We start from the raw sequence: 187590 nt of genomic DNA on the forward strand, positions 1-187590 counted from the left end.
TGTCGAAGCATGAGCTTGTCGAAGCGTGGATTTTTTGGGGTGTTTGTTTGTTGATGTTTGAGTGGTGGTGATGGGGCATTTGCCGCTGTTGTTGTTTGGGTTGCTGGCGGCGATCATCGTGCTTTCGGTGATTGCGAAGCGATTCAATACGCCGTATCCGGTGGTGTTTGTGATCGGCGGCGTGTTGTTGGCGTTCTTTCCGGATTTGCCGAGGATCGAATTGGCGCCGAATCTGGTGTTTTTGATCGTGCTTCCGCCGCTGCTCTTTAGCGCGGCGTGGTCGACGGATTGGTTCGAGTTTAAGCGCAACGCGCGGCCGATCGGGTTTCTGGCGATCGGATTGGTCGTGGCATCGACGCTCGTCATCGGCGCAATCGCGCACGCCCTGATTGCGGATATGACGTGGCCGGCGGCGTTCGCGCTCGGTGCGATCGTCGCGCCGCCCGATGCCGTCGCCTCGGAAGCGGTCTTCGCGCGGTTGGCGGTTCCCCGCCGCATCGTCGCGATCCTGAGCGGCGAGGGGCTCGTCAACGATGCGAGCGCGCTCGTCGTGCTGCGGTTTGCGGTTGCCGCCGCCGTGACGGGCGCATTTTCGATCGGTCACGCGCTCGGCGCGTTCGTGCTCGTTTCGCTCGGCGGAATCGCGATCGGATTTCTGGTCGCGTTCGTCATCGAAGGCGTTCAGCGATTCTTAGTCGGACGCGAGGTCGCCGATTCGCTGCTGATCAACGTGGTCATCCTGCTCGCGCCGTACGCCGCCTACCTTCCGGCGGAGGCGCTTCACGTCTCGGGCGTGCTCGCAACGGTGACCGCCGGCATCTACTTGAGCCGCCGCTCCGCGCGCATTGCCGATTCCGAGACTCGCGTCGTCGGTTCGTCGGTTTGGGGCATGCTGGTGCTGCTGCTCAACGGCACGGTCTTTATCGCGATCGGCTTGCAGCTGCGCGGAGTAGTCGCGGCGTTGCCGGGAAACCCGATGCAGATCGCGCTCGACGCGCTCGCCATCTGTGCGTGCGTCATCCTCATTCGCATCGCGTGGGTCATTCCGGCGACGTATCTGCCGCGCGCGTTCAGCAAGCGATTGCGCGAGCGGGATCCGATTCCGTCGTGGCGATCGGTTGCGGTCATCGCGTGGAGCGGAATGCGCGGCATCGTCTCGCTCGCCGCCGCGCTCGCGTTGCCGTTTACCGTTGCGGGCGGAGCGCCGTTCCCGGCTCGCTCGGAGATCATCTTCGTGACCGTCTGCGTCATTTTCGCAACGCTCGTGCTGCAAGGATTCTCGCTGGGGCCGCTCATCGAGTGGCTCGGCATCTCGGAAACGAGCGCGCGCGAACGCGACGAGACGCAGGTGCGCGTACGCGCGCTCGAGGCCGGTCTCGCGCGGCTGCACGCGCTCGAACCGCGATTCACGTCCACGAAAGAGTGGGAGGCCGCGGGGCGATTACTCGCAGAGTACGAGCATCGCATCGATCATCTGCGCGGTCATTTGGACGGCGACGGCTCCGACGTGGCGCAAGCCAACGCCGTCGATCACCGGCTGCAACGCGAGGCGCTCGACGCCGAGCGGGCGGCGATCATGTCGCTGCGGGGAGCCGGCGAGATTCCCGACGAGATCTTTCGTAACATCGAATACGATCTCGACCTCGCCGACATGCGGCTGAAGTGACCGGCGGCCGTTAGCCGGGAATCTGGGGAGCGGGGCTCGGGCTCTCCGACGGCGCGGGCGTTTGCACCGGGACCTCCTCGGGCGTGGCGCTCGGAGCGGGGGTAGCGGGCGGCGGCGCGGTTGGTTTGGTGTTGCCGACCGGAACGATTCGAATGTAGCCCGCGGAATTGTCCTTCCCTTTGAATACGTGAACGTCGGCGCTGTTGCGCGAGTAGCCGGGAGCGCTCGCCGTCACGTTTTGAATGCCGATCGGAATCGTGGCGAGCGTGAAGCCGCCTTGCGCGTCCGCATACGCCGTGTAGATCGCGCCGACCGAGATCAAGGCGTTGGGAACCGGGCGGTTGTTCGTCGCGTCGAGCACGCGTCCGGAGACCGAGCCGTAGTCCTGAACGCCGATGGCGTTCGGATTGGTGCAGCCGCCGCCGTTGGCGTTGCCGAGAAGGAGGACGAATCCCAATGCTAGCCACTTCATACGTTGATAGATTAGAGCTAGCGAGGAAGCGCGCCTGTGACCGGTCCGCAGGAGAAGGAGCCGCCTTTCGCTTGGCTTGGCGAGGGTAACGCGACATGCTTGTGAAAACTTTCAGAAGCGATGAATCCCTATGCTCCCGTAGCCATTTTTGTGGCCGTGGCCGTGGCCGCCGCACTGCTTTTTAGCGTGCTGCCCGGGTTATTGGCCCAGCGCAAACCAAATGCCGAGAAATCGAAGGCGTACGAATGCGGCGTCGAGCCGACCGGCGCGCTCTCCGGCCGTTTTCCGGTCAAGTTCTACTTGATCGCCATGCTCTTCGTGATCTTCGACGTCGAAGCGGCCTCATTCTATCCGTGGGCGGTGCAGATGCATCAGCTGCGCACCTTCGGCCTCGTCGAGATGATCGTTTTCGTGATCGTACTCGCCGTCGGCTACGCCTACGTGTGGAAAAAAGGAGGCTTCCAATGGAGATGAACCCGGGGCATTTCATGCTGGCGAAGCTCGACGACGTCGTTCGCTGGGCGCAAAGTTCGAGCGTCTGGCCGCTCACCATGGGTCTGGCCTGCTGCGCGATCGAGATGATCACGGCGACCTCGGCGGAATACGACATCGCTCGTTTCGGCTCGGAGGTTTTTCGTCCGTCGCCGCGTCAGGCCGATCTCATGATCGTCTCCGGACGGGTCGCGCAGAAGATGGCGCCGATCGTCAAGCGGCTCTACGATCAGATGGCCGATCCCAAATGGGTCATTTCGATGGGTGCGTGCGCGAGTTCGGGCGGGGTCTTCGATAACTATGCCATCGTCCAAGGCGTGGACACGATCGTTCCCGTGGACGTCTACGTGCCGGGCTGTCCCCCCACGCCCGACGGCCTGCTCTATGCGGTCAACCTGATCCAACAACAGATTCGCGAAGGCGGCCGCGGCGGCTTGCTGGCGCGCGCTTAACAGACGAGCGAGAACACTACACTACATGCCTAGTACGCAAACCCCGTCGATCACGGGACTCGCGATCGATCCGACGAGCCTACGCCCGCCGATCGACGACGCCCACATCGAACGCATCGAACCGGCCGCGCTGCACGCGCGCCTGACCGAACTCAAAGGCCAGGGCTACGCGCTGCTGCTCGATATCGGTGCGGCCGATTACCCGCAGCGCGTGCCGCGCTTCGACGTCGTCTACCATCTGCTGAAGGTGCCCAATCGGCGCGCGACCGTAGCCGAAGTCGGAACTCCGCAACGGATTCGCATTTTATGCGGCGTTCCCATCGAGAAGACCGCGCTGCCGACGGCGACCGATCTGTGGTTGAACGCGAACTACGCCGAACGCGAGGTCTACGATCTCTTCGGCATCACCTTCGAAGGGCACCCCGATATGCGGCGCATTCAGATGCCCAACGACTGGGAGGGTCATCCGCTGCGCAAGGACTATCCGCTGCGCGGGCCCGCGCGCGAACGGTCGCCACGGCCGTCGTTTGCGCTCAAGAGTAACGTCCAGGCGGGGACGCCGCCGTCGGGCCGCACGCTCGAGGCGCTGCAGCAGCAGATCGCGCGCGTTCGCAATGAGGACGCGAAGCAATGACCATGAGTGCGACGCCGCTCACGCCGGAGATCGTCTCGCAAGACGGCAACTCGATGGTGCTCTCGATGGGTCCGCAGCATCCTTCCACGCACGGCGTGCTGCAGATCATGCTCGAGATCGAAGGCGAAAACGTCACCAAAGCCGATCCCGAAATCGGCTATCTTCATACCGGCATCGAAAAGACCGCCGAGAATTTGTTTTGGTCGCAGGCGCAGACCGTCGTCGAACGGATGGATTATCTCTCGCCGAGCAACAACGCGTTTTGTTACGTGATGGGCGTGGAGAAACTGCTAGGCGTGACCGGCGACGTTCCCGAACGCGCGCAGCAGATTCGCGTGCTCTTCTCCGAACTCACGCGTATCGCATCGCATCTGTTTTGGCTCGGCACGCACGCGATCGACTTGGGCGCGCTCTCCGGCATTTTCTATTGTCTGGATTTGCGCGAGAATATTCTCGACATGCAGGAGGTCTCGGGCGGCGCCCGCATGCATCCGAACTACCTTCGCGTCGGCGGCGTCAACGGCGACCTGCCGAGCGGATTTATGGATATGCTCGATGCGTTCATCAAGAAGTATCCGGTCCGCATGCGCGAGTTGCGCGGGCTGTTGCAGAAGAATCCCATCCTGCAAGACCGCACGGTCGACGTAGGCATTATGTCGGCGGAAGAAGCCCTGCAGTGGGGCCTCACGGGCCCGAGCCTGCGCGGCAGCGGCGTGGCGTACGACGTGCGCAAAGCCTTTCCGTACAGCGGATACGAGAGCTACGAGTTCGACGTTCCGACCCGCGAAGAAGGCGACTCGTACGCGCGTTTTCTCGTTCGGTTGGACGAGATGGATCAAGCCTATCGCATCGTGCAGCAAGTTCGTAAGCGGCTGGAGAAGCCCGGCCCGGTGATGACCGACAATCCGAAGATTGCCGCACCACCCAAGGAGACGATCGCGCTCTCGATGGAGGCACTGATCCATCACTTCAAAATCGTGAGCGAGGGCTTTCGCGTTCCGCCCGGCGACGTCTATCAGGCGATCGAATCGCCGCGCGGCGAGTTGGCGTATTACATCGTCTCGGACGGCGGCAATCGCCCGTATCGCGTGCGGACGCGTCCGCCATCGCTCTACAACCTGCAAGCGCTCGTCGGGATGGCTCCCGGAAACCTGATCGCGGATTTGGTCGTGATGATCGGTTCGCTCGATCCGGTCTTTGGCGAGGTCGACCGATGATCGACCGATACGAACGCCTGCGCCCGCAGTGCGAAGCGATCGTCGCGCAATACGAAGAGCCGCGCTCGGCGCTCTTGCCGATCGTGCACCTCTTTCAAGAACGCGAAGGCTACGTCAGTCCCGAGGCGATGCGCGCCGCGGCCGACTTCTTGAATCTTTCGCCGGCGGTGGTGGAATCGACCGTGTCGTTCTACACGCTGTTCTTCCGCAAGCCGGTTGGGAAGTACGTGCTGCAAGTCTGCCGGGGACTGGCCTGCACGATCGACGGTGCCGACGACGTTATGGCCTATTTTCGCGAGAAACTCGGAATCGGTCATCTGCAGACGACCGACGACGGGCTCTTCTCGTACGAGGAGGTCGAGTGTTTGGCCGCCTGCGACAAGCCGACGTGCATGCAGGTCAATCTCGAGTTCGTTTACAGTCTCACACCGCAGATGATCGACGAGATGCTCGAGGCGATGCGTGCGGGCAGCTATGCGGTCGCGCCCATGGTGCAGACGGCGAAGCCCGAACGGACGTGGAGCGTGGCACAAGACGGCCAAGTTTCGATGGGCGGCAAATCGGCGGGCGCCGAGGACGTCAGTCATCCGAATAACGCGGGCGGGCTCGACAAGAGCGGCGTCATCATGCTCGACCGCATCGTCTTGGAAGAAGAACGCTTCCGCGGACGCACCCGGGAGCGGCTCGCCAATGCCGATCCCATCATTGCCAAGGTGATCGAAGAGTAATGCCGGTCGTTAAAGTACTCACCGCCGGGATCGGCGAGGCCAACCTGCGCGATATCGACGTGTATCGGTCGCGCGGCGGCTACAAACAACTGCGGCGCGCGCTGACCGAACTCAAACCGGCGGACGTGCTCGACCTCTGCGACAAATCCGGCCTGCGCGGCCGCGGCGGAGCGGGGTTTCCGACCGGCAAGAAGTGGTCGTTCTTACCAAAGAACGACAGCCCGCGCTATTTGGTTTGCAACTGCGACGAGGCCGAGCCCGGCACGTTCAAGGACCACATGCTGCTCGAGGAGACGCCGCATCTGGTGCTCGAGGGCATCCTGCTCGGCGCGTACGGCATTAACTCACATCATGCGTTCATCTATATCCGCGGCGAGTTCAAGCGCGGGTATCAAATCTTTATGGACGCGCTCGAGGCGGCGCGCAAAGCCGGCTTCGTCGGCAAGAATCTCTTCGGCACGGGATACGATCTCGAAGTGACCGTGCATCGCGGCGCGGGCGCGTACATTTGCGGAGAAGAAACGGCGCTGCTCAATTCGCTGGAAGGCAAACGCGGCGAGCCGCGCCTGAAGCCGCCGTTTCCCGCGGTCGCGGGCCTCTACGGCATGCCGACCGTGGTCAATAACGTCGAGACGCTAGGCTACCTCGTCCCGATTCTCGAGCGCGGTGCGGAGTGGTTCGCTTCGGTCGGCACCGAGCGCAGCAAGGGCTACAAAGTTATCTCGGTCAGCGGTCACGTGCGCAATCCCGGCAACTACGAGATGGCGCTGGGCACCACCGTGCGCGAAATCATCGAGATCGCGGGCGGGCTGCGGCCGGGGCGCAAGCTGATGGCAGTGCAGCCCGGCGGCGGTTCCTCCGCGTGCATCTTTGAAGAACACCTCGACCTGCCGTACGATTACGAGTCGATCGCGAAGGCGGGCTCGATGCTGGGCTCCGGCGCGTTTCTCGTGATGGACGACACGACCGACTTCGTGAAGGCGGCGTTCAATCTCGTACGGTTCTTCGCGCACGAATCGTGCGGTCAGTGCACGCCGTGCCGCGAAGGCGGCCATTGGCTCGAGACGGTTCTCGAGCGCCTGCTCCATCATCGCGGGCTGCGCGACGATTACGACATGCTGCTCAAGGTCAGCAACGAGATCACCGGCATCAACCTGTGCGCGCTCGGCGATTCGATCGAACCGTTCCTCGCGTCGGTTCTCAAGCGCTTCCCCGAACAATTTGAGGCGCGAGTGTTTCGAGCGGCCGCGGCGCCCTCAGTCAAAGAAACGGTAAGCGTATAATGCCGGAGCAGGTTAAAGTAGAAAACGTCACCGTCACGATCGACGGCGTTGCGGTGGCCGTGCCGAAAGGCACGCTGCTGGTCGAAGCGGCGAAGCAGATTCGGCGGGAGATTCCGGTCTATTGCTATCACACGAAGATGGGACCGGCGGGTCTGTGCCGCATCTGTCTGGTTGAGATCGAGGGCATGCCGAAACTGCAGATCGCGTGTAACACGCCGGTTACCGACGGCATGATCGTGCACACCGAGAGCGGGAAGGCCGCCGACGGGCGCCGCGCGGTGCTCGAACTCTATTTGGTCAATCATCCGCTGGACTGTCCGATCTGCGACAAGGGCGGCGAATGCGATCTGCAAGACTACGCGATGGCCTACGGCCAAGGCGCCTCGCGCGTTGCCGATGCCAAGGCGAGCAAACCGAAAGCCGTCGATCTCGGTCCGACGATCGTGCTCGATGAAGAGCGGTGCGTCGTCTGTCAGCGCTGCGTGCGCTTCGACGACATCATCACGGGCGACCAGCAGTTGGTGCTCAAAGATCGCGGCGTGCGCAACATCATCGCCACCGCGACCGGCGACCCGTACCACCACGACTTCACGGGCAACGTCACCGAGCTCTGCCCGGTCGGCGCGCTGACCTCCAAAACGTACCGCTTCAAATCGCGCCCGTGGGATCTCAAGCGCGCCCAGACGTCGTGCACGCAATGCAGCGTCGGCTGCCAGCAATTCGTAGACACGCGCGCCGACGTGGTTGCGCGAACGATGTCGGTCGAAACCGACGACGCGATCTCCGACACCTGGCTCTGCGATCGCGGACGCTACAACGTCGGCTTTTACGCCGGCGGCGATCGCATAACGCAGCCCCTTTACAAGCAAGACGGCGAATTCGTACCGATCGGCTGGGACGACGCGCTCGAGCTTTGGGCCAAGGCGATCCTGGCCGCCGATCCGTCGGCGGTGGGCGTCATCGGCGGCGGCCGTTTGACGAACGAAGAAGCGTATCTGCTCCAGCACGTTTTCCGCGCGAAGGGTGTCGGTAATCTCGATTGGCGCGCCGGCCGCCAGCAACAGGCAACGCCCGGGCGCAACGGCGGGTCGCTGCTCGCCCTTGAGGGTGTCAACGCGATCGTCGTGATCGGCGAGTCGCCGGCGCAGCGGGCGCCGGTGATGGATCTGCGCATCCGCAAAGCCGTCAAACGCGGCGCGAAGCTGATTCGCGTGAATTCGCTCGAGATCGCGCCGCCGATCGGCGTCGCCTGCAGCGAGGCCGCGTCGATCGCCGACGCAATCGGCGCGCTCCCGAAAAATGCGCGAACGGTTGCGATCGTTTGGGACGGAGTCGACCGATCGCTCGGCAAAGCGCTCGTGGATGCGCTGCCGCCGGAAATCGCCGTGCTCGCATACGTCACGGGCGAGCAAGGCAACGCGCGCGGCGCGGAGGCGATGGGCATGCACCCGTCGTTCGGGCCGGGCTATGCCGGCGTCCAAAGCGGCAAGGATACGCACGCGATGATTGCCGACGCGCGCGCGGGAAAGCTGCGCGTGCTTTCGATCTTCGGTGCGAACCCCGCGCTGCATTACCCCGACGGTCCGGCGATCGGGCAAGCGCTCGCCAAGACGCCGTTCGTGGTCGTGAGCGAACTTTTCATGACGGCGACCGCGAAGGCGGCGACGCTCGTGCTCCCCGCTAAGGGCGCGTATGAGAAGAACGGCACGACGACCAACCTTGCGGGCGACGTGCTGCCGGTCAACGCGGCGCAGGAATTGCGCGCGCCCGACGACGCACTCTCCGATCTCGAAATGATCGCCGGGCTCGCGGCGCGTCTCGGGGTCGCGCTGCCCTCACACGAAGAACTCGACGCCGCCGTGATAACGCACCTCGCGAGATCGCCGGAACACTTCACCTTCGGCGACGCCGCGTTTGCGACGGGTCGGGGCGCGCCGCACCCGGCAACGGGCGGCGACCTGCGCCTCGTCGTGCATTCCAGCATCTTCGCCGGCGGCGGCACGATCGCGCACGACGACCGGCTCGCCGAACTGGAACCGCTGCCGGAGGTCGCGCTCGGCGCCGCTGACGCGCAAGCGTTCGGCGTGGAGACGGGCGATTACGTCGATCTCGCGAGCGGCGATCGAACGATGCACGACCTCCTCGTCGAAGTGCGTCCGAATCTCCCGCGCGGCGTGGCGGTACTTATCGGCGGCCTGCCCGACGACCCGGCCAACGCGCTCGGCGCCGACGCCGCAGCCACGATAACGAACGTACGAAAAGGGGCTTTGACCGAGGTGCGAGCGTAGCATGAATATTTGGCTGCTCGTTCTAATTAAGTCGGCCGTCCTGCTCCTGGTCGTTATCACGATCTTCGCCTACGCGATGCTCTTCGAGCGCAAAGTGTTGGGTTGGATGCAGCTGCGGCCGGGACCCAATCGCGTCGGGCCGTGGGGCCTGCTGCAGCCGGCAGTCGATGCGGTCAAGATGATCCTTAAAGAAGATCTCACGCCGAACACTGCGGATACGTTCATCTACCGGCTCGCTCCGTTCATCTCGTTGATCACGGCGTTTTCCGTCTATGCGATCATTCCGTTCTCCGAGCCGCGCCCCGGCGACGTTTGGGCGATCGGCGACGTGAACGCGGGGATTCTCTTCCTGCTCGCGATCACGTCGATCGGCGTGTACGGCGTTTCGCTCGGCGGCTGGGCCTCGGGCTCGAAGTACCCGCTGCTGGGCAGCGTGCGCGCGACCGCGCAAATGATCAGCTACGAGCTGTCGATGTCGATGTCGCTCATCGGCGTGCTGATTCTCGCGGGAACGACGTCGCTCGCGGGCATCGTCAACGCGCAGACCCGCCTGTGGTTCGTGGTGCCGCAGATCATCGGCTTTCTCATTTACATCATCACGGCGGTCGCCGAGACGAATCGCGCGCCGTTCGATCTCGTCGAAGCCGATGCCGAACTGGTCGGCGGGTTCAACACGGAGTACTCGGGGTTGCGCTTTGGGTTGTTCTTCATTGCCGAGTACATCAATATGCTGACCGTTTCGTGCATCGCGACGCTGCTTTTCCTGGGCGGCTGGAATCCGTTTTTCGGTCTCTCCGCCGTGCCGGGAATCGTCTGGTTTCTCATCAAGGTAGCGTTCTTTATGTTCCTGTACATCTGGTTGCGGGCGACGCTGCCGCGCTTCCGGTACGATCGCCTGATGGCCTTCGGCTGGAAAGTGCTGCTGCCGATAGCGACGCTCAATTTGATCGGGACGGCCGTCGTCGTCGCGATCTGGGGTTAGAATGCGTAAAAACTTGTTTAACGTCGGCGCCATTCTCCAGGGAATGGGCATCACGTTTAAGTTCATGTTCGCGAAGCGGCCGACGATCGAATATCCGTCGGTAAAGAAGCAGCACGCGCCGCGTTTTCACGGTTTGCACGAATTGCGCCGCTACGGCGACGGCAAGGAGCGCTGCATCGGCTGCGAATTGTGCTCGAGCGCCTGCCCCGCCAACGCGATCACCGTGATCGGTGCGGAGAACTCACCGGAGGATCGCAAATCCCCGGGCGAACGCTACGCCGCGCGCTACGAGATCGACGAACTGCGCTGCATTTTTTGCGGCATGTGCGAAGAAGCGTGCCCGACCGATGCCATCGTGCTGACGCCGCGCTTCGAAATGTCCGACTACCGGCGCGGCTCGTTCATCTACTCCAAGGACCGGCTGCTGGTGCCGCCGGAGGCCGGCGTCGGCCTCGCGCCGGACGAGCGCCCCAACGGCATTCCGTCGGATCTCGGCCGCGTCGCCGACATGAAGTCGACGATCAATATCGCGGAGGGCTACTCCGCAACGTGGCGCGGCGAGATCCTCAAAACGCAGCGTAAAGGACTCACCGAGTTATGACGGTCGCTTTTTGGATCCTGGCCGTGCTGCTCATCGCGAGCGCGATGTGGGTGGTAACGGCGAAGAAACCGATCTACAGCGTGGTCGGACTGCTCGCGCATTTTGCGTTCTTAGCGATCACGTACTTCATGCTGACTGCCGAATTCATCGCGGTTATCCAGATCATCGTCTACAGCGGCGCGATCTTAATCCTCTTCCTGTTCGTCATCGCTTTGCTCTCGAGCGGCACGGCGGCATTCTCGGTCGGGCCGGACCGCATGCCGAAAGCGGCGATTCCGGCCGCGATCGTGGCGCTCGTCGCGCTGGGCTTCGTGGTGTACGGCGTCTCGCATGCGGCGTTTGCTTCCACCGCCGGAGCGACGACGAGCATGAACGGTTCGGCGCTCGGCCCGGTGGGAACGGCCAACGTCTTCGGCTCGGTTGCCGATTTCGGCCGCGCGCTCTTTACGACGAATTTGCTTCCGTTTGAAGTCACCGCGCTGATCTTGATGGTCGCGGTCATCGGCGTCGTGCTGCTCGCCGGCGATGCGACGCCATACGTGCCCAGCCGGAAGCGGGCACGAATCGTCGATCGCGAGATGCGCGACGCCGTTCTGCGCGCGGGAGAAGAATAATGGCCGAAACCTTACCGGTCGCGATCGCGAACTACATCGGCCTCTCCGCCGTGATCTTTTTCATCGGCGTCGCCGGCGTGCTCTTGCGACGCAATCCGCTGATCATGCTCATGAGCATCGAGCTTATGTGGAACGCTGCGAATCTGTTGTTTCTCACGTTTGCCAAAGCGTGGCTCAATAACGCCGGACATATTTTCGCCTTTTTGGTGATTACCGTCGCGGCGGCAGAAGCGGCCATCGGCCTAGCCATCGTGGTGACCGTCTTTAGGACCGCGCGCAACGTCGACGTCGACGAAGTCGCTTTGATGAAGGGATAGCGTTGACACATCACATCATGGGCGTTACGGGCAGTTATCCGCTGCTGTTCCTGATTTGGCTGCTGCCGCTCGCCGGAGCGATCGCGTGCTTTGCCTTCGGCCCACAGCTCAAACGCGCCGCCGGCTGGCTCGGCAGTCTGGCGATCTTGCTCTCGTTCGTTGCGACGCTGTTCTCGTGGAGTGCCGCCACGCAGAGTGCCGGCGGCACGGTCGGCGCACATCAGGCGCTCTTTTCGTGGCTGCCCGGCTTCGACTTCGGCCTCCTCTTGGATCCGCTCTCGCTGATTTGGGTCCTCATTATCACCGGCGTCGGTTTCCTGATCCACCTGTACTCCATCGGGTACATGCACGCCGATAACGCGATCGCGCGGTTCTTCGGCTATTTGAATTTCTTCGTGTTTGCGATGCTCACGCTCGTGCTCTCCGACAATTTCATCGGGTTGCTCGTCGGCTGGGGCCTGGTGGGACTGGCATCGTATTTCCTGATCGGGTTCTGGTTCTATAAGCCCTCGGCCGTCGCCGCGGCCCGCAAGGCCTTCGTGATTAACGTCGTCGGAGACGTCGGTATCATGTTCGCGATCTTCGTGCTCTTTGCGAAGGTCGGCTCGCTCGGCTTCGGCGACGTCTTTGCCAATGCCGGAAATCTGGGCGGTTGGCTGCTGATCGTCTGCGTCGCGCTCTTCATCGGTGCGGCGGCAAAATCGGCGCAGATTCCGCTGCACACGTGGCTCGCCGATGCGATGGAAGGCCCGACGCCGGTCTCCGCGCTTATCCACGCCGCAACGATGGTCACCGCGGGCGTCTATTTGGTCGCGCGCTGCTGGCCGCTGTGGAACGCCTCCGCCGACGCCCAGCTGCTCGTCGGCACGATCGGCGGATTGACGGCGCTGCTCGGCGCGATTCTCGGGATCGCGCAATGGGACATCAAGCGCATCCTCGCCTATTCGACGATGTCGCAGATCGGCTACATGATCATGGGCGTCGGCGTGGGCGCGTACGAAGCCGGCGTCGCACACTTTTTCACGCACGCGTTCTTCAAGGCGTGTCTCTTTCTCGGCGCGGGTTTGATCATTCACGAGCTCGCCGACGAACAGGATATTCGCCGTATGGGCGGCCTGCGTAAGCGTATGCCGTTCGCGTTCTGGTGCATGCTCGCCGCCGTGCTCGCGATCTCGGGCATTCCCGGGTTTGCGGGTTCGTTCAGTAAGGACGCCGTGATCTACGGGACGCTGCAGCACGGGCATCCCTGGCTCTACGTCACCGGCATCGTTACCGCCGGCATCACGGCGTACTACATGTTCCGGCTGTTCTTCGTGACGTTTTTGGGCGAGTATCGCGGCGACGTGGATCCATCGCTGCTGGGGATTCGTCATCCGGAGTTGGCCGGTCAGCCCGTCCCGCACGACGAGCACGGCTCGCACGCTTCGCACGCTCCGGCGTGGATCATGAATCTTCCGGTCGGCCTGCTGGCAGTCGGTTCGGTGGTTGCGGGATATCTGCTGATCGGCGGCGAGAATTCGGCGTGGTCGAAGTTCTTCGCCAATACGTTCCGGGCGGAGATCGTCGTGGTGCCGGCCATTAACGAGACGGTTACGACCGCGATCGTCGTGCTCGTCGTGCTCGCCGGCATCGCGATTGCGTACCTCCGCTATGCAACGAAGACGGCGCTCGCGCAGGCCGCCGGGCGACTAGCGAGTGAAAGCGTGCGGCTTCCCGCGCTGCTCGTGAACAAATACTACTTCGATGAAGCGATCGACTGGGTCTTCGTGCGTCCGGCTCAAGCACTCGGCACGATCTTCGGCCGGTTCGTCGATCCGCACGTGATCGACGGTGCCGTACGCGAGGCCGCGATCTCGAGCCGCTGGCTCGGGCACCTCGTTCGCAGTTTCCAGACGGGCCTGGTTCGGGCATACGCGCTCGTCATCGTTTTCGGCGCCGCGTGCTTTATCGCGTACTACGCGCTGCTTGGAGGTGCGCGCTAATGGCACTCGTGCTCGTCCTGTTGCCGATCGTTGCGGGGTTTCTGCTCTTCGTGCTGCCGAAGGAGGACCGCGCGGTCTCCAAAACGATCGGCGCCGTCGTCGCGGCCGTTACGTTCCTGCTGACGATCTTCGCGCGGGACGGCGGCGACTTCAGCGTTCGTTGGCTCTCGCGCCCGTTTGCATCGAACTTCCACTTTAACGTCGGCGGCGTCTCCTACTGGATCGCGCTGCTGCTGGCGCTCTGTACGTTCTGTGCGATCCTCGCAGCCAACGTGCCGCGGCTACGCTCGTTCGTCGCGCTCGTACTCATTCTCGAAGGCACGATGCTCGGCGTCTTTACGGCGCGCGACTTGGTGGCGTTCGCGCTGTTCTGGGATTTGATGCTGATCCCGGTGTTCTTTACGCTCGCCGGCTGGGGCGAGCACCGCGAGACCGCCTGGCGCTACATCATCTACAATTTTGCCGGCGGTTTGACGCTGCTGCTCGCGACGGCGGCGTTCGGCGTACTCTACGGAACGACCGACGTGATCGGAACGAGCCACCAGCTCGTCGGCTCTTGGATCCCGTGGATCTTCGCCGGTTTTGCGTTCGCATTCTTGGTCAAGACGCCGGTTTTTCCGCTGCACACCTGGATGCCGGCAACCTACGCCGATACGCCCTCTCCGATGGTTGCCGTCGTCTCGGCCGTTCAATCGAAGGCCGGGCTCTACGGTTTTATCGTCATCGCGCTGCCGTTCATGCGCGACGCAATGGTCAACTCGCAATGGTTCTTTATCGTGCTGGGATTGATCTCGCTGCTGTACGGTGCCTACGTCGCGCTCGTCCAAACCGACGGCAAGCGGATCGTGGCCTACTCCTCGCTCTCCCATTTGGGCTTGATCCTCATCGCGATCTTTAGTTTCAATCCGGTCGCGCTCGAGGGCGCGATCGTCTACATCGTCGCGCACGGACTCTTCAGCGCGGCGCTCTTTCTGGTTCTCGGCTACATCGAGGAGCGCGAAGATACGCGATCGCTCGTGCGGCTCGGCGGACTCGGCCGGGCGAACCCGCGCCTCGCCGGCGCCTTCACCATCGCCGCGCTGGCCGCGCTCGGTCTGCCCGGTCTCGCGGGCTTTGCTGGAGAGATCGTCATCTTAACCGGGGTCTTTCGAGGCGGTTTGTGGTGGCCGGCGTTGATCGCGCTCGTGCCGATCGTCATCGCGGCAGCGTACATCTTGCGCTTGCTGCAGGGGATGATCAACGGTCCCGAAGTGGTCGATCTTCCCGAGCGCCGCGACCTTACGTGGATTGAAGGACTCGCTCTCGCGCCGCTGCTGGCGGCGCTAGTCGTTCTGGGAATTAACCCGCACGCCGTGCTCTCGAGCGCGCTTGCGCCGCCCACCGTCGCCGGCAGCCTTCACGGTCACCCGTCCCAACTCGCAGAAGCGGAGCGCCGTTAACCCATGAATATGAACGTATACGGGCATGCCGATTGGAATGCGGTCGTTCCATTGTTTGTGGTGGGCGCCACCGCGCTCGTCGTGCTGTTTGTCGATCTGCTCACCAAGCGCGGCGCGAAACGCTACGTGTCGATCGCGATCGGCATCCTCGGATCGATCGTCGCGGGCGCGCTCGCCGCGCGCGGATACCACCAGAGCTTCAATGCCTTTAACGGCGGGTTCGTTCTCGGCGGATTTGCCGTCGTTTTCGAAGAGATCATCATCGTCGCGGCGATCTTTTCGCTCGCGCTGTACGGCGCGATCGGACGCGAGGATCGCATGTCGGGCGCCGTCGCGTTGATGCTGTGGAGCACTGCGGGCGCGATGCTCATGGCCGGTGCGGCAAACCTGATGACGATCTTCCTTGGGCTGGAGCTGCTTTCGCTCGCGCTTTACTGCCTGTGCGGGCTCGCGACCCGGCCTTCGTCGCGCGAATCGGCGCTCAAATATCTGATCCTCTCGTCGACGGCCTCGGGATTCATGCTCTACGGGATGGCGCTGCTCTTCGGGGCGACCGGGAGCGTCGCGCTCGCGAGCCTAGCCGCGCCCGCGATGGCGGGGAATCCCCTCTTTTGGCTGGGCTCCGGACTCTTTTTGATCGGCATCGCCTTCAAGTTGAGTTTGGTACCGTTTCACATCTGGGCGCCCGATGTGTACGAAGGTGCGCCGCTGCCGGTGACGGCGTTTATGAGTGTCGTCACCAAGGCCGGCACGCTCGCCGTCTTCGCGCGATTCGCCTATGCGGCGTTGCCGGCCGCCGCGGCTCACGCGCTGCTGCTGCCGATCTGGATCGTCGCCGGCATCTCGATGATCGCCGGCAACCTCGGTATGCTCGCTCAGACCGATATGAAGCGTTTGCTCGCATACTCGGGCATCGCGCAGATCGGCTACATCGTTGCGGCGCTCGCGGGCGGTACCTCGCTCGGCATGCGGTATGCGATCTACTATCTCGCGGCCTACACGTTCATGAATCTCGGCGCGTTTGCGGTGGTCGCGCTCTGCTCGACCGATGCCGAAGAAGGGTCGCGAATCGCGTCGTTCCACGGGCTGGCTCGGCGTCGTCCGGTGCTCGCCGTGGCGATGACCTTCTTCCTGCTCGCGCTCGCCGGCTTTCCTCCGACGGCCGGATTTCTCGGGAAGATCTTGATCCTCTCGACGAACGTCGCGGCCGGATATGCGTGGCTCGGAATGTTGCTGATCGTCGGAACCGCGATCTCGCTCTACGCCTACTTCAAAGTCATCCGGCTGATGTTCGATCGCAGCGACGCGCGCCACGCGGCGGATATTCGCCCGACGGCACCGCTCGCATGGGTGAGTCTCGCGATCTGCCTGATCGGCGTGATCGTGTTGACGTTCTATCCGCTCACCCCGAGCAACGTCCTGCCGCTCGTGAAGTAGCGGGTCCGTGGCTGAGTTTCTCCCGGCCCTCGGAGCCGCCGTGCGCGCGGTTCGGGCCCGTTTGGATCGCGAACTCCAGGCGCACGGCCTGCACGTTGGCCAGCATATGATTCTGCGCGTTCTCTGGGAGGCCGACGGATTGACGCCTCGCGAGATCGCCGAGCGCGTTCGCGTGGAGATGCCAACCGTTACCCGCGCCGTGCAGCGCATGGAACGCGGCGGATTTCTGCGCCGCGCCGCCCATCCCGAGGACGCTCGTTCCGTCCGCATCTATCTCACGGATCGCGGACGCGAGATGCGCGACGTGGTGGGAGCGTTGCTCGCTCGCGAGACCGAGTGCGCCTTGCGCGGGATCGAACCGGAGCAAGCGGAATCGATGACGCTGCTGCTCGAGCGGGTCGCGGCGAACCTTCGCTCGTAGGCCGAAAGACTCACATGTAAATCGTTTCGATCGTTGAGACTTTCATAAAGTTTCAGCTTGGATCGACCGTTAACGCTAGACGCGATGGCAACAACCCTGTTAGGAAGAGAGGGACGATCGGTGCTTTGGGTGAGAACCCGGCAACGTTCGGACTGCTTTCGTCCTGGGGGAATCGATGAATCGTTTGCACGCGATAGCTTTATTAAGCGGAGCATTCATGCTGTGCTCCGGCGTTGCTTCGGCGCGTCCGGTGGTACGGCTGCATCTGGCGGGAACGCTCGTGCGGCAAGCCGGCGGACGGGTAAGCGAAAAGCCAATCGACGGACTCGTGCTCAAAGCGGGCGATCTCGTACGCTATACGATTGCCGCCACCAACTCCGGCACGTCGCCGGCCCTGGCGCTCGTACCGGTCGGACAGATTCCAAAAGCAACCTCGTACGTTCCGGGCAGCGCGCATGCCAACGGAGCGACGCCCGAGTTTACCCTCGACGGAAAGTCGTGGTCGCCGCGGCCGCTGTTAATCACGAAGACGCCGCGCGGCACGATCTCTCGACCGGCCGACCCCGCACTCTATCGCGCCGTGCGCTGGATTTCAAGACACCCCCTGGCGGCTAACAAGCGCGTGGTCTACAGCTACGACGTTCGCGTCAACGGACACAGCAGTAAATGAAGGCCCGTAAACTAGCGCTACTGCCCGTTCTGGTCGCGGCGATCGCCGTCGGCTTGCTGCATCCGGCTGCCAAGCCCGCATGGGCCGCGCCGCCGCCGCCGGTCTCGACGCCGAATCCAACGCCGACCTCGTCGACGGCGCCGGGCACCGCGATCAACAACACGGCCTCCGCATCGTATTCCGACGGCACCAACACCTACACGACGACCTCCAACCAAGTCCAGACGTTCGTGCAGAACGCACCCTCGCTCGTCATCACCACCAACAATGGCGTGCCGTCGGGCTCGACCTCGCAAAACCAAAACAATCCGGCCGGACCGATCGTTTTCGGCGACACGCTCAACGATCTGTATACGCTCACCAATACGGGCAACTCGAGCGGATACTTCCAACTCGGCGCCGCGACTTCGACGGTCACCGGCAGTGGAACGTTCCAAAATATCATCGTTACCGGAACCGACGGCATCGCTCACACCTTTGCCACGGTTGCCGCCGCGAATACCTATTTGTCGACGCCCGCAAACTCGAACGTCTACGGACTTGCGGCGGGAGCATACGTCAACGTCGCCGTGCAGTATAAAGTGACGACCGCGGGCACGGGCACGGTTGGAACGAGCGTCGCCGGCGCGACGATCGTCTATCCTGGTACCGGTCCGAACTTCGGAGCGTCAACCTCGAGCGCCGTTTCCAACACCTACACCGACACGGTCGTCGCCGACGCTCGGCTCGATCTCCAGAAGACGGCCGCTGCCGTCGTTGGAAGCAACGTCACCTACACGATCGACGTCAACAACGGAGGCGCCGCGCCGGCGCAGCTGTTGCAGTCGATCCGGCAAACGGGAACGACGATCACGGGTTCGGCTTTTAGCGCCGCCAACAACGGCGTACTCATCACCGACAAGATTCCGCTCAACGGCGCTACGCCGCTAACGATCTTCAGCGTCGCAATCACGAAAAACATCTCCATTGCGGGCGACACGGCGACCGTCGTCTACACGACCGACGCCGCCGGCAAGAGCGGCTGGACGACCACGGCGCCCGGCGCCGGCACGGCGTACTTCGCCGGCATTTACATCAGCGGTACCGCCGCCATCCCCGCCGGATCGGCGGGTTCGAGCGCGGGCGCCGTCACCAACGCGCAGGCGCAGCTCGAATTCACGCTCACGCTTACGAACTTGCCGCCGGGAACGGCCGTCAAGAACGTTGCGGCGAGCGCCTACGCCGACAACGCCGGCTTCCTCGCCGGTCCGAATATCGCACCGGGCACGATTCCCAACGCGGGCGCGGCCGATCCGTCGGCCGCCTACACGACCGCAACCGGCGGGGCGGCGGGCAACGCACTCTCCAACACGACGACGAGCAACATTCCGGGCGTCTTGAACGGACCCAAGGGTGCGTCGGGCGCGTCGGGCTGTTTCGACACTTCCGTCTGCGGCAGCAACTCCACGAATACCGACTTCACGCAGGTGAGCCTCGGTACGAACGGCACGTTCGGCGCGCACCTGCCGGCGGGTACCATCGCAACGGTCCCCGGCGATTTACAAAACACCTCGGGTGCTAACGACACGTACTCGTTTACCTTCCCGAGCTTACCGGCGAGCGTGACGGTGACCGGCGTTTACACCGATTACGCGTGCACGAATATCGCCGGTACCGACGGCTTCGGGCACTACCAGATCGCGGTCTCGGCCGGCGCAACGGCACCGTACTGCGTCAAGTATACGAGCGCCGCGGGCGGCAGCGCGCCGACCGACTTCGCTCCCATCGAAGTCCAAGTGCTCGCAACCTCGCAGGCCTCGGGTTCGTACGTCAACTCGACCTATCACGTGTTGCTGCCGGGCGGGTTCATCTCGCTGCAAAAGACGGCAACGGTGCTGACATCCGGGTGTGTCGGTGCGGTTCCGGCTAACGGCGTTTGTCCGACCGGCGTCATCCAGTACAAAGTCCTCTACGCCAACACGCTGCCGGCGAGCAGCGTCAGCGGCGGCGGCAACGTCGCACTCGGCATGGCTGCCGGAACGTTGAAGATCACCGAAGACGGCGGTGCCGGCACCAATACGTGGGCAGCCAACTCGAACGGCCTCAAAGAAGCGATGACCGTCGGCGCTGCCGTGACCAATCAGTGCGGCAACACCGCCGGCACGTGCGGCGATACCACGGCGAGTTCCACCTTCGCGGCGGTCGGCGCCACCTCAACCCCCAACAACAACGGGAACGCGATCGCCTCCAACGCCTTCGTGGATACCGTGGGCGGCGGCGGGTTCGTGTTGGTCGCCGGGGCAAACGGAACGCTCTATTTCGCAGTAGTTGTGAAATAAGGCGCTCGAACAAGGCGCGTAAACGATCGTGAGATTCACGAATCTGCCGTTACGGGCCGTGCTTCTCGCGACGTCGATCGTGCTGCTCGCGGCCGCACCGGCCGGCACGAAGATTATCAACACCGCGACGCTGTCGTATCAGGATTCGGCGGGGCAACGATACTCCGTCGAATCCAATGCGGTTACGACCACGTTCGCGCCGGTTGCGGCCCTCGTCGTCTCCCCGAAGGTCGCGCAGATCAATCCCGCAACCGATTCGTTTGCCGCCGGACAGAACGTGACGCGCACCTTTGCGATCGCAAACGCGAGCAACATCGACGACGCGTACACGATTCAAAGTGTGAGCGCCGCACCGGCGAAGGTGCTCTCGATCGCCATCCTGAGCGCGCAGGGAACGCTCCCCGTCACGCTCGGAACGACGACGTCGCCGGTGCTGCACCCCGGCGACTCGATTCGCGTGCAAGTCGTGCTCGCGACGACGGGCGTTGCCATCGGGACGGCGTTCCCGATCTCCGTGGTCGCGCGAACCGTCGTTACGGGCACGACCAACGGGCTGCAATCCGATACCGGCGTGCAGTGGGCGGTTGCCGCATCGGCCGCGCAGTTCACCGGAACCGGGCCCAATTCGCAGGTGACGAAGACGGTCAACCACACCGCCAGCGTTCAATCGGCTCCCGGTTCCAGCGTAACGTTCGAGATTCAAGCGAAGAACTCGGGCGGAGCAACGGCCACCAACGTGGTGCTGACCGACGCGATTCCGAACGGGCTGCAGGCCGACGTTACATCGGTCAAGATCGACGGTAATGCGGCCGGTCCGGCGGCGGCGCTCGCCGGACAAACCCTGACCGTCAAGATTCCGTCGCTCGTCGCCGGAGCACAGCTCGACGTTTCGTTTAACGCGACTGTCGGCAACGCGTCGGTTGCCGGTGCCACGTTTACCAACGTGGCCAGCATAACGTCCGACGGCGCAACGCCGATCCTGACGACGCCCGCGAGCGTGCTGATCGGAACCGCCGATATCGTCTTCGATCCGGCCACCAACAATCGCCCGGTTGGAGGCGCGACGGTGGCGCTGGTCGACGCCGGCGGCGCTCCCGTGAAGTTGATGCCCGTTGCGGGGCAGCCCGGTGCGAACGCGCAGAACCCAACCGCGACCGGCGCCGACGGCGCGTACACCTTCGCCCTCGAGCCCAGCCAAATTGCGGCGGGAGGCTCGCGTTTCTACCTGACGATTTCCGCCCCGGGATTCTTGAATCGAAAGATCCAACTCGATATCAAGCTCGGAACCGACGGCGTGCTCTACGACGTGACCGCCGCCGCACTCGACAATCAACCGCTCGCGCGAGCCGGCGGATACACGCTGACCTCCGATGCGGTCAGTCTCGCCGACGTCTTTGGTCTCTTCGGGAACATTCCGCTCTTTACGGCGCGAACGGTGGCGGTGACCAAGACCGTCGACAAAACCGTTGCGAGCCCGGGCGATCGGCTCGTCTACACCGTCGGTGTGGGGAATCCGTCGCAGACGCCGCTCGCTCAAACGATTCTGGTCGATACCCTGCCCGCGGGCGAAGCGTATGCCCCCGGCACGGCGCGCTTGGACGGCGACCCCTTCGAACCGGTCGTCGCCGGCCGCACGCTTACGTGGACTCTTGCAAACGTAGCTGCGGGCGCGAATTACACCGTGACCTATGCGACGGTCGTTTTTCCATCGGTCGCTCCCGACACGACGCTCGTCAACGGCGTAACGGCATCGGCTGCGATCGCGGGAACGAACGTGACGGCTACGGCAAGCGCAACCGCCGACGTGCGGATCATCACGAGCGCGTTCTCGCAGCGCGGAATAATCACCGGACGCGTCTTCATCGATGCGCGCCGTTCCGAGCGCTTCGCGAAGGGTGACGACGGCGTTGCGGGCGTGCGCATCTTTCTTGAAGACGGCAGCTCGGTCGTGACGGATCGTTTCGGGCGCTACTCGTTTGCCGGCGTTCGCCCGGGCATGCACGTGCTCCGCGTCGACGCGACGACGCTGCCCGATACCACGCGCCCGTTCGGGCGGCCACGTATGGGCAGCGTGTGGTCGATGCAGCGGTTGGTGCACGGCCTCTTCGACGACGGGCTGATGGAAGACGTGAACTTCGGCGTCGAGGGCGTGCGATGAGCGCGCGAATCGGAAGCGCAATGAAGCGCTGCGGCGCCTTGCTGATGACCGTCTCGATCTTCTGCTCGGTGCAAGTCCGCGCGCGTTCGGACGACGCGCCGGCAGCGGCGCCGACTGCCGGCAAGATCACCTACGCGGATCTCACGCACGAGACGTACACGGCGACCCATAACCTGAACGCGGCATTTGCTTTTCCGGCCGACGGCGCGATCTCGCCGACGATCGCGACTCGCGTGGTGGTGGATACGACGCTGGGCGCGGGTATCGAGCTACGCGTGAACGACGAGATCGTGCCGCTCACGCGCGTTGGGCGCCACACCGCTTCGACCAAGACGGCTTCGGCCGAATTCGAATACTTCGGTGTCGTCCTGAAGCCGGGCCCGAATCGTATCGTCGCGACCGCGGTCGGTGCGAACGGATTGCGCGGCGCGGCGACCGCGGAAACGGTCTCGGGTCCCGGTATGCCAGCGACGCTCAAAGGCAGCCTGCAAGGCAAGCTCGTTGCCGACGGCAAGACCGTAACCATGCTCGACGTTCGCGCGCTCGATCGCTGGAACGATCCGGCGCTCGCGGGCTCGCCGGTAACGGTGAAGCTCGTGCACGGCGATGCGAGTTTCGCGGGTCGCGAAAACGCGCAGCCGTCGGCGAGCGCGAGCGCCGCACCGAGCGACCTTGCATCGCCGCCGGGCGGCGCGCGGGGCGCCGTTTTTGAAGCGCAGCTCGGCGTGGGCGGTTTGGTGGGCGTTCCCATCCTTCCCGGCCTGACGCCCGGTGACGTGACGCTGCAGATCTCCTCGGGCGATCTTACGACGACGCAGACGTTTTACATGGCGCCGTACGTGCGCGCTCCATTCGTGAATGGGCTCTTGAGCGTTGGAACCGGCGTGGTGCCGATCGGAGTCGACGGCGACGGACGCGATGATGCCGGCGGCGCGCGCCGGCTGCGGGGCGCCCTTTTTGCCAGCGGCCGCGTCGGCAAGACCTCGCTGATGACGCTTGCCTACGAATCGCAAAACGCGCTCTCGCCGCTTTCATCGTTCGGCCCCTTCGTCGACGATCCCAACGAGCGCCCGTATCAAACCTTCGGCGACTCGTCCGTGCGAGCTTCGGGCTATCGCTCCAACGACCGGCTTTACGCGCGATTGGATTCCGGCCGCGATAGCGCGATGTGGGGACAGTTCGACGCGACGACCGGCGACGAGAACGCCGTCGGCGCATTCCGTCAGTTGCTCTCCGGCGCGAAGATCGAACTTGCGAGCAAAGACGCGCGCGCGCATCTCACGGCCTTCGGGGCGCGCAACGACGTTGGATACGTGTCGACGACCCTGGCGGTAACCGGGCTTTCGAATCTCGCGCGGCCGCTGCAGCCGGATATCGTGGTCGGCTCGGATTATCTCAGCCTCGCGTCGCTCGATCGCCGAACGGGCGCCGTCGTCGCGCAGTCGCCGCTGATTCGCAACGTCGACTATACGATCGACTACGCGACCGGCGTGTTGCGCTTTATCAACGTTCCGTTGCCGTTCGACGAGAACTTCAACCCGCAAGTCCTGGAGATCCACTATCAATACCGCGGCGTGGGCGTCAACTCGCGTACGACCGGCGCCGACGCGCGGTTTCAATTCGGCAAGCTCGGAACGACGCGGCTCAACCTCGGATACGTCAACGATGCGACCGGAGCCGGAAACTTTTCGATGCTCTCGCAAACGCTCTCGGGGAAGCTCTCGGGCGGCGGATGGACGCTCTCGCACGCAACGAGCGACGGAGCGTCGCCGGCGTTCGCGGGGCAAGCCGTCTCGAACGGCACCCACGGGGGCGCGCTCGCCTTCGGTATGAACGACCGCGTCGGACGCGACCAAATCGATCTGCAGTATCAGGATACGGGCAACGGCTTTTCAGATCCGTTCGGCGGCATCTCGAACCCGGGATTCACGAATTATCGAGCGGCATGGTCGCGCCGCACCTCGTCCTCCGACACGCTCGTATTCGAAGCCGACGGTCAGAAGAATCGCGGACTCGGCAACGACGACTCGCAGAACAACGTCTCGCTGCTGATGCGCAAGACGGTCGCGAAGTCGCTTTCACTCGTGCTGGGCCTGGCGGCGCACGCGCAGCACAACGCGCCGCTGATAGCGGCTGGGCAAGGCTCCAACACCCTTCAAACGAATACGCCGCAGAGTTCGACCGACGCTCACCTGCAACTCGGATTCGATTGGAAGGCGACGAAAAAGATCGATCTTCGCATGCAGCACGATCAGGCACTCGGCGGAAACGACGCGCTCTCCACGCAGCCGGCGCAGACCACGGCCGAATTGAGCTATGCGTTCGACGGCAAGGGAAAGATGTTCGTTCGCGAGCTGCTCAGCGCGGCGCCTACGACGGTCTTCGCGCAAGCCGCCGGCACGCTTGGCGCCGCGAATCTCGGCACGCGCACGACCCAGATCGGCTTCGAGCGAGCGCTGGGCCCGGCAACCACGATCGACAGCGAGTATTTGATGACCAACAGCGGCAATGCGACCGACATTTACTCCGCGCTCGGCGTGCAGCAGAAATTCTCGCTCGGCAAACGGCTGGGCGGAAATCTGCTCTTTCAGCGAGCCAACGCAACGGGCGCCGGCGCGGCGGGCTTCGCCGTGTACGGCGGCTCGATCGCCTATACGGATACCAAAGATTTTCGCGCGGCGCTTTCGTATCAATCGCGCACCGGCGTGGGCGGCGGCACGACGCTAAGCGGCGGTTTCACCGGACATATGGGGCCGAATCTCTCCGTGCTCGGCACGATCGCGCAAGCGATCGGCAACGGCAACCGCGCCGGCGACGACCGCATCACGCTCGCGTACCGGCCGGCGGGGAACGACCGGCTCGTTTCGCTCGTGGGCTATTCGCAGATCAGCGGAACATCCGCGCTGCTCGCGGACCGCACCGACGTGCTCTCGTTTGAAGAACTCTTTCGACCGTGGAGCGGGTTCGAGCTCGCCGGACGCATCGCAACCAAGCTCGACGGCGGCGGCTACTACGCGGCGCACACCGCACTCGCCGGTATCCGCGTGCGTCAGAACGTCGGTACGCGTTTCGATCTGGGCGGAGAACTCCGGTCGCTCTCTGCCGCGAACATTCCCGGCGCGCGCGCCACGGACTTTGCCGTGGAAGCCGGCTACGCGCTCGGCACTAGCACGCGCCTCGCCGCCGGCTACAACTTCTCGGGCAGCGTCGACCCGACGCTCACCGGGCACCCGCAGCGCAAAGGTTTCTACCTAACGTTCACCACGATGGTCGATCGGGTTTTCGGTTGGGGCGCGCACTGATACGGCGCGCGCTCGCGTTGGCCGTTTGCGTAGCGCAGCTCGTTGCGACCCTGATCGTGGTGTTGCCGGTCTCCGCGCTGCCGGCGCTCGCGGCTCCCGCACTTTGCGCGCTGCCCGGCAACGACGACCCGGCCGCGCCGGGAGGTGTGATAAACGATTACTTCCCGGGGACTGCCAACGTCGCGGCGGGCGCGACGTCGATTCAAGTCGGCGCGCAAGACCCGAACGGGTTCGGCGCGACGGTCGGCGCCGGCGACTTATTGATCGTCATGCAGATGCAAGACGCATCGATCAATTCCGGCAACTCGGCATCGTATGGGAACGGGACCGGCAGCGGTGCGACGTCGGTCGGCCGCAGCGGGCAGTACGAATACGTCGTCGCGACCGGTGCGATTAGCGGCGGCACGCTCCCGGTTAAGGGCGCGGGTGCCGGCGGCGGGACGCTCTATTCCTACGGGAGTTCGGCCGCGCCGAATCTCAAGTCGTTTCAAGTTATCCGCGTTCCACAATATTCATCGCTCCCGTCGGGCGCGTCGTATCAGCCGATTACGTGGAACGGTGCGGATGGCGGCGTGCTCGCGCTCGACGTGGTCAATAGTATCGGCAACGATACGTTGAGTGCGAACAGCGACGGATTTCGCGGCGGCGGCGTCGACGTGCAGAGCGGTTCCGCAGTCGATACGAACGCCGACTACGCCGACGCGTACGCGCAAGCCGCGCAGGGAACCAAAGGCGAGGGAATCGCGGGTACGCCGAACGCCGTCTACGACGGCAATCTTTGGGCGGCCGCATATCCGGCGAGCCCCGATAGTTATCCCGGCGGCAGTAAGGCGCGTGGTGCGCCCGGCAACGCCGGCGGCGGCGCCGACGATAACCATCCCTCCGGCAACGATGAAAACAGCGGCGGCGGCGGTGGAGCGAACGGTGGAAACGGCGGCATGGGCGGCATGAATTGGAGCCCGAACGGCAATCCGTATTCCGGCTCGAACCTCACGGGCGTCAATCCCAACGTCGGCGGCCTCGGCGGTACGGCGGTGCCCTCCGCGGCGAATCAGATCGCGCTCGGCGGCGGCGGCGGATCGGGCGCCAACAACAACGGCACCGGCGGAACCGACGCAAATTCGGTGGTTATCGGCGGCAGCGGCGGTCCCGGCGGCGGTGCGATTCTCTTACGCGCCGGCGGCTCGACCGGCGGCGTGACGCTCAACGCCAATGGCGACAACGGCATCGGCACCTTAAATGACGGCGCCGGCGGCGCGGGTGCCGGCGGCAGCATCGTCGTTACGTCGCCCAACGCATTGGCCGGCATCACGGCGAGCGCGTCGGGCGGCACGGGGGGCAGCGCCTGGCCCGCGCAGCCGGCGGGCGCTACCAACAATCACGGTCCGGGCGGCGGCGGCGGCGGCGGTGCGGTGCTCTTTTCGAGCGGCGTCGCGGCGAGCGTTACCGGAGGCTCGAACGGCACGACGACCACCGCGGCGATCCCGTATGGGTCGACGCCCGGCGGCGCCGGCACGACCGGCAGCATAGCCGCGAGTCAGATTCCGGGCGCGTCGTCCGGTGCGGAATGCGGCTTGCCGAGTTCCGTTGGAAACCTCAGCAACGGGCCGCACGATTCCAATCCCGCGTCGCTTCCCAAGAGCGGCTCGGACGATACCGGTTCCTACGACGGCAACGTCTCGGTCTCGAACAACAACGACTTCACCGCGCGCAGCATTCCACTCAACGGCGCGAATCCGGCGCCGACGAATACGTCGACGGTTCCGGGAACGTGGGCGGGAAATACCGTGACGCTTCCGTCGGCCGCGAACGTGAACGTTCCAAACGAACTCTACTACAACAACACGCGCGGCAAGGGCATACAGGTCACTCTTAACGCGACCGTTCCGGCGGGATTCGCCGTGCGTATCTGCGCGGACAACGCGGGCACGCCCGATTGTGCGCCCGCGACGGTTACGTGTTCGAAAAACGGTCCGGCGGGATGGTTTAGCATCGGCTCGAGCGGGGCGACCTCGCAGTCGGTCTATTGCTTTAAGAAATCGACCGCGGCGGCCATAACCTATTGGGCCGAATACACGACGCCGACACAGCTAACGGCGTTCGCTCGGTACGACGCCCTTATCGCCGCTACCGACTCGCAATCCCCGCCCGCGACGAACGATACGCACGACGAACTCTATGCCGGATTCATTCCGCTAACCAAGACGATGACGGTGGTGCGCACCGCGTGCCCGGCCGGCGCGATCGTGCCGAGCTTCGGAGCGTGTCCCGGCGGCGTGGTGAAATACTCGATCGACTACCGGAACGTCATGGCCGGCGCGGGGCAAGGCACCGAGGCCGCACTCACGAGCGCGTTTTTGATAACCAGTCCCGGCTCTCTCGCGATTGCCGACGACGGTTCCTTAAGCACGCTGCCAAACGGCACGATCAACAACTGGGCGAGCTTCAGCAAAGGATTGAAAGAAGCGCTCTCGGCGGGCCTGGGCAACAACACGACGTGCGGCACGACCGCCAACACTTGCGGCGACACGACCGGCGGCACGATCTTCAGCTATTTCACCGGCATCCCCGCAGCGGGCGCAGGCTCGACAACGTTTCCCGCAGGATCGCCGACGACCAAATTCACCGCCCAGATCGGCGGAGCCGGCTTCGCGCTCTACCCCGCAAGTTTCGCCGGCCAAACCTCCGCCGGCTCCATAACCTTCGCCGTAGTCGTCAAGTAAACCGCACCTTCGTCACGGCAAGCTCATGCTGCGACAGGCTCATGCTGCGACAGGCTCATGCTGCGACAGGCTCATGCTTCGACAGGCTCATGCTTCGACAGGCTCAGCATGACAACAAAAAAACGCCCCCTTTGTCATCCTGAGCCTGTCGAAGGACGAGCTTGTCGAAGGACGGCGGATGTGGCTAGGGTGTTTTGCTGCCGTCTTCTAGGGCGTCGAACTTTGCTTGGGCGATGCGCTTTACGTCGGGATCGTCGGTCTCGGTGGCGGCTTTGAATTGGGCGATGGCGAGTTGCGTCTTGCCTTGATCGCTGAAGACTTGCCCGAGCAGATAATGCAGCCGGCCGTCCTTCGGCGAAACGGCGAGCCCTTTGGCGAGAACCGACTCCGCTAGGGTGTAGAGCTTGTGCTGCTCGTACTCGTAGCCCAGATCGGTGTAGGCATCGATCGAGTACGGATATACCGCCAACGCATCGACGTAGAACGACACGGCTTTCTTCCAATCGCCGCGCGCGTCGGCGAGGTAGCCGAAATTGACCAGCGCCTCGGGTTGTTCGGGCTGCGCGTTGTGGGCGATCGCGAGCATCTCTTCCGCGTTCTTGAGGTCGCCCATCTCCAGATAGGTCGCGCCCAAATTTACCGTGCAGGTGTAGCCGTACGAATCCATCTTACGGCAGCGCTTGAAATAATCGACGGCGATCGGATACTGCCGTTCGTCGAGAAACGCCAATCCCAAGCCGTTGATCGCCATCTCGGAGTCGGGTGCGTTGTCGAGCGCCTTCTTAAAGTAAATGACGGCGAGATCGGGGCGATGGACGCTCGCGTAGACTTTGCCGAGTTCGACGTTCGCTTCGGGATCGGTCGGATACTCGAGGGCGATGCGAATTTTATCGTTCATATACGCGCCGAGATCGCCGCGAATCTCGTGCAGACGAACGAGATCGGGGACCGCATCGGTGCCGGGTAGGCTATGGTTGAATTCGTCAATGGCATCGTCGATGCGATTCTCGGTTGCGTAAACGGAGCCGAGGCGGTTGTGCGTCTCGCGATCGCGGGGCAGTTTTGCCAGAATGGCATCGTAGGTCGATTCCGCGCGCTTGAGGTCGCCGCGGCGATAGTAGAGATCGCCGAGCAAACGCGCCGGCGCCACCTCGTCGGGATGCGCGGCGACGTAGCGCACCAGGATCGAGATCGCCGCGTCGAGATTGCCGGCTGCAACTTTGCCGCGCGCCTCCTCCATCGCACCCTGCGGGTCCGACGGCATCGTCGTCGAGAGCGGCGGGTTGAGCACCAACCCGGCGCGCGCGCAAAGCGGCGTCATCGAAAGAGCCGCGCTCAGAAGGATCAACCCCAGAAGACGTGTCATCGTCGGAGCTCCACGTTGCCGCGAAAACGGTATATATGCGTTCGACGCGCAGCAAGCGATCACTGTGACCGCGCGTTTAGCAATTACGTCTTTCGACGGGCTCAGGATGACATTACATTGGGTCTGGGTAGGGGGACGGTGGCGGGTCGATGACGGGGCCTTCGGGATAGGGGGGTTCGCCGGGGGCGGGTTGGCCGGGCATGCCGGGGCCCGGGCCGGGATCGGGCATGGGCATTTCGTTGCGGACGCGTAGCGTGTTCATGGAAGGGTCGTACCCATTATCCGGCGGCTCGCTCGGTCGCGGAGGAGTGGGCGATGCAGTCGATCTCAACGCGAGCGCCGCGCGGCAACGCGGCGACGGCGATGGTCGAACGCGCCGGTTTGGCTTCGGAGAAGAAGGTCGCATAGACGTCGTTTACGGCGGCGAAGTCGTTCATATCGATGAGAAAAATCGTGGTCTTCACCACGTTGCCGAAGTGCATGCCCGCGGCAGCTAACACGGCTCCGAGGTTTTCCAGCGCGCGCTTGGTTTGGGCGGCGGCGTCGCCGTCGAGCAATTCTCCGGTGTTCGGATCGAGCGCAACTTGGCCGCTGCAGAAGAGTTCGTTGCCGGCGAGGACGGCTTGGCTGTAGGGACCGATCGGCGCGGGCGCCGCCTCGGAGCGAATCGGCTCGGCCATCAGACGCCGGCTCCTTCGCGCGACATCGTTCCTTTGAGACTGTGCGGACCCTCGACGATACCGAAATTGGCGGCGTAGAGCGCGGCGATCCGCTCCAGTTCCGCTCGGGTGAGTTCCGGTGTGGACGGTGCCGCCGCGAACTCGTGCAGTTGTTCGCGATTGTAGATGTTCGGCAGTACCGTCATCACGCGCGGTTCGGCCAGGAGCCACTGGATCGCGGCTTGGCCGAGCGTGCGTTCCGGAGTCTCGAGAAAACGCAGCTGTTCGACTTTCTCGACGCCGTTTATCAGCCACGATTGGGGGCGATGGCGCCGGTGATCGCCTTCGGGGAAAACCGTGTCCTTCGTATACTGGCCTTCGAGCATGCCGCTCGAGTGCGGAACGCGGATCATGAAACCGGTATCGGTTCCGGCATCGTCGGCGGCTTTGATCTGCTCGTTGCCGGGGAATTGTTCGAGAATATTCCAGATGATTTGCATCGACGGAACGCGGCGTTTCTGGACGGCGTCCACGCCCTCGTAGAGCCAGCCGATCGCCGGACCGAGAGCGATGCCGTACATGCGGATCTTGCCCTCGTGTTTGAACGCTTCTAACAATTCGAAGAGCGCGTCGTCGTCGATGTGCGTCATGCGCGCGTTGTGAAACTGGTAGATATCGATGCAATCGGTCTGCAGGCGGCGCAGCGATTCTTCGAGCGCGAAACGCAGAAACTTCGGCGACGTATCGTGCGGCAGTTCGCGCTCGCCGCGTTTGGCGTTCCCGGTCGTATAGAAGTCGTACCCGAACTTGGTCGCGTAGACCACCTTGTCGCGGCGATCTTTGAACGCGGAAGCGAGCTGCTCTTCGCTGCGGCCGTTTCCGTAGACGTCGGCGGCATCGAAGAACGTGATGCCCAGATCGAGCGCCTCCTGCAGCATCGCCACCGCCTGCGCGTCGGTCATCTTGCCCCACCAATCGGTGGCGGTGGTCCAAAGGCCAAAGCCGACTTCGCTGACGGCAAGCTCGCTGTTGGGATAGGTACGGTACTTCATGATACTCCTGTCTTCATCGGGGCGCTCGCGGATTCATGGGTGCTCAGGACAGCCCGCGCCGGTGGCGAAGGACGTAGTCGACATGCACTCCTCCGACTTTACTACCGCCGCGGCTTGGATCGATCGATATTTGTCGAGTCCGGAGGCCTACCCCGTGCTCTCGGCGGTCCTGCCGGGGCAGATTTCCGGCGCCCTTCCCGAGGCGGCGCCCGAAGAACCCGAGCCCTTCGCGGCGATCATGGCGGATTTCGAGCGTATCATTCTGCCGGGGATCACGCACTGGAATCACCCGCGCTTTTTTGCCTACTTCGCCACCAGCGCCGCGCCGGTGGCTGTCGTGGCCGAGGCGCTCGCGGCGGCGCTGGATGTCAAAGCGATGTTGTGGCGTACGTCGCCCGCAGCGACCGAACTCGAGGAAGTCGTGATGCGCTGGCTCGCTCGGCTGCTGGGCCTCCCCGATGCGTTCGACGGAATCATTTACGACACCGCATCGATCGCCGGCTTTACGGCCCTCGCCGCGGCGCGCGAATCGCTGGATCTGGGCATCCGCGAACGGGGGATGACCGGACGCCATCTTCCGGTGCTGCGCGTGTATATCACCGAGCATACGCATTCGCATATCGAAAAAGGTGCGATCGCGCTTGGAATCGGGCGCGAAAACGTCGTGCGAATCGCGTGCGACGACGCCTTTCGCATGAGCCCCGCAGCGCTCGACGCGCAGATCGCGGCCGACGTGGCGGCCGGCTACAAGCCGATGTGCGTGGTCGCCACGGTCGGCACCACGTCGACGACCTCGCGAGATCCGGTTGAAGAGATCGCGCCGATCGCGCGGCGATACGGCACGTGGCTGCACGTTGATGCGGCGTACGCCGGGGTCGCCGCCATCATTCCGGAGTTTCGCGATATCCTCGACGGTGTCGAACGAGCCGACTCGGTGGTCGTTAATCCGCACAAATGGCTCTTCGTGCCGATGGATCTCTCGGTGCTCTACGTGCGCGATCCGGAGCTGCTGCGACAAACCTTTAGCCTGATTCCGGAATATCTGCGCACGCCGGAGAGCGGCGTGCGCAACTACATGGACTACGGACTTCAGTTGGGGCGGCGCTTTCGCGCGCTCAAACTCTGGTTCGTGCTGCGGTACTACGGCGCGCGCGGATTGCGCGATCGCTTGCGGGCGCACGTCGGCTTAGCGGCGGAGTTTGCCGGGTGGGTCGAACGCGAGCCGAACTGGGAGTTGCTCGCACCGCATCCGTTTTCGGTCGTCTGTTTTCGCTTCGCCCCGAAGGGCCTCGGCGAGGAGGAGCTCGATGTGCTAAACGCGCGATTGATGGACGCGGTCAACGCGACCGGCGAGATGTTCATCTCGCATACAAAAATTCGCGATCGTTTCGCGCTGCGGCTGGCGATCGGGAACCTTCGCACGACGCGCGACGACGTCGAGGCCGCCTGGACGCTCTTGCGTCGGCACGCGCTCTCCGCGCAGAACCCGGCTGCATCGGTTGGCTGACGACGAACGCGGGGCCCTGCGCGCGCTCGCGACGGCGATCGACCGAATGCGTGCGGCATCGGACGCAGGCGCGATCGAACGTATCCTCGATTCGGAGCAACGGCGCGTCGGCGACGATGCCGCGGCGCTCGGCCTAGTGCGCCGCTGCGCCGATCTCGCGCTCGCGCAGCTCGCCCTAACCGGCGAGGTCGCATCGCTGCGCGAACGTTCGGCTCGGCTCGCGCACGACATCAAGGGGCCGCTGACCACGATCGTCGGATTCTCCGAGTTGCTCGAGGAACGAGCGCTCGCCGGTGAAGATGCGGATAAAGCGTTGCGGGCCATACGCGCCTCCGCGCTGCGGCTGGCCGATCTTACCTCGTCGTAAGCCGCTAGTAGAGCCGCAGGTACGCGCGATGCTCCCACGGGTGAACGGCGCGCCGGTAGCGTTCGTATTCGGCGAGCTTCGCATCGCGAAACGCGTGATAGATGTGATCGCCGAGCGAAGCCCGGACGACGTGGTCCGCATCCAGCTCGGTGATGGCCTGACGTAACGATTTCGGCAAGGTGCCGATACCGCGCGCGACGCGCTCGCGCTCGGTGAGATCGTAGGTCGAGCCGGCGAGGGAATCGCCGGGCAAACGCTGCTGCCGGATGCCGTCGACGCCCGCCCCGAGCAGAACCGCCAACGCGAGATACGGATTGCTCGCCGGATCGGGACTGCGCATCTCGACGCGTGGAGGATGCTGCTCGGGCGGCACGCGCACCAGCGCGTTGGCGCTTCGGTGCGACCACACGGTGTAGATCGGCGCGTCCCAAGCGGCGACCAGCCGTTTGTACGAATTGACCGTCGAGTTGCAGACGGCCGTGGTTGCGGGCGCGTGCGCGAGCAAACCGCCGACGAAGTAGAGCGTGGATGCATCGAGGCTCTCCGTGCCGCCCTCGCTCGCTCCGATTCGAAAGTCGACGTGCAGGCCGCTGCCGGCTCGATCCTCGAGCGGCTTGGGCATGAAGGTCGCGTCGAGGGCGAAGCGCGCGGCCACGTGTTTTGCGATCGTGCGCAGCGTCAACAGATTGTCGGCGGCCTCCAGCACGCCGACGTGCGCGAAATCGATCTCGTGCTGCCCCGCGCCGTGCTCGTGGTGCGCGCTCGCAACCGCAACGCCCATCCCGGAGAGCGCGTCGACGATCGCGCCGCGCGCGTCTTCACCGCGGTCGTTGGCGGAGAAATCGAAGTACGATCCGACGTCGGCCGTTTGCGTCGAGCCGAATTCGCTCCGATTCGCGTCGAAGAGGAAAAACTCGACTTCGAGTGCGACGGAGAGATCGTTTAGCGTCGACGTTGCTTCGGCGATCGCGCGTTTGAGCGTGCTGCGCGGACAGCCTTCGAATGGCGTCCCGTCGGGCATCGCGATATCGCAGATCAGGCGCCCTTCGGCGCGCTCGGGGCTCGACCACGGATAGAGCGCGAACGTGGCGGCGTCGGGTTTGAGCAGCATGTCGAGTTCCTCGCCGCGCACGAAGCCGTCGATCGAGCCGCCGTCGAAGGTCACCTTGCCGTCGAGCGCCGCCTCGAGTTCGCTCGCGGGAATCGCGACGTTCTTGCTGACGCCCAAAATATCGGCGAAGACCAATCGCACGAAACGAACGTCGCGTTCTTTGACGAGTTTGAGGACGTCGCGTTTGTTGGCGGGACGTTTATCGCTAGGAAGTGAGTGCATCGATCGCTATCGCCATTCGAAAAGTGAGCTGGTCGTGCGAGCTATCCAGCTTGCAGCCGCAGAGTTCGTTTATCTGTCGTAGCCGGTAGAAGACGGTGTGGCGATGAACGCTCAGCGCCTCGGCGGCCGTCTTGACGTTTTGACCGAGTTCGAAATACAGCTCGAGCGTTCGTTGCAGGTTCGTTTGGTGTTTCTCATCGTAGGCGCGCAGCGGCGCCAGCGTGCGCCGCGCGAAGGCTCGCAGTTCCGTCGCATCGCTTCCGCGCAGCAATAACGGGTACGCTCCGAGATCGTCGTAGGGCGCGACCCGCCCGCCGCCGTACACGCGCCGCCCGATCGCCAGCGCCACGTTCGCCTCGTCGAGCGAGCGCGCGATCTCGACGAACGAGGCGTGGGTGCCGACGCCGCCCGAGAGCCGAGCCAGCGGAACTCGCTTCGCGAGCGTTCGCGGCAGCAGGGTTGCGGCCGTACGCGCGTTGGCGTAGTCGATCTCGCGCGCCGCGGGTGCGAAGATGGCGAGCGTCGGTCCGCGATCGAGGATGCCGACCTCGGTCTCGGCGTTTCGAAATGCGTCGCCGACGATCGAACGCAGCGCTGCGGCGAGCGCCGCGCTCTGCGAGCCCTCGGCGCCCTCGGCTTCCAGCGCGATCGCCACATAACCCGACGAAAGAGCGATGCCGCGCGCCGCCGCGTCGTCGCGAGCGGCTTGCGCGTCGGGGTAGGCCCCGGCGAGCGCGCGTTCCCAAAAGGTCTGCCGCTTCCCAGGCGAACCGCCGAGATCGCGAGCGAGTTCCACGGCGATCGCACCCGCGGTCAGCCGCAGCCTCGGGGCGATGTTCTCGTACGTTTGGTCGCCGAAGACGGAAAGATGACCGAGCGGCGTATCGCCGGCATGGATAGAAACGACGTACCCGGCGCGGCCGTTCGAGAGCGGCGCGGGCGTGCGTTCGAGTCCCTCCGGGAGCATCGGCCGAACGCTGCCGGGCAATCCCGCGCCCGCCGCTGCGATGTGGCGCCACCGTGCGTCTTCAACCAGAACGCCGACTCCGGCATGCGATGCGAGGTACGCCGCGAGCGCCTTCGGGCCGCCGCCGGTCGCGGCGACCCGGCTCAGGCCTTCCGCAAACGCGACCAGCTCCTCGGCAGTCATTCTCGTTTCTTCGGACGAAGGGCATGACGGACATTCAATGCAGACGCATCCGTTCCAACACCTGCTCGCCTCGCTCTACGACGGAAATCCCGACGCGATCGCCATGTACGATCGCAACGGTCTGCTCGTGGCTGGGAATCCCGCGCTCTGCGAGTTAACCGGATACGCGCTGGGCGAGATCGCCGGAACGGCCTATCGCGAGCAGATCGACCGTCGCGACGCGCCCATGATCGACGCGGCGTTCGCGGCCGGCATCGCGGGATACACGCGCGGCATCGAAACGACCGTTCGCCGCAAGGACGGCTTCATCGTACCGATCGAGTGTCATATCTTCCCGGCGCGCGACAACGGCGAGATCGTCGGCGTCTTCGTGCAGGCGCGCGATATTTTGGCCCTGCGCTCGGCGGAGCTCTCGCTGGGCGCGAACCAGGAACGATTTCGCTCGCTCTTCGAGTACCATCCCGACGGGATTATGGAGATCCGCGCGGAGGGAACGATTTCCCGGGTGAACGTCGCGCTCGAGAGCGTAACGGGATTTCTCGGAGAGCATCTCATCGGCCGTCCGTGGGCCGACCTGCTCGCACCGGAATGTCGCGAGCGGGCCGACGAAGCGTTCGCGCTTGCCGGCGGCGGTGAAGCGAGCGAATTTGAGGCGATGCTCCTCGATCGTACGGGCGATCGGATCGACGTGCAATGCAAACTCGTTCCCCTGCGCGTTGCGGAGAAGATCGAAGGCGCCTATGCGATTGCAAAAAACGTGCGGGCGCGCCGGCAGGCGGAGCGTGCGATCGCGACGCAGTCCCAGCGGATTCGCGAACTCTACCTGCTCGCAGCCTCGCGTGAGGAATCGCTCGAGGTTCAGATCGAAAATGCGCTCGCACTCGGATGCCGCCTCTTCGAGTTCGACTTCGGCTATCTGACGACGTTCGACGGCGACTCGATCGCGATCGCCGGCGCCTTCGGTCGCGGCTCCGCAGTCGTTCGCGACGCACGCTATCCGCTCACCGAATCGTTTTCGCGCTACCTGACGGGCGCGCGCGAGACGCTGTTTATTCCCGATCTCGACGCGCCGCCGTGGAACGAGGACGACGCTCGCGAAAGCGCCCCGTGGCGCGCGTACTTTGGAGCCAAACTCGTCGTCAACGGGCGCGATTTCGGAGCCTTGGTCTTTACCAGCCGAATGCCTCGCACCGGCGGCATCGCGGATTTCGATCGCGACCTCATCCAGCTGATGGCCCTCTTCGTCGCTGCGGCCATCGAACGCGCGCGTCACGCCGAGCGGATCGAACAGCTCGCGTTCTACGACGCGCTCACGGGACTTCCGAACCGCGTGCTCTTCGACGATCGCATGAGCCAGACGCTGGCGGCGGCCAAACGCTACGATCGCAGTTTCGCGGTGATGTACCTCGACCTCGATGAATTCAAAGCCGTCAACGATACCTACGGCCATCCGGTGGGAGATCTGGTTCTCAAGGGCGTCGCCGACCGGCTCCTCTACTCGCTGCGGGAGAGCGACACGATCGCTCGTTTCGGCGGCGACGAGTTCGTCGTGCTGCAGCCGGTGATCAACGGCGCCGCCGACTCGGCCGATCTCGCGCGCAAACTCATCACCGCGATGCAGACGCCGATAGCGGTCAACGGCGTCGACCATGCGATCCACACGAGCATCGGGATCGCGCGCTATCCGCACGACGGTACGACGGCCGCCGAACTTATGGCGGGCGCCGACGCGGCGCTCTATCGCGCCAAGCACGCCGGCCGCAACCGGTGGGTGTTTAAGACCCCAGAGCCGGAAACATCGACTGAACCGTCGACACGATCGTAAGCACGCCGACGACGATGACCGTTGCCCAAGCGACCGTGTTGAAGACGACGCCGTTGGTCCACTTGCCCATCAAGCGTTTATTATTGATGAGTAGCAGCATAAGGACCAGCACGACCGGAAGGAGCGCGCCGTTTAAGACCTGCGAGTAGTAGATGATCGCCAGCAGCGGCGAACCGGGGATGATGACGACGCCGCCGCCGATGACGATGAGCGCAGCATACAGCCCGTAGAAGAAGGGCGCGTCCTTGAAGCGATTGTCGATGCCGCGTTCGAAACCGAACGCTTCGCAGACGTAGTACGCGGTCGAGAGGGGCAGGATCGAGGCGGTGAAGATCGCGGCGTTGAGCAACCCGATGGCAAAGAGCAGCGACGCGAATTTTCCCGCCAGCGGTACGAGGGCGGCGCCGACGTCCCCGGCGTCGTTGATTTGGATCGGGTGCGCCGAGTGCGCGTTGTGGATGAAGATGGTCGCCGCACTCGCGATGATGATGAAGAAGGCGATGATGTCGGTAATCAACGCTCCGGAGATGACGTCGACCCGCGAGTACTTGTACTCGTCTTCGCCGACGCCCTTATCGACGACCGCGGCTTGAATGTAGAACTGCATCCACGGGGCGATCGTCGTGCCGATCACCGCGATCGCCATGAGCACGTAGGCTCGGCTCGCCGTAAAGTGGGGGAAGATCGTCTGCTTGAGAACGTCGTGCCAGTTGGGGTGAACGAGAATGCCGCTGACGACGTACGAGAGATAGACCACGCAGAACGCAAAAAATACGCGTTCGACGACTTTGTAATTTCCGCGCGTAACCGCAAAAAAGATTCCCAGGGCCGCCACGATCACCAGACCGTCGGTAAAGAGCAGTTTCGGCACGAACGGGATATAGGCTTGAATGATCGGCGCCGCCGACGCGATCCCGGCGAACTCCGAGGCGGTGTTCGCCAAGTCGCCGAGCACGAAAACGACCAGTACCCAAAAGGCGACCTTGACGCCGAAGTTCTCGCGAATGAGATCGGCCAATCCCTTGCCCGTGATCGCGCCCATGCGCGCGCACATCTCTTGGGTAACGATGAGCGCGATGGTGACGGGCACGAGAATCCAAAGCAGCGTGTATCCGAACTGCGCGCCGGCAAGCGAATAGACCGTTATTCCGCCGACATCGTTGTCGGCGTTAGCGGTGATGATGCCGGGCCCGATGATCGAAAGAAACATCGCGATCGAGCGCCAGAGGTTGCGGCTCACGGTCTTTTTGATAACCGGGTTCGGACTCACGTCAACGGGTCTCGGCTTTCGCGGGCTTCGAACGATTGAACGTTAGGCGCGGCAGATTCTTGACCAGTTTTTCGGGCACGACGGCGTCGATCGCGTCGTCGACGGTTACGATGCCGAGCATTTTGCCGTCGTCGTCGACGACGGGTACGGCCAGCAGATCGTAGCGCGCGATCGTCGCGACGACGTCGCGCGCCGGCGTGTCGGAGTTGACCGTAACGATATCGGTCTCCATGATGCGTTCGATAAACGCGGTCGGCAGCGAGAGCAGCAGCGCGCGCAGCGTCAGCACTCCGAGCAGCCGGTCTCCCTTATCGACGACGTAGAGATAGTAGATGAACTCCGAGGACGGGGAGATCTCGCGAATCTTCTGAATCGTCGCTTCGGTCGTGCGATGCGGATAGATCCACACGTAGTCGGGGGTCATGAGACCGCCGGCCGTGTCGTCTTCGTATTTGGCGAGTTCGCGCAGTTCGCCGGCGGTGTATTCGTTCATCTCGGCGAGCAGTTCGGCTTGGGTCTCTTCGTCGAGCTCGTTGAGCAGATCGGCCGCATCGTCGGAATCCATCTCTTCGATGATATCCGCCGCGCGTTCGGTGCCGATGTCGTCGATGAGCGATTTTTGGGTGTCGGCGTCGAGATGCTCGAACGCGTCGGCGGCCGTTTCGTCGTCGAGCTGTTTGATGACGGCCGCCGCTTCGCGCTTGGAGAGATCGCCGATGATCTCCGCGAGCTCCGAGGGATGCAGGCGCGAGAGCTTGCTTTGCGTGACCGAGAGGCGCACGTCGCGCGGGGACATATCTTTGATCGGTGCGACCGAATCCCAGGCGATCATGGTGCGCGGCACGTTCTTGTAAATCCACGGAGTGAATCGCTTGCCGAACTGCTTGAGGCCGAGGCGACGCAGCAGGCCGCCGATGCCGACGTCGGCCGCGACCACGCGCAGATGGCCGCCGGTGCGAGCGACCTCGATATCGTTGATCCGCACGACTTTGCGCCCGTCGATATCGACGATTTGCTTGTCGAGCAGATCGGATACCAGATAGAGCGACTCGGTATCGTCCGGGGCCGAGTCCTTCGGCGTGATGGTTAAGGCCACGGTACCGTGCGAGTCGATATCGAAGACGGTGGCGATCGGCGCGAAGCGCAGTCCCTGCGAGGTCTTGATCACGAGACCGTCGATGTGCGGGAACGTTTCGTCGGGTGCGTTGACGCGAAAATCCGCGACTCGTCCAATTGAAAGCTCGTTGACGGTCGCCGCGCGGCCCACCAGCTCCGAGATAAAGCCCTCTTGGAACGTCATTTTTAATCACCTCCTCCAAATAAAAACACCGGTCGCAGCAGCGACCGGCGTACGGCGCGATGAATCGCGCCCGCGTACCTCAGTCGCCACAAGCTTCAGCACCACGCGCCGTAAAGCCGATCGCTCGGCTTAGCCGCCTTGGACGCCGCCTTGTCTCGGCGGAGTCTGGTCTACCCGGTTGGCGTCTCTCGACGTTTCTGGGCAGCGGCCTGTGTATCGCGTGGACGCCTCACCTAGCGAGGTATCCTTACCTTAAGTATAGGGGGTCGGGTCAACCCTGCGGGCGGCCGGTCCAATTTTGCACGCCTCAGATCATTCTAGGCCTGGAGTGGTTCAGCGCAGTATATGATGCGGAAGAGATTCCGTTACCAGCGAGGTCGTATTTGGCTGTTGAGGACTACGTCACGATCCGGCGATGCGCTGGATCGTCGGCGGAAAGGCAGCGAAGGGTCGCGCAGCCTCGTCGAGCCAGATGGGTCGCTTCGAAACGCGATGGCTCGCAGCGTCCGAGAACCTGCGTGCCCTCGCTGAGCTATCCGGCGCTTGGATCGACCGCGTTCGGACGTCACGCTCAACGGCTGAGATCGTGCTCGATATGGATTCCAGCGTGAGCCCAACCCACGGCGAGCAAGAGCAAAGCGTGTGGAACGGCCATTTCGGCTGCACATGTTATCATCCGCTCTTCGTCTTCAATCAGTACGGCGATTTGGAACGGTGTGCGTTGCGACGGAACGGTGGGACACATCGCCTTTCGCGGCGACGCCGCCTTCGCTCAGCCCAATATGTACGAATTCTTGGAAGCCGAGGGAATCGACTACGCAATCCGCCTGCCCGCAAACCAGGTACTACAGGAGCGCATCAGCGACTTGCTTCGGCGGCCGGTTGGACGACCGGCGCACTACGTGCAACGCTTCTATCGCAGCTTTCGCTACCAGGCGGTGAGCTGGGCTCATCCCCGCCGGGTCGTCGCCAAAGTGGAGTGGCACCACGGCGAGTTGTTCCCTCGCGTCGGCTTTATCGTCACCAACCTACGGTTTGCGTCGAAGAATGTCGTCAGGTTCTACAACCAGCGCGGAACATGCGAGCAGTGGATCAAAGAGGGTAAGGGCGCGATCAAATGGACGCGGCTCTCATGCCGCTCGTTTGCCGCCAACGCGGCCCGGCTTCAACTGCACGCTCTGGCGTACAATCTGGGCAACTTTCTGCGCACGCTTGCAACACCGGAGGCGATCAAGGACTGGTCGCTCACGAGCCTGCGCGAGAAGCTCATCAAGATCGGCGCGAAGGTTGTCAGCCACGGCCGCTACGCCGCCTTTCAAACGGCCGAGGTCGCCATCTCGCGCCGCCTGTTCGGGCAGATCCTTCGGCTGATCGCCGCGCTACGCGCGCCGCCGGTTCCGGCGATCGCAACATGAACGCCCCGGCGGGCCGGCCGGGGAAAATCCGCGGGAGATTTGTCTCCCTTTGCCCTCGCAGTGGGAATTCTAACCGCTCAGAGGCCTTACGCGGGCGTCGTCTGACGCCGAATCGGTGGCTCGGCTCGCTCACGGCACGGCAAACCGACCGGAATCGCCCGGTTACGACCGAAAGGAAGCGCTATATGGGGAATCCCGGCTTAATACTCACCATCTCCGAAAAAGCTCGCGGACGGGGGTGAAGCGGGCATTGGGGTGTAAGGCGCTGTCATGTTGCGCAGCTTAAACATCGCAATCGCTTCCGTATTTGCCGTGCTTTTGGGCGCGGTTTTCTCGAATCACGTGCATGCCGCTCCGGCTGTGCGCCTATCGTCACCGTGCGAGCTCATCGACAGTGGCGCAACGGTGCGGCATCCGCCGGAAATACAGATGTGGCGCATGCCGAAAAACGATCGCGGCGTGCACGAACTCATACTCTCCGTGCATCGCGACGGCGACCGCTACTGCTACAACTACCAACTTGGCGGCGTAACGCATCGTAAAACGCCCGTCATTCACGTTCGCCCCGGCGAAGAGTTCGCGATTCGGCTCGTCAACGACATTCCATCGCAAGCCAAAGGCGAATACGTCAGCGCGAGCAGCTTGCCGCAGTGCATGCCGATGCCGGTTCACGAAGGTCCGGTAGAGCACTACGCGGGCTATTTGAATCATATCGTTAGCGAACGGCCGGTCGAGATGAAACCGGTCGACACGAATCTGCACATGCACGGCTTCGAAGGCCCAGAGTCCGAGGACAACGTCTTCCTCTCGACGCTCAGCTCGCCGATGCATACGTGCGAATACGTCTATCATTTACCGTCGACGCAGCCTGCAGGCACGTATTTCTACCATCCGCATCCGCACGGCGTCTCGTCGGACGAGGTCGACGGCGGACTCGCCGGCGTGTGGATCGTCGATCCGCCGAAACCGCAGCTTCCGGCAACCGACGATCACGTGCTATTCCTGAGCTACGCGATTCCCTACCAGTCCGACCAAAAGCCGCTGAACGAGAAACCTTTTTGGTTTGCCGCTGCTGCGTATAACGCGGCGCACCGTGCCGGCCGCCCCGTCGCATACGATCCCTTCAATCCGCCCGATTGGACGTTCGATATGCCGGTGCGCGCGGACGGCGTATCGTGGTGGTCGCGCCGGTGTGATGGAACGCGCACGGACCTCAAGCTCACGGTGAACGGCTCGGCAACACCGGCGCGCCTGGCGGTTTCCGCCGGGAATACGCAATTGCTGCGCATCATCAGCGGAATCGGGGACGGATCCAAGCAAATCAGTTTGCGTGACGAAGCTGGGCACATCGTCCCCATGCACATCGTCGAGATCGACGGAATGCCGGTGGGCGGCGATTCCGCGCACCCGCTCGCGCGCTACATCTCGAGCAGTCATTACGAATTGCCCCCTGCCTCGCGCATCAGCATCCTCGTGAACGCCCCGGCGGGTCAAGAACTCGCGCTGCACACCGACAAGCACTGCGAGGGCTATGAAGGGATGCGGGAACTTTCGTACGACCTGGTGCGCATCTACGGTGTTGCACGCCGGAACGAACCCAAAGCGGTCGTGCATTCGCAGGCGATCACCGCTTCATCCGGCCAAACCCCGGCGCAGCGGTTACTCGCATACGCGCGAGCGCATCCATCGCTGATTCACCGGCGCGCGCTGACGTACACGCAATATATGTTTCCCACGCGCAAGCGCGGCGAGGTCAACTTCGCGTTCTTCCTCACCGACACGACGAACCCGAATTTCGTCGAGCACAGCTACAAGCCGCACTACGTACCGGGTGATCCATATCCAACGAACCCCGACATCGTCGCGAAACAAGGCAGCATCGAAGAGTGGTATCTCATCAACACCACGCCGGATCGCCATTCGTTTCATATTCATCAAATGTCGTACGTGCTCGAAAACGGCCCTGCGGGCGTTCCCGTCTCACTCGATGTAACCGATGTCCCGTCGGGAACGATTGTTTCCATTCCTGGAATCGATCGCATACGCGTTCATCCATCGATCACCAAGGTGCTGCTCGACTTCCGGCACGTGCCCAAGGGAACGTTTCTGATCCACTGCCACATGCTATTTCACGAGGACAACGGCATGATGGGAATTATCCGCGTCGAGTAGCTACCGGTGGGATCTGCTCTTCGGCGCGCGATCAGTTCAGGGTTCGGCGGCACCTTCGCGGAGCCGGGCAGCGATGGCGTCCGGCAGAGATCGGGTTGCCTCGGATAACGCGCGGATCGATTCGCGGAGCTCAGCAATAGCATAATCGCTCGATCCGGCGGCTTGCGCGCCGAGCACATCGAGAGAGCCGCCGACCCCGTGCGCGAGAGCCAGCAATGCGTCGGATTCATCGGGCGCATACGTCTTTATTTGCGAATGGCTTGGGTAAAATCCCGATCGAGGCTTTGGTGGATAGCGGCATACTTCTATCAACGCCGCCGGGTTATTGCCAGAAGATTCGAATTCGCGCCAGTGATGTTCTCGGCAACAAATACATCACCGAATACCTGTCGCTTGGAGCATCGCTGGCTTATCCAGTCTTCCGTGAGCCGTGGCTAGGGAAAGACATTGTTCCCCGACCTGCTCGATGTTCGAATGAAGTGTCCTGGGAAGTCGAGCACTTCGAGAGGCGCATTGGCGCGCCGGACGAACCCGTTGAGAAGGGTTTCGACATCAGCGCGCCAGGCCTGACCGTCGTTCTGGAGCAAAGGCAGCAGCCCCGGCCGAAATGGGCACTCCCCGGGCAGTCAGGCCAATGAGCGCAGCCGATTGCCGGGGAACGGTGTTACGAGAGCCGCGGAGAGGAGGTGAATGTAGTGGTGGACCCACGTGAAGTTCCGGCGTACGATCCAGCGGAAGCGGCGCATTACTTGCATCTTCCGTCCACAACCGTCCGTAATTGGGCACACGGAAACGATAGCTTCAGGTCTGTTGTTTCCTTGCCAAGTCGCAAGGCGACGCTTCTTTCATTCCTGAACCTTGTCGAGATCCATGTGCTCTCCGCAATTCGGCGCCATCACAAGATCCCAATGCAAAAGGTTCGGCGCGCGATTGCGTACCTGCAACGGCATTACAACCATGCCCATCCACTAGCAATGCATGCGTTTGAAACAGATGGTGTGGACCTTTTCATTCAAGAGCTCGATAAGACGGTCAATATCGTGCGAGAAGGACAGGTTGCGATGCGAGACGTGATCGAGGCGCACCTCAGGCGTATCGAATGGGACAGACAAGGGATGCCGGCCGTACTTTATCCTTTTGTCAGCCCCGATATTTCTATCGCCCGAAAACCTGTGATGTTCGATCCGCGAATCGAGTTCGGCCGCTTAGTGCTTGTCAATACTGGAATACCTACAGTGGAGATCGCCCAGCGCTACAAGGCGGGAGAAAGCATCGACGTCCTCGCCGACGATTATGGCCGTAAGCGACTGGAGATTGAGGATGCAATTCGCTGTGAGCTTCAGGTAGCGACTGCCGCATAACGATTTCGTATTCTTCGTCGATCGGTGCCTTGGGAACAAAATTGTTGCCGAGGCGCTCTTGGCCAGCAGGGCCTAGCAGGTACCGAAATGGCGTCGATATTTGCAAAAGCTGTTCCTGCAATGATACGCCTTGTTCGGCGCGCCAAGCGGCCCGTGTTGGCCATCGTTCACCGCAATGGCTCTGTAGCGCGTCTTAATTGAACGTCGCGACGAACGAAAACTTCGCGGTCATCGGAGCCGTAGAATTGATTGGCACGGGCCCCCTTAAATGGTCTGCAACAGCAGGCGGGTGAGGCTTCCGGCGCTGACTTGCAGCTGCGCGAGAACGCTGGTCGCGACTTGGCTCACGACCTGGTCGCGCGTGAACTGCGTCGTGGCCTGGCCGACGTTGATATCGCGAATCGCGCTTTCGGCCGCGGTTTGGTTGACGATCTGAATCGAGGCGTTGTTCGCATCTTCACTCAGCGCAACGCTCTGGGCTCCGACTCGCGCGCGCGCGGAGCTGATCTGTTCGATCGCCGCCTGCGTTCGCGCCTCGGCGGCGTCGGCCGCATAGACGTTGCTGCCGGCCGTGCCGGCGGGATTGTTGAACGTGTCGACCAGGCCGGGCGGAAGAACCGAGATGCCCGCGACGTTTAGCGCCTGGGCCGAGACCGTCGGCAGCGCGATCGAAACGACGTTGCCTTCGGATCCGCCGGAGTTCACGGCGAGCGCGTGACCCGTGCCCGCGTTCGAGCCGAGCGTGGTGAGAAACGTGATCGCGGTACCGACGTCGGCCTGCGTGATGTTCGCAAGATCGAAGCCCAGAACGTTTTTGGTTCCCGACGGCGAGGTGAGGAACAGCCCCGGAAGCGGACCTCCATCGGTCGGGACCGCCGTTATCGCAACGTTTTGAGGCGCGGCGCCGAAGGCGGGATCGGTGCTATAGACGACGGTTTGCACGTAGACGCCGGGAACTCCAAGCGGTCCCGTGATCGGATCGACCGGATTCGTGGAATAGCTCAAGATACGAAATTCAACGAGCGACGCCACGCCGCCGGCGGTCGAGACGCTGGCGTTGCTCACGAGCGCACCGGGATTCCCTAATCCGTCGGCGTTGACGACGGTCGAGCTGGGGGTCGCGCCGTCGGCACCGGGTTCTGAGGTAATCTTCACGGTCGAACTCTGACCGGGCGGGCTCGTGTCGAGCGACCCGTCGAAGAGGTGAACGCCGTTAAAATTCGTCTCGCCGGAGATCTTGTTGACCTCGCGCAATAGCGTGTCGATCTCGGTTTGAATGCTGTTGAGCGAGCCGATCGAGACGAGATCGGATCGCGATTGGACGATAAGTCCGTGGATGCGCTGGAGGATACTCTGCACGGACGCAAGCGTCGAATCGGCGACTTGCAGCAGATTATTCGCGCTCTGGACGTTTGCAACGCCCTGCTGCAGCCCGGAGACTTTCGTCTGGATGGTCTCGGCGATCGCGAGACCGCTGGGATCGTCCGCAGCAGACGAAATACGCAGGCCGCTGGCCAGCGCATTCACATCCTTGCGTTCGTTCGATTGTGCACGAGAGAGGTTCCCTAGAACGAATCCCGTGCTTCCCAGCACATCCATGAGTAAGAGACGTTTCCTCCGTGAAACTCTTCCCTGATAGGTATCCTATCGGCGCGGCCACCGGAAAACTTATCCGTTCTCGCTCCGATTCCGCCTCAAGCCCGGCGCTCCCAAGTCCGAAGAAAGTAAAGAATCACTCATGGGAGACCGGAATTATACGCGCCGGCTGGGGCTTACGCTCCGGTTCGCCGGCATTGCCGTCATGGCGAGCTCGGTGCTCGCGGGGGTCGTCTGGAACGCTCGACCGCTGACGGCCCTGGCCGCGCCATTGGCCGCGGTGCGCACGCTCGTCGCGCAAGTTCTTCCGCAAGTCGTCCCGTCGCCGGTTCCCGGTTTCGACGCGACGCCCGAGCCATCGCCGGAGCCGAGCGCGCGGGCCACCCTCACGCCGGGCGTGGGAGCGGCTACGGTGACGCCCAATCCGGCTTCTACGCACACGCCGGCGCCGAGCGCCCGGCGCGGCGGACCGTTGAGGTTCACGCTGACCGGCGGACTCTCGCTCGGCGAACGCGTGCAGCAGAGCGTTCGCGGCGACGCTGCCAGCGGAACGCTGGCCACCTACAATTATAGGGCACCGACCGACAATGCCGGTCTGCTCGCCCGCATCGATCGCCGCACGGCGACCACCACGCTCACCTTCAGCGTGCCGGCCGGCATCACCACCACGCTCTCGAACCTCGGCGAGTTACAAGCCGGCTACTACACGCCCAAGTACGCGCTCCAGTACGGCGCCCAGCCGCTCACGGTGCTCGGCGGAGTTCCGCTGGGAACGACCCTGCGGGGACTCGCTTTCGTCTTGCCTCTGCGCGGCGGGGACGTGACCTTTTTCAACGGACCGGCGTTCGGCGAAGACTTTGCCGTCACTCACGTGAGCGGCGTGCGGGCGCGGCGGGTCGTACGCGACACGCTCTTCGAGTTCGGAATGGATCGAGCGCGTTCGACCCGCGGCGGCGAGATCGACGCGCTGCTCTTTGGCCTTGCGAACAACCGCGGTCTGCTCAACCAAAGTTTTGAGGGCGCGCTGGAACGCCAGCCGGGGATCGAGGCCGGAGCGCTGACGATCAACGGCGTCACGATCGCGCCCAAGGCGTACTCGTATCAGTATCGCGCCGATTACGGCAACGACAAGCTCTATCTTACAACGACGTTGCGCCGCATCGCCGACGGCTTCGTCACGTTTGGTTCGGGGGCCGTCCAGGGCGACGACCTGGCCTCTTTCGGTCTGCGAACCAACGGCGGGAATGGCGGCATCGGCGTGGATGAGTCCTTCGAGCGAAACGGCACGGGGGATCTGCTCAACGTGTCGCGCCGGGGGACGCTCTCGATCGCACGGTCGTTTCAACGCAGCAACGTAACCTCGCTACTGACCTTCAGCGATCAGCGCACGCAGTCGCTCGCTGGAGTCGCGTGGCTCGGCGGAGCGAGCCTGCAAGTCGGGCTCAACGTGCATGACGTGAACGCCATATTCGGCGCACAGGAGCAACGCTCGACCGCGAGTTTTTCGGGTACCAGCGCGCTCTCGACGTTCAGCGGCGAGCTGCAACGCAGTTTCGGCAGCTTGTTCTCGTCGCTTGGGTATCAAGTGACGCGGCAAATCGCCGAAGGCCAATCCTCCACGATCTCTACCGGGAACGTTTCGCTTACCCGCAACTTCGGTCCGACGGCACTGAGCTTCACGACGACGTTCGCGCGTACGCTCTCGTTTCAAAGCGACGCGGTGCAAACGACGCCGCTGCTTACGATCTCGCGGCGCCTCTCGCCGGCGGCGACGCTGGGTTTGAGTTTCGGCGAAACGCTCACCCGCGACGCGCTCAACCCCTCGGCGAACGGACGCTCCCGAATATTCGGCATTCAAATCAACGCGCCGTTCGCGATCGGAAACGGCAGCGTGCAGGGCCGCGTCGACCCGCGACTGCCCGCGACGATTAGCGGCAGCGTCCTCACCGACACGAGCAATCAAAACAACTACAGCTACAACTCGGCAATCAACAACGGCGTCGGCAACGTCGTCGTCGTACTCGATAACAACGACGTGCAGCGAACCGACCTCGCCGGGCACTTTCAATTCAATTTCGTGACCCCCGGCGTTCACCAAGTGCGCCTCGAGTCGGCGTCGCTGCCGCGCGGCATCACCGCCGATCAGCCGTTCGCATCGATCACGGTCTTGGGCGGCCAACAGGGCCAGGTCTACTTCCGGCTGGGCAACTACGGTGCGGTGCAGGGCCACGTCTTCGGGCGCGATTCGGGAGGCCGGCTCTACCCGTTGGCGGATGTTGCCTTGCGCGTGGATAGCGCCGGCATTGCCACGACGGGATCGCTGGGCGCGTACGGCTTCGGACGCTTGAGTCCCGGCACGCACGTCGTCTCGATCGATCCGAGTTCGATTCCCGCGAGCGTCTCGTTCGCGGCAAGCGCGCTAAAGCAGAGCGTGACGATTCGCAACGGTGAGGTGAGCGCGCTCGATTTTACCGCCGATCCGCTGGGGTCGATCGGTGGCAAGCTCGTCTACGACGCGTCGCTCGGCCCGGCGCTGGCAGGCCCGGTGCTCAACGCCTACGTGGTGGCAGAGCCGGGCGACCACGCCGGCATCACCGACGAGCAAGGGGAGTTTTTGCTGGACGACTTGCCCGCTGGAAGCTACACCGTCGACGTCGATCCCGAGACGCTGCCGGAGGAGACCGGGAGCCTCACGCAGCCGATCGCGGTAACGCTCGGCGGCCAAGAACACGTCAACGGACTCGTTTTTACGATCGGACATAAGGCGAAGCCCGTCGTCTTCACGCTGATGGGCAGCGAGGCACCGTCAACGATTACGCTGACGCAAACGACGCTTCCGCCGGCGGGAGCGACGGCGGTCACCGTAAAGACGACCGCGCAAGCCACCGCGGTCACGGTCAACGCGTTCGGGAAAAATTTTCCGCTCGCGTACGACAAACATCGCAGTGATTGGGTCGGGACGATCGTGGTTCCGGTCAATGCCAACGGCGGCACCACGCAAGCGGTCGCCGAAATCTCGGCAAAGAGTCCGGCGCAGGCCTCGGCCTCGCTTACCGTCGACCCGCGAATCTCGCTCGTCACGTTTTCGATGACACCTTCGAACCCGAGTCGCGGCCAATACGTGCGCGTGCGCGCGCGATTTTTGGCCGACGTCGCGCCCGGCACGCAGATTCGCTGGCAGGATGGCCAGGTCACGAAGCTCGGGAGACCGCTGACCGGTCGCGTCTACGAATTCACTGTAAAGATATCTGAACAGCCTCTGCGCGGTCTCTTGCTAACGCGAGGGGGCGACCTGCCGATACTTTTGAGGTAACGCTTTTCGCTGAGAGCCACGGATGGCTTCATCATTGCGCATTGTGAAAGGACTTAACGTGAAAAAGCTCATGACTCTTGCGGCGCTCGGGGCGCTGTTAGCTTCGGCCTTACCAGCCGGAGCCGCTGCCGTTACCAAGACCGGTACGGTCACGGTGAAGTGGAACACCTCGGTCACGGCGAGCCTCGCCCTGGCAACCAATTACGACGCGGCCGGCGCGCAGCAGCTTACCGCACCCGCGATTCTCGCGAACGCCAACCCGGGTGCCGGTTCGTGCACCGCGGCAGGCACCGGCTCAGAAGTTGCGGCAACCGTCAACTTCGGCCCCGTTTCGCCGGACTTCACCAACCCGACCGGCTGTCTGTACAAGAACGCGGTGAACGCGCTCGTCCAAACGAACTCGCCGAACTGGACCCTCTCCGAGGCGCTGAGCGCCGCGGTGACCGGCGCCACGCTGTGTGCGTTTGCTAACGGCAACGGCGGTTCGTTCCCCGCAACCATCAGCGGTGCTGCCGGTCCGACGCAGACGGCCCGCGCGGCTTCTCCCGTCGGTGCGGCTTGCGCTGCCGGCGCCGCCACGCTCCCGAGTGCGGCTCCTCCGGGCCTGCAGGTCGCGAGTTCGACGACTGCCTATCCGGCCGGTGCGAACGTCGGCGAAGATCTCGAATTGATCCTCAGCCCGACCTCGCCGAGCGGCGCTCAATCCTACACGGTCACCTACACGCTTGTTGCAAACTAAGCTCGCAAAGAGAGAGATAGGCTCGCTGCGGGGCGCATCGCCGTCCTGCAGCGAACCGCTCACCGCATGAAACACTTCCGCGCACTCGTTTTCTTGACGCTGATCGGCGCTCTTGCGCTGATGCCGAACCCCGTCCATTCCGACGGTCTCGGCCTCGACGTCTCGCCGGCTAAACTGGAACTCGCCATGACGCCGGGCTCGTCGTACAACGTCCCCGTCACCGTGCACAACTCCACTTCGAATTCCACGCACGTGCAGGCGACGATGATCGACTTCGCTTTGGCCCAAAACGGCGATTACGAATTCGAGAAAACGGGTACGCGCGGCGACTCATTGATGCGGTGGGCATCGATCAACCCTCGCGAGTTCGATCTGCCGGCGGGCACGACGCAACAGGTCCGCCTGTCGCTCGCAGTGCCGGCCGGAAACCTGAGCGGCGAATACGCGGGAATCGTATTTTTTCAAACGCGTCCGGTGCGCCGCGCGGGTGCGGTGGCATTTTCGGCACGCGTTGCAACGAAGATTTACATGACGATTCCCGGCACCGTGAAAATCGACGGCGCCATCGCGAAAATGGCGGCTTCACCCGCTCCGGCGGGCGAGCTGTACCGAGTGCTCTTTAAGAATTTGGGAAACGCTCACGTCTATCTGCGCGGTCAGCTCGAAGTGCAGAAGAACGGACAGACCGTCGATCGCGTGGCTTTCCCATCGCAAGAGCTGGTAGAACGAGGCGGAGATCGCCTCATCGAAGTCAACGGAAAACGGTTGCCGCCGGGCAAATATCAAGCGATCGCGACGATCGACTACGGCGGCAAGACGATGACCGGTGGCGAGATCAACTTCGGCACGCAATAGTTCACAAAGGAAGGTGAGCGAGTGCGAACTAGGATTGCCGCCTGGGCGTTTGCGGCGGCTGCGATCGTTTCGACGATCGTGCCGGCGGGCGCCGCGACTGGCAACATCAACGTCAAGTGGTACGCGCAGGCGCTCGTTAAGATCGCCCTGACGCCGAACTATGCCGCGGGCTTCGGCTCGGTCAAGGCCGTGTTCGGCGCGCAGCCGTCGCCGGTTTACGGCCCGGACGCGAGTCTGAATGCCGGCGCCGTCGATTTCGGTCCGGTGATCGCCGGCACGAACTACTTGTATAAGTACGCATCCCACCTCAACGTCGTCACCAACGACAACAGCGGGTTCAACGTGTACGCCGAGGGCACCGCGGACTTTTATAATTCGAGCGACGCTTCGACGCAAATCCTCAACCAAACGCTCTACTATCTTCCGTCGGTGGACGGCACTACGCAGAGCGACACCAACACCGGGTACTCACCCGCCTATCCGTTTTTTCGTACGGCCGGTGCGGTAACGCCCGGCACTCCGCCCAGCATTACCTACGCGTCCTACCCGGCGCCGGCCTACGCGTCGACGAACGCGACCGGGGATTACTACTTCGACTATCAGCTGAAGGTGCCGCCGGGAGCGACCAGCGGTAACTACTTCGTTTGGATCGTGTACACCGTGGTGCCTCGATGAAGATCGCACGCTCGTTACGTCTTGCGACGGCCGCCTTCGTACTCGCGGCGATTGGGTTGGCGCTCGGCACGCATGGCGAGGCGGGGTTCATCCAATCGCAGCGCTCGCAGCGCTCGGTATACATCCTGGTTAACGTGACGCCGGCCCCGATCGTCTACGCACCATCATCCTCGTCGGGCGATCGCGGCATCTCCGTTCGGATGGCGCTGCGTCAACGGGGCGGCGGAAGCGAAGCGCAGCTCGCGCGCGACGGCGACGGGGTACTCGTCGCTGCGGTGCCGCCGCCGGGCGCGCAGAACGGCGTTAAAGTCGAGGCCGAAGTGACGCCGGATCCAAACGCCACGCTTCTCTATGCGGACCAGCCCGCCGTGCTCTTTAATGCGGTGGCCGGCACGACCGTAACCCAGCCTTGCGCGTATCACGTTACGGTGCACACCACGATCACGCGTTGGACGCTGCGGGACGGCCTCTCGAACGATTTCGCATCCGGCACGTTTCCGGGCAGTTCGCTCTCGAACAATTCGTACGACACGCTCAATACGCCCCAACCGGCCGCGACGCCGTTTGTGGTCTATCCGGCGCAGTTCGTTCCGATGGCGTCCGCCGGCGGGATCCACACGTATTGCGTCGATCTCACTCTTTCCATTCCCGCAAGCGTCCCCGGAGGAGCGTATAGCACGAATGCCGTGTATACGCTGTACTATTGATGCGCGGTAAGCGGCGCGTGCTGGGGATCGTCGCCGCCGCCGTGCTGGCGTTTACGACGACGCTGACGGCGCTCGCCCAAGTGCATCCCATCGACGACCCGCAGGGACCGCGTCCGATTCACTTCCCGGTTCCCCACCCGGTCGTCCGGCCGACGTTTGCGCCTGCTCCGGGAAGCGCCCCCGCGACGTCGCAGCCGCTCGCGCTCCCAACGCCCGTCGGCGCGGTGGATGCCATGATGAACTCGCAATTAGGCGTTCCCGAGTCGCTGGCACGTCTCGCAGTGCTGCCTCGGCGCAACGCGTCGAACACGGCCACCACCGTGCGCGCCCGGATGCCGATGTCGATCCGCCGCCCTGAATCGGCGCAGTTCGCAACGCTCCAGTATTCGGAAGTGAGCAACTGCGGCTCGTCGGTGGGAGAAATTTTTAACGTCGGCTGCACGATTGCGGTGCGCGGCGTCGAGGCGTTCGTGCACGACGGCGACACGCTTCAGAACTACTATATCGACGCGAACAACAACCTAGCGCAGACGCTCGGCGGCCAGTACTCCGTTAATTTCTTCGGGAACGGTAACGTGTACGGACCGCAGTCGAACGTGACCCTTGCGAATCCGGGCACGTACGTTCTGGGCGAGTACGACGTGACGCAGGGCGTTTGGATTGCGGTCGTCTACCTGACCGTCGGATCGGCAAACGGCGTGATCACGTATGCGGACAACACGTTGCGCGTGCCGTCGACGAATTTCATCATCCCCGCCGCCGGAACCACGAACGCGTATATCAACGTACTGGGTCTGCCCGCGACCGACAACTACGTCGTGTACATCGAGCAAACGTCGACCAATCCGCAGTGCGTCTACTACGCGCCGGCCAGGACGGGCGTTCCCGGAAATAACATGGGGTTGTGCGACCCGAATGCCTCGCCGGGGCAAACGGCGCCGGGCGGGACGCTTACGATTGCGTGGCCGATCACGAGCGGGTATCTCGCAGCCGCGTACTCGATCGTGGTTTGGGATAAAACGCAGCAGCGCCGTATCGCGCAGACCGAAGTTGCGCTGACGACGTCGGGCGGATCGGGGCTCGTGAACCTCACTCCGGTAACCGGCTCCAATCCGTCGCCCGGTCCCAATCCGCTCGCAACTCCCGGCGTCCGGTTCGCCTTCGACAATACCTCCGATCAGTCGGTCGGCGGCGTGAACATCAACATGTCGGGCCTCAATTCGAGCGATTTCTACTGCTTCTCGATCAGCGATCCGAACGGACGCGTTTACGCCGACCAACCCGCCAACCAGTACGACGTCACGTGCGGGAACCCGAACGGCGGTGCGCTTTCGCTTACGGACACGTTCCTAAATAATTACCAGCCGCTCAATTACGCGCCGAATACCTATCTGGTAAACGCCTACGATACGAACTCCGGCTACGTGCAGGTCTCGGAGGCCTTCCAAGTTCTCGGCTACAACGCGCTCACGCAGTTCACGAACGCGGCGGGGACGGCCGTCACGGGGACCGCGCTCGTCTTACCGAACGGCGCGAGTACGCCCGCCGGTCTGCAATTCACCAACGATGGGGATACCTATTACGGCGTCGGAAACGGCGACCCGCTGGCCGGCGTCTACTTCGACACCGGCAGAAAAGGCATAACGATTGCGCTTCCAGGGGGCGTCACGAGCGAAACGGTTGTCGATTCGGCCGGCCAAAGCTGGAACGTCACGCTTACGAATCTGGGGGCCGGCAATACCGCAGGCTCGAGACTCGCGCTTTACCCCATCACGGCAAGCCAAAGCCTGCCGGTAAACGCATCCATTCAACTCTCGAATCTTACCTTCCAAAACGTCGGCGGCGCGGGGCAGTGTACCGGCGGATGTACGGGCGTGACCGCAATTTTACCGGCCGACGGATTGGCGTGGTCGCAAAAGAATAACGCCGCATCGAGCAATCCGGTCTTTTTTACCAATAGCGGCGCGAACACGGACTCGGGAACCGCCAGCGTCACGCGTTTAGGCGTTACGAACTCGGGCGTGGGATACGTCGGCGGCGGGGCCGCCGGTGAAGAACAGCATGGGTATTACCCGCGCCAGATCGCCGGTTGGAGCGGCGCGCTCTATTCCACCAACGAGCCGTTCCCGCAGTCGCGATCGTTAAACGACGTCTATGCGGTCACGATTTCCGACACGTCCAGCGCCGGTGCCGGGAAGATGACCGGCATCGCGGTGGTCTTTCCGCCGGGGTATCAAACCGGTGGCTACAACGTGCAGGTAAGCGTCGATCCCAACAGCCCGACCAAGTGGCAGGTGGATGCCGCGAACTGCCCGGCCGGACTGCCGCCGAACGGATCGATCTGTCTCAAGCCGCTCAATCCCAACACCGGCATACCGCCGGTCAACGGCACGCAGACGATTTATCTCGACGTTGCGAACGATCCGCCGTCTTCGTTCGCCTACACGGATTTCACGGTTCAAGCCTACAAGCCGACGCCGGTTTCGCTCACGCCCAGCGGGCTGCAAAACGTCTTCGTCGGCGTGGCGAGCCCGGTCGACTCAACCGCCGTGGCGTCGTACTCTCTAGACGGCGGATTGATCGCGCCCGTGTTCACGCCGCAATCCGAAGGCACGGGAACCAACAACGTCGTCAACGTTGCCGTGCAGAATACGACGATCGCGCAAGATCCGTATCCCGACTACGTCGACGCGGTCGTGATCGAGTTGCCCAACGGCGTCGTGAATCCGGCGACGTTCGCCGGAATCTCGCCGGGAACGTGGCAGTATTTAGGCAGCGGGCCCGGTTTCGGCGGCGCGACGACCGACTATTGGTTCGGCGTTTGCGCGTCGCAGTTCGTTACCGCCGACGGTCCTTCGCAGAATCCCCCGCCGGTCAAGCCGGCCCTGCCCGCCTGCAGCCAGGTGGTCGAACAGAACGCACTCGCGCCGGGAACGAGCTTTGCATTCAACGCGCCGTTCAACGTCGGCAATACGCCCGGCACGATCGCCGCGACGATGTACGCGCACGGCGCAAACGGGAACGGCTGGTCAAAGGGACACGCCTTCACCTTGAACGTGACCTCGATTGCCGCGACCTCGGGCTTCGTGCAGGTCGGCAGCTATGGCGCGCCTTCGGCCGTGCCGAGCAACACCACGCCGCAAATCGGTGCCGACAGCAACAGCACGTTCGGCAACACGTTCGTCTACGAAATCGATAACACCAGCAGCGCCGGCAACAACATTACCTCTGCCGTCGTGACCATTCCGTATTTGGATACGTCGGGCGCCGACGCACGTGATAACGGCGGCACGGGGCAAGGCTGGCAGATCACGTCGGCGCCCACGCTCTCCGGCAGCGGCTGGACGCACTGCGCCGCAACGTATGCGAACCCGACCGGCGGCTCCGCAAATGGAAATATCACGCTGGTGAACTCCGGAGGGGCCTGCACGATCTCGCCGGGCGGCAAGTTGGATGTTACCTTCGCCATGAAGGCGCCATACGAAGTCAATCAAACCGCCAAATTTCCCGCAGTTGTCAACGGCGCGATCAACGCCTCTGAGAATTGGTTTAGCGACACCGACTTGCAGGTCGTTCTCTCCGCGCAACTAGGCATCTCCGTATGGCCGAGCGCCGACCCTGGCCCTCTGGGCGGCGGCGGCACGGCCTCACCGAGCTGCACCAGCGCGTGCACGTACATTCAGGCGACGAATTTGCTGGATTTCGGCAACATCGCGAACGGAACGTCCAACGCCGGAACCGACGTCGTACAAGTGAGCGTTTTTACGAACGCCGCCAACCCGATCGGCTGGCAGCTGTACGTCTCGACGAACAACAATCCCGCCAACGCGCCGGGGCCACCTTCGAACGAGTTGCTTCACATGGTCGATCTCTCGCACAGCTCGGCCGGCAGCGGAATGAATTTCGACTCGACCGTCTTCACGGTCATTCCCACCGCCGGCAACGGTACCCAACTCGTCGACACAGGTGCGGGCGTGGCACCGCGGCGCCAGCCTTACGACGTCGTCAACAACCTTAAAGTCCAAATCTCCGGCGGGACGACCGCGCCGAATACCTCGATTCTCACCTACACGTTCATCTCGAACTAGCGGCGCGCCGGGCCGTTCGCGATGCGGCGGCGACGATGAAGGCGGCGATTCCGGCGAGCAAGATCGCGCTGTAAACGCCGCTCGACCGGCGGTGCAGTGCGTCGTAAGCGGGCGTTTGTAATGCCGTGTGCTGCATGAGCGGCACGAGTGCGTGCGTTTCGTAGGCGCCGAGCAGCGTCATGATCGCGAGCAGCGCGATGACCGCGACGCAGGTGCGCGGATGCGAACGAAACTGCGGCAGCGAAGCCAGCGCCGCGATGGCGGCCAGGACGTATCCCGCGCTCGTTAACGCTTCCACGCAGGCGGCGATCGTCGCGGCGAATTGCGGTGTCGGCCCGATCGTGTGGAAGGCGATCGGCGCGAAGACGAAAGCGAACCCGAGCATCGCGCCAATCCAAACTCCTAACGCGAGCAACCGTATCGACGAGAACATGAGCGTGAGCGTTGCACGAAACGCACCCTCGGACCCGTCGGCCGCGTTTACCGGTGGGGTCGGCAGGGAACTCCTTTGTTAACAAAGCAATCAAACGAGGCAACCGGCCGCTGCCATGCCGGCCCTGCCGAACTAGCGAGAGGAGCGATAATGCAAATACGCCTTGCGGCTCGGATCTTCGGGATCATTTATATCATCGTCGGTATCGTTGGCTTCATTCCGGGAATCTCACCGCCCGTTCCGGCGGATTATCCACATCTGGCGCTCGGCCAGTTTTACAATAACGAACTCGGCGTCTTCACGGTGAACTGGCTGCACAGCATCGTGCACATCGTGATCGGCATCTGGGCGCTTGGTGCGGCCGGGTCGGTTATGGCCGGAAAGAGTTTCTTCCGTGCGAACGGATGGATCTTCGTCGTGCTCTTTATTCTCGGTATTATCCCGGCGACGAACACCGTCTTCGGGCTCGTGCCGCTCTTCGGCTGGGATGCCGGCCTGCATCTGATCACCGCGATCGTTGCGTTCTACTTTGGTTACAGCGCGGCGGCTACGGAAAACACCGTAACCGTCTAGCTAATGCGTTACCTGACGGCGACCAGCGCGCGGCGAGTCCAGGACTCGTCGCGCAGCTTGATCGCCGTCAGTATCGCGCGCGCCGTCCACGCGAGAATCCACGAGATCGGCACGCCCCACAGCCCGATGCGCAGTACCACGATGCAGAGATAGGCGATCGGTAGGACGAGCGCGCTCGTCACGAGTCCGATCATCATCGAAAAGCGCGTGTCGCCCGACGCGCGAATCGGCGCCATCGAGACCATCGCCCACCCTTTGATGGGCAGCGTCGTCATGTGAAACGCCAGCGGGAGCGCGGCGACCGACGCAACGGCCGCATTGAGCGTGAAGATATACGCGAGCGGCCACGCGAAAATCGCCGCACCAACCCCCGTCCACGTCGTAATCCAAAACGCGACTCGTCGAGCGCGCGAGAAGAACGCTTTTGCGCCGGCGACGTCGCGCGCACCCAAACGTTGTCCGACGACCGTCTGCGTGGCGGCCTGCAACGGGCTCGGTACGACGAACGTGAGATCGGAGACGACCGTGAGCGCGCGAAACGCGGCAATCGCGGCCGCGCCGAACGGCGCGAGCATTCCGATGATGAAAACGTCCGGGAGAACCACCGCGAGCAGGAAGACCGATTCGGGTAAGCCGAGTCGCGCGCATTCCAGCGCGAGCCGCAGATCGATCGTAAGGCTCGAAAAGATGCGATAGATCGGGCGGCGCAGCACGTAGCCGATCGCCCACAGCGCGCCGATCGTCTCCGAGAGCAGCGACGAGATGCCGGCACCGACGATGCCGAGCGGATGGTGCGTCCCCAGACCGAGTGCGAGCACGAAGAGCAACGGAATGTGGACCACGTTGATGGCGACGAGTACGAGGATCCCCAGTTTGCGATTGCCGGCCGAGCCGAGACCGGTGATCAGCGAACCCGAGACCGCGATCGGGATCAGCGAGAAGCAGCGCAACGTCAGGTACGTCGCGCCGGCACGAGCGCTGGCGAGATGACCGACGAGCAGATGCATGGCCGGCAACGCGAGCGCGAGGCTTAGAAACGCTGCGAGGACCGCGCAAAAGAACGGCACGACGAACCCGGCGCGAACGGTTTTGGCAAAGCCGTCGATATCGTGCGCGCCCACGCGCTGCGCCGCGATGATGCCTTGGCCGCTCCAAAAACCGCCGATCGCGAAGATGACCGTGATGAAAATCGCGCTCGCGCCGGTTACTCCCGCCAGCGCGACCGTGCCCAGCGTTCCGATCGCGATCGTATCGACGATACCGAGCAGTTGATCGCCGAGTTGCGCCACGGCAAGCGGAACAGAAAGGCGCCGGAACGCGGCGCCTATATTGCGATGGTCGACGAGCATGGAGGTCGCCACTATCCGGGCGCTCCTCGCGCGAGCCGCATCGGCCCTACTTCCGCACGTTCTCGAGCGTGGAGAAGAAGGTGTCGATTTCGTCGTCGGTCGTGTAAAAATGCGGGCTGACGCGGATACCGCAACCGGGGCGATAGTCCACGAAGACGCGATGATCGACGAGCCGATCGTACGCGGCTTGCGAGTTTGGAAAGTCGATGCCGATCCAGCCGGCGCGTTTGCTCGGGTCGAGCGGGGTGTTGACTTGCAGGCCGCGCTCGAGCGCCATCTCCGCGATCCTCGTGGTCAAGCGCACGTTGTGCTCGCGAATCTTCCGCACGCCCACGCGTTTGATCAAATCGTGTCCGGGCTTGGCGACCACGTAGCCGGGAATGGTCGGCGTGCCGGTACCCCACCGGTACATCGAACGATTCCACGTCATCGGTGCGGGTTCGAATGCGAAGGGCCGAGCGTGCGCCATCCAGCCGGTGACTGCCGGTTCGAACGTTTCGCGCAGCGACGGCTTCACGTAAATCCAGCCGCAGCCGGGGCCGCCGCAGAGCCATTTGTGACTGCCGCCGGTAACGATATCGAGATCCCACTCGACCACGTCGTACGGATAGACGCCGGTCGTTTGATATGCGTCGACGCAGAGCAGGGTCCCCGTCTTGCGGCAATGCGCTTGAATGGCGCGAACGTCGCAGAGCGCGCCCGAGACGTAGTACGCGTGCGAGAGAATCGCGATGACGGTCCGCTCGGTGATGGCTGCGATGATACGCTCGGTCGGAATCGTGCGGCCGTCGTCTGAGGGAACCACCCGCGGTTGCGCGCCATATCGCTGCCACTCGGTCCAAACGTAGGTCAGCGACGGAAACTGCAGGGCTTCGTACACGACCTCGTTACGTTCGGGCGTAAAGCGCAGGCAGGTGGCGAGCGCGGCTTGCAGCGCGGAAACGTTCGGTGCGAGGAAGACGCTGCCGGCCGGAGCGCCGACGATCTCGCCGAGCCCGTCGGCGATCTCGCCGATGCGCGGCAGCCAGCGTTCCCACGCCTCGGGACCGTCTTGCGCCCAATCCTCCCAGTAACTCACCAGCGCATCTTTAGCCGCGAGCGGAGCCGCGCCCATCGAGTGCGAGACCAGGTACGTCGACGTTTCGAGCGTTGCGAAGCGATCGCGCAAGACCGCTTGCGTCATCGTATCCATCAGTAGGTTCCTTTGCCGAGATAGGTGCGAACTTCCCAAAGTTCGGGGAAAAAACGCCGGTCGAGCGTGGTCGCCAGATAGGTCGCGCCCAGCGATCCACCGGTGCCTTTCTTCGCTCCGATCATGCGTTCGACCATGCGGATGTGGCGGCTGCGCCACAGCAGCGTGCGCTCGTCGAATTCGATGAACTCTTCGAGTAAGAGATAGAGATCGTAGTGGTCGCGCTCGTTCGTGTAAATTTGACGCATGCTCTCGATCAATTCGTCGTGGGATTCCGCGGCGAAGCCTCGCCGCACGAGCAATGCCTTGAGCCGATCGTAGAGCGAGGGCTGATTCAATCGCCGGTCGAGGCGCGCGCGCTGCGACTCGTCCATCTCGATGAACTTGAGGGTCTCGGTGTGGCGCAGGCCGGCCGTGAATTCGATCTCGCGAAATTGGATAGATTGGAAACCGCTCGCGGGGTTGAGATGGTCGCGGAATTGATTGAACTCCTGCGGGGTCATCGTTTCGAGCACGTCGACCTGCGTTTCGAGCAGCCGTTGAATGGTGGAGATGCGGCGGAAGTGCTTCCCAACGCGAAGCAGATCGTCGCGCTCGAGATCGCGCATGACCGCGTCGATCTCGTGCAGGAGCTGCTTGAACCACAACTCGTAGACCTGATGGATGACGATAAAGAGGAGCTCGTCGTGATGCGCGGGCGCGGAGAGCGGCCGCTGAAGCGCTAGCAGATCGTCGACCTGAAGATACGAACTATAGGAGAGCTGTTCGGACATTTACTCCGTCACGTTTGCGGCGAGTTGCTGATCGATCGTTCCGCGCAGTACGTGCCAGGCCATGATGTAGTCGGCTTTCAAGGATGCCAGCGGCGCGCGAAACGTCTCGGGTTTGTTGTGCTCGATGAAGGCGTGCGAGAGCCACGCGGGCCCGTACCCGGCGGCGAGCCCCGCGAGCGCGAGCCAGGGCTTGCGCGTGGGAATCGCGCAGAGCACGAGTGCCGATGCGGCGATCGTGCCCGCGACGTGCATCGCCCGCGTCCGCGGATCGCTGTGGGCGCGCAGATAGCGCGGCCAAAACTCGTCGAAATCAGTGGATGCCACCGGAGCGACCTTACGGGGCATGCCCCGCTTTTCCTCGAAGAGCGAGCCACCTGTGAAAGGATCGTACATGAAGCACCGCCTGGCCGCTCTCCTCGTTTCGGTCGTCGCGCTCGCGGCCTGCTCGCAGTCGAATCAGGCAGCGAGTACGTCTACGCCCGCGCCGGCGCCGTCGATTAGCAATCCGGTTGCGTTTCCGCTCTACACCGGAGCGCACGTCCTGGCCGCCAAAAATTACACGCAAAGCGCGAATCCGGCCGGCGCCGCCACCTCGGCGTCGGCGCTCTCCGAGGGCGGCGGGACGTATTCGGGGCACGAGGTCATCGCCTCGTCGACCGCCTCGTTTCCCGCGTTGAGCGCGTGGGTGCACTCGCTCGCCGCCAAACCGCCCGTCGGCTACACGGTGGCGGCGAGCGAGAATCTAAACGAGGCGCGCGCGCAGGCCAACCGCGTCGGCCTCGACTTCGCCTCGTTTCAGACGCAGCAAAACGGCAAGAAAGTCGGGCTGCTCGTCGTCGTGATGGATCCGACGCTCGTGACGACGAAACTCGGTCCGGTTCTCGATCTCATCGGCAAATATCGACTGCTTCCAAGCGCCATGCGCGCCACCATCGATTCGCGTGTGCAGGCGCGAATCGGCATGTCGGTCACGCAGGCGATGCAGCCGGATAGCCCCGTGGGCGCCGCGCTTTCGGCGCTCGATCAGTTCCAACATACCAACGCGCGAGGCATCCTACTCATCGATGCGACCAAACAGTAAGGCCGCGCGGCTGCTCCTCTCGCTCGCACTCGCGGTTGCGCCCCCGCCGTTCTACTTGGGCGTTCAAGGCCTCGGCGTCACCGGCGTACATAGCGACGTCGGCGGAAGTCAACGCGGCGCCGGCGCCGGCGCATTGTTGGAAATAGGCGCGACCTTGCGGCGCTTGGGCGTGCATGTGGAGGGAATTCCGCCGGTGAGCCTGCCGCAACGCCCGTCGGCGTTCTACGGCCAAGCGACGCCGAAACTCTCGCTGCTTAACGGCGCCGTGCGCTTTGCAGTCGATCCGCAATCGCGCCTCTGGCTGGGCATCGGGGCGACCGTGATCAATCAGGCGACGCCGCTTCCCAACATCTTTCAAGTTGCCGGCTCGCGCCTGGCCGGCGTGCGTTACGAGGCGTTTTATCGCGCGCCGATGCGCGGGTCGCACTTTGCCGAGATCTTAATCGGCGGCGCGCCGCGCCTCTACGGCGCGGACCATTTTATCTTTAGCGACGGCTCGCCGTCGGTCACGAAGGACGAGCGAGCCAGCGAAGTCGATGCGTCGGTCGCGGTGGGAATACGTCACGCGCATTCCGAGGTGCTCTTCGGCCTGCGCACGATCAACTTTGCCGCGCAGTTTACGAAAATAGGCGAAGCCGCCGACCGCAATAACGGTGCGGGCGTGCTCGTGGAGTTGCGGCGCCTTATCGGACCGTAACGCCCTCGAACGCGAGCAGCCGGCGCCGCATGGATCCGGGGGCGCTGCCTTTGATGCGTCCGTCCGCGCCGACCACGCGATGCGCGGGAATGAAGAGATCGAGCGGCGCCTTCCCCATGGCGGCAGCGACGCCGCGGTGCGAGAGCGGATGACCGATCGCACGCGCGACCTCGCCGTATGAGATGAGTTCGCCGGCCTCGAGTTGCGATACGAGCCGCCACACCGCGATTTGAAACGGCGTCCCGCTAAACGCTAGCGGAAGATCGAATCGATGAAGGCGCTTGCGAAAGTACGCTGCGACCTGTGCGCTCGCTTCGGTCAGCAGCGCATCGCGCGCAGCCGGCGCGCGCGCGTGTGGTTTGGTATGCACGAAATCGCTTTCGACGATCGCGCTTCCATTCGAGACCAGACGCAACGCGATTCCGAGCGGCGTCGCGACGTGGCGGACGTGCTCCACGCGCTATTTGCGAACCAGGCCGAAGCTCAGCAGGGCCGTTCCCGCGGCGGCTTTGCAATCGAGCATCGCCGGCACGTACGACGCTTTCGCGGCCACGGCGTACATCAGCGAATCGAAGGCGGCGTCGCCCGACGACGACACGATCGATGCCGTCTGCGGCTGTCCCGTCGCGTCGACGTTGACGGCAATCGTCGCCTTCAGCGGGAACGGTTTGGTGAACGTGTATCCCGCCGAATTCGGAGCCAGGATTTGCGTGACCGCAGCGGCGTGATTGCACGGATCCGTTTTGCCGTTCGAGAGGGCCGCGCCGCGAGGCGCAAAGACCGCGTGATACAGAAACGTTCCACCCACCGGCCGGCAGTCGACTTCCCCCGCTTGATACGACGACGCACTGGCCGCGTCCAACGCGGCTCGGTCAAACGCGGCGCTGCCGGTGGATTGATAGACCGATGTTTTCACGACCTTACCGCCGGCGTCGAGCGTTATTTTAATGAGGGCGCTCTCGACGCCGCGGCCCGCGTTGACTTCGCTATCGGGATAGACCGGCGCCACCGCATGCAACACCGATGCCTGGCGCGAGCAGTTCGGAGCGGCCGGCGCATTCGAGGTAGCCAAGGCGAGAACGAGCGGCAGAAGCATCCCCGATGGTTCGAGCAAATTCGGGGGGCAACCCTCGTCGTTTGGCCAAATGCCGCCGTATGTGGTTGAACCGGTTACCGCCGGACTACCGGCGCCGATACTATACGAATTTGGCGATCTTTGCCGCGCTCGTCATTTTTTTCGTGGTCGTTGGGAAGCTGCCGCCCCGCGCGGGAACCGACGCCGTCCTAGGGCTCTTCGGTTTGCTCGTCGGGTTCATGTGCGTTTGGCCGTTCGTGCAACTCGCGCGGGCGGACCCGCGTCCACCCCGCAGCGCGTACGTTTTGTGCGGCGCATGGGTTGCGGCCTACGCGCTCGCCATCGCGGGGTTCTTCGTGCCGCCGCTGCTCCTGTTCACCTTGCCGGCACTGCTCGTAGGGCTCGTTCTCATGTTCGCGTCGATGATCGTCTACCGTCGCATCCTCCTGCCGAGTCTATTCAACGGCCAATACCGCGAGCGATTTGCAGCCGCGATGGCGGCACGGCGAGCCGACAGAGAAGAGCTAAACGACGTCATCGCGTCGATCCATCGCAAAGACGACGCGTAAGCCGAAGGCCGGCCTACGCCGCAGGGGTGTAAGCTTGGTATTCCCAATGCTTACGGCGGCACCGTTACCAATGCGGAGAGATGGCAGAGCGGTTTAATGCAGCGGTCTTGAAAACCGCAGAACCTTCACGGGTTCCGGGAGTTCGAATCTCCCTCTCTCCTAAGAAAATCACGCAGACTTGCTTGTGTTGTCAAGCTCCGTCCTTCGACAAAGCACTATCCTTCGACAAGCTTCCGTCCTTCGACAAGCTCAGGATGACAAGGGGGGCGGGCGCTGTTTTTTTTTGACCGGTTTAGGCAATAGGCTAGACCGGTCAAAGGGGCGGGCGTTTGTTCCTTGTCATGCTGAGCTTGTCGAAGCACGACGCGCGGCACGTTGCGTTCGTCGACGGGCTCGGCCCCCTCGACAGGCTCTGTCCTTCGACAGGCTCAGGATGACAAGGGGGCGGGCGTTTGTTTTTTGTCATGCTGAGCTTGTCGAAGCATGGGTGCGGGGGTGGGGCGGTCTTCGGTTCGGCGTTTGCGGGTGATGTGGGTGGTTAGGAAGGCTAGCCAGAGGTCCATGCCGGCGCCGGTGCGGGCGGAGAGTTCGATGATGATGATGCCGGGGTGTACCCGACGGATGTTCTCGAGTGCGGTGCTGCGGTCGAAACCGGTCGCTTCGGCGAGATCGGTTTTGGTGACGAGCGCGATATCGGCGGTGTTGAAGGCCAACGGATACTTCAACGGCTTGTCTTCGCCTTCGGTCACCGAGAAAACGACGACGCGCAGGTCTTCGCCCAAGTCGTATTCGGCGGGACAAATGAGGTTGCCGACATTTTCGATGGCCAGTAAATCGGGCTCGCCCAAATCCCATCCGGCGAGCGCGCGTTCGATCATCTGAGCGTCGAGGCGGCACTCCGCGCCGGTGACGATCTGTTTGACGGGCGCGCCGCTGCGCGCGAGCCGCACGGCATCGTTTTCCGTCGCTTGATCGCCGACCAATGCCGCCACGCGCAACGCCGGGCGCAGCGCGCCGAGCGTCGCTTCCAGCAGCGTCGTCTTGCCGGCACCGGGACTCGAGAGCAGGTTTACGACATATGTGCCGCTCTCTTTGAAGCGCTCGCGCAGCTCACGTGCGAGCGTGCCGTTCTTCTTGAGTATCGACTGTTGAACGTCGATCAACCGCAGCGTCATCGTCCACCTCCATAGCGACAACATCCAGTTCGCGTCCGCGTACGATCGGGCAACCGACTGCCCCGCACGCGGGGCAAGCCAGCGGCGGGACGGGCGGACCGTCGTAGCCGCATTCGGGGCACTTTACGGCGACCGGTACGTCCTCGATGAGCAGTCGCGCGCCCCGTGCGACCGTGCCTTCGGAAACCAATTCCCACGCAAACATCAGCGCATCTTTTTGGACGCCCGAAAAGGCGCCGATCCGCACGTGGACGGCCACCACCGTGCCAGGGCTCACGAGCGCTTGCTCGCTAACGCCGTCGATTATGGAGAGTGCTACCGATACTTCATGCATACAGCGTGGTTGCTTGGAAAAATATATTTGCCGTTCGTGTATCCAGGGACGTATAATCGGATTCTATCAGAAGTCTGGTGCTTGAATCCAATAGTTAAGCCGATTCGTTGCAACATTGTAACACTCGTTTTTGAAAATCGTACGTAACCGATAGACCGCTTCGCGCGCTCGCGAAACGCGCGACGGCGACCTACCGATGGGGCCTAAATCCTAACGGGAGGGTAGCATGGCGTTCGATACCAAGTCCGATGTTCTCGTAAACGTGCTGTGGATAAATGCAGGCCTGAGTTGCGACGGCGATTCGGTCGCGTTGACCGCGGCGATGCAGCCGTCGATCGAAGAGATCGCACTGGGCGCATTGCCGGGACTTCCCAAGGTACGATTCTTCTGGCCGCTGATCGATTACAACGAAGGCGACGCGTTCCTTAAAGCATTTTTTGACGCTCAAAAAGGCTTGATGGACCCGTTCGTGCTGGTCATCGAAGGGTCGATTCCAAACGAAGCGATCAAGAAAGAAGGCTACTGGTGCGGGTTTGGCAACAATCCCGATACCGGCCAGCCGATGACGACGAGCGAGTGGATCGACCGGCTCGCGCCCAAGGCGTTGGCCGTGCTCGCGGTCGGCACGTGTGCGACCTACGGCGGCATCCATGCGATGGCCGGCAATCCGACCGGCGCGATGGGCGTGCCCGATTATCTCGGCTGGGATTGGAAATCGCACGCCGGCATTCCGATCGTGTGCGTGCCGGGGTGCCCGACGCACCCGGATAATCTTTCGGAGACCATACTCTACTTGTTATGGCAGGCGGCCGGTCAAGCGCCGATGATTCCGCTCGACGATTGCCTGCGTCCGAAGTGGTTGTTCGGCGCCACCGTTCACGAGGGCTGCGATCGCGCCGGGTACTACGAACAGGGCGATTTCGCGAAGGAATACGGCTCGCCGAAGTGTTTGGTTAAACTCGGGTGCTGGGGACCCGTCGTGAAATGCAACGTTCCTAAGCGCGGTTGGATGGGCGGCGTCGGCGGTTGTCCGAACGTCGGCGGCATTTGCATCGGCTGCACGATGCCGGGATTCCCCGATAAGTTCATGCCGTTCATGGACGAACCGCCCGGAGCGAACGTTTCGAGCTTCGCGAGCGGGCTCTACGGCAACGTCATCCGCCCGTTGCGCAAATACACCGCCGGCACGCTCGATCAAGAACCGAAGTGGCGGCACAAAGGCACGCAACTGACGACCGGCTACAAACCGCGCTACTAGCGCATCCTCACCTTCTTTCACCCTCAGAGGTAGCGGCATGGCCATCAAAGATATGCCGGGCTCTACGCAGGATACCGGCGGCAGCCGGCTTGTCGAGATGTCGTGGGATCCGATCACACGCATCGTCGGAAGCCTCGGCATTTACACGAAGATCGACTTCAAAGCCCGCAAGGTCGCCGAGTGCCACAGCACGTCGTCGGTCTTCCGCGGCTACAGTATCTTCATGAAAGGCAAGGACCCGCGCGACGCGCACTTCATCACGAGCCGCATCTGCGGAATCTGCGGTGACAACCACGCGACTTGTTCGTGCTACGCGCAGAACATGGCGTTCAAGGTGAAGCCTCCCCACCTGGGCGAGTGGATCATCAACCTCGGCGAGGCCGCCGAGTACATGTTCGATCACAACATCTTCCAGGAGAACCTCGTCGGCGTCGACTTCTGCGAGACGATGGTGCGCGAGACCAATCCGAGCGTGTGGGAAAAGGCCAAGAAGACCGAGGCGCCGCACGCGGCCGATCACGGATACCGCACGATCGCCGATATCATGACGGCGCTCAATCCGTTCACCGGGGACTTCTACCGCGAAGCCTTGGTCATCAGCCGGTACACTCGCGAGATGTTCTGCCTCATGGAAGGGCGCCACGTTCATCCGTCGACCCTCTACGCCGGCGGAACGGGAACCGTTGCGACCATTCAGCTCTTTACCGACTACCTGACGCGGCTCATGCGCTATGTGGAGTACATGAAACGCTGCGTGCCGCTGCACGACGACCTCTTCGACTTTTTCTACGAGGCCTTGCCGGGCTACGAAGCGGTCGGGCAGCGTCGCATTCTGCTCGGCTGCTGGGGCAGTTTCCAAGACCCCGACTACTGTAATTTCGAATATAAAGATATGACCGATTGGGGCCGTCACATGTTCGTGACGCCCGGCGTCGTCGTGGACGGAAAGCTCGTCACCAACGATCTCGTGCAGATCAATCTCGGCATTCGCATCCTGCTCGGCAGTTCGTACTACAACGACTGGGAGAACCAGGAGACGTTCGTGCAACGCGACCCGCTAGGCAACCCGGTCGATCGGCGTCATCCGTGGAACATGCACACGCTGCCCACGCCGAAGAAACGCGACTTCAGCGGCGAGTACAGCTGGGTGATGTCCCCGCGCTGGTACGACGGCAAGGACTATCTCGCGCTCGATACGGGCGGCGGCGCCATCGCGCGGCTCTGGTCGACCGCGCTTTCGGGGCTCGTCGACATCGGCTACGTCAAGGCGACCGGCAACAGCGTCGTCATCAACCTTCCGGCCTCGGCAACCAAGCCGGCCAAGACGTTCGAATGGAAGGTTCCGAAGTGGAGCAACACGATTGAGCGCGATCGTGCGCGCACCTACTTCCAAGCGTATGCGGCCGGCTGCGCGCTGCACTTCCTCGACAAAGCGCTCGCCGAAATCCGCGCCGGACACACGAAAACGTGGGAGCAGTTCAAGGTTCCCAAAGATGCGATCGGCTGCGGCTTTACCGAAGCGGTGCGCGGCGTGCTATCGCACCACATGGTGATTCGCGACGGCAAAATCGCGAACTATCACCCGTGGCCGCCGACGCCGTGGAACGCGAATCCGCGCGACAGCTACGGCACCCCGGGGCCGTACGAAGACGCCGTGCAAAACACGCCGCTCTTCGAAGAGAACGGGCCCGAGACTTTCAGAGGCATCGACATCATGCGCTCGGTGCGCAGCTTCGACCCCTGCCTGCCGTGCGGCGTGCACATGTGGCTGGGCGAAGGCAAGGTGCTCGAGCAAGTGCACTCGCCGTTCTATCCGATGGAATGACGGAAGAGGCGATGCAAGACCTTCGCACGCTCGGCGAGCGGATCGAATCGCTGCTCTCCAATTTCGACCGCGTATTGACGCCCGCACAAGCGCGCGGCAACGCGGAAGAATTGGTGAGCGGGCTGGTCCACCTCTACGGCAGCGGTCTGACGCGGGTGCTCGAGGCGGTCGACGAGTGCGCGGGGGAGGCCGCGCCCAGGGTCTTCGACCGCCTCTGCGGCGACGATCTGGTGGCGAGCCTGCTCGTGCTGCACGGGCTTCATCCGTTAAGTTTGGAGGAACGAATCGGACGCGCGCTCGACGGCGTGCGTCCGTATTTGAAGTCGCACGAAGGCAGCGTCGAAATCCTGCGCGTCGAGGACGGCGTCGTGCACCTGCGTTTGGGCGGCAGCTGCCACGGGTGTCCGTCGTCGACGGAGACGGTGCGGCTCGCAATTCGCCGCGCGATTCTGGAGGCGGCGCCCGAGATCACCGACGTCGTGGCCGAAGGTGCGATCGCCGCGGAACCGGCTGCGACCAGCACGTTGCGCGTATTGAGCGATTGGATCGCGCTCGATTCGTTCCCCGAACTCGCCCCGGGCGCGTTTGCGGCGCTCGAAATCGGCGGCGCGCCGGTCCTGCTCGCCCGGTCGGACGAATCGCGCTATGCGTATCGCAACCAATGCCCGCGCTGTATGAGCGGTCTCGCGCAAGCGTCGCTCGACTGGCCGATCCTCACGTGTGCCGGATGTCGCGCGTCCTTCGACATCGTCAAAGCCGGGCGCGAGATCGGCGGGCCTGCGCATCTCGAGCCGGTGCCCATGGTCGAAGAGTCCGGGCGCTTTCGCCTCGCCATGCCGGCGCTCGCGTAGGGTTGGTACGCGATGCAGCCGCCGCTCGCGCGATTTCTCGGCGAACGAAAGGCCCCGGTTCCCGGGGAGCTGTGCGAACTCTGCGCGACGCCGCTCTTCGAAGCCCATTCGCATTTGGTCGATGCGAACGCGCGGCGATTGCTGTGCGCGTGCCGGCCGTGCTATCTGCTCTTCACGCCGAAGGGGGCCGCGCAGGGGCGGTACAAACCGGTGCCGGAACGCTATGTGGAACTCGGGGTCGAGTTGACCGGCGCGCAGTGGGACGAATTGCAGATTCCGATCAGTTTGGCGTTCTTCTTTTTTACGGCCGAATCCGAAAAGCTGACGGCCTTTTATCCGGGACCGTCGGGTGCGACCGAGTCGCTGCTGCCGCTCGACGTTTGGGATCGCCTATTTAAGCACGACCCCGTTCTCGCGACGATGGAAGCGGACGTGGAGGCACTGCTGGTCGCGCGCGATCGCGGGGGCGGCGGCCGCGCGCTCTTAGTGCCGATCGACGCCTGCTACGAACTCGTCGGCCTGATTCGCAAAACCTGGAAAGGCTTCGACGGCGGCGAAGACGCGCATGCCGCGATCGACGCGTTCTTCGAGCGTCTGCGCGAGCGCAGCACCGGAATGGTTACCGAGGCCCGGCGATGAGCGAGTTGTCGTTCGAGATCGTCGGCGTGCGAGCGGAACGGTATGCCGTAGCACCGGCGGTCGCGCTGCGTTTGCGCGTGCGCGAAGGCAGTGGGATCGAGGTCTCGTGTTTGTCGCTGCGCGTGCAAGTTCAAATCGAACCGCGACGCCGGCACTACGAAAAAACGGAAGAGGAGCGCCTGGTCGAACTCTTCGGCGAACCCGCGCGATGGGGCGAGACGCTGCGCACGGTGTTGTGGACGCACCTCTCCGTCTCGCTGCCAACCTTCACGAACGAAACCGAGATCGACCTGCTGCTGCCGTGCAGCTACGATTTCGACGTGTCGGCGAACAAGTATCTTCAGGCGCTCGGCGACGGCGAGATTCCGGTCGCGCTGCTCTTTAGCGGAACGCTGTTCCAGCGCGCGCCGGCCGGTTTCTCCGCCGAGATGGTTCCGTGGGAGAAAGAGGCCGGCTACCAGATTCCCGTGCACGTGTTTCGGGAAGCCGTCGACGCGCATTTCCCGAATACCGCATGGATACGCGTACGGCGCGACACCTTCGACGAACTCTATCGCTACAAGACGGGAGCCCAGCTCTCGGGTTGGGACGACGCAGTCGTGAGTCTTCTCGAACGAGCGAAGGAGCCGCAATGACGGCGTTCGACGGACTGCGTAAAATCGCCGATGCCGTGCTGTACGAGGGATACCTGCTCTACCCGTACACGGCATCGGCGGCCAAAAACCGCGTGCGCTGGCAGTTCGGCGTCGTCGTTCCGCGCGCGTACGCGCAGAATGAAACCGGCGAAAACGCGCACATGCAGACCGAAGTGCTCCTCGAGCCGCAACGGCAGACGCCGCACGTTGAAGTGCGAGTTCGCTTTTTGCACGTACGAGCGCGCACGGTCGAGCGCGCGTCGGGGGCGGCGTTCGAGCCGGTGGCGGAGCTCGCGGTCGACGGCACGCGTTACATCACGTTCGACGAAACGGTTGAAGAAGAGATCGCAATCCTACCGAGGCGCGGCCGCAGCGAGACGCCGATCGAGATCGCGGGCGCCGTCGAGATCGAACCGCTGTGCGACCGCGACGGAGTCACGGCCGGCCGCATCGTGCGTCGCCGCTGGCCATTGCGCGGCCGGATACTTGTGAAACGCGAACCGGAAGGTTCGCTCGAAAAGGTGACCGTTCGGATTGAGAACGACTCGGAGGTCGTACCGGCGGCAGAACGCGCAACCGCGTTGCGCACGGCCTTCGTTTCGACCCACACGCTGCTGCGCGCCGAAGGCGGGCAGTTTCTCTCGCCGCTCGATCCGCCGCAGGTTGCGGCCGCTGCGGCCGCCTCGTGCACGAACGAGCACACGTGGCCCGTACTCGCGGGCGTCGCCGGTCCCGATCCGCGATACGCCGCGCTCGTACTGTCGTCCCCGATCATCCTCTACGATTTTCCGCGTACCGCGGAGCGCAGCGACGGCGATACATTCGACGGCACCGAGATCGACGAATTGCTCAAACTCAGCGTCCTCGCCATGAGCGATGCCGAGAAGGACGAGGCGCGCGCAACCGACCCGGCGGCCCGGGCGATCGTCGATCGCGCGGAGACGCTTTCATCCGACGAACTATTTGCGCTCCACGGCATCGTCACCACCGAGCCGTCGCCCGGATCGGGCCGGCTGGACGTTGCGGGCACCGTTGTAGCGAAGGGCTCGCGCGTGCGCTTGCACCCCAAACGTCGCGCCGACAGCTGGGATATGTTTCTGGCCGACCGGAGTGCGCGCGTGCAGGGAGTCTACGAAGATTTCGAAGGGTTAACGTACGTCGCAGTCACCGTCGACGACGATCCCGCCAGCGACCTGCACGAATGGTACGGCCGCTCGCTCTTTTTCTACCCCGAAGAAATCGAGCCACTCCGATGACCCGCCCTTGTCATCCTGAGCTTGTCGAAGGGCAGAGCCGCTCGAAGGCCGAGCCTGTCGAGCAACGCGATGTACCGCGCTCCGTGCTTCGACAAGCTCAGCATGACAAAAAGAAGCCCGCGTTAACTCCCATTGTCAACGTCGCAACAAAAACGCACCCCGCATTACGCCCCCCTGTCCGCGCTGCGTGCTTCGACAAGCTCAGCATGACAAGACGCCCATGCGCACGTTGATTGCGGGGGTAGGCAACATCTTTTTCGGCGACGACGGATTCGGCGTCGAGGTCGCTCGGCGGCTTGCTTTGGAACGGCTGCCGCACCACGTGAAAGTCGCCGACTACGGCATTCGGGGCGTTCACCTGGCCTTCGAACTGGTCTCGGGCTACGACCGCGCGATCGTGATCGACGCCGTTCCACGCGGGGGGCAAGCGGGTACGCTCTATGTCATCGAACCCGACTTGAACGCGCTCGCACCGGCGCCCGATTCCCACAGCATGGAGCTTGCGAACGTCTTTGCATTCATGAAACGGCTCGAGGGACCGCGGCCGGAGATCACGATCGTCGGTTGCGAACCGGCGAGTGCGATCGAGCGAATGGAGTTGAGCGAACCGGTACGGCGAGCGATCGAACCCGCCGTCGCGCTGGTGCGCAGCCTGCTCGCACGCGAAACGACCTTACCGCTCACACAGGAGACGACCACATGAGAAAACGAGTGATCCTCGGCGCCGTGGGCCTCGCAGCCGGATCGGTCCTCATCGCGCAGGCGTTGAGCGCGCGCCGGGAACTCAAGCGCTACAACAACTCGCGCGCGATGTCTGGCGAAGGGCCGTTCGAGCGCGAGGACCTTACGACCGTGCTGGACGAGATCGGACACAATTTTTCCAACAACTCCGGCGACGTGAAGAGTTTCTTTACGTCGATTCCCGAAGATGCGATGCGCTACGCGCGCATGAAGTCGATGTAGCCATGTGCCTTGCAATCCCCGGCCGGATCGTTGCTTTCGATGAAGAACAGCCGCTTTTGGCCAAAGTCGACGTGGCCGGGATCAAGCGCAACATCAACGTGGGGCTGCTCGTCGATCAACCGCTCGCGGTCGGCGATTGGATCCTCATTCACGTCGGTTTTGCGATGAGCAAAATCGAGGCGGAACAGGCCGAGGACCAGTTGCGCATGCTCAAGGCGCTCGGTGAGGATCGCCTCGCGATGGACGAGGTGCGAGGGTACGCTTTCGAATGAAGTACGTAGATGAGTTCCGCGATCCGCAGCTGATACGAAACGTCGCCGGCGAAATCGCGCGTAGCGTCGATCCCAATCACGAATACCGGATCATGGAAGTCTGCGGCGGGCACACGCACGCGATCTATCGTCACGGACTGCAGGACGTGCTGCCGGAAAACCTGAGATTGGTGCACGGTCCCGGATGCCCCGTCTGCGTCTTGCCGACGGGCCGCGTAGACGACGGGCTGTCGATCGCCGAACATCCCGGCGTCATCCTCACGGCCTTCGGCGATATGATGCGCGTGCCGGGAACGCGCGGCACGCCGCTTGAATTAAAGGCCCGCGGCGCGGATATTCGCATGGTCTACTCGCCCCTCGATGCACTGCGGCTCGCCCAAAACGAGCCAACCAAGCACGTCTGCTTCTTCGCGATCGGTTTCGAAACGACCGCACCCTCCACCGCGCTGACGCTGCTGCGCGCCAAGGCGTTGGGCGTGCGCAACTTTTCGATCTTCTGCAATCACGTCACGATCGTGCCCGCCATCCGCGCAATTCTCGAATCGCCCGATATGCGGCTGGATGGGTTTATCGGCCCGGGCCACGTTTCGACGGTGAGCGGATGCCGCCCATACGAGTTCATCGCGCGCGATTACGGCAAGCCGGTGGTCGTTGCCGGCTTCGAACCGCTGGATCTGCTCGAAGCCATTCTGATGGTCGTGCGGCAGCTCAACGCCAAAGAGGCCAAAGTCGAAAACCAATATCGGCGCATCGTTCCGTGGGAAGGCAACATGCCGGCGCTGCGCGCGATGAGCGACGTCTTCGAATTGCGTCCGTACTTCGAATGGCGCGGCTTGGGCTTCATCTCGCAGTCCGCGCTCAAGCTGCTGCCGGCCTACGCCGCGTGGGATGCCGAAGTTCAATTCGAGATTCCCGGCGTACGCGTGACCGATCCGCGCGCGGCACAGTGCGGCGAAGTGCTCAAAGGCGTGTTGCGGCCGCCGCAATGCAAACTCTTCGGGAAAGAGTGCAATCCCGAGCATCCCGTCGGGGCCTTGATGGTCTCGAGCGAAGGCGCCTGCGCCGCGTATTATCGCTACGTGCGGTACGAGGACGACGCTGCGAACGCACAACCGGTGACGAGTTGATGGACATCCTTGAGCGGCCGCCAGGCGAGGTACGGTTCCGCGATCCGCAAATCGAGATGGCGCACGGCGCCGGTGGGAAACTCACGCGCCGGTTGATCGAAGGGCTCATTCTGCCGCTGCTGCGCAATCCCGTTCTGGCGCCGCTCTCCGATTCGGCGGTTTTCGACATGAACGGCGTCCGCGTCGCGACCACGGCGGATGCGTATGTGGTGAAACCCTTGCGCTTTGCAGGCGGTTCGATCGGCGAACTCGCCGTCAACGGGACCGTCAACGACCTCGCCGTGGCCGGAGCGCACCCCGTGGGCCTCATGGCGACGTTTATTTTGGAGGCCGGTCTGCGCGGCGACGATCTGCGTCTCGAAGTCGAGGCGGTGGCGTCGGCCGCACGCCGCGCGGGCGTTGCGATCTTCGGCGGCGACACGAAAGTGGTCGAGCACGGCTTCGCCGACGGAATGTACGTCTCGACGTTCGGCATCGGTACCGTCGATCCGCGCGCGCGACTCGACGCGCGTGCGGTGCGCGCGGGCGATCGGATCCTCCTCTCGGGACCGATCGGCGATCACGGGATCACGATCTTGCTCGCCCGCGGCGAACTCGATCTCGAAGCGGATACGCTCGTTTCGGATACGCGCTCCGTGCTGCCGTTCGTGGACGCCCTCTTGGATAGCGCCGCCGCCGGTTTGCGCTGGATGCGCGATCCGACGCGCGGCGGCGTCGCAACGGCGCTCAACGAGCTGGCATCGGAGTGCGCGCTCGGAATCGCGATTTTCGAGGACGCGATTCCGCTGCGCGACGAGGTTCGCGGCGCCTGCGAGATCCTCGGTCTGGATCCGCTGCATATCGCGAACGAGGGTCAGCTGCTCGCCGTCGTCGCAGCCGAAGAAGCCGATGTCGCGCTCGAAGCGATGCAGGCCGTGCCCGGCGGCGAACGTGCCGCGTGTATCGGCGAAGTCCGTACCGCACCCGCTAAGACCGTCCTCGCGCACAACGGCTACGGAGGGTCGCGGGCCGTCGACATGCTGGTCGGCGATCCGCTTCCGCGGATATGCTAAAGGTCTCCTCGCTCGATCTGCACCGGTTCGTTCTCGAAAGAATCGAGGAGCGCACGCGCGCGGCGCAGCGATTCTTTCCCGAGCAAGCGCGGCCCCTCGCGATCGCAACGCGAACGATGGCCGAGCGATTTTTGCAGGGTGGACGGCTGCTCGCATTCGGCAAGGGGCCGTATGCGACCGACGCGCAGCACGTCTCGGTCGAATTCCAGCATCCCGTACTCGTCGGCAAACGCGCGTTACCGGCGCTGGATGTGAGCATCGCGTTTCGCGATTGGGTTCCCGCGATTGCCGGACCGTACGACATGGTGATGGGATTCGGGCCGCCGGGCGGCGATCCGGAGATCACCGGTGCGTTGCGCGAAGCGGGCGCGCGCGGCGCAATGACGTTCGCGTTGCCGGGAAGCGATGGTGACTACGCGGTCGCGGCTCCCAGCGACGATCCGCACGTGCATCAGGAACTGATCGAGCTGCTCTGCCACGCGCTGTACGAGAGCGTACACGTCTTTCTCGAACATCGCGAATCCGGCCACGACGTCGGCGCCTCGACGTTTCTCTATCCGTTTTTAGGCGCTGCGCGGCAGCCGCTCGACGAGGTGGTCGACGAGGTCGCGGCGTCGATTCTCGAAAAATCGCGCGACGCGCAGCGCCTGCGCGAGGGGATCGCCGCGGGCGAGGGCATCGAGCAAATGCTTCGGGCGGCGATCGCGATTCGGGAACGGCTCGACGCCGGCGGCAAGCTGCTCATCTTCGGCAACGGCGGCTCGGCGACCGACGCGACCGATTGGGCGCTGGATTGCGTGCTGCCGGAGGGCGGCATGAAACCGATTCCCGCGATCTCGCTCGCGCTCGAACCCGCCTGCATCACCGCGATCGCCAACGACGTCGGTACCGACGTGATCTTTTTGCGCCAGCTCATCGCGCAGGCCCGGCCGGCCGACGTGGCCATCGCCTTGTCGACGAGCGGCGGTTCCAAGAACGTGATCGCCGCGCTGGAAGAAGCGCGCAAGCGCGGTCTGCTCACGGTCGCGCTCTTGGGATACGACGGCGGCGAGATCGCGCGCCGATCGCTGGTCGATTGCGCCATCGTCGCGGATTGCGATTACATTCCGCGCATTCAAGAGGTCCAGGCGCTGATCTATCACATCGTGCGCGAACTTCTGGAACGGCTGCGTCCGAATGCCGCTTGAACTCTACGGGTCGCGTACGTGTCCGTACACCGCGCTGATGCGCGACGACCTGGAATGGAACGGCGAGCCGTTCGTCGAGTTCGACGTCGATGCGGACTCATCGGCGCGCGCGCGCATGCTCGATCTCGTCGACGATTCCGCCATGCTGCCGGTGCTCGTGCTCGACGGCAAGATCGAACGAATCGGGTGGCAGGGTCGCGGATGTTACGTGAAGCGATAGTCGTCGGCCGTCGCCTCCAGATTCGAGGCGTCGTGCAAGGCGTAGGTTTTCGGCCCTTCGTCTACCGTCTGGCTCGCGAGTACGGTATCCGCGGCTGGGTCTGCAACGGCGAGCGCGGGGTCGAGATTCACGCCGAGGGCGAGCCGGGCGCGCTCGATGCGTTCGCGCGCGCGATCGAAACGAGACCGCCGCCGGCCGCACGCGTCGCGACGGTGCAATCGGCGCCGGCAACGGTCGAAAACTTCGCCGGGTTCGAAATCCGTGCGAGCGAGAAACAAGACGTTCCGACGGTGCGCATCTCGCCCGACCTGCCGGTCTGCGCCGCATGTCTGCGCGAATTGTTCGACCCGGCCGACCGCCGCTTCGAGTATCCGTACATCAACTGTACCGATTGCGGACCCCGTTACAGCATCATTCTGGGCCTTCCGTACGACCGGCCGAACACGACGATGCGCGATTGGCCGATGTGCGAGGCGTGCGCCGCCGAGTATCACGATCCCGCGAACCGGCGCTTCCACGCGCAGCCGGTCGCGTGCGCGCAATGCGGCCCGAACGTCGTGCTGGAGGCCGGTGGTTCCGCGCGGCATGGCGGCTCCGCGGCCATTCGCGAAGCTGCGGCGCTCCTGCGTGACGGCGCGATCGTGGCCGTCAAAGGGTTGGGCGGCTATCATCTGGCGTGCGACGCGCGAAACTCGCGCGCGGTGACGGCGCTGCGCGAGCGCAAGTATCGCAAGGAACGCCCGTTCGCCGTGATGGCGCGCGACCCGGATGTCGCGTGCGAGTACGTGACGCTGGATGCCGAGTCGATGCGTCTGCTCGCCTCGATTCGGCGGCCGATCGTGCTGGCCGAGTCGCGCGTCGATCTCGACGGCGTAGCGCCCGATAATCGCGAGCTCGGCATCATGCTTCCGTACACGCCGCTGCAGCATTTGCTCTATGCGTTCGGTGCGCCGGAACTGCTCGTGATGACGAGCGCGAACCGCTCGAACGAACCGATCGCCTACACCGATGCGGATGCGTTCGAGCGTTTGGGCGGTATCGCGGACGCTTTCCTGATCGGCGAACGCGAGATCGCGCGGCGAATCGACGATTCGGTGGCGCGCGCGACGAAGCGAGGCCCCGTAGTCGTGCGGCACTCGCGCGGGTTCGCGCCCGAATCGGTCGCCACGCTTCCGGTTACGGAGCCGATCCTCGCGGTCGGAGCCGACCTCAAGAATGCGATTACGCTCGTCGTATCGGGGGAAGCATTTTCGAGTCAGCACATCGGCGACCTCGACCACTTTGCCGCCTTCGAAGCGTTCCGTGCGACGATCGCCGATCTGTGCGCGATGTACGAAGTCCGGATGGAAGATCTGCTGGTGGTACACGACGCACATCCGGAATATGCCTCGACGCTGTACGCGCGCTCGCTGCCGGGGAGGCACCTGGCGGTGCAGCATCATCGCGCGCACGTAGCGAGCGTGCTCGCGGAACGCGGATGCTGGGACGAACGGGTTATCGGCGTAGCCTTCGACGGCACCGGGTACGGCGACGATGGAAGTATCTGGGGCGGCGAAATCTTTGAAGGCAGCGTACGCGCCGGATTTCGGCGCGCCGCGCATTTGCGCACGGCACTCCTCCCGGGCGGTGACGCCGCGGCGCGCTTTCCGGTGCAGGCGGCGGCGGGCTTCCTCGAGCAGATCGACGGATTGCCCGATCTCACCGCGCCGCCGTTCGTTTTTCCCGCCGCGCGGTATCGCGGCGCGCTCGAGCTCGCGCGCAAACGGATCCGCACGTTTCCAACGACATCGGTGGGGCGCTTGTTCGATACGGTCGCGGCGCTGCTGGGCTTTACGCGCGAAACGACGTTCGAAGGACAGGCGGCGATGTGGGTCGAGCACCTCGCTCGCGCAAGCGCCCCGGCTGCGCCCTATGCGTTTCCGGTGTGCGAGAGTGAGCTGGACTTTCGTCCGACGCTCGCGGCGATCGTTGCCGATCGTCTGCGCGGGCGCGGCGCGAACGAGATCGCGGCCGCGTTTCACGCGGGGCTTGCCGATGCGATCTGCGAGGCGTGCGCCGCGTTTGAGCCGCACCGGATCGTCGCATCGGGCGGCGTCTTCCAAAATACGTTATTGCTCGAGCTGCTCGACGCGCGACTCGGCGACCGGCTGTGGACCAACGCCGTCGTTCCGGCCAACGACGGCGGCATCAGCCTCGGTCAAGCCGCAATCGCCGCTTTAACGGCCGGCGTCTAAGTCGGAACCCGCAGAACGAGGATGGCGATGTCATCGCTCGCTTCACCTTGCGAGAACTGCAGGGCGGTTTCTTCGATCTCCCGCGCGAGTTCGGCCGCATCACACGATTCGTCGGACGATGCGATCAGGCCCAGCAGCGCATCTTCGCCGAAGAACAGTTTGCCGTTGCGCGCCTCGTTCACGCCGTCGGTATACGCGACGAGCGCGTCGCCCCGCTCGAGCCGCAGGTCGACCGACTCGATGCTGAAGTTCGGCAGAATCCCCACGAGCGGACCGCCGGCCGCAACGCGTACCGCGTCACCTCCGGCTTTTCGAAGGATTGCCGGCACGTGTCCAGCGCACGCGATCCGCACGTAGCAGGTTCCGTCGCGCTGGGGAGCGAGCGTGCCGTAGAGGGCGGTCAAGAACATGTCGGGCGCCGGGCTGCGTGCGATCATCGTTTCGTTGAGCCACGATAAAACGTCGGCGGGGTCGGCGCCCTTGATCGCGGCCGCTCCGACGGTATGGCGGGCGAGCGTGGCGATCTTGGCGGCTTCGACGCCTTTCCCGCATACGTCGCCGACGAGGAACGCCCACCGGCCGGGGCCGGTTGCAAACACATCGTAAAAGTCACCGGCGAGTTCGACGCCGTGGCCGGCTGGGTGAAAGCGCGCGGCGATATCGAGCCCGGAAATCGTCGGCAGCATCGGCGGCATCAAGCTCTCTCGGAGTGTTTGGGCGAACGCTTCGGCCTGGGTGCGGGCTACTCGCTCGTTCGCTACCGCACCGCGTAGCGCGATCTCGCGCGCGGCTGCGTCGGCGAGCGTTCGAACCACCTCGATGTCGCGCGACGTCCACTCGCGCGGAACGACGTCGACGATACAGAACGATCCGAGCACTTCGCCGCCCGGTGCGACGAGCGGAAAGCCGAGCCACGCGCGCACGCCCATCGAAACCACCGAAGGGTTCGCGCGCGTTCGTTCATCGATCGCCGCGTCGGCGACGATCAATTCGCGGCGCGACCGCACGACGTACTGGCAGAATGACTCCTCGACCGTGTTCTGGTGCGGCATATCCAGCGGGATGCCGAAGCAGCTTTTCCAGAACGAACGCGCGTCGTCAACGACCGTCGCGAAGGCAAACGGAGCGTTCAAAAGCGTCGCCGCCAGCCGCGTCAAGTCGTCGAAAGGCGCTTCGGGCTCCGTGTCGAGCAGTCCCGAAGCTAGCACCGCCGTCAAACGCGCCGGGTCGTAGATCGGATCGACCGGGAGCGCTTCGCTGACCGTTTTTACCATCTGCGCCTGACAATACGGATCCAACCCGCAAAGTCATGCCCGCGGCGGCGCCCGCTTTTTGCGGGCTGCCTGCGACCGAATGCGGTCTGAAAAATCGTGAACGGCCGCCGAGCACAGCGCATCCATCGGGGCCTCGCGCAGCCACTGCACCCCGGTTTCGATCTCGCGGCTCAAGCGTGCCGTTCCGAGCGTCCCGGTAATGGCCCGTACGGTTGCGTCGTGCGAGCGCTGCCACTGGGGGAGGAGAGCCTGGGCCGTGCGCTTGCGCAGGGCTTGTTCGGCTCCTAGAAACCGGGCGGCGAGTTCGGCGCTGCCCGCGTGCTGCAGGCACCAGGCAAACCCTTCAAAGCAGCCAGCGACGATACGCTCGTTGTGCTGCTCCAATCCGCGTTCCGCGCACTGCGCGAAAAGTTCGAAGGCGGCCTCCGGATCCTCGTCGTAACGCGCGATCGCGAGATTGAGCCGCCAGAACGTTCCTTGGAACGTTTCACCCGCACGCTCGGAAAGGTCGACGCTATCCTGGAGCGCCTCGATGCTCGCCCGGCGATCGCCGCAAACGGCCGCATACACGCCGTAGCCGCCGCGGGCGTAGGCCCGCAGCCAAAGATCGTCGGCGAAGCTTTCGGTCTCGGCGCTCGCGCTCTCGAGGTAGCGCGCGGCGGCCGCCCGATCGTTGCAAAAGAGCGCCGCAATCCCGGCGTGGATCCGTGTGATGACCGCGTCGCGCTCTTCGCCGATACGAGCGTACATCGTAAGGGCGCGCTCGAGGGCCTCGCCGGCCTCGACCACCGCGCCCTGCTGCAACGTGCACAGACCGTAGGTACTTAAGGCGCGCGCGCCGGCGCGCGACGCCTCGGCCGGCGCCGCTCGCAGGATCTGCTCGCAATACGCCGATCCCTCGGCGAGCAGTCCGCGAAACCAATAGTACCAGCGCAGCGCGCCGAGCAATCGAAGGCGCCATTCGCGCACCTCCGAATCTTCGGTGCTCCATTCGAGGGCCGCGCGCAGGTTGTCGTTCTCCTGACTTAAGAGCGCCATCGCATGCGATTGACGATTCGTCGTCAGTTCCGATTCCAAACGTTCGGCAAGCAGCGCGAAGTATTCCAAATGTCGTCGCTGCGCGATGCGCTCTTCGTTCAAGTCGGCGAGTTTTTCGAGCAGATACTCCCGAATCGATTCGAGTAGACCGTAGCGGTTGTCATCGGCTCGCGGCACGGTGGTCACGAACGACTTGTCGACCAATCGTTCGAAAACGGCGAGCGCCTGCGTCGCATCGGCGTTCTCGGCACTGACCGAGATGGCGGCCTCGAGCGAAAAATGCCCGCGAAAAACGGCTAGCGACCGAAGCATGCGCGCTTCGTCCTCGACGAGCCGCTCGTAGCTCCAATCGATCGTTCCGCGCAGCGTTCTCTGATGCGGAACGGCGACCGGCGACGTACTTTTGAGCAACGCGAAGCGATCGTCCAGGTGTTCGAGAATCTGCCCCGGGCTGAGCGCGCGAGCGTGCGAGGCGGCGAGTTCGATCGCGAGCGGGATGCCGTCGAGTCTGCGCGTGATATCGCCGATGAGCGAAGCGTTCTGCTCCGTGAGCCGAAACTGCGGGTAGACGGCCGCTACTCGCTGGCAGAGCAACCGGACCGCGTCGTATTCGATAAGCTGCGGGCCGCCCGTTTCTTCTGGTTCCGGGACGCGCAGCGGGCGAACCTCGTACACGACGCCGCCGGGAACGCCGAGCGATTCGCGGCTCGTCGCGAGGATCGTAACCTCACCCGCGGTCGTCAGCACGCGTTCGGCAAACTCCGAGCATGGAGCGATCATGCGCTCGCAATTATCCAGCACCAAGAGCACGTGTGCGTCGGCGAGTTCTTCGGCGATTCGCGCGTGGAGGTCGCGGTTCTCTACGTCGGCCAGACCCAGCGCGCTCGCAACCGTCGGAAGAAAGAACGCCTCCTGCGTGACGGGCGCGATCTCGATGAGGCGCACCCCGTCGCGATAGCGCTCGAGGCTGCGGCGCGCGAATTCGAATCCCAAGCGCGTCTTTCCAACGCCGGCCGGCCCGACCAGCGTGACGAGCCGCGCGGTTTCAAAGAGCGCGCCGATCTCTTCGAGTTCGGCGACTCGTCCCACGAACGTACTGATCGATGGAGGGATCGAGTGCGATCTCGTTTTTCGAACGTGTGAGACGTGTGGCACCGCACCCGCCCGCACGCGAACCATCGAGAGTACCGCCGCAGTCTCCGGCATCGGCTCCACGCCGATCTCGCGCTGCAGCGTTTCAGCAAACGTGCGATATTCTCGGACGGCGCCCGCGCGGTCGCCGCTCGCCGAGCGCAGTTCGATGAGGCCGCGAACGAAGTCCTCGCGCCACGGATCGCAGCGCAACGCCGTTTTCGCATACTCGATGGCGCGCGCGTAATCGCCGCTCGCGCGAGCGTTTTCTACGAGCGCACCGAGCGATTGGAGATGAAGTCCGCGCAGACGCTCGCGGCGATCGTTCAACCACTCTCCCTCGGTGGTCGCCATGAGGTCTCCCGCGTACAACGGCACCGCACTTGCCGCGTTGCCCTCGGCGACGTACCGCTCGTATTCGCGAACGTCGAACCAATACGGGGCATCGCGGTTCCACGAAATCGATCGCCGCTCGCTGATCAGCCACTCGGCTTCGGTGCGCGGCAGCGCGCGCTGCAAGAGATACACGGTTCGGCGCAGGTTGGCGCGCGCGTCCTCTTCGGGGTCGTCGGGCCAAAGCGCGAACGCGACCTCGTCACGAGGGATCGCCGCATTGCCGGCGAGCAGCAAAAAGGCGACGACCGCGAGTCCGTTGGGCGGCAGCCGAAGCTCCGCCGGCGGCGAGCCGCTCGCGATCGAGCCCGCCCCGAAAAGGCGTATGGCCAGCCCCGGCAATTGCATGCGCTGCTCCTCGACCTCACGATACGCTAGCCCTCGGAGCCGGTCAACCCGAATCGAAATCGGATTGAATTCGGACGGTAACGCGACGGGCCAAGGACGCCGCGTTTGCTACGCTAGCTCCATCGAACACCAATCGTTGTAGGAGATCACCGTGGAACTGAAGTTGAATCGCAAAGAGCAGACCAGCGAACGGATCGCACAGCCGGACGACCTTCGCACGCATCTCGTTCATCGGGCCGGCGCCGCTGGATCGGGACTCTTTCCGGGATGGGGCCCGAAGCTTTGATCGGAAGGACTTGCGGACGGGGTGGCATCGGACTTACGTCCCGTCCGCTTTGGTGCGATGATCCTCTTCCGTAGCGGCCGCATAGGAGTGCGCCGGGGCGGCGTCATAGGCGAGATGACGGAGGGTTCTACGCATGCCCTTAACATCGGATCAAGTGCGCGACTACGCGCAGAACTACGTCGGCGCGATGCTGCTCGATAAGCGCGTTCGCGACGACGTCAACGCCGCCGGCGATCACGATGCGCCGGACTACCACAAGAAGCTCGCGACTGCGCTCGGGCGGCATCTGCAGCCAAAGGCCGCTTTTAGCGAGGACGACGCCGCATCGATCTGCCGCTACGCGGGCGAACATCTGCAAGACTTCCGCCGGCATCTGGAGAGCGTCGCACCCGGTGCGGCGGAGTCGATCGGGCCGTACGTCGACGGGTTTCACGCTCAGACGCGGGAGTGAGTTCGCGCGCTCTCGACGAGGCGCTGGCGCGCCTGCCGGAACTTCGGCGGCGATTTGACATTACGCGCGTTTGCGAGACCACTCGTTTGGATCGAGCGTGCGTCCCGATGATGAGCGCGATCGTTCCCAACTCGCCCGACGACGTGAGCGTGTATAACGGGCGGGGCCGCACCCGCGATGAGGCGCTCGTCGGAGCGGTGATGGAGGCCGTCGAGCGCCAGACGGCGGCGCGCTGCGAATTAGCGCAGCGTACGATGAGACCGGATGCGATCGAAGGCGGTCTCGATCTGCGCGCCGCCGGCCTGCGCTCCGGCTACGCGGGCGTCGAGATGCCGTTCGTCCGCGGCCTGGACGTTGCGAACGGCGAAACGGTTTTCGTCCCCACCGCACTCGTGCAGATGCCGTGGCGCGGCCTTCCCGCGTTCGCGACCACGCATACGAACGGACTGGCGGCCGCTTTTTCGAAAATCGATGCGATTCGCCGCGCGTTGCTCGAACTTCTCGAACGGCATCTTTGGGCGCTCACGCACGCCGGAGCGCACCTGCGTCCGAAGCGGATTCTGCGCGCGTCCTTACGGTGCGATCTCGCCTTCGTCGACGATCCGGTTGACGAGTTGGTCTTGCCGTGCGGCGACGAGCGAGTCGATGACCTCGCGCTGCGTATTCGGGCGGCAGGCCTGACGCTGCGCGTGGTGGTGATGCGGGCTCACGGTCTGCCGCTTGCAATGTGCGCGACCGTGCGCGAAAGCGAGACGGGGATCGAACGCGCTCACACGGGGTTGGGCGCCGCATGGTGCCCTGCCGATGCGGCGGTGCGGGCGATCACCGAGGCCATGCAGGCGCGGGTGGCCGACACCCAAGCGGCGCGCGAAAATATTCTGCGCGCAGGTGACGAACGAGGATCGTTCTCGGAGCACACGCGTCGCGGGCGCGCCCCCGCGTATGGACGCTGGTACTTCGACGGACCGACGTCGCCGGTCGATCTGGGTGCGCTCGAAGATTCGAGCGGTCCGGATATAGCCGGCGAAACGCGCAGACTCATCGCCGCCGTGAAGCGGCTGGCCGCCCGAATCGTGGTGGTAGACCTTTCGCCGCCGGATGGCGGCTACGCGGTCGTGCGCGCGATCGTGCCCGAATTGGAGACGACGCTAATCGACGGCAGAATCGGCTCCCTCGCCAAGCACGTCGTTGCGGGCGCGTAGACTCTCCGCGACCAGACGCCGTACCAGTGCGGCTGCGGATTGGCGGCGGGCGAGGCGCGGCGCCTGGCCGGACCAAAGCGAGAGATAGTCGGTACGGCCATCGGCCCCGGCTTTCGCGCGCATCGCTCGAGTCAAGGCGTTCTGCATCGGATAGGGCGCGATCGCACCCGAGGCTTCGATCTCGCGCATCGCCCGATTGACCAGACCGCGAGCCGGGCGCCCGGAGAACGCGCGCGTGATCGCCGTGCCGTCCTCGGACGCGGCGAGAATCGCGTCTTTGTACGCTTGCGGAAGACCCGATTCGTCACACGTCAGAAACGCCGTCCCTAATTGCGCGCCGGCCGCGCCCAATACGCGTGACGCGACGATTCCCCGCCCGTCCATGATGCCGCCGGAAGCGATGACCGCAACCGAGACCGCGTCGACGATCTGCGGTACGAGCGCGAGCGTGCCGATCATCGCGGATTCGAACGGCCCTAAAAACGTGCCGCGATGGCCGCCCGCCTCGCTGCCTTGCGCGACGATGGCATCGACGCCGGCATCTTCGAGGGCACGCGCCTCCGCCACGGTCGTAGCGGTTCCGATCGTACGGATTCCGCGCGATCGCAATCTCTGCAGCGCCGCCGGCGGCACAATGCCGAAGGTGAAACTAAAAATCGGTGCGCCGGACTCGATAACCGCATCGAGTTGCGCATCGAACGCGGCGCGCGACGAATACACTGGCGGCACGCTCGGGGCGGGCATTCCGAGTTCGGCGTGATAGTGCGAAAGCAGTTCGATCATCGCCGTGAGGTCCGCGTCCGGCGGATCGGGCAACGGCGAGAAGAGATTGAACGCAAACGGTTTCTCCGTGCGCTCGCGCACCGCCGCCGCCGCATCGAGAATCTGCTGCGGCGTCATAGACGCGGCGCCGAACGACCCCAGAGCTCCGCTCTGCGAAACGGCCGCTACGAGCTCGACCGTCGTCGCGCCGCCGGCCATCGGCGCCTGGACGATAGGGTGTTCGATTCCCAGCAGCGCTTCGAAATCACGTCGCATGCGACGCCCCGATGTGTTCCGGATCGAAACGCGGATAGCGCGGTCCGTGCGCGCCGAACTCGTACATTTCGACGGTAGACGGCATACGTACGTGCGCGTCCGGCCACCGTTCGGAAGGAGCGAATACCACGTAGCGGGCGTTGCGCTCGCGCACCAGCGAGACGATTCGGCCGCCGTCCTCCGCGATCTCGGCCTCTACATCGTTGGCGCGCGCGAATGCGACGGCACTCTCGTCCCGATCGACCAGCAGCGCGCGGTGGCCGCGGTCGATGAGCCGGCGGGCGGCATCGAGGGTGAGCGGCGAGATGCCGGCGATAATGAGCGAGGGCATAGCCAAGCCGAAGATACGCGTCACCGCGATCGCCGCGGCGGTGGAAACGACGATCGTGATCATGATGATAAGAAAGAGTACGCCCGCGAGAACGCCGCCGCCGCGCAAGCCCCAGGCAGGCAACTGGGTCGCGTAATAGGTTGCGAGCGATACGGCGACGATACCGCGGGGGAAGATCGTCATCATCAGCAATCGTTCGGGCCACGAGTAGCGGCCGCTCGTCGTTGCGAGCAGCACGGTCACGATGCGAAAGGCGATCAATACGCCGACGATTGCCGCGGATGGCAGGACGAGCGCGCCGAGTTTCGCGATCTCGATCTGCGACGCAAGCAGAACGAAAACGGTCGAAAGCGCGAGCATCGAGAGGTCCTCTTTGAACGAGCGCAGCAAACGTTCGTGCGGAATCGCCTTTAGCTCCACGATCATGCCGCAGACGACTACGGCCACTAGGCCGCTCTCGTGCGAAAGATATTCCGCCAGCGCGTACGCACCAAAGCCCAAAAGCAGGACGTAGATTTTGCTGATGTCGCTCGACGAGCGCGTCGCGAGGCCGATCGTTTGCCTGCCCAAGATGCCTAATGCCAGGCCCACGACGAGACCCGTCCCGATGCGCAACGTCGCGTGTAATCCGGTGACGAACGGCGCACCGGGACGCGTCGTAAACGAAGCGAAAACGGCGGCCGCGATGATGACGCCGATGGCGTCGAGCACGAGCCCTTCGGTTTCGAGGAGGTGCGAGAGCAAGACCCGCAGCCGCAGCCGCGCGAGCAGCGGTCCCGTAACGGTCGGTCCGGTGACCACGCAGACCGCGGCCACCATAATCGCTACCAGCGGCGTCAGGCCGAAGTGGCGTCCCACGCTCGGTAATGCCGCAAGCGTGAGCGCCGGGCCGACGATGGCCAAAAGTCCGATCGTCGCCTTCGGCATGTGGCGCAAATCGATTCGCAGCGTTGCCTCGAAAAGAACGACGACGACCGCGAGCGAGAGCAGCGCGCGCGCTCCGGGCTGGGTCAAATCTAGGCGGAGCCAGCCGATCCCGCTGGGGCCGGCGGCCAAACCGCAAGCCAGCAGCGTAATGATCGACGGCACCCCGAATCGGCGGAGCAGGATGCGCGCGAGCAACGCGGCGCCCAGTACCAGGACGGTGCCGAATTCTACGGACAGCGTTGCGGGATGTGGCGGAAAACCCATGAAGTCGGCGCTTCTCTTCAAACGCAGAATTTCTTGGTACAATGATGCGACGCCGCATTTTTTCGCAGAGGGCTCACATGGATTTTATTGGAGCGATCGACCCCGCGAGCGTAGACGGTAAAGAGCCGATCGCGCAATCGGATCAATTCGCGATCTACGCGCTAGGCAGCGGAGCGTATCTTCTCGTACAGCGGCACGCCGGGACGCCGTGGATGGGGCTGCGCCTCTCCGGCGACGGCGTTTTCCGCGTCGGATCGCTGATCGTGGAAGCGATGCGGCATCTCTACCGCGATGTCGCTTCGCACCTTTCGCCTAGCCGCGTTGATGACGGACAGGAGTCGTGGCGATAACCTCCGGTGCGGGCGAGAGTAACGCATCGTGGATTTCGAAGCGTTTGTCGAGACCGGTTATCCGCAGTAGGCGGCGGACGTTCGGTTGCACCTGGATCATCCGAACGACGGCCGGTCCGGTCAGGCGTTCTTTGAGCCGGATCAGTTCGGTAAGCGCGGTCGCGTCCATAAAGGTTACGTCGCGCATGTCGAGCGTCGCCCGTTCGGTAAACGGCGCTTCGCGCAACCGCAACCGCAATTCTTCGCGCCGAGTGAGATCGTATTCGCCGGACAATCGCAGAACGAAAATCAAATCGTCATTGGCCGCGAGTGGATCTTGCATAGGTCTCTGTTCCGAATTGGTACCAAAAACGCGCAACGCAAAAGCTGCGAAACGGTCTTCATGGGTTAAAGTATACGCCAAAACCGCCGCCCGTGCACCCGTGGTCGGGGTAGTCCGGGGCGGCTAGCGGCGGCGGCGAGGGGTATAGGTTACCAAACGCGGAGCTTGTTTGGCTACGAACTCCGGAAGTTCCGGATTCTTCGAGCGATCGAGCCGTTTGCCGAGCGATCGTTCGATCTGTGCGAAGAGCGACTCTTCTTCGGCGGAGACGAACGTGATCGCGTCGCCGGTGCGTTTCGCGCGCGCGGTGCGGCCGATGCGGTGAACGTAATCTTCTGGAATCATCGGAACGTCGTAGTTGACGACGTGGCCGAGTTCGGCGATGTCGATGCCGCGCGCGGCGATGTCCGTCGCAACCAGAACGCGGTATTTTCCGCGTTTGAATCCATCGAGGGCTTGCGTGCGCTGCGCTTGCGAGCGATCCCCGTGAATGCGCTCCGAAGCGACGTTGTGTTTGGCGAGCGCCGCGGCTAGGCGATTGGCGCGCGCTTTCGTTCGCGTAAACGCTATCGCGCTGCCGATCGAGCTATCTTTGAGCAGTTCGACGAGCAAATCGGTCTTGCGCAACTGATCGATGGAATAGACCGTTTGAGTGAGCCCATCGACCGCCGAGTTCGTCGGCGCGAGATTGACTCGCACCGGGTCGCGGAGCATCTCGCGGGTCAGGGCGGCGATTGCCGGCGGAATCGTGGCGGAGAAGAAGAGCGTCTGGCGTTTGGCGGAGACGAGTTTGGCTATACGCCGCACGACGGGCAGGAAACCCATATCGAGCATCCGGTCGCCTTCGTCGAGAACGAAGAGCGAGACCTCGCCGAGTTTCGCCGTTCCCTGCGTGACGTGATCGAGCAGGCGTCCCGGGGTCGCGACGATGATATCGTCCCCGCGTGCGAAGGCGCCAGCCTGTTTGCCGAAGCCCACGCCGCCGTAGACGGCGCTGACCCGAATCTTCGTATGGCGCGCGAGTTCGCCGAGATGCGTCGCGATCTGCGCGGCGAGTTCGCGCGTCGGAGCGAGAATCAGCGCGCGCGTTTTGCCGCGCGGCAGATCGATTAGCGCGTTGAGGATCGGCAGGCCGAACGCTGCGGACTTGCCGCTGCCGGTCGCCGCGCTCGCGAGCACGTCGCGCCCTTCGAGCGCGGGCGGGATCGCCGCGGTTTGAACCGGAGTGGGTTCGGTGTAGTGGAGGTCGCGTACCGCGCGCAGCAGCGCCGGGTGCAGACCGAGTGTGTCAAAACTGTTGATGATCGTGTCTTTCGTGAACGTACGTGGGAGTCGGACTAGCGGCGTCGCGGTCGCGAGCGATAGACGACTTGGGGTTTGGGCGCTTCGATGCTCGCTTCGGGAGAGAGCGGATTCTTCGTGCGAACGAGCGGCTTGCCCAGCGCGTACTCGATCTGTTTGATCAGCGGTTCTTCGTCGGCCGAAACGAACGTGATCGCATCGCCGGTTGCCTTCGCGCGCGCCGTGCGGCCGATGCGATGCATGTAGTCTTCGGCGGCGTGCGGTACGTCGTAATTGACCACGTGACCGAGTTCGGCGATATCGATGCCGCGTGCGGCGATGTCGGTCGCGACCAAAACGCGATACTTTCCGCGCTTAAAGTTTTCGAGCGCGCGAGTACGCTGCGATTGCGAGCGATCGCCGTGGATCAGCTCGGTGGGGATCCGATGCTTTTCGAGCGTCGCCGCCAGCCGGTCCGCGCGCGCTTTCGTGCGCGTGAAAGCGATGGCGGAAAAAATCGTGTTGTCCTTGAGCAATTCCAGGAGCAGATCGGTCTTTTTATCTTGCGCGACCGCGTAGAGCGTTTGGGTCAGGCCGTCGACGGGCGACGCTTTGGCCGCGAGCTCTACGCGCACCGGGTTATCGAGCATGTCGCGGATCAGCGCCGAGATCGCCGCCGGCAGCGTTGCCGAGAAAAAGAAGGTCTGGCGCTGCGTTGCCACGCGCGTGATGATCTTGCGGACCGCCGGCAAAAAGCCCATGTCGAGCATGCGGTCGGCTTCGTCGAGCACGAGCATCGAAACGCGATCGAGTTTGGCCGTGCCGCGCTGCACGTGGTCGAGTAACCGCCCCGGCGTGGCCACGACGATGTCGGTGCCGCGTTTGAATGCGGTTACCTGCGGGCCGAAACCGACCCCGCCGTAGACGGCCGCGACCGTCACCGTCGTATATTTAGCGAGCTCGGTGAGGTGTTGGGCGATCTGCTCGGCGAGCTCTCGCGTCGGCGCTAGAATCAGCGCGCGCGTCGTTCCGCGCGGCTGGTCCATCAGTGCCTGGAGAAGCGGAAGTCCGAAAGCGGCCGATTTACCGCTGCCGGTCTCGGCGCTGGCCAAGACGTCGCGGCCTTCGAGCGCCGGCGGAATGGAGAGTTGTTGAATCTGGGTGGGTTCGGTGAATTTAAGGTCGCGCACGGCGCGAAGCAACTCCGGCTGCAAGCCGAGTTCGTCAAACGTACTGATAATGGACGATCTTTCGAAGGAGAGCGCGGCTCGATCGCATTTCGAAAGATCGCGCAGGGTGGCCCTCAGTATTGCACGGCTTCCCCTCCGGAGTCAAATGGAAGAGTCGCAGGAGGGGTCGGCCACGCGTCCCTAAGGCCTTCCTCAGGCATGAGATGGTACGATATCGCGATGTTACGAGGTTTTATCGCCGGCGTAACGGTCACGGTCGCAATCGTGCTGCTCGCCGGATACGCGGGGATCGTCACCGGCACGCTCGTTCCGGCCAACGCCGATGCCAAACCGGGCAAATTCGAAGAATGGGCGGCGAAAACGTCGCTGCGCGCGAGCGTACGGCGCGCCGCGACGCCGGCCGCGATCCCGCTCGCGGCAAGCGATCGCAACCTGCTTGCGGGCATCAAACTTTACGGCGAAAACTGCGCCGTCTGTCACGGAACCGCCGGCGGCGTCAAGAGCGAGACGAAGATCGCAAAGGGTCTCTACCAAAAGCCGCCGCAGCTCGGCGGCAAGCACGGCGTCGAAGACGATCCCGGCGGCGAGACGTTTTGGAAAATCAAGCACGGAATTCGCTTGACCGGCATGCCGGCGTTTGGGTCCACGCTCAGCGACGCGCAGATCTGGCAGATGTCGTTATTTTTGAAGCAAATGGATCGCTTGCCACCCGTGCCGGAGCGCGCGTGGCAAGCGATGAGGACGCCGTAGTTTAGAGGAGCGGGTGGTCTTCCGGGGTGGCCGTGAAGCGATACTCGGTCGCGGTTTCGTCGATCGCCGTACCGACAATCTTGCCGCGTTCGAGACTTCCGCGAATCTGGATCGCGCCGTTCGGACCGATATCGAGCCAGATATCTTTGCCGCTGCGGCCGCCGGTAACGGTGACGAAGGGCCCCTGGCCGTCTTCGGCGCGGTAGTAGCCGCTGATGATGTTATCGGGCGATATCCGCAGTTGGAGCGTTCCGCTATAGGGACCGGGAGAACCGTATAGTTGTACGAACTGGGTCGTGTAATAGGTCGCGGCGTTCGAGGGCGATGCGGCTACTCCGGCCGGGGCGCCGGCTAGGAGCGCAGCGGCGACCAATGTTTGAAGGGTGTACTTGTTCATGTCTGCTTCTTACTACCGCGCGCGAGCGGTAACGGTTCCACGCGAAATGAAACTGCGGTTTACATACAGAACGCTTGGCTGTGTTCATGAGTGACCAACGGATCGATCTGCGCCCGTTTCCGATTTGGGACCGCAGCGTCGCGATGTACGATGCGTTCGACGCTCTCGCCGAAGGGCAGATGCTCACGTTCGTTACCAACAACGATCCGCGCGCGTTGATGACGCGCATCGACCAGATGCGACCCAAGCAAGCTCGCTGGCACTATCGCCGGGTCGGCGAACGCGAATGGCACTTCACGCTGACGCGCCTCGAAGCGGATCTCGCCGAGACCGCAATGCAATCGCTCTTGCGCCGCTCGTTTGTTTTTTCGATGCTGGACGATCGATCGAGGAACGTGCTCGCGGCCGCCGCGATCGAGCGCACCGCGCGTAAAAACGACGTCGTCGCCGGCGAGGATACCGATTTTCCGGCGATCGGTATCGTACGCGAAGGCGTGCTCGCACTTACCTCGGGCAGCGGCGGGCGCGAACGCCTGCTGCACGAAATTTTTCCATACGAGGCGTTCGGGGAAGCGCTCTTTTTCGATGAAGGCCACACCACCGGCCGTATCGTCGCGCTCTCGAAGATCGCGCGTTACGTGCTCGTTCCGCGGGCCGTCGTGCGAGAGATCGCGCGCCAGGAACCGGCGTTACTCCTCGCCATCGGCGAGTGCTGCGCTCAACGGCTTCGGATGCTGGCCGAAGATTTGGGCGCGCAGTCGGCACAGCCGATCGTGGTGCGCGTCGCCGCGTCGCTGCTCTCGTATGCCGTTGCGGAACGAGGGCTCGTACCTTCGCTCGCTCCGCTCGCGCAGATGACGCAAGCGCAATTGGCGGCTTCGGCCGGCACCGTCAAAGAAGTCGCCGCCCGAGCGATCGCCGAACTCGAAGCGCGGGGCGCGCTCAGACGCGAACGCGGACACATCCGCTATTTGGATCGCTCGAAACTCTTGGAGATCGTGAACGACCCGTGATCGCCCGCGAGCGATGAGTTTTATTTTGAAGTGGCTGCGAATCGAGAAACCGTCGGGCGCGTCGCTGCGCCCGTCGCGCGTCGTCGAGGTTCCGCGCGCTTACGACGCGGCCTTCGATCGATGCGTCGATGGGATCGAACGCGTGTTGGGCGGCGTCGTTCGCGAAAGCGATCGAGCGGCCGGCACGGTGGAGGCGACGTTCGGGCTGACGTTTTCAGAGCGCCTCACCTGTTCGCTCGATCCCCTCGATGCCCAACGCACGCGCGCTCGCATCGAGAGTCGCCGCGGAGCGCAGCCGCAGGCTCGCGTGCGATCCGATTACGTCGATCGGCTCGCCGAGTATCTGACGAACGATTAACGCAGCGTGTCGGTCTCGAGGTATTTTTGGAGCGCGGAGGGCACGCGGACGCTCCCGTCGGCTTGCTGATAGTTTTCGAGTACCGCAAGTAACGTGCGTCCGATGGCAAGGCCGGATCCGTTAAGCGTGTGGAGAAGCTCCGGTTTACTCTTCGCATCGCGTCGAAATCGGATCGCGCCGCGCCGCGCCTGGAAATCCGTGCAGTTGGAGCACGAACTGATCTCGCGATAGGTTCGAGCGCTTGGGAGCCAGACTTCAAGATCGTAGGTCTTGGCCGCGTTGAAACTAACGTCGGCGGAACAAAGCGAGAGCACGCGATACGGCAATTCGAGTTCGCGCAGCAAGGCTTCGGCATTGCGCGTGAGTTCTTCGAGGGCCTCAGCCGATCGTTCGGGCAGCGCGAGCCACACCAGTTCGACTTTTTCGAATTGATGTTGGCGCACGAGCCCGCGCGTGTCTTTGCCGGCGGCGCCCGCCTCCTTGCGAAAGCACGGCGTGTAGGCCGCATATTTTCGCGGCAGCGAATCGGCATTCAATATCTCGTCGCCGTGAAGGGCGGTGAGCGGAACCTCGGCCGTTGGAATGAGAAAGAGATCCGCGTCCTGATCCTGGAACATCGCGTCGGAAAACTTGGTGAGCTGCCCCGTCGACCACATCGTCGCGCGGGAAACCAAGAGCGGCGGAGCCACCTCCGTATAGCCCGCGGCGTGCGCCCGATCGAGGAAGAACTGCGCGATCGCGCGCGAGAGTCGCGCGCCGTTGCCCATAAGCACGGAGAAGCGGCTGCCGGAGAGTTTCGTCGCGCGTTCGAAATCGAGGATTCCGAGCGCTTCGCCGATCTCCCAGTGCGGTTTCGGGGTGAAGTCAAAGACGGCCGGCACGCCGACGCTTCGGACCACCGCGTTGTCGCGTTCGCTCGTGCCGTCGGGAACCGAATCGTCGAGCAGATTCGGCGACTCCGCGAGCAGCGCGCGCAACGGGGAATCCGGCGAGTCCGGCGCGAGCGCCCTCGCGCGAACGTCGGCGCTATCGATGCGCGCGGAAAGATCGTCGAGCTGGGGTCGAAGCTGTGCCGCGATCGCCGCCCGATCGGCGGCTTTGCCGATGGTGGAGGAAAGGCGATTTTTTTCGGCTTTTGCCGCCTCGACTTCGCTCAAGTTCGAGCGGTACTCCGCATCCAAGCGCAGAACTTCGTCAACGAACGACGGGTCGAGTCCGCGACGCTGCGCCGAGCGTTTTACGCGTTCGGGGTCACGGCGAACGACGACAATATCTAACATTGGAGAAGCGCCGCATTATGCGAGGTACAAACGCACTCCTACCCGGAGGCGGATTCGACGTCGATCGTTTACTCGCGCCGGAGCAGGCGTTAGTCGCGTATTTCGCTCGCGCGAAGCTCGCCGCGCCGCGCCGCGAACGCGTGCCCTTGGCCGACGCGCGCGGACGCGTGCTGGCCGAGCGCATCGTTGCCGACCGGGATTATCCGATCGCCGGGCGCTCGTCGATGGATGGGTTTGCGATCGCCTCGGCGCGCGCACCGGGAACGTTTACGATAGCCGGCGAGATCCGCATGGGCGGCACCTGGCCGGCGCGTCTGCACGCCGAAAGCGCGCTGCGCATCCCAACCGGCGGGATCCTCCCCGCCGGCGCCGATGCGGTCGTGCCGATCGAGGACGCGCGCGTCGAAGGCGATCGGGTCTCGATCGACGGGCGGATTCGCAGCGGCGATTGCGTCGTTCCGGCCGGCGCCGACATGCGTGCGGGCGAGACGCAGCTGGAACCGGGGCGCATCATTGCGGCCGCGGAGCTAGGCGTGCTGGCGACGCTCGGGGTGGTCGACGTGCCGGTCTTCCGCCGGCCGGTCTTTGCCGTGCTCTCCAGCGGCGACGAACTGATCGAGCCGCACCGTCAACCGGAAGCCGGCCAGGTGCGGGATTCCAATCGATGGGCGATTGGGGCGGCCCTCGAACTGCTCGGGGCACGCGTGCTCCATCTTCCGATCGTCCCAGACGATCGCGAGGCCTACGAAATGGCCCTGCGCGAGGGGCTCGAGCGGGCCGACGGCGTCGTGCTGACCGGAGGGTCGTCGGTCGGCGCGCGCGATCTCACGCCGGCGACGATCGACGCCCTCGGCGATCCGGGGGTCATCGTTCACGGGCTGCGCGTGAAGCCCGGCAAACCCACGGTTCTCGGGGCGGTCAACGGCAAGCCGATCATTGGTTTGCCCGGTAACCCGGTCTCGGCGTTGACGATCCTGACCGCCGTCGCGGCCCCGATCGTCGGCGCACTCGTTGGGGCGCTGCCTCCGCCCGCGACGGTCTACGGGGTGCTGGCCGCGCCCTTCGAGAAGCGGCCGGGCTGGACGTGGTTCGTGCCGGTCACCATCGACGACCGGGCGGATCCGCCGCTGATCCGGGCGACCGCCGTCGCTTCGGGTTCGGTCAGCCTGCTCGCGCGCGCCGATGGCTTTAGCGTCTTCGACGAAGCGGTATCATCCCTACCCGCCGGCGCCCCGATACGCGCCACGCGGTTTTCAGCCGGAGGAACGTAATGTTGCGGATCGTCCGCCTCGCCCCAATCGCAGTTCTCGCACTCTTGTGCGCGTGTTCGGCCGCCCAGCAGCGGCAGGCGCAGGGCACGGCCCAAGATGCCCTCATCGCCACGGGGGTTAGCTCGAAACTCACCTCGATCGATCTGGACGCCTCGACAAACGTGCACGTCGCGGTTCGAAACGGGGCCGTGACGCTGAGCGGTCAGGCTCGCTCTGTTTCCGAGCGCAACCAGTACGCCGGTGCCGCTCGCGGAATAGACGGCGTGAGCTCGGTTACCAACGACCTGACGGTCGATCCGCACCTCCACGGCGCCCAGGAATCGGTCGACGATGCCGCGCTCGCGGCGAAAGTGACCGGAGCCTTGGCCGCGCAAACCGGGGTCAACGCCTTCCACGTCAAACCTAGCGTTCGCGGCGGTGTCGTCACGTTGAACGGCACCGTCGATTCGTCGTCCGTCAAAGCGACGATGCTTGCGGCGGTGCGCAAACTGAACGGGGTGAAACGAGTCGTGGATAATATCGAGGTCAAACCGTAGTGTCCGTTTCCGCCAAGCCGCCGGCGAACGACGAGGAGTTTCTCGCCGCGCCGCACATCGAAGCGATTCCGCTTACGACGCCCTTCGTTGGCCCCGAGCAGTTGATGCGCGAAGGCGGCCACGGCGCGCTCTTGCGCTTGGGTGCCAACGAAAGCGCGTTCGGACCGTCGCCTCGCGCCGTGGCCGCGATGACCGCGGAGTTGCCGCGTCTGTGCTGGTATGGCGACCCGGAATCGTACGACTTGCGCGCGGCTTTGGCGGTCAAGCACGGGTGCGCGATCGAGAACGTCAGCGTCGGTTCGGGCATCGACGACATCATGGGCTTAGCGGTGCGCGCGTTTCTGGCCCCGGGCGCGCTCGCGCTGACGACCCGCGGAACCTATCCCACCTTCAACTACCACGTGACCGGTTTCGGCGGCACCCTCGCTACCGTCGACTACGCTGCCGACGGCCGCGTCGACGTCGATGCGCTGATCGCGACGGCCCGCGCTCGCAAACCGGCGATCGTCTACCTCGCGAATCCGGATAATCCGAGCGGCACGCTGCTTCCGCCGGCGGACGTGCTGCGGCTCTTCGAAGGTCTTCCGCGCGAGTCGCTGTTGTTCTTGGACGAGGCGTATGCGGATTTCGTGGATGACGACGAGCTGCTGCCGAATTTTACGCACGCCCGGATTCTGCGGGCGCGCACGTTTTCAAAGGCCTACGGCATGGCCGGCGCGCGCATCGGGTATGCGCTCGCGAACGCGCGCAACGTGCGAACGTTTCAAAAGATCCGCCTTCATTACGGCGTCAATCGTAACGCGCAAATCGGCGCGCTCGCCTCGCTCGCCGACGAATCGTTTCGGATGCGCGTCGTAACCGACGTTGCCGCCGGGCGGGCGGATTACTACGCCATCGCACGATCGCTCGGCCGCCCCTACCTCGAATCGCGCGCGAATTTCGTCTGCATCGACTTCGAGGACAACGCGCGCGCGACGACGGTGATGAACGAGTTGATAAAACGCGGCGTCTTCATCCGTAAGCCCGGGGCCGCTCCGCTCGATCGATTCGTACGAGTCAGCGTTGGAACCCCGGACGAACGCCGGGAGTTCGCCACGCGTCTGCGGGCGACGCTCGCGGAGATCGATTCGTGAAGTACGCGATCTTCTCCGACATTCACGGGAATCTCGAATCGCTGCGAGCGGCGTTCGCCCTTGTCGAAGAGGGCGATCGGATACTCTGTTTGGGCGATACGGTCGGGTACGGCCCGAACCCGAACGAATGTGTCGAGCTGATCCGCGAGCGCGCGAGTCTGACCATCCTCGGCAACCACGACGTCGCGGCGATCGATAACTTCGGCGTCGAATACTTCAACGATGCGGCCAAAGCGGCGATCCATTGGACGCAGGGCGTCATCGACAAAGCGAATATCGAATGGCTCAACGGCTTGGGGTACGAGATCCGTCAGCCGGAATTTTTGCTGGTGCACGGCGCACCGGTCAACTATTTCGAGTACATTCTCGATAAACGTACGGCGGCCAAAGCGTTCGAGCGGACCGACGCGCCGATCGTGTTCGTCGGTCACACGCATATCGCCGAGTATTATTGTCTCGAACCCGACGGGAGCATTTCGCACGCGCACATGCAGCACGGCGGCGAACTGCAGCTCGAAGCGGACAAGCGTTACATCATCGACGTTGGAAGTATCGGGCAGCCGCGCGATCTCAATCCTCAAGCCAGCTTCGTGCGTTACGATTCCGATGCCAGGATCGCGCGCTGGATCCGGTACGATTATTCGATCGAGGCCGTTCAAGCGAAGATGCGCGAAGTCGAATTACCCCCGGCGCTCGCTCGACGATTAGAGATCGGCCGTTGATGCCGCTCGATGACGGACATTGTTTCGCCTGCGGCCCCGACAATCCGATCGGCCTGCACCTGCGGTTCGAGCCCGACGCTGATGCGGGCGTGCGCGCGCGGATCTCGCTCGGCCCGGATTTTCAAGGCTGGAAAGGGATCGCGCACGGGGGCATCGCGATGGCGCTGCTCGACGAAGCGATGGCGCACGCCGCCGGGGCCGCCGGTCATCGGGGGGTGACCGCCAGCATGAACGCGCGGTTTCGCAAACCGATCCCGGTGGGTGAACCGCTCGAAATCACGGGCGGGGTCGTGTGGACGCGCCGAAACGTCCTCGGCCTGGTCGCTCGCGTACGCGATTCGCGCGGGACGCTCTTGGTCGAAGGCGAGGGCAGCTTCGTTTCGATGGGTCCGATCGAAGCGATTGCCGATCGCCGTAATCCTGCGGCAAACTCCTAAGAGCACATGGCCAAATCAAAGCAGCTGCGCGTCGCCGAGAAGGCGGCCTCGAAGAACACGTCGCCGACGATCGACAATCGGCGAGCCCGGCACGAGTATTTCATCATGGAATCGATGGAAGCGGGGCTGGTCTTGAGCGGCACCGAGATCAAGTCGATTCGTCAGGGCGGCGTGAGTTTGAACGAGGCGTACGCGCGCTTGCGCGATGGCGAGTTGTGGCTGCTCGGCATGCACGTGCCGCCATATAAAGAAGGCAGCTTCTCAAATCACGAACCGAACCGGCCGCGCAAGCTGCTGCTGCACAAAGAGCAGATCGAACGGCTCGGCCAGCGCGCCGCCGAGAAAGGCTTGACGCTCGTCGCGCTGCGCCTCTATTTTACGCGTGGAAAAGTAAAGGTGGAGATCGGTTTGGCGCGCGGTAAGAAACTCTGGGACAAACGCGAGTCCTCGGCCAAACGGGACGTCGAACGCGAGATCGCGCGCCACACGCGATGAGGGGCGCGCGGCCGGAGCGGGCGATTGCCCAGGCGATCGAGGGCGACGGGGTGATTCGTCCGGGAGAGTCCGTACTGATCGCCTGTAGTGGCGGCCCCGATTCGATCGCGCTCGCGGCAATTCTGGCCGGCATCGCCAAACCGATGGAGTTGCGGCTGGTCTTGGGGCACGTCAATCACGGGGTCCGCCGCTCGGCCTGGCAAGACGAAGCGGTGGTGCTGCGCGCGAGCGCCGCGCTCGGCTTACCCGTAAAGATCGTCGGGCTCGATCCGCCGGCGAGGGCCGACGAAGCGAGCTTGCGCCTAGCGCGGTACGCCGCGCTGAGCGCGATGGCGCGCGAAGCGGGCGCCGGCGCGGTCGCCACGGCGCACAATGCCGAGGATCAAACCGAGACGCTGCTGTTGGCGTTGTTTCGAGGAACGGGACCGCAGGGGCTCGCGGGGATGCCCGCTCGGCGGCGGCTCGCCGAAGGGGTCGATTTGGCGCGTCCCGTGCTGCGCTGGGAGCGGGCAGCGCTCTTAGGCTGCGTTCAGGCTGCGGGGCTACCCTACGCCTTGGACCCCACCAACGAGGACCCGGCCTATCGGCGCAACGCCGTTCGAGCGGCCCTCTCCGCGCTGCGGCCGCTCTTTCCAGGGCTCGATGCGGCGGTGGCGCGGGCGGCCAGCCTCGTCGGAGCGGAGCTCGGCGGCCACGAAGAAGCGGGCTTGCGCAAGCAGGTGCGCGAGACCCTGCGCGAGCAGGAAGCGCTGCGGGACGTGGATTTCGGACACGTCGAAGCGGCCGTCCGGGCGCTGCGAAGCGGCGGTTCCGGGCGTTTTCACATGAAGGACGGCATCGAACTGGCGATTGAGAAAGGCGCGTTGACGGTACACCAAAAGAAGTGACGATTCAGAAAGACGACGCCTACGGCCAAGCCATCGAGCGCGTGCTCTTTAGCAAAACCGAGATCGCGGCGGCGATCGATCGGCTCGCCGTTCGTATCGCCTCCGACTACTCCGGGCAACCGCTGCTGCTCCTGGGGGTGTTGAAGGGTGCGCTCTACGTCACGGTCGATCTCGCGCGAGCGATCTCGCGTCTGCCCGACGGGCCGAGCAGCATCGAGGTCGAGTATCTCGCCGTTTCCAGTTACGGCAACGCCGTCCGCTCGAGCGGCGAAGTCCGTTTGTTAAAGGATACCAACGAAAACATTACGGCCAAACACGTGCTCGTCGTTGAGGATATCGTCGATAACGGCCTCACGCTGCAGTATCTTCGGTCGTTAGTGGGTGGGCGCAATCCCGCCAGCCTCGCCGCCTGCGTGCTCTTCGACAAACCGTACCATCGGAGCGTTGACGTGCCGCTGGAGTACGTGGGTCTGGTCGCACCCGACACCTTCGTCGTAGGGTACGGTTTGGATTACCAAGAAAAATATCGGAATCTGCCGTACCTCGCGCAGCTCCGTTCCTTCGTATTTTCAGAGGATAAGGTTGTTATAAAAACATCGTGAGCAAGCATCTCCGGTCGGTCGTCCTCATCGTGCTCGCGTGCATCGTGGTCTTTTTCGTCGTGGAGAAGATCGTGGTGCCGCAGAACGACTCGACGGCGCTCGACTACAAGGCCTTCTACACGAAGCTGGATCGCGGGCAGATTCAGGACATTACCGCCGTCGGTCACGACGCGACCGGCACGCTGACCAACGGCCAGCACTTTACGACGTCGGTTCCCAATCTCGACAGCGCGATGGCCAACGAGATCAGAACCCACGCGAAGGGTAAAGTCGAATTCCCATCTCCCAGCAATTCGTCGATTCTCTCGACGCTCTTCGGCATTCTGCCGTTCGTGGTGCTCGCGCTGCTCTTCTTTTTCATCCTGCGACAGGCGCAAAACGGCGGGAATCAAGCGCTCTCGTTCGGTCGATCGCGCGCCAAGACGCTCTCTGAAAATCGTCCGAAGGTAACGTTTCAAGACGTGGCCGGCGTCGACGAGGCCAAGGAAGAACTCGGCGAGATCGTCGAGTTCCTGAAATATCCCAAGAAGTTTCAGGCGCTCGGCGCGAGGATTCCAAAGGGCGTGCTGCTCCTCGGGCCGCCGGGCTCCGGCAAAACCTTACTCGCGCGCGCGATCGCGGGCGAGGCCGGCGTACCGTTCTTTTCGATCTCCGGATCGGACTTCGTCGAGATGTTCGTCGGCGTCGGCGCGTCGCGCGTGCGCGACCTCTTCGACCAAGCCAAGAAATCGGCGCCCTGTATCATCTTCATCGACGAGATCGACGCGGTCGGCCGCCAACGCGGCGCGGGCCTAGGCGGCGGACACGACGAGCGCGAGCAGACCCTCAATCAGCTGCTCGTGGAGATGGACGGCTTCGATCAGAATACCGGCGTGATCCTGATCGCCGCGACGAACCGGCCCGACGTGCTCGACCCGGCGCTGCTGCGTCCGGGGCGCTTTGACCGGCAGATCGTGGTCGATCGCGCCGACGTCAAAGGCCGCCAGAAGATTCTGGAAGTGCACGCGCGCAACAAACCGCTCGGCAAGGAAGTCATGCTCGAGATTCTCGCCAAACGGACGCCCGGATTCTCCGGCGCCGATCTCGAGAATCTCTTGAACGAAGCGGCCCTGCTCGCGGCGCGACGCAATAAATCGGTCATCGAGATGAACGATTGCGACGAAGCGATCGACCGCGTGATGGTGGGACCGGAACGCCGTTCGATCGTGATGTCGCAAAAAGAAAAAGAGATGACCGCGTATCACGAATCGGGCCACGCGATCATCGGAGCGCTCTCCGAAAAGGGCGATCCGATTCATAAAGTGACGATCATTCCGCGAGGTATGGCGCTCGGAATCACCTGGTCGCTGCCCGAAGACGATCGGCACAGTCAAACCAAAGAAGAACTGCTCTCGATCATCATGCGGCTGATGGGCGGCAGGCTCGCCGAAGAGATTCAGTACAAAGACGTGACGACCGGCGCGAGTAACGATTTCGAGAAGGCGACCGAACTCGCGCGCCGCATGGTCACGCAGTACGGCATGTCCGATTCGCTCGGACCGATTCAATACGGTCGCGGGAATCATCAGGTCTTCCTGGGCCGCGACTTCGGCGAAGACCGCAACTACTCCGAAGAGATCGCCTCGAAGATCGATGCGGAAGTGCGCAGCATTATCGAAACGTGCTACGAACGCGGGCGCAAGATTCTCACGGAGAACTGGGACAAAGTCGAGCGCATGGTCGCGTCGCTGCTCGAATACGAAACGGTCGAAGCCGAAGAGGTTCGATCGATTCTGGAGGGACGTCAATTCACGCGCGGCGGCGGCTCCGGAACGGCGCCGGTCACCGAGGTCGCGCCGGTCGTCCCGGCCGAGGAAGGCAAGCGCGAGCCCAAGCGTCTTCCGCCGAACATCTCGCCGGAACCGGCGTGACCTATTCGAAGATCGCGGCAACGGCGATATGCGCAGGCATATCGCTGTTCGCGTCTTTGCCGCTTCACGCCGGCGCTGCCGCCGAGGTTTCTTCGCCGCAGCGTAACGGCGCGCTGCCGGGCGGCGGGACGTACGTCGTGCATCGCGACGCGACCGTGGGCAACGCCGTCGTCGAGTTGTGGTTTCGCGCGCCCGGTGCCGGGTACGACTCCGCCGCCCCCGGACTCTCGCGTTTGGCTCTTACCGCCGTCGCCGCTTCGCGGCCCGCACCGCACGATACGTCGTTTGCCGAAGCCGTACGCCTCGCTGGCGGTCGCCTCTCGATCAACGCCTATCCGGATATCGTCGAAGTCGGCGCGAGCGTACCCGCCGCATCGGCTGCGGCGATCGTTCGCGCGATGACGCGCGCGTATTTTCGCGCGACGATCGGTGCGGACGGTTTTAAGAGCGCGCAGCGCGACGTCGCCCTCGCAGCCGCCGAAAAACATTTCTCGGCCGACCGCACCGTGCACGATCTACTGATGACGCAGCTCTTCACCGGCGGGCCCGCGCACTATCCGCCGACGCCGGATTCGGTTGCCTCTCTCGGCAGACTTACGCTGGCTCAAACTCAAGCCTTCGCGCAGCGCGCGTTTCGCGAAGCGAATGCCGTCTTGAGTATTGCCGGCAACGCCGGCCCCGCCGCCGTTGCGGCCGCGTGGCATCCGGCCGGCGCCGCGAGCGGCGCCCCGGTCTCGGATCCCCCGTTCGATTCGACGCCCGCGCGCGACCTCGGCGACGCCGTCGCGGCCGCACCGATCGCCGGAGCAGGTCTCGCGTGGCTGGGACCGGGCATCGCCAAGACCCGCGCGGCAACGGCGCTCGACTTCGTCGCCGACTATCTCTTTAACGCCGATAACGGCGTCGTAACCGCCGCCGCCGACTCCATCGATCCCGACTCGGTCGTGAACGGACAGTTCATCACGCTGCACGAGCCCGGCGTCTTGCTCGTTACGATCAGCAGCCAAAAACAGGCCGGCGCGCTGCGTGCGGAAACGCTCGCCGCCGTCGATCGGCTGCGAAGCCCGCTCGACGCGCGCGCGTTTGCCGCCGCGCGCAAAGCATTTGAATATCACATCTTGAGCGCCGTGCAGACGCCGGTCAACGCGGCCGATAATTTCGGCTGGTTCGCCGTAGAAGGCGACGCCGCGTACGCCCCGGGAGACGTATCGGGCACCTACGTGCGCGACGTTGAATCGCTCGATCCGCGATTCGTCGCGAGCGTCGTGCGAGCGTATCTCGCGCACCCCGCGACGGTCGAACTGACGCAGTCGCACTCGCAGGAAGCCTCACAATGAAGTATAGCTCGCTCGTTACGCTGGGTCTGCTCGCGTGCGGGGCGCTCGGTACCGGCGCGAGCGCGGCGACGGTACCCGCCGCGGTTCCGGCGCCGGTCGTGACGCGCTACGCGAACGCGACGATCGTCGAGCAGCCCGACGCGCAGAGTCCGCTGGTCGGAACCGAACTCTTCATCCCGGCCGGTCTCGACCGGCAGCGACCCCAGCAGAGCGGCCTCGCCGCGCTGGTTGCCGAGGCGATCTTGGAGACGCCGGTCGGCGCCGGCGGCCAGCCGTTGCGCGCGGCCGTTGCAGCCAACGGCGGTTCGGTCGGCTACACCGTCGACGGACGCGACGTGCGTTTCTATCTCGAAGGACTCAAAAGCGGATATGCGAGTACGTTGCTGCCGCTCGTGCGCGACGCGCTTGCCAAACCGGATTTTAGCGCGCCGGCGCTCGATCGCGCGCGCGCCGAACTCGATAAGAAGATCGGGCAAAACGAACGCGTCGCGCTTACGGTCGGAATCGAGATGCTCGACGGCGCGTTCTTTCCGAATTCCGGCGCCGGACTGCCCGAATACGGCATTCCCGAAACGCTGATCGCGCAGGACTCGCAAGCCGCGCAGACGTTTTTTGCCGCAAATTATCGGCGCGATCGCACCGTGGTGAGCGTCGTCGGCGATGCGTCTGCCGTAAACGCAGACGACTACCGCCGGTTGCTCGACGTGCTGCCGCCCGGTTCGTCGAGCCCGGTACGAATCGCCGCGGCCGTATTGCGGGGAAGCTCGCGCCAACTCGTCACGCATCGCGACGTCCCGGCACCGTGGCTGATCGCACAGTATCCGGCGCCGGCGCTTGGAAGCGCCGACTTCGGGCCGATGCTCGTGTTGACCGCGTTCTTGCAGCGCACGCTGGCCGACGTTTCGGAGTTACCGACGGTCGCCACAAAATCGTTCGTGGATCAAGGCGTCGGCGCGCTCTACAACTTCGATCAGCGTCCGGCCAACGTCGTCGTTTACGTCGACGGCGGTCTGGGCGATCCGTCGCGTACGTTTGGAACGGCGATGACCGTCGTGAACGTCTTAGGTGCGGCGAAGCTGCAAGGCAACATCGATGAGATGAAGGCGCTGGCCGCAGGGCAATTCGTGAACGGCGCGACCACCCTCGAGGACCGCGCCTGGCTCGCGGGTGTCTTCGCGATGCAGAATAGCTCGCCCGACTATCTCAACCGAGCCGTGGCCGCGATCGGCGAGACCTCGGCGGCCGACCTGCAGCGGGTCGCTCGCAAATATCTCGGTTCGCCGACCGTCGCCTTCGTATTGCCGCGCGCGGCCCCGTCTTCAATCTGAACCGGGTCGCGCTCGTTCACGACTACCTCAATCAGCGTGGCGGAGCCGAGCGCGTCTTCGCGCATATCGCGCGGGCGTATCCCGACGCACCCGTCTACACCGCGCTCTTCGATCCGAAGGCCACCGGCGATCTCGTCGATCCGGCGCGCGTGCGGACCTCGTACCTCGCGCGCATCCCGGGTGCGAACCGCATCTTCCGCTACTTAGCGCCGTTCTACCCGCGCGCGTTCGAGGCGTTCGACCTCTCCGGCTACGACACGGTCGTGAGTTCGACGACCGCATGGGCGAAGGGCGTGATCGTGCGCCCGGATGCCGTTCACGTGTGTTACATCAACACGGTGAGCCGCTTTGCGTTCGCGTACGACCGATACGTCGGCGGACTGGGGGCGAAGCGGCTCGTGCGGCCCGTCGTCGCATCGCTCGTTGCGTGGGACAAACGCGCCGCGCAGCGGCCGACGCTCTTCGTTGCGAACTCCCGCAACGTTGCGGATCGGATCGCTCGCTACTACGATCGCGACGCCACGGTGCTACCGTGTCCCGTCGACGTCGATCGCTTCACCGTCGGCGCCGGTACGGGCGAGTATTTTCTGATCGCTTCGCGGCTGCTGCCGTACAAGCGCATCGACCTTGCGATCGAAGCCTCGCGGCTAGCGAACGTTCCGCTTTTGATTGCGGGCACGGGCCCCGACGAAGCGCGACTGCGCGCGCTCGCGGAACGTACCTCGACCGCGCGTCTGCTCGGCTACGTGAGCGACGAGAAACTCGACGGACTGCTGGGCAACGCGCGGGCGGCAATTCTACCGGGCGAAGAAGATTTCGGACTCGTGCCGCTCGAGGCGGCGGCTTCCGGACGGCCGACCATCGCCTACCGTGCGGGCGGCGCGCTCGAGACGATCGTGGAAGGCGAAACCGGCGAATACTTCGACGAAGCGACGCCGCAATCGCTCGCGGACGCTCTACGCGGCTTCGATTCCTCGCGTTACGAGGCGAGACGGTTGCGAGCGCACGCCGAGGAATTCTCGCCGCCGCGTTTTATCGAACGCCTGCGCGCAATCGTTGCAGCAGCTCGAGCGTAATACTCGCGGGAGCGGCGCGATCGATGCGGGCCGCGCGCGCGAGCGAGCGCGCACGCAGATCGCGACGCAGCGCGTCGTCTTCGGCAATCGTACGCAGCGCGGCGCTCCAGGCGTCGCGATCGTTCGGCGGCAGCAGAACGGCGGCGCCGTCGCAGGCCTCCGGTAACGCCGCCGCATCGGCGGCCAGCACCGGCGCGCCGCAGGCCATCGCCTCGACCGCCATGAGGCCGTAGCCTTCGGCGAGCGAGGGAATCGCAACCGCATACGCGCCGCAGTAGAACTCGCGCAGCGCTTCGTCGTTCGGGCGAACGCGTTCGTGCACGACGTTCGAATCGCGCAGCGCCGCTTCGTCGGACGCGCGCAGGCTGCCGGCAACGAGCAGGCCAAGGTCGCCGTCGGGAAACGCGCGCTCGAACGCGGCGAAGAGCAGCGCGGCGTTCTTGCGTTCGTCGGGACCGGCAACGAAGAGAACGTACGGATGGCGAGGCAACGCGGGCTCGACCGGCTGCCAAAATGCGTCCGGTACGGGCGACGCGATCGTAAAGCGGGCAACGTCGACTCCGGATGCGCGCGCGATCTGCGCGGCCGACCAGTTGGAGACGCTCGCGAACGCATCGGCAACCCGAAACGCCCGCTTGATGGGAGCCTGCTCGCGAAAACGGGCGATGAAGCCCGGAGCCGGATCGGTGAAAGCGAAGGCGTCGTGGATCGTTACGAGTTTCGGCGCAGCCGGCTCGAAACGTATGCCGTTCCACGGATACCAAATCGCATCGAAGCGTCGGGAGTCTGCGTCTCTTACACTCGCCGTTTCGAGAGAAAATTCATCGCGGAGCGGTTGTTCCTGCTCGCGTTCGCGAAACAGCAGCGTCGTCTCCACGTCTTCGCGTGCCGCGAGGTCGCGCAGGATGGCGCGCGCGTACCGGCCCATGCCGCGGCGATCGGCGATCAGGTTGATCGCGTCGACCCCGATGCGCAGCATTACTTCCCGACGATATTCGGTGCCAAAAACAGCCCCACAACGGAAACGGCGTTGAAGAGACCGTGCGTGATCATCGACGACATGGCGTTGCCCGAGGTGAAGTAGACGCGGCAAAGCACGATCCCGCCGATGGCGAGCGGAATCGTCGTCGCGAGACCGGCGAGTGCGAACTGGTCGGTGTGCGCGAAGCCGAAGAGTACGCCGCTCACGATGGCGGCCGTCCAAAAACTCCACCGGCGCAGCGCAAAGTTGAAAACGAAGACGCGAAACGCGAGTTCTTCGGCGATCGGTGCGACGACGATAGCGAGGATGGCCGCGATCAATTTGTTCTCGGGGCTCTTAAGGAGGAGCAGCAGCTTGACCGCCATCTCCTGTTCTTTCGAATGAAAGAGCGTTTGCAGGAGCGTGCCGAGGCCGTTGACGATGACGACCATCACCAGCGCTCCGACGACCGCGATACCGAGATCGCGCGCGCGCAGCGGGCGGAACCCAAGGCGTGTCAGGGGTTCGCGCGCTATCGCCGGCAGCACCAGCAAGAGATAGAACGCGGCGACCGCATCGAGTATGCCTTGAAAGACGAGTTGGAAGGCGGCGCCGCTCTGGGTTGCGATCAGTTGGTGACGTACCTGTCCGATGCAGGCCGGAAGGCCCGACCCCGCGTGCATGCAGAGACCGGCAACGTACCAGCCGGTACCGACGAGGGCAACGATAACGAGCAGCACGAGCAGGCCGATCGCGGCCAAGATGCTGGATCCCCAGCGAAACCCGTTAGGGAACGAGTGCGTCGGTGAGGCGAGCGAAGTCGGCGATGCTGAGCTGTTCTCCACGGATCTCCGTATCGAGCCCGATCCGTTCGAGTGCGTCGGCGACGTCGACGCGCCGCACACCGAGCGCCAGGGCCAAACTATTGGCGAGCGTTTTGCGCCGGTACGCGAACGCGCCGCGGACGACCTGCCGAAAGCGCGTCAGATCGCGCACGGGTGCGGCGGGCCGTGCCAGTCGCGTGAGGCGCACGACCGTCGAATCCACTTTGGGACGCGGATAAAAAACGCCCGGGCCGAGCGTGAAAGCGCGTTCGATTCGCATGAGATACTGGGCGGCGACGCTCAAGCTTCCGTAAGCGGGCGTTCCGGGTTTGGCAATGAGGCGATCGGCGACGTCTTTTTGGATCATCGCAACGATCGTTTGCGGGCCGCCGTCCATCTCGACGAAATTCAAGACGAGCGGCGTGGCGACGTTGTACGGCAGGTTGCCCGCGACGCGCCACGGCCTGCCGGCTGCGAAGCGTGCGTAGTCGAAGGTCATGGCATCGGCGTGCTCGACCGGAACGTCGCGTAAATCTTCGCGCTCGCGAAGGATTCGCACCATGTCCGCATCGATCTCGATGACGGTGAGATCGGCATGCAGCGCGTGGAGTGCTAACGTGAGCGCTCCGGTTCCGGCGCCGATTTCAAGAACGCGAAAATCCTCCGGTGTATCCGAAGGATTCTCGATCGTTAGGCGCGCGATACGGGCCGCCGCGCCGCCGTCCATTAAGAAGTTCTGTCCGAGGCGTTTCTTCGGCCGAAGATCGTAACGCCCCAGCAGTTCTCGCGGGTGAGGAATTAAGCGCGCTCCGCTCTCATTGCAGTTCGTACACCTTGACGGTTCGGCGTCCGAAACGCAGCGCGTCGGAGAGTGAGTTGAATCCGAGATCGATGCGGTCGCCGCGAATCGCGCCGCCCGTATCGCCCGCAATAGCGGGGCCGTATCCCGGAATGTAGAGCTTGGTTCCCAGCGGGATAACGCGCGGGTCTACCGCGACGATGCCGTGCCCGGCGCGCTCGCCGGTGGCCGTCCATCCACTGCAGCCGGCGCATCCGGCGGTGTATGCCGTCGCTACCATACTGACGGCGTTCGAAGCGATATACGACGTTTTTTGGAGTCCGCGCTTCGCGAATTCCGCGAATGCGGCCCACTCGCCGATGCCTTGTTCGATAACGCGATCTTTGGGTTTGCGCAGGATGTGCGATGCGACGATTTGCTTACGCAGGCGCCCGTTGCGCTGCGTGTAGCGTACCATCATCTCGCGCATTCCCGGCCGCCCCGACGATACGACTTTCGTTTTACCGGGGGGCAGCGTGAAACTGATCTTGCGGATCGTTTTCATGGCGATGCTATGTTTTTCGTTGGCGACCCATTTGGAAACGCGAACCACGCGGATCGTCGAATTCGGAACGATGCGATCGGCGAGCGACGGGTGAACTTCGTCGTACTTTCCCAGGTCGATGTGTTGTTCTTCGAGTAACGCGCCGACGTCGCCGGCGGTGCTCGTTACGGTCGTTTTGCCTTTGGCGGTAATTAAATGCACCGGCACGGCGGCTTGATAATCGATCACCAGATTATCCGTAAGCGGCTGCTCGGCGCCGGGGTGAACGTAGTCTTTCGGATTTACCGTTATGCCGCGTTCGCGAAGGAATGCCGCGACGGTCGTCGCGGTGGTAACGTGCTGCGTGAGCGATCCGTCCGATTCGAACGAGATCACGTGCTGGATGGGACGCACGGCCAACGCCGCCGCGAGGGCGGACGAGGGGTGCGTGGCAAACCCGGCCGTTACCAATCCGATAGTGAGAACGCTGACGGCAAGTAGATTGCTCGTCTTTGAAGGGCCGCGTCCTATCAAGCCAACTCCTTTCCTGAGGATAGACGTGACGACCGGGCTAAGGCGACTTTACAAAGCACCTTCAAGCAGTGGGCGGAACGGCTATCTTTAGAGGCGGTCTATTGGTTGACGGATCCGTTGTGGAAACGTCACGAACCGGTCACGGTTCACGCGGCTAGGCTGCTTGCTTGGCAGTCATGCCGCTAATCAACTGACTCGGGCACTATATCACGCTGCCTGCGAAAGCGGAATACACCAAAAGTAGCACTTTTACGCAGGTCATACCTTTCGGCAGGGGGGCTTCCTCGTGCAGCAAGGGAGCGGCTCGCAGGCGCCGCCTCAGGCACAGTGAAAACAAGTCGCTTCAAGCATGCGCGTTGGTTTTTTTACGGAAGTATATCGTCCGGTCGTCAACGGGATCGTCGCATCGATTGACGGGCTAGCCGAAGGCTTGCGCGCGCACGGCCACGACGTGTACTGCTTCGCGCCCAGCTCGCCCGGCTACGTCGAATCCGACGGGCCGGTTTTCCGGATGCCGTCGCTCCCTTTGCCGACGTCGGCGCCGTACCGTCTCACCATTCCGCTCGTGAGCCGGCGCAATCGTATCGGCATCATCAAACACCTCGACATCATTCACGCACATTCGCCGTTCGTAACGGGCTGGATGGGCTTGCGCTACGCGCGTCGCTACGGCATACCGTTCGTCTATACGTATCACACGCGGTTGGAAGAGTACGCGCACTATCTGCCGTTCGATCTTAATCTCACGCGTTACGCCGCAACGCAACTGACGCGCAACTTTGCAAACCACGCCGCCGCGGTTATCGTGCCGACGCCCGCGATGCGCGAGCGGTTGCTCGAATTGGGAGTGGTGCGCCACGTCGAGGTCGTTCCCAGCGGCATCGACCTGCGACTCTTCGGCGGCGGCGTGCGGCGCGAGGAACTGCGGCGGGAATTGGGCGTCGGCCCGGGCGAGCGACTCGTGCTGTTCGTATCGCGGCTGGCGCGCGAAAAAAACGTCGATCTGCTCTTCGAGGCCGTTGCGCTCTGCGCGGATCCGACGCTGCGTTTAATTCTCGCCGGCGACGGACCCGATCGCGCGGCATTCGAGGAACGGGTCCGAGAGCTGGGAATTGTCGATCGCGTTCGCTTCGTCGGGGGCGTGCAGCGCAGCCACCTTCCAGATCTCTATGCGAGCGCCGATGCGTTCGTCTTCCCGAGCGTTTCGGAGACTCAAGGGCTGGTTCTCGCGGAGGCGCTGGCCGCCGGGGCGCTCGTCATCGCGGCCGACGCGCCGCAGAGCCGGGACGTCCTGGGCGCGGCGGGCTGGGTCGTGACCCCCGATGCGGCGGGATTCGCTGCGGCGCTCGCGGCGATTCCGTTCGAGCCCGACCGCTCCATTAGCGCCATGGCCCGCAGCTCGGCGGCCCGGTTCGGCATCGACGAGCAGGCGCAACGGGTCGAGGAACTCTACGCCCGCCTCCACTCGAAGGAGCCCGAAGCCGTCGGGAGTTGACATCGAACATATGTTCGATCTATGATGGGTACGTGGGAAGCATGGCACAGCAGAAGACGTACTCCAAGGTTCAGGCCGCGGTCGGCTTCGCAGCCGACCCGGGCGGCTACGGTGTAGCCTACGCCCGGCTGAAGGGCGGCCGAGGCGAGCGGCTCGTTCGCGTCCCGTTTCGGGTCACGCGCTTTCCGGCACTTTTGGATCGAGAGGTCGGGTACGCCGCACTTACGGCGGTTGCCGCGCATCTGCGCGAACGCGGGGTTGCCGCAATCGAGATCGCCGTGGACGACGCGCATCTCGCGACCGATCTGCGCGAGCGTCGCGAGCTGCCCCAAGCCCTCTCGCTCGCCTACGTTCGTTTGGGCTGCACGCTCAATCAATTTCGCGACTATTCGGTCGTCGACGGCGCTGGGACCGGCGATCTGACGGCCCGAGCGCGCGCAGAAGTGGCGATGCACGTCGCAGCCTAAGCTGCAACGGATCGCACCCGGCGAGCTTCCCATCGGAACGATGCGACTCGCCAAAGCGCTCATCGGCTGCGTGCTCGTCCGAGACTGCCCGGACGGGCGCGCGGCTGGGCGCATCGTCGAAGCCGAAGCCTACACCCCGCTCGACCCGGCATCGCATACCTACCGCGGGAAAACGGCACGCAACGCGACGATGTTCGGTCTCCCGTTCCGGGCCTACGTCTACCGCATCTATGGAACGTCGTTTTGTTTGAACGTCACGAGCGAGGCTGAAGGGGTCGGCGCCGCGGTGCTCTTGCGCGCGCTCGAACCGCTCGAAGGCCTACGTTTGATGGAAACGCGACGCCGAACGGCGCGAGTCCGCGATCTGTGCCGGGGGCCGGGCCGGCTTTGCGAAGCGCTGGCAATCGACCGGGGATGCGACGGAGTCGATCTGTTGGAAGATGGGAGCCTCTGGATCGCGCGCGGGCCGCGCCTGCCGGGAGCCGTCGGCGTTAGCGCCCGTATCGGCCTGACCAAGGCGGCCGAGCGGCTCCGACGCTTCTACGAGGCCGAGAGCCCGTTCGTGAGCGGCCCACGATCGTTATCGCCGTGAGCCTTGATGCCGCCACCGTGCCTGTGTTATAGTTTGTTCGTCGCGAAGGCAGTCTTTCCAAAAGACTTCCGCGACGCATGACATCCCCAAACGCCTACGTCTCACATAAACTACAGGCAGCCCCGCCGGTACGTTTTGCATAACCTGACGTACGCGACTCTACGAGAGAGACAGTCAGCTGCAACTCGATAATCGTCCCAACAATGGCCCCAACGGTGGCGGTGGCCGCCGTCGCCGCTCACGCCGGCATCGCAATTTTCCGAACCCGCAACAGCATCACAACGAGCAGTTCCCGCAGGCAGAGGCCGCCGGTCCGCCGATGTTGACGGCGGCGCAGCTCGGCGAAAAAACCAAAGCGGAGCTTAACGAGCTCGCCAAAGAGTTCGAGATCCCGACGCCGCTCAAACTGAAGAAGGATGAGCTGATTCCGCGGATCCTCGAGGTGCAGTCGGCGCGCTCGGGCCTCGAGATCGCCAACGGCGTGCTCGACATCCTCCCCGAAGGCTACGGCTTCTTGCGCCGCGACGGCTACGTGATCGGCGACGACGACATCTACGTCAGCCAATCGCAGATCCGCCGCTTCGAACTGCGGCGCGGCGATCTGGTCGAGGGGCAAGTTCGCCGCCCCAAAGAGAGCGAAAAATACTACGGCCTCATTCGGGTCGATCAGATCAACGGATACGATCCCGAGGCGATCAAGGGTCGTAGCTTCTTTGAAAAAGGAACGCCGATCTATCCGCAGGAGCGCTTCAAGCTCGAAGTGCGTTCCACGCAGCTCTCGACGCGCCTCATCGATCTCTTTTGCCCCATCGGTAAGGGCCAGCGCGCGCTGATCGTCGCGCCGCCGAAAGCCGGCAAGACGACGCTGCTCAAGAATATCGCGAATGCGATTTCGATCAACCATCCCGAAGCACACATCATCGCGCTGCTCGTCGACGAGCGGCCCGAAGAAGTCACCGACATGCAGCGCACGATCGACGGCGAAGTCGTCGCCTCGACCTTTGACGAGCATCCCGAGAATCACACGGCGGTCTCGGAGCTAGCGATGGAACGCGCGAAGCGACTCGTCGAACATGGCAAGGACGTCGTGATCCTGCTCGACTCGATCACGCGTTTGGCTCGTGCGTACAATCAAGTGATTCCAAATTCGGGGCGTACGCTTTCGGGCGGCCTCGACACGGCCTCGCTTCATAAGCCGAAACGGTTCTTCGGCGCGGCCCGCAAGATCGAAGAAGGCGGCTCGCTCACGATCATCGCCACGGCGCTCATCGAGACCGGCTCCAAGATGGACGACATCATCTTCGAAGAGTTCAAAGGCACCGGCAACATGGAACTCAATCTCACGCGTAAGCTCGCCGAGTCGCGCGTATTCCCGGCCGTGGACATCAAGCGCTCGGGCACGCGTCACGAAGAGCTGTTGCTCAGCGAGATCGAGATGCGCAAGATCTGGATGCTGCGTCGCGCCACGAGCGTTCTCAACACCGGCGACATCACCGAGATCATCCTCGACAAGATGGCCCAGACGCGCACGAACGACGAGTTCCTGCAGTCGGTCACCAAAGAAGCGCTCTCGATGTCACGCGGCTACGACGACAACAACAAACGATAACCCGAACGCAACAAAGCGCTCATGCTTCGACAAGCTCATGCTTCGACAAGCTCAGCATGACAAATGGCAACGACGCCCCTCTTGTCATCCTGAGCTTGTCGAAGGACGCCGCGCCAAACACCCCAATGCTCGACAACCTCATACGTCGACAAGCTCCGCATGACAATGGCCACAACAACAGCCCCCTCTTGTCATCCTGAGCTTGTCGAAGGACGCCGCGCCGAACACCCCAATGCTTCGACAACCTCATACGTCGACAAGCTCCGCATGACAATGGCCACAACAACAGCCCCTCTTGTCATCCTGAGCTTGTCGAAGGACGCCGCGCCGAACACCCCAATGTTTCGACAACCTCGTACTTCGACAAGCTCAGCATGACAAAATGGCAGCAGCGACCCCCCTGTTGTCATCCTGAGCTTGTCGAAGGACGCCGCGCCAAACACCCCAATGTTTCGACAACCTCATACTTCGACAAGCTCAGCATGACAAATGGCAACGACGCCCCTGTTGTCATCCTGAGCTTGTCGAAGGACGCCGCGCCAAACACCCAATGCTTCGACAAGCTCCGCATGACAATGGCACCAGGCGCGCGCTCTTTTGTTTTTTTGTGATTTGAATTATGCCGGCAAACGATAAGATTCGTCTTCAGAAATTTCTGGCGCATGCGGGCGTCGCGTCGCGGCGTGCGGCTGAGGAATTGATCGCCCGCGGGAAGGTGCGCGTCAACGGGAAGATCGTTCGCGAACTCGGCACGAGCGTCGGACCTGAGGATCGCGTCGACGTGAGCGGCACGCCCGTGGCACTGCAAACCGAGGCCACGTATTTGGTGCTCAACAAGCCGTTCGGCGTGATGACGACGATGTACGATCCGCAGGGACGCCGCACCGTCGCCGATCTCATTCCTAAGGGCGTCCCGCGAGTCGTTCCGGTTGGTAGACTCGATTACGATACGGGCGGCGTGCTGTTGCTCACCAACGACGGCGAACTCGCCAACGTCTTGACCCATCCGCGCTTCGGCGTCGAGAAGCTGTACCGGGCGATCATTCAAGGACGTTTGCTTCCCGACGAGGTGGCGCGACTTCAGAGCGGCGTGCTCCTCGACGACTCGCGAGCCGCCGGCGCGCTCTTGCGCGTGGTTGCGGCCCGGCGCGAGACCTCGGTCGTCGATATCACCGTGCACGAGGGCAAGAACCGTCAGGTGCGGCGCATGTTCGAAGCCGTGGGTCACGAGGTGATCTCGCTGACCCGCCTGCACTTCGGGCCGATCAAACTCGGCGATCTCGCTCCCGGCGACACACGCCCGCTGCTGCCGCGTGAACTCTCGGCACTTCGGACCCTCGGCGACGCCGCGCGGCGGCCGCGAACGTCGCAGGCCCCGCCGGCGTAATCTGCTACGATAGGCTCTACCGTGGAACGACTCACCGCTCTCACCGATGCCCATAAGCTGGTTCGCCGCGACGCGCGAGCGGTGCCTTCGAGCGTACGCTTGCCCAACGGCGCGACCTTCGGCGGCGATCGTCTTGCGATCTGCGCCGGTCCGTGCAGCGTCGAATCCTTCGAACAGATCGAAGCGACCGCCAAAGCGGTCGCCGCGCTCGGTGCGAACGTGTTGCGTGGCGGCGCGTTCAAACCCCGTACGTCGCCGTACGCATTCCAGGGGCTCGGCAAAGACGGACTCGCGTTGATGCGCGCCGCCGCCGATCGCAACGGGCTAGCGGTGGTCACCGAGGTGCTCGATCCGCGCGACGTCGAGCTGGTGGCGGGCTATGCCGACATGCTGCAGATCGGCGCGCGCAACATGCAAAACTTCAGCTTGCTTCGCGAAGTGGGCGAGAGCGGGCGGCCGGTGCTGCTCAAACGCGGACTCTCGGCGACCGTGGACGAGTGGCTCATGGCGGCCGAATATCTGCTGCTAGCGGGTAACGATCGGGTCGTCATGTGCGAGCGCGGCGTGCGCTCGTTCGACTCGGCAACGCGCAACGTCCTAGACTTGGCCGTCGTGCCGCTGCTGCGCGCACTCACGCATCTGCCCGTGGTGGTCGATCCGTCCCATGGAACCGGCATCGCGCGTCTGGTGGCGCCCATGGCGCTCGCCGCCGTTGCGGCCGGCGCCGACGGGCTGGTGGTGGAAGTCCATCCGGATCCCGCGAACGCCGCCTCGGACGGGCCTCAATCGCTGACCTTCCAGGAATTCGGGACGCTGATGGCCGACCTTCCGGCGATCGCCCAAGCGGTCGGACGGCGGCTTCCGGTCGCCTCGCTTGCCGTCTAACCAAAACAAGTAACTCCCCGCTGCTGCCGCGAACGGGACTAATCCCGTTTCAAGTACGTTTATCGGTGGTACAACCGAGGCGCTCGAACCGTCCGGTTACCGCCTTCTTTTTTCCTAAAAAAAGAACCACCGCAAGAGGTAGCAATTACACGATGAATCACGTCACACGATTGGCCGCCGCGGCCAGCGCGTTCGCTTTCGCCGCCGCGCTCGCCGTGCCGGCTTCGGCGCAGTACGCCAACCAGTACACGCCGCCGAAGTTGCTTAGCACCGGGAGCACCTCGCACGGCATCGCCGGCTCGGGCACCGTAGTCGTTCAGGTCCAGGTCAACGCCGACGGCAGCCACAAGGTGATCCGCGTGCTGCATTCCACCAATTCGGGCGATAACGCCGCCGCGATGGATATTGCAAGCCATTCGACGTACCGCGTGGGTACCCGCGGCAAGGCGAAAGTGACGGCGTTTTACGACTTTACGCTGCGCTTTAAGGGAAAATCGGTCGCGTCGAGCGATAGCGGCTCGTCGGGCTCGGGCCCGACGGTGCAGATCGCGCGGATGATTCGCGCCGGCAACTATGCGGGAGCGAAGGCGCAAGCGACGTCGTACCTGGCAACCAATCCAAGCGACGCCATCGCCGCTCAGGAACTGGGCACCGCCGAATACTTCCTCAACGACTATGCTTCGTCGGCGGCGGCATTTGCCAAGGCCAGCTCGATCCGGTCGGAATACAAAGGCGTCGCGGCGCATGCCTACGCGGCAGCGGCGGTCGCCCTGCAGCAGAGCAACCCCGCGCAAGCGCTCGCCTATGCGAAGTCGGCTGCGGCCCTCGAGGCCAGCGCCAACTCGTACTACGCCCTGGGGTCGGCCGAACTTGCCGGCAAAAACTATCCGGCAGCGGTAGCCGATTTAAAGAAGGCTCGCGACCTCGCATTCGCCGATCGCAAGACCGACACGAAAGCGAAAGTCAATCTCGATGCGGCGCTGCTGACCGCGTACGTTGATAACAACGATCAGACCGCCGCCAAGGCCACCGCCGCCGAGATCAAGCGGCTCGATCCAACGTCAACGATCGCCGACCGGATGGAGGGCAACTCCGAGCTAGCCGCGGCGCAGGCCGCCGCTAAAGCCGGGAACCACGATCAAGCGGTAACGCTGTACGAAGGCATCGCGCAGAAGACGAGCGACCGCCAGGTGCAAGTCACAGCCTATACCTCCGCCGCGTTTGAAGAGAGCCTGGCGACCAAGCCCGATTACGCAAAGATGAAGAGCCTCGCCGATAAAGCGGTGGCGCTGAGTCCGAACGATCCGCAAGTGAATTTTGCGGAAGGGGTCGCACTCGCCGGTCAATACATCACCGGCGGCAACAAAGACGCGAATCTCAAGGCCCAGGCTATGACGACGCTCAACAAGGCGGATTCGCTTGCAAAGGCGGCGGGGAGCACGGCGCTCGCACTCAACATCGAGAACTTCATTAAGAACACGTTCAAATAATCGAGAACACGTTCAAACTGGATAGAAACCCGCACGATTTTCTACCAGGACTTTCCGTGGAGGTGGGCCAAAAGACGGCCTTCACGGGACGGGGGGCTTCCCCCCATAGTTTCTTACTGTCCAACCAAGCTAATGCACAGCGTTCCCGTCAACGGGAGGGGTCGAAAGAATAGTGGGAGTTTTCAGCGGTTTCATTTCACTGATGGACAAGGGCGGCTTTGCCATGTACCTCTTGCTCATCTGCTCGATCGTCGCAATCGCGATCGTGATCGAGCGCCTCGTGTTCTTCTCAACGCAACATGGCGACACGAAGGGCCTCCTTCGCCAGCTCGGTCAACGCATCGCTGCCGACGACGTGGACGGCGCCATCAAGGTTTGCCGTCAAAACAAAGGCATGCTGCCGCGGATCCTCGAGTTCGGTCTTCTTCGTGGTGAGAAGAATCGCGCCGACATCACCGACGCGCTCTCGATCGCTCTTATGGAGCATCTCAACGCCCTCGAGCGCAACCTCGGCGTTATCGGTACGATCGCGGTTATCGCCCCGTTCGTCGGGCTCTCCGGTACCGTGCTCGGTATTATCAAGGCCTTCAACGATATCGCCCTCAAGGGCAACTCGTCTCCGGCCGTCGTGGCCGCGGGCGTTTCGGAAGCGTTGATCACGACCTTCGCCGGCCTGATCGTCGCCATCGTTTCGGTTATTTTCTTCAACTATTTCAAGACGCGCATCAAAGCGTACAACCAAGAGATGATCGTTGCGGCGAATCAACTCGCCGAGATGCTGCACTTCCACAACACGGGCGCGCCGATTCCGACCGAGCTCTATCAGCCCGTCGGTACCAAAGCAGCTTCTGCACCGGCTGCGAAGTAAAGCAGCAGTAGGAGAAGTCCGTGAGTCTCCTGTCGTCGCAGCAAGACCAAGAGGTCATGGCAGAGATCAACATCACGCCGTTCACCGACGTGTTGCTGGTATTGCTCATTATCTTCATCATCCTCGCAGCGATTCAAACGCCGCCCGGATTCGAAAAAGAGCTGCCGAACAACAATAACAACCCGAATACCATTCAGCCGAAGAACAAGACCGACATCGAGGTCGACGTCAACAATCGCGGCAAGATTCTGGTCGATGGCGTGGTGGCCGATCAGCAGAGCGTGTATAGCGTCATGGCTCAAGCGAAGGCCAAAAAAGGCAATAAGCACGTTTCTATCGTTGCCGATGCGAAGGCGCCGTACGGAATCATCATTCGGGTCCTCGATGCTGCGAAACAAGCCGGGCTCGACGATGTCGGGTTCGTCACGTCATAAGGTGGAGGTTCAGTAACTCGTGGCCGTTTCAACCGGTCAAGGCGAAGAAGAGGTCATGTCGACCATCAATATCACGCCCTTCACGGACGTGCTGCTGGTCCTGCTGATCATCTTCATCATCCTTGCCTCAGTTACGAAAGAGCCGAAACTTCCGCTGGCATATAACCGCGAGAAGGTTCAGCCGTCGCAGATCGTCGTGATCATCGATGCCAAGGACAACATTCAAATTGGCTCGACGTTGGTAACTATCCAACAGGCGAAGGACACGTTCCAATCGCTTCAGGATAATACCGGCCATAAGTTTAGGAGCGTCATCATTAAAGCCGATCCGGCCGCCAACTACGGCACGGTTCTTCAGGTGATGGACGCGGCGAAGTCAACGGACCTCATCGACTTCGGCTTGGCGAACAAAATCGAGGGAAGCAAGACCTAAACGATGGCAGAAAATAAGAACGACTCGCCCTATCTAACGACGGGCGAACGGGTCCGCAATTTCCTCGGCTGGGCATTTTTGATCTCGCTCGCGATCCACTTCATCGTGGCACCGTTTCTTCCGAATTTGCAGAAGAGCCACGAAGACAATACGACCGAGAAAGTCTCGGTCACGAAGAAGATCAAGGTGAAGGTCCCGACGCCCCCGCCGCCATCGCCGACGCCGCCGCCGACGCCGACGCCGCCGCCTCAGGCGACGCCGCCGCCGCACCAGCAGCAGAAGGCGCCCCCCAAGCTCAAGCTCAACGTGCCGAAGACGACGAGCAAGAACTCATCGTCGGCAAACAGCCAGCCCAAGTACGTTCCCCCGCCGGTCGGTTCGCAGAACGGCGTTCCGAACGGTCAAGGTACGAATCCGCCGGCAACTCCGGTGCCGCAACCGGTCGTGACGGCGAAGCCCGCGTGCAAAGTACCGTTTCAAGACGCGACGGTGACCAACGAAGTCCCGCCTGAGTATCCCGACAGCGCGCGATCGCTCGGTCTCGGAACGGTGACGGTGCTCGTTAAAGTTGCAGTCGGCCCGAGCGGCTCGCTGCAAAACGCAACGGTCTACCAAAGTTCGAACAATTTGGCGATCGATCAATCCGCGCTCTCCGCCGCACGCCAATCGACGTACGCGCCGAAGATCGTGAATTGCCAGCCGACCTCCGGAGACTATCTCTTCCGCGCCCAATTCGACCCCAGCAATTAAGGGCTAGCGCGAGCCCGGCACGAGACGCTCCCGGAAGGGGGCGTCTTTTGTTTTTTGTAAGCTGTGATGGGCCATGCAAATGACGCGAATGCGCCGCGTGCTGCTGATCGCGTTTGCGATCTCGCTGCTCGTCCATCTGGTCGTCGCGTATTTCTTGCGATTCACGCTCAATCCGCGCAACGACCGGCCCGAGGCCGTCTCGGTCGAACGAACGGTCGTGACGATCGTGCGGGCCACTCCGCGCGCAATCGCTCGGCTTCGCCCCACGCCGCACCCGATCTCTGCGCCGCCGCCCGCAAAGCGTTCCACGCAGAAGGTTCGTCCGCACCCGGTGCTCTCGGCCGCTCCGGGGAAAGGCGCGTCCTCGGGATCTGCGGGCAACGGTCCGAAGTCAGGCGGCGCGCGCCCGTCACGGCCGGCACCATCGGCGCCGCCCTCGGCCGTGCCGAGCCCCGCCGCCGGCTGCCCGCGCCCCGAGGCCTCTCCCGCAGTGCTGGTGCCGCCGGAGCCGCCGGATATCGCGCCGCAGGTACGCGCCGCCGGCGCCGGCGGCATCGCGGCGATCGATGTGAAGCTCGATTCGAAGGGGAGTGTTTTGGCGGCGACCGTCTCGCACAGCACGGGGAACGGCGATCTCGATGCGGTCGCCGTTTCGATGGCGCGCGGCGCCACCTACGCGCCGGGATACGTCGCCTGCAGGGCGGTCGCGGGCGACTACATCTTCAGCGTGAAATTCATCGCCTGGTAGGTGGGTTCTAAAGAACGCCCATATCGCGCAAAAGCCGCAGCGTATCGATGTAGCGAAGCAAGTCGCCGTGCGTACGCTCGTCCACATCGACGAAGGCAACGCCGGTGCGGTAGCGTTGGAGGAGCGGGTCGAAGCGCGACCAGCGAACCATACCGTGCACGCGTATGACGGGACGCGTGTCGCCCCGCAGTTCGAGCTGAACCTCGATGGGCGCGTCTCTGAGTAACTCGGCATTGGTGATCATGGCCATGCCGCCCAGAGCGATGTCGTACGTTTCTGTAAACTCGGGCGCAAACTCTTCGGAGATGCTGTACGAAACCAACAGCGTATCGCCGACGCGCTCGAATTCGCGCTTGTGACCGTACTGCGAATCCACACTCGTCGCCTTAGGCCGCTCCAAGGAGCAATCCTTCCGGCGCCGTAACCTCGGTGCGTGACTTTTGCCCAAGCCCTACTACTCGCGCTCCTCCAAGGGGTGAGCGAACTCTTCCCCGTCAGTAGCCTCGGGCACACGATTCTCGTTCCGGCGCTCTTGCATTGGAACAACATCGATCGGGCCGACCCAACGTTTCTAGCATTCGTCGTGGTGCTCCATCTGGGCACGGCCATCGCGCTCGTCCTCTTTTACTGGCGCGACTGGGTGGCACTCGTTGGAGCCGTGATTCGCAGCGTGGTGCGTGGCAAACTCAGCAACGATCGCGACGAGCGAATCGGCTGGCTGCTCGTCATCGCGACGATCCCGGTTGGATTGCTCGGGCTGCTCTTCCAGGAGAAGGTACAGGGGCTCTTCGCGACCGTTATGCCCGCCGCGATCTTCCTGATCGTCAACGGCGTCATCATGTTCTTCGGTGAGGCGCTGCGAAAACGCCAGCATGCAAACAGCGAGCGGTCGTACAAGCGCCTGGAGCAGATTTCGTGGCCCCAGAGCGTCTTCGTTGGCTTCGCGCAATCGCTCGCGCTCTTTCCCGGCATCTCGCGATCCGGTGCGTCGATCGTGGGCGGCTTGCTTATCGATCTCGACCACGAAGATGCGGCGAAATACTCGTTCCTGCTGGCCACCCCGGTGATTCTCGCGGCCTCGCTACTGAAGATCCCCGAGTTGTTCGGACCAGGCGCGCACGTCGTGTTGGTCCAAGCTATCGTAGGCGGCGTCGTCGCCGGCATCGCGGCGTACTTCTCGGTCGCGTTCCTTACCCGGTATTTTCGCTCGAACGATCTGCGCCCGTTCGGCTGGTATTGCGTCCTGTTCGGCGCGCTTTGCTTCGTCCTCGCACGTATGGGGGTTATCCATTGAAAAATCTCGCTCTCGGTCTCGCGATTCTCTTCGTCATCCTCGCTATTTTGACGGCCACCGGCATCGCGTCGTTTTTCCCGGCGATCGGCCTCAACGGGCATCCGCACATGAAACACACCATCATGTACGTCATTCTCGCGGTGTTGTGCTTCATCTGGATGCGTTTCGCCGCCAACGCATCGCCCGCGCGCTAGGAAGCGGCGCCGCATCATGAACGATATTATCGAACTCTTGCGCCTGCCGTCGCCGGCGCCGCGTCCCCAAGCGTTAGCGTACGACGGTCAGTCGCTCTGGATGGGGTCGCTCGGAACGAGCCGGCTCTACGCGATCGACACGACGCATTGGACCGTGCGCGAAGAGGCCGCGGCGCCCGGACTGCCCTACGGCGCGACGGTCGTGGGCGACGAACTGCGCGTGCTCTTGAGCGAAGGCGCCGACGATCGTCGCGTGATCCGCCGCTTCGTTCCCGGTCACGGCTTTCGCGATGACGATGCGATCGATTGTCCCGACGATACCGGTTCGCAACTCGGTTACGACGGCGATCGCCTCTACGTGAGCCAGTGGTACAACAAGAAAGTGATCTCGTTAGGCGATCGTGGCGAAGTCGGCACCGTCATCGACGTTCCGCGCGGCATCTGCGGACAGGTCGTCGTCGACGGCTGCTTTTACCTGGTAACGACCGATGACGAAGAGTCGAACGAATACTTTCTCACGCACGTCGACGCGCGTAACGGCGCTCCAAAAATCAAGGACGTCGCGCGAATCGGTTTTGCCGCTCGGGCACTCGCCTTCGACGGCGAGCGGTTTTGGACCAACCATCGCGAGCGGCACGAAACGGTCGCGTTCAAGCTCGCTTAAAGCGTACCGATCGCGTACATTTCCTGCGGGTCCGGGGCGACGATCTCGATCTTCCGGCCCGCGGTACGTAATTGCGGCTCCATTTCGGCGAGCCGCTTTTCGTTGGTTTGGATGATGACGACCCGGTAGTCGTTGGCACTTGCCAGAACGCTCGTGAGCGCGCGCGCGTATGCGGCCTCATCGGCGCTGCTGCGGCCGAAAAGCGAATCGCGGTACGTGTGCTCGATGTTGAAGTACGGGTTACCCTGCCACCAGGCTTCCCACATCCAAATGCGTGCGTCGGCGCTGCGAAACGCATTGCGTGCGGGTGGCGAAAGGAAGAGTGCGTCGGCCCTCTGCGCGGCGATCGTGCTTAAGACGTCGGCTTGGCGCACGGTGTTGCGCTGGCGATTGCTCGTTACCCACTTTTCCGTCTGGCGAATGTACGACCAAGCGAGTTCGCTCGGCGGAACGTCTGCCATATCGTCGGGATATTGCGCCTTTTGCAGCCAGTAGCAGAGGACGAACCACAACCCGAGAATCGCAAGCCCCGTCTGTCCGTCGCTGCGCAAGTTGCGAACGTTATCTTGCCAGACGCCCAGATAGATACACTGTTCCTCGGTGAAGAAGACGCCTTCCCAAGCCTTGAACATGTCGACCGAGTAGATGCGCCCGGGCAGCATCTCGACGATCTCGGCGACCTCACTATCGCGTAGGATCGTGAAATCGTTGGCGATGAGACCCTCGCCCGCGCGGACGAACCATTCGACCAAATCTCCGCCGTGCACGGCGACGTCGTGGCGCTTGAGATAATTCAGATGCGTCGGCACGCCCATGAACGGGTCGACGAGGCTGCGGCAGTCGAAGCGCTCGAGCAACTCGTGCAGCCGCGACGCGGTGATGCGTCGCGTGCGTTCGTGAAGTTCGATCACGCGCGCACCCGCACGCACTTCGCGAGCGCGCGAATCACGACCGGGTCGAACTGCGTGCCGGCCGCGGTCTCCAGCGCTTCGATCGGCGATTGTTTGGCGCTTCCGGCACGGCTGCGCGCGCGTTCGGCGAGTTCGTCGTACGCGATGCACGCGGCTACTATCTGGGCGGTTACCGGAATCGCCTCGTGTCGCAGTGCGTCGGGACGGCCCGTGCCATCGTACCATTCTCCGATCGCGCGCAGTTGCGGTGCGAGGGCATGCAGTAACGGCGATCCGGCGATCACTTCGGCGGCGGCGACGGCGTTCGCGGCGCGCGGCGCGATCCCGAGCCGTGCCAGCGGGTCGAAACGGCGCGCATCGCTTCCCTGCTCGGCGATTTCACCGATGCCGAAGAGCATGGCCATCGGTTCCACCGTTCCGTTCGCGTTCTCGGCCGGCTGCGCGAGCGCGCCGGCCACGGCGACGGCGAGAGCGCCCACGCGCCGCCAGCGATTCGGCGTGCCGTTGTGTTCGTCCACGCGATCGGCGAGCAGTTCGAACGTGCGACGCTCCTTCATTGCATCGCGGCGCAACGAATCGGCCGGCGCCGGCCGCGGCGCGATCTCACCGCCGTAGGTGTGAAACCAGCGCACGAAAACGCGCGCCCGTTCGGGCGAGAACCCCCGGCCGCTCGATGCGACCATCGCCGCGAGCGTCTCTTCCGGCTCGTTGCGCGAGGTCGCGTACGCGATCGCGACGTGCAAGGTTTGCGCGGCCGCCGGTATTCCGAGCCACCGCAGCTGATCTGGGAACCCGGTGCCGTCCCAACATTCGGCTTGCCAGCGAACGAAATCGGCGGTTCGATCCGGGAGCACGCCGATGGTTTCGATGAGGCGGGCGCCCTGCGCCGGAATATCCCAGCGTGCCGTCATGGCCTCGCGCTCCGGCAAGCGGTCGCCCGAGCGCAGCGCCGCATTGCCCAACGCTCCGAGATTGCGCAAGATTGCAGCCCAATAGAGCGCGTCGCATTCCGGGCTCGAGAAGTTGTCGAGCTCGGCGAGCGCGCCGGCGAGCGAGGCGATCTGCGTTCCGGCGTCGGGCGGCTCGCCGGCGGCGGCGTCGGCGACCGCGCCAAAAAGCTCCAGCAATCCCGCTAGGGCCCCGGGGTCTGGGCTCGAATTGGCGCCTTGAGCTGGTAACAGCGACATATCTCCTTCGCCCGTTTTCCTATGAGCGTGCCGAAACCCTCACATATTACTGCCGATGGCAGCGTTTCCATGGTCGACGTCTCAGGCAAAGCCATCGCGTCGCGGACGGCTCGCGCCGCCGCGCGCGTTCGGATGCCTCACGCGGCGGCGCAGGCATTGCGCGATGCGACGCTCGCCAAGGGAGATGCATTCGTAACGGCTCAGCTCGCCGGCATTATGGCGGCGAAGCAGACCGGCTCGCTGATCCCGCTCGCACACCCGTTGCCGCTCGCCCAAGTCGAGGTTCGCTTTTCCTGGGAGGGCGACGTTCTCGCGATCGAAGCGTCGGCGCGCACGGCCGCGCAGACGGGCGTCGAGATGGAAGCTCTGGTCGCCGCATCGATCGCGGCCCTCACGATTTACGATATGACGAAGGCCGTCGATAAGGGGATCGTCATCGAGTCGGTGCGGCTGCTGGAAAAGACCGGCGGCAAAAGCGGACGGTGGCTCGCGGACGATGATCTCGATGCGTCGTAGGGTCGCGTTCATCGTGCTCTCCGATCGCGCCGCAGCGGGCGAACGCGCCGACGGATGCATTCCCGTCCTGCGCGAGCGGCTGCACGATCTCTACGAGATCGTCCGCGAGGTCGTCATCGGCGACGACGCGAGCGCGCTGCAGGCCGAACTGATCGACTTGAGCGATCGCAGCATCGCGGATCTGATCTTGACGAGCGGCGGAACCGGGCTCGCCGCGCGCGATCGCACGCCGCAGGCGACGCTCGCGATCCTCGATTACGAAGTGCCCGGCATCGCGGAGGCGATTCGCGCCGCATCGATTCCGATCGTCGCTACCGCGATGCTTTCGCGAGCCGTTGCGGGCGTGCGCCATCGGACGCTGATCGTGAATCTTCCGGGCAGCCCGAAAGCGGTCGGCGAGGCGCTCGATATCGCGGCGGCGGTCTTTCCGCACGCGCTCGAATTGCTCGCCGGCGAGGTTACGGACGGATGAACTTCGCTCAAGCGCAGTCGTATCTTACCGGCACGATCAACGAAACGGTCTCCCGCCGCGAACCGTATCGTCTCGATCGCATGCGCGCGCTGTTGCGCGAACTCGATAATCCGCAGGACAAGTATCCGACGATCCACGTCGGCGGCACGAGCGGAAAAGGTTCCACCGCGACGATGATCTCGGCCGCGCTCTCCGCTTCCGGCAAACGAACGGGCTTGCACACCAAACCGCATCTGCGCTCGATGGTCGAGCGCGCGCGGGTGGACGGCGTCAACGTGAGCGAGGAGCGTTTTGCGGAACTGCTCGTCGAGATGATGCCGGCGATCGAACGGACCGTCGCGGCCTTGCGCCGTCCCTCCTATTACGAAACGCTCCTGGCGCTTGCGTTTCTCCACTTCGTTCGGGAGTCGGTCGATCTGGCGGTGATCGAAGTCGGCATCGGCGGGAAGCTCGACGGCACCAACGTGATCGTCCCCGAGGTGAGCGTCATCACCAACATCGGTCTCGATCACACCGAAATTCTGGGCGACACGCTCGAAGCGATCGCGAGTGATAAAGCCGGAATCGCAAAACCCGGAGTACCACTCGTCTCCGCGGTCGAGGATCCCGGCGCGCGCCGCGTGATCGAAGCGCAGTGCGCGCTCGTCGGCGCGCCGTTCGTTTCGGTCCTCGATACCACGCGAACGGTCCGTCGTGCGTCAAGCCAGACCCGTCAAGACTTTACCGTAACGACGCCGCGCGCGGAGTACGCGATCTCCTTGCCGCTTTTGGGCACGTTCCAGGAACGCAACGCCGCCGCCGCCATACTCGCGCTCGAAGCGCTTCCCGCTCACCTGCGGCCGGACAAAGCCGCAATCGAGAACGGTCTCGCGCGGATGGTGCTGCCCGGGCGCATGGAGTATTTCCCCGCTCGCCCGGCCGTGATCTTCGACGTCGCGCACAATCCCGACAAGGCGGCGCATCTGGTCGCGTCGCTGCGCGCGCAGTTCCCCGATCGCCGCTATACGTTCGTGCTGGCCGTTGCCGACACGAAGGACGCCCACGAAATTCTGCGTGCGTTCGTAGACGTGCCGGCCTCGTTTATCTTTACGTCGTTCGACACGCCCGGACGCGCGGCGACGAAGCCGGCGCGCCTAGCCAGCATCGCCGAGGATCTCGGGATCTGGGGGCGCGCGATTCTCGACCCGGTCGAGGCGCTCTCGATCGCCATGCGCAACGCCGGCGCCGACGACATCGTGGTCGTGACCGGATCGACGTTCGTGGTCGCCGAGCTGCGCGAGTGGTGGCTCGAACATGTCGCGGCCCACGTACCGTCCACGTTACCATGAATCGAACCTCGCGCGGCGCCTTGCGCGTTCGCGGTCGCGAACTGCCGTGGGGAGCGCGAACGTACGTGATGGGCGTCGTCAACGTGACGCCGGATTCGTTTTCGGGCGACGGGCGCGTGCGATCCGAGAGTGCGGTAGCGCACGCGCTCGAACAGGCAAAGCGTTCCAGCGATATCCTCGACATCGGCGCGGAGTCCACGCGCCCAGGGTACCGGCAGATCGATGAAGTCACCGAGATCGCGCGGCTCATTCCGGTGCTGCGCGGCGTACGCGAGCGACTGCCCGCGGCGATCATCTCGGCCGACACCTATAAGCCGGCGGTGTGGTCGGCGGCGCACGCGGCCGGAGCCGACGTGCTCAATTCGGTCTGGGGCCTACCCGACGCGTTGCTGGAAGCCGCCGTCGCAAGCGCGGTTCCGGTCATCGTCATGCACAACCAACCCGACTCGCACTACGACGGCGACGTCGTCGATGCCGTGCTCGCGTTCTTGGACGACGCCGCGCGGCGCGCGGTGCGCGCCGGGATTCCGCCCGATCACGTCGTGCTCGATCCCGGAATCGGATTCGGCAAGACGCCCGATCACAACATCGCCGTGCTGCGCGCTCTCGATCGAATCGTAGCGCTCGGCTTTCCCACGCTGCTCGCGACCTCGCGCAAGTCGACAATCGGCAGGCTCACCGGCCGCGACGCGCACGAACGCACGTACGGTACTGCGGCGACGGTTGCACTCGGTATCGCGGCGGGCGTGGATATCGTGCGCGTTCACGACGTCGCGCAGATGCGCGACGTCGTCTCGGTAAGCGACGCGATCGAACGCGGATGGAGGCCGGCGGAATGGATCGGATAACGATGCGCGGCATCCGGGCGAGCGGGCGGCACGGAGCCAATCCCGGCGAACGCGATCGCGAACAACCTTTCGAGATCGATCTGGCAGTCGATATCGATTTGCAGGCCGCCGAAATCAGCGACGCGCTGGGCGATACGCTCGACTACGGCGCGCTGCACGCGCGCCTGGTCGATCTGGTGGGCTCGACCTCGTTCGCGCTGCTCGAACGCCTGGCGGGCGAACTGGTTCGCGCCGTCTTTCGCGATCCGCGCGTCGCGCGCGTCGAACTGACAATCGGCAAACCGGCGCTGCTCGACGGCGCGACGCCGTCGATAACGCTGCGTCGCGAGAATCCGCGCTATCGCACGACGCTTGCCTAGCGCGGCCATCGGTCTGGGGGGCAATCTCGGCGACGTCGCGACGACGCTGCGATCGGCCGTGCGCGCTCTCGCCGCGCTCGGACGGGTCGCCGCGGTCTCGTCGCTCTATACGAGTCGCCCGTGGGGCGTGACCGCGCAGCCCGACTTTCTCAATGCGGCGGTGCTGCTCGAGACCGACCTCGAGGCTCCGGAGCTTCTGCGCCGCTTGCAGGCGATCGAGCGCCGGCTGGGCCGCACGCCGGGTCCGCGATGGGGCCCGCGCGCGATCGATCTCGACATCCTGACCTACGGCGATCTGCGTCTCGACGAGTCCGATCTGCAGCTACCGCACCCACGACTGGCCGAGCGGGCGTTCGTGCTCGCTCCCCTGGCCGAGCTGGACGCAGCTTTCCGGCCGCTCTACGACGCGCTGCACGCCCGCGAGCGCGACTCGGTTCGCCTTGCGGGGCCGCTGTTGCCGGGAGGCGAAACCGAGAGCCTCATGTCCGACGATCACCAGCCAGCCGGGACCCCCGCGCCCCTCGCCGCGCGCGTTCGCGCCCTCGCCGAGGCGTTCGTGCAGACCGACCTCGTTCGACTGCGGATCGAAGAGCCGAACGAAGATGCGATCGAGCTGCGGAAGCCTGCGGCTCCGCCGGCCGCCATCGCGCCCGCGGACGACGGCTCGGATAGCCCGGCTTCGGCCCCGCACCTCGACGCCATCAAGGCCGACCTCGTCGGCATCGTTCATTTTAGCCGGCCGGCCCCGCTGGAAGGCGAGCGTTTGGCCGGAGATCGGGAACTCGCATACGTCGAGGCGCTTGGGATCCGCAATCCGGTCCGGTCGCGCGGCGCCGGCCGGATAGCGACGATCACGGTACGCGATGGGGCGCCCGTGGAGTACGGGCAAGTGCTCTTCGAGTTAGATAGAGGCTAGGGCCATTTTCAAGAAAGTTTTGATTGCCAACCGCGGCGAGATCGCGCTGCGCATCAACCGCGCGTGCCGCGAACTCGGCGTGCAGACCGTCGCGATCTTCTCCGAAGCCGATCGCGGATCGTTGCACGTGCGTCACGCCGACGAAGCGTTCTGCGTGGGGCCGGGGCCGGTGGCGCGTTCGTATCTCAATATTCCCAACATCATTTCGACGGCACTGATCACCGGTTGCGACGCGGTCCATCCGGGATACGGGTTCCTGGCCGAGAACGCGCGCTTCGCGGAGATCTGCGCCGATCACGGGCTCACGTTTATCGGCCCGAAGCCCAGCGTGATCGCGTCGATGGGCGATAAAGCAACCGCGCGACGCGTGATGCGCGAGGCGGGCGTCGCGACGACTCCCGGAACCGACATCTTACGTACGGTAGAAGAGGCGCGCAAGGCGGCCGAAGAAGTTGGGTATCCGGTGCTCCTGAAGGCGACCGCGGGCGGGGGCGGTAAAGGCATGCGCGCCGTCGAGGCTCCCGGCGAGCTCGAACGGGCGTTTGCGAGTGCGACGGCCGAAGCCGAGGCGAGTTTCAAAGACGGCCGGCTGTATATGGAAAAGCTCATTCTCAAGCCGCGTCATATCGAAGTGCAAGTCCTCGGCGACGGATTTGGAAACGTCGTTCATCTGGGCGAGCGCGACTGCTCCGTGCAGAAGCCCTCACATCAGAAGCTGATCGAAGAGGCGCCCGCCTCGAACCTCTCGCGCGCGACGCGCGACGCGCTGCACGAGATGGCGGTGCGCGCGTGCAAACACGTCGGCTACAGCAACGCCGGCACGCTCGAATTCCTGGTCAGCGGCGACCAAATCTACTTCATGGAGATGAACACCCGCATTCAAGTCGAGCATCCCGTTACGGAGATGGTCTACAACATCGACTTGGTTAAAGAGCAGATCCGCGTGGCGGCCGGCGAACCCCTCGGTTACTCGCAGAGCGATCTGCGCGCCACCGGGCACGCGATCGAATGCCGGATCAACGCCGAAGACGCGCACAACAATTTTGCTCCGGCAGCGGGAACGCTGACGGCGGTCGTGTTTCCCGGCGGCCCGGGCGTCCGCGTCGACACGCACGTCTATTCGGGGTCGGCCATTCCGCCGTATTACGATTCGATGCTCGCGAAGATCGTGGCCACCGGCTCGACGCGCGAGGCCGCAATCGCGCGCATGGAGCGCGCGCTGCGCGAGACGGCGATCGAAGGCGTGAAGACGACGATCGACCAATGCTTGGAGATCCTCGCTACCGAAGAGTTCCGCACCGGCCATTACGGAATCGACTTCTTGCCGGCGCTGTTGCAAAAACAGTCGCCGGCCGCCACGCTATCCGGAAGTTAGAAAGACGACACCATGCCTTCGCGCCATATGGCCCGGGAGCTCGCGCTCCAAGCCCTGTTTTCGGTTGAAGTCGGACATCGCGAGCCCGTCGAAGTTCTCGACGAGTACCTCTCGCCGTTCGGCGAAAGCGAGCATCGCTTGTTCGTGAAGGACCTCGTATTGGGAACGCTCGATCACGCGGGCGAAAGCGACGAGACGCTGGCGCCGCTGCTCGCCGGCTGGACGATCGAACGTTTACCGACGATCGATCGTTTGCTGCTACGCATGGCCACCTACGAACTGCGCTACCATCCGCAAACGCCGCGACCGGTGATTCTCAACGAAGCGGTCGAACTCGCGAAAAAATTCTCCACCGAAGACTCGGGCCGCTTCGTCAACGGCGTGCTCGCGGCCGTGAGCCATGCCAAAGCGTAAGGGGCGCGGCCCAACGGGCGCGATGAAGGCGCTGCGCTTCGCGCTGATCGCGTTCTTCTTACTCGTGCTCTTCGCGGCCGGCACGATCGCCGGAATGGTCGCCGCGTATTCCAAGAATCTGCCCGACATCAGCCGCATGGCCGATTATCAGCCCGCGCGTTCGACGCGGATCTACGCGCGCGACGGCACGCAGCTAGCCTCGCTTTACAAAGAGAACCGCATCTGGGTGCCGATCGAAAAGATCCCGCTCTCGGTGCGCGATGCGTTTATCGCGAACGAAGATCACAACTTCTATCACCATCACGGCGTCGACTTCACCGGCATCGCGCGCGCCGCGCTCGCCGATCTCGCACACAAGCACCTCGATCAGGGCGCTTCGACGATCACGCAACAGCTCGCGCGCGGGCTCTTTCTCACCAACCAGCAGACGATCTCGCGCAAGATTCAAGAGGCGCTGCTCGCGATGGAGATCGAACGCTACTACACGAAGGACGAGATTCTTCAGCGCTACTTGAATTTGATTTACTTAGGCTCGGGCGCCTACGGCGTGGACGCGGCCGCGCACACGTATTTCGGTCGCGGAGTCGGATCGCTGACGCTCGGTCAGTCGGCGCTCTTGGCCGGCCTCGTCGCCGCGCCGTCCGACTACTCGCCCTACGTCAATCTCAAACTCGCGCGCGAACGCCAACGTCACGTGCTCGATCGGATGGCCGAGAGCCACTACATCACGCAAGCGAAAGCCGACGCGGCTTATAACGCGCCGCTCGATCTTTCCGGCGAACGCGCGGCGGGCTTGCAGGGCTACAAAGATCCGTATTTCACGACCTACGCGATCGCGCAGCTCGAGAAAACGTTCGGCAAACAGGCGGCGTACGAGGGCGGCTTGCAAGTCTACACGACGGTCGATCCCAAGCTCGAGAAGCTCGCGCAAGAGGCCGTGGATTGGGGCATGCGCGCTTCTTCCCAAGAGGGCATCGGCGCGCACCAGGCGGCGCTCGTCGCCATTCGTCCCTCGACCGGCGAGATCGTCGCCATGATCGGCGGGACGCATTTCTCGCTTACCAATCAGTTCAATCGCGCCTGGCAGGCGCACCGTCAACCGGGCTCGTCGTTTAAAGTCTACGTCTACACGGCCGCCATCGACAGCGGCATGCCGGCGTCGACGATCCTGGACGATTCGCCGGTGAGCTACCCGATGGGCGACGGGACGACCTGGTCGCCGATGGACGACGACAACCGCTTTTACGGCGCGATGACGCTGCGCTACGCACTGGCGCAGAGCCGCAACGTGGTGGCGGTAAAACTCTTGCAGCAAGTCGGCGTCGATCGCGTGATCGAGTACGCCAAGCGCATGGGGATCAAGTCGCCGCTCGAAGCGAATCTTTCGCTCGCGCTCGGCACCTCGGTCGTGACGCCGCTCGATCAGGCGAGCGGCTATCAGACGCTCGCGGATCAGGGAATCCACATCGACCCGTCGCCGTTCAAAATTGTGAAAGACTCTCTCGGCAACGTGGTACTCGACAACCAATTTCCTCAGCAAACCGAAGTCGTGAGCGCGGGCACGGCCTACATCATGGACACGATGCTCGAAGACGTGATCAACCACGGAACGGGTTATCCGAACGCGATCATCGGTCGCCCGGCCGCCGGTAAGACCGGTACGACCTCGGATTTTCACGACGCCTGGTTCGTCGGCTATACGCCCGACCTCGTTACCGCGGTGTGGATCGGTAACGACAACAACTCGCCCATGTCCGAATCGTACGGCGGCGATATTCCGGCGCGCATTTGGTCGCGTTTTATGAAAGGCGCGTTGACCGGCGTCGCCAAGCACGACTTCCCGTTCCCGGCCGACGAAGTGAAGAAGGTCGCAAGTTGCGGCGGCCGTTTGGGGCCGTTCGAATATTATCTCGTCGGAACCGAGCCGTTGACGCCGTGCGGACGTCCGCAAACGCCGGCACCCAATTACGCGAGCGGAAACACCACGGCCGCCCTGGCGATACCCACGCAGCAGCCCCTCCCGACGCTTCCTCCCGATCCAACGCCGCTTCCGGCCGAAGCGACCCAGCCGCCGAATTCGGTCGGTGACGGCACGAACTACATGACGACCGGCGATTCGCCCGCGCCGGCTGCGACGAAAGCGCCGCGGAAGAAGCGCTAGCGATGGAGCAAGGCTCGCTGTTCGATCAAGCGCAGCCGCCGCGGGTTGAGGGCGTCAGCCGCGTCGTTGCCTACATCGGCAAACTGCTCGGCGCCAACAAGAACCTCCAAGGATTGCGCGTGCGCGGCGAGGTCTCGAGCCCGTCGCGTTCGGCCGCCGGGCACATCTATTTCGATCTCAAAGAGCGCACCGATATTCTCAAATGCGTGATCTGGTCGAGCAGTGCCAACGGGTTGCCGGCCATCAAGAACGGCGACGAGATTATCGTCTCGGGCGAGTGGGGCATTTACGGGGCTCGCAGCACGTTTCAACTCTTCGTTAATGCGATCGAGCTCACCGGAATCGGTAACCTGTATGCGCAGTTCGAAGCGCTCAAGGAGCGCTTTCGCGCGGAGGGGCTCTTCGAAAGCGCGCGCAAGCGCCCGATGCCTGCATTCCCGCGGCGCATAGCGGTGATCTCCGCGCGCGGCAAAGGCGCCGAGGACTTTTCGACGATCGTGGCGCGTTTGGCACCGCATCTCGAGATCGAGTTTGTCGAATCGCGCGTGCAGGGCGACGGCGCCGCAATCGAGATCGGCGAAGCGATCGACCGTGCGTCGCGGCTGGCCGTCGACGTCATCGTCCTAGCTCGCGGCGGCGGATCCTACGAGGATCTCTTTCAATTCAATCTCGAGCCGGTGGTTCGCGCGATCGTGCGCTCGAAGCGGCCGGTGCTCTCGGCGATCGGCCACACCGGCGACGTGCATTTGAGCGATCTCGTTGCCGACTACACGCGCGAGACTCCCTCGAGTGCGGCGCAATACTTCGGTGAGATTCGCGAGTCCTACGCTCGCCGGATCGAGCGGCTCGACGGCCGTCTGTGGGAGCAGCTGCGCGCGCTCAAGCGCACGCACGACCAGCGCCTCGACGTGGCCGCGGCAGCGCTCGATCGCGCCGCGCGGACCCTCGCGGGCGATCGGCGTTCCACGCTGCTCCAACTCGAGCGTAAGCTCGACGCGCTCACGCCGATCGTGCGGCTAACGCAGCGCCGTCAGCGCTTCGACCGGCTCGTCTCGATGCTGACCGCCTCGGCGCGACACGTTCTGGCACCGGCCGGCGCGCGCCTGATCGATGCCGGCGCGCGCCTCGCTCGCGCGCAAACTGGCGCGACCAAAGAGCCGTTCGCGCGTTTGCGCGCCTTCGAGATGCAGTTGAACGATCGCGATCCGCTCGCCGTGCTCGCGCGCGGATATGCGATCGTCACCGATGCGCGCGGGCACATCCTCAAAGACGTCGATTCCGTTGAAGCCGGGGAAGTAGTCAGCGCGCGCCTCGCGCGCGGGACGCTCGCCGCACGCGTCGAACGAAAGGGCCTCGATGGCTGATCAGTCACCCGGTGAATTCGAAGCGAAAGTCGCACGGCTCGAAGCGATCGTCAAAGAACTCGAGAACGGCAACGTGGAACTCGATCGTGCCGTCGCGCTCTTCAAAGAGGGCAAACAACTCTCGCGCGATTGCGAAACGCTGCTAAAAACCGCACAGGACCAGATCGACCGCGCGATGGGCACCGTCCCCGCGGCCGCCGCGAGCCCGGACGGCGACGAGATCCTCTTCGATCCGTAGTCGCGTCACGCGCTGGGATGGATGCCGGCGCCGTAGCCGGCGCGTAGAACGGCGACGATCGACGGCGGCGTGAGTACTTCGACCTCGCCGCGGGCGGGCCGCGGCCGCCGCTCGCCATACGCCGCGCTCGACCACGCGAGAATCTCGTTTCCCCACAGAGCCCACGCTGTGCCGTTGACCGCGACGTACGTCCCCTCCGGTAACGTTGCAACGTCTGCATGGTACGTGCGTTTTTCGCGGCCGGCGAGACGTTCGGCATGCAGCGTTCTATCCATCGCGTCCGCGCCGGCGGGAGCGCCGAAACTCGTTTCCCAGAGCCGGCGAAATCGCTTGTAGTCGGCATTGCGGCATTCGGCGCACGGCCGATGACCCGCGCTTAAAGCCGCAGCCTCGTCGAGAAAAAATAGCTCGGTCCACGTGTGCGGCTGCATCACCGTGCGATGCCTCCCGCGAAACTCCGTGCGGCACGCAATCCACCGCCGAACCTGCCAACAACGCACGATTCGTCGCTCGTCATCGCACAAAATCCCGCGGTTACCCATAAGCAACCCACGCCCCGCCGCCGCGACGATCTCGCCAAACGGCGTAACCCGATTTTGCAACGCCATCACTCCACCGAACGCGAGGAACCCGACTACGGTTGCAGAAAATCGTTGACGTGCGCATCATTCCAACGCCGAAGCTCGCTGCGGGCTACGGCGTCTTCGCGTTCGCATGCGTCGCTGCGGTAGTCGCTGATCTTGTGGTGATGCACGGGTTGGGTGCGTTATCATGGCCCTCTATCGCACTCGCCTGGCTCTGCATGATCGGGTATGCATGTGCCTTCTCGACGATAATCGTCGGTGTATCGCACCGAGAACGCGAAATGCGGCGGGACGGAACGCCGGTGGCGCTCCACGAGCGCGAGCGCTCCGAACGGACGCTCTGGAACGTCGCGGGGACTTGCATCGGCCTCGGCGGTTACGGACTACAGGCCGCGCACGGCTACTTCGCAATACCCGAGTTTGCGGGGCAGTGGCTCGTGGAAATCGCCCTGATCTTTGGCGGATTTTCGCTCGCGATGCTTTCCGAAGCCGCCTACTTGCGAAAACTCGGGTGAGCGAAAACCTCGGCGGTCATAAAGTAGGAGCGCAGACGTCTATTAAATGGACCGTCAAGGCGCGAGGCAAACGTTCGGCAGATGATCGCGGCTATTGAAACGGCGCGCACGATCTTGCGCGGCTGGAACGATGACGACGTAGAGTCCTGGGCGCAGATGAACGCCGATCCACGAGTCATGGAGTTTTTTCCGAGCACCTACGCGCGGGAACGATCGATCGCGTCGGCGGCGACGATGCGGGCGGAATTGGAGCGAGACGGCTACGGATGGTTCGTCGTCGAACTCAAGGACCGAATGCCGTTTGCCGGCGTGATCGCTTTGCAGCCGGTGCCTTTCGAAGCTCGATTCACGCCGGCAAAGGAAATCGGCTGGCGCTTTCTCCCCGCCGCATGGGGCCACGGATATGCGACCGAAGCGGCTTCCGCGGCGATGCGTTTCGCATTCGAAGAGCTGGGCTGGGATCAGGTGGTCGCCTTGACGGCGCGGATCAACGTTCCTTCGCAGCGCGTAATGGAGCGTCTGCACATGACGCACGACCCGGACGACGATTTCGGGCATCCACGGGTCGAGGAAGGTCATCGTCTGCATCATTGCGTGCTTTACCGCGCTCGAGCGACGCTTCTGCGATAGCCGAAGCCATATGAGAAGGGAATCGCGAATGAAGAAAATCAACACCAACGAGATTGAAGAATTGACTTGGACTTCGCCGAACGGGAAGTTCACCGGTGCGGGAAAGCAAGTATCCGAAGCGTTGGGGCGCAATCCGCGTTCGACCGACTTCATCGAGCGGCATCCCTTCGATGTCGAGATCTGCCGCATCCCGGCCGGCGCCACGCCGTATCCGTATCATTCGCACAGCGCGCAGTGGGAGTTCTATCACGTGATCGCGGGCAGCGGTACGGTTCGAGACGAGAGCGGATCCACGCCGGTCGAAACCGGCGACGCGTTCGTCTTCAAACCCGGTGAGGCGCACCAAATCTCAAACAACGGCTCGCAAGATCTCGTGCTGTACGTCGTTGCGGACAATCCGATCGGCGAATCGTACTACTATCCGGATAGCAAGAAGTGGGGCGTCAACTCGCCGGAACGCCGAATCGTTCGGTCCGAGCCGCTCGACTACTTCGACGGCGAAGAGTAGCAACTCGAAGGCCGTGCTTCGACAAGCTCAGCATGACAACGCACCCTCCCCCCCGTTTGTCATCCTGAGCTTGTCGAAGGACGCCCGTGGTTAGACAAGCTCACCATGAAAATTGGTTCGACTTGGGGCACAACGGGTGGGGGCGTTTTTTTACCGGATGGATAAAGGCGTGCTCGGCATGACGTTTAAGCGTTCGGGATAGCCCGTCCGTCTAAGGAGAGCAGCAACGATGACGACCGAACTACGTGATTTCCTCATGCTCCCGTACGGCGAGCTCGAAGAGCTGAACTTGGCCGCAAAGAAGCAGCGCCAAGATCGCGTTCCGATGAAGAAGATCCAGGAAGAGCGCCTGAAGTACTTGACCGGCGAGCATCGCATCAAGGCGGTTACCGTGCTCTTCACCGATCTCGAAGGCCGGCTCCACATGCTCGACTACGACAAGAAATTTCTGCTTAAGTCGATGGACAACCTCACCTTCGACGGATCGTCGATTCGCGGGTTCACGTCGCAGCGCGAGAGCGACTTGCGCCTAGTGCTGGATTGGAGCGCGTTTTATTGGGCGCCGGCCGACGTCTTCGGGCCGGGCAAAGTCCTCGTCTTCGGCGACGTGATCGATCGCGACGGCTCGCCGTTTGCGGGCGATACGCGCGGTCTGGTTAAAAAACTCTCGAATCAGTACTACGAAAAAGACGGCTACACGCTCAATGCCGCCAACGAGATCGAAGGCTTTCTCTTCCAAGGATTGGATGCCGAGCGTCGCTATCACGAGACGGGGAAATTCGAGTACGTCAACACCGGCGGCTACTATCATTCGCTGCCGGGCGACGCGCTGCGGACCTTTATCGATACGGTCGCCGAAGTGCAGCGCGCGATGGGATTCGAAAACGAAAAGGACCACCCGGAGGTCGCGCCCTCGCAGTTTGAGATCAACTACAGCTACGGCGAGGTGGTGGCCGCGGCCGATCAGATTCAGCTCTACAAGTTGATCTGCCGCCAAGTCGCAACGCGCCTGGGGATGACCGTGAGCTTTTTGCCGAAACCCGTGATCGGCGTCAACGGTAGCGGCATGCACACGAACGTTTCGATCAGCAAGAACGGCAAGAACGTCTTCTGGGACGCGCGCGGGGAAGAACGCCTGAGTCCGTTCGCATGGAAATTCGTCGATCGCATTTTAACGCATGCGAGCGAAACGTGTTTGATGCTCAACGCCAGCGTCAACGCCTATCGCCGGCTCGATCCGCACTTTGAAGCGCCCAATCAAATCAAGGCCTCGGCGGTCGATCGCGGTTCCATGGTGCGAATCCCCATCGGCAACGAGCGCAGCGCGCGCGTCGAAGTACGCTCGGTCGGACCCGACGCCAATCCCTACATGGTCATGCTGGCGGTCTTCAAAACGGGACTGGAAGGCCGCATCAGCGACGTTAAAAACCTCCGTCAAGCCGACCGCTTTCTGCCCCACAACGTCTACGACGCCATCAGCGAGTTTCGTAACTCCGCCTGGGTGACGACGCTGCTCGGCAACGACGTAAAGAACCGCTACGCCGATCTCAAAGAGGCCAGCGCCGATCGCTGCCCGCGCCTGCTCGGCACGATCGTGAAATCGCAGGAAGTCCAATACCACCACGAAGTCTACAATCAGTACCTTTGGAACCTGTTCTAGCGCTGCGGCGGTTCTAACCGTTTAGAATGGCCAAGCTCTATTTCCGCTACTCGGCGATGAACGCCGGGAAGTCCATCGCCCTGCTGCAAGTCGCGCACAATTACGAAACGCACGGACGTTCCGTGATGATCTTTGCTTCGACGATGGACCACCGTCACGGCATCGGGCGGGTCACCTCGCGCCTCGGGCCGCAGCGCGAGGCGCTCACGTTCGATGCGAAACTCGATTTCTACGCGGCGCTGGCCGCCGCCGGCGAGATCGCGTGCGCGCTCGTGGACGAGGCCCAGTTCTTAACGCCCGCTCAAGTCCGCCAACTTCATCGCGTGGCGCATCTGCTCGATATCCCGGTCATCTGTTACGGGATTCGCAGCGATTTTCTCGGCGAGCCCTTTCCGGGTTCGACCTACCTGCTGACGCTCGCCGATAGCGTCGAGGAACTCAAGACGGTCTGCGCTTGCGGCCGCAAGGCCACGATGAACGTCCGTTTCAACGAACGCGGCGAGCGCATCGCGACCGGCGAGCAGATCGCGATCGAAGGGGACGTTCGCTACGTCACGATGTGCGGACGCTGCTTCTATACGCCGAAGACCCCGTGAGCGGGCAGCGCCTGGACGAGGCCGTTGCCGAGGCCGCCGGCATCACCCGCTCGCAGGCACGTAGCCTCATCATGGAAGGGCGCGTCCGAATCAACGGCGTTCCCGCGACGAAGCCCGGCGCCGGCGTTCGGCCGGGCGCCGCCATCGAGATCGAACGCCCGCGGCGATTCGTCAGCCGGGGCGGTGAGAAGCTCGACCACGCGCTCGCCGCCTTCGGCGTGACGGTCGCCGGGCGCCGGGCGCTCGACATCGGCGCCTCGACCGGCGGATTCACCGACGCCTTGCTGCAGCGGAGTGCAGGGCACGTCGTTGCGGTCGATGTGGGCTACGGGCAGCTCGACTGGAAGCTGCGCAACGATCCGCGAGTTACCGTTCTCGAGCGCACGAATTTTCGTCATCTGCCCGATGAGGCGTTCGGCGAGCCCTTCGACCTCATCGTGATCGACACGTCCTTCATCTCGCTGCGCACGATCGTCGCGCGTGCGGTCGGGTTTCTCGACGCCGCGGGCGAGGTGGTCGCCCTGGTCAAGCCGCAGTTCGAGGCCGGCCGCGAGCGGCTGGGATCGGGCGGAGTCGTCCGGGATCCCGAGGTGCACCGCGCCATCCTGCGCGAAGTCCGGGATGCAATGCAAAACCTCGGACTTAACGCGATCGGTCTGGTCGGCTCGCCGCTGTTGGGACCGGCCGGCAATCGGGAGTTCCTCATGCATCTGCGCCGGGACGGAGTCGCGCTCGACGACGCCGCGCTGGATGCGGTCGTCGATGAACGCTAAGCCGCAGACCACCGGACTCGGGCGACGCTGCGTGGCGCTCTACGTCGACGTCGGGCGCGAGAACGCGCGCGCGATTGCGATGCGCGTGGCCGAGGGTTTTCGCCGGCGCGGCTTCGAGATCGCGCTCTGCCCCGGCTGCGATACGCAATTGAACATTCCGACCAACGGCGCGCGCCCGGCCGATGCGGCCCTGCTCGTGACGATCGGCGGCGACGGCACGCTGCTGCGCGCCGCGCGAATCGCCGTCGCGGACGACATTCCGTTACTGGGCATCAATACGGGCAGGCTCGGTTTTCTTACCGAGTTCGACGAGGACGATCCGCGCATCGACGAATTGCCACAACTGCTCGAACGCGGCCTCGCGATCGAAGAGCGCGTGGCTCTGAGCGCGCGCTACGGAGGCCGCAGCTACTTCGCGCTCAACGACGTCGTCGTGCGTAAAGGCGGCGTCGCGCGAATCGTCCCGTTCGGTCTCTGCCTTGGAACCGAGCAGGCCGCGCACATTCCGGCCGACGGTATCTGCGTGGCGACGCCGACCGGGTCGACGGCGTATTTTCTTTCGGCCGGGGGATCGATCGTTTCGCCCGACGTCGATGCGTTCGGCATCGTACCGCTGCTGCCGCATACGCTCTTTTCGCGTCCGCTGATCGTGCCGACGAGTTCGACGATCACGATTTCGGTCGATTCCGAGATCGTGCATGCGAATCTCGAATGCGACGGCGAGGCCGTGAGCGATCTAGCGCCGGGCGCATCCGTCGTGATCGAACGGCACCCGAGCCCGGTGCGTTTCGCGCGTACCGAGCCGTTGAAGTTCTTTTCGCGCTTGGAGAAAAAGCTGCGTTGGGGCGTCTCGATCAAAGAAACGTTTCGTTAGGCTGCAAATGCTGCGCAGGCTGACGATCGAAGACTACGGCCTGATTCGGCGGGCGCAGATCGATTTCGCGCGCGGCGCGACGATGTTCACCGGCGAGACCGGATCGGGTAAGACGATGGTTCTCGGTGCGATGACCTTCGTGCTGGGCGAACGCGCGAATGCCGAAGTGGTACGCCGTGGGGCCTCGCGTGCGACCGTGACGCTTGAGTTCGAACCTTCAGCGGCGCTGCGCGTTCGGCTCGCGGCCGACGGCTTTGCGCTCGATGACGGCGAGGACGGCGTGCTGACGCGCGAGATGACCGACGCGGGGAAATCGGCGCTGCGGCTCAACGGCCGCGCGACGACCGCCGGATACGTCCGCGATCTCGCGCCGGAACTTGCCGACATCGTCGGGCAGCACGACGCGCAACGGCTGCTCGCGCCGGCCTATCACGTGAATCTGCTCGACCGGTTCGCCGGCGAGCCGGCGCTGCGAGCCGGCGCGGAGGTTGCCGATGCGTTTTCCGGTCTCGAATCGCTGCGCGAAGAACTGCGCGCGCTCTCGCAAGACGAACGCGACGCGGCGGATCGCCTCGCCTACGCGCAATTCGGGCTCGAGGAGATCGAAAACATCGCTCCGCAAGACGGCGAAGACGAGCGTCTCACCGAGCGCCGCCGCTACCTCGACAACGTCGAACGAATCGCGGGCGCGCTGCGTGCGGCGCACGACGCGCTCGGCGGTGACGACTCCTCCGCCGGCGACGCGCTCGGCACGGCTGCCGTCGCTTTAGCGGGCGTAGCCGAGATCGGCAGCGGCCTCGCGGAGATGGCGGGCGCCGCCGCGGCGTTGCAAAGCGAGGCGGCCGAACTCGCGACGCAAATTGCGCGCGAACTCGATACCGTCGAGTCAGATCCGGCCGAACTCGAACAGATCAACGCGCGGCTCGAAGACCTCGACGGGCTCAAGCGCAAATATGGCGGATCGCTCGCGGCCGTCGCCGCAGCGGTCGAAGAATTCCGTACGACCGTTGCGCGCTTCGCTAATCGCGACGAGCTTCGCGCGACGATAACGGCGCGGATCGCGCGAGCCCAGAGCGACCTCGCAAGCGCCGCGAAAACCCTCGGCGACCTGCGCCGCATTGCGGCCAAACGCTTGCGCGAACGGATCGAACGCGAACTTGCCGACCTGGCTCTTCCGTCGGCGCGGTTCGATACGGCCTTCGAACCGCTCGCGCAGATCGGGCCCGGCGGCGGCGACCATGTCGAGTTCGTCTTCGCCGCGAATAAAGGCGAACCGCAGCGCCCGCTCGCCCGCGTGGCATCGGGCGGCGAGCTCTCGCGCGTGCTCCTAGCGCTCGTCGTGGCGCTCGCATCGTCGCGCGACGGCACGGCGCTGATCTTCGACGAGATCGACACCGGTATCGGCGGTGCCACCGCGACCGCCGTCGGTCTGCGCCTCGGCCGGTTGGCCGGCGCCGGACAGGTGCTCTGCGTTACGCACCTGGCGCAGATTGCAAGTTGGGCCGACGACCACTATCTGCTCGAGAAGCGCGAAGGGAAGGCCGGTACGAGCATTGCGGTCGAGCTCATCGACGGCGCGGAAGATCGAACCCGCGAATTGGCCCGAATGCTTTCGGGTGAGGCGCACGACGTCGCCGTCGCACACGCGCGATCGCTGCTCGATCAGACCGCGAAGCGTCGCGTCGCGCTCGCTTCCTCGGCGTCGCCATGATCGCGCTTGCCGCGCTGCTCGCCGCACTCGCGGTATCGCCGGCTCCGAGCGCCGTTCCGTCGCCCGTTACCAACACCGCAAAACAGCTCGCGCCGATACTCGAGCGCTTGGCCGCCGATCCCACCACGCCGCAAGCCTATCGCGCGGACGTCAGATTGCACGTCCGCCTGCGCGTGTTTCCGTGGGTGTCGATCACGCTGCACGGCGACGAAGCGTACGAGCATCCGGGGCTCTACCATTTCGTCTTCCGCGGCGTTCCGCGCGCGGCCGAGCATTTCAGCGATCTCGCGTACGATCTGGGCGACGCGTCGACGTGGCCGGCGAAGTACGCGATCTCGCTCTTAACGCCGGCCGCGCCTGGCGTCGATCCGGTGATCCGGCTCGAGCCTAAGAAGCGCGGCATGGTGAAAACGCTCGACGTAACCGTCGATCAAATGAAGGGACACATCCTTAAAGCAGTCTGGTCGCGGTTCGACGGCGGCACCATCACGCTCGTCCAACACTACAACAGCGTCGGAAATCACGAAGTGGTGGGCGAGCAGGACGCGGCGATTCGTATCCCGCACATGCGCGCCGACCTCGACGCGCAATACAGCGGATTCACGCTCTCGCCGAAGTTACGGAATAAGGTGAATCTTTAGCAGGTTGGTGCCGCCCGCACCGACCGGCATCCCCGTCGTGAACGCCACGTAGTCGCCGCTCGTGACCAATCCGTCGGCGAGCAGCCGCTGCTCGGTGATGTGCAGTAAGACATCGATTGAGGAATAGCGTTCGATCAGACACGAGTCGACGCCCCACAGCAGCGCCAACCGGCGCGCGACGCGCTCCATCGGCGTGAGCGCGACGATGCGCGCCCGCGGGCGAAACGCCGAGATGTGATGCGCGGCGTTGCCGGTCGTCGTTCCGGTAACGATGTAAGCGAGGTTCAGCTCGGCGCTCGAACGCGTCGCGGCCTCGGCCACCGCCGTGGCGATGTCGCGCGTCGCGCCCTCGAGCCGCCGCAGTTGCAGCACCTCGTGCGGGTAATATTTTTCCACTTCGCGAGCGATCTCGGCCATCACGCGCACGGCCTCGGTCGGATACGCGCCGCGTGCCGTTTCACCCGAGAGCATGACGGCGTCGGTGCCGTCGAGGATCGCGTTGGCAACGTCGGTCGTTTCGGCGCGCGTGGGCCGGGCGCTCGAGATCATCGATTCGAGCATTTGCGTAGCGGTGACGACCGGTTTGCTCGCGCGATTGCAGCGCGCGATGAGATCCTTTTGAATCATCGGCACCGTCTCGAGCGGCATTTCGATGCCGAGATCGCCGCGCGCGACCATAATCCCGTCGGCAGCCTGCACGATGTTGTCGATGTCCTCGAGCGCTTCGTGCTTTTCGATCTTGGCGAGAACCGGCGTATCCTTGCCGCGCTCGCTTATGAAGGCTTTGACGCGATTGATGTCTTCGGCGCTGCGAACGAACGACACGGCCACATAGTCCACGTCTTTCGAAAGGCCGAACTCTAAGAACGCAAAGTCGCGGTCGGAGACCGCCGCGAGATTGAGCGTACCGTCGGGATAGTTGATCCCCTGCGTCGGACGCAACTCGCCGCCGACTTCGACCGTCGTTACCACATCGGTCGCGGTTTTGTCGAGGATGCGAAGCGTGATCGCGCCGTCGGCGAGATAGAGGCGGTTTCCGACGGCGACGTCGGAGGGAAGATCCCGATACGAGCACGCCACGCAACCCGCATCGCCGACGACGTCGCGCGTCGTCAACGTAAACGGCGCTCCGCGTTCGAGCCGCACCATCGGCACGTCGTCGGCGAATTTGCCGGTGCGGACCTTCGGGCCGGGAAGATCCTGCAGTATGGCGATGTTCGCGCCGAGTTCGTCGGCGATCGCCCGGATCGAGTCGATGATCGCGCCATGGTCCTCCGGCGTGCCGTGCGAAAAGTTCAGCCGAAAGACGTTTGCGCCGGAGACGATGAGCGAGCGGATGATCTCGGGGTCGCGCGAGGCAGGGCCGATCGTCGCGACGATTTTCGTGCGTTTCTGAATTGATTCCATAGGATAGGGATGCGCTTGCGCGACGCGATGGAAGGCTCCTGCGCTAGGTTAAGCGCATTAACGTGGCACCATGCGCCGGAATCCGACGGACAAACGTCAACCGGAGCGCTTGGCCGGAAGTTTTCTGGCCTCGCTTTTCTTGCACGTGCTCGTCGCACTCTTGCTCTTCTCGGTTGCGACGTCGTCTTCGGAGCAAGCGGCGCCGGAGAGTACCGTCGGCAACGAGATCGTCTCGGTGACGACGCAGCGCCTGGTTCGCGCCGCGGCCGCGCCCGCTCCCCAGCCCGCGCCGCCGGTTCCACACGCACCGCTCATCGCCGCGCCGCGCGCGCCGCAGCAGCGCGCCGCCGCCAGCCATCCGCGCATCCTCCACGAGCTCTCGGTCTTCAAGCCGACCGCGCCGCCGAACCCCACCCCCGCGCCGATCGCCTCGGCCGCGCCCAACCCGCAGCCGACCGCCGCAATCATCACCACTACGCCGATGCCCTATGCGCCGGCCGCGCCGGTCAGCGTGCCGACCGCCGCCGCCGTCGCCGTGACGATCAAAATACCGCCCACGGCCGCACCGAAACCGGTGGCGACCGCCGTGCCGAGCGCCGAGCCCACGGCCAAACCCGCGCCCTCCGCCGCCCCGACGCGCAGCCCGGCGACCCCCGCGCCCGCCCGCGCGACGACGGCTCCGGCCCCCAAACCCGCTCCGATTGCGGCGAAGCTGCCGGCCCCAAAGCCTTCGCCGGGCGTGCCGAGCCCCGGTCCGACGAGCCTGCCCAGCCCGAGCGCGCAGCACGGCGCCAACCAGTCGCCCGGTCCCAAGCCGATCGGCTCGCCCGGTCCGAAGGGCCTCTCGCCCGTCAAGGCGGGGGCGCCGGCCCGAGCGGTTCAAGTGCCGTCGACGCCGGCACCGGCACCGCGCGCCGCGGCGCGACCGAAACCATCCCGCAAGCGCTACCCCGATATCAACGCGCGGCTGCGCGGCCTGATCCCGACCGGGCCGGTGACGATCTCGTCGGGGAGCTATCACGGAAGCCTGAGCCGTCTCAATGGAAATCTCGATCCCACCCCGCCGCCGGAGATCGTTGCCCAGACTAAGTTCGTCTTTGAAGAAACCGGCAAGCGCGCCGGGTTTGAAGGCCGGATAAAGATGTACGTGACCGCCGTCCATCGCGCCGGTCCGCTCACGACCTGCACCGGCTGGGTCCTTCGCTACCCGCGTTCGCCCGGGCAGTACGGTTCGCCGAGCGATCGGCAGATCGCGACCGGCCGGGTCGACCCATCCGGCTCGGATTTCGGGACGCCCCGCACCGATTACACCGTGCATCCCATCGTGGAAGCGAACGTCACGTTTGCATGCAGCGCGCGCGACTTGCAGCCGTTCGCGCCCTCGGCCCCGCCGTAACGAAAAAGAGGTATTGGGAACCGGCGCTTGCCTCTTGGACTCCGACGTTGGTCGGAGTAGAATGAAAGCGTCTCATCGAGACAGCGTAAATACAGGAGGGCGGTTGGAACCGCAAGATCCACCGGGCTACCATAGCCCAGCCAAGGGCCGCCAAGTATAAGAAGCGCTAGACGAGCGCTTTCCGGAAGCCGGACGTAAACCGGCGGTAGGCGTGCTCTCGAAGTTGAGAATAGACCAAAAGCGAGGGGCCGCGCCCACCAATGGGGTTGCGGCCCGCCGCTTTTTTAGGGTATCCTATCCCCAGTAGTCATTCGGTAAGCGTGGGCAGGTCCCGCGCTTCGTTGTTGTCAGGGAGTAGAGTTGTGTCGTCGGTGACCGATGCGTTTGAACGAGCGATCGCGGATCTCGAGCACGACGCCGGTTTTGCGGATGTTGAGTTCGTCGCGCACGCCGCGCGGCGTCGCGACGGCACGACGGTATTTACGGTAACGATCGATCGCGAGGGCGGCGTCGATATGCGCAGCTGCGAGCGCGTCGCCGCTGCGATCAACGCGAATCTCGATGAGTACGACGATCTCTACACGCTCGAAGTGGAATCGGCCGGCCTCAATCGCATGCTCGCGAAAGCCGGCGACTACGACCGCTTCTGCGGCAAGAACGTCAAGATCGTAACGACCTTGCATATCGAAGGCGCGAAGACGCATCGCGGCGTCCTGCGGGGCGTTCGCGGGACCAACGTTATTTTAGAGACGGCGAAGGGCGAATTGCCGCTCCCGCTTACAACGATCAAGACCGCGAACCTCGAGTACGATATCCGAACGGATCTCAACCGCGACAAGCAAGAACGGAGCAAGCATGGCTGAAACGGCAACCGAAGAGAAACTCATCGACGTCCTCCAATTCATTTCGCGGGAGCGCAATATTCCGTTTGAGATGTTGTTGGAGGCGCTCGAAGCCGCGCTGCTCACCGCTTACAAACGTCACTTTGGCGCCGACGCGAACGCGATCGTTACGGTCGACCGGCAGACCGGCGAGTACAAAGTCTTTCATCGGCGCGCCGTAGTCGACGAGGTGACCGATCCGAAACTCGAGCTCACGCCCAAAGCGGCGGGACCGCAGTATCAGGCGGGAGATTTCTTCGACGAGGAAGTCACGCCTAAAGATTTCGGGCGCATCGCCGCGCAGACTGCGAAGCAAGTCATCGTGCAGCGCATCCGCGAAGCGGAGCGCGACACCGTATATAACAAGTACGCCGCCAAGCTCAACGATATCGTCAAGGGTACCGTGCAACGGTACGAACAGCGCAACATGTACGTCTTGCTCGACGGCAAGGACGAGGCGTTGCTGCCTCTCTCGGAACAGGTTCCGCGCGAAAACTTTCGCATTAACGATTTCATTCGCGCTTACGTGATCGACGTGCGCAAGTCGCCCAAGGGTCCGACCGTCGTGCTCTCGCGAGCGGCCGAAGGGCTCGTTCAGCGCCTGCTCGAGTTTGAAGTGCCGGAGATCGAAGACGGCATCGTTGAGATCATGGCGATCGCGCGCGAGCCCGGCAGCCGATCGAAGGTGGCCGTGCAGAGCAATCGCGCGGAGGTCGATCCGATCGGTGCGTGTCTGGGGCCGAAGTCGAGCCGCATCGCCAACGTCTCCGACGAATTGCGCGGCGAGAAGATCGACGTGATTCGCTACGATGCGGACCCGACCGCATTCATTAACAACGCACTCGCTCCGGCGAAAGTGCTCACGGTCGAGCTCTTCGAAGACGACGGCGTCGCGCTCGTCGTCGTGCCCGACTATCAACTCTCGCTTGCCATCGGACGTGAAGGTCAGAACGTGCGGCTCGCCGCGCGATTGACCGGGTGGCGTCTGGATATCGCGAGCGAGGCCGAAGCCGACGAGGCGCGCGAGCGGTATCTCGCCGAACGCGCGGCTCCGCCGGTTGAGACGCCGGTCGAGGACGAAGCGCTCGAAGCCGTCGAACCCCCCGAGGGCGAAGCCGCCGCTGCCGATCAGGCGGCCGCGGGCGCGCCGGTCATCGACGAGGAACTGATCCGCAAGCTCGAAGAGTTCAAGCGCGAGCGGCTCGGAGGCGAAAGCTAACGCGGCAGCACGTTCCGCTCCGGCAGTGCGTCGGCTGTCGCGAGCGAAAAGATCAGGCGTCGCTGCTCCGGTTCGTTCGCGGCAGCGACGGCGTCTGGCGGGCGGACCCCGCTCGATCGCCGCGCCTGCCCGGACGCGGAGTCTATCTCTGCTCGCACGAATGTGCCGGGCGCGCGGCAAAGAATAAGCGGTATCCGGGTCTTGCATCCATGGCCGTCGAATGCGGGTTCAAGTAAGGTTAAGGTTGACGATTTTGACATGCTGAAACATGAAAACTAATTTTACTCGCCATGCTCGATAGGAGCGGCGCAGAATGAACTGACGTGGCCAACCCACCTGTGTTTGGGGGTCCCACGTTGGTGGGGCCTTAGCGCCATTAAACAGCACGGGGTCCCCAACGGCGCAGAGCGCGTTGGGGTGGGAAAGGTAGAAGTTGGCTACGGGAAAAGTTCGAATATTTGAGCTCGCAAAAGAAGTCGGGCTCTCGTCTAAAGAGCTCATTACGCTCTTTAACGAGCGTCTGACGGGCGTCTTCGAGGCGAAGAATCAGCTCAGCGTCGTCCCCGATCATATCGCCGATCTGGTCCGCAGCGTGTTGCTCAAACCGGCGGCGTCTGCGAAGGCGCCCGCGAAAGCTGCGGCTCCCGCCAAGGCGGCGGCTCCCAAAGCGACGGCTTCCAAAACGGCGGCTCCCGTCTCTCCGGCTCCGGCGGCGCCCGCCGTCGCGGCCGCACCCCCCGAGCCGATTCCGAGCCTCAAACCGGTCTCGGCTACTTCGCGCAAACCCGCCGCGAAAAAAGCCGCTCCGGCCGTCGCCGCCGCGCCCGTGCCGCAAGCCGCCGCGTCCCCGGTGCCGGAAGCCGCGCCCGTCGCTGCGAGCGTGCCCGTCGCAACGGCTCCCGTCGAGGCCGCGGAACCCGTCGCCGAACCGATCGTCGTTGAACCGGCGCCGGTCGTCGTCCCCAAACCGGTAGCGCCCAAGCGCGCCGCCGCGCCCAAACCGGCCGCGCCGGATATCCCGATTCCGCGCCTGCAGCCCGTGCCGCAAGGGCAGAACTCCATTCTTCCTCCGCGCCGTCCGGCACCGCCGCCGCCGACCACGTCGGCCTCGGCCTCGCCCGGGCCCGCCACCGGTATTCCCGGACGCCCGGGAGTCGCACCCCGGCCCGGCCAGCCCGGCGTCCCGCAGCCTCCGCAATTGGGAGCCAACGGTCAACACATTCCGCAGCCGGGTCGCTTGATCTCGGCCGCGCCGGCACGCCGTCCGGCGGGTAACGGTCCGTTCCGTCCGATCGCCGGCGGCACCGCGCCGCCGCGCCCCTTCGGCGCCGGACCGCCGCGTCCGGGCGCGCCCGCATCGCCGACGGAGGCCCCAACCCCGAGTGCCGGCGGCCGCCCGGGCGATCGCTCGCGCCATTTCGACGACAAACTCAACAAGAAAGATCGCGAAAAGGAGATGCTCCTCGAACGGGAGCGCAATCGCAGCAAGAAGCGGCCCGAGGCCGCTCCCGCGCCCATCGTGGCGAAGCTCGAAGCGATCGAGATTCCCGATCTGTTGACGGTGCAGGAACTCGCTACCTCGATGATCGTTCCCGCGAAAGACATCATCAAAGAGCTCATCAAGATGGGCACGATGGCGACGATCAATCAGAACATCTCGAGCGACGTCGCTATTTCGGTCGCGAAGAAGTTCGGATTTAATGCGGTCGTAAAAGAAGCCGGCCAAGAAGTCACGGTCGAGCAAGAAGAAGACAAACCCGAGATGATGACGCCGCGTCCGCCGGTGGTCACCGTTCTCGGTCACGTCGACCACGGCAAGACCTCACTGCTCGACCGCATTCGCGTCGCCAATGTAGCGAGCGGCGAAGCCGGCGGCATCACGCAGAAAATCGGCGCTTATACGGTGGAAAAAGGCGGTCGCGCCATCACCTTCATCGATACGCCGGGCCACGAAGCGTTCACTGCGATGCGCGCGCGCGGCGCGAAAGCCGCCGACGTGGCGATCCTCGTGGTCGCCGCCGACGACGGCGTCATGCCGCAGACGCGCGAGGCGATCAGCCACGCCAAAGCGGCCGAGATGCCGATCGTCGTGGCGATCAACAAGATCGATAAGGAAAACGCGCAACCCGATCGCGTCAAGCAGCAGTTGATGGAACTCGGCCTGCAGCCGGTCGATTGGGGAGGCAAGGTCGAGATGGTTCCCGTTTCGGCGCGCACCGGCGACGGCATCGACTCGCTGCTCGAAACGGTGTTGCTCGAAGCCGACATCCGCGATCTCAAGGCGAACAAAAATCGTCGCGCCACCGGCGTCGTCATCGAATCCGCACTCTCCAAAGGCCGCGGTGCGGTCGCGACCGTGCTCGTTCAGAACGGCACGCTGCGCGTCGGCGACATCGTGGTGGTCGGCGGAACGTTCGGTAAGATCCGCGCGCTCGTGGACGATAAGGGCAAGCAAGTGAAGAAGGCCGGGCCCTCGATGCCGGTCGAGATCATGGGCTTGCAAGACATTCCATCGGCCGGCGACACCTTGATGGTCGTCAGCGACGAACGCGTCGCTCGCGAAACCGCCGAGAAGCGCAAGACGCGTCGCCGCGACACGCGTATCGCCGCGACGAGCACTCAGCGCGTCTCGCTCGAGACCTTCATGTCGATGCCGACCGAAGGCAAGAAGACGCTCAACCTCATCATCAAGGCCGACGGCCAAGGCTCGGTCGAAGCGTTGCGCGCCCGCATGGAATCGCTCTCGACCGAAGAGGTGGACATTCGCGTCATCCTCGGCGGCGTCGGCGCGATCACGCCCAACGACGTCAACTTGGCGAGCGCTTCGAACGCCGTGCTCATCGGCTTCAACATCCGACCCGACGAAACGGTCAAACGACTGGCGGAGAACGAAGCGGTCGATCTGCGGTTCTACCAGGTGATCTACGAAGTCGAAGACGATCTGAAGAAGGCGATGCGCGGGATGCTCGCGCCGATCGCGCGCGAGGTGACGCTCGGTCACGCCGAAGTGCGTCAGATCTTCAAGGTCAGCAAAGTCGGCACGATCGTCGGCTGCTACATCAAGGACGGCAAGATCACGCGCAACGCGAAGGTTCGCGTGCTGCGCGATTCGGTCGTGATCTTCGATGGCGAAATCGAGAGTCTGCGCCGCGTCAAGGACGACGTCCGCGAGGTTGCCGAAGGGTACGAATGCGGTATTCAGGTCGCGAAGTTCCAGGACTTCAAAGATGGCGATGTGATCGAGGCGTATATGATCGAGCATGTGGCTGCGGAGTTGACCACGGCGTGATGGTTCGTGCCGGCTTACGCGGGGGGACGTCGCCGTCGGGCTCGATTCGTCGGGACGCCCGCTTTTTCGCATCGTGCGAAAAAGCTGCTTCCTTCGTCGTCGCTCCCGCCATCCTGGCTTCGCTCCTCCCTCAGAGCCCCGCCGAAACGAACCCGACGACGACGTCCCCCCGCGTAAGCGGGATGTGTTTTGGATTGCGTGGCGTTCGACAAGTGACAACGTAAGGAATGAAGGAGCAGCGGCGGGCTCGGATCGATCATGAGATTCAGCGGGTGTTGGGGAAGGTGATCGCGCAGGATCTTAAGGATCCTCGGCTTGGTTTTACGACGGTGACGCGCGTGGAGATAACCTCGGATCTGCAGCATGCGAAGGTGTACGTTGCGATCATTGGGGATCGCCACGTCGCGCGGCAGACGATGGATGCTCTCGATCATGCGAGCGGGTTTTTGCGTGGCGAACTCGGGCACGAAATCAAACTCCGGCACGTACCGGATCTCACGTTCGTGGAGGATCGCAGTACGGAAAAGGCGATCGCCCTTGCAAAGACGCTGCGGGAAGACGCGCGTCCTCCCGCTACGAAAGAGGGTTAAATGATCGACGAGAAACCGATCGCCGATAGCACCGACGTCGTCGTTGGCGAACTGCTCGCACGACCGGCCTTCGTTATGGTCAGCCACGTCAAGCCCGACGGCGACACGCTCGGTGCCGGGCTAGCGCTCGGGCTCGCGCTCAAAAAGCTGGGCAAACGCGTACAGTACTTTCAACAGGATGCGGTGCCGCGCAATCTGCGGTTCTTGCCCGACGCGCAGTTCGTTTCGCGCGACGTTCCGGCGGACTTGCCGGCCGACGCGCTGTGGGTCTTTTGCGACATGAGCGATATGGGTCGCGCCGGTGAGTTTCTGCCGGTGCTCGATCGCGCGAACGTGCTCGATATCGATCATCATCTCGGAAACGCCCATTTCGGCAAGCTCAATTTCGTGTTGCCGAGCGAATGTTCGACCGGTACGTGCGTCGTGCATCTGCTGCGCGGGCTCGGCGTCGAGATCGATCCGGAGATCGCGACCTGTCTGCTCACCACGATCATGACCGATACCGGCGGATTCATTCACAGCAACACGACGGCCGAGGTCTTGCAGCTCTCCGCCGATTTGATGATTGCGGGCGCCGACAAGGAACGGATCACCGAGGAGATATTCGCCAATAAGCGCCTCGCGGCGCTCAAGCTGCTCGGTCGCGCGCTCGACGAAGCCGTCCCGGCACACGAGGGGCGCTACATGTATTCGTTCGTCGACGAAGCGATGCTCGCCGCGTGCGGCGCCGACGGCGAGGACACCGAGGAGATCGTCAATCACCTGCGATCGGTCGAAGGCGTTGAAGTGGCTGCGCTCTTCAAGGCCTACGACGGCGACATTCGCGTGAGTATGCGTTCCAGCGGTCGCGTCAACGTGCAGAGCGCGGCGGCTCGGTTGGGCGGCGGCGGACACTTCCGCGCGTCGGGATTGACCTTCGCGGGAACGCTGAAGGATGCGATCGCCGCGGTCGACGCGGCACTCGTGGCCGAAGGACTTTAATCATCCTCCGCACGCTCACCTAAACGCGATGCTCGGGTTCGTCAACGTCTTCAAACCTGCGGGCCCCACGTCGGCACAGGTCGTCGCGCGGCTGCGCCGGATTTACGGACTGTACTCGCGGGATCGCAAGATCGGTGTCGGCCATCTCGGTACGCTCGATCCGCAGGCCGCCGGAGTTCTTCCGATCGCCGTAGGCAAGGCTACGCGTTTGATTCCGCTCCTGACGGATCAACGTAAGGCCTACGTTTGCACGCTCGTGCTGGGGCGCTCCACGACCACCGGCGACGCGCTCGGCGAAACGATCGCGACGGCCGAGGTGCCGCGCGACTTCGAACGCCGCATACGCGAGACGCTCGCGCGTTTCTTAGGCAAGATCGCGCAGATTCCGCCAATGTATAGCGCGGTTCATCACGAGGGCAAGCGTCTGTACGAATTGGCGCGCGAAGGCAAAGAGGTCGAACGCAAGCCTCGCGACGTCACGATCTACGCGATCACGCTGCTCGGCGTCGAAGGCTCCGCGACCGCCCGTCTGCGCGTTGCGTGCAGCGAGGGCACGTACGTGCGAACGCTCTGCGAGGACGTGGGCGCTTCACTCGGGCTGCCGGCTCACATGGGCTCGCTCGTGCGCGAAGCCTCCGGTCCGTTCGTGCTCTACGAAGCGCGCACGATCGACGAGATCGCCGACGCTCCGCGAGAGGCGCTCATCGCGCCCGAGCACATCATTCCGTTTCCAACCATCGTGCTGGATTTGCGTCATTCGGCGGACTTTCGCGCGGGTCGCGTCGTGCCGCTGCCGGACGGAGCGGCGGCCAAACACGTTTTCGTGCGCGACGAGTCGCGCACGCTCGTGGGCGTCGGCGAAACGCACGGCGCGCTGCTCTCGCCGCGCAAGGTCTTTGTATGAAGCTGCATCACGCACTGGTGCGCGAAGTGAAAACGCCGCTCGTGGTTGCGATCGGGTTCTTCGATGGATTTCATCGCGGGCATGGAGATCTGGCCAAAACGGTCGCGCGGCTGCGCAAGCCGGGCTGGCAGACCGGCGTCGTTACCTTCGCCAATCACCCCGCATCGTTTCTGCGGCCGGGAGCGGAGCCGCCGCTGCTCTCGACGCCCGAAGAGCGCATCGATCTGCTCGCGCGCGCCGGATTCGACGAATGTTTCTTCGTGCCGTTCGATGCATCGGTCGCCTCGCAATCGGCCGAACATTTCTTGCGCGACACCTTGATCGGCGAGCTCGGGGTGCGCGGCGTCGTCGTCGGTTCGACGTTTCGATTCGGTCGCAAACGCACGGGAGACACGACGCTTATGCGGCGCATCTTCGACGAGTACGGCGTCGCTTTCGCACCGGTCGTGAATAGTTTGGATGAGGGCGAGCGGATCTCGAGCACGCGAATACGTGCGGAGATCGCCGCCGGCAACCTCGAAACCGCGGATCGGCTGCTCGGACACAGCTACGAATTGCGCGGCCGCGTCGTGCTAGGTGCGGGGCGCGGGCACGACCTCGGTTTTCCCACCGCAAACCTCGAACTGCCCCGCAAACTCTTGCCCAAGGACGGCGTCTACGCGGCGCTCGCGCGGCACGACGGCCGCGATTATGCGGCGCTCGCGTCGATCGGAACCAATCCGACCTTCGGCGAGGGCGACCGCACGATCGAAGTGTGGATGCGGGATTTTCACGAAAGCATCTACGGACACGAGTTGAGCGTACGAGAGTTACGGTTCGTTCGCGAGCAGCGGAAATACGAGAACGCGGACGAATTGCTCGAACAGATGCAACGGGACACGCGCGCGATCGCGTACCCGTCGTACGGCTAAAGGGAAAGCAGATACATGAACAAACCTTCGGCGATCGCGGCGCTGTGCTTGGCGGCGCTGACTGCCTGCAGTAAGCCCGCTACGGTTGCGCGGGTCGGAGCGCGCGCACCCGATTGGACGATGCCGACCTCGGCCGGCCAAACGCTCGAGCTCTCGTCGTTACGGGGCAAAGCGGTCTATCTCAATTTTTTTGCCTCGTGGTGTACGCCGTGCAATGCCGAAGCGCCCGACATTAACGCACTTCAAAAGCGCTACGCATCGAGAGGCCTGGCCGTCGTCGGCATCGACGAACTCGAGGGTCGCGCAAAGACCGCCGGGTTTGCGAAGAAATACGGATTGGTCTACCCCACGATCGTCGATTCAGGCCTGCTGCAGACGCAATACGCGATCAACGGCCTGCCCGTGCACGTCTTCATCGCTCGCGACGGAACGATACAAAAGATCCGAGTCGGCGAGATGACCCACACCGAAATCGACGCCGCCATCCGTACCATTTTATAATCGTGCGGCTCGGCCGACAGGCCGAACGCCACGGATTCGCGCGGAAGTCAGTCTGTTTGTCATGCTGAGCCTGTCGAAGCATGAGGTTGTTTCGGCGCTTCGTCCTTCGACAAGCTCAGGATGACAACAGGCGCGTCGTCCTTCGACAAGCTCAGGATGACAGGGGTCCTTCGACAAGCTCAGGATGACAGGAGGCGGTCGTTGTTGTTTGTCATGCTGAGCCTGTCGAAGCACGAGCCCGAATCCTGCTTAGGCGCGACCCGAGAGCAGGCGCAGGAGCGCTTCGAGATGGAGGCCTGAGGCGTGGGCGGCCGACGCCGGCGTGGGCAGCGCGTAGAGAATCCCCAAAACGAGGACTAACGCGAACACGAGCATCGCCGGGGGGACCATATAGCGAGGCATGATGGAGAGTATACCCTTTCTTCCGAGCATGCGTCCTAAAAGTTCCATGAAAGTCATGCCGCCCGTACAACGAGCGATGCACCCTCCAGCGTGACCGAGGCTGCGCTGCCGGCGCGGATATCGCCCCGTAAGATCGCCGTCGAGAGGGGCGTGCTGACGTGCCGTGCCACGGTGCGCTGCACGTGCCGCGCGCCGCTGCCGGCTGCCATCGCCTCGCGAGCGAGAAAGCTGCGCGCGTCCTCCGAGAGTTCGAGCGTAACTTGACGCGCTCCCAAACGGCCCGCGAGGCTCTCCACGTGTATTGCGACGATGCGCTCGATCGAATCGATTGCGAGATCGTTAAAGCGCACGGTCTCGTCGATGCGATTGAGAAACTCGTTACGAAACGCGTCGGCGAGTTCGTCGTCTGCGAGGTTGCTCGTCATGATGATGAGCGCGTGGCGAAAATCGACCGTGCGGCCCTTGGCGTCGGTAACGCGGCCGTCGTCGAGAATCTGGAGCAGAATCGCGGCCACGTCCGGGTGCGCTTTTTCGAGTTCGTCGAACAGCACGACGCAGTAGGGGCGGCGCCGCACGGGCTCGGTAAGCTGCCCGGCTTCTTCGTGACCTTGGTATCCCGGCGGCGCCCCGAGCAGCCGCGAGACGGTGTGAGCCTCGGTAAACTCCGAGAGATCGATGCGCACGAGAGCCGCCTCGCTGCCGAAGAGCGCCTCCGCCAGGGCCTTGGCGAGCTCGGTTTTGCCGACGCCGCTCGATCCGACGAAGAGAAAACTGCCGAGCGGTTTGCGCGGATCGTGCAGGCCGGCGCGCGCGCGGCGAATCGCCTCGCTGACGGCTCCGATCGCCGCCGCTTGACCGATCACCCGCGCGCCCAGCGTCGTTTCGAGCGCGAGTAATTGATTGGTCTGGGTTTCGGAGAGCGTCGTCTGCGGGATGCCGGTCCACTTCGTTACGACCGACGCAACGTGCTCGGCCGTTACCGGCGGATGCGCGATCGCGCCCTTATTTGCCAGCGCCACGCAGGCGGCCGCCTCGTCCATCAAATCGATCGCTTTGTCGGGCAAGAAACGATCGGCGATGTAGCGCGCCGAAAGCGTTGCGGCCGCGCCGATCGCCGCGTCGGTGATCTCGACGTTGTGATGGGCGGCGTAGCGCGAGCGAAGTCCCCGCAAAATGCCGACCGTCTCGTCGATCGACGGTTCTTCCACCATTACGGGCTGAAAGCGGCGCTCGAGCGCTGCGTCCGACTCGATGTATTTGCGGTATTCATCGAAGGTCGTCGCGCCGATACATTGCAAGTCGCCGCGAGCCAGTTCCGGCTTGATCATCGAACTTAAATCGAGCGATCCCTCCGCCGCGCCGGCCCCGACGAGCGTGTGGAGTTCGTCGATGAACAAAATGATGTCGCGCGATGCGCGCCGGACCTCATCGAGAATCTTCTTAACGCGGGACTCGAACTCGCCGCGATATTTGGTGCCCGCGACCAGCGGCCCGAGCGAGAGTGCGAGCACGCGTCGCGTGCGCAAGACCTCCGGGACGTTTCCGGCCGCGATGCGCTGCGCCAATCCCTCGACGATGGCCGTTTTCCCAACGCCGGGCTCGCCTACGAGCACGGGGTTATTCTTGCTGCGCCGGGCGAGAATCGAAACGACCCGCTCGACCTCGTCGTCGCGTCCGATGACCGGGTCGAGTTTTCCGTCGCGCGCGAGTTCGGTCAGGTCGCGAGAGAAGCCGGCGAGCGTGGGCGTTCCCGAACGGAAGCGGCGCGAGATGTCTTCGAGGGGGTTACCGCTCGAAGACGGGCCGCCCGCGTCCTTCATGCGATCGTAGAGCAAGGCGCCGCCGGCCACCAGGGCGGCGGCCGTCAGCGCGGCACCTAGGAATGGCAGGGCCGTCCGGGTCGCCTGCCGCTTGGCCGCGCAGTTCGTGCAGAACGAGCCGGTACCGTCGAAGACGGTGGCGGGGCGCTGCCCGCAGCTCTCGCAGGTCGTCGTCATCATCCTATGCTACCCCATTGGGCCACCGGCAGTTTCGTACCGGGGCTCGGCCGTACGCCGGATCTTTAGGGTTTCGCTTCGTAGGTAATCGTTACGGTCGCATAGACGCGTACGTCGCTGCTCGGCACTCGCGTCGCGAGCCGCGAAACCGCCGCATTCGATGCGAACGCAACCGGTGCGGGCGGCTGCGGCAGGTTCCCTTGCTGCATCGCTTTGACTCCCACGATCCGCAGGTGCGCGGCGGCGGCCATCGCTGCCGCTTGACTTTGCGCGTCCGCCACCGCCAGCCGGATCGCTTGCGCGTACGCACCTTTGGTCTGTTCGGCACCGAACGAAACGCCGCCGATATTCGAGACGCGGGCGCCGACCGCCGCATCGATCGCCTTGCCTGCAAGCGCCGGATCGTGCAGCGTCACCGAGACGCCGCGATTGACGACGTAACCGTACACGGGCGCATACGGCTGCGGCTGAATCATCGGCGCCGAGCCGCGCGGCGCAGGCTCGGGCGGACGATTGTAGTTGAGATTGAGATAGGTCGTCTTGATATCCGACTCGGGGATGCCGAGCGCTTTCATCGCCGTAACGAAGGCGTCGTAATCGCGTTGGTTCTGCGAGGTCGCGGTTTGCGCCCGATCGTCGTTGGTCTCGATGGTCGCGGTCAAGAACGCGAGATCGGGCGGCTGGCTAACCGTGCCCTGGCCCGTCACGGTGATCTCGGAAGGTGCCGTGCCGGCGGCGAAGGCGGGCGTGGCCGCCGCGAGCAGCGCGAGCGTGACGGCGGCAAGAAATCGATGCATCATAGTGGTGTAACGCAATCCTATTCGTCGGCGTGCCGCCCGCTTGTTTGGCTCGGCGGCACTTGGGGGAGAATCACCCTAAGCTACTCTGCTTGGTTGAAGGAGATAACATTCGATGGGCATTCTACTCTTCATTATTTTCGGCTTGATCGTCGGCATCATCGCGAAATGGGTCGTGCCCGGCGAGGGCCCCGGCGGCATCCTGGGAGACATTATCGTCGGTATCATCGGAGCCTTCATCGGCGGGTTCATTTACTCGCTGTTCGGTCACTCCGGAATCACCGGTTTCAATCTCTGGAGCGTGATTTGCGCGGTAATCGGCGCGATCGTTCTGCTCTACATCCTGCGCATGATTACCGGGCGACGCGCGGCAGTCTAAGCCCAAACGACCTGGCAGGCGGGTTTGGCGCGCTCGGGGAAGGCTCCGGGCGCGTCTTATTTTTTGCTGGCATAAAGGGGTCGATCGGTCGTCATGGCTTACGTTATCACCGAACCGTGCATCGGGACTAAGGACAAATCGTGCGTCGATGTCTGTCCCGTTGACTGCATCCACGGTAAGGACGAAGATGAAATGCTTTTCATCGACCCCGAAGTTTGCATCGATTGCGGCGCGTGTGTATCGGCATGTCCGGTCGAGGCGATCTTCGCCGATTCGGACGTTCCGGAGAAGTGGACCAACTTCACCGAAATCAACGCCGAGTATTTTAAGAAATAGGCGAACCGGAATAACGTGCGGGCGACCGGCCGGGAACTGATCGACAGTCCGGTCGAGTCGCGCGGCGAACTCGAACAAAGCCTGCGCGATATCGAGAAGGCCAACCGGTGGCTCGGCGGGGCCGCTCCCGTTCGCCGGCAGATTCGAGCGCTCGCACCGGCTCGCGTGCTCGATGTCGGCACCGGGAGCGCGGATATCCCTCGCGCGTTACTCGCCGACGCTCGTCGCGAGTCGCGCCCGCTCACCGTAACGGTACTCGATTCCAACCCGCAGATGCTGGCGATCGCGCGAGAACGATGCGGCTGCGACGCGGAGATCACCTTCGAACTCGGGGACGGCACGTCGCTTCCGTTCGAGGATCGTTCGTTCGATGTGGCGATGAGTAACCTCACGCTGCATCATATCGATCCGGAGCCGGCCGTGCAATTTCTGCGGGAGTTGCGCCGGGTCGGGCGCGTCGCGCTCGTTACCGATCTCTATCGGTCCGCCCCCACGCTCGCGGGCGCGTGGCTCTTTAGCCGGCTCGTCTCCAGCAATCGCCTCACGCGCAACGACGCGCCCCTTTCGGCGCGGCGCGCCTATACGTGCGCGGAGGCGATCGCACTCGCGCGGGCGGCGGGTTGGGCCGATCCGGTCGTCCGCCGCGAACCGTTTTTTCGCATGTTGCTGCTCGATGCATGATGCGGTCGTGGTCGGCGCGGGACCCGCGGGCAGCGCCTGCGCGCTGCGCTTGGCGCGCGCGGGACTCGACGTCGCGATCGTCGAGCGTTCGGCGTTCCCGCGAACGAAAGTCTGCGGAGAGTATCTGAATCTGGGCGCGCTCGCCGAACTCGATGCGTTGGGACTGCAGCGCAGTTATGCCGACGGCGCGCCGATTGCAGGGATTCGGCTTTTTGGGCTGGGTCTAACCGCCGAGCTGCCGTTGCGAGTACCGGCACGCGGATTGCCGCGCAGCGATCTCGACGCGCGATTGCTCGACGCGGCGCTCGAAGCCGGCGCGACGCTGCTGCGCGGCCGGGTCGAGGACGTTGCATGCACCGCCGAAGGCGTGCGCGTGCGCTTCCGCAATATCGAAGGCGAGCCGATCGAGGTGGCCGGGCGATTGGCCGTCGGTGCCGACGGCATGGAATCGATCGTCGCGCGCAAATGCGGCTTGCTCGCACCGTCGCGCGGTCGCGAGCGTTTCGCCATCGGCGGGCACTTCGGCGGATTCACGGGACTCGACGGGTTCGTGGAGATGTACGTCGATCGCGGAAATTACTTCGCCGTCAATCCGCTCGGAATCGATCGCGCGAACATCATGGTCGTCGTTGACGCGAGCGAACTTTCGACGTGGCGCGGCGACATCGACGCGCGCCTGCGCGAAGCCGCCCATCGTTTAAGCGGACAGCGTCGACGATTCGACGGGCTGGTTCAAGTCGGCAAACGGGTTGCGATCGGACCGCTCGCGCACCGCGCGCGCCGGCTGATCGGCCGCCACGTTCTGCTGTGCGGCGACGCGGGAGAGTTCGTCGATCCGTTCACCGGTCAGGGTGTGTTCCTCGCGCTCTCGGGCGCGCGCCGCGCCGCCGATGCGATCGTTGCGGTGCGCCGCGACGGCGTCGACGAACGGCGCGCGTTCGCGCGCTATCAATCGCAGACGCGTCGCGAAACGGCCGCCCGCCGGCGTCTCGCACGAGTGGTTAAGACGGTCATGACGATTCCGGCGCTCGCGCGCCGCGCCGCGCGAAACCTCGCGCGCGCGCCCGATCTCGGACCGGCGCTCATGGATGCGGTCGCCGGCCGCGTGCCGGCGGCCCGGGCTTATTCGCCCGCGATGCTCGTACGGCTGCTCGCATGAGCGTCATGCGCGATGCGATCCTGATCTCCGCGTCGCCCGAAACGATCTATCGCCTCGCGAGCGCGACGCAAGACTGGGCTGCGATCCTTCCCCACTACCGCTTCGTGCGCGTTCTCGAACGCGACGGCGAACGCCAAGTTATCGATATGGCCGCTTCGCGCGGATTCATACCCGTGCGCTGGACCGCCGAGCAGCGTAACGATCCCGTCGCCCGAACGATCGCCTTCCGGCACCTTACCGGGTGGACGCGCGGGATGAACGTGCTCTGGCGGTTCGAGCCGCGGGGCGCCCAAACGCTGGTGACGATCGACCACGACGTGCGCTTCGCATCTCCAATTGCGAGCCGATGGCTAGCCAAACACGTGGCCGGCGATTTCTTTATCCACGACATTGCCGCAAAGACGCTGGCGCGCATGAAAGTTCTCGCCGAGGCGGCGAATGACTGAACATCGCGTCGTCATCACCGGCATCGGCCTGGTTACGCCGCTCGGGATCGGCAAGGATGCGTTTTGGCGCAACCTCTGCGCGCGACGGGTTGCGATCGCACCGATCGATCGTTTCGATGCGAGCGCGTTTCCCTCGCGATTGGCGGCGGCGATCGACGATTTCGACCCGAACGATTTCATGGCTCGCCGGCGCGTTCACTGGACCGATCGCTTTTCGCAGCTCGGAATGGCCGCCGCCCGGCTTGCGGTAGACGATGCGGGGTTCGCGACGGGCGCCGCGGGGGCGGACGTCGGCGTCTACACGGGTTCGGCGCTGGGCGGTCTTGCCTTTGCCGAGGAGCAGATCGGCGTCTTTGCAGCGCGCGGCCTCGATGCCGTGCGCCCGCTCTTGACGATCTCGGTTTTCGGCGGCGCCGTGACCAGCAACATCGCGCTTGAGTTCGATTGCCGCGGACCGAGTCTCTCGAACGCCAATTCGTGCGCGTCGGGCGCGGTCGCCATCGGGGAAGCGTTTCGTGCCATCGCGCGCGGCGACGTGCGTGCCGCGCTCGCCGGCGGAATCGAAGCGCCGCTCGCGCCGCTGACCTTCGGGGCGTTCGCGGTCGTGCGCGCGATGTCGACGCGCAACGGCGATCCGGCGACGGCGAGCCGGCCCTTCGATCGCGATCGCGACGGATTCGTGATGGCGGAGGGCGCGGGCATGCTGGTCCTCGAGCGCTACGACGATGCGGTCCGTCGCGGAGCACCCGTCTACTGCGAGATCGTCGGTTACGGTATCACGAACGACGCGCATCACATGTCGGCGCCGCGCCCCGACGGTTCGGAGACGGCATCGGCGATGCTGCGCGCGTTGCGCGAGGCGCGGCTCGATGCCGGAGCGGTCGATCTGATCAACGCGCACGGCTCGTCGACCAAAGTCGGCGACGGCGCCGAGGCGCTGGCCTTCGAACGCGTCTTCGGCGATCGCACGCCGAGCATTCCGGTCAGCGCGACGAAAGGGCAGCACGGACACGCGCTCGGCGCGACCGGCGCGTGGGAGATCGGGTTGTCGGCCATGAGCATGCGAGCGGCGTACGTTCCGGGGGCGGTCAACTTGTTCGATCGCGACGAAGCCTGCGCGCTCGATATCGAACGCGACGCGCGGGAACTGCATCCGCGAATCGTGCTCTCAAACTCGTCGGGTTTCGGCGGGATCAACGCCGCCTTGGTGCTCGCCGCAACGGAGTAACGTGTGGCCTGCGCGCGGGAAGCGTCAGGCTGAAACGGCGTGACGCGCGAGCGTTAAGGTCACGACCGTGCTGGTCTGCGTTGAGGTTATCCGAACCCCGTCCATGAGCTTGTGCATGAGCGAAATACCGCGACCGCGCTCTTCGCGTTGGACGAACGGGCGCCAGCGGCCCTGGTCTTCGATCTCGACCGTGACCGTCGTCGGAGTGATCTGCGTGCGGACGGTAATCTCGCCGCGGGGGTTGCCGCGGTAGGCGTGCTCGACGGCGTTGGCAATCGCTTCGCCGGTTCCCAGCAGCAGTGCGAAGCGGCGTTCTTCATTGAGATTGCAACTGTCGGCGATTTGATTCATCGCCGAGCGGACCAGCGGTGCGACCAGCGGAATCGCGGAGAAGCTCAGCAGTTCGTGAACCGTGCCTTCAGCGCAGTGCAAGGTGAGGGCGGCGGCGTCGTCGCGGTTGGTCGTTTTGGAAAAGATTGCATTTTGCAATCCTTCGGCCGGGTTGGCGGCCGAGCGAACGTCGTGACGGGCCGCAGCTTTGAGCAGCAACGCTTCGCCGAGAACGACGTCGCGGTCGTACTCGGTGAGACCGTCGGTATAGAAAATCACTTGCGAGCCCGGCGGCAGCGTGACCCGCCAGTCGGTCGCATCGATCGATGGCTCGACGCCGAGCGGAACGCCGCCGCCGGGCAAAAAGGCGCTCACGCCGTCGGCGACGGTAACGATCGGCGAAGGATGGCCGGCTGCGGCATACGTGAGACCGCGCGTGGCGGGGTCGTAGTATCCGAAGATCGCGGTAACCATGCCGATCGAGGCGCGCAGATTGGTGACGCCGTTGATATGTTCGAGCACGCCGGCGGGCGTGAAATCACCGACTGCAACCGACCGCATCGCCTGCCGGATCTCGCCCATGATCGTAGCGGCTTCGAGTCCGTGCCCCGCGACGTCGCCCAGCGAGAGTGCGACCCGTCCGTCGGGAAGCGTAAACGCGTCGTACCAATCGCCGCCGACCTCCGATTCGTCGCTCGCGGGCCGATACGCGCCGTACAGCGTCGCACCCTCGACGCGCGGAAAGCTCTCCGGCAGAAGCGCGCGCTGGAGCCGATCGGCCACGCGGTACGTACGCGCGAAGAGCGCCGCCTGCTCGAGTGCGTTGACCACGAGTACCGCCAGCACCGTCGCGAGCTTCTCGGTTTCGGCATTGAAAGCGCCGCCCTCTTGGGCGGCGAGTACGAACGTGCCGTGAACTGCATCCCGTCCGCCGAGCGGAACGGCGATGACGGTTCGCAAACCTCGCTTTTTTAGCGCCTCCGGAGAAGCCGCAGTTCCCGAACGGCTGCGCCACTTCGCATCGCGCGCCGCCTCCGCGATTGCGGGCGTGCCGCCGGGGCCGCTCGTGACGATGCTGCAGTAGTCCGCCAGCTCGCGAATGCAAAGCTCGGCGACCTGCGGGAGCGTCGCTTCGAGCTCGAAGGAAGACGCGAGAAGGCCGCTCGCTTCTGCAAGGATGTCGAGTGCTTCAACTCGTCGCATCGCGCCGGGTTCAAGCACGGGCAAAGCCCGGGGTCATGTTGCCCCTTTCCCGGGGGCACCCGCTTGCTAAACCTGCCAGGCCCAAATCGGTTTGGCCGCGCATACTGACGGAAACGATAACGCTACGCCTATACGGAGCGCTGCTCCTCGTTAGGCGCGTTGCGCACCTGCCCATGGAGCCGAACTTCATGCCGACTGCGGCCGCTGCCAAAAAATCCCCCACGAACGGCAAACGTTCGCGCACGGAAGCGCCGAATGCTTCCGACCAGCGACAACTTCTCGCAGCGCTGCGAGCCTTCCGAAAAGGCGACTTTTCAACCCGCTTGTCGGCGGACGGGGGCGGCATGGCCTCCGAGATCGCGCAGGCGTTCAACGAATGTATCGAACTCAACGCGCGGCTCTCAAAGGACTTCAAGCGCGTCAGTACCGTCGTGGGACGCGACGGGCGTATCTCGCAGCGTGCCTCGGTCGCTAACATGAGCGGCGGCTGGCTCGAATATATCGAATCCTACAATACGCTCATCGACGATCTGACGGCGCCGATGGCCGAGACCAATCGCGTGCTGGGCGCCGTCGCACAGGGCGATCTCTCGCAGCGCATGGCGCTCGATATCGAAGGACGGCCCCTGCGGGGCGAGTTCCTGCGGTCGAGCCGCATCATCAACACGATGGTCGTTCAGCTCAACGCCTTCGCATCGGAGGTCACTCGCGTCGCGCGCGAGGTCGGCTCCGAAGGCAAACTCGGCGGACAAGCGCGAGTGAAGGGCGTCGCGGGAACCTGGAAAGACCTGACCGACTCCGTTAACACGATGGCCGGTAACCTCACGAACCAGGTTCGCAACATCGCCGACGTTACCACCGCCGTTGCCAAAGGCGATCTCTCACGTAAGATCACGGTCGATGCCCGCGGCGAGATTCTCGAGCTCAAGGGCACCATCAACACGATGGTCGACCAGCTCAACTCGTTTGCCGGCGAAGTGACGCGCGTCGCGCGTGAAGTCGGTTCCGAGGGAAAACTCGGCGGACAGGCCGAGGTGACCGGCGTCTCGGGCACTTGGAAAGACTTGACCGACTCGGTCAACACGATGGCGACGAACCTGACCTCGCAGGTTCGCAACATCGCCGACGTGACGACCGCCGTCGCCCGCGGCGATCTCTCGAAGAAGATCACGGTCGACGTTCGCGGTGAGATTCTCGAACTCAAGAACACGATCAACACCATGGTCGATCAGCTCAATTCGTTCGCGGGCGAGGTGACGCGCGTCGCGCGCGAGGTCGGTTCCGAAGGCATTCTCGGCGGCCAAGCGCAGGTCGCCGGCGTCAGCGGCACGTGGAAAGATCTCACCGAGTCCGTGAACTTCATGGCCTCGAATCTTACCTCACAGGTCCGCAACATCGCCGACGTGACGACGGCCGTTGCCAAAGGCGATCTCTCGAAGAAGATCACGGTCAACGTTCGCGGCGAGATTCTCGAACTCAAGAACACGATCAACACGATGGTCGATCAGCTCAACGCGTTCGCGGGCGAAGTGACGCGCGTCGCGCGCGAGGTCGGTTCCGAAGGCAAGCTCGGCGGTCAGGCCGACGTGCAAGGTGTGGCCGGTACGTGGAAAGATTTGACCGACTCGGTTAACACGATGGCCTCGAACTTGACCAATCAGGTGCGTAACATCGCCGACGTGACGACGGCGGTCGCGAAGGGCGATCTCTCGCGTAAGATTACCGTCGACGTTCGCGGCGAGATCCTCGAACTCAAGAACACGATCAACACGATGGTCGATCAGCTCAATTCGTTCGCGGGCGAAGTAACGCGCGTCGCCCGCGAGGTCGGCTCCGAAGGCAAACTCGGCGGGCAAGCCCAGGTTCCCGGCGTCAGCGGCACGTGGAAAGACCTGACCGACTCCGTCAACTTCATGGCTTCGAACCTGACCAATCAGGTGCGTAACATCGCCGACGTGACGACGGCCGTTGCCAAAGGCGACCTCTCCAAGAAGATCACGGTCGACGTTCGCGGCGAGATTCTCGATCTCAAAGATACGATCAACACGATGGTCGACCAGCTCAACGCGTTCGCCTCCGAAGTGACGCGCGTCGCGCGCGAAGTCGGCTCCGAAGGCAAACTCGGCGGCCAGGCGCAGGTCGCCGGCGTCTCGGGTACGTGGAAGGATCTCACCGATAACGTCAACTCGATGGCGTCGAATCTCACGAGCCAAGTCCGCAACATCGCAAACGTCACTACTGCCGTTGCCAACGGCGACTTGAGCAAGAAGATCACGGTCGACGTGCGCGGCGAGATTCTCGAACTCAAGAACACGATCAACACGATGGTCGACCAGCTCAACGCGTTCGCCTCCGAAGTGACGCGCGTCGCACGCGAAGTCGGCTCCGAGGGTAAACTCGGCGGCCAAGCGTTCGTGCGCGGCGTCGGCGGCACGTGGAAGGATCTGACCGACTCCGTCAACACGATGGCCTCGAACCTTACCTCGCAGGTCCGCAACATCGCGAAGGTGACGACCGCCGTGGCCAACGGCGACCTTTCCAAGAAGATCACCGTCGACGTGCGCGGCGAGATTCTCGATCTCAAAGACACGATCAATACGATGGTCGACCAGCTCAACGCGTTTGCTTCCGAAGTGACGCGCGTCGCGCGCGAAGTCGGTTCCGAAGGCAAGCTCGGCGGCCAGGCACAAGTCGCCGGCGTTTCGGGTACGTGGAAAGATCTTACCGATAACGTCAACTCGATGGCCTCCAACCTGACGAGCCAAGTGCGCGGCATCGCGCAGGTCGTCACCGGCGTCGCCAACGGCGACTTGAAGCGCAAGCTGACGCTCGAGGCCAAGGGCGAGATCGCCCAACTCGCCGACACGATCAACTTCATGATCGATACGCTCGCAACGTTCGCCGACGAGGTTACCAAGGTCGCGCGCGAAGTCGGCTTCGAGGGTAAGCTGGGTGGCCAGGCTCAAGTGCCGGGCGCGGCCGGATTATGGCGCGACTTAACGGACTCGGTCAACCAGCTCGCCGCACAGTTGACCTCGCAGATTCGCGCGATCGGCGAAGTCGCGACCGCCGTCACCAAGGGCGATCTCTCGCGAACGATCGAAGCCGAGGTTCGCGGCGAAGTCGCCGAGCTGACGCGCAACGTCAACGAGATGATCCAAAACCTGCGCGACACGACGAGCAAGAATACCGAGCAGGACTGGCTCAAGACCAACCTCGCGCGCTTCACGGCGATGCTGCAGGGGCAGCGCGACATCAAGACCGTGAGCCGCCTGATCATGTCGGAGATCGCGCCGCTGGTCAACGCGCATACCGGCGCCTTCTATCTCAGCGAACCGACGGGCGACCAGCAGGTTCTGCGTCTGATCGCGAGCTACGCGCTCAGTAAGAAGAAGAACGCCCTGCGCATGATTCGCGAGGGCGAGGGACTCGTCGGACAGGTGCTGCTCGAGGGCCAGCGCGTGCTGCTCACCGAGGTTCCCGGCGACTACATCACGGTGAGTTCGGGACTCGGCGAAGCCAAGCCGATGTCGCTCATCGTTCTCCCCGTGCTCTTCGAAGGCGACGTGAAGGCCGTTATCGAGCTGGCGTCGCTCGACAACTTTACCGACACGCAGCTGCAATTCTTCGAACAACTCACCGAATCGATCGGCGTCATCCTCAACACGATCGGCGCGTCGATGCGTACGGAGGAACTGCTCAAACAATCGCAATCGCTCACGACCGAACTGCAGAGCCAGCAGATGGAACTGCAGCAGACCAACGACGAACTCGAGGACAAAGCCCGTTTGCTGCAGGAGCGAAACGACGAGATCGAGCGCCGCACGCGCGAGATCGACGAAGCGCGTCAAGAACTCGAGAAGAAGGCCGAGCAGCTCGCGCTGACCTCAAAATACAAGTCGCAGTTTCTCGCCAATATGTCCCACGAGCTGCGCACGCCGCTCAACAGCCTGCTGATTCTCTCCAAACAATTGGCCGATAATCCGCAGGGGAACATGATGCCCAAGCAGATCGAGTTCGCGCGAACCATCCGCGCGGCCGGATCGGATCTGCTCACGCTTATCAACGACATCCTGGATCTTTCGAAGATCGAGTCGGGCACCACGTCGATCGATCTGCAACAGATTCCATTTGCCGCAATCGAAGACGACATGGTTCGCACGTTCGACCAAATCGCGAAGGACAAGGGCCTGGAGTTCGTCATCAAACACGGTGAGGGCGTGCCGAAGGAATTGCTTACCGACCCGACGCGCCTGCAGCAAATCCTCAAGAACCTTCTATCCAACGCGTTCAAGTTCACGACCAACGGCTCGGTTACGCTCGAGTTGACGTTAATCAAGGATCACAAGTTCCCCAACCTGCACGGTCCCGTGGTCGGCTTCTCGGTGACCGACACGGGCATCGGCATCCCGCCCGATAAGTTCAACGTCATCTTCGAGGCATTCCAGCAAGCCGATATGGGGACGTCGCGCAAGTTCGGCGGCACCGGCCTGGGACTCGCGATCAGTCGCGAGATCGCCGGACTCTTGGGCGGCGAGATCGGCGTCGAGAGTACGCTCGGAGCCGGCAGCACGTTTACGCTCTACCACCCGCTGACTCGCAACCTCTCGGCCGTAGCGCGTCCGGTAACGGCGATGACCGAGAGCCCGCGCGAAGTGCCGCGTTTCGAGGAACCGGCGGAGTTCGATACGTACGTTCCGCCGTCGCTCGCCGAGATCAACGACGACCGCGACACCATCGAGGCCGCCGATCGCGTGCTCCTCATCATCGAAGACGACGCGATCTTTGCGCGGATCTTGCTCGGTCTCGCGCGCGACCGCGGATTCCGGGGAATCGTCGCTCTTAGCGGCGCCGACGGCCTCGCACTCGCGCGGCGTTACCTGCCCGACGCCATCACGCTCGACATCGGTCTGCCCGATACCGACGGCTGGAAACTGCTCGCCGACCTCAAAGCCGACCCGAACACCGGGACCATCCCGGTGCACGTGATCTCCGGTGAGGAGCAGTGGCAGCGCGCGCTCGACTCCGGAGCGATCGCTCATCTCAAAAAACCGGTAACCGAAGAAACGCTCACGGAGACGTTCGACAACCTGCTCGGTTTCGCCGAGCGCCGTACGCGCAATCTGCTCGTGATCGAAGACGATCTCACGCAGCTCAACGCGATGGTCAATTTGATCGGGAGCGGCGAAATCGCGGTCACCGCCGTACGAACCGCGCAGGAAGCGTTAGAGTCGCTCGCCACGACGCACTTCGACTGCATCGTTATGGATCTCGGTCTTCCCGATCTGAGCGGCGATGAGTTGATCGGCCGCATCCGCGAACTTCCCGATCACGCGCGCACGCCGATCATCGTCTACACGGGCCGCGATCTTAGCCGCCAGGAAGAGGCAAAACTTGCCAAGCTCAGCGAGGCCGTCATCGTGAAGGACGCGATGTCGCCCGAGCGGCTGCTCGACGAGACCCGATTCTTCCTTCACCAAGTCGAATCGCGTCTTCCCGCTGCGAAACGCACGGTCGACATTCCGCCGCTGGGCGCCGCATCGCTCGAAGGCAAGAAAGTGCTCATCGTCGACGACGACTCGCGAAACATCTTCGCCTTGGGCAGCGCGCTCGATTCGCATCACCTCGACGTATTGAGCGCGGAGAGCGGCCAAGAGGGCATCGACCTCCTGATGAAGACGCCCGATATCAGCATCGTATTGATGGATATCATGATGCCGGATATGGACGGCTACGAGACGATCCGGCGGATCCGGGCCAATCCCCAGTTTCGGGATCTGCCGATCATCGCGCTGACCGCGAAGGCGATGAAAGGCGATCGCGAGAGCTGCATCGCCGCCGGTGCCTCGGAATACATCAGCAAGCCGGTCGATCTCGATCAGCTGATTTCGTTGTTGCGTGCATGGTTGACGCGATAAGCGAGGATCAACCGCAACTCTCCGATCGCGGCGACGAGTTGGCAACGGTCGAACTCTCGCTGCTGCTGGAGGCGGTTGTCCGCTGGGCGGGATACGATTTTCGCGAGTACGCGCCGGCGACGCTCAAGCGGCGCGTCTCCGAACGCATCCGTGCCGAAGGCGTGGCGACGATCTCGGGGCTGCAGGAGCGAATGCTTCACGAACCCGAGGCGTTGCGCCGGTTCGTGCTCGCGATGTCGGGCACGTCGAATCGGCTCTTTCGGCCGTCCGAGTATTTCGCCGCGTTTCGCACGAAGGTCGTGCCGCTGCTGCGCACCTATTCCTTCGTGCGCCTCTGGTTCCCGGCGTGTTCGACGGGCGAGGACGTCTACACGGTCGCGGCGATTCTGCTCGAGGCCGGTCTGCTGGAGCGCTGCATGATCTATGCGACGGATCTCAGCGATCTCGCGCTCGCGCAGGCACGCGAGGGTGTCTACGAGATCGACTCCTTCGAGGCTCTGGGCAACGATTACAGCGCCGGCGGAGGCACCATGCCGCTCGCGTCGATTTGCTCCTATTCCAACGGCGCGGTCAGCTTCAGCGAGACGCTGAAGAAGAACATGATCTTCGCGCAGCACAGTTTGGCAACCGATGCTTCGCTTAACGAATTTCACGCCATCGTTGCGCGCGGCGTGTTACCGCAGCACAGCAAAAGCCTGCAATATCGCGTGCACAACTTGTTTTTGCAGAGCCTCGCGCGGCTTGGGTTTCTTTGCTTGAGCAGCGCCGAGTCGCTGCATTCGACGCCGCATGAAGGGGCGTTTCGTAAGATCGACGAGGTCGTTCCGATTTATCGCCGCATGCGCTAGCCGGCTTACGTGGGGGAACGGGTGCGATGCGGCGGGACGCCCGCTTTTTCGCATCGTGCGAAAAAGCTGCTCGGCTCGTCGTCGCTCCCGCCATCCTGGCTCCGCTCCTCCCTCACACGCCCGCCGCATCGCACCCGTCCCCCCACGCAAGCCTCGTTGTCATGCTGTGCCTGTCCAAGCACGAGCCGGTTTGAAGCACCATGGCAAGAACCCGCGCCTTGTCATGCTGAGCCTGTCGAAGCACGAGCTTGACGAAGCCGCATGACAAGAACCACTTGTGTTTACTGGGAGCGGAGCGGGATGAATTGGCAGGCTATGGCGCCGGTTTCGCGGAGGCCGGCGACGGTGCGTTCGTAGGCGATGCTTCGTTGGGCGGCGCTGTTGCCGATTGGGGCGACGAGGCGGCCGCCTTCGCGGAGTTGTTCGAAGAGCGAGGGTGCGATGCTCGGGGCACTCGCGGTCACGATGATGCGATCGAAGGGTGCGTCGTGCGGATCGCCGTTGCGGCCGTCGCCGCAGATGATTCGTACGCTGCCGTATCCGGTCGCGTAGAGGCGCCGCGCCGCGTTCGCGGCGAGGTCGGCTTCGATATCGATCGTGACGACGCGGCCGTACGCTCCGGCGAGTTCGGCGAGCAGCGCGGCATTGTAGCCGCTGCCGGTTCCGATCTCTAAGACGCGCATGCCCGGCTCGACGCGCAGTTGTTCGAGCATCAGCGCGATCATGGTCGGCTGCGATGCGGTGCTCAACGCGACGCCGTTGGCGGATTTGATCGCAACGACGCCGTCGGCATAGGCGGCATCGATCGAAACCTCGGGCAGGAACGCATGGCGCGGCACCGCGCGCAGCGCCGCTTCGACGCCGCGATCGATGCCGATTCCGGCCACGATCATGCGATCGACCAAACGGTTGCGGATGCGCGCGGCGTCGTCCATGCACCCGTTATACCGCGTTTTAGCGCAGGATCGGATGGACGTCCCCAAACTCGTGCTAGAGCGGCCGCTCGCGCAGGCCGACCGCGATGGCCTCGGCGAGAAACGGCGGGCACCGCCGCCTCGAGCGTGGCGCATCTGGTGCTACTCATGTCGCACGCCTCCCTGCACGAAGAAGCGGGCGCTTCCAGGAGCGCCCGGCGCCCGGGGGCGAATGGATTGGCATGCATCTCAGCCCTGAAACCGTCGATCACTTCTTTGCGTCGATCGTGTGGATCGCCCTCATCGTTATCGTCATCGCCGCCTACATCGGGACGCGCGGTTCGGGCGCTGGTAAGGCTCCGATCGGCCGGACGTATGCGTGTGCGAACTGCGGTCGCCGCGGCAATCACGAACACATGGTGCCCGTCAATGCGGGCGGCTCGGTCGTCTGGTACTGCGCCAAACACTCCGGCTCGCACTAACGAACCGGCTTCACCGAACCCATAACATGAAAAACGCACCACGGTGCGTTTTTTGCATTCGACGCGTCCTTCGACAAGCTCAGGATGACAAAGGTGTTGTCATGGTGAGCTTGTCGATCCACGTGCTGGTCAACAAGCCCCGCTCTTTGTCATGGTGAGCTTGTCGAACCACGTGCTGGTCAACAAGCCCCGCTCTTTGTCATGGTGAGCTTGTCGAACCATGTGCTGGTCAACAAGCCCCCGCTCTTTGTCATGGTGAGCTTGTCGAACCACGTGCTGGTCACCGAGCCCCGCTCTTTGTCATGATGAGCTTGTCGAACCACGTGCGGGTCGACGGGCGCTAGATCTGGACGACTTCGCGGACTTCGGGGACGTCGGCGCAGACGACGGCTTCGATCGCGCCTTTGAGCGTCATCGAGGATGCGGGGCAGCCGCCGCACGCACCGAGCATCTGGACGAATGCGGTGCCGTCTTCGACTTTGATGAGCCAGACTTCGCCGCCGTCCATTTGAATGCCGGGCCGTACTTTGTCGAGCGCTGCGTTGACGCGCTCTTCGAGGGTCTCTATTGCGAATAGCCTTTCATGACTTCGTGCATCCGGCCGCTCATGGCCAATGCCTCGTCCCACTTGCGCTGCCACATGTTGCGGCCGAAGATCAACCCGACGCACCCGGCCTCCATCGCGATTTTCGCTTTGTGAATCGTGTCGTCGTCGCTGGCTTTGCTTCCGCCGGAGACCAGCACGAGCGAGCGTCCCGCGGACTTCACAACCTTCGCAAGTCCCTCTTCATCAGACAGCTGGAGCGTGTCGTAAGGTTTCGGTAATTGGCCGGCGGTGGCCGCATCGAACTTCGGAACGTTCAATTTGATCACGTCCACGCCCATCTCGCAGGCGACTCGCGCCGCGTAGTCGATCGCGTAGAGCGAATCGATGCCGCCCTTGGCTTTGATCGCCGCGCCGCGCGGATAGGCCCAGACGATCAGCGGCATGCCGTAGCGTTCGCACTCGCGGCGAACTTCGTTGCACTGCGCGATATCCACGTCTTGCGCGGGGCTGCCGACGTAGAGCGTGTATCCAACCGCGTCGGCGCCCAATCGCACGGCATCTTCGACCGACGAGGTGAGCGAACTAAACGAATCGTCGTCGTTCGGTACGTTCGTCTTGCCGTTGATCTTAAGCACGAGCGGCACTTTGCCCGCGTAGGCCTTGTGATATTTCTCCGCCAGACCGACGTGCAGCGCGATGCCCGAAAAATTACCTGCGACCGCGAGGCGGTAGATCCAATCGGTATCGATCGACTCCGGGTTTGCGAAGAAGTCGATCGGCCCATGCTCGAGGCCCTGATCGATCGGCAACAGCATCAGGGTTCCGTTGGCCGGCCCGTGTTCGTACATCAAGCGGTGCAAACGGACGCGTTTGCCCGTCGAAAGGTTCATGTCGTCAAACGTGGGGCGGCGAACGGTAGCTAGCACGAGTTGGGTCTCCTCAAGACGCGATGCGGGCGGGGCTTCTCGGCCTCCGGCCTTCGGTCAGGGTTCGAGCGGCCCCTACGCGGGCGGTTGCTCCCAGGTTGCCGGCGGCACGTTGCGGGAACAAGGCTCGCCATGGCCGATCCTCATTCCGCCGCCTTCACTCCGGCGCACTGCACGGTTTTCCGGGACGACGGGCGTGCCGAGCCGCTTGCCGATCTCTCGAAGATCAGCGAGATCCTCGAAGAGCCGGGTGCCTTCGTTTGGCTCGACACGGTCGACCCGCAGGACGGCGCGCTGCGCTTGCTGCAGGACGAGTTCGGCCTTCATCCGCTCGCGGTAGAAGATGCCGTAAAAGCACACCAACGGTCGAAAATCGATGCGTATGCCGGCTTTTGGTTCATCGTCGTGCATGCGGTCGCCCACGGCGCGCGCACGCTAACGACTAGCGAAATCGCGATTTTTGCCGGCACGCGGTTCGTGGTGACGGTTCGGCACGCGCCCGCTTACCCGCTCGACGAGATCGAACGGCGTTGGAACGGGGTAACCTCGCTCAAGCGAGACAGCGGCGCACTCGTGCATACGATCCTCGATACCGTCGTCGACGACTACTTTCCGGTCGTGGAAACCTTCGAAGCGCGGGTCGAAGCACTGGAGAACGCGCTCCTGACGCCGTCGCGCGGCGGCCCGGCGAGCGCCGACGTTTTGCGCGACGTGCTTGCGATCAAACAGCAGCTGCAGCTCATGCGTCACGTGGTCGCGCCGGTAGGCGACATCGTCGCTCGCATCGTGCGCAGCGACGTGCAGATCTTCGGCCCCGACGAAATCGCCTACTATCAGGACGTTGGAGATCACGCGATGCGATTGCTCGACCGCATCGACTCGCTGCACGACATGGTCGCAACGACGCTCTCGATCCATTGGTCGTTATCGGCACACCGCCAAGCCGAGATCGGCAAGCAGCTCACGGTAATCGCGACGATCTTTCTGCCGTTGAGCTTTATCACGGGCTTTTTCGGGCAGAATTTTGGTTTTCTGATCAATCACATCACGGGCGTCCACGATTTTTGGTGGCTCGGGATCGGCAGCGAGGTCGTGGCGCTCGCGATCCTGATGGTCTACTTTGCACGGAAACGCTGGGTCTAGCGCGAAGGCGCCCCCTCGATATGGAAAATCTTCCGAAGATCGGTTTTATCGGCGTCGGCGCGATGGGCGAACCGATGGCTCGTTCCTTGCGACGCGCGGGTTTTGCGGTAACGGCGTGCGCGCATCGCAATCGCGAACCGCTCGATCGGCTCGCCGCCGATGGGGTGGCGCAGGCCGCCGATCCGGCCGGCGTCGCTGCCGCGAGTTCGATCGTCATTACATGCGTTCCGGACGCGCCGCAGGTTGAAGAGGCGCTTTTCGGTTCCCGCGGGGCCCTCGCGGGAGCGGCGGCTCCCGCTACCTTCATCGACATGTCGACGATCTCGCCGGTCGCCACGCGTGAGTTCGCGACTCGAATCAATGCGGCCGGGCACCGATTCGTCGACGCCCCGGTCAGCGGCGGTCCCGCCCGCGCGAACGAGGGGACGCTCACGATCATGGTCGGAGCCGATCCGCTCGATTTCGCCCACGTCGAGCCGGTGCTGCGGGCGATGGGAACCCCCCACCATCTGGGGGCGGTGGGACTCGGCGAGACCGTGAAACTCGTCAATCAGCTCATGATCTCGACGATCATGCTCGCGAACGCGGAGGCGTTGACGTTCGCGAAGAAGGCCGGAGCCGATATCGAGGCCGTTCGTAAAGTCATCGCTAGCGCGACGGGTTCAAATTATCTGCTGGAGAACTGGTTACCGAAAACGTGGTTTGCGGGCACGTTTGACGGAGGCTTCGCACTCGATCTCCTCCGTAAGGATCTGGCGGCCGCGCTCGACGCGGCGCGCTCGATGAAGTTGGCACTTCCCGCGTCGGCTCTCGCGTACCAGCTCTACACACTGCAATCGGCTGAAGGGGACGGATCGCGTGACTACAGCGCCGTCGCAAAATTCTATGAACGCATCGCTGGAGAATAAACGGGGCAGCTTCAACAAGCACCCCGACTTCAATAAAAAAATCCTCGTCGTCGACGACGAGGCGGCGATCCTCCAGACCCTGCGCTACAACTTGGAACGAAGCGGCTACACGGTTTGTACCGCCAGCGACGGGCGTAGCGCGATTGCGATGGCCCAGCGCGAGGAGCCCGACCTCATCGTGCTCGACATCATGCTGCCGGTGCTCGACGGCATCGAAGCGTGCAAGGAGATTCGCAAGACGAGCTCCGTGCCGATCATCATGTTGACGGCGAAGGATCAGGAGATCGACAAGGTGCTCGCGCTCGAACTCGGGGCCGACGACTACGTCACCAAACCGTTTGCGCTGCACGAATTCCTCGCTCGCGTGAAGGCGCGCTTGCGCCGTCAATCGCCGATCGTTTCGCAGGATCGCGAGGCGGCGATCTCTCTGGGCGGCATCGTGCTCGACCCGTCGCGCCAGCAATTGACGGTTCGCGGTACCGACGTATCGCTCGCGCCCAAGGAGTTCGCGCTGCTTCGCGTGCTCATGGAGAATCCGGGACGCGTAGTCACGCGTCAGACCCTGCTCGACAAGGTTTGGGGATACGATTTCGAAGGCGAGCAGCAGACGGTGAGCGTGCACATCCGGTGGCTGCGTGAGAAAATTGAAGAAGATTCACGTAGTCCGCGGCACATCATCACCGTCCGCAGCCGCGGATACATGTTCAAGGAGTAATCATCCAGCCAGAGATTCTCGCGTTCGGCGCGCTCGTTATCGGCGTGGCGGCGGGGTTCGGTCTGCGGTCGCTGAGAGGCGCGCGCGCGCCGGAGCGCGCCGACGATCCGCCGCCGCGCGCCGCCGAACGTTCCGGCGACCGGTTCGATGCGCTCGTGCGCGCCCTGCCGCTGGGCGTGATGATGCTCGATCGACACACGCGGGTGCGATTTTCCAATCGCGCATCGGCGGCGATCTTCGGCTTCGATGTAAAACGCGTTGAAGGCGCGCATCTGATCGAAGCGGTTCCTTCGATCGAGCTCGAACGCCGCGCCGACGCGGCGCTTGCGGGTGAAGCGACGATGGGGCCGCTCATCGTTGCCGGAAAGACCGGGAGCCGCCACTATGCGGTCTCCGTCTATCCGCTCACCGATCACGACGATCGCGTGAACGGGGCGCTCGTGCTGGCCGAGGATCACACGGACCTGTTGGCGCTCGAGCGCGCGCGTCAGGAGTTTCTCTCCAACGTTTCGCACGAGCTGCGAACGCCGCTTTCGTCGGTAAAACTGATGCTCGAGACGGTGCTCGAATCGCCCGAGGAAGAAGCCGGCGATATCTTTTTGCCGCAGGCGCTCGCACAAGTCGACCGGCTCGTCGCCCTGGTGGCGCGTCTGCTCGAGCAGGCCCGGGCGGAATCCGGGGCGATGAACCTGCACGTGGACGAGGTCGATCTCGAAGCGATCGCCCGGCCGATCGTCGCGTCGTTCGAGCCGCAGGCTGCGGCCAAGAACGTGACCCTTGAGTTTCGCGCCGAGCGGCCGATCGTTTTGGAAGCGGACTCGCAGCGGCTGGCCCAAGTTCTGGTAAACCTCATCGATAATGCGCTGCGTTTCACTCCCACCGGGGGATCGGTAACGACCGCGATCGACACGAGCGGCGGGTACGCCGTCATCGGCGTGAGCGATACGGGGATCGGGATCCCGTACAAGGATATCCCGCATATCTTCGAGCGGTTCTACGTGGTGGATCGTTCGCGCGCGCGCGACATCAGCGGCGCGGGACTCGGACTCTCGATCGTCAAGCAAATCGTCGACGCGCACAACGGCACCGTCACGGCCGAATCGCTTCTCGGAAGCGGCACCAAGTTCACCGTAAAGATCCCGGTCGCGCACCTCATGCGATCCCCGCCGTCGCGTTAATCTCGCGATAAGGAAGCCCTAATACGCGTGTGGTTTGCTTAGAGCATGCTGACGTGGATGGAGCTTGAGAAATCGGATCGGCGCCTACGCTGCGAACTAAAGAACCCACTTGTCATCCTGAGCCCGTCGAAGGACGACAAGCTCATGCTTCGACAAGCTCAGCATGACAAAGAATCCACTTGTCATCCTGAGCCCGTCGAAGGACGACAAGCCCATGCTTCGACAAGCCCATGCTTCGACAAGCTCAGCATGACAAAGAACCCACTTGTCATCCTGAGCTTGTCGAAGGACCGTGCCGCCGCGCTGAGGTCGGCGTGACGCGCCTTAATCTTCCTTAATATTGGCTTAAGGAAGACTTACGGCTCCTTGCGTACGATGAGTGGGCTTTGATCCCGAGTCGACCAGGCCGGGCGCACGCGCAAGAACGCGTCGCTAAAGGTGCGCTCTTCGCTGCTAGCGCCTTCGTCATCGTTGCGATGGCGACTATCCTCGGCTATCTCGCCTTCATGGGACTGCGGCTCTTTCTCCACGACCGCGTGTCGCCGTTCACGTTTTTGTTTTCGGCGAACTTCAGCCCAGATCAGAATCATCCGGGCGCCCTCGTCTTCATCCTGGGCTCGCTCGCGGTTACGCTCTTTGCGATCTTCGTCGGCGGCCCGTTCGGGATCGCGGTCGGCATCTTTCTCTCGCAACTCGCGCCGAAGCGCCTCGCCTCGTTCATGAAACCGGCGATCGAGATTCTCGTCGGCATTCCATCGGTCGTCTACGGCTGGTTGGGGCTCACGCTGCTCGCGCCCGTCATCCGTCACGTCGGCAGCCTTACCGGCTTCGGATTGCTCACCGCCGGCATCGTACTCTCGATCATGATTCTACCGACGGTCATCGCGCTCTCCGAGGACGCGCTGCGCGCGGTGCACATTTCGATGAAAGAAGGCTCGATGGCGCTGGGCGCTACGCGCTGGCAGACCATCTGGAGCGTCCTCTTGCCATCCGCGCGCAGCGGCTTGATGGTCGCCGTCATTCTTGGCATAGCCCGCGCCATCGGCGAGGCGCTCGCCGTTCAGATGGTGATCGGGAATAGCCCGGTTTTGGCGAAGAGCCTGCTCGCGCCGACGGCGACGCTCACGACCGAAATCGTGACCGATATGGGCAGCGCGCAGCAGGGGACGGTCCTCTACGATTCGCTTTTTTCGATGGCGTTTTTGCTGCTGCTCATCGCAATGGCGCTCATTCTCGGCGTGCGCTACGCCGCGCGCCAGCGAGCCTAAATGGCGGTAGCGAGCGCGACCTCTCTCGGCATTGAAAAGCGCGCGCGCGCCGCGCAGCGCCGTTTGGTCGATTCGGCCATGACCGGCGTTCTGTGGGCGGCGGCCGTTTCGATCATCGTGCTGCTCGCATTTTTCATCGGCTACATCACCTATCTCGGAGCGCCGGCCATCTCGTGGCATTTTCTTACCGCGCCGCCCAGCGAGATTAGCGCGGGGGGCGGCATCGGTCCCGAGATCTTCAATTCGTTTTATATTCTCATTCTCACGCTGATTTTCACGGTGCCGATCGCAACCGCGGGCGGCATCTATCTCCAGGAGTACGCTCGCCCCGGGCTCTTTACCGCGGCCGTGCAGTTCTGCGCCGAATCGCTCGCGACGATTCCGTCGATCGTGATGGGACTCTTTGGGCTGGTGCTCTTCGTTACGGTGTTTCACTGGAAATTCAGCGCGATCGGAGGCGCGTTGACGCTAACGATCTTGAATCTGCCGGCGCTGATGCGCGTCACTCAAGAAGCGCTGCAGACGGTACCCAATGCGTTTCGCGAAGGCTCGATGGCGATTGGCGCCACCAAGTGGCAGACGATTCGCCGCGTCGTGCTTCCAAGCGCGATCGCACCGCTAACGACCGGCATCGTGCTCATCGCCGGCCGGATCATCGGCGAAACGGCCGCTTTGATCTTCACGGCCGGCACGAGCGTTTCGCCGGGTAAATCGGCGTTCGACATGGGGCTCTTCCACACGGCGGAAACGCTCTCGGTGCACCTGTGGTACACGCACTCCGAGGGGTTGATCCCCGATGGCACGCTCGTCGGCAACGGCTCCGCACTCGTTCTCCTCGTCATGGTCCTGATCTTCAACATTAGCGCCCGCTTTTTAGGGCGCGTGATAAACAAACGGTTCACGGGGAAATAATCTGGTATGCTCACCACCATGACAGCGAAGGCACCGTTCATGACAGCGAAGGTACCGCAGATCGAGCAATCGGCCAAACTGCAGGTCGACGACCTCAACGTCTACTACGGCGCCTTTCAGGCGATCAAGCAAGCTTCGCTGCGGGTCTCCGAAAATAACGTCACGGCGCTGATCGGACCTTCGGGGTGCGGCAAGTCGACCTTCATTCGCGCCCTCAATCGAATGCACGATCTCACGCCCGACGTACGCGTCGAGGGGACCGTAACGCTCGACGGTGAGGACATCTACGCGCCCGGCGTCGATCCGGTTACGATTCGGCACCGTATCGGAATGGTGTTTCAGCGCGCCAATCCGTTTCCCAAGACGATCTTCGAAAACGTCGTCTACGGGCCGCGCATCCACGGCGTAGGCAATCGCAAAGCGCTCCAGGAGATCGCCGAGCGCAGCCTCCGTCACGCCGCCCTTTGGGACGAAGTAAAGGATCGGCTCGATCGCTCGGCCCTGGACCTCTCCGGCGGCCAACAGCAGCGGCTCTGCATCGCACGCGTCCTGGCCGTGGAACCCGAGGTCATTTTGATGGACGAGCCGGCGTCGGCGCTCGATCCGATCGCAACGAGCAAAATCGAAGATCTCATCTCGGAGCTAAAAAAAGAATACACGGTCGTAATCGTGACGCACTCGATGCAGCAAGCCGCTCGAATCTCCGATTACACGGCGTTTTTCCTGATGGGAGAACTGATCGAAACGGCCAGAACCACCGACATTTTCACCAAGCCGCGGGACAAGCGGACCGAGGACTACATCACCGGCCGCTACGGCTAGAACCGGCGTGGCGCCGGGTCCACCACGAGCGGTAGTGGTGGAGGCCGCCGGCACATACTAGGCGCGCCTTTTTTAGCCGTCCTAGTGAATCTTAAAGCCTCGTTAAGTACGTCTTAATATCAAGCTCGTACGATGTGGTCGTCACTTGTGTGATAGCAAAGGAAAAGAAACACGTGTTTATGTCACTTGCGCGTTTTACTGCATTGTGCGTGTCGTGCGCGTTATTTGGAGGCGCAGTAGCGTCGGCGGAAACACCGGCAACACCGACGCCGGCCCCCAAAGCAACGCCCGCGGCATTCCAGTACAGCGGCAACATTCGCGCTTTTTACTTCACTCGCACGAACCGGGTGCAAAACGCCGGAAATCCCAACCGCACGGCATTCAATCTGGGCGGCAAACTGCATGGCGACTATCACTTCGGCGACTCGCCGTTTACGGTGGGCGCCACCTACTACGGAGCCGACCCGCTCGGCGCGAACGGTTCGAACCCCGGCTTCAACCCGCGGATCGATAACACGCTCCCCGGATTCGATCTCAGCACGCTCGGCGAAGCCTACGTGCAAATCAAGACCAAAGGGTTTTTCGCAAAAATCGGCGACCAGAACTACAAATCACCGTGGGCTCCGGATTCGGATTCGCGCATAAAACCGGCGCTCTACCAGGGTGCCGACGTGGCGATCGGCTTCGGCAAAGGGTTCACGCTCGGCCTGACCGACATGATCCGGTTCGAGAACCGCACGAGTTCGGCGTTTGAGAAAACGACGCTGCTCACCGGCGGACCGATCGCCGGCGGCCCCTCCAACCCGCGCATCGAGACGAACGGGTTTAGCGTTGCGAGCCTCGGCTACAAGTACGGCTCGCAATTTAATGCGACGATCTATAACTACGCTTTCACCGACATTGCGAATCTCGTGTATGCCGAGGGCAAGTATTATCCGTCGCCTAAGTCGCCGATCAAGCCGTACGTTGCGGCGCAATTCGTCGACGAACATCAAGCCGGCCGCGCTCTGGTCGGGATCGTCAATAACTCGACCTACGGCATGCAAATCGGTGCCTCGTTCACGAAAAACATCGACCTCGCAGCGAGCTTCGATGAGTCCCCGGAACGCACGGCAACGCTCGTAGGCAGTTGCGCGCAGGCGGCTCAATCCGGATACTTCCTCGATGCCGGCGGCACGCCGAACTGCAAGAGCTACGCGCCCGGAACCTATACGGTGTACTACGGCGGAATCGCCACGCCGTACTCGGACTCGTACGCGACCGACCCGCTCTACACGACCAGCATCTCGCAAGGTGTGGCCGACCGGCACAGCACCGGCCAATCGTTCAAGGTGGCCGGCACGTTCCAGACGAGCGACAAGAAGGTCAAGTTGATTCTCTCGCAGGCGTTCTACGATTACTCCAACGGTGCGGGCGTCAACGCGACCAAAGAATTCGATGCCGACGCGACCTATTTCTTCAACAAGGTCGGCCCGGGCGCATATCACGGTCTCTCGATCCGTCACCGCTACGCCGATCGAACGCAACCGACACTTCCGTTCGACTTCAAATACAATCGCACGCAGCTCGAGTACGATTTCTAACACTTCGTACTAAAGGAACGACAACATGAAACGCTTGATAACGGCGATCGCGATCGCCGCTAGTTTCGCGCTGCCGCTCGCGGCTCTCGCGGACACCAGTATCACGGCTGTAGGCTCGACCGCGCTGCTGCCGCTGGTGAAAGAATCGGCCACGGAATATCAGACCGCACATCCCGACGTCAAAATCTCGGTCTCCGGCGGCGGCTCGTTCGTCGGCATCGCACAGGCTTCGGCGGGACAGGCCGACCTCGGCGACTCCGACGTCGTCGCGCCCGGCTCCGCGGGTTTGACCGATCACCGCGTCTGCGTCGTCGCTTTTGCGATCGCCGTCAACCCGTCGGCTGGCGTGAGCACGCTTTCGTCTAAACAGATCCGCGACATCTTCGCCGGTCGCGTGACCAATTGGAAAGCTGTCGGCGGGAAGGATCAGGCGATCGTCGTTATCAACCGGCCGCGCAGTTCGGGAACGCGTGCGGTTTTCGGTAAAACGATCATGGGCGTTTCCAAGATCGCCGAAACCGGCCTCGAGCAAGATAGCTCCGGCGCCGTCGTTTCGACCGTCGCAACGACGCCCGGAACGATTACCTACGTCGCACTCGGCTACACCGTCGGCAAACCGGTCACCGTCGTTAAGATCAACGGCGTGGCTCCGACCGACAACGCTATCCGCGACGGGAAATATCCCATCTGGTCGTACGAGCATATCTTTACTAAGGGTAAAGCCAAGGGCACCGTCGCCGACTTTATCAAGTTCATCGAGAACAACGGTAACGCGCTGCAGAAACTCGGCTACATCCAAACGTCGACGATGCACGTGAAGGAAACCGATCGCTAAATAGCCTTCGGGATTCGGAAGTAAGGGCGGGCCGTTCTAGAGAATAGAACGGCCCGTCATGCTTCCTGATACTATGCGGGCCCTCTGTAAAGTGCGGCCGGAGCCAGGCTTCGTCTTGCAAGACGTGCCCGTTCCCACGCTCGGCCCCTCCGATGTCCTGATTCGCGTGGAGAAGGCGGGCGTCTGCGGAACCGACCACCATATCTACGCCTGGGATAAATGGGCTCAGAACCGGGTTCACCCACCCTGCGTTATCGGCCACGAGTTCATGGGAACGGTGGCCGCGGTCGGACCGGCCGTTCGCATGGTTCGCGTGGGCGAACGCGTCTCGGCCGAAGGCCATATCGCCGACGGCACGTGCTTTCTCTGCCGCACCGGCGAGGCGCACATCTGCGAACGGGTCCAGATCATCGGCGTCGATCGTGACGGTGCGTTCGCGGACTACATCGCGATGCCCGAAGTCAACGTGTGGCGCCTCGATCCGGCGATTCCCGACGAGTTCGCGGCGGTCTTCGATCCGCTCGGTAATGCCGTTCACACGGTTATGGCCGCAGGCGTTAGTACGAAGTCGGTCATCATCACCGGCGTCGGATCGATCGGTTTGATGGCGATTCCGGTCGCACGCGCCGCCGGCGCCGCCGCGGTTTACGCCATCGACGTGAATCCGGCGAAGCTCGAACTCGCCCAACGACTCGGGGCCGACGAAGTATTTTCGGCAACCGATCCAAATTTGGTCGACGAGATTCTCAAACGTACCGGCGGCGACGGCGCCGACGTGCTGCTCGAAATGAGCGGCAGCGGCCAAGCGATCGACAACGGCCTGCGAATGGTGCGTAACGGCGGCCGCGCCGCCCTGCTCGGTATCCCGAGCGACTCGGTGAACATCAACCTTGCGGAACGCATTATCTTCAAAGGCCTGACCGTGCTCGGAATCAACGGGCGGCGCATGTTCGAAACGTGGTATCAAACGCAGGCGCTCGTAAAGAGCGGCCGCATCGATTTGCGGCCGATCATCACGCACGTACTGCCGTTCGAACAATTCGATCGCGCATTCGAACTGATGAAAAACGGCGAAGCCGCCAAAATCGTCCTCGATCTTAAAGGTGGTAACGCCAAGTGAACGCAGCATTCGAATCGCGTCTGACCGGCGATCTGCAGAAACTCAAAGATGCCGGAACGTACAAACAACTCAAACATCTCACCACGCCGATGGCCGCCGAAGTTCACATGGAAGAAGCCGGCGACGTGATCGTGCTCTCGAGCAACAACTATCTAGGCCTCTCCGACGAACCGTCGGTGATCGAGGCCGGCAAACGCGGTCTCGATACGTACGGCGCCGGCACGGCATCGGTGCGCTTTATCTGCGGCACGTTCGACGTTCACCGCACGCTCGAAGATCGCATCGCCGAGTTCTTGCGCACCGAGGCGTCGCTCTCGTACGTCGCGTGCTGGAACGCCAACACGGGCCTTTTCCCAACGGTCTGCGAGGCGGGTTCCGCCATACTCTCCGACGAGCTCAACCACGCCTCGATTATCGACGGCGTACGGCTCGCGAGCAAGGCGCGGCGCGAGCGTTACAAGCACAGCGATATGGCCGATCTGGAGGCGAAGCTGCAGTCGGTGCAGGATTGCGCGCCGATCGTCATCATCACCGACGGCGTTTTCTCGATGGAAGGCAGCATCGCGAAGCTGCCCGAGATCGTGGCGCTAGCGAAGAAGTACAATGCCGTCACCGTCGTGGATGATTCGCACGGTACCGGCGTAATGGGCAAGACCGGCCGCGGCACGATCGAGCATTTCGGCCTCGACGGGCAGATCGACATCATCACCGGCACGCTTGGCAAGGCGCTCGGCGGCGCGTCGGGCGGATTCGTCGCGGGCAGTCGCGCGCTCATCGACACGCTGATCCAGCGCTCGCGACCGCAACTGTTTTCGAATGCGTTGCCGGCGACGATAGCCTGCAGCGCGCTCGAAGCGATCGACTACCTCGACGCGCATCCGCAGTTGGTGGATCGTTTGCGCGAGAACGTGGCCTATTTCCGCGCCGGCCTCGGCCGGCTCGGCTTTAAACCGCTCGACGGCGAGAGCGCGATCGTGCCGATCATCGTCGGCGACACCGCGTTCGCAATCGCCATGAGCGAGAAGCTGCTCAAACGCGGCATCTTCGTAACCGGATTCGGCTTCCCAGTCGTCCCCGAAGGCACCGCGCGCATTCGCGTACAGATGAACGCCAAACTCACCAAAGACGAAATGGACCGCGCCCTAACCGCCTTCGAAACCGTCGGCAAAGAAGTCGGCCTCCTCACGTAACCCCCTGTCATCCTGAGCTTGTCGAAGGACGAGCTTGTCGAAGGACGAGGGGCGACGCACGCATCCCTCGACGCAGCTCAGGATAACCCAAGGGCCAATTACTTATGCACGAAGGTCATGGACCGGGGACCCATGCCGTGGATTTGGATGACGGTCACTCCGCGCGCCATGGCGTAGTGATGCACGCCGATCGGCACGGAGACGAACGAACCTGCGGGTAGCGTAACCATTTTGCTCGGATTCATGGTATCGCCCAGCCCGACGAGCAACGTGCCCGAGAGCACCGTGACGTTCTCAACGCCGCCATGGAAGTGCGGCCCGAACTTCGCACCGTTCGGAAGTTTGAGCCGCATGGTATAGGCGCCGGCCTTGGTCGGATCGCCGTAGATGACGGCTGTCTGGGCGCCGGCGAGGGGCCCGGTGCCAGCCGCCCAGTGAATCGCGGACGGAGTGACGATGGTCGGAGCGCTTCCGGCCGCATAAGCGGCCGAACCGGTCAATGCCAGGGCGCAAAGAAGCGCAAAAGTGCGAAGTCGCATGGGCAACCTCCAATAGAACGAGACGACGGGTCGCGCCTCGTCCTCGAATGATAAGGCCGCCATAACGCCCTAGCAACCCCGTTCTGGGGGTTCTTGGGG

Annotated in this window: 178 protein-coding genes, 1 tRNA gene, 1 pseudogene and 1 riboswitch; of the genes and pseudogenes, 136 read left to right on the forward strand and 44 right to left on the reverse strand. The window is 63.6% G+C overall.

Translation table 11 applies throughout. The annotated features are described in order from the left end of the window. Positions 1–70 precede the first annotated feature (70 nt). Complete coding sequence (locus VIG32_08185; protein ID HEY8297983.1) at positions 71–1666, forward strand: Na+/H+ antiporter; 1596 nt, start codon at positions 71–73, stop codon at positions 1664–1666. 10 nt (positions 1667–1676) lie between these two features. Here VIG32_08185 and VIG32_08190 read toward each other — a convergent pair whose 3' ends face one another. After that, positions 1677–2138, reverse strand: coding sequence for a carboxypeptidase-like regulatory domain-containing protein (locus VIG32_08190; protein ID HEY8297984.1), 462 nt, complete (start codon positions 2136–2138; stop codon positions 1677–1679). A 120-nt stretch (positions 2139–2258) separates the two neighbouring features. Here VIG32_08190 and VIG32_08195 point away from each other — a divergent pair, with 120 nt between their 5' ends. The 20 genes from VIG32_08195 (at position 2259) to VIG32_08290 (ending at position 28196) form a co-directional block, all read left to right on the forward strand. Continuing rightward, entirely contained in the window at positions 2259–2612 is a 354-nt protein-coding gene (locus VIG32_08195; protein ID HEY8297985.1) for an NADH-quinone oxidoreductase subunit A, read from the forward strand. Further along, the gene (locus tag VIG32_08200) at positions 2603–3082 is read left to right on the forward strand and encodes an NADH-quinone oxidoreductase subunit B family protein (protein ID HEY8297986.1); all 480 of its coding nucleotides are present in this window, start codon (positions 2603–2605) and stop codon (positions 3080–3082) included. The genes VIG32_08195 and VIG32_08200 overlap by 10 nt, the downstream gene beginning before the upstream one ends. Before the next feature lie 25 nt (positions 3083–3107). Next, entirely contained in the window at positions 3108–3716 is a 609-nt protein-coding gene (locus VIG32_08205; GenBank protein ID HEY8297987.1) for an NADH-quinone oxidoreductase subunit C, read from the forward strand. Positions 3717–3718: 2 nt separating this feature from the next. Next, positions 3719–4933: an NADH dehydrogenase (quinone) subunit D gene (gene nuoD, locus VIG32_08210; protein HEY8297988.1), complete on the forward strand. Its 1215-nt coding sequence runs from the start codon at positions 3719–3721 to the stop codon at positions 4931–4933. Beyond that, positions 4930–5661 (forward strand): NAD(P)H-dependent oxidoreductase subunit E, encoded by a 732-nt coding sequence (locus VIG32_08215; GenBank protein HEY8297989.1) that lies wholly within the window; start codon positions 4930–4932, stop codon positions 5659–5661. Before nuoD ends, VIG32_08215 begins: the two co-directional genes overlap by 4 nt. Next, positions 5661–6944 carry an NADH-quinone oxidoreductase subunit NuoF gene (gene nuoF, locus VIG32_08220; GenBank protein HEY8297990.1) on the forward strand — a complete coding sequence of 428 codons (1284 nt, stop codon included), beginning with the start codon at positions 5661–5663 and terminating at the stop codon, positions 6942–6944. The genes VIG32_08215 and nuoF overlap by 1 nt, the downstream gene beginning before the upstream one ends. After that, positions 6944–9232: a molybdopterin-dependent oxidoreductase gene (locus VIG32_08225; protein HEY8297991.1), complete on the forward strand. Its 2289-nt coding sequence runs from the start codon at positions 6944–6946 to the stop codon at positions 9230–9232. Before nuoF ends, VIG32_08225 begins: the two co-directional genes overlap by 1 nt. Before the next feature lies 1 nt (position 9233). Further along, positions 9234–10214, forward strand: coding sequence for an NADH-quinone oxidoreductase subunit NuoH (gene nuoH, locus VIG32_08230; GenBank protein ID HEY8297992.1), 981 nt, complete (start codon positions 9234–9236; stop codon positions 10212–10214). A gap of 1 nt (position 10215) precedes the next feature. Next, positions 10216–10815: an NADH-quinone oxidoreductase subunit NuoI gene (gene nuoI, locus VIG32_08235; GenBank protein HEY8297993.1), complete on the forward strand. Its 600-nt coding sequence runs from the start codon at positions 10216–10218 to the stop codon at positions 10813–10815. After that, on the forward strand, positions 10812–11429 hold the full coding sequence (locus VIG32_08240) for an NADH-quinone oxidoreductase subunit J (protein ID HEY8297994.1): 618 nt from the start codon (positions 10812–10814) through the stop codon (positions 11427–11429). The genes nuoI and VIG32_08240 overlap by 4 nt, the downstream gene beginning before the upstream one ends. Then, complete coding sequence (nuoK, locus tag VIG32_08245) at positions 11429–11746, forward strand: NADH-quinone oxidoreductase subunit NuoK (GenBank protein ID HEY8297995.1); 318 nt, start codon at positions 11429–11431, stop codon at positions 11744–11746. Before VIG32_08240 ends, nuoK begins: the two co-directional genes overlap by 1 nt. Positions 11747–11748: 2 nt before the next feature. Beyond that, positions 11749–13728 carry an NADH-quinone oxidoreductase subunit L gene (nuoL, locus tag VIG32_08250; protein ID HEY8297996.1) on the forward strand — a complete coding sequence of 660 codons (1980 nt, stop codon included), beginning with the start codon at positions 11749–11751 and terminating at the stop codon, positions 13726–13728. After that, positions 13728–15167 carry an NADH-quinone oxidoreductase subunit M gene (locus tag VIG32_08255; GenBank protein HEY8297997.1) on the forward strand — a complete coding sequence of 480 codons (1440 nt, stop codon included), beginning with the start codon at positions 13728–13730 and terminating at the stop codon, positions 15165–15167. The genes nuoL and VIG32_08255 overlap by 1 nt, the downstream gene beginning before the upstream one ends. A gap of 3 nt (positions 15168–15170) precedes the next feature. Next, a complete protein-coding gene (locus VIG32_08260) occupies positions 15171–16604 on the forward strand; it encodes an NADH-quinone oxidoreductase subunit N (GenBank protein HEY8297998.1) in 1434 nt (477 codons plus the stop codon). A 7-nt stretch (positions 16605–16611) separates the two neighbouring features. Continuing rightward, positions 16612–17025, forward strand: a complete 414-nt coding sequence (locus VIG32_08265; GenBank protein HEY8297999.1) for a MarR family transcriptional regulator — start codon at positions 16612–16614, stop codon at positions 17023–17025. 217 nt (positions 17026–17242) lie between these two features. Next, the gene (locus VIG32_08270) at positions 17243–17695 is read left to right on the forward strand and encodes a hypothetical protein (GenBank protein ID HEY8298000.1); all 453 of its coding nucleotides are present in this window, start codon (positions 17243–17245) and stop codon (positions 17693–17695) included. Next, positions 17692–20013, forward strand: coding sequence for a hypothetical protein (locus tag VIG32_08275; GenBank protein HEY8298001.1), 2322 nt, complete (start codon positions 17692–17694; stop codon positions 20011–20013). Before VIG32_08270 ends, VIG32_08275 begins: the two co-directional genes overlap by 4 nt. A gap of 28 nt (positions 20014–20041) precedes the next feature. Next, positions 20042–22171, forward strand: coding sequence for an isopeptide-forming domain-containing fimbrial protein (locus tag VIG32_08280; protein HEY8298002.1), 2130 nt, complete (start codon positions 20042–20044; stop codon positions 22169–22171). Positions 22172–22191: 20 nt separating this feature from the next. After that, positions 22192–25473, forward strand: coding sequence for a hypothetical protein (locus tag VIG32_08285; protein ID HEY8298003.1), 3282 nt, complete (start codon positions 22192–22194; stop codon positions 25471–25473). A gap of 17 nt (positions 25474–25490) precedes the next feature. Further along, positions 25491–28196 (forward strand): hypothetical protein, encoded by a 2706-nt coding sequence (locus VIG32_08290; protein ID HEY8298004.1) that lies wholly within the window; start codon positions 25491–25493, stop codon positions 28194–28196. A gap of 184 nt (positions 28197–28380) precedes the next feature. On the opposite strand, the gene VIG32_08295 is transcribed toward VIG32_08290, so the two are convergent. The 3 genes from VIG32_08295 to VIG32_08305 form a co-directional block, all read right to left on the reverse strand. Next, on the reverse strand, positions 28381–29562 hold the full coding sequence (locus VIG32_08295) for a tetratricopeptide repeat protein (protein HEY8298005.1): 1182 nt from the start codon (positions 29560–29562) through the stop codon (positions 28381–28383). 278 nt (positions 29563–29840) lie between these two features. Next, positions 29841–30242: a RidA family protein gene (locus VIG32_08300; GenBank protein ID HEY8298006.1), complete on the reverse strand. Its 402-nt coding sequence runs from the start codon at positions 30240–30242 to the stop codon at positions 29841–29843. Continuing rightward, positions 30242–31273 carry an aldo/keto reductase gene (locus VIG32_08305; protein ID HEY8298007.1) on the reverse strand — a complete coding sequence of 344 codons (1032 nt, stop codon included), beginning with the start codon at positions 31271–31273 and terminating at the stop codon, positions 30242–30244. Before VIG32_08305 ends, VIG32_08300 begins: the two co-directional genes overlap by 1 nt. A gap of 154 nt (positions 31274–31427) precedes the next feature. On the opposite strand from VIG32_08305, the gene VIG32_08310 reads away from it, so the two are divergent. Further along, positions 31428–32780 carry a pyridoxal-dependent decarboxylase gene (locus tag VIG32_08310; protein ID HEY8298008.1) on the forward strand — a complete coding sequence of 451 codons (1353 nt, stop codon included), beginning with the start codon at positions 31428–31430 and terminating at the stop codon, positions 32778–32780. Next, complete coding sequence (locus tag VIG32_08315; protein ID HEY8298009.1) at positions 32773–33147, forward strand: histidine kinase dimerization/phospho-acceptor domain-containing protein; 375 nt, start codon at positions 32773–32775, stop codon at positions 33145–33147. Before VIG32_08310 ends, VIG32_08315 begins: the two co-directional genes overlap by 8 nt. A 4-nt stretch (positions 33148–33151) precedes the next feature. On the opposite strand, the gene VIG32_08320 is transcribed toward VIG32_08315, so the two are convergent. Beyond that, positions 33152–34480: a glutamine synthetase family protein gene (locus VIG32_08320; protein ID HEY8298010.1), complete on the reverse strand. Its 1329-nt coding sequence runs from the start codon at positions 34478–34480 to the stop codon at positions 33152–33154. Next, positions 34464–35630, reverse strand: a complete 1167-nt coding sequence (locus VIG32_08325) for a helix-turn-helix domain-containing protein (GenBank protein ID HEY8298011.1) — start codon at positions 35628–35630, stop codon at positions 34464–34466. The genes VIG32_08320 and VIG32_08325 overlap by 17 nt, the downstream gene beginning before the upstream one ends. Before the next feature lie 37 nt (positions 35631–35667). On the opposite strand from VIG32_08325, the gene VIG32_08330 reads away from it, so the two are divergent. Further along, positions 35668–37455 carry a diguanylate cyclase gene (locus VIG32_08330; GenBank protein ID HEY8298012.1) on the forward strand — a complete coding sequence of 596 codons (1788 nt, stop codon included), beginning with the start codon at positions 35668–35670 and terminating at the stop codon, positions 37453–37455. On the opposite strand, the gene VIG32_08335 is transcribed toward VIG32_08330, so the two are convergent. Both VIG32_08335 and VIG32_08340 read right to left on the reverse strand, forming a co-directional pair. Then, positions 37406–38725 carry an Nramp family divalent metal transporter gene (locus tag VIG32_08335; protein ID HEY8298013.1) on the reverse strand — a complete coding sequence of 440 codons (1320 nt, stop codon included), beginning with the start codon at positions 38723–38725 and terminating at the stop codon, positions 37406–37408. The genes VIG32_08330 and VIG32_08335 overlap by 50 nt on opposite strands. A gap of 1 nt (position 38726) precedes the next feature. Then, positions 38727–40025: a CBS domain-containing protein gene (locus tag VIG32_08340; protein HEY8298014.1), complete on the reverse strand. Its 1299-nt coding sequence runs from the start codon at positions 40023–40025 to the stop codon at positions 38727–38729. Positions 40026–40096: 71 nt separating this feature from the next. Then, positions 40097–40273, reverse strand: a riboswitch (M-box (ykoK) riboswitch). On the opposite strand from VIG32_08340, the pseudogene VIG32_08345 reads away from it, so the two are divergent. From VIG32_08345 to VIG32_08360, 4 genes and pseudogenes are all read left to right on the forward strand, one after another. Continuing rightward, positions 40237–41440 (forward strand): annotated as a pseudogene (locus tag VIG32_08345) (IS1380 family transposase). It overlaps the preceding riboswitch by 37 nt. 438 nt (positions 41441–41878) lie before the next feature. Further along, positions 41879–43612 (forward strand): multicopper oxidase domain-containing protein, encoded by a 1734-nt coding sequence (locus VIG32_08350; GenBank protein ID HEY8298015.1) that lies wholly within the window; start codon positions 41879–41881, stop codon positions 43610–43612. A 215-nt stretch (positions 43613–43827) separates the two neighbouring features. Next, a complete protein-coding gene (locus VIG32_08355; GenBank protein ID HEY8298016.1) occupies positions 43828–44250 on the forward strand; it encodes a hypothetical protein in 423 nt (140 codons plus the stop codon). A gap of 60 nt (positions 44251–44310) precedes the next feature. After that, the gene (locus tag VIG32_08360) at positions 44311–44973 is read left to right on the forward strand and encodes a DUF433 domain-containing protein (GenBank protein ID HEY8298017.1); all 663 of its coding nucleotides are present in this window, start codon (positions 44311–44313) and stop codon (positions 44971–44973) included. Between the two features lie 264 nt (positions 44974–45237). On the opposite strand, the gene VIG32_08365 is transcribed toward VIG32_08360, so the two are convergent. Beyond that, positions 45238–46572, reverse strand: coding sequence for a flagellin (locus VIG32_08365; protein ID HEY8298018.1), 1335 nt, complete (start codon positions 46570–46572; stop codon positions 45238–45240). Positions 46573–46711: 139 nt separating this feature from the next. On the opposite strand from VIG32_08365, the gene VIG32_08370 reads away from it, so the two are divergent. The 6 genes from VIG32_08370 (at position 46712) to VIG32_08395 (ending at position 56946) form a co-directional block, all read left to right on the forward strand. Further along, entirely contained in the window at positions 46712–49882 is a 3171-nt protein-coding gene (locus VIG32_08370) for a hypothetical protein (GenBank protein ID HEY8298019.1), read from the forward strand. 58 nt (positions 49883–49940) lie between these two features. Next, entirely contained in the window at positions 49941–50621 is a 681-nt protein-coding gene (locus tag VIG32_08375) for a hypothetical protein (GenBank protein ID HEY8298020.1), read from the forward strand. Positions 50622–50687: 66 nt separating this feature from the next. Beyond that, on the forward strand, positions 50688–51476 hold the full coding sequence (locus tag VIG32_08380) for a DUF916 domain-containing protein (GenBank protein HEY8298021.1): 789 nt from the start codon (positions 50688–50690) through the stop codon (positions 51474–51476). A gap of 21 nt (positions 51477–51497) precedes the next feature. Next, positions 51498–52151 (forward strand): hypothetical protein, encoded by a 654-nt coding sequence (locus tag VIG32_08385; GenBank protein ID HEY8298022.1) that lies wholly within the window; start codon positions 51498–51500, stop codon positions 52149–52151. Continuing rightward, positions 52148–52858: a hypothetical protein gene (locus VIG32_08390; GenBank protein ID HEY8298023.1), complete on the forward strand. Its 711-nt coding sequence runs from the start codon at positions 52148–52150 to the stop codon at positions 52856–52858. Before VIG32_08385 ends, VIG32_08390 begins: the two co-directional genes overlap by 4 nt. Further along, a complete protein-coding gene (locus VIG32_08395; protein HEY8298024.1) occupies positions 52858–56946 on the forward strand; it encodes a hypothetical protein in 4089 nt (1362 codons plus the stop codon). Before VIG32_08390 ends, VIG32_08395 begins: the two co-directional genes overlap by 1 nt. On the opposite strand, the gene VIG32_08400 is transcribed toward VIG32_08395, so the two are convergent. Then, on the reverse strand, positions 56933–57379 hold the full coding sequence (locus VIG32_08400) for a DUF4149 domain-containing protein (GenBank protein ID HEY8298025.1): 447 nt from the start codon (positions 57377–57379) through the stop codon (positions 56933–56935). The genes VIG32_08395 and VIG32_08400 overlap by 14 nt on opposite strands. A gap of 150 nt (positions 57380–57529) precedes the next feature. Here VIG32_08400 and VIG32_08405 point away from each other — a divergent pair, with 150 nt between their 5' ends. Then, positions 57530–57952 (forward strand): DUF4383 domain-containing protein, encoded by a 423-nt coding sequence (locus tag VIG32_08405; GenBank protein HEY8298026.1) that lies wholly within the window; start codon positions 57530–57532, stop codon positions 57950–57952. An 8-nt stretch (positions 57953–57960) separates the two neighbouring features. Here the strand turns inward: VIG32_08405 and VIG32_08410 are convergent, their stop codons facing one another. From VIG32_08410 to VIG32_08425, 4 genes are read right to left on the reverse strand one after another with little or no spacing between them, the layout of a single operon-like run. After that, a complete protein-coding gene (locus tag VIG32_08410) occupies positions 57961–59313 on the reverse strand; it encodes an MATE family efflux transporter (protein ID HEY8298027.1) in 1353 nt (450 codons plus the stop codon). Positions 59314–59347: 34 nt separating this feature from the next. Continuing rightward, the gene (locus tag VIG32_08415) at positions 59348–60493 is read right to left on the reverse strand and encodes an aminotransferase class V-fold PLP-dependent enzyme (protein ID HEY8298028.1); all 1146 of its coding nucleotides are present in this window, start codon (positions 60491–60493) and stop codon (positions 59348–59350) included. Continuing rightward, on the reverse strand, positions 60493–61266 hold the full coding sequence (locus VIG32_08420) for a tryptophan 2,3-dioxygenase family protein (GenBank protein ID HEY8298029.1): 774 nt from the start codon (positions 61264–61266) through the stop codon (positions 60493–60495). The genes VIG32_08415 and VIG32_08420 overlap by 1 nt, the downstream gene beginning before the upstream one ends. Beyond that, positions 61267–61590 (reverse strand): DUF962 domain-containing protein, encoded by a 324-nt coding sequence (locus tag VIG32_08425; protein HEY8298030.1) that lies wholly within the window; start codon positions 61588–61590, stop codon positions 61267–61269. 67 nt (positions 61591–61657) lie between these two features. Here VIG32_08425 and VIG32_08430 point away from each other — a divergent pair, with 67 nt between their 5' ends. Next, entirely contained in the window at positions 61658–62347 is a 690-nt protein-coding gene (locus tag VIG32_08430) for a hypothetical protein (protein ID HEY8298031.1), read from the forward strand. Further along, positions 62331–63044: a hypothetical protein gene (locus VIG32_08435; protein ID HEY8298032.1), complete on the forward strand. Its 714-nt coding sequence runs from the start codon at positions 62331–62333 to the stop codon at positions 63042–63044. Before VIG32_08430 ends, VIG32_08435 begins: the two co-directional genes overlap by 17 nt. On the opposite strand, the gene VIG32_08440 is transcribed toward VIG32_08435, so the two are convergent. After that, positions 63031–63501 (reverse strand): methylated-DNA--[protein]-cysteine S-methyltransferase, encoded by a 471-nt coding sequence (locus VIG32_08440; GenBank protein ID HEY8298033.1) that lies wholly within the window; start codon positions 63499–63501, stop codon positions 63031–63033. The genes VIG32_08435 and VIG32_08440 overlap by 14 nt on opposite strands. A 3-nt stretch (positions 63502–63504) precedes the next feature. Beyond that, positions 63505–64140 carry a TonB family protein gene (locus VIG32_08445; GenBank protein HEY8298034.1) on the reverse strand — a complete coding sequence of 212 codons (636 nt, stop codon included), beginning with the start codon at positions 64138–64140 and terminating at the stop codon, positions 63505–63507. 41 nt (positions 64141–64181) lie between these two features. Between VIG32_08445 and VIG32_08450 the strand changes: the two genes are divergently transcribed. Both VIG32_08450 and VIG32_08455 read left to right on the forward strand, forming a co-directional pair. After that, complete coding sequence (locus VIG32_08450) at positions 64182–64688, forward strand: hypothetical protein (protein HEY8298035.1); 507 nt, start codon at positions 64182–64184, stop codon at positions 64686–64688. 74 nt (positions 64689–64762) lie between these two features. Then, a tRNA-Ser gene (locus VIG32_08455) sits at positions 64763–64849 on the forward strand. A gap of 267 nt (positions 64850–65116) precedes the next feature. Here the strand turns inward: VIG32_08455 and hypB are convergent. After that, positions 65117–65863: a hydrogenase nickel incorporation protein HypB gene (gene hypB, locus VIG32_08460; GenBank protein HEY8298036.1), complete on the reverse strand. Its 747-nt coding sequence runs from the start codon at positions 65861–65863 to the stop codon at positions 65117–65119. Further along, positions 65799–66197, reverse strand: a complete 399-nt coding sequence (locus VIG32_08465; protein HEY8298037.1) for a hydrogenase maturation nickel metallochaperone HypA — start codon at positions 66195–66197, stop codon at positions 65799–65801. The genes hypB and VIG32_08465 overlap by 65 nt, the downstream gene beginning before the upstream one ends. 226 nt (positions 66198–66423) lie before the next feature. Between VIG32_08465 and VIG32_08470 the strand changes: the two genes are divergently transcribed. The 14 genes from VIG32_08470 (at position 66424) to hypF (ending at position 79716) form a co-directional block, all read left to right on the forward strand. After that, the gene (locus VIG32_08470) at positions 66424–67455 is read left to right on the forward strand and encodes a hypothetical protein (GenBank protein ID HEY8298038.1); all 1032 of its coding nucleotides are present in this window, start codon (positions 66424–66426) and stop codon (positions 67453–67455) included. Positions 67456–67492: 37 nt separating this feature from the next. Continuing rightward, positions 67493–69280 carry a nickel-dependent hydrogenase large subunit gene (locus VIG32_08475; protein ID HEY8298039.1) on the forward strand — a complete coding sequence of 596 codons (1788 nt, stop codon included), beginning with the start codon at positions 67493–67495 and terminating at the stop codon, positions 69278–69280. 11 nt (positions 69281–69291) lie between these two features. Then, positions 69292–70131 carry a NifU family protein gene (locus tag VIG32_08480; protein HEY8298040.1) on the forward strand — a complete coding sequence of 280 codons (840 nt, stop codon included), beginning with the start codon at positions 69292–69294 and terminating at the stop codon, positions 70129–70131. A 12-nt stretch (positions 70132–70143) separates the two neighbouring features. Continuing rightward, entirely contained in the window at positions 70144–70770 is a 627-nt protein-coding gene (locus tag VIG32_08485) for a DUF5947 family protein (protein ID HEY8298041.1), read from the forward strand. Continuing rightward, positions 70767–71405: a DUF6084 family protein gene (locus VIG32_08490; protein HEY8298042.1), complete on the forward strand. Its 639-nt coding sequence runs from the start codon at positions 70767–70769 to the stop codon at positions 71403–71405. The genes VIG32_08485 and VIG32_08490 overlap by 4 nt, the downstream gene beginning before the upstream one ends. Next, entirely contained in the window at positions 71402–72661 is a 1260-nt protein-coding gene (locus VIG32_08495) for a hypothetical protein (protein ID HEY8298043.1), read from the forward strand. Before VIG32_08490 ends, VIG32_08495 begins: the two co-directional genes overlap by 4 nt. A gap of 220 nt (positions 72662–72881) precedes the next feature. Further along, entirely contained in the window at positions 72882–73364 is a 483-nt protein-coding gene (locus VIG32_08500) for a hydrogenase maturation protease (protein ID HEY8298044.1), read from the forward strand. Then, entirely contained in the window at positions 73361–73624 is a 264-nt protein-coding gene (locus tag VIG32_08505) for a hypothetical protein (protein HEY8298045.1), read from the forward strand. Before VIG32_08500 ends, VIG32_08505 begins: the two co-directional genes overlap by 4 nt. 2 nt (positions 73625–73626) lie before the next feature. After that, a complete protein-coding gene (locus tag VIG32_08510; GenBank protein HEY8298046.1) occupies positions 73627–73896 on the forward strand; it encodes a HypC/HybG/HupF family hydrogenase formation chaperone in 270 nt (89 codons plus the stop codon). Further along, complete coding sequence (gene hypD / locus VIG32_08515) at positions 73893–75023, forward strand: hydrogenase formation protein HypD (protein HEY8298047.1); 1131 nt, start codon at positions 73893–73895, stop codon at positions 75021–75023. The genes VIG32_08510 and hypD overlap by 4 nt, the downstream gene beginning before the upstream one ends. After that, the gene (hypE, locus tag VIG32_08520; GenBank protein HEY8298048.1) at positions 75023–76075 is read left to right on the forward strand and encodes a hydrogenase expression/formation protein HypE; all 1053 of its coding nucleotides are present in this window, start codon (positions 75023–75025) and stop codon (positions 76073–76075) included. Before hypD ends, hypE begins: the two co-directional genes overlap by 1 nt. After that, positions 76069–77262, forward strand: a complete 1194-nt coding sequence (locus tag VIG32_08525) for an SIS domain-containing protein (protein ID HEY8298049.1) — start codon at positions 76069–76071, stop codon at positions 77260–77262. The genes hypE and VIG32_08525 overlap by 7 nt, the downstream gene beginning before the upstream one ends. Beyond that, the gene (locus tag VIG32_08530; GenBank protein ID HEY8298050.1) at positions 77252–77482 is read left to right on the forward strand and encodes a glutaredoxin domain-containing protein; all 231 of its coding nucleotides are present in this window, start codon (positions 77252–77254) and stop codon (positions 77480–77482) included. Before VIG32_08525 ends, VIG32_08530 begins: the two co-directional genes overlap by 11 nt. Further along, on the forward strand, positions 77464–79716 hold the full coding sequence (hypF, locus tag VIG32_08535) for a carbamoyltransferase HypF (protein ID HEY8298051.1): 2253 nt from the start codon (positions 77464–77466) through the stop codon (positions 79714–79716). The genes VIG32_08530 and hypF overlap by 19 nt, the downstream gene beginning before the upstream one ends. On the opposite strand, the gene VIG32_08540 is transcribed toward hypF, so the two are convergent. Together VIG32_08540 and VIG32_08545 are read right to left on the reverse strand one after the other, a co-directional pair. Continuing rightward, positions 79713–80990: a GAF domain-containing SpoIIE family protein phosphatase gene (locus tag VIG32_08540; GenBank protein ID HEY8298052.1), complete on the reverse strand. Its 1278-nt coding sequence runs from the start codon at positions 80988–80990 to the stop codon at positions 79713–79715. The genes hypF and VIG32_08540 overlap by 4 nt on opposite strands. A 33-nt stretch (positions 80991–81023) precedes the next feature. After that, positions 81024–83900 (reverse strand): BTAD domain-containing putative transcriptional regulator, encoded by a 2877-nt coding sequence (locus tag VIG32_08545; protein ID HEY8298053.1) that lies wholly within the window; start codon positions 83898–83900, stop codon positions 81024–81026. A gap of 151 nt (positions 83901–84051) precedes the next feature. On the opposite strand from VIG32_08545, the gene VIG32_08550 reads away from it, so the two are divergent. The 3 genes from VIG32_08550 (at position 84052) to VIG32_08560 (ending at position 85839) form a co-directional block, all read left to right on the forward strand. Continuing rightward, positions 84052–84186 carry a hypothetical protein gene (locus VIG32_08550; protein ID HEY8298054.1) on the forward strand — a complete coding sequence of 45 codons (135 nt, stop codon included), beginning with the start codon at positions 84052–84054 and terminating at the stop codon, positions 84184–84186. A 133-nt stretch (positions 84187–84319) separates the two neighbouring features. Continuing rightward, the gene (locus tag VIG32_08555; protein ID HEY8298055.1) at positions 84320–84637 is read left to right on the forward strand and encodes a hypothetical protein; all 318 of its coding nucleotides are present in this window, start codon (positions 84320–84322) and stop codon (positions 84635–84637) included. Beyond that, a complete protein-coding gene (locus tag VIG32_08560; GenBank protein ID HEY8298056.1) occupies positions 84634–85839 on the forward strand; it encodes a YcaO-like family protein in 1206 nt (401 codons plus the stop codon). Before VIG32_08555 ends, VIG32_08560 begins: the two co-directional genes overlap by 4 nt. On the opposite strand, the gene VIG32_08565 is transcribed toward VIG32_08560, so the two are convergent. Next, positions 85786–86877, reverse strand: coding sequence for a nitronate monooxygenase (locus tag VIG32_08565; protein HEY8298057.1), 1092 nt, complete (start codon positions 86875–86877; stop codon positions 85786–85788). The two genes, VIG32_08560 and VIG32_08565, sit on opposite strands and share 54 nt — an antisense overlap. After that, on the reverse strand, positions 86867–88399 hold the full coding sequence (locus tag VIG32_08570) for a cation:proton antiporter (protein HEY8298058.1): 1533 nt from the start codon (positions 88397–88399) through the stop codon (positions 86867–86869). The genes VIG32_08565 and VIG32_08570 overlap by 11 nt, the downstream gene beginning before the upstream one ends. A gap of 77 nt (positions 88400–88476) precedes the next feature. On the opposite strand from VIG32_08570, the gene VIG32_08575 reads away from it, so the two are divergent. Beyond that, positions 88477–88749 carry a hypothetical protein gene (locus VIG32_08575; GenBank protein ID HEY8298059.1) on the forward strand — a complete coding sequence of 91 codons (273 nt, stop codon included), beginning with the start codon at positions 88477–88479 and terminating at the stop codon, positions 88747–88749. Here the strand turns inward: VIG32_08575 and VIG32_08580 are convergent. From VIG32_08580 to VIG32_08590, 3 genes are all read right to left on the reverse strand, one after another. After that, positions 88712–89071 carry an STAS domain-containing protein gene (locus VIG32_08580; protein ID HEY8298060.1) on the reverse strand — a complete coding sequence of 120 codons (360 nt, stop codon included), beginning with the start codon at positions 89069–89071 and terminating at the stop codon, positions 88712–88714. The two genes, VIG32_08575 and VIG32_08580, sit on opposite strands and share 38 nt — an antisense overlap. A gap of 123 nt (positions 89072–89194) precedes the next feature. Next, positions 89195–90376, reverse strand: a complete 1182-nt coding sequence (locus tag VIG32_08585; GenBank protein ID HEY8298061.1) for a DEAD/DEAH box helicase — start codon at positions 90374–90376, stop codon at positions 89195–89197. A 32-nt stretch (positions 90377–90408) separates the two neighbouring features. Continuing rightward, positions 90409–91566 carry a DEAD/DEAH box helicase gene (locus VIG32_08590; protein HEY8298062.1) on the reverse strand — a complete coding sequence of 386 codons (1158 nt, stop codon included), beginning with the start codon at positions 91564–91566 and terminating at the stop codon, positions 90409–90411. A gap of 195 nt (positions 91567–91761) precedes the next feature. On the opposite strand from VIG32_08590, the gene VIG32_08595 reads away from it, so the two are divergent. Then, positions 91762–92292 (forward strand): cytochrome c, encoded by a 531-nt coding sequence (locus VIG32_08595; GenBank protein ID HEY8298063.1) that lies wholly within the window; start codon positions 91762–91764, stop codon positions 92290–92292. A 1-nt stretch (position 92293) separates the two neighbouring features. Here the strand turns inward: VIG32_08595 and VIG32_08600 are convergent, their stop codons facing one another. Continuing rightward, positions 92294–92689, reverse strand: a complete 396-nt coding sequence (locus tag VIG32_08600) for a hypothetical protein (protein HEY8298064.1) — start codon at positions 92687–92689, stop codon at positions 92294–92296. A gap of 86 nt (positions 92690–92775) precedes the next feature. On the opposite strand from VIG32_08600, the gene VIG32_08605 reads away from it, so the two are divergent. Next, positions 92776–93702 (forward strand): DUF2249 domain-containing protein, encoded by a 927-nt coding sequence (locus VIG32_08605; GenBank protein HEY8298065.1) that lies wholly within the window; start codon positions 92776–92778, stop codon positions 93700–93702. Between the two features lie 13 nt (positions 93703–93715). After that, positions 93716–94060, forward strand: coding sequence for a hypothetical protein (locus tag VIG32_08610; protein HEY8298066.1), 345 nt, complete (start codon positions 93716–93718; stop codon positions 94058–94060). Here the strand turns inward: VIG32_08610 and serS are convergent. Further along, complete coding sequence (gene serS / locus VIG32_08615; GenBank protein HEY8298067.1) at positions 94057–95340, reverse strand: serine--tRNA ligase; 1284 nt, start codon at positions 95338–95340, stop codon at positions 94057–94059. The genes VIG32_08610 and serS overlap by 4 nt on opposite strands. Positions 95341–95357: 17 nt before the next feature. Here serS and VIG32_08620 point away from each other — a divergent pair, with 17 nt between their 5' ends. Genes VIG32_08620 through VIG32_08675 form a run of 12 tightly spaced genes read left to right on the forward strand, consistent with a single transcriptional unit; the run spans position 95358 to position 107074 of the window. Next, positions 95358–96611 (forward strand): molybdopterin molybdotransferase MoeA, encoded by a 1254-nt coding sequence (locus tag VIG32_08620; protein ID HEY8298068.1) that lies wholly within the window; start codon positions 95358–95360, stop codon positions 96609–96611. Then, a complete protein-coding gene (locus VIG32_08625; GenBank protein ID HEY8298069.1) occupies positions 96611–97147 on the forward strand; it encodes a BON domain-containing protein in 537 nt (178 codons plus the stop codon). The genes VIG32_08620 and VIG32_08625 overlap by 1 nt, the downstream gene beginning before the upstream one ends. After that, positions 97147–98280 (forward strand): aminotransferase class I/II-fold pyridoxal phosphate-dependent enzyme, encoded by a 1134-nt coding sequence (locus VIG32_08630; GenBank protein ID HEY8298070.1) that lies wholly within the window; start codon positions 97147–97149, stop codon positions 98278–98280. Before VIG32_08625 ends, VIG32_08630 begins: the two co-directional genes overlap by 1 nt. Continuing rightward, entirely contained in the window at positions 98277–99002 is a 726-nt protein-coding gene (locus VIG32_08635; GenBank protein HEY8298071.1) for a metallophosphoesterase family protein, read from the forward strand. The genes VIG32_08630 and VIG32_08635 overlap by 4 nt, the downstream gene beginning before the upstream one ends. Further along, a complete protein-coding gene (locus tag VIG32_08640) occupies positions 99002–99439 on the forward strand; it encodes a hotdog fold domain-containing protein (protein HEY8298072.1) in 438 nt (145 codons plus the stop codon). Before VIG32_08635 ends, VIG32_08640 begins: the two co-directional genes overlap by 1 nt. Positions 99440–99445: 6 nt before the next feature. After that, positions 99446–99934: an SsrA-binding protein SmpB gene (smpB, locus tag VIG32_08645; GenBank protein ID HEY8298073.1), complete on the forward strand. Its 489-nt coding sequence runs from the start codon at positions 99446–99448 to the stop codon at positions 99932–99934. Further along, positions 99931–100821 (forward strand): tRNA lysidine(34) synthetase TilS, encoded by an 891-nt coding sequence (gene tilS, locus VIG32_08650; GenBank protein HEY8298074.1) that lies wholly within the window; start codon positions 99931–99933, stop codon positions 100819–100821. Before smpB ends, tilS begins: the two co-directional genes overlap by 4 nt. Further along, entirely contained in the window at positions 100818–101423 is a 606-nt protein-coding gene (hpt, locus tag VIG32_08655; GenBank protein HEY8298075.1) for a hypoxanthine phosphoribosyltransferase, read from the forward strand. Before tilS ends, hpt begins: the two co-directional genes overlap by 4 nt. Then, on the forward strand, positions 101420–103333 hold the full coding sequence (ftsH, locus tag VIG32_08660) for an ATP-dependent zinc metalloprotease FtsH (GenBank protein HEY8298076.1): 1914 nt from the start codon (positions 101420–101422) through the stop codon (positions 103331–103333). The genes hpt and ftsH overlap by 4 nt, the downstream gene beginning before the upstream one ends. Continuing rightward, on the forward strand, positions 103330–104670 hold the full coding sequence (locus tag VIG32_08665; protein HEY8298077.1) for a hypothetical protein: 1341 nt from the start codon (positions 103330–103332) through the stop codon (positions 104668–104670). Before ftsH ends, VIG32_08665 begins: the two co-directional genes overlap by 4 nt. Further along, the gene (locus VIG32_08670) at positions 104667–105998 is read left to right on the forward strand and encodes a hypothetical protein (protein ID HEY8298078.1); all 1332 of its coding nucleotides are present in this window, start codon (positions 104667–104669) and stop codon (positions 105996–105998) included. Before VIG32_08665 ends, VIG32_08670 begins: the two co-directional genes overlap by 4 nt. Beyond that, positions 105995–107074, forward strand: a complete 1080-nt coding sequence (locus tag VIG32_08675; GenBank protein HEY8298079.1) for a glycosyltransferase — start codon at positions 105995–105997, stop codon at positions 107072–107074. Before VIG32_08670 ends, VIG32_08675 begins: the two co-directional genes overlap by 4 nt. On the opposite strand, the gene VIG32_08680 is transcribed toward VIG32_08675, so the two are convergent. From VIG32_08680 to VIG32_08695, 4 genes are read right to left on the reverse strand one after another with little or no spacing between them, the layout of a single operon-like run. Then, positions 107031–108053, reverse strand: a complete 1023-nt coding sequence (locus VIG32_08680; GenBank protein ID HEY8298080.1) for a glycosyltransferase — start codon at positions 108051–108053, stop codon at positions 107031–107033. The two genes, VIG32_08675 and VIG32_08680, sit on opposite strands and share 44 nt — an antisense overlap. Continuing rightward, positions 108053–108796 carry a CPBP family intramembrane glutamic endopeptidase gene (locus VIG32_08685; GenBank protein ID HEY8298081.1) on the reverse strand — a complete coding sequence of 248 codons (744 nt, stop codon included), beginning with the start codon at positions 108794–108796 and terminating at the stop codon, positions 108053–108055. The genes VIG32_08680 and VIG32_08685 overlap by 1 nt, the downstream gene beginning before the upstream one ends. A gap of 25 nt (positions 108797–108821) precedes the next feature. Next, positions 108822–109790, reverse strand: a complete 969-nt coding sequence (gene rsmA, locus VIG32_08690) for a 16S rRNA (adenine(1518)-N(6)/adenine(1519)-N(6))-dimethyltransferase RsmA (GenBank protein HEY8298082.1) — start codon at positions 109788–109790, stop codon at positions 108822–108824. Continuing rightward, on the reverse strand, positions 109675–110715 hold the full coding sequence (locus tag VIG32_08695) for a ubiquitin-like domain-containing protein (GenBank protein HEY8298083.1): 1041 nt from the start codon (positions 110713–110715) through the stop codon (positions 109675–109677). The genes rsmA and VIG32_08695 overlap by 116 nt, the downstream gene beginning before the upstream one ends. A 349-nt stretch (positions 110716–111064) precedes the next feature. On the opposite strand from VIG32_08695, the gene VIG32_08700 reads away from it, so the two are divergent. The 12 genes from VIG32_08700 to VIG32_08755 all read left to right on the forward strand — a co-directional run bounded on the left by VIG32_08700 (position 111065) and on the right by VIG32_08755 (position 121873). Then, positions 111065–112210, forward strand: coding sequence for a glycosyltransferase (locus VIG32_08700; protein ID HEY8298084.1), 1146 nt, complete (start codon positions 111065–111067; stop codon positions 112208–112210). Between the two features lie 41 nt (positions 112211–112251). Then, positions 112252–112677 (forward strand): hypothetical protein, encoded by a 426-nt coding sequence (locus VIG32_08705; protein ID HEY8298085.1) that lies wholly within the window; start codon positions 112252–112254, stop codon positions 112675–112677. 40 nt (positions 112678–112717) lie between these two features. Beyond that, complete coding sequence (locus VIG32_08710; protein ID HEY8298086.1) at positions 112718–113269, forward strand: DNA-3-methyladenine glycosylase; 552 nt, start codon at positions 112718–112720, stop codon at positions 113267–113269. Between the two features lie 319 nt (positions 113270–113588). Next, positions 113589–114878: a transcription termination factor Rho gene (rho, locus tag VIG32_08715; GenBank protein ID HEY8298087.1), complete on the forward strand. Its 1290-nt coding sequence runs from the start codon at positions 113589–113591 to the stop codon at positions 114876–114878. A gap of 619 nt (positions 114879–115497) precedes the next feature. After that, a complete protein-coding gene (locus VIG32_08720; GenBank protein ID HEY8298088.1) occupies positions 115498–116265 on the forward strand; it encodes a pseudouridine synthase in 768 nt (255 codons plus the stop codon). 21 nt (positions 116266–116286) lie between these two features. Continuing rightward, positions 116287–117150 (forward strand): 3-deoxy-7-phosphoheptulonate synthase, encoded by an 864-nt coding sequence (aroF, locus tag VIG32_08725; GenBank protein ID HEY8298089.1) that lies wholly within the window; start codon positions 116287–116289, stop codon positions 117148–117150. A 152-nt stretch (positions 117151–117302) separates the two neighbouring features. Then, a complete protein-coding gene (locus VIG32_08730) occupies positions 117303–118640 on the forward strand; it encodes a hypothetical protein (GenBank protein HEY8298090.1) in 1338 nt (445 codons plus the stop codon). Between the two features lie 172 nt (positions 118641–118812). Then, positions 118813–119508: a MotA/TolQ/ExbB proton channel family protein gene (locus VIG32_08735; GenBank protein ID HEY8298091.1), complete on the forward strand. Its 696-nt coding sequence runs from the start codon at positions 118813–118815 to the stop codon at positions 119506–119508. Between the two features lie 20 nt (positions 119509–119528). Then, positions 119529–119942, forward strand: coding sequence for a biopolymer transporter ExbD (locus VIG32_08740; GenBank protein ID HEY8298092.1), 414 nt, complete (start codon positions 119529–119531; stop codon positions 119940–119942). Positions 119943–119961: 19 nt separating this feature from the next. Further along, positions 119962–120375: a biopolymer transporter ExbD gene (locus VIG32_08745; protein HEY8298093.1), complete on the forward strand. Its 414-nt coding sequence runs from the start codon at positions 119962–119964 to the stop codon at positions 120373–120375. Between the two features lie 3 nt (positions 120376–120378). Then, positions 120379–121125 carry a TonB family protein gene (locus VIG32_08750; GenBank protein HEY8298094.1) on the forward strand — a complete coding sequence of 249 codons (747 nt, stop codon included), beginning with the start codon at positions 120379–120381 and terminating at the stop codon, positions 121123–121125. 79 nt (positions 121126–121204) lie between these two features. Continuing rightward, positions 121205–121873 carry a TonB family protein gene (locus VIG32_08755; protein ID HEY8298095.1) on the forward strand — a complete coding sequence of 223 codons (669 nt, stop codon included), beginning with the start codon at positions 121205–121207 and terminating at the stop codon, positions 121871–121873. A gap of 7 nt (positions 121874–121880) precedes the next feature. Here VIG32_08755 and VIG32_08760 read toward each other — a convergent pair whose 3' ends face one another. Next, positions 121881–122273: a PilZ domain-containing protein gene (locus tag VIG32_08760; GenBank protein HEY8298096.1), complete on the reverse strand. Its 393-nt coding sequence runs from the start codon at positions 122271–122273 to the stop codon at positions 121881–121883. Positions 122274–122306: 33 nt separating this feature from the next. Between VIG32_08760 and VIG32_08765 the strand changes: the two genes are divergently transcribed. From VIG32_08765 to VIG32_08775, 3 genes are read left to right on the forward strand one after another with little or no spacing between them, the layout of a single operon-like run. After that, positions 122307–123167, forward strand: a complete 861-nt coding sequence (locus VIG32_08765) for an undecaprenyl-diphosphate phosphatase (protein HEY8298097.1) — start codon at positions 122307–122309, stop codon at positions 123165–123167. After that, positions 123164–123361: a hypothetical protein gene (locus tag VIG32_08770; GenBank protein ID HEY8298098.1), complete on the forward strand. Its 198-nt coding sequence runs from the start codon at positions 123164–123166 to the stop codon at positions 123359–123361. Before VIG32_08765 ends, VIG32_08770 begins: the two co-directional genes overlap by 4 nt. A gap of 16 nt (positions 123362–123377) precedes the next feature. Next, positions 123378–124025 (forward strand): hypothetical protein, encoded by a 648-nt coding sequence (locus VIG32_08775; protein HEY8298099.1) that lies wholly within the window; start codon positions 123378–123380, stop codon positions 124023–124025. Here VIG32_08775 and VIG32_08780 read toward each other — a convergent pair. After that, the gene (locus VIG32_08780; protein ID HEY8298100.1) at positions 124022–124936 is read right to left on the reverse strand and encodes a hypothetical protein; all 915 of its coding nucleotides are present in this window, start codon (positions 124934–124936) and stop codon (positions 124022–124024) included. The two genes, VIG32_08775 and VIG32_08780, sit on opposite strands and share 4 nt — an antisense overlap. Beyond that, positions 124933–126123, reverse strand: coding sequence for an HD domain-containing phosphohydrolase (locus tag VIG32_08785; GenBank protein HEY8298101.1), 1191 nt, complete (start codon positions 126121–126123; stop codon positions 124933–124935). Before VIG32_08785 ends, VIG32_08780 begins: the two co-directional genes overlap by 4 nt. A 27-nt stretch (positions 126124–126150) precedes the next feature. Here VIG32_08785 and moaC point away from each other — a divergent pair, with 27 nt between their 5' ends. The 11 genes from moaC to xseB are packed head-to-tail and all read left to right on the forward strand — an operon-like array spanning position 126151 to position 136114. Next, positions 126151–126639 (forward strand): cyclic pyranopterin monophosphate synthase MoaC, encoded by a 489-nt coding sequence (gene moaC, locus VIG32_08790; GenBank protein ID HEY8298102.1) that lies wholly within the window; start codon positions 126151–126153, stop codon positions 126637–126639. Further along, the gene (locus VIG32_08795) at positions 126629–127111 is read left to right on the forward strand and encodes a MogA/MoaB family molybdenum cofactor biosynthesis protein (protein ID HEY8298103.1); all 483 of its coding nucleotides are present in this window, start codon (positions 126629–126631) and stop codon (positions 127109–127111) included. The genes moaC and VIG32_08795 overlap by 11 nt, the downstream gene beginning before the upstream one ends. Next, positions 127108–128439: a folylpolyglutamate synthase/dihydrofolate synthase family protein gene (locus VIG32_08800; GenBank protein HEY8298104.1), complete on the forward strand. Its 1332-nt coding sequence runs from the start codon at positions 127108–127110 to the stop codon at positions 128437–128439. Before VIG32_08795 ends, VIG32_08800 begins: the two co-directional genes overlap by 4 nt. Further along, the gene (gene folP, locus VIG32_08805) at positions 128436–129287 is read left to right on the forward strand and encodes a dihydropteroate synthase (GenBank protein ID HEY8298105.1); all 852 of its coding nucleotides are present in this window, start codon (positions 128436–128438) and stop codon (positions 129285–129287) included. Before VIG32_08800 ends, folP begins: the two co-directional genes overlap by 4 nt. Beyond that, on the forward strand, positions 129275–129646 hold the full coding sequence (locus VIG32_08810) for a dihydroneopterin aldolase (GenBank protein HEY8298106.1): 372 nt from the start codon (positions 129275–129277) through the stop codon (positions 129644–129646). The genes folP and VIG32_08810 overlap by 13 nt, the downstream gene beginning before the upstream one ends. After that, entirely contained in the window at positions 129639–130562 is a 924-nt protein-coding gene (gene folK / locus VIG32_08815; protein HEY8298107.1) for a 2-amino-4-hydroxy-6-hydroxymethyldihydropteridine diphosphokinase, read from the forward strand. The genes VIG32_08810 and folK overlap by 8 nt, the downstream gene beginning before the upstream one ends. A 19-nt stretch (positions 130563–130581) precedes the next feature. Continuing rightward, positions 130582–131937 (forward strand): acetyl-CoA carboxylase biotin carboxylase subunit, encoded by a 1356-nt coding sequence (gene accC / locus VIG32_08820; protein HEY8298108.1) that lies wholly within the window; start codon positions 130582–130584, stop codon positions 131935–131937. A gap of 12 nt (positions 131938–131949) precedes the next feature. Continuing rightward, positions 131950–132351 carry a transcription antitermination factor NusB gene (gene nusB / locus VIG32_08825; GenBank protein HEY8298109.1) on the forward strand — a complete coding sequence of 134 codons (402 nt, stop codon included), beginning with the start codon at positions 131950–131952 and terminating at the stop codon, positions 132349–132351. Further along, a complete protein-coding gene (locus VIG32_08830) occupies positions 132338–134512 on the forward strand; it encodes a PBP1A family penicillin-binding protein (GenBank protein ID HEY8298110.1) in 2175 nt (724 codons plus the stop codon). Before nusB ends, VIG32_08830 begins: the two co-directional genes overlap by 14 nt. Positions 134513–134514: 2 nt before the next feature. Then, entirely contained in the window at positions 134515–135876 is a 1362-nt protein-coding gene (gene xseA, locus VIG32_08835; GenBank protein HEY8298111.1) for an exodeoxyribonuclease VII large subunit, read from the forward strand. Then, positions 135869–136114 (forward strand): exodeoxyribonuclease VII small subunit, encoded by a 246-nt coding sequence (xseB, locus tag VIG32_08840; GenBank protein HEY8298112.1) that lies wholly within the window; start codon positions 135869–135871, stop codon positions 136112–136114. Before xseA ends, xseB begins: the two co-directional genes overlap by 8 nt. A gap of 5 nt (positions 136115–136119) precedes the next feature. Here xseB and VIG32_08845 read toward each other — a convergent pair whose 3' ends face one another. Next, complete coding sequence (locus VIG32_08845) at positions 136120–136722, reverse strand: hypothetical protein (GenBank protein HEY8298113.1); 603 nt, start codon at positions 136720–136722, stop codon at positions 136120–136122. 32 nt (positions 136723–136754) lie between these two features. Here VIG32_08845 and VIG32_08850 point away from each other — a divergent pair, with 32 nt between their 5' ends. From VIG32_08850 to VIG32_08890, 9 genes are all read left to right on the forward strand, one after another. Then, entirely contained in the window at positions 136755–137213 is a 459-nt protein-coding gene (locus VIG32_08850; GenBank protein HEY8298114.1) for a hypothetical protein, read from the forward strand. An 81-nt stretch (positions 137214–137294) separates the two neighbouring features. Further along, positions 137295–137843 carry a GNAT family N-acetyltransferase gene (locus tag VIG32_08855; GenBank protein HEY8298115.1) on the forward strand — a complete coding sequence of 183 codons (549 nt, stop codon included), beginning with the start codon at positions 137295–137297 and terminating at the stop codon, positions 137841–137843. Between the two features lie 28 nt (positions 137844–137871). Continuing rightward, positions 137872–138351 (forward strand): cupin domain-containing protein, encoded by a 480-nt coding sequence (locus VIG32_08860; protein HEY8298116.1) that lies wholly within the window; start codon positions 137872–137874, stop codon positions 138349–138351. Between the two features lie 229 nt (positions 138352–138580). Beyond that, on the forward strand, positions 138581–140011 hold the full coding sequence (locus tag VIG32_08865) for a glutamine synthetase family protein (GenBank protein HEY8298117.1): 1431 nt from the start codon (positions 138581–138583) through the stop codon (positions 140009–140011). Positions 140012–140037: 26 nt separating this feature from the next. Continuing rightward, the gene (locus tag VIG32_08870) at positions 140038–140607 is read left to right on the forward strand and encodes a thymidine kinase (protein ID HEY8298118.1); all 570 of its coding nucleotides are present in this window, start codon (positions 140038–140040) and stop codon (positions 140605–140607) included. Continuing rightward, positions 140604–141380: a TlyA family RNA methyltransferase gene (locus VIG32_08875; GenBank protein HEY8298119.1), complete on the forward strand. Its 777-nt coding sequence runs from the start codon at positions 140604–140606 to the stop codon at positions 141378–141380. The genes VIG32_08870 and VIG32_08875 overlap by 4 nt, the downstream gene beginning before the upstream one ends. After that, positions 141370–142254: an NAD(+)/NADH kinase gene (locus VIG32_08880; GenBank protein ID HEY8298120.1), complete on the forward strand. Its 885-nt coding sequence runs from the start codon at positions 141370–141372 to the stop codon at positions 142252–142254. Before VIG32_08875 ends, VIG32_08880 begins: the two co-directional genes overlap by 11 nt. Before the next feature lie 7 nt (positions 142255–142261). Then, the gene (recN, locus tag VIG32_08885; GenBank protein ID HEY8298121.1) at positions 142262–143965 is read left to right on the forward strand and encodes a DNA repair protein RecN; all 1704 of its coding nucleotides are present in this window, start codon (positions 142262–142264) and stop codon (positions 143963–143965) included. Next, positions 143962–144606 carry a hypothetical protein gene (locus VIG32_08890; protein ID HEY8298122.1) on the forward strand — a complete coding sequence of 215 codons (645 nt, stop codon included), beginning with the start codon at positions 143962–143964 and terminating at the stop codon, positions 144604–144606. Before recN ends, VIG32_08890 begins: the two co-directional genes overlap by 4 nt. Here VIG32_08890 and pyk read toward each other — a convergent pair. Continuing rightward, positions 144583–146013 carry a pyruvate kinase gene (gene pyk, locus VIG32_08895; GenBank protein ID HEY8298123.1) on the reverse strand — a complete coding sequence of 477 codons (1431 nt, stop codon included), beginning with the start codon at positions 146011–146013 and terminating at the stop codon, positions 144583–144585. The two genes, VIG32_08890 and pyk, sit on opposite strands and share 24 nt — an antisense overlap. 70 nt (positions 146014–146083) lie before the next feature. On the opposite strand from pyk, the gene VIG32_08900 reads away from it, so the two are divergent. The 9 genes from VIG32_08900 to VIG32_08940 all read left to right on the forward strand — a co-directional run bounded on the left by VIG32_08900 (position 146084) and on the right by VIG32_08940 (position 156685). Continuing rightward, a complete protein-coding gene (locus VIG32_08900) occupies positions 146084–147409 on the forward strand; it encodes a hypothetical protein (GenBank protein HEY8298124.1) in 1326 nt (441 codons plus the stop codon). A 371-nt stretch (positions 147410–147780) separates the two neighbouring features. Next, positions 147781–148272, forward strand: a complete 492-nt coding sequence (locus VIG32_08905; protein ID HEY8298125.1) for a hypothetical protein — start codon at positions 147781–147783, stop codon at positions 148270–148272. Continuing rightward, the gene (nusA, locus tag VIG32_08910) at positions 148265–149509 is read left to right on the forward strand and encodes a transcription termination factor NusA (GenBank protein HEY8298126.1); all 1245 of its coding nucleotides are present in this window, start codon (positions 148265–148267) and stop codon (positions 149507–149509) included. The genes VIG32_08905 and nusA overlap by 8 nt, the downstream gene beginning before the upstream one ends. A gap of 433 nt (positions 149510–149942) precedes the next feature. Then, a complete protein-coding gene (gene infB / locus VIG32_08915; protein ID HEY8298127.1) occupies positions 149943–152798 on the forward strand; it encodes a translation initiation factor IF-2 in 2856 nt (951 codons plus the stop codon). A gap of 227 nt (positions 152799–153025) precedes the next feature. After that, positions 153026–153388, forward strand: a complete 363-nt coding sequence (gene rbfA, locus VIG32_08920; protein HEY8298128.1) for a 30S ribosome-binding factor RbfA — start codon at positions 153026–153028, stop codon at positions 153386–153388. After that, positions 153389–154369, forward strand: a complete 981-nt coding sequence (locus VIG32_08925) for a DHH family phosphoesterase (protein HEY8298129.1) — start codon at positions 153389–153391, stop codon at positions 154367–154369. 28 nt (positions 154370–154397) lie between these two features. Beyond that, positions 154398–155273: a tRNA pseudouridine(55) synthase TruB gene (gene truB, locus VIG32_08930; protein HEY8298130.1), complete on the forward strand. Its 876-nt coding sequence runs from the start codon at positions 154398–154400 to the stop codon at positions 155271–155273. Next, on the forward strand, positions 155270–156184 hold the full coding sequence (gene ribF, locus VIG32_08935) for a riboflavin biosynthesis protein RibF (protein HEY8298131.1): 915 nt from the start codon (positions 155270–155272) through the stop codon (positions 156182–156184). Before truB ends, ribF begins: the two co-directional genes overlap by 4 nt. 15 nt (positions 156185–156199) lie before the next feature. Further along, positions 156200–156685: a TlpA disulfide reductase family protein gene (locus VIG32_08940; protein HEY8298132.1), complete on the forward strand. Its 486-nt coding sequence runs from the start codon at positions 156200–156202 to the stop codon at positions 156683–156685. Positions 156686–156934: 249 nt separating this feature from the next. Here the strand turns inward: VIG32_08940 and VIG32_08945 are convergent, their stop codons facing one another. The 3 genes from VIG32_08945 to VIG32_08955 form a co-directional block, all read right to left on the reverse strand. Continuing rightward, positions 156935–157087, reverse strand: a complete 153-nt coding sequence (locus VIG32_08945; protein ID HEY8298133.1) for a hypothetical protein — start codon at positions 157085–157087, stop codon at positions 156935–156937. Between the two features lie 53 nt (positions 157088–157140). Further along, positions 157141–159084 (reverse strand): ATP-dependent Clp protease ATP-binding subunit, encoded by a 1944-nt coding sequence (locus VIG32_08950; GenBank protein ID HEY8298134.1) that lies wholly within the window; start codon positions 159082–159084, stop codon positions 157141–157143. 65 nt (positions 159085–159149) lie between these two features. After that, positions 159150–159881 carry an SIMPL domain-containing protein gene (locus VIG32_08955; GenBank protein HEY8298135.1) on the reverse strand — a complete coding sequence of 244 codons (732 nt, stop codon included), beginning with the start codon at positions 159879–159881 and terminating at the stop codon, positions 159150–159152. A gap of 115 nt (positions 159882–159996) precedes the next feature. Between VIG32_08955 and VIG32_08960 the strand changes: the two genes are divergently transcribed. From VIG32_08960 to VIG32_08985, 6 genes are all read left to right on the forward strand, one after another. Beyond that, the gene (locus VIG32_08960; GenBank protein HEY8298136.1) at positions 159997–160260 is read left to right on the forward strand and encodes a GlsB/YeaQ/YmgE family stress response membrane protein; all 264 of its coding nucleotides are present in this window, start codon (positions 159997–159999) and stop codon (positions 160258–160260) included. A gap of 93 nt (positions 160261–160353) precedes the next feature. Beyond that, on the forward strand, positions 160354–160596 hold the full coding sequence (locus VIG32_08965) for a ferredoxin family protein (GenBank protein HEY8298137.1): 243 nt from the start codon (positions 160354–160356) through the stop codon (positions 160594–160596). A gap of 15 nt (positions 160597–160611) precedes the next feature. Beyond that, a complete protein-coding gene (locus VIG32_08970) occupies positions 160612–161277 on the forward strand; it encodes a methyltransferase domain-containing protein (protein ID HEY8298138.1) in 666 nt (221 codons plus the stop codon). Further along, positions 161270–162436, forward strand: coding sequence for an NAD(P)/FAD-dependent oxidoreductase (locus tag VIG32_08975; GenBank protein HEY8298139.1), 1167 nt, complete (start codon positions 161270–161272; stop codon positions 162434–162436). The genes VIG32_08970 and VIG32_08975 overlap by 8 nt, the downstream gene beginning before the upstream one ends. Positions 162437–162441: 5 nt before the next feature. Then, a complete protein-coding gene (locus VIG32_08980; GenBank protein ID HEY8298140.1) occupies positions 162442–162882 on the forward strand; it encodes an SRPBCC family protein in 441 nt (146 codons plus the stop codon). Then, complete coding sequence (locus VIG32_08985) at positions 162875–164110, forward strand: beta-ketoacyl-[acyl-carrier-protein] synthase family protein (GenBank protein ID HEY8298141.1); 1236 nt, start codon at positions 162875–162877, stop codon at positions 164108–164110. The genes VIG32_08980 and VIG32_08985 overlap by 8 nt, the downstream gene beginning before the upstream one ends. Positions 164111–164134: 24 nt before the next feature. On the opposite strand, the gene VIG32_08990 is transcribed toward VIG32_08985, so the two are convergent. After that, positions 164135–165643, reverse strand: coding sequence for a SpoIIE family protein phosphatase (locus VIG32_08990; protein ID HEY8298142.1), 1509 nt, complete (start codon positions 165641–165643; stop codon positions 164135–164137). Between the two features lie 344 nt (positions 165644–165987). Between VIG32_08990 and VIG32_08995 the strand changes: the two genes are divergently transcribed. Both VIG32_08995 and VIG32_09000 read left to right on the forward strand, forming a co-directional pair. After that, positions 165988–171561, forward strand: coding sequence for a HAMP domain-containing protein (locus VIG32_08995; GenBank protein ID HEY8298143.1), 5574 nt, complete (start codon positions 165988–165990; stop codon positions 171559–171561). Further along, positions 171546–172409 (forward strand): CheR family methyltransferase, encoded by an 864-nt coding sequence (locus VIG32_09000; GenBank protein ID HEY8298144.1) that lies wholly within the window; start codon positions 171546–171548, stop codon positions 172407–172409. Before VIG32_08995 ends, VIG32_09000 begins: the two co-directional genes overlap by 16 nt. A gap of 281 nt (positions 172410–172690) precedes the next feature. On the opposite strand, the gene VIG32_09005 is transcribed toward VIG32_09000, so the two are convergent. Continuing rightward, on the reverse strand, positions 172691–173344 hold the full coding sequence (locus VIG32_09005) for a methyltransferase domain-containing protein (protein HEY8298145.1): 654 nt from the start codon (positions 173342–173344) through the stop codon (positions 172691–172693). Positions 173345–173565: 221 nt separating this feature from the next. On the opposite strand from VIG32_09005, the gene VIG32_09010 reads away from it, so the two are divergent. Next, entirely contained in the window at positions 173566–173805 is a 240-nt protein-coding gene (locus VIG32_09010) for a hypothetical protein (GenBank protein HEY8298146.1), read from the forward strand. 340 nt (positions 173806–174145) lie between these two features. On the opposite strand, the gene VIG32_09015 is transcribed toward VIG32_09010, so the two are convergent. Both VIG32_09015 and VIG32_09020 read right to left on the reverse strand, forming a co-directional pair. Then, entirely contained in the window at positions 174146–174475 is a 330-nt protein-coding gene (locus tag VIG32_09015; GenBank protein ID HEY8298147.1) for a NifU family protein, read from the reverse strand. Next, entirely contained in the window at positions 174370–175278 is a 909-nt protein-coding gene (locus VIG32_09020) for a hypothetical protein (protein ID HEY8298148.1), read from the reverse strand. The genes VIG32_09015 and VIG32_09020 overlap by 106 nt, the downstream gene beginning before the upstream one ends. 132 nt (positions 175279–175410) lie before the next feature. Between VIG32_09020 and VIG32_09025 the strand changes: the two genes are divergently transcribed. The 11 genes from VIG32_09025 to VIG32_09075 all read left to right on the forward strand — a co-directional run bounded on the left by VIG32_09025 (position 175411) and on the right by VIG32_09075 (position 186952). Beyond that, positions 175411–176421, forward strand: a complete 1011-nt coding sequence (locus VIG32_09025; protein ID HEY8298149.1) for a magnesium transporter CorA family protein — start codon at positions 175411–175413, stop codon at positions 176419–176421. A 20-nt stretch (positions 176422–176441) separates the two neighbouring features. Beyond that, positions 176442–177329: an NAD(P)-dependent oxidoreductase gene (locus VIG32_09030; protein HEY8298150.1), complete on the forward strand. Its 888-nt coding sequence runs from the start codon at positions 176442–176444 to the stop codon at positions 177327–177329. Further along, positions 177307–178044, forward strand: a complete 738-nt coding sequence (locus tag VIG32_09035; protein ID HEY8298151.1) for a response regulator transcription factor — start codon at positions 177307–177309, stop codon at positions 178042–178044. The genes VIG32_09030 and VIG32_09035 overlap by 23 nt, the downstream gene beginning before the upstream one ends. Before the next feature lie 44 nt (positions 178045–178088). Beyond that, entirely contained in the window at positions 178089–179222 is a 1134-nt protein-coding gene (locus tag VIG32_09040) for an ATP-binding protein (GenBank protein ID HEY8298152.1), read from the forward strand. Between the two features lie 386 nt (positions 179223–179608). Further along, positions 179609–180490 (forward strand): phosphate ABC transporter permease subunit PstC, encoded by an 882-nt coding sequence (gene pstC / locus VIG32_09045; GenBank protein HEY8298153.1) that lies wholly within the window; start codon positions 179609–179611, stop codon positions 180488–180490. Beyond that, positions 180491–181402, forward strand: coding sequence for a phosphate ABC transporter permease PstA (pstA, locus tag VIG32_09050; GenBank protein HEY8298154.1), 912 nt, complete (start codon positions 180491–180493; stop codon positions 181400–181402). Between the two features lie 39 nt (positions 181403–181441). Next, positions 181442–182224, forward strand: a complete 783-nt coding sequence (gene pstB / locus VIG32_09055) for a phosphate ABC transporter ATP-binding protein PstB (GenBank protein HEY8298155.1) — start codon at positions 181442–181444, stop codon at positions 182222–182224. 179 nt (positions 182225–182403) lie between these two features. Further along, on the forward strand, positions 182404–183807 hold the full coding sequence (locus VIG32_09060) for an OprD family outer membrane porin (protein ID HEY8298156.1): 1404 nt from the start codon (positions 182404–182406) through the stop codon (positions 183805–183807). Positions 183808–183832: 25 nt separating this feature from the next. Then, a complete protein-coding gene (locus VIG32_09065; protein HEY8298157.1) occupies positions 183833–184642 on the forward strand; it encodes a phosphate ABC transporter substrate-binding protein in 810 nt (269 codons plus the stop codon). 58 nt (positions 184643–184700) lie between these two features. Continuing rightward, positions 184701–185762, forward strand: a complete 1062-nt coding sequence (gene tdh, locus VIG32_09070) for an L-threonine 3-dehydrogenase (protein ID HEY8298158.1) — start codon at positions 184701–184703, stop codon at positions 185760–185762. Beyond that, on the forward strand, positions 185759–186952 hold the full coding sequence (locus VIG32_09075) for a glycine C-acetyltransferase (protein ID HEY8298159.1): 1194 nt from the start codon (positions 185759–185761) through the stop codon (positions 186950–186952). The genes tdh and VIG32_09075 overlap by 4 nt, the downstream gene beginning before the upstream one ends. A gap of 98 nt (positions 186953–187050) precedes the next feature. Here the strand turns inward: VIG32_09075 and VIG32_09080 are convergent, their stop codons facing one another. Next, on the reverse strand, positions 187051–187491 hold the full coding sequence (locus tag VIG32_09080) for a cupin domain-containing protein (protein ID HEY8298160.1): 441 nt from the start codon (positions 187489–187491) through the stop codon (positions 187051–187053). Between the last annotated feature and the right edge of the window lie 99 nt (positions 187492–187590).

It is taken from the genome of Candidatus Baltobacteraceae bacterium, assembly GCA_036559195.1.
Lineage (GTDB): Bacteria > Vulcanimicrobiota > Vulcanimicrobiia > Vulcanimicrobiales > Vulcanimicrobiaceae > JALYTZ01.

What these genes read in the sequence shown, in the direction of transcription:
- VIG32_08185 (HEY8297983.1), top strand. Translation starts at nt 71, where the DNA reads ATGGGGCATTTGCCGCTGTTGTTGTTTGGGTTGCTGGCGGCGATCATC.
- VIG32_08190 (HEY8297984.1), bottom strand. Translation starts at nt 2,138, where the DNA reads ATGAAGTGGCTAGCATTGGGATTCGTCCTCCTTCTCGGCAACGCCAAC.
- VIG32_08195 (HEY8297985.1), top strand. Translation starts at nt 2,259, where the DNA reads ATGAATCCCTATGCTCCCGTAGCCATTTTTGTGGCCGTGGCCGTGGCC.
- VIG32_08200 (HEY8297986.1), top strand. Translation starts at nt 2,603, where the DNA reads ATGGAGATGAACCCGGGGCATTTCATGCTGGCGAAGCTCGACGACGTC.
- VIG32_08205 (HEY8297987.1), top strand. Translation starts at nt 3,108, where the DNA reads ATGCCTAGTACGCAAACCCCGTCGATCACGGGACTCGCGATCGATCCG.
- nuoD (HEY8297988.1), top strand. Translation starts at nt 3,719, where the DNA reads ATGAGTGCGACGCCGCTCACGCCGGAGATCGTCTCGCAAGACGGCAAC.
- VIG32_08215 (HEY8297989.1), top strand. Translation starts at nt 4,930, where the DNA reads ATGATCGACCGATACGAACGCCTGCGCCCGCAGTGCGAAGCGATCGTC.
- nuoF (HEY8297990.1), top strand. Translation starts at nt 5,661, where the DNA reads ATGCCGGTCGTTAAAGTACTCACCGCCGGGATCGGCGAGGCCAACCTG.
- VIG32_08225 (HEY8297991.1), top strand. Translation starts at nt 6,944, where the DNA reads ATGCCGGAGCAGGTTAAAGTAGAAAACGTCACCGTCACGATCGACGGC.
- nuoH (HEY8297992.1), top strand. Translation starts at nt 9,234, where the DNA reads ATGAATATTTGGCTGCTCGTTCTAATTAAGTCGGCCGTCCTGCTCCTG.
- nuoI (HEY8297993.1), top strand. Translation starts at nt 10,216, where the DNA reads ATGCGTAAAAACTTGTTTAACGTCGGCGCCATTCTCCAGGGAATGGGC.
- VIG32_08240 (HEY8297994.1), top strand. Translation starts at nt 10,812, where the DNA reads ATGACGGTCGCTTTTTGGATCCTGGCCGTGCTGCTCATCGCGAGCGCG.
- nuoK (HEY8297995.1), top strand. Translation starts at nt 11,429, where the DNA reads ATGGCCGAAACCTTACCGGTCGCGATCGCGAACTACATCGGCCTCTCC.
- VIG32_08255 (HEY8297997.1), top strand. Translation starts at nt 13,728, where the DNA reads ATGGCACTCGTGCTCGTCCTGTTGCCGATCGTTGCGGGGTTTCTGCTC.
- VIG32_08260 (HEY8297998.1), top strand. Translation starts at nt 15,171, where the DNA reads ATGAATATGAACGTATACGGGCATGCCGATTGGAATGCGGTCGTTCCA.
- VIG32_08270 (HEY8298000.1), top strand. Translation starts at nt 17,243, where the DNA reads ATGCTGTGCTCCGGCGTTGCTTCGGCGCGTCCGGTGGTACGGCTGCAT.
- VIG32_08275 (HEY8298001.1), top strand. Translation starts at nt 17,692, where the DNA reads ATGAAGGCCCGTAAACTAGCGCTACTGCCCGTTCTGGTCGCGGCGATC.
- VIG32_08285 (HEY8298003.1), top strand. Translation starts at nt 22,192, where the DNA reads ATGAAGCGCTGCGGCGCCTTGCTGATGACCGTCTCGATCTTCTGCTCG.
- VIG32_08295 (HEY8298005.1), bottom strand. Translation starts at nt 29,562, where the DNA reads ATGACACGTCTTCTGGGGTTGATCCTTCTGAGCGCGGCTCTTTCGATG.
- VIG32_08300 (HEY8298006.1), bottom strand. Translation starts at nt 30,242, where the DNA reads ATGGCCGAGCCGATTCGCTCCGAGGCGGCGCCCGCGCCGATCGGTCCC.
- VIG32_08305 (HEY8298007.1), bottom strand. Translation starts at nt 31,273, where the DNA reads ATGAAGTACCGTACCTATCCCAACAGCGAGCTTGCCGTCAGCGAAGTC.
- VIG32_08320 (HEY8298010.1), bottom strand. Translation starts at nt 34,480, where the DNA reads ATGCACTCACTTCCTAGCGATAAACGTCCCGCCAACAAACGCGACGTC.
- VIG32_08325 (HEY8298011.1), bottom strand. Translation starts at nt 35,630, where the DNA reads ATGACTGCCGAGGAGCTGGTCGCGTTTGCGGAAGGCCTGAGCCGGGTC.
- VIG32_08330 (HEY8298012.1), top strand. Translation starts at nt 35,668, where the DNA reads ATGCAGACGCATCCGTTCCAACACCTGCTCGCCTCGCTCTACGACGGA.
- VIG32_08340 (HEY8298014.1), bottom strand. Translation starts at nt 40,025, where the DNA reads ATGACGTTCCAAGAGGGCTTTATCTCGGAGCTGGTGGGCCGCGCGGCG.
- VIG32_08350 (HEY8298015.1), top strand. Translation starts at nt 41,879, where the DNA reads ATGCCGAAAAACGATCGCGGCGTGCACGAACTCATACTCTCCGTGCAT.
- VIG32_08355 (HEY8298016.1), top strand. Translation starts at nt 43,828, where the DNA reads ATGCGTCGGATTCATCGGGCGCATACGTCTTTATTTGCGAATGGCTTG.
- VIG32_08365 (HEY8298018.1), bottom strand. Translation starts at nt 46,572, where the DNA reads ATGGATGTGCTGGGAAGCACGGGATTCGTTCTAGGGAACCTCTCTCGT.
- VIG32_08370 (HEY8298019.1), top strand. Translation starts at nt 46,712, where the DNA reads ATGGGAGACCGGAATTATACGCGCCGGCTGGGGCTTACGCTCCGGTTC.
- VIG32_08380 (HEY8298021.1), top strand. Translation starts at nt 50,688, where the DNA reads ATGAAACACTTCCGCGCACTCGTTTTCTTGACGCTGATCGGCGCTCTT.
- VIG32_08390 (HEY8298023.1), top strand. Translation starts at nt 52,148, where the DNA reads ATGAAGATCGCACGCTCGTTACGTCTTGCGACGGCCGCCTTCGTACTC.
- VIG32_08395 (HEY8298024.1), top strand. Translation starts at nt 52,858, where the DNA reads ATGCGCGGTAAGCGGCGCGTGCTGGGGATCGTCGCCGCCGCCGTGCTG.
- VIG32_08400 (HEY8298025.1), bottom strand. Translation starts at nt 57,379, where the DNA reads ATGTTCTCGTCGATACGGTTGCTCGCGTTAGGAGTTTGGATTGGCGCG.
- VIG32_08405 (HEY8298026.1), top strand. Translation starts at nt 57,530, where the DNA reads ATGCAAATACGCCTTGCGGCTCGGATCTTCGGGATCATTTATATCATC.
- VIG32_08415 (HEY8298028.1), bottom strand. Translation starts at nt 60,493, where the DNA reads ATGGATACGATGACGCAAGCGGTCTTGCGCGATCGCTTCGCAACGCTC.
- VIG32_08420 (HEY8298029.1), bottom strand. Translation starts at nt 61,266, where the DNA reads ATGTCCGAACAGCTCTCCTATAGTTCGTATCTTCAGGTCGACGATCTG.
- VIG32_08430 (HEY8298031.1), top strand. Translation starts at nt 61,658, where the DNA reads ATGAAGCACCGCCTGGCCGCTCTCCTCGTTTCGGTCGTCGCGCTCGCG.
- VIG32_08435 (HEY8298032.1), top strand. Translation starts at nt 62,331, where the DNA reads ATGCGACCAAACAGTAAGGCCGCGCGGCTGCTCCTCTCGCTCGCACTC.
- VIG32_08445 (HEY8298034.1), bottom strand. Translation starts at nt 64,140, where the DNA reads ATGCTTCTGCCGCTCGTTCTCGCCTTGGCTACCTCGAATGCGCCGGCC.
- hypB (HEY8298036.1), bottom strand. Translation starts at nt 65,863, where the DNA reads ATGACGCTGCGGTTGATCGACGTTCAACAGTCGATACTCAAGAAGAAC.
- VIG32_08465 (HEY8298037.1), bottom strand. Translation starts at nt 66,197, where the DNA reads ATGCATGAAGTATCGGTAGCACTCTCCATAATCGACGGCGTTAGCGAG.
- VIG32_08470 (HEY8298038.1), top strand. Translation starts at nt 66,424, where the DNA reads ATGGCGTTCGATACCAAGTCCGATGTTCTCGTAAACGTGCTGTGGATA.
- VIG32_08475 (HEY8298039.1), top strand. Translation starts at nt 67,493, where the DNA reads ATGGCCATCAAAGATATGCCGGGCTCTACGCAGGATACCGGCGGCAGC.
- VIG32_08480 (HEY8298040.1), top strand. Translation starts at nt 69,292, where the DNA reads ATGCAAGACCTTCGCACGCTCGGCGAGCGGATCGAATCGCTGCTCTCC.
- VIG32_08485 (HEY8298041.1), top strand. Translation starts at nt 70,144, where the DNA reads ATGCAGCCGCCGCTCGCGCGATTTCTCGGCGAACGAAAGGCCCCGGTT.
- VIG32_08490 (HEY8298042.1), top strand. Translation starts at nt 70,767, where the DNA reads ATGAGCGAGTTGTCGTTCGAGATCGTCGGCGTGCGAGCGGAACGGTAT.
- VIG32_08495 (HEY8298043.1), top strand. Translation starts at nt 71,402, where the DNA reads ATGACGGCGTTCGACGGACTGCGTAAAATCGCCGATGCCGTGCTGTAC.
- VIG32_08500 (HEY8298044.1), top strand. Translation starts at nt 72,882, where the DNA reads ATGCGCACGTTGATTGCGGGGGTAGGCAACATCTTTTTCGGCGACGAC.
- VIG32_08505 (HEY8298045.1), top strand. Translation starts at nt 73,361, where the DNA reads ATGAGAAAACGAGTGATCCTCGGCGCCGTGGGCCTCGCAGCCGGATCG.
- VIG32_08510 (HEY8298046.1), top strand. Translation starts at nt 73,627, where the DNA reads ATGTGCCTTGCAATCCCCGGCCGGATCGTTGCTTTCGATGAAGAACAG.
- hypD (HEY8298047.1), top strand. Translation starts at nt 73,893, where the DNA reads ATGAAGTACGTAGATGAGTTCCGCGATCCGCAGCTGATACGAAACGTC.
- hypE (HEY8298048.1), top strand. Translation starts at nt 75,023, where the DNA reads ATGGACATCCTTGAGCGGCCGCCAGGCGAGGTACGGTTCCGCGATCCG.
- VIG32_08525 (HEY8298049.1), top strand. Translation starts at nt 76,069, where the DNA reads ATGCTAAAGGTCTCCTCGCTCGATCTGCACCGGTTCGTTCTCGAAAGA.
- VIG32_08530 (HEY8298050.1), top strand. Translation starts at nt 77,252, where the DNA reads ATGCCGCTTGAACTCTACGGGTCGCGTACGTGTCCGTACACCGCGCTG.
- hypF (HEY8298051.1), top strand. Translation starts at nt 77,464, where the DNA reads ATGTTACGTGAAGCGATAGTCGTCGGCCGTCGCCTCCAGATTCGAGGC.
- VIG32_08540 (HEY8298052.1), bottom strand. Translation starts at nt 80,990, where the DNA reads ATGGTAAAAACGGTCAGCGAAGCGCTCCCGGTCGATCCGATCTACGAC.
- VIG32_08545 (HEY8298053.1), bottom strand. Translation starts at nt 83,900, where the DNA reads ATGCAATTGCCGGGGCTGGCCATACGCCTTTTCGGGGCGGGCTCGATC.
- VIG32_08555 (HEY8298055.1), top strand. Translation starts at nt 84,320, where the DNA reads ATGCCCTTAACATCGGATCAAGTGCGCGACTACGCGCAGAACTACGTC.
- VIG32_08565 (HEY8298057.1), bottom strand. Translation starts at nt 86,877, where the DNA reads ATGCGACGTGATTTCGAAGCGCTGCTGGGAATCGAACACCCTATCGTC.
- VIG32_08570 (HEY8298058.1), bottom strand. Translation starts at nt 88,399, where the DNA reads ATGGGTTTTCCGCCACATCCCGCAACGCTGTCCGTAGAATTCGGCACC.
- VIG32_08575 (HEY8298059.1), top strand. Translation starts at nt 88,477, where the DNA reads ATGGATTTTATTGGAGCGATCGACCCCGCGAGCGTAGACGGTAAAGAG.
- VIG32_08580 (HEY8298060.1), bottom strand. Translation starts at nt 89,071, where the DNA reads ATGCAAGATCCACTCGCGGCCAATGACGATTTGATTTTCGTTCTGCGA.
- VIG32_08595 (HEY8298063.1), top strand. Translation starts at nt 91,762, where the DNA reads ATGTTACGAGGTTTTATCGCCGGCGTAACGGTCACGGTCGCAATCGTG.
- VIG32_08600 (HEY8298064.1), bottom strand. Translation starts at nt 92,689, where the DNA reads ATGAACAAGTACACCCTTCAAACATTGGTCGCCGCTGCGCTCCTAGCC.
- VIG32_08605 (HEY8298065.1), top strand. Translation starts at nt 92,776, where the DNA reads ATGAGTGACCAACGGATCGATCTGCGCCCGTTTCCGATTTGGGACCGC.
- VIG32_08610 (HEY8298066.1), top strand. Translation starts at nt 93,716, where the DNA reads ATGAGTTTTATTTTGAAGTGGCTGCGAATCGAGAAACCGTCGGGCGCG.
- serS (HEY8298067.1), bottom strand. Translation starts at nt 95,340, where the DNA reads ATGTTAGATATTGTCGTCGTTCGCCGTGACCCCGAACGCGTAAAACGC.
- VIG32_08620 (HEY8298068.1), top strand. Translation starts at nt 95,358, where the DNA reads ATGCGAGGTACAAACGCACTCCTACCCGGAGGCGGATTCGACGTCGAT.
- VIG32_08625 (HEY8298069.1), top strand. Translation starts at nt 96,611, where the DNA reads ATGTTGCGGATCGTCCGCCTCGCCCCAATCGCAGTTCTCGCACTCTTG.
- VIG32_08640 (HEY8298072.1), top strand. Translation starts at nt 99,002, where the DNA reads ATGCCGCTCGATGACGGACATTGTTTCGCCTGCGGCCCCGACAATCCG.
- smpB (HEY8298073.1), top strand. Translation starts at nt 99,446, where the DNA reads ATGGCCAAATCAAAGCAGCTGCGCGTCGCCGAGAAGGCGGCCTCGAAG.
- tilS (HEY8298074.1), top strand. Translation starts at nt 99,931, where the DNA reads ATGAGGGGCGCGCGGCCGGAGCGGGCGATTGCCCAGGCGATCGAGGGC.
- VIG32_08670 (HEY8298078.1), top strand. Translation starts at nt 104,667, where the DNA reads ATGAAGTATAGCTCGCTCGTTACGCTGGGTCTGCTCGCGTGCGGGGCG.
- VIG32_08680 (HEY8298080.1), bottom strand. Translation starts at nt 108,053, where the DNA reads ATGCTGCGCATCGGGGTCGACGCGATCAACCTGATCGCCGATCGCCGC.
- VIG32_08700 (HEY8298084.1), top strand. Translation starts at nt 111,065, where the DNA reads ATGCGCGTTGGTTTTTTTACGGAAGTATATCGTCCGGTCGTCAACGGG.
- VIG32_08705 (HEY8298085.1), top strand. Translation starts at nt 112,252, where the DNA reads ATGGCACAGCAGAAGACGTACTCCAAGGTTCAGGCCGCGGTCGGCTTC.
- VIG32_08710 (HEY8298086.1), top strand. Translation starts at nt 112,718, where the DNA reads ATGCGACTCGCCAAAGCGCTCATCGGCTGCGTGCTCGTCCGAGACTGC.
- rho (HEY8298087.1), top strand. Translation starts at nt 113,589, where the DNA reads ATGTTGACGGCGGCGCAGCTCGGCGAAAAAACCAAAGCGGAGCTTAAC.
- VIG32_08720 (HEY8298088.1), top strand. Translation starts at nt 115,498, where the DNA reads ATGCCGGCAAACGATAAGATTCGTCTTCAGAAATTTCTGGCGCATGCG.
- VIG32_08730 (HEY8298090.1), top strand. Translation starts at nt 117,303, where the DNA reads ATGAATCACGTCACACGATTGGCCGCCGCGGCCAGCGCGTTCGCTTTC.
- VIG32_08750 (HEY8298094.1), top strand. Translation starts at nt 120,379, where the DNA reads ATGGCAGAAAATAAGAACGACTCGCCCTATCTAACGACGGGCGAACGG.
- VIG32_08755 (HEY8298095.1), top strand. Translation starts at nt 121,205, where the DNA reads ATGACGCGAATGCGCCGCGTGCTGCTGATCGCGTTTGCGATCTCGCTG.
- VIG32_08775 (HEY8298099.1), top strand. Translation starts at nt 123,378, where the DNA reads ATGAACGATATTATCGAACTCTTGCGCCTGCCGTCGCCGGCGCCGCGT.
- VIG32_08785 (HEY8298101.1), bottom strand. Translation starts at nt 126,123, where the DNA reads ATGTCGCTGTTACCAGCTCAAGGCGCCAATTCGAGCCCAGACCCCGGG.
- VIG32_08795 (HEY8298103.1), top strand. Translation starts at nt 126,629, where the DNA reads ATGCGTCGTAGGGTCGCGTTCATCGTGCTCTCCGATCGCGCCGCAGCG.
- VIG32_08800 (HEY8298104.1), top strand. Translation starts at nt 127,108, where the DNA reads ATGAACTTCGCTCAAGCGCAGTCGTATCTTACCGGCACGATCAACGAA.
- folP (HEY8298105.1), top strand. Translation starts at nt 128,436, where the DNA reads ATGAATCGAACCTCGCGCGGCGCCTTGCGCGTTCGCGGTCGCGAACTG.
- VIG32_08810 (HEY8298106.1), top strand. Translation starts at nt 129,275, where the DNA reads ATGGATCGGATAACGATGCGCGGCATCCGGGCGAGCGGGCGGCACGGA.
- nusB (HEY8298109.1), top strand. Translation starts at nt 131,950, where the DNA reads ATGCCTTCGCGCCATATGGCCCGGGAGCTCGCGCTCCAAGCCCTGTTT.
- VIG32_08830 (HEY8298110.1), top strand. Translation starts at nt 132,338, where the DNA reads ATGCCAAAGCGTAAGGGGCGCGGCCCAACGGGCGCGATGAAGGCGCTG.
- xseA (HEY8298111.1), top strand. Translation starts at nt 134,515, where the DNA reads ATGGAGCAAGGCTCGCTGTTCGATCAAGCGCAGCCGCCGCGGGTTGAG.
- xseB (HEY8298112.1), top strand. Translation starts at nt 135,869, where the DNA reads ATGGCTGATCAGTCACCCGGTGAATTCGAAGCGAAAGTCGCACGGCTC.
- VIG32_08845 (HEY8298113.1), bottom strand. Translation starts at nt 136,722, where the DNA reads ATGGCGTTGCAAAATCGGGTTACGCCGTTTGGCGAGATCGTCGCGGCG.
- VIG32_08855 (HEY8298115.1), top strand. Translation starts at nt 137,295, where the DNA reads ATGATCGCGGCTATTGAAACGGCGCGCACGATCTTGCGCGGCTGGAAC.
- VIG32_08860 (HEY8298116.1), top strand. Translation starts at nt 137,872, where the DNA reads ATGAAGAAAATCAACACCAACGAGATTGAAGAATTGACTTGGACTTCG.
- VIG32_08865 (HEY8298117.1), top strand. Translation starts at nt 138,581, where the DNA reads ATGACGACCGAACTACGTGATTTCCTCATGCTCCCGTACGGCGAGCTC.
- VIG32_08870 (HEY8298118.1), top strand. Translation starts at nt 140,038, where the DNA reads ATGGCCAAGCTCTATTTCCGCTACTCGGCGATGAACGCCGGGAAGTCC.
- VIG32_08880 (HEY8298120.1), top strand. Translation starts at nt 141,370, where the DNA reads ATGAACGCTAAGCCGCAGACCACCGGACTCGGGCGACGCTGCGTGGCG.
- recN (HEY8298121.1), top strand. Translation starts at nt 142,262, where the DNA reads ATGCTGCGCAGGCTGACGATCGAAGACTACGGCCTGATTCGGCGGGCG.
- VIG32_08890 (HEY8298122.1), top strand. Translation starts at nt 143,962, where the DNA reads ATGATCGCGCTTGCCGCGCTGCTCGCCGCACTCGCGGTATCGCCGGCT.
- pyk (HEY8298123.1), bottom strand. Translation starts at nt 146,013, where the DNA reads ATGGAATCAATTCAGAAACGCACGAAAATCGTCGCGACGATCGGCCCT.
- VIG32_08900 (HEY8298124.1), top strand. Translation starts at nt 146,084, where the DNA reads ATGCGCCGGAATCCGACGGACAAACGTCAACCGGAGCGCTTGGCCGGA.
- nusA (HEY8298126.1), top strand. Translation starts at nt 148,265, where the DNA reads ATGGCTGAAACGGCAACCGAAGAGAAACTCATCGACGTCCTCCAATTC.
- rbfA (HEY8298128.1), top strand. Translation starts at nt 153,026, where the DNA reads ATGAAGGAGCAGCGGCGGGCTCGGATCGATCATGAGATTCAGCGGGTG.
- VIG32_08925 (HEY8298129.1), top strand. Translation starts at nt 153,389, where the DNA reads ATGATCGACGAGAAACCGATCGCCGATAGCACCGACGTCGTCGTTGGC.
- truB (HEY8298130.1), top strand. Translation starts at nt 154,398, where the DNA reads ATGCTCGGGTTCGTCAACGTCTTCAAACCTGCGGGCCCCACGTCGGCA.
- ribF (HEY8298131.1), top strand. Translation starts at nt 155,270, where the DNA reads ATGAAGCTGCATCACGCACTGGTGCGCGAAGTGAAAACGCCGCTCGTG.
- VIG32_08940 (HEY8298132.1), top strand. Translation starts at nt 156,200, where the DNA reads ATGAACAAACCTTCGGCGATCGCGGCGCTGTGCTTGGCGGCGCTGACT.
- VIG32_08945 (HEY8298133.1), bottom strand. Translation starts at nt 157,087, where the DNA reads ATGCCTCGCTATATGGTCCCCCCGGCGATGCTCGTGTTCGCGTTAGTC.
- VIG32_08950 (HEY8298134.1), bottom strand. Translation starts at nt 159,084, where the DNA reads ATGACGACGACCTGCGAGAGCTGCGGGCAGCGCCCCGCCACCGTCTTC.
- VIG32_08955 (HEY8298135.1), bottom strand. Translation starts at nt 159,881, where the DNA reads ATGCATCGATTTCTTGCCGCCGTCACGCTCGCGCTGCTCGCGGCGGCC.
- VIG32_08960 (HEY8298136.1), top strand. Translation starts at nt 159,997, where the DNA reads ATGGGCATTCTACTCTTCATTATTTTCGGCTTGATCGTCGGCATCATC.
- VIG32_08965 (HEY8298137.1), top strand. Translation starts at nt 160,354, where the DNA reads ATGGCTTACGTTATCACCGAACCGTGCATCGGGACTAAGGACAAATCG.
- VIG32_08975 (HEY8298139.1), top strand. Translation starts at nt 161,270, where the DNA reads ATGCATGATGCGGTCGTGGTCGGCGCGGGACCCGCGGGCAGCGCCTGC.
- VIG32_08980 (HEY8298140.1), top strand. Translation starts at nt 162,442, where the DNA reads ATGCGCGATGCGATCCTGATCTCCGCGTCGCCCGAAACGATCTATCGC.
- VIG32_08985 (HEY8298141.1), top strand. Translation starts at nt 162,875, where the DNA reads ATGACTGAACATCGCGTCGTCATCACCGGCATCGGCCTGGTTACGCCG.
- VIG32_08990 (HEY8298142.1), bottom strand. Translation starts at nt 165,643, where the DNA reads ATGCGACGAGTTGAAGCACTCGACATCCTTGCAGAAGCGAGCGGCCTT.
- VIG32_08995 (HEY8298143.1), top strand. Translation starts at nt 165,988, where the DNA reads ATGGCCTCCGAGATCGCGCAGGCGTTCAACGAATGTATCGAACTCAAC.
- VIG32_09000 (HEY8298144.1), top strand. Translation starts at nt 171,546, where the DNA reads ATGGTTGACGCGATAAGCGAGGATCAACCGCAACTCTCCGATCGCGGC.
- VIG32_09005 (HEY8298145.1), bottom strand. Translation starts at nt 173,344, where the DNA reads ATGGACGACGCCGCGCGCATCCGCAACCGTTTGGTCGATCGCATGATC.
- VIG32_09010 (HEY8298146.1), top strand. Translation starts at nt 173,566, where the DNA reads ATGCATCTCAGCCCTGAAACCGTCGATCACTTCTTTGCGTCGATCGTG.
- VIG32_09025 (HEY8298149.1), top strand. Translation starts at nt 175,411, where the DNA reads ATGGCCGATCCTCATTCCGCCGCCTTCACTCCGGCGCACTGCACGGTT.
- VIG32_09030 (HEY8298150.1), top strand. Translation starts at nt 176,442, where the DNA reads ATGGAAAATCTTCCGAAGATCGGTTTTATCGGCGTCGGCGCGATGGGC.
- VIG32_09035 (HEY8298151.1), top strand. Translation starts at nt 177,307, where the DNA reads ATGAACGCATCGCTGGAGAATAAACGGGGCAGCTTCAACAAGCACCCC.
- pstA (HEY8298154.1), top strand. Translation starts at nt 180,491, where the DNA reads ATGGCGGTAGCGAGCGCGACCTCTCTCGGCATTGAAAAGCGCGCGCGC.
- pstB (HEY8298155.1), top strand. Translation starts at nt 181,442, where the DNA reads ATGACAGCGAAGGTACCGCAGATCGAGCAATCGGCCAAACTGCAGGTC.
- VIG32_09060 (HEY8298156.1), top strand. Translation starts at nt 182,404, where the DNA reads ATGTCACTTGCGCGTTTTACTGCATTGTGCGTGTCGTGCGCGTTATTT.
- VIG32_09065 (HEY8298157.1), top strand. Translation starts at nt 183,833, where the DNA reads ATGAAACGCTTGATAACGGCGATCGCGATCGCCGCTAGTTTCGCGCTG.
- tdh (HEY8298158.1), top strand. Translation starts at nt 184,701, where the DNA reads ATGCTTCCTGATACTATGCGGGCCCTCTGTAAAGTGCGGCCGGAGCCA.
- VIG32_09080 (HEY8298160.1), bottom strand. Translation starts at nt 187,491, where the DNA reads ATGCGACTTCGCACTTTTGCGCTTCTTTGCGCCCTGGCATTGACCGGT.